General features: G+C 71.7%; 186 protein-coding genes, 1 tRNA gene, 10 pseudogenes and 1 riboswitch (1 of these 198 running past the window's edge). Of the genes and pseudogenes, 122 read left to right on the top strand and 75 right to left on the bottom strand.

Features of this window, described 5'->3' with window-relative positions; all coding sequences use genetic code 11:
- Nucleotides 1–205 precede the first annotated feature (205 nt).
- Nucleotides 206–409 (top strand): cold-shock protein, encoded by a 204-nt coding sequence (locus ABZ899_RS07895; RefSeq protein ID WP_030052720.1) that lies wholly within the window; start codon nt 206–208, stop codon nt 407–409.
- Between the two features lie 251 nt (nt 410–660).
- Here ABZ899_RS07895 and ABZ899_RS07890 read toward each other — a convergent pair whose 3' ends face one another.
- Nucleotides 661–1,221: a hypothetical protein gene (locus ABZ899_RS07890; RefSeq protein WP_361342276.1), complete on the bottom strand. Its 561-nt coding sequence runs from the start codon at nt 1,219–1,221 to the stop codon at nt 661–663.
- A 169-nt stretch (nt 1,222–1,390) separates the two neighbouring features.
- Here ABZ899_RS07890 and ABZ899_RS07885 point away from each other — a divergent pair.
- The 3 genes and pseudogenes from ABZ899_RS07885 to ABZ899_RS07875 all read left to right on the top strand — a co-directional run.
- A pseudogene (locus ABZ899_RS07885) lies at nt 1,391–1,549 on the top strand (transposase); the annotation flags it as partial.
- 1,454 nt (nt 1,550–3,003) lie between these two features.
- Entirely contained in the window at nt 3,004–3,660 is a 657-nt protein-coding gene (locus ABZ899_RS07880) for a YeeE/YedE thiosulfate transporter family protein (RefSeq protein ID WP_361342274.1), read from the top strand.
- Nucleotides 3,660–4,076, top strand: a complete 417-nt coding sequence (locus ABZ899_RS07875; RefSeq protein WP_361342271.1) for a YeeE/YedE thiosulfate transporter family protein — start codon at nt 3,660–3,662, stop codon at nt 4,074–4,076. Before ABZ899_RS07880 ends, ABZ899_RS07875 begins: the two co-directional genes overlap by 1 nt.
- A gap of 377 nt (nt 4,077–4,453) precedes the next feature.
- Here the strand turns inward: ABZ899_RS07875 and ABZ899_RS07870 are convergent.
- The 3 pseudogenes from ABZ899_RS07870 to ABZ899_RS07860 all read right to left on the bottom strand — a co-directional run.
- Nucleotides 4,454–4,552, bottom strand: a pseudogene (locus ABZ899_RS07870) (B/F/G family RNA polymerase sigma-70 factor); the annotation flags it as partial.
- Between the two features lie 82 nt (nt 4,553–4,634).
- A pseudogene (locus tag ABZ899_RS07865) lies at nt 4,635–5,117 on the bottom strand (transposase); the annotation flags it as partial.
- A 176-nt stretch (nt 5,118–5,293) separates the two neighbouring features.
- Nucleotides 5,294–5,481: pseudogene (locus tag ABZ899_RS07860) on the bottom strand (GTP-binding protein); the annotation flags it as partial.
- Between the two features lie 200 nt (nt 5,482–5,681).
- Between ABZ899_RS07860 and ABZ899_RS07855 the strand changes: the two are divergent.
- Nucleotides 5,682–5,849: a hypothetical protein gene (locus ABZ899_RS07855; protein WP_199835573.1), complete on the top strand. Its 168-nt coding sequence runs from the start codon at nt 5,682–5,684 to the stop codon at nt 5,847–5,849.
- Nucleotides 5,850–6,262: 413 nt separating this feature from the next.
- Nucleotides 6,263–6,466: a hypothetical protein gene (locus tag ABZ899_RS07850; RefSeq protein ID WP_361342268.1), complete on the top strand. Its 204-nt coding sequence runs from the start codon at nt 6,263–6,265 to the stop codon at nt 6,464–6,466.
- 57 nt (nt 6,467–6,523) lie between these two features.
- Here the strand turns inward: ABZ899_RS07850 and ABZ899_RS07845 are convergent, their stop codons facing one another.
- Nucleotides 6,524–7,372, bottom strand: coding sequence for an RNA polymerase sigma factor SigF (locus ABZ899_RS07845; RefSeq protein ID WP_361342265.1), 849 nt, complete (start codon nt 7,370–7,372; stop codon nt 6,524–6,526).
- Between the two features lie 608 nt (nt 7,373–7,980).
- Between ABZ899_RS07845 and ABZ899_RS07840 the strand changes: the two genes are divergently transcribed.
- From ABZ899_RS07840 to ABZ899_RS07820, 5 genes and pseudogenes are all read left to right on the top strand, one after another.
- The gene (locus ABZ899_RS07840; RefSeq protein ID WP_361342262.1) at nt 7,981–9,384 is read left to right on the top strand and encodes a GAF domain-containing SpoIIE family protein phosphatase; all 1,404 of its coding nucleotides are present in this window, start codon (nt 7,981–7,983) and stop codon (nt 9,382–9,384) included.
- Nucleotides 9,381–9,749: an STAS domain-containing protein gene (locus ABZ899_RS07835; protein ID WP_361342259.1), complete on the top strand. Its 369-nt coding sequence runs from the start codon at nt 9,381–9,383 to the stop codon at nt 9,747–9,749. The genes ABZ899_RS07840 and ABZ899_RS07835 overlap by 4 nt, the downstream gene beginning before the upstream one ends.
- A 319-nt stretch (nt 9,750–10,068) precedes the next feature.
- Nucleotides 10,069–10,583 (top strand): annotated as a pseudogene (locus tag ABZ899_RS07830) (PP2C family protein-serine/threonine phosphatase); the annotation flags it as partial.
- A 28-nt stretch (nt 10,584–10,611) separates the two neighbouring features.
- Nucleotides 10,612–10,989: an STAS domain-containing protein gene (locus tag ABZ899_RS07825; protein WP_361342533.1), complete on the top strand. Its 378-nt coding sequence runs from the start codon at nt 10,612–10,614 to the stop codon at nt 10,987–10,989.
- Nucleotides 10,990–11,065: 76 nt separating this feature from the next.
- A complete protein-coding gene (locus ABZ899_RS07820; protein ID WP_361342256.1) occupies nt 11,066–11,557 on the top strand; it encodes an ATP-binding protein in 492 nt (163 codons plus the stop codon).
- A 470-nt stretch (nt 11,558–12,027) separates the two neighbouring features.
- Here ABZ899_RS07820 and ABZ899_RS07815 read toward each other — a convergent pair whose 3' ends face one another.
- Nucleotides 12,028–12,450, bottom strand: coding sequence for an STAS domain-containing protein (locus tag ABZ899_RS07815; RefSeq protein WP_361342254.1), 423 nt, complete (start codon nt 12,448–12,450; stop codon nt 12,028–12,030).
- Between the two features lie 88 nt (nt 12,451–12,538).
- On the bottom strand, nt 12,539–14,710 hold the full coding sequence (locus tag ABZ899_RS07810) for a SpoIIE family protein phosphatase (protein WP_361342251.1): 2,172 nt from the start codon (nt 14,708–14,710) through the stop codon (nt 12,539–12,541).
- Nucleotides 14,711–15,343: 633 nt separating this feature from the next.
- Between ABZ899_RS07810 and rpmG the strand changes: the two are divergent.
- The 4 genes and pseudogenes from rpmG to ABZ899_RS07790 form a co-directional block, all read left to right on the top strand.
- Nucleotides 15,344–15,439, top strand: a pseudogene (gene rpmG, locus ABZ899_RS07805) (50S ribosomal protein L33); the annotation flags it as partial.
- Between the two features lie 554 nt (nt 15,440–15,993).
- Complete coding sequence (gene pcaC / locus ABZ899_RS07800) at nt 15,994–17,295, top strand: 4-carboxymuconolactone decarboxylase (protein WP_361342248.1); 1,302 nt, start codon at nt 15,994–15,996, stop codon at nt 17,293–17,295.
- Between the two features lie 33 nt (nt 17,296–17,328).
- Nucleotides 17,329–17,964: an MBL fold metallo-hydrolase gene (locus ABZ899_RS07795; protein ID WP_361342245.1), complete on the top strand. Its 636-nt coding sequence runs from the start codon at nt 17,329–17,331 to the stop codon at nt 17,962–17,964.
- Between the two features lie 56 nt (nt 17,965–18,020).
- The gene (locus tag ABZ899_RS07790) at nt 18,021–18,800 is read left to right on the top strand and encodes an exodeoxyribonuclease III (RefSeq protein WP_361342242.1); all 780 of its coding nucleotides are present in this window, start codon (nt 18,021–18,023) and stop codon (nt 18,798–18,800) included.
- A gap of 19 nt (nt 18,801–18,819) precedes the next feature.
- On the opposite strand, the gene ABZ899_RS07785 is transcribed toward ABZ899_RS07790, so the two are convergent.
- Nucleotides 18,820–20,583: an SGNH/GDSL hydrolase family protein gene (locus ABZ899_RS07785; RefSeq protein WP_361342240.1), complete on the bottom strand. Its 1,764-nt coding sequence runs from the start codon at nt 20,581–20,583 to the stop codon at nt 18,820–18,822.
- 194 nt (nt 20,584–20,777) lie between these two features.
- Between ABZ899_RS07785 and ABZ899_RS07780 the strand changes: the two genes are divergently transcribed.
- Complete coding sequence (locus ABZ899_RS07780) at nt 20,778–21,185, top strand: DUF6278 family protein (RefSeq protein ID WP_361342237.1); 408 nt, start codon at nt 20,778–20,780, stop codon at nt 21,183–21,185.
- A 424-nt stretch (nt 21,186–21,609) separates the two neighbouring features.
- Here ABZ899_RS07780 and ABZ899_RS07775 read toward each other — a convergent pair whose 3' ends face one another.
- Together ABZ899_RS07775 and ABZ899_RS07770 are read right to left on the bottom strand one after the other, a co-directional pair.
- Nucleotides 21,610–23,178, bottom strand: a complete 1,569-nt coding sequence (locus tag ABZ899_RS07775) for a CocE/NonD family hydrolase (protein ID WP_361342234.1) — start codon at nt 23,176–23,178, stop codon at nt 21,610–21,612.
- Nucleotides 23,179–23,294: 116 nt separating this feature from the next.
- Entirely contained in the window at nt 23,295–24,047 is a 753-nt protein-coding gene (locus ABZ899_RS07770; protein WP_361342231.1) for a hypothetical protein, read from the bottom strand.
- A gap of 142 nt (nt 24,048–24,189) precedes the next feature.
- On the opposite strand from ABZ899_RS07770, the gene ggt reads away from it, so the two are divergent.
- Entirely contained in the window at nt 24,190–25,992 is a 1,803-nt protein-coding gene (ggt, locus tag ABZ899_RS07765; RefSeq protein WP_361342228.1) for a gamma-glutamyltransferase, read from the top strand.
- A 15-nt stretch (nt 25,993–26,007) separates the two neighbouring features.
- Here the strand turns inward: ggt and ABZ899_RS07760 are convergent, their stop codons facing one another.
- On the bottom strand, nt 26,008–28,563 hold the full coding sequence (locus ABZ899_RS07760) for an ATP-dependent Clp protease ATP-binding subunit (RefSeq protein ID WP_361342226.1): 2,556 nt from the start codon (nt 28,561–28,563) through the stop codon (nt 26,008–26,010).
- Between the two features lie 182 nt (nt 28,564–28,745).
- Complete coding sequence (map, locus tag ABZ899_RS07755; RefSeq protein WP_361342223.1) at nt 28,746–29,513, bottom strand: type I methionyl aminopeptidase; 768 nt, start codon at nt 29,511–29,513, stop codon at nt 28,746–28,748.
- Between the two features lie 62 nt (nt 29,514–29,575).
- Here map and ABZ899_RS07750 point away from each other — a divergent pair, with 62 nt between their 5' ends.
- The 9 genes from ABZ899_RS07750 (at nt 29,576) to ABZ899_RS07710 (ending at nt 40,418) form a co-directional block, all read left to right on the top strand.
- The gene (locus ABZ899_RS07750) at nt 29,576–29,842 is read left to right on the top strand and encodes a helix-turn-helix domain-containing protein (RefSeq protein ID WP_361342221.1); all 267 of its coding nucleotides are present in this window, start codon (nt 29,576–29,578) and stop codon (nt 29,840–29,842) included.
- A gap of 126 nt (nt 29,843–29,968) precedes the next feature.
- A complete protein-coding gene (locus tag ABZ899_RS07745) occupies nt 29,969–31,342 on the top strand; it encodes a hypothetical protein (RefSeq protein ID WP_361342219.1) in 1,374 nt (457 codons plus the stop codon).
- 194 nt (nt 31,343–31,536) lie between these two features.
- A complete protein-coding gene (locus ABZ899_RS07740) occupies nt 31,537–32,379 on the top strand; it encodes a nitrilase-related carbon-nitrogen hydrolase (RefSeq protein ID WP_361342216.1) in 843 nt (280 codons plus the stop codon).
- Nucleotides 32,376–33,659 carry an aspartate aminotransferase family protein gene (locus tag ABZ899_RS07735; protein WP_361342213.1) on the top strand — a complete coding sequence of 428 codons (1,284 nt, stop codon included), beginning with the start codon at nt 32,376–32,378 and terminating at the stop codon, nt 33,657–33,659. Before ABZ899_RS07740 ends, ABZ899_RS07735 begins: the two co-directional genes overlap by 4 nt.
- Nucleotides 33,660–33,697: 38 nt before the next feature.
- Complete coding sequence (locus tag ABZ899_RS07730) at nt 33,698–35,272, top strand: PucR family transcriptional regulator ligand-binding domain-containing protein (protein ID WP_361342211.1); 1,575 nt, start codon at nt 33,698–33,700, stop codon at nt 35,270–35,272.
- A 156-nt stretch (nt 35,273–35,428) separates the two neighbouring features.
- A complete protein-coding gene (locus ABZ899_RS07725) occupies nt 35,429–36,271 on the top strand; it encodes a nitrilase-related carbon-nitrogen hydrolase (protein ID WP_361342208.1) in 843 nt (280 codons plus the stop codon).
- A gap of 33 nt (nt 36,272–36,304) precedes the next feature.
- Nucleotides 36,305–37,708: a dihydropyrimidinase gene (hydA, locus tag ABZ899_RS07720; protein WP_361342205.1), complete on the top strand. Its 1,404-nt coding sequence runs from the start codon at nt 36,305–36,307 to the stop codon at nt 37,706–37,708.
- Nucleotides 37,709–37,719: 11 nt separating this feature from the next.
- The gene (locus ABZ899_RS07715) at nt 37,720–38,742 is read left to right on the top strand and encodes a TIGR03842 family LLM class F420-dependent oxidoreductase (RefSeq protein ID WP_361342203.1); all 1,023 of its coding nucleotides are present in this window, start codon (nt 37,720–37,722) and stop codon (nt 38,740–38,742) included.
- Nucleotides 38,743–38,870: 128 nt separating this feature from the next.
- Nucleotides 38,871–40,418 (top strand): NCS1 family nucleobase:cation symporter-1, encoded by a 1,548-nt coding sequence (locus ABZ899_RS07710; RefSeq protein ID WP_361342200.1) that lies wholly within the window; start codon nt 38,871–38,873, stop codon nt 40,416–40,418.
- Between the two features lie 22 nt (nt 40,419–40,440).
- Here ABZ899_RS07710 and ABZ899_RS07705 read toward each other — a convergent pair whose 3' ends face one another.
- From ABZ899_RS07705 to ABZ899_RS07690, 4 genes are all read right to left on the bottom strand, one after another.
- Nucleotides 40,441–41,109 carry a hypothetical protein gene (locus tag ABZ899_RS07705; RefSeq protein ID WP_361342197.1) on the bottom strand — a complete coding sequence of 223 codons (669 nt, stop codon included), beginning with the start codon at nt 41,107–41,109 and terminating at the stop codon, nt 40,441–40,443.
- 287 nt (nt 41,110–41,396) lie between these two features.
- Nucleotides 41,397–42,425, bottom strand: coding sequence for a methylmalonyl Co-A mutase-associated GTPase MeaB (meaB, locus tag ABZ899_RS07700; protein WP_361342194.1), 1,029 nt, complete (start codon nt 42,423–42,425; stop codon nt 41,397–41,399).
- Entirely contained in the window at nt 42,422–44,596 is a 2,175-nt protein-coding gene (gene scpA, locus ABZ899_RS07695; protein ID WP_361342191.1) for a methylmalonyl-CoA mutase, read from the bottom strand. Before scpA ends, meaB begins: the two co-directional genes overlap by 4 nt.
- Nucleotides 44,596–46,398 carry a methylmalonyl-CoA mutase family protein gene (locus ABZ899_RS07690; protein ID WP_361342188.1) on the bottom strand — a complete coding sequence of 601 codons (1,803 nt, stop codon included), beginning with the start codon at nt 46,396–46,398 and terminating at the stop codon, nt 44,596–44,598. The genes scpA and ABZ899_RS07690 overlap by 1 nt, the downstream gene beginning before the upstream one ends.
- Nucleotides 46,399–46,539: 141 nt before the next feature.
- Nucleotides 46,540–46,717: riboswitch (cobalamin riboswitch) on the top strand.
- A gap of 57 nt (nt 46,718–46,774) precedes the next feature.
- Here ABZ899_RS07690 and ABZ899_RS07685 point away from each other — a divergent pair.
- The 9 genes and pseudogenes from ABZ899_RS07685 to ABZ899_RS07645 all read left to right on the top strand — a co-directional run bounded on the left by ABZ899_RS07685 (nt 46,775) and on the right by ABZ899_RS07645 (nt 55,774).
- Nucleotides 46,775–47,185, top strand: coding sequence for a (2Fe-2S) ferredoxin domain-containing protein (locus tag ABZ899_RS07685; RefSeq protein ID WP_361342186.1), 411 nt, complete (start codon nt 46,775–46,777; stop codon nt 47,183–47,185).
- A gap of 368 nt (nt 47,186–47,553) precedes the next feature.
- Nucleotides 47,554–48,210 (top strand): annotated as a pseudogene (locus ABZ899_RS07680) (transposase); the annotation flags it as partial.
- Nucleotides 48,211–48,297: 87 nt separating this feature from the next.
- Nucleotides 48,298–50,121, top strand: a complete 1,824-nt coding sequence (locus ABZ899_RS07675) for a gamma-glutamyltransferase (RefSeq protein ID WP_361342183.1) — start codon at nt 48,298–48,300, stop codon at nt 50,119–50,121.
- A 98-nt stretch (nt 50,122–50,219) separates the two neighbouring features.
- Nucleotides 50,220–51,077: an inositol monophosphatase family protein gene (locus tag ABZ899_RS07670; RefSeq protein ID WP_361342181.1), complete on the top strand. Its 858-nt coding sequence runs from the start codon at nt 50,220–50,222 to the stop codon at nt 51,075–51,077.
- A gap of 103 nt (nt 51,078–51,180) precedes the next feature.
- Nucleotides 51,181–52,593, top strand: coding sequence for an NAD(P)/FAD-dependent oxidoreductase (locus ABZ899_RS07665; protein ID WP_361342178.1), 1,413 nt, complete (start codon nt 51,181–51,183; stop codon nt 52,591–52,593).
- 51 nt (nt 52,594–52,644) lie between these two features.
- Complete coding sequence (locus ABZ899_RS07660; protein WP_361342175.1) at nt 52,645–53,157, top strand: O-acetyl-ADP-ribose deacetylase; 513 nt, start codon at nt 52,645–52,647, stop codon at nt 53,155–53,157.
- Nucleotides 53,158–53,288: 131 nt separating this feature from the next.
- Nucleotides 53,289–53,714, top strand: a complete 426-nt coding sequence (locus ABZ899_RS07655; RefSeq protein ID WP_361342530.1) for a hypothetical protein — start codon at nt 53,289–53,291, stop codon at nt 53,712–53,714.
- 97 nt (nt 53,715–53,811) lie between these two features.
- Nucleotides 53,812–55,281, top strand: a complete 1,470-nt coding sequence (locus ABZ899_RS07650; RefSeq protein ID WP_361342527.1) for an AlkA N-terminal domain-containing protein — start codon at nt 53,812–53,814, stop codon at nt 55,279–55,281.
- A gap of 10 nt (nt 55,282–55,291) precedes the next feature.
- A complete protein-coding gene (locus ABZ899_RS07645) occupies nt 55,292–55,774 on the top strand; it encodes a methylated-DNA--[protein]-cysteine S-methyltransferase (RefSeq protein ID WP_361342172.1) in 483 nt (160 codons plus the stop codon).
- Between the two features lie 8 nt (nt 55,775–55,782).
- Here ABZ899_RS07645 and ABZ899_RS07640 read toward each other — a convergent pair whose 3' ends face one another.
- Nucleotides 55,783–56,514 carry a Sir2 family NAD-dependent protein deacetylase gene (locus ABZ899_RS07640; RefSeq protein ID WP_361342169.1) on the bottom strand — a complete coding sequence of 244 codons (732 nt, stop codon included), beginning with the start codon at nt 56,512–56,514 and terminating at the stop codon, nt 55,783–55,785.
- A gap of 93 nt (nt 56,515–56,607) precedes the next feature.
- On the opposite strand from ABZ899_RS07640, the gene ABZ899_RS07635 reads away from it, so the two are divergent.
- Nucleotides 56,608–56,808, top strand: a complete 201-nt coding sequence (locus tag ABZ899_RS07635; protein ID WP_115505605.1) for a type II toxin-antitoxin system VapB family antitoxin — start codon at nt 56,608–56,610, stop codon at nt 56,806–56,808.
- A gap of 7 nt (nt 56,809–56,815) precedes the next feature.
- Here the strand turns inward: ABZ899_RS07635 and ABZ899_RS07630 are convergent, their stop codons facing one another.
- Nucleotides 56,816–57,310 (bottom strand): NUDIX hydrolase, encoded by a 495-nt coding sequence (locus tag ABZ899_RS07630; RefSeq protein ID WP_361342165.1) that lies wholly within the window; start codon nt 57,308–57,310, stop codon nt 56,816–56,818.
- 43 nt (nt 57,311–57,353) lie between these two features.
- Nucleotides 57,354–58,427 (bottom strand): ADP-ribosylglycohydrolase family protein, encoded by a 1,074-nt coding sequence (locus tag ABZ899_RS07625; RefSeq protein ID WP_361342162.1) that lies wholly within the window; start codon nt 58,425–58,427, stop codon nt 57,354–57,356.
- 171 nt (nt 58,428–58,598) lie between these two features.
- Here ABZ899_RS07625 and ABZ899_RS07620 point away from each other — a divergent pair, with 171 nt between their 5' ends.
- Nucleotides 58,599–59,717, top strand: coding sequence for a glycerate kinase (locus ABZ899_RS07620; protein ID WP_361342525.1), 1,119 nt, complete (start codon nt 58,599–58,601; stop codon nt 59,715–59,717).
- Nucleotides 59,718–59,724: 7 nt separating this feature from the next.
- On the opposite strand, the gene ABZ899_RS07615 is transcribed toward ABZ899_RS07620, so the two are convergent.
- The 10 genes from ABZ899_RS07615 to ABZ899_RS07570 all read right to left on the bottom strand — a co-directional run bounded on the left by ABZ899_RS07615 (nt 59,725) and on the right by ABZ899_RS07570 (nt 72,120).
- Nucleotides 59,725–60,951, bottom strand: coding sequence for an alpha/beta fold hydrolase (locus ABZ899_RS07615; protein WP_361342159.1), 1,227 nt, complete (start codon nt 60,949–60,951; stop codon nt 59,725–59,727).
- A gap of 232 nt (nt 60,952–61,183) precedes the next feature.
- The gene (gene pssA, locus ABZ899_RS07610; RefSeq protein ID WP_361342522.1) at nt 61,184–62,002 is read right to left on the bottom strand and encodes a CDP-diacylglycerol--serine O-phosphatidyltransferase; all 819 of its coding nucleotides are present in this window, start codon (nt 62,000–62,002) and stop codon (nt 61,184–61,186) included.
- Nucleotides 62,003–62,024: 22 nt separating this feature from the next.
- Entirely contained in the window at nt 62,025–62,681 is a 657-nt protein-coding gene (locus ABZ899_RS07605; protein WP_048579466.1) for a phosphatidylserine decarboxylase, read from the bottom strand.
- Nucleotides 62,682–62,851: 170 nt separating this feature from the next.
- Nucleotides 62,852–64,066 carry an acyl-CoA dehydrogenase family protein gene (locus tag ABZ899_RS07600; protein WP_361342156.1) on the bottom strand — a complete coding sequence of 405 codons (1,215 nt, stop codon included), beginning with the start codon at nt 64,064–64,066 and terminating at the stop codon, nt 62,852–62,854.
- A gap of 3 nt (nt 64,067–64,069) precedes the next feature.
- A complete protein-coding gene (locus tag ABZ899_RS07595; RefSeq protein ID WP_121751070.1) occupies nt 64,070–64,582 on the bottom strand; it encodes a MaoC family dehydratase in 513 nt (170 codons plus the stop codon).
- Nucleotides 64,583–64,587: 5 nt separating this feature from the next.
- The gene (locus tag ABZ899_RS07590; RefSeq protein WP_361342152.1) at nt 64,588–65,550 is read right to left on the bottom strand and encodes a CoA ester lyase; all 963 of its coding nucleotides are present in this window, start codon (nt 65,548–65,550) and stop codon (nt 64,588–64,590) included.
- Complete coding sequence (locus ABZ899_RS07585; RefSeq protein ID WP_361342149.1) at nt 65,547–67,574, bottom strand: protein meaA; 2,028 nt, start codon at nt 67,572–67,574, stop codon at nt 65,547–65,549. The genes ABZ899_RS07590 and ABZ899_RS07585 overlap by 4 nt, the downstream gene beginning before the upstream one ends.
- A gap of 10 nt (nt 67,575–67,584) precedes the next feature.
- Nucleotides 67,585–68,928, bottom strand: coding sequence for a crotonyl-CoA carboxylase/reductase (gene ccrA, locus ABZ899_RS07580; protein WP_361342146.1), 1,344 nt, complete (start codon nt 68,926–68,928; stop codon nt 67,585–67,587).
- Between the two features lie 440 nt (nt 68,929–69,368).
- The gene (locus ABZ899_RS07575; RefSeq protein ID WP_361342143.1) at nt 69,369–70,178 is read right to left on the bottom strand and encodes a TetR family transcriptional regulator; all 810 of its coding nucleotides are present in this window, start codon (nt 70,176–70,178) and stop codon (nt 69,369–69,371) included.
- Between the two features lie 136 nt (nt 70,179–70,314).
- A complete protein-coding gene (locus tag ABZ899_RS07570) occupies nt 70,315–72,120 on the bottom strand; it encodes a 3-hydroxybutyryl-CoA dehydrogenase (protein ID WP_361342140.1) in 1,806 nt (601 codons plus the stop codon).
- 353 nt (nt 72,121–72,473) lie between these two features.
- Here ABZ899_RS07570 and ABZ899_RS07565 point away from each other — a divergent pair, with 353 nt between their 5' ends.
- Complete coding sequence (locus ABZ899_RS07565) at nt 72,474–73,049, top strand: adenylosuccinate lyase (protein ID WP_361342137.1); 576 nt, start codon at nt 72,474–72,476, stop codon at nt 73,047–73,049.
- A gap of 22 nt (nt 73,050–73,071) precedes the next feature.
- On the opposite strand, the gene ABZ899_RS07560 is transcribed toward ABZ899_RS07565, so the two are convergent.
- From ABZ899_RS07560 to ABZ899_RS07550, 3 genes are all read right to left on the bottom strand, one after another.
- Nucleotides 73,072–73,605 carry a GNAT family N-acetyltransferase gene (locus tag ABZ899_RS07560; protein WP_361342135.1) on the bottom strand — a complete coding sequence of 178 codons (534 nt, stop codon included), beginning with the start codon at nt 73,603–73,605 and terminating at the stop codon, nt 73,072–73,074.
- Between the two features lie 122 nt (nt 73,606–73,727).
- Nucleotides 73,728–75,299: an alpha/beta hydrolase gene (locus ABZ899_RS07555; RefSeq protein WP_361342132.1), complete on the bottom strand. Its 1,572-nt coding sequence runs from the start codon at nt 75,297–75,299 to the stop codon at nt 73,728–73,730.
- A 193-nt stretch (nt 75,300–75,492) separates the two neighbouring features.
- A complete protein-coding gene (locus ABZ899_RS07550; protein ID WP_361342129.1) occupies nt 75,493–76,533 on the bottom strand; it encodes an Rv2578c family radical SAM protein in 1,041 nt (346 codons plus the stop codon).
- A 189-nt stretch (nt 76,534–76,722) separates the two neighbouring features.
- Between ABZ899_RS07550 and ABZ899_RS07545 the strand changes: the two genes are divergently transcribed.
- From ABZ899_RS07545 to ABZ899_RS07530, 4 genes are all read left to right on the top strand, one after another.
- Nucleotides 76,723–77,166 (top strand): SRPBCC family protein, encoded by a 444-nt coding sequence (locus ABZ899_RS07545; protein WP_361342126.1) that lies wholly within the window; start codon nt 76,723–76,725, stop codon nt 77,164–77,166.
- Between the two features lie 163 nt (nt 77,167–77,329).
- Nucleotides 77,330–79,720 (top strand): MFS transporter, encoded by a 2,391-nt coding sequence (locus tag ABZ899_RS07540; protein WP_361342123.1) that lies wholly within the window; start codon nt 77,330–77,332, stop codon nt 79,718–79,720.
- Between the two features lie 184 nt (nt 79,721–79,904).
- Nucleotides 79,905–82,340 (top strand): SpoIIE family protein phosphatase, encoded by a 2,436-nt coding sequence (locus tag ABZ899_RS07535; protein ID WP_361342120.1) that lies wholly within the window; start codon nt 79,905–79,907, stop codon nt 82,338–82,340.
- Between the two features lie 129 nt (nt 82,341–82,469).
- A complete protein-coding gene (locus tag ABZ899_RS07530; protein ID WP_361342117.1) occupies nt 82,470–83,192 on the top strand; it encodes a class I SAM-dependent methyltransferase in 723 nt (240 codons plus the stop codon).
- Nucleotides 83,193–83,281: 89 nt separating this feature from the next.
- On the opposite strand, the pseudogene ABZ899_RS07525 reads toward ABZ899_RS07530, so the two are convergent.
- Both ABZ899_RS07525 and ABZ899_RS07520 read right to left on the bottom strand, forming a co-directional pair.
- A pseudogene (locus ABZ899_RS07525) lies at nt 83,282–83,668 on the bottom strand (universal stress protein); the annotation flags it as partial.
- Nucleotide 83,669: 1 nt separating this feature from the next.
- The gene (locus ABZ899_RS07520) at nt 83,670–85,163 is read right to left on the bottom strand and encodes an APC family permease (protein WP_361342115.1); all 1,494 of its coding nucleotides are present in this window, start codon (nt 85,161–85,163) and stop codon (nt 83,670–83,672) included.
- A gap of 181 nt (nt 85,164–85,344) precedes the next feature.
- On the opposite strand from ABZ899_RS07520, the gene ABZ899_RS07515 reads away from it, so the two are divergent.
- The 6 genes from ABZ899_RS07515 to ABZ899_RS07490 all read left to right on the top strand — a co-directional run bounded on the left by ABZ899_RS07515 (nt 85,345) and on the right by ABZ899_RS07490 (nt 91,294).
- A complete protein-coding gene (locus tag ABZ899_RS07515) occupies nt 85,345–86,178 on the top strand; it encodes a M55 family metallopeptidase (RefSeq protein WP_361342112.1) in 834 nt (277 codons plus the stop codon).
- Nucleotides 86,171–87,475: a M20/M25/M40 family metallo-hydrolase gene (locus ABZ899_RS07510; protein WP_361342110.1), complete on the top strand. Its 1,305-nt coding sequence runs from the start codon at nt 86,171–86,173 to the stop codon at nt 87,473–87,475. Before ABZ899_RS07515 ends, ABZ899_RS07510 begins: the two co-directional genes overlap by 8 nt.
- A 5-nt stretch (nt 87,476–87,480) precedes the next feature.
- Complete coding sequence (locus ABZ899_RS07505; RefSeq protein ID WP_361342519.1) at nt 87,481–89,445, top strand: prolyl oligopeptidase family serine peptidase; 1,965 nt, start codon at nt 87,481–87,483, stop codon at nt 89,443–89,445.
- Between the two features lie 8 nt (nt 89,446–89,453).
- On the top strand, nt 89,454–90,377 hold the full coding sequence (locus ABZ899_RS07500; protein WP_361342516.1) for an LD-carboxypeptidase: 924 nt from the start codon (nt 89,454–89,456) through the stop codon (nt 90,375–90,377).
- Nucleotides 90,378–90,462: 85 nt separating this feature from the next.
- Nucleotides 90,463–90,720, top strand: a complete 258-nt coding sequence (locus ABZ899_RS07495) for a LapA family protein (protein WP_361342107.1) — start codon at nt 90,463–90,465, stop codon at nt 90,718–90,720.
- A 19-nt stretch (nt 90,721–90,739) separates the two neighbouring features.
- Nucleotides 90,740–91,294, top strand: coding sequence for a GNAT family protein (locus tag ABZ899_RS07490; RefSeq protein WP_361342104.1), 555 nt, complete (start codon nt 90,740–90,742; stop codon nt 91,292–91,294).
- Nucleotides 91,295–91,312: 18 nt separating this feature from the next.
- Here the strand turns inward: ABZ899_RS07490 and ABZ899_RS07485 are convergent, their stop codons facing one another.
- On the bottom strand, nt 91,313–91,660 hold the full coding sequence (locus ABZ899_RS07485) for a VOC family protein (protein ID WP_361342101.1): 348 nt from the start codon (nt 91,658–91,660) through the stop codon (nt 91,313–91,315).
- Nucleotides 91,661–91,756: 96 nt separating this feature from the next.
- Here ABZ899_RS07485 and ABZ899_RS07480 point away from each other — a divergent pair, with 96 nt between their 5' ends.
- From ABZ899_RS07480 to ABZ899_RS07415, 14 genes are all read left to right on the top strand, one after another.
- Complete coding sequence (locus tag ABZ899_RS07480) at nt 91,757–92,176, top strand: phage holin family protein (RefSeq protein ID WP_361342098.1); 420 nt, start codon at nt 91,757–91,759, stop codon at nt 92,174–92,176.
- Nucleotides 92,177–92,302: 126 nt separating this feature from the next.
- Complete coding sequence (locus ABZ899_RS07475) at nt 92,303–93,820, top strand: NAD(P)/FAD-dependent oxidoreductase (RefSeq protein ID WP_361342095.1); 1,518 nt, start codon at nt 92,303–92,305, stop codon at nt 93,818–93,820.
- Nucleotides 93,807–95,654, top strand: coding sequence for a transketolase (locus tag ABZ899_RS07470; protein ID WP_361342092.1), 1,848 nt, complete (start codon nt 93,807–93,809; stop codon nt 95,652–95,654). Before ABZ899_RS07475 ends, ABZ899_RS07470 begins: the two co-directional genes overlap by 14 nt.
- The gene (gene ligD / locus ABZ899_RS07465) at nt 95,651–96,580 is read left to right on the top strand and encodes a non-homologous end-joining DNA ligase (protein ID WP_361342089.1); all 930 of its coding nucleotides are present in this window, start codon (nt 95,651–95,653) and stop codon (nt 96,578–96,580) included. The genes ABZ899_RS07470 and ligD overlap by 4 nt, the downstream gene beginning before the upstream one ends.
- 76 nt (nt 96,581–96,656) lie before the next feature.
- Nucleotides 96,657–96,986: a gas vesicle protein gene (locus tag ABZ899_RS07460; RefSeq protein WP_361342086.1), complete on the top strand. Its 330-nt coding sequence runs from the start codon at nt 96,657–96,659 to the stop codon at nt 96,984–96,986.
- A gap of 53 nt (nt 96,987–97,039) precedes the next feature.
- Nucleotides 97,040–97,465 (top strand): gas vesicle structural protein GvpA, encoded by a 426-nt coding sequence (locus tag ABZ899_RS07455; protein WP_361342083.1) that lies wholly within the window; start codon nt 97,040–97,042, stop codon nt 97,463–97,465.
- Nucleotides 97,462–98,247, top strand: a complete 786-nt coding sequence (locus tag ABZ899_RS07450) for a GvpL/GvpF family gas vesicle protein (protein ID WP_361342080.1) — start codon at nt 97,462–97,464, stop codon at nt 98,245–98,247. Before ABZ899_RS07455 ends, ABZ899_RS07450 begins: the two co-directional genes overlap by 4 nt.
- A 3-nt stretch (nt 98,248–98,250) precedes the next feature.
- Complete coding sequence (locus ABZ899_RS07445; RefSeq protein WP_361342077.1) at nt 98,251–98,511, top strand: gas vesicle protein GvpG; 261 nt, start codon at nt 98,251–98,253, stop codon at nt 98,509–98,511.
- Nucleotides 98,511–99,176 (top strand): DNA primase, encoded by a 666-nt coding sequence (locus tag ABZ899_RS07440; RefSeq protein ID WP_361342074.1) that lies wholly within the window; start codon nt 98,511–98,513, stop codon nt 99,174–99,176. The genes ABZ899_RS07445 and ABZ899_RS07440 overlap by 1 nt, the downstream gene beginning before the upstream one ends.
- Entirely contained in the window at nt 99,173–100,384 is a 1,212-nt protein-coding gene (locus tag ABZ899_RS07435) for an SRPBCC family protein (RefSeq protein ID WP_361342071.1), read from the top strand. The genes ABZ899_RS07440 and ABZ899_RS07435 overlap by 4 nt, the downstream gene beginning before the upstream one ends.
- Complete coding sequence (locus tag ABZ899_RS07430) at nt 100,381–100,710, top strand: gas vesicle protein (RefSeq protein ID WP_361342069.1); 330 nt, start codon at nt 100,381–100,383, stop codon at nt 100,708–100,710. Before ABZ899_RS07435 ends, ABZ899_RS07430 begins: the two co-directional genes overlap by 4 nt.
- Nucleotides 100,707–101,501: a GvpL/GvpF family gas vesicle protein gene (locus ABZ899_RS07425; protein ID WP_361342066.1), complete on the top strand. Its 795-nt coding sequence runs from the start codon at nt 100,707–100,709 to the stop codon at nt 101,499–101,501. The genes ABZ899_RS07430 and ABZ899_RS07425 overlap by 4 nt, the downstream gene beginning before the upstream one ends.
- Nucleotides 101,498–101,686, top strand: a complete 189-nt coding sequence (locus tag ABZ899_RS07420) for a gas vesicle protein (RefSeq protein ID WP_361342063.1) — start codon at nt 101,498–101,500, stop codon at nt 101,684–101,686. Before ABZ899_RS07425 ends, ABZ899_RS07420 begins: the two co-directional genes overlap by 4 nt.
- A complete protein-coding gene (locus tag ABZ899_RS07415) occupies nt 101,683–101,967 on the top strand; it encodes a gas vesicle protein K (protein ID WP_361342060.1) in 285 nt (94 codons plus the stop codon). Before ABZ899_RS07420 ends, ABZ899_RS07415 begins: the two co-directional genes overlap by 4 nt.
- 23 nt (nt 101,968–101,990) lie before the next feature.
- Here ABZ899_RS07415 and ABZ899_RS07410 read toward each other — a convergent pair whose 3' ends face one another.
- Together ABZ899_RS07410 and ABZ899_RS07405 are read right to left on the bottom strand one after the other, a co-directional pair.
- A complete protein-coding gene (locus ABZ899_RS07410) occupies nt 101,991–102,824 on the bottom strand; it encodes a methyltransferase domain-containing protein (protein ID WP_361342058.1) in 834 nt (277 codons plus the stop codon).
- 131 nt (nt 102,825–102,955) lie between these two features.
- On the bottom strand, nt 102,956–104,449 hold the full coding sequence (locus ABZ899_RS07405; RefSeq protein ID WP_361342056.1) for a phosphatase PAP2 family protein: 1,494 nt from the start codon (nt 104,447–104,449) through the stop codon (nt 102,956–102,958).
- Between the two features lie 72 nt (nt 104,450–104,521).
- Between ABZ899_RS07405 and ABZ899_RS07400 the strand changes: the two genes are divergently transcribed.
- Both ABZ899_RS07400 and ABZ899_RS07395 read left to right on the top strand, forming a co-directional pair.
- Nucleotides 104,522–105,181 (top strand): histidine phosphatase family protein, encoded by a 660-nt coding sequence (locus ABZ899_RS07400; protein WP_361342054.1) that lies wholly within the window; start codon nt 104,522–104,524, stop codon nt 105,179–105,181.
- 68 nt (nt 105,182–105,249) lie between these two features.
- Nucleotides 105,250–106,869: an ATP-binding cassette domain-containing protein gene (locus ABZ899_RS07395; RefSeq protein WP_361342051.1), complete on the top strand. Its 1,620-nt coding sequence runs from the start codon at nt 105,250–105,252 to the stop codon at nt 106,867–106,869.
- A gap of 521 nt (nt 106,870–107,390) precedes the next feature.
- Here ABZ899_RS07395 and ABZ899_RS07390 read toward each other — a convergent pair.
- Entirely contained in the window at nt 107,391–107,555 is a 165-nt protein-coding gene (locus tag ABZ899_RS07390; RefSeq protein ID WP_361342049.1) for a hypothetical protein, read from the bottom strand.
- A gap of 58 nt (nt 107,556–107,613) precedes the next feature.
- On the opposite strand from ABZ899_RS07390, the gene ABZ899_RS07385 reads away from it, so the two are divergent.
- Nucleotides 107,614–107,910 carry a DUF6158 family protein gene (locus ABZ899_RS07385; RefSeq protein WP_361342046.1) on the top strand — a complete coding sequence of 99 codons (297 nt, stop codon included), beginning with the start codon at nt 107,614–107,616 and terminating at the stop codon, nt 107,908–107,910.
- 71 nt (nt 107,911–107,981) lie between these two features.
- Here ABZ899_RS07385 and ABZ899_RS07380 read toward each other — a convergent pair whose 3' ends face one another.
- Both ABZ899_RS07380 and ABZ899_RS07375 read right to left on the bottom strand, forming a co-directional pair.
- Nucleotides 107,982–108,533, bottom strand: coding sequence for a type 1 glutamine amidotransferase domain-containing protein (locus tag ABZ899_RS07380; protein WP_361342044.1), 552 nt, complete (start codon nt 108,531–108,533; stop codon nt 107,982–107,984).
- Nucleotides 108,534–108,887: 354 nt separating this feature from the next.
- Nucleotides 108,888–109,280: a DUF2795 domain-containing protein gene (locus tag ABZ899_RS07375; protein WP_361342041.1), complete on the bottom strand. Its 393-nt coding sequence runs from the start codon at nt 109,278–109,280 to the stop codon at nt 108,888–108,890.
- Nucleotides 109,281–109,422: 142 nt separating this feature from the next.
- On the opposite strand from ABZ899_RS07375, the gene ABZ899_RS07370 reads away from it, so the two are divergent.
- A complete protein-coding gene (locus ABZ899_RS07370; RefSeq protein ID WP_361342038.1) occupies nt 109,423–109,578 on the top strand; it encodes a hypothetical protein in 156 nt (51 codons plus the stop codon).
- A 53-nt stretch (nt 109,579–109,631) separates the two neighbouring features.
- Here ABZ899_RS07370 and ABZ899_RS07365 read toward each other — a convergent pair whose 3' ends face one another.
- Nucleotides 109,632–111,440 carry a thiamine pyrophosphate-requiring protein gene (locus ABZ899_RS07365; RefSeq protein ID WP_361342035.1) on the bottom strand — a complete coding sequence of 603 codons (1,809 nt, stop codon included), beginning with the start codon at nt 111,438–111,440 and terminating at the stop codon, nt 109,632–109,634.
- 249 nt (nt 111,441–111,689) lie between these two features.
- Between ABZ899_RS07365 and ABZ899_RS07360 the strand changes: the two genes are divergently transcribed.
- From ABZ899_RS07360 to ABZ899_RS07345, 4 genes are all read left to right on the top strand, one after another.
- Entirely contained in the window at nt 111,690–112,481 is a 792-nt protein-coding gene (locus ABZ899_RS07360) for an RNA polymerase sigma factor SigF (protein WP_361342032.1), read from the top strand.
- Nucleotides 112,482–112,725: 244 nt separating this feature from the next.
- Nucleotides 112,726–113,592: a hypothetical protein gene (locus ABZ899_RS07355; RefSeq protein WP_361342029.1), complete on the top strand. Its 867-nt coding sequence runs from the start codon at nt 112,726–112,728 to the stop codon at nt 113,590–113,592.
- 170 nt (nt 113,593–113,762) lie between these two features.
- Nucleotides 113,763–115,010 (top strand): aminotransferase class I/II-fold pyridoxal phosphate-dependent enzyme, encoded by a 1,248-nt coding sequence (locus ABZ899_RS07350; protein ID WP_361342026.1) that lies wholly within the window; start codon nt 113,763–113,765, stop codon nt 115,008–115,010.
- Nucleotides 115,007–116,110: an MBL fold metallo-hydrolase gene (locus ABZ899_RS07345; RefSeq protein ID WP_361342024.1), complete on the top strand. Its 1,104-nt coding sequence runs from the start codon at nt 115,007–115,009 to the stop codon at nt 116,108–116,110. Before ABZ899_RS07350 ends, ABZ899_RS07345 begins: the two co-directional genes overlap by 4 nt.
- A gap of 24 nt (nt 116,111–116,134) precedes the next feature.
- On the opposite strand, the gene ABZ899_RS07340 is transcribed toward ABZ899_RS07345, so the two are convergent.
- Both ABZ899_RS07340 and ABZ899_RS07335 read right to left on the bottom strand, forming a co-directional pair.
- On the bottom strand, nt 116,135–116,755 hold the full coding sequence (locus ABZ899_RS07340; protein WP_361342021.1) for a VTT domain-containing protein: 621 nt from the start codon (nt 116,753–116,755) through the stop codon (nt 116,135–116,137).
- Nucleotides 116,752–117,525, bottom strand: a complete 774-nt coding sequence (locus tag ABZ899_RS07335; RefSeq protein WP_361342018.1) for an MBL fold metallo-hydrolase — start codon at nt 117,523–117,525, stop codon at nt 116,752–116,754. The genes ABZ899_RS07340 and ABZ899_RS07335 overlap by 4 nt, the downstream gene beginning before the upstream one ends.
- A gap of 85 nt (nt 117,526–117,610) precedes the next feature.
- Here ABZ899_RS07335 and ABZ899_RS07330 point away from each other — a divergent pair, with 85 nt between their 5' ends.
- The 6 genes from ABZ899_RS07330 (at nt 117,611) to dnaK (ending at nt 125,635) form a co-directional block, all read left to right on the top strand.
- Nucleotides 117,611–118,018: a hypothetical protein gene (locus tag ABZ899_RS07330; RefSeq protein WP_361342016.1), complete on the top strand. Its 408-nt coding sequence runs from the start codon at nt 117,611–117,613 to the stop codon at nt 118,016–118,018.
- A gap of 150 nt (nt 118,019–118,168) precedes the next feature.
- Nucleotides 118,169–120,181: a phage holin family protein gene (locus ABZ899_RS07325; protein ID WP_361342513.1), complete on the top strand. Its 2,013-nt coding sequence runs from the start codon at nt 118,169–118,171 to the stop codon at nt 120,179–120,181.
- Between the two features lie 79 nt (nt 120,182–120,260).
- The gene (locus tag ABZ899_RS07320) at nt 120,261–121,322 is read left to right on the top strand and encodes a MoxR family ATPase (protein ID WP_361342014.1); all 1,062 of its coding nucleotides are present in this window, start codon (nt 120,261–120,263) and stop codon (nt 121,320–121,322) included.
- A complete protein-coding gene (locus ABZ899_RS07315; protein WP_361342012.1) occupies nt 121,319–123,124 on the top strand; it encodes a hypothetical protein in 1,806 nt (601 codons plus the stop codon). Before ABZ899_RS07320 ends, ABZ899_RS07315 begins: the two co-directional genes overlap by 4 nt.
- A 67-nt stretch (nt 123,125–123,191) precedes the next feature.
- The gene (locus ABZ899_RS07310; RefSeq protein ID WP_361342009.1) at nt 123,192–123,620 is read left to right on the top strand and encodes an OsmC family protein; all 429 of its coding nucleotides are present in this window, start codon (nt 123,192–123,194) and stop codon (nt 123,618–123,620) included.
- Nucleotides 123,621–123,745: 125 nt separating this feature from the next.
- The gene (gene dnaK / locus ABZ899_RS07305; protein WP_361342007.1) at nt 123,746–125,635 is read left to right on the top strand and encodes a molecular chaperone DnaK; all 1,890 of its coding nucleotides are present in this window, start codon (nt 123,746–123,748) and stop codon (nt 125,633–125,635) included.
- Here the strand turns inward: dnaK and narJ are convergent.
- The 5 genes and pseudogenes from narJ to ABZ899_RS07280 form a co-directional block, all read right to left on the bottom strand.
- Nucleotides 125,632–126,126, bottom strand: a complete 495-nt coding sequence (gene narJ / locus ABZ899_RS07300) for a nitrate reductase molybdenum cofactor assembly chaperone (RefSeq protein ID WP_361342005.1) — start codon at nt 126,124–126,126, stop codon at nt 125,632–125,634. The genes dnaK and narJ overlap by 4 nt on opposite strands.
- Nucleotides 126,126–127,169, bottom strand: a complete 1,044-nt coding sequence (locus ABZ899_RS07295) for a hypothetical protein (RefSeq protein ID WP_361342002.1) — start codon at nt 127,167–127,169, stop codon at nt 126,126–126,128. Before ABZ899_RS07295 ends, narJ begins: the two co-directional genes overlap by 1 nt.
- A 2-nt stretch (nt 127,170–127,171) precedes the next feature.
- Nucleotides 127,172–129,862: a molybdopterin-dependent oxidoreductase gene (locus ABZ899_RS07290; RefSeq protein WP_361342511.1), complete on the bottom strand. Its 2,691-nt coding sequence runs from the start codon at nt 129,860–129,862 to the stop codon at nt 127,172–127,174.
- Between the two features lie 95 nt (nt 129,863–129,957).
- Nucleotides 129,958–130,041, bottom strand: a pseudogene (locus tag ABZ899_RS07285) (SAM-dependent methyltransferase); the annotation flags it as partial.
- Nucleotides 130,042–130,140: 99 nt separating this feature from the next.
- Nucleotides 130,141–131,004, bottom strand: a complete 864-nt coding sequence (locus ABZ899_RS07280) for a DUF5753 domain-containing protein (protein ID WP_361341999.1) — start codon at nt 131,002–131,004, stop codon at nt 130,141–130,143.
- Between the two features lie 212 nt (nt 131,005–131,216).
- On the opposite strand from ABZ899_RS07280, the gene ABZ899_RS07275 reads away from it, so the two are divergent.
- On the top strand, nt 131,217–131,642 hold the full coding sequence (locus tag ABZ899_RS07275) for a hypothetical protein (protein ID WP_361341996.1): 426 nt from the start codon (nt 131,217–131,219) through the stop codon (nt 131,640–131,642).
- Here ABZ899_RS07275 and ABZ899_RS07270 read toward each other — a convergent pair.
- Nucleotides 131,624–132,445 carry a helix-turn-helix transcriptional regulator gene (locus ABZ899_RS07270; protein ID WP_361341993.1) on the bottom strand — a complete coding sequence of 274 codons (822 nt, stop codon included), beginning with the start codon at nt 132,443–132,445 and terminating at the stop codon, nt 131,624–131,626. The genes ABZ899_RS07275 and ABZ899_RS07270 overlap by 19 nt on opposite strands.
- Before the next feature lie 106 nt (nt 132,446–132,551).
- Between ABZ899_RS07270 and ABZ899_RS07265 the strand changes: the two genes are divergently transcribed.
- From ABZ899_RS07265 to ABZ899_RS07250, 4 genes are all read left to right on the top strand, one after another.
- Nucleotides 132,552–132,854, top strand: coding sequence for a 4a-hydroxytetrahydrobiopterin dehydratase (locus tag ABZ899_RS07265; RefSeq protein WP_361341990.1), 303 nt, complete (start codon nt 132,552–132,554; stop codon nt 132,852–132,854).
- A 5-nt stretch (nt 132,855–132,859) separates the two neighbouring features.
- Nucleotides 132,860–133,600, top strand: a complete 741-nt coding sequence (locus tag ABZ899_RS07260) for a class I SAM-dependent methyltransferase (protein ID WP_361341987.1) — start codon at nt 132,860–132,862, stop codon at nt 133,598–133,600.
- A gap of 86 nt (nt 133,601–133,686) precedes the next feature.
- Nucleotides 133,687–134,550 (top strand): class I SAM-dependent methyltransferase, encoded by an 864-nt coding sequence (locus ABZ899_RS07255; protein WP_361341984.1) that lies wholly within the window; start codon nt 133,687–133,689, stop codon nt 134,548–134,550.
- A gap of 90 nt (nt 134,551–134,640) precedes the next feature.
- A complete protein-coding gene (locus tag ABZ899_RS07250; protein WP_361341981.1) occupies nt 134,641–135,342 on the top strand; it encodes an SDR family oxidoreductase in 702 nt (233 codons plus the stop codon).
- A gap of 80 nt (nt 135,343–135,422) precedes the next feature.
- Here the strand turns inward: ABZ899_RS07250 and ABZ899_RS07245 are convergent, their stop codons facing one another.
- The 3 genes from ABZ899_RS07245 to ABZ899_RS07235 all read right to left on the bottom strand — a co-directional run bounded on the left by ABZ899_RS07245 (nt 135,423) and on the right by ABZ899_RS07235 (nt 139,364).
- Nucleotides 135,423–136,259: an aldo/keto reductase gene (locus tag ABZ899_RS07245; protein WP_361341979.1), complete on the bottom strand. Its 837-nt coding sequence runs from the start codon at nt 136,257–136,259 to the stop codon at nt 135,423–135,425.
- Nucleotides 136,260–136,352: 93 nt separating this feature from the next.
- Nucleotides 136,353–138,179: an AMP-dependent synthetase/ligase gene (locus ABZ899_RS07240; protein WP_361341976.1), complete on the bottom strand. Its 1,827-nt coding sequence runs from the start codon at nt 138,177–138,179 to the stop codon at nt 136,353–136,355.
- A gap of 321 nt (nt 138,180–138,500) precedes the next feature.
- Nucleotides 138,501–139,364 carry a LysR substrate-binding domain-containing protein gene (locus ABZ899_RS07235; RefSeq protein WP_361341973.1) on the bottom strand — a complete coding sequence of 288 codons (864 nt, stop codon included), beginning with the start codon at nt 139,362–139,364 and terminating at the stop codon, nt 138,501–138,503.
- A 154-nt stretch (nt 139,365–139,518) separates the two neighbouring features.
- On the opposite strand from ABZ899_RS07235, the gene ABZ899_RS07230 reads away from it, so the two are divergent.
- Nucleotides 139,519–140,586, top strand: a complete 1,068-nt coding sequence (locus tag ABZ899_RS07230) for a bile acid:sodium symporter family protein (protein WP_361341970.1) — start codon at nt 139,519–139,521, stop codon at nt 140,584–140,586.
- On the opposite strand, the gene ABZ899_RS07225 is transcribed toward ABZ899_RS07230, so the two are convergent.
- From ABZ899_RS07225 to ABZ899_RS07200, 6 genes are all read right to left on the bottom strand, one after another.
- On the bottom strand, nt 140,522–141,757 hold the full coding sequence (locus ABZ899_RS07225) for a DUF4185 domain-containing protein (protein WP_361341967.1): 1,236 nt from the start codon (nt 141,755–141,757) through the stop codon (nt 140,522–140,524). The genes ABZ899_RS07230 and ABZ899_RS07225 overlap by 65 nt on opposite strands.
- 126 nt (nt 141,758–141,883) lie before the next feature.
- A complete protein-coding gene (gene fdhD / locus ABZ899_RS07220; protein ID WP_361341964.1) occupies nt 141,884–142,732 on the bottom strand; it encodes a formate dehydrogenase accessory sulfurtransferase FdhD in 849 nt (282 codons plus the stop codon).
- 16 nt (nt 142,733–142,748) lie between these two features.
- Complete coding sequence (locus tag ABZ899_RS07215) at nt 142,749–143,609, bottom strand: 2Fe-2S iron-sulfur cluster-binding protein (RefSeq protein WP_361341961.1); 861 nt, start codon at nt 143,607–143,609, stop codon at nt 142,749–142,751.
- Nucleotides 143,606–145,438 (bottom strand): NADH-ubiquinone oxidoreductase-F iron-sulfur binding region domain-containing protein, encoded by a 1,833-nt coding sequence (locus ABZ899_RS07210; RefSeq protein ID WP_361342508.1) that lies wholly within the window; start codon nt 145,436–145,438, stop codon nt 143,606–143,608. Before ABZ899_RS07210 ends, ABZ899_RS07215 begins: the two co-directional genes overlap by 4 nt.
- A gap of 5 nt (nt 145,439–145,443) precedes the next feature.
- On the bottom strand, nt 145,444–147,375 hold the full coding sequence (locus tag ABZ899_RS07205) for a molybdopterin-dependent oxidoreductase (protein WP_361341958.1): 1,932 nt from the start codon (nt 147,373–147,375) through the stop codon (nt 145,444–145,446).
- A complete protein-coding gene (locus ABZ899_RS07200) occupies nt 147,372–148,343 on the bottom strand; it encodes a 2-dehydropantoate 2-reductase (protein ID WP_361341955.1) in 972 nt (323 codons plus the stop codon). Before ABZ899_RS07200 ends, ABZ899_RS07205 begins: the two co-directional genes overlap by 4 nt.
- A 256-nt stretch (nt 148,344–148,599) precedes the next feature.
- Here ABZ899_RS07200 and ABZ899_RS07195 point away from each other — a divergent pair, with 256 nt between their 5' ends.
- The 19 genes and pseudogenes from ABZ899_RS07195 to ABZ899_RS07105 all read left to right on the top strand — a co-directional run bounded on the left by ABZ899_RS07195 (nt 148,600) and on the right by ABZ899_RS07105 (nt 172,841).
- Nucleotides 148,600–149,925, top strand: a complete 1,326-nt coding sequence (locus ABZ899_RS07195; protein WP_361341953.1) for an OFA family MFS transporter — start codon at nt 148,600–148,602, stop codon at nt 149,923–149,925.
- A complete protein-coding gene (locus ABZ899_RS07190) occupies nt 149,915–150,043 on the top strand; it encodes a hypothetical protein (protein WP_361341950.1) in 129 nt (42 codons plus the stop codon). Before ABZ899_RS07195 ends, ABZ899_RS07190 begins: the two co-directional genes overlap by 11 nt.
- A 159-nt stretch (nt 150,044–150,202) precedes the next feature.
- Nucleotides 150,203–151,141, top strand: coding sequence for a beta-ketoacyl-ACP synthase III (locus ABZ899_RS07185; protein ID WP_361341947.1), 939 nt, complete (start codon nt 150,203–150,205; stop codon nt 151,139–151,141).
- A 163-nt stretch (nt 151,142–151,304) separates the two neighbouring features.
- Nucleotides 151,305–151,979, top strand: coding sequence for a GntR family transcriptional regulator (locus ABZ899_RS07180; protein ID WP_361341945.1), 675 nt, complete (start codon nt 151,305–151,307; stop codon nt 151,977–151,979).
- Between the two features lie 228 nt (nt 151,980–152,207).
- Complete coding sequence (locus ABZ899_RS07175) at nt 152,208–153,389, top strand: ROK family transcriptional regulator (RefSeq protein WP_361341942.1); 1,182 nt, start codon at nt 152,208–152,210, stop codon at nt 153,387–153,389.
- A gap of 179 nt (nt 153,390–153,568) precedes the next feature.
- The gene (locus ABZ899_RS07170) at nt 153,569–155,089 is read left to right on the top strand and encodes a sugar ABC transporter ATP-binding protein (protein ID WP_361341940.1); all 1,521 of its coding nucleotides are present in this window, start codon (nt 153,569–153,571) and stop codon (nt 155,087–155,089) included.
- Nucleotides 155,086–156,105: an ABC transporter permease gene (locus ABZ899_RS07165; protein ID WP_361341937.1), complete on the top strand. Its 1,020-nt coding sequence runs from the start codon at nt 155,086–155,088 to the stop codon at nt 156,103–156,105. Before ABZ899_RS07170 ends, ABZ899_RS07165 begins: the two co-directional genes overlap by 4 nt.
- A 17-nt stretch (nt 156,106–156,122) precedes the next feature.
- Entirely contained in the window at nt 156,123–157,160 is a 1,038-nt protein-coding gene (locus ABZ899_RS07160) for a substrate-binding domain-containing protein (RefSeq protein ID WP_361341934.1), read from the top strand.
- A gap of 241 nt (nt 157,161–157,401) precedes the next feature.
- On the top strand, nt 157,402–158,634 hold the full coding sequence (locus ABZ899_RS07155) for a Gfo/Idh/MocA family oxidoreductase (RefSeq protein WP_361341931.1): 1,233 nt from the start codon (nt 157,402–157,404) through the stop codon (nt 158,632–158,634).
- Between the two features lie 14 nt (nt 158,635–158,648).
- Nucleotides 158,649–159,647 carry a sugar phosphate isomerase/epimerase family protein gene (locus ABZ899_RS07150; RefSeq protein WP_361341928.1) on the top strand — a complete coding sequence of 333 codons (999 nt, stop codon included), beginning with the start codon at nt 158,649–158,651 and terminating at the stop codon, nt 159,645–159,647.
- A gap of 265 nt (nt 159,648–159,912) precedes the next feature.
- The gene (locus tag ABZ899_RS07145) at nt 159,913–163,638 is read left to right on the top strand and encodes a ThuA domain-containing protein (RefSeq protein ID WP_361341925.1); all 3,726 of its coding nucleotides are present in this window, start codon (nt 159,913–159,915) and stop codon (nt 163,636–163,638) included.
- An 84-nt stretch (nt 163,639–163,722) separates the two neighbouring features.
- On the top strand, nt 163,723–164,895 hold the full coding sequence (locus tag ABZ899_RS07140) for an inositol-3-phosphate synthase (RefSeq protein WP_361341923.1): 1,173 nt from the start codon (nt 163,723–163,725) through the stop codon (nt 164,893–164,895).
- Nucleotides 164,892–165,797 (top strand): SCO3242 family prenyltransferase, encoded by a 906-nt coding sequence (locus ABZ899_RS07135; protein ID WP_361341920.1) that lies wholly within the window; start codon nt 164,892–164,894, stop codon nt 165,795–165,797. The genes ABZ899_RS07140 and ABZ899_RS07135 overlap by 4 nt, the downstream gene beginning before the upstream one ends.
- On the top strand, nt 165,794–166,843 hold the full coding sequence (locus tag ABZ899_RS07130; RefSeq protein WP_361341917.1) for a sugar phosphate isomerase/epimerase family protein: 1,050 nt from the start codon (nt 165,794–165,796) through the stop codon (nt 166,841–166,843). The genes ABZ899_RS07135 and ABZ899_RS07130 overlap by 4 nt, the downstream gene beginning before the upstream one ends.
- Before the next feature lie 488 nt (nt 166,844–167,331).
- Nucleotides 167,332–167,958 (top strand): annotated as a pseudogene (locus ABZ899_RS07125) (EboA domain-containing protein); the annotation flags it as partial.
- 24 nt (nt 167,959–167,982) lie between these two features.
- Nucleotides 167,983–168,924, top strand: coding sequence for a TatD family hydrolase (locus ABZ899_RS07120; protein WP_361341914.1), 942 nt, complete (start codon nt 167,983–167,985; stop codon nt 168,922–168,924).
- A 3-nt stretch (nt 168,925–168,927) separates the two neighbouring features.
- A complete protein-coding gene (gene eboE / locus ABZ899_RS07115) occupies nt 168,928–170,097 on the top strand; it encodes a metabolite traffic protein EboE (RefSeq protein WP_361341911.1) in 1,170 nt (389 codons plus the stop codon).
- Nucleotides 170,094–171,524: a nucleotide pyrophosphatase/phosphodiesterase family protein gene (locus ABZ899_RS07110; RefSeq protein WP_361341908.1), complete on the top strand. Its 1,431-nt coding sequence runs from the start codon at nt 170,094–170,096 to the stop codon at nt 171,522–171,524. Before eboE ends, ABZ899_RS07110 begins: the two co-directional genes overlap by 4 nt.
- 114 nt (nt 171,525–171,638) lie before the next feature.
- Entirely contained in the window at nt 171,639–172,841 is a 1,203-nt protein-coding gene (locus ABZ899_RS07105) for a sugar phosphate isomerase/epimerase family protein (protein WP_361341906.1), read from the top strand.
- Between the two features lie 81 nt (nt 172,842–172,922).
- Here the strand turns inward: ABZ899_RS07105 and ABZ899_RS07100 are convergent, their stop codons facing one another.
- The 4 genes from ABZ899_RS07100 to ABZ899_RS07085 form a co-directional block, all read right to left on the bottom strand.
- Nucleotides 172,923–174,302: an OFA family MFS transporter gene (locus ABZ899_RS07100; protein ID WP_361341903.1), complete on the bottom strand. Its 1,380-nt coding sequence runs from the start codon at nt 174,300–174,302 to the stop codon at nt 172,923–172,925.
- Between the two features lie 121 nt (nt 174,303–174,423).
- Nucleotides 174,424–176,568 carry an acetate--CoA ligase family protein gene (locus ABZ899_RS07095; RefSeq protein ID WP_361341900.1) on the bottom strand — a complete coding sequence of 715 codons (2,145 nt, stop codon included), beginning with the start codon at nt 176,566–176,568 and terminating at the stop codon, nt 174,424–174,426.
- 4 nt (nt 176,569–176,572) lie between these two features.
- Nucleotides 176,573–177,823, bottom strand: a complete 1,251-nt coding sequence (gene frc, locus ABZ899_RS07090) for a formyl-CoA transferase (RefSeq protein WP_361341897.1) — start codon at nt 177,821–177,823, stop codon at nt 176,573–176,575.
- A gap of 10 nt (nt 177,824–177,833) precedes the next feature.
- Nucleotides 177,834–179,516, bottom strand: coding sequence for a thiamine pyrophosphate-binding protein (locus ABZ899_RS07085; protein ID WP_361341895.1), 1,683 nt, complete (start codon nt 179,514–179,516; stop codon nt 177,834–177,836).
- A gap of 145 nt (nt 179,517–179,661) precedes the next feature.
- Here ABZ899_RS07085 and sucC point away from each other — a divergent pair, with 145 nt between their 5' ends.
- The 3 genes from sucC (at nt 179,662) to ABZ899_RS07070 (ending at nt 183,377) form a co-directional block, all read left to right on the top strand.
- On the top strand, nt 179,662–180,795 hold the full coding sequence (sucC, locus tag ABZ899_RS07080; RefSeq protein ID WP_361341893.1) for an ADP-forming succinate--CoA ligase subunit beta: 1,134 nt from the start codon (nt 179,662–179,664) through the stop codon (nt 180,793–180,795).
- 14 nt (nt 180,796–180,809) lie between these two features.
- Nucleotides 180,810–181,727 carry a succinate--CoA ligase subunit alpha gene (sucD, locus tag ABZ899_RS07075; RefSeq protein ID WP_361341890.1) on the top strand — a complete coding sequence of 306 codons (918 nt, stop codon included), beginning with the start codon at nt 180,810–180,812 and terminating at the stop codon, nt 181,725–181,727.
- A 108-nt stretch (nt 181,728–181,835) separates the two neighbouring features.
- Complete coding sequence (locus ABZ899_RS07070; RefSeq protein ID WP_361341887.1) at nt 181,836–183,377, top strand: aldehyde dehydrogenase family protein; 1,542 nt, start codon at nt 181,836–181,838, stop codon at nt 183,375–183,377.
- A 116-nt stretch (nt 183,378–183,493) separates the two neighbouring features.
- On the opposite strand, the gene ABZ899_RS07065 is transcribed toward ABZ899_RS07070, so the two are convergent.
- A complete protein-coding gene (locus tag ABZ899_RS07065) occupies nt 183,494–184,828 on the bottom strand; it encodes a DUF2254 domain-containing protein (RefSeq protein ID WP_361341884.1) in 1,335 nt (444 codons plus the stop codon).
- Nucleotides 184,829–184,968: 140 nt separating this feature from the next.
- On the opposite strand from ABZ899_RS07065, the gene ABZ899_RS07060 reads away from it, so the two are divergent.
- Nucleotides 184,969–185,053, top strand: a tRNA-Leu gene (locus ABZ899_RS07060).
- An 83-nt stretch (nt 185,054–185,136) separates the two neighbouring features.
- Here ABZ899_RS07060 and ABZ899_RS07055 read toward each other — a convergent pair.
- From ABZ899_RS07055 to ABZ899_RS07040, 4 genes are all read right to left on the bottom strand, one after another.
- A complete protein-coding gene (locus ABZ899_RS07055) occupies nt 185,137–186,087 on the bottom strand; it encodes a ThiF family adenylyltransferase (RefSeq protein WP_361341881.1) in 951 nt (316 codons plus the stop codon).
- Nucleotides 186,088–186,128: 41 nt separating this feature from the next.
- Complete coding sequence (locus ABZ899_RS07050) at nt 186,129–187,373, bottom strand: hypothetical protein (RefSeq protein WP_361341879.1); 1,245 nt, start codon at nt 187,371–187,373, stop codon at nt 186,129–186,131.
- Nucleotides 187,370–189,331 (bottom strand): radical SAM protein, encoded by a 1,962-nt coding sequence (locus tag ABZ899_RS07045; RefSeq protein ID WP_361341876.1) that lies wholly within the window; start codon nt 189,329–189,331, stop codon nt 187,370–187,372. Before ABZ899_RS07045 ends, ABZ899_RS07050 begins: the two co-directional genes overlap by 4 nt.
- A gap of 90 nt (nt 189,332–189,421) precedes the next feature.
- Entirely contained in the window at nt 189,422–189,583 is a 162-nt protein-coding gene (locus ABZ899_RS07040) for a hypothetical protein (protein WP_361341874.1), read from the bottom strand.
- A gap of 557 nt (nt 189,584–190,140) precedes the next feature.
- On the opposite strand from ABZ899_RS07040, the gene ABZ899_RS07035 reads away from it, so the two are divergent.
- The 5 genes from ABZ899_RS07035 (at nt 190,141) to ABZ899_RS07015 (ending at nt 196,542) form a co-directional block, all read left to right on the top strand.
- Entirely contained in the window at nt 190,141–191,319 is a 1,179-nt protein-coding gene (locus tag ABZ899_RS07035; RefSeq protein ID WP_361342506.1) for a cytochrome P450, read from the top strand.
- Between the two features lie 275 nt (nt 191,320–191,594).
- Nucleotides 191,595–192,863: an MFS transporter gene (locus ABZ899_RS07030; RefSeq protein WP_361341871.1), complete on the top strand. Its 1,269-nt coding sequence runs from the start codon at nt 191,595–191,597 to the stop codon at nt 192,861–192,863.
- 34 nt (nt 192,864–192,897) lie between these two features.
- Nucleotides 192,898–194,814, top strand: coding sequence for a RiPP maturation radical SAM C-methyltransferase (locus ABZ899_RS07025; RefSeq protein ID WP_361342503.1), 1,917 nt, complete (start codon nt 192,898–192,900; stop codon nt 194,812–194,814).
- Nucleotides 194,811–195,383 carry a DUF5825 family protein gene (locus ABZ899_RS07020; RefSeq protein WP_361341868.1) on the top strand — a complete coding sequence of 191 codons (573 nt, stop codon included), beginning with the start codon at nt 194,811–194,813 and terminating at the stop codon, nt 195,381–195,383. Before ABZ899_RS07025 ends, ABZ899_RS07020 begins: the two co-directional genes overlap by 4 nt.
- Nucleotides 195,376–196,542 (top strand): cytochrome P450, encoded by a 1,167-nt coding sequence (locus tag ABZ899_RS07015; protein ID WP_361341865.1) that lies wholly within the window; start codon nt 195,376–195,378, stop codon nt 196,540–196,542. The genes ABZ899_RS07020 and ABZ899_RS07015 overlap by 8 nt, the downstream gene beginning before the upstream one ends.
- 101 nt (nt 196,543–196,643) lie before the next feature.
- Here ABZ899_RS07015 and ABZ899_RS07010 read toward each other — a convergent pair whose 3' ends face one another.
- The 4 genes from ABZ899_RS07010 to ABZ899_RS06995 form a co-directional block, all read right to left on the bottom strand.
- Nucleotides 196,644–197,405, bottom strand: a complete 762-nt coding sequence (locus ABZ899_RS07010) for an EcsC family protein (protein ID WP_361341862.1) — start codon at nt 197,403–197,405, stop codon at nt 196,644–196,646.
- A 238-nt stretch (nt 197,406–197,643) separates the two neighbouring features.
- Nucleotides 197,644–199,818, bottom strand: a complete 2,175-nt coding sequence (locus ABZ899_RS07005; protein WP_361341860.1) for a 3'-5' exonuclease — start codon at nt 199,816–199,818, stop codon at nt 197,644–197,646.
- A gap of 75 nt (nt 199,819–199,893) precedes the next feature.
- The gene (locus tag ABZ899_RS07000) at nt 199,894–201,483 is read right to left on the bottom strand and encodes a serine/threonine-protein kinase (RefSeq protein WP_361341857.1); all 1,590 of its coding nucleotides are present in this window, start codon (nt 201,481–201,483) and stop codon (nt 199,894–199,896) included.
- Between the two features lie 184 nt (nt 201,484–201,667).
- Entirely contained in the window at nt 201,668–202,270 is a 603-nt protein-coding gene (locus ABZ899_RS06995; RefSeq protein ID WP_361341855.1) for an ATP-binding protein, read from the bottom strand.
- Between the two features lie 280 nt (nt 202,271–202,550).
- On the opposite strand from ABZ899_RS06995, the gene ABZ899_RS06990 reads away from it, so the two are divergent.
- From ABZ899_RS06990 to ABZ899_RS06980, 3 genes are read left to right on the top strand one after another with little or no spacing between them, the layout of a single operon-like run.
- Entirely contained in the window at nt 202,551–204,503 is a 1,953-nt protein-coding gene (locus tag ABZ899_RS06990; protein ID WP_361341852.1) for a DUF262 domain-containing protein, read from the top strand.
- 22 nt (nt 204,504–204,525) lie between these two features.
- The gene (locus ABZ899_RS06985) at nt 204,526–205,365 is read left to right on the top strand and encodes a helix-turn-helix transcriptional regulator (protein ID WP_361341850.1); all 840 of its coding nucleotides are present in this window, start codon (nt 204,526–204,528) and stop codon (nt 205,363–205,365) included.
- Entirely contained in the window at nt 205,362–205,568 is a 207-nt protein-coding gene (locus ABZ899_RS06980; RefSeq protein ID WP_361341847.1) for a DUF397 domain-containing protein, read from the top strand. The genes ABZ899_RS06985 and ABZ899_RS06980 overlap by 4 nt, the downstream gene beginning before the upstream one ends.
- 55 nt (nt 205,569–205,623) lie before the next feature.
- On the opposite strand, the gene ABZ899_RS06975 is transcribed toward ABZ899_RS06980, so the two are convergent.
- From ABZ899_RS06975 to ABZ899_RS06960, 4 genes are all read right to left on the bottom strand, one after another.
- On the bottom strand, nt 205,624–208,806 hold the full coding sequence (locus ABZ899_RS06975; RefSeq protein WP_361341844.1) for a type I restriction endonuclease: 3,183 nt from the start codon (nt 208,804–208,806) through the stop codon (nt 205,624–205,626).
- Nucleotides 208,803–210,116: a restriction endonuclease subunit S gene (locus tag ABZ899_RS06970; RefSeq protein WP_361341841.1), complete on the bottom strand. Its 1,314-nt coding sequence runs from the start codon at nt 210,114–210,116 to the stop codon at nt 208,803–208,805. Before ABZ899_RS06970 ends, ABZ899_RS06975 begins: the two co-directional genes overlap by 4 nt.
- A complete protein-coding gene (locus ABZ899_RS06965; RefSeq protein ID WP_361341838.1) occupies nt 210,113–212,104 on the bottom strand; it encodes a class I SAM-dependent DNA methyltransferase in 1,992 nt (663 codons plus the stop codon). The genes ABZ899_RS06970 and ABZ899_RS06965 overlap by 4 nt, the downstream gene beginning before the upstream one ends.
- A gap of 107 nt (nt 212,105–212,211) precedes the next feature.
- Nucleotides 212,212–214,347 (bottom strand): N-6 DNA methylase, encoded by a 2,136-nt coding sequence (locus tag ABZ899_RS06960; protein ID WP_361341835.1) that lies wholly within the window; start codon nt 214,345–214,347, stop codon nt 212,212–212,214.
- A 265-nt stretch (nt 214,348–214,612) separates the two neighbouring features.
- Between ABZ899_RS06960 and ABZ899_RS06955 the strand changes: the two genes are divergently transcribed.
- From ABZ899_RS06955 to ABZ899_RS06915, 9 genes are all read left to right on the top strand, one after another.
- Entirely contained in the window at nt 214,613–215,845 is a 1,233-nt protein-coding gene (locus ABZ899_RS06955) for a DNA sulfur modification protein DndB (RefSeq protein ID WP_361341833.1), read from the top strand.
- Nucleotides 215,846–216,014: 169 nt separating this feature from the next.
- Nucleotides 216,015–216,650 (top strand): hypothetical protein, encoded by a 636-nt coding sequence (locus tag ABZ899_RS06950; RefSeq protein WP_361341830.1) that lies wholly within the window; start codon nt 216,015–216,017, stop codon nt 216,648–216,650.
- A gap of 106 nt (nt 216,651–216,756) precedes the next feature.
- Nucleotides 216,757–218,328 carry an RNase H family protein gene (locus tag ABZ899_RS06945; protein WP_361341827.1) on the top strand — a complete coding sequence of 524 codons (1,572 nt, stop codon included), beginning with the start codon at nt 216,757–216,759 and terminating at the stop codon, nt 218,326–218,328.
- Nucleotides 218,329–218,843: 515 nt separating this feature from the next.
- Nucleotides 218,844–220,904, top strand: a complete 2,061-nt coding sequence (locus tag ABZ899_RS06940) for a hypothetical protein (protein ID WP_361341824.1) — start codon at nt 218,844–218,846, stop codon at nt 220,902–220,904.
- Nucleotides 220,901–221,887, top strand: coding sequence for a hypothetical protein (locus tag ABZ899_RS06935; RefSeq protein WP_361341821.1), 987 nt, complete (start codon nt 220,901–220,903; stop codon nt 221,885–221,887). The genes ABZ899_RS06940 and ABZ899_RS06935 overlap by 4 nt, the downstream gene beginning before the upstream one ends.
- Nucleotides 221,884–227,349: a DEAD/DEAH box helicase gene (locus ABZ899_RS06930; protein ID WP_361341818.1), complete on the top strand. Its 5,466-nt coding sequence runs from the start codon at nt 221,884–221,886 to the stop codon at nt 227,347–227,349. Before ABZ899_RS06935 ends, ABZ899_RS06930 begins: the two co-directional genes overlap by 4 nt.
- Nucleotides 227,349–229,088 carry a hypothetical protein gene (locus tag ABZ899_RS06925; RefSeq protein ID WP_361341816.1) on the top strand — a complete coding sequence of 580 codons (1,740 nt, stop codon included), beginning with the start codon at nt 227,349–227,351 and terminating at the stop codon, nt 229,086–229,088. Before ABZ899_RS06930 ends, ABZ899_RS06925 begins: the two co-directional genes overlap by 1 nt.
- Before the next feature lie 191 nt (nt 229,089–229,279).
- Nucleotides 229,280–230,197 carry a hypothetical protein gene (locus ABZ899_RS06920; protein WP_361341813.1) on the top strand — a complete coding sequence of 306 codons (918 nt, stop codon included), beginning with the start codon at nt 229,280–229,282 and terminating at the stop codon, nt 230,195–230,197.
- Nucleotides 230,194–230,686, top strand: the 5' portion of a protein-coding gene (locus ABZ899_RS06915; protein ID WP_361341810.1) for an Hsp70 family protein. The gene runs 1,268 nt beyond the window's last position; the window shows 493 of its 1,761 coding nt (coding positions 1–493); the start codon lies at nt 230,194–230,196; the stop codon falls past the right edge of the window. Before ABZ899_RS06920 ends, ABZ899_RS06915 begins: the two co-directional genes overlap by 4 nt.

Genomic DNA, 230,686 nt, shown 5'->3' with positions numbered 1-230,686 from the left:
GCACGGTCCCGGTGCGCGGAGCGATCCCTTCCTGTGGTGACGCGGTGTGTGGACGTGTAACGTCTGGTTCAGCTGTCGTGGTTCGGAATCCCCTGCCCGCGCCTCTGGTGTGGGCATTTTGCTGTGCTGTGCCGCAGGGACCAGGGCGATCACCTCCGTCTGCCACACCGAGTGGTAGGCGTTCATCGACTGGAAGGCATAAGACATGGCAACGGGCACTGTGAAGTGGTTCAACGCGGAGAAGGGCTTCGGCTTCATCGCCCAGGACGGCGGCGGTCCGGACGTCTTCGCGCACTACTCCGCGATCAACTCCACCGGCTTCCGGGAGCTCCAGGAGGGCCAGGCCGTGACGTTCGACGTCACCCAGGGCCAGAAGGGCCCGCAGGCCGAGAACATCAACCTGGCCTGACCTCGCAGACCTGCTCGAGGGATCGCGCACGCCGCGTCCGGTGGCCGACAGTCACCTGACGAAGGCGCCCGCTCCCGTGCCGGGCCGGTGCAGGATCAGGGGCCGCGCAGCGATGGCTGCGCGGCCCCTGATCTGTGGAGGCCCCGGGCCGTCGCGACGTCGGCTTGGAACGTCCTGACCTCAGTCGCCGCAAGCGTCGTCGGGCACGGGAGCCGCATGTCTGGCGCGGCTACCGTGCCAGGAGCCGATGTTCAGACGCTCGTCCAGGCGTCGAGGAAGGCTTGCCGTCCAGCCGGATCGTCCGACCTGCGGTCTGCGTGCAGGACGCGCCAGGCGGTGAGCTCCAGATCTCGGAGCCACAGTTCTCCGATGACCTGTGTCTTGAGGTCGGGCAGATGGTCGGACTCGACGAGGGCCTGACCGATCACCTCGCCGGCCGCGAAGCGCTGGGACGGCGTCATCTCGTCGACGGCCGAGAGGACCTGCCGGGCCAGGGCGGCCCCCTCTCCTGCCAGCGAACGCAGCACCGAATCCCTGATGTTGACGGGCAGCAGGTACGCGGTGCCCGACGACTTCCACAGGGCCGACCAGAAGCGCTCTCCCGCCGCGGTGGGGGCAGGCAGCGCGGCCAGCAGCCCGAGGAGATGGCCGGTGGCCGCATAGCCGTCGGAGTGGGCGGCTGCGACCACTGCGACGCCGGCGACGCCCTCCACGTCGAGCCGGCCCGCCTCGAGATGCGGAGCCAGGTCCAGTTGGTGTTCCAACTGGTCGGCGAGCGCGGTGGATACGTGGGGGCGGACCTCAGGAAGCATCGGTGATCCTTGCGCGTAGGCGAGCGGAGATGCCCGTTCGTAAGCCCTGATCGTGCCCAGGACCAGCCGTTCTACTCGGCTTCGGCAGGCCCAATCGGCGGTAGGCCGACGGGGCTGGAATGCCCGCGGTGGCGAACCGGCTCGGACCCGGCGACGTGGCTCCGTCCCGGACCCGGAACGGCTCGACAGCGAGGCGTCGTTCGCCGCGCTGCGCGGTGTCAGCCCTGTCGAGCGCTCCTCGGGACGCCGGCAGTTCCGTCCCCGCAACCGTGGCGGCGACCGGCAGGCCAACACCGCGCTCCATCGCACCGTGTTCACGCCTCTGCGCACCTGCGCGAACTTCTGCCGCTCGAGGAGGCACGGCTCGCGGGGTGGTGCGAGCGGGTCGCCTTCGCTGCCCGCGCCACCGTCTCGGCCGAACTCGCGGCCGTGCAGCGGAGTCACGGGCTGCACTTCATGCGCCTGCGCGGTGCTCTGCCTCTCCTTACTTCATGCTGGGCTTTTCATCCACGCGACGAGCCGGGGCCACCAGCCGTCCTTCGATCGGCCCGGTGAACTGTCCAGGTGCGGAGGAACATGTGCGCGGCGCACCGTCCTGCCGCGTCCGGCCGGTTCCGACCCCGTTCGAGTCATCGGCTCCCCTGCGCGTACTGGCTGCGGCTCCGCCGACTCACACGTGCACCGCTGAGATGTCGGTACGCCGTCGAGCACTTGCTCCACGTGTCTCCCGCAGCCCTCGTACGTCGCCTTCCGACATGACTGGCAGACAGCGCGTCGGCACATGATTCCCCTTCGGTAGCCCCGGTATTGACGACCACTAATATCAACAGTTTCGTCACAGCCGAATTTCACAACCCCGCCACAACCAACACCCATACATACACCGTTTCCACGAACAACCGACTCGCGTCACCAGGTGGACCCACTATGAGGGCGTGTCACGCTCAAAGCGGCGTCGGCCTCGGCCACGAATATCCAGCCATGCGAGACATAAGACATAAATCTCGCGTGGCATGTCTCGCTCCACGGCGTCAAGCGGTCACAGTCGGATACGCCCTGAGGTTGCTCGGGACCCCGAAACAGTGATTCCATCTCGCCCGGTCGAAGGAATGGAAGGCACTGCTCCGTATTGTGACAGGCCGTCACCGCGTCTTTTTGAAATCGTCGGCCCAGGGCGCGGCTGGGGCAAGAGACCGAGAACGGCAACCGCCCTCACGCAATGAGTGGGGTGTGCCGGTCAGAAGGGAGCAACGTGAGTTGCTCGCACGCCGCAGGATGCCCCCTTTTCCCCTTGCTCAGGGCGAGCTTGCAAGGATGGCGCGACTTCTACTGCGACAGCGAGGACCAGTGGCTCGGCTGTGCGCGCTACCAGGTGTCACTCACCGGCGAGCGTGTGCCGATCAGCCTGCTGCCCAACGGAGCCCGCGCGCGACACCTTGAAGACGTGTCCACCGGGCAGGACCCGCACGGTGCCGCCGGCCCGGACCTGGGACCCCAGCAGGCCTCTCCACCACAACACAACTTCGGGCCGCCGGAGAACGCGTCCTGGTCGCAGCCGGCACCGGCCTGGCCGTCAGAGCCGGCGGAACCTGTGGCCGCGGCACCGGAGACCATGGCGCAGTTCGGGGCAGCGTCTCCGACGATTCCGGTCTCGCATCACCGACCGTCCTCACCGCCACCGTTTGCCCAGTCCCCGGACCACGCGTCTCGACGCGCGGGGCAGAGGCCCGGCCCGAAGCGCGGCTGGTGGGCTCGTTTCACCGAATGGATGGGAGGCCCCGCATGAGTGGCTACTGGCCCTGGTGGGCCGGCGCTGCCGGGCTCGCTCTGATCACCATCAACTACGCCCTCACCACGGACCGGTCGTTCGGGGTGTCGTCCGCATGGGACCGCGTGTTGCACTGGCGCAGGGAGCGCCGCATGGAGCGGATGGACGAGGAGTTCACCGACGAGCGTGCCCTCGCTGACGCTCTCGCCGCGGCCACAGCGGAGCACTTCGGCACCCGCCCCGCCGCGACCACCGCGCCGCCGGCTCCGTACGGGACGTCACAACCGCTCGAAACGAACCCCGAATCGGCGGTGGGTGAGGGCACCTCGGTCACGAGCCCGGGTCCCGCCCCGCTGGTCACCCAGGCTGCCCTGCTGGTATCGATCTTCCTCGGCGGACTGATCGCCGCTCTCACCTCCGGGCGGTTCCACCTCCGCTTCGACATGGGACCGGGATTCCGGAACGTGGTCACCGCCAATCCGACCACCATGATCGTCCTGCTGTTCGTCGGAGGCGTGCTGGTCGGCTTCGGCACCCGGCTGGCCGGCGGGTGCAGCTCCGGCCACGGACTCAACGGCTGCGGCCGTCTGCGCCCGGTCAGCCTGGTTGCCACCGCCGTGTTCTTCGGCACCGCCGTCGCGGTGTCGTTCCTGCTGTGGAAGGTGATCTGATGCGTACTCGGGGCGCGATGCTGCTGGCCAACATCATCACCGGACTGACTCTCGGCTATACCGTCTCCAACATCGGCTTCGGCGACTACACCGAGCTGAACCGCATGTTCACCTTCCAGGACCTGCGCATGTTCCTCTCCTTCGCCGGTGCCGTGGTGATCATCGTGTGCGCATTCGCTCTGCTGCGGGTCCGCCGCACCCCGGGGCGTATCCACGCCGGCGTGATCCCCGGCGCAGTGCTGTTCGGCACGGGCTGGGCCATCTCCGGGGGGTGCCCGGCGATCCCAATTGTCCAGGTCGCGAGCGGATATCTGCCCGCCCTGGTCACCATCCTCGGCGTCACCGTCGGTATCCGACTGTGCCGCTGGGCCAACGCCCGCTACTTCCAGCTCGATCGCGGCTCCTGCGGCCTGTGAACAGGGGCGACGTCCATCAGCACACCCCGCCGGCCCAAACAACCGCGTGGGGCTGAGCCCTCCGTCTCTCCGGCCCGGATCATCCGGTCGCGTCCTGCCGCGGCCGTCCGCGTCCGGAGCGTACTGATACCGCGTTGGGCTTCGCGCCGACGGCGGCAACTGGTCCGGCGCGACCCAGCCGTACGCCAGGGCATGCCACGTCTGCGAAGCGCAGCCACCCATGGGCCGGCTGGTGCCCAACGAGTACGGCCGACCATAGGGCCACGAGCAGAGCGCTGCTGGTCGGCTGGAGCGGTCGCGATGCCCCCGCGAGGGGGCATGTGATCCTCTGCCCCGGGTCACGAGAGGGGCGGCCCGGGCCGGACTGCCTGGTGGCGAGACAGGGTGCTGAAACTCTCCAGCGCCTCCGTACCCGCCGCGACCTCGCCCTCGGCGAGGCCGGTGTGGGCGACGATGGCGGCCACACCCGGTTCGGGCACGCGCCCGGAGTGCCACTGCCGACAAGGGCACGAGTCGCCAGGACCGGAGCGGGGCAAGGCCCGCCGGGTCCACCCCGGCGATGTGGGCGGCGCGGCAGCGGTCGCGGTCGTCGGTCCAGGACTTGGGTAGATACAGCTCTCGGTCCACCAAGGCCCGTCCGCGGGTGGTGACGTAGGCGGCGAACACGCCGGTCTGGCAGTTCTCGGTGCCGCCGGCGGTGCCGGAGTACCGGCGTTGCACACCGGCCGAGGTGGTGCCCTTCTTGAGGAAGCCGGTGTCGTCGAGAATGAGGATTCCGTCGGGCTCGCCGAGCCGTTCGGCTACGTAGTGCTGGAGGTCGTCGCGGATCTCGTCGGCGTCCCAGCGGGTGTTGAGGAGCCGCTGGAGGCGGTCGGGTGTGCGGTGTCCGGCGTATTCGGCCAGCTGCCAGCCGTTTTTTCGGCCGACCGGGCCCAGCAGTCCACGGATGTAGTCGCGCATCCTGCGACGCGGCTCGACGCGCCTGAAGCGATGGCCGGTGCGCAGGAACAGTTCCTCGAGCTCGTCGTTCCAGATCTCCACTGCACGCTTGTCGATCACGTCAGGAGGCTGCCCAGACCGCTGTCACTGTCAGCGGCGGCTGCACACGATCGAGGGGTGGACCGGGAAAGAGAGCACATTCCAAAACGCAGCTCACCACACTCGTCCAGACCGCCCCTGAACAGGCAAAACGTCAAAGTGCTGCTGGAGTACAAATGCGCATGAGGGCTGGCGGTGTCACGAGCAGAGGAAGGCTCGAAGCGAGCCACCGAAGCGGCCTGCGACCGCAGTCCAGTCACCCAGGGCCGGCTGGCCAGGGTGAAGAAGCCCTTGGACCTGAGGACCTGCCCGCAGGCGCCGCTGCCTGGTGTCTCCGTCGCCAAAGTCCAAATCGTCCGGGGTGGAAGGACCTTCCGGAGCAGAGGGCGGTCGAGGAGATGGCGCACTGAACGAAATTTCGAAGGAGGGCGTGAACACCGTGTCGCCGGGCACAAGGACTATCGCACCGAGGTCCTGGCATTCGGAGCTGGTCGGGATCTACCCGCCAAGGGATGAACTCAGGCCCTTGGAAGCTCATGCGCACACGCGCCTGAGCCGGAATTGACGATGGGATTCAACATGATCATCCTTGGGCTTATTCTGCTGATCATCGGCCTGCTTGTCGGCATGGGTCTGCTGACGACGATCGGTGGCATCCTCATTCTGGTTGGCGCCATCCTGTGGATCCTGGGTGCGACCGGTCGTGCGGTCGGTGGACGCAAGCACTTCTTCTAAAGTCAGGGCGCCTCACCAACTTCCTGCGACGAGTGACATTGACGTAGGGGAGTCGGAAGAGGCGTCCCGGCGCTTCATGGAAGAGCAGGTCAAGCCGGCCGCGCAGGAACTCGAAGTACCACCTTTCGAGTCGAAGGTGGTCGAGGTCAACAACTCTCTGATTCCGTAACAGCCGCATCCTGTCCAGGTGGACCTCGCGAGCGGTGAGGTGCGGGTCAGGCTGCTTGCGTGACCATGGGCTCCGGAATCGACACCCGCGTCGCCCCCCTGCGCGGGGCGGTTCGAACGCCGACGGGCGGGGCTATGTGCACCAGAGTCCCGGATTCCCGCGCCGTTTCGACTGGCCCGAGACCCTTCCTGACTCGGGCAGCCCCGACTCGCCGCACGGATTTGCCTGGAGCACGCTGGGAGGCGTGACCAGCGCGCCGATCGTCGTACACCAGCCCTCCCGTACCGGTGGCCAGAGCGTCACCGAGATCCTCGGCACCGCTTACAGCGACCACGACCTGGTGGTGTTCCTCGAAGGCGCGGGTGTCGACGATCCCCAGGGCGTGCTGGACGATCCGCAGTGGGTGGAATGGCGCGGCGGCGGCCCACACAAGTGGAGAACGGCCTGAGCGGGGCCGCTCGGAACCGACCCGCGGTGTAGGGGTTCGCGAGGTGCCGTTGCGGTGTCAGTGGGTGGTGAGCATGCCCTGTCGGAGCTGGGACAGGGTGCGTGACAGCAGTCGGGAGACGTGCATCTGGGAGACGCCGAGCCGTTCGCCGATCTGGGCCTGGGTGAGTTCCTCCACGAACCGCCAGTGCAGGATCCTGCGCGAGCGCTCGTCGAGGTCGGCGATCATCGGGGCGAGGGCGTGGAAGTCCTCCACCAGTTCCAGCGCGCTGTCGTCGTTGCCGATGAAGTCGGCCAAGGCGGTCTCGCCGTCTTCGCTGTTATTGATGGCGGCGTCCAGGGAGGAGGAGCGGTAGCCGTTAGAAGCCAGTCGCGCCTCGATGACCTCCTGCTCCTCCAGGTTCATCAGCTGGGCCAGTTCCGCCACGGTCGGGGTGCGGCCCAGGCGGCTGCTCAGTTCCTCGGTGGCGCGCGCCAGTTGGACGCGGGCCTCCTGCAGACGGCGCGGAACGTGCACGGCCCACGTGGTGTCACGGAAGAACCGCTTGATCTCACCCACGATGTAGGGGATCGAGAAGGAGGTGAACTCCACCTCGCGGGAGAGCTCGAAACGGTCGATGGCTTTGATAAGGCCGATCACACCGACCTGGACGATGTCCTCCATCTCCTCCTGGTCCCGGCTGCGGAAACGGGAGGCCGCGTAGCGGACCAGGGAGATGTTCATCTCGATCAGCGTGTTGCGCGCGTACTGGTATTCCGGCGTGCCCTCCTCCAGCCGGTCCAGCTGCTGGAAGAACAGGCGGGTGAGCTCACGGGCGTCCTTCGGGGCGACCTTCGACGGGTCCGGGATCTCCGGCAGTTCAGCGCAGTGCGCATCCGCCGTCGCAGCTGCCGTATCCGTAACCATGTGTCCCTCCCCTTGTCGGCCATGCCGACACCGGCCCACTCGACTCTCCACCGCCGCGCCTACCCCTTCCCCCCGCCTTCATGCCTACTCCTTCCGCGACATCGTTCAACCCCGCGCCCGCGAGGTGCCGGAGCGGACCTCGATCGACTGCGGAGCGGGAACCAACCGAGCCGCGTCATCCAATCGAACTCAACCCTGCGCACACCGAGTCGCGCGGCGTCCTGCTCCGGTCCGAGCGGGGTGCCGCCGCGCGACCAGGCCCGCCAGGCCCTCGCGGCGGCAGACACGGCCGACCTGGCCGGGGGCAACATCCCGTCGGACTCTTGTGCTCAGGTCGGTGAGCAGCTTGTGGTCCGGACCACCAAGGCCGTCACGCTTCGCGTTTTCGCCGATCACAGCGCCCGGTTGCGGTCGGCGCTTGGGCGGCCGTTGCACGATGCCGGTGCGCGTTACGAGGCTCGCCGTCGGCTCGGGTGCGCCGGCCGCGTTCGGTAGGGTTCCGGAGTGCTGGCTGTCCGGTCGGTGCCTTCCTGGGGGGGATGAGCGAGACGAGGAACATGCCGGAACAAGCGATTCTGCCTGCGATATCACCGAGCGAGCCTTTGGCCGTGTCGGTCGAGGCGGCGCGGATGGCGGCCGTGCGCCGTTACGACATTCTCGACACTCCGCCGGACGGCGCCTACGACCGAGTCGCGGCGCTGGCCGCGCGGCTGTTCGAGGTGCCGGTGGCGACGGTGACGATCGTGGACGAGGACCGGATCTGGTTCAAGACCGCGCACGGGCTGGAAGGTGTCAGCGAGATCGGCCGGGATCCGGGCCTGTGCGCCTCGGCGGTGCTGCGTCATGACACCACCGTCATCCCCGATACGTTGTTGGACCCGGTCGCCTGCTCCAACCCGCTGGTCTCCGGCCCGATGGGGGTGCGGTTCTACGCCGCCGCTCCGATCATCACCGCCGACGGGCACCGCCTGGGCACGGTCAACGTCCTTGACACCCGCCCCCGCGAGATCAGCGAGGCCGATGCCTCCACCCTCACAGACCTGGCCGCGGTGGTGCGGGATCAGCTGGAACTGCGACTGTCGGCGTTGCACGTGGTACGCGCCGAGCAGGAGAAGCGTCAGGCGGAGGAAGAGGCCCGGCAGCGTGCGGAGCGGGACAAGGCGGCCATCGCCGCGTTTGCCTCCACCCTGCAGCGCACCCTGGTGCCTCCCGCGCTGCCCGCGGTACCCGGGCTTGAGCTGGCCTGCCACTACAAGACCGCCTCCCCGCAGGAAGTGGGCGGCGACTTCTACGACGTCTTCCCCGTCGGCGGAGGCCGGTGGGCGTTCTTCCTGGGCGATGTGTGCGGCAAGGGCGCCGAAGCCGCCTCGGTCACCTCACTGACCCGCTACACGCTGCGGGCCGCAGCCCTCGTCGACCCGGACCCCACGGCCGCGCTCAAAGCCCTGAACACCGCGCTGCTGCTCGACGCGGCGGTCGGCACCCGCTTTTGCACCGCCATCTTCGGCCTGCTCGATCCGGCCCGGGACGGCGGCTTCACCGTCACGCTGGCCACCGGCGGTCACCCGCCTGCCTACCACCTCAGCCCTGCCGAGGGCGGCGGTGTACGGGTCGAGGCGGCCCGCGCCAAGGGCGGCATGCTGGTCGGCGCGTTCGCCGAGGCCGCCTTCGCCTCACTCACCCTGTACCTGGCACCCGGCCAGGGACTGCTGCTGTACACCGACGGGCTGACCGAGGCCCGCACCGTCGACGGCCACATGCTCGCCGACACCGGCCTTACCGACTTCCTGGCCCAGCGACCGGCACCGGTCAGTGCCGGCGCCCTGATCGCCGACACCGTCGCGCTCCTGGACACCCTCCCCGACACCGAACGCGACGACGTGGCGCTGCTGGCCCTGTCCGTCCCCACCCCCGATGCCGCTCCCGCCGGCATCACCACCACCGCTCACAGCGCCGCCGCCCCGACCGCACCCGCCGACGCCCTTGTCGGGCAGGAGATCCGACGCCCATGACCGACGCATTCCACATCGACGTCCCGCACACCGACGGCGCCCTGGCCGTGATCGCACTGTCCGGTGAATTCGACATCGCCGCCGCACCCGCCGTGCGGGCCCGCGCCCTGGAACTCATCGCGGCCGGACACGCAGACCTCGTCGCCGACCTGTCAGGGGTCACGTTCTGCGACTCCTCAGGGCTGGGAGCCCTCGTCGGCATCTGGCGCTGCGCCAAGGACGCCGACGGCTCCCTGACCCTGGCGGCCATCCCCGATCGCATGAGCCGCCTGCTCAGCGTCACCGGAATGGACACCTTCCTGCCCGCCTACCCCAGCGCCGAGGCCGCCCTCGCCCCCCGCCAGGGCAACCGCACCACCGTCTGAACAACCGCGCTCGCAGGAGTGGCATCAGCGGGCTTGCCTGGCACAGCGCAGCCCTACAGCTAGGTGTTGCGGGTCATGACGTTGTTGACGCTCATGCGACGGGTGCGGGGGTGTGAGTCCCGGTAGCGCCTTGTGCGAGTGCCTGTGCTGCCTGCGCGAGTCTGCGGACTGCCTGGATCGGTTGACTCGAAGGGAGCGTGTACGGCAGTCGGATGGTGCGTTCGAAGGCACCCCGATCCCGAATCGTGATCCGGCCGCGATGGTCACTCCGGGGTCGGACGCCATGGCTGCCAGCCGTGAGCCGCCGCCGTCACCTCCGACCCGCTGCACCCTGCGCGCCCCCGGCCCCGTCTCCGCGCTGACCAGCCTCAACACGGCGCTCCACGAGCATTGCACCAGCGGCGGCGATCCGCGCTACTGCACCGTCATCTTCGGCATCCTCGAACCCGACCCGGTCACCGGGCGGGGCACCGTCCGGCTCGCTGCGGGCGGCCGCCCCCCGGCGCTCGTACTCCGGGCCGGCGCCACAGCCCACTTCCTGCCCACCCTTGGCGGCTTGCTCGTCGGCGCCCTGCCCGCGGTGCGCTTCGCCACCGCCACCACCGTCCTCGCCCCCGGCGACACCCTCCTGCTCTACACCGACGGCCTCACCGAGGCCCGCACCGGCGAAGACTGCACCGCCCTGTACGGGGACGAGGCCCTGCACGCCTTCGTCGCCGACCATGCCGGGCAAGCCCCCACAGGCCCATCCAGGCTCTGACCGGCCTGCTGGACGACTTCGGCGACGGTCTCGACGACGACACCGCTCTGCTCGCTGTCGGCATCCCCGCCCTCACCCCGACTCGAGGACTCAAGACACCGAATAGGTGCGCTGAAAATCACCGCCCGAGACGCCCCGACTGGTCCTGTTCTGGAGATCGCCGGCGAACTCGACTGCACCAACGCCGCCGAGCTGCCGGACCTGCTCACCACGATCCCCCTCCAGCCAGGACAGCGCATCGTGCTGGACTTGGCCGGACTGGAGTTCTGCGACTCCAGCGGCGTCAGCGCCCTGATCGCCGCCCGTAATCTCGCCGGTGCCGCCCAGGCCGACGTCGTCCTTGCCGCAGTCCCTGCCCACACCCTGCGCGTTCTGCGCATCGTCGGACTCGACGAGATCTTCTCCTTCCATCCCGACAGCGACGCCGCTACCCGGCCCCGACCCTGGAGGCGGCATCGGGCGCTCCCACGGTGTGTGTAGTGGGCACTCGGGTACGCGAGAGAACAGGTGAGCCGAAAAACACCGAAGAGCGGTGAACGCGACGAAAGGGCACCGTATGGCCATCCCCCTGAAACAGACCGCCGACAACCAGGGCCGGGATGAGGACGCCCCGCTGCGCTACGGCGCGACCTGGGGGGAAGACGCGGCCCCTGCCGCAGACGCACGCCATGCCCTGCGCGCCTTGCTCAGCCACGGCCCCCGAACCGGCCGCGCAGCAGTGCCGGCCGCCCTGGCCGTCGACGCCGAACTCGCCGTGAGTGAGCTGGTCACCAACGCCGTCCGGCACGCGCCGGGCCCCTGCGGAATGACCCTGGAGCTGTCCGGCGACGAGTTGACGATCACCGTATGGGACAGCTCCACCGAGAAGCCGGCGGTGAAGAAGGCCGACCCGCGGCGCATCGGCGGTCATGGGCTGCACCTGGTGCACACGGTCAGCGACAGGGTCGTCGTCGCACTCCGTGAAACGGGAAAGCGGATCACCGCCCATCTGTCCCTGATACCGAAGCAGAGCACCATTGGTCTCCGCGGAATCGCGCTCCCGGGCTGAACGTCAGCGTTTTCGGTCCATAGCAGCGAAGACAACGGACTCGGCTGACGAAAGGCGCACGGCACTCGCTGGGCCGCCGACTCGTCGTGGCACCGACCCGGGTGCTCTCATCGGTACCCGGCCGGGCCGGCGATGGAATCTGGTCAGTGGGCTGACCGGTGTCCCGAACCGTCAGGTTGCGCGGTTCACAAGCTCTCGTGGCGGGGCGTTTGCCCTCTGCGCGCCTCTGTCTGCTCGGCGACCGAGGCGGCGGGCGCGAAGTCGCATGCAGCGGGCGGCCCACGCGGTGGCGAATGCTGACGCTGAAGTGAACGAAGCCAGCAGGGTACCTTCCGGGAAGGTCCGTATCCGCCAGAGGAAGGCCATGGACATAACCGGCGCCGATCTCCAGCTCTGACCAGCTGTGACGTACGGCCGTCCGGGCCGTCCTCTGTTCCTCCGCGGTGGGTCGCCGGACAGGGGCGAGGGGGTCAGTCTTCGCGGAGCACGTCCTTGACCGTCTCGTGCAGTGGCAGGACGGTCGTGAGACGGGTGAGTTCGAGGATGCGTCTGACCTCCGGTTGGACACCGGTCAACGCGAATCGGTGCCCGGCGTCCGAGCGGCGGCGGTGCATGTCGACGAAGGCTCCCAAGCCGCTGGAGTCGCAGAAGTCCACGTGGGTGAGGTCCAGGATCAGCGACGGGACGTCCTGCATCTCCGTGGTGGTGAGATGCCCGAGCAACTGGGGGGCGGTGTGGTAGTCGATGGGACCGTCCACGGCGACGACCGCGTGTCGTGGACCGCGGTGCGATGTGAGGGTCAGCGTCGGGCCGGTGGGGAGCAGACTGTTGGCGTCGACCGGTGGTGTGGTGCCGGTGGGCTTGTGCTCTTCGGTGCCGGGGGAGGGGGTCATCGGAGGCGGCTCTCCTGTATACGGGGCGAACGGGTGAGCTGGTTGTCCTGGTGTAGGTGTCGGTCGAGGAGCCGACCGGGGTGCGTCTTCATGAGGTCTTGACCTCCGCCCACACCACTTTCCCTCCGTCGATCAGGCGGGTGCCCCATCGTGTCGCGACGGCGTCGATGAGGAATATGCCCCGGTGCCCGAACTCCCCGGGTTGGGAAACGATGAGACGAGGCTCCTCGCGGCTGCTGTCCGTCACCTCCAGGACCACGCGTTCGCCGGCTCGCCGCAGCTCGACGCGCAACGGTGTCCTGGCATGGCGGACGGCGTTGGCGACCATTTCATCCGCGATCAGCATCATGTCGTTCACCAGATGCCGCAGACCCCACTCGCGCATGACCTTGGAGACCAGGTCGCGGGCTTCGGGGACCGCGCTGGAGACCGGGGCGTAGTCACGCGCGACCGATACCACCTGGTGCGCGGCGTCCTCGGGCCGGTGCAGGTACAGCATGGCGATGTCGTCGTCGTGCTGACCGCCGGCCAGGGCGTCCAGCCAGGAGTCGCAGTCCGCCTCGATCTCACCCACGGGCCCGGCCAGCAGCTCCCGCAGGTGCCGCAGCCCGTCGTCGATGGGGCGGCCGCGGCGCTCGACCAGGCCATCGGTGTACAGCAGCAGCCGCGATCCGGGCGGCAGCGAGACCTCCTGCTCCGCGTAGCGGCGCCTGCCCACTCCCAGCGGCGGTCCGACCGTCTCGTCCAGGAACGTCACCCTGCCTGCCGGGTCGCGCCGGGCGGGCGGCAGGTGCCCGGCGACGGCGGCGCGCAACTGGTCCCGGCGCGGGTCGAGCACCGCGTACACGCATGTGGCGATGGAGCCGGGAGCGATGTCGTCCACCAGGACGCTCAGTTGTTCCAGCACGTCGGCGGGGGCGAGACCGAGCTGTGCGTAGGCCCGGCAGGCCGTACGGATCTGGCCCATGACCGCTGCCGCCCTGACGCCCTTGCCCATCACGTCACCGACGACCAGCGCCACTTGGCCCTCCGGGAGAGGTATGAGGTCCACCCAGTCACCGCCGGCGCCGCGATCCCGGGCGGCGGGCAGGTACCGTGACGTGCTCGCGATCCCGTCGACGTGGGGCAGCGCCGGCAGCAGGTGCCGTTGCAGCTCGGCGGCCGCTTCCCGCTCCTGGCGGTAGGACTGCGCGTTCTGCAGCGCCACGGCGGTCTGCGCGGCGACACCGGTGACCAGACGTTCGTGCCGCTCCGTGAACATCCCCCGCTCGGGATGGCCGAAGAAGAACCCGCCGAGCACCGCTCCCCGGGACATCACCGGCACGGCCAGGTAACTGCGCACCGGCAGGTGGCCGTCCGGCATGCCGTGGTGAGGCGCGTTGTGCCCGTAACGCGGATCCGCGGTGATGTCCTCGGACCGCACCACACCGAGACCCCGGAAGGTCTGCTCGAACACCTGCGTGTTGCGCGGCATGGGGAACTTGTCGAAGGCCGACCGGTCGACACCGGAGATCACATAGAGCAGGTACGACTCCCCGGTCTCGCCCAGGACGTTGTAGAAGAAGGCGCCGAACGCCCCTCCGGCCAGGCGGGTGGCGGCGTCGACCGCGCGCTGGACCAGCGCGTCGAGGTCGAGTTCCGCCGCCAGGACACTGCCGACCTCCTGCAGCAGTTCGACGATCACCGCCTCCTCGCGCAGCTCCCGCTCCCGCTGCTCCAGCTCCTGTTGAGAGGGGCGCAGCTCCGTCGTGGCGGAGCGCAGCTCGGCCACGACCGTCTGCTGGTGAGCCACTCGCTGCCCCACCAGGCTCTCCATGCTCTCCAGGAGAGCGCGAGCCGCGTCCGCCTCCTCTGCGGGCGATGGCCGGACGGCGGACAACAGCGCCAGGCGCATGCCGGCGGTCACGGTGCGGAAGAGCGTGGTGACCTCGGCGGGCAGCGGAACACGGGAGAACAGCACCACCGCGAACCCGTCGCCCGGCGACAGGGTCCCACCGAAGGCCAGTGCGCAACGGACGCCCTGCCCCGGGAGGAGTTCCTCCAGCCCGTGCACCTGGCTGCCCGACAGGTGCACGACCTCGGCGTCGCCTTCCGGCGGCCCAGCGCCGTCCGCGTCCCCGGCCGTGACTCCCAGGCGTTCCAGCAGCCGGTGCACCCACGGTGTCTCCCCGGCTCCTCCGGACAAGGCCAGCGCCACGTGCAACGGACCGGACCTCTCGGCACCGGGCCAGTTGACGTCCGCGCCACGGAATCCGGCCAAGGTCAGACGCCACGCGTGCTCAGCGTGGACTCCCACGGCTGCCGGTGCCGCGGGGGCGGCGTTCCACGGCCCCGCGTGGAAGACTCCCACGGCAGGACAGGCCCGTCCGTCATGACCGTCGACCAGGCTGTCGTAGAAGAAGTCGGCGACCAACTGCGCCGCCGCGTCCAATGACGGCGCGCCACTGACGGCCTCCCGCAGCAGGGCATTGCATCGGGCCGTTTCACTCAGTCCGAAAGCCGACAGGTCGAACCGGACGTCCTGCACGCTGTGTCACACCTCGAATAGCTGAAGAGGGAGTAGGCCATGGATGACAGCAGGACCATGGAGGTCAAAGATTAACCCCCGATTCTGGTTCGTCCCCATCCGTGCTTCCATCGCGTACCCCGGCCGATCCGTGTGGATGCGGTGCGGGCCGAGTTCAGTGGCGTAGCGCGGTGAGGGAGTCCTCGACAGTGGGGTGGAAGGTGAACACCTGATCGAGGCCCACGGTCTGGAAGACGTGGGTGACGTAGTGACCGAGTCCGGTCAGGCTGAGGAAACAGGTGGCGGCTCAGCGCGGTGGTAAGCGGTCACGAGGGACGGTGACGCCCGTGGAGTCGCAGTAGGAGACGCCGCCGAGTGGTGCTGTCCATGGCCCGTGACGAACTGCGCCCGATCATCAAGCTGAGGTCCACCGCCGGCACCGGCTTGACCTACGTGACCCGCAAGAACCGCCGTAACGACCCCAGTGCGCCGACGTACTCGATGAGGCCCGCTGCGCGCATCCACACCGCTGCAACCTTGTTGCTTCCGTGTACTCGCTGGTGCGGCGGGTGACTGGGCGTCTGTCGATGCCGGTCACGAGCAGACGAAGGGTGAGGCCATCCTCTCGTCTTGCGGCATCAGTTGGTCACGGGTTCGGACGAAGTCTTCCGGAAGTGATCGGGCGATGCTCTTGTGCCGGTACTGGTGGGAAGGTTGCGCAGCGCCGTCCCGGCCGGGGGTCTGACTCATGAGATCTATGACCGACGTGTCCAGTCACGGGCTTGTCGACTGTCGTGCGGGTTGGCGACTGCTGGTACCGAGCCACGGGGCGTGTCCCCATAGGGCCCTTGCCAACGATCAAGCGCCATCACGCTTCAGACCGCCCGAGCAGGCCGGTGCCATCCGCGCAGCCAGCACGTCACACGGGGGAGGCGAACCATGCGATATGCCGCCCGAGAGGTCTTCAACCTGGTCAGGTCGGTATCCAGCGTCCCCCTGCTGTAGGGGCGTCCGTGAGACGTGAGAGGGTCTGGGGCGTGAGTGAGACACCACCGAACACCCTGCAATACCGCTTCGACGGGCCGGAAGACGCTCCGGTCCTCATCCTGGGTCCCTCACTGGGCACCACCTGGCACATGTGGGACCGTCAGGTCCCCGAGCTGACCCAGCAGTGGCGTGTCTTCCGCTTCGACCTCCCCGGGCACGGCGGCGCCCCGGCGCACCCGGCCGGCTCCGTCACCGACCTCGCCGAGCGGCTGCTCGCCACCCTCGACGCCGTGGGCGTGCAGCGCTTCGGGTACGCCGGGTGCGCGCTCGGTGGCGCGGTCGGCATCGCGCTGGCGCTGCGCCACCCCGAGCGCGTCGCGTCGCTCGCCCTGATCGCCGCCTCCCCGCGTTTCGGCACCGCCGACGAGTTCCGGCAGCGGGGCGTGATCGTGCGGTCCAACGGCCTCGACCCGATCGCCCGCACCTCGCCCGACCGCTGGTTCACCTCCGGCTTCGCGGCCGCGCAGCCCGCCATCACCGAGTGGGCCGTACAGATGGTGCGCACCACCGACCCCGGCTGCTACATCGCCGCCTGCGAGGCGCTCGCCTCCTTCGACGTACGGCCCCAGCTCGCCGGCGTCACCGTGCCCACCCTCGTCCTCGTCGGCTCCGACGACCAGGTCACCGGGCCCGCCGAGGCCCGCACGCTGGTCGCCGGGATACCCGACGCCCGGCTCGCGGTCGTCCCCGGCGCCTCCCACCTCGTGCCCGTCGAGCAGCCCGCCGCCGTCACCGACCTGCTGGTGCGGCACTTCTCCACCGCCTGGCAGCCCGCCTACGACTCCACCACCGGCCAGCTGGCCGTGGTCGCCGCGCCCGTCCGGCCGGCGCCGGTCGCGGCGCCCGTGCAGCCCGCGCCCATCGCCGAGATCGCCCCGGCCGTCGTCGCCCCGCCGCAGTCGGCCGGCCGCCCGGATCCGTACGACGCCGGGATCAAGGTCCGCCGCGAGGTCCTCGGCGACGCGCACGTCGACCGGACCCTCGCGGAGGCCGACGAGTTCTCCGGCGACTACCAGGAGTTCGTCACCCGGTACGCCTGGGGGGAGATCTGGGACCGGCCCGGCCTCGACCGGCGCACCCGCAGCTGCGTCACCCTCACCGCGCTCGTCGCGGGCGGGCACCTCGACGAGCTCGCCTCCCACACCCGTGCCGCCCTGCGCAACGGCCTCACCCCCGGCGAGATCAAGGAAGTGCTGCTCCAGGCGGCCGTCTACTGCGGTGTCCCGGCCGCGAACAGCGCGTTCAAGGTCGCCCAGCAGGTCATCCGCGAGGAGACCACGCCGGAGGTGTGAGCGTCCGCCACCCGCGCACGTCAGGATGGACCCATGAAGCTCACGAAGAAGTCGCACGCGTGCGTCCGGCTGGAGAAGTACGGCCGGACGCTCGTCATCGACCCCGGCGGGTTCACGGAACGGGACGCCACGGCCGGCGCCGAGGCGATCCTCGTCACCCACGAACACCCCGACCACTTCGACGAGGGACGTCTGCGCGCGGCCCTGGAGGCCGACCCGGCGACCGAGATCTGGACCCTGAGGTCCGTCGCGGAGCAGCTCTCGGCGGCCTTCCCGGGGCGCGTGCACACGGTCGGCCACGGCGACACCTTCACCGCCGCCGGCTTCGACGTCGAGGTGCACGGCGAGCTGCACGCCGTCATCCACCCGGACATCCCGCGCATCACCAACGTCGGCTATCTCGTCGACGGCGGCAAGGTCTTCCACCCGGGCGACGCCCTGACCGTCCCCGCCCGCCCCGTGGAGACGCTGATGCTCCCGGTCATGGCCCCGTGGAACAAGATCTCCGAGGTCATCGACTACGTCCGCGAACTGAGGCCGCAGCGCGCCTACGACATCCACGACGCCCTCCTCACCGACCTGGCCCGCCCGATCTACGACCGCCAGATCGGCGCCCTCGGCGGCACGGACCACCTGCGGCTCGGTCCGGGGGACTCGGCCGAGGTGTGAGGGGGCGTGCCCCGGGCGGGACCGCGTTGTCGGACCCGCCCGGTAGGTTGTGAGGCATGCGTATCGCGACCTGGAACGTGAACTCGATCACCGCCCGCCTGCCCAGGCTCCTCGCCTGGCTGGAGAGCAGCGGCACCGACGTGCTGTGCCTGCAGGAGGCCAAGGTCGCCGAGGAGCAGTTCCCCTTCGACGCGCTGCGCGAGCTCGGCTACGAGGCGGCGGTCCACGCCACCGGCCGGTGGAACGGCGTGGCGGTGCTCTCCCGCGTCGGCATCGAGGACGTCGTCAAGGGCCTGCCCGGCGACCCCGGCTACGACGGCTCCGTGGAACCCCGCGCGATCTCCGCGACCTGCGGCCCGGTCCGCGTCTGGTCGGTCTACGTGCCGAACGGCCGCGAGGTGGACCACCCCCACTACGCCTACAAGCTCCAGTGGTTCGAGGCCCTGAAGGCGGCCGTCGCCGGGGACGCGGCCGGCAGCCGCCCCTTCGCGGTGATGGGCGACTACAACGTGGCGCCGACGGACGACGACGTCTTCGACCGGTCCGCCTTCGAGGGCTCCACGCACGTCACCTCGGCCGAGCGCGCCGCGCTCGCCTCCCTGCGCGAGACGGGCCTGACGGACGTGGTCCCGCGGCCCCTGAAGTACGACCACCCGTTCACCTACTGGGACTACCGCCAGCTCTGCTTCCCCAAGAACCGCGGCATGCGCATCGACCTCGTGTACGGCAACGAGGCGTTCGCCAAGGCCGTGACCGACGCCTACGTGGACCGCGAGGAGCGCAAGGGCAAGGGCGCCTCCGACCACGCCCCGGTCGTGGTCGACCTGGACGTCTAGCAGCGCCCCGGCAGGCCGCTCACGGCACCAGCGACCGCAGGTCCACCGATCCGGCCAGCGCGGCGAGCCCCGCGTCCCCGGGGTGCAGATGGTCGCCGCTGTCGTAGGCCGGCAGCATCCGCGACGGGTGCGCCGGATCGCGCACCACGGCGGCGAAGTCGAGCACCCCGTCGAAGACGCCCGCCCCGCGGATCCAGTCGTTGATCCTGGCCCGCTCGGCGTCGACGGCCGGGGTGCACCGCGCCTCGCCCTCGCACGGCAGGATCGTCGCCGCCAGCATCCGCAGCCCGTGCGCGTGCCCGCGCTCGGCGAGCGCCCGCAGACCGGCGACGACCTGCTCGGCCGTGGCCTGCCAGCGCACGTCGTTGATCCCCTCGAAGACCACGGCCGTGCGCACCGACGTCTGCGCCAGGACGTCCCGGTCGAAGCGGTGCAGCGCGCTCACCCCGGAGGTGTCGGTGGACACGCCGTCACCGGGATACCGGTCGGAGACCACGCGGTTGCCGGAGATCCCCTCGTTGAGCACGCCGTAGCGCGGCACCTCGCTCTGGCCGCGCAGCCGGTCCGCCAGCACGTCCGGCCACCGCCGGTCGGCGTCCGGCGTCGACCGGTCGCCGTCGGTGATGGAGTCGCCGAGCAGCACCACCGACCCCGGGCCGCCGGACACGTCGACCCCCGTCAGCAGCGGCCAGCTGGTCAGCACGGTCGGGAAGGCCGCCGCGGAGACGTCCCCCGTGTGGTCACCCGGCTCGCTCACGTACGACCGCTGCTGCGCGAGCCGGTGCACGGGCGCCGCCGGCACGGTCCCGGGCAGATGGAAGCTCACCAGCAGATGCGCGTCCCCGGGCACCCGGAAGCCCAGCGGATCGCTGTACGCCTGGGCGCCCGCCGGGATCCGCACGCCCCGCGCCCCGCCGAAGGACAAGCGCACCGGCGTGCCCGTCGCCTCCGCGCCCGACCGCCGCACGGACACGGTCGCGCCGCCGATCCGCACCGGCCCCGCCGCGAAGGTGTTGTCGAACCGCAGCCGCACCCGTGGCCCGCCCACGGAGGTGTGCACCACGAGCCGCAGGGTCCGGTCCGTCCAGGGGCCGACGGCCGGGTGGCCCCCGGTCGCGGTCGCCCAGCTCCCCGTCCAGCCGGCCGCGGGGGCGCGTACGGCGAGCGCGAACACATGCATCGCCGGCGCCCGCGGCAGCCGTACCGAGGCGACCTCGCGCCCGGCCGCGAGGGGCACCGTCACGACGTACAGCCGCGGCCGTTCGGCGAGCGGACCGCCAGGCGTGTTGAGGTGCGCCAGGGCGACCGCCTTCGTGGCAAGCGGGCCGGTGCGCCAGTCGGGGGCGGTGAGGGCGTACGCGGACCGGGTGCCGTCGGCGTAGGTGACGGCACCGGTGCCGGTCACGCCGGTGCCGGCCGTGCCCGCCACCAGGAAGGCGAGGGCGTCGCCCCGGCCGCGCAGCCGTACCTCCTGCCCGGCGGCCCGGACGTTGTCCGGAACGCCGCCCCGCCCGGGCCAGGTCAGCCGGGCGCCCTGAACGGTCAGGGTGCGGCCGGGCGTCCAGTCGGCGGCGGCGAGGGACTGCGCGGACAGCGAGGCGCCGGATCCGTCGAAGTCGGCCTCGGAGGGCCGGGTGTCGTCGCTGACGGCCGTGTTGTCGAAGAGCCGTTCCAGCGGCTGCGGTCCCGGCCCGCGCGCGGAGGCCGCCTGCGCCGGGAGGCCGGGCACCAGCACGGTGAAGAGGGCCAGGACGACGGCGGAACCCCACCTGCGTCGGCGCACCTTCGACTCCTCCCGTTCGCGTCCGCACCTGACGTCGGACGAGTGGTTCTCCTGAGACGCGTGACGCACCGAGAAAGTAGGGAGGGAGCGGTGACCCGTCAACGCGCCATGCGCGAACTCGGCGTGAACTCGACCCGAATCGACGGTCTGCGCGCCTGTGGTGCGTTCGGCCGTGCGAATGACACGCTGGAGGTATGAAGATCCCTTTTCTGGGCGGCCGGCCGGAGGAGCGCGGGGCCGTCGACCCCGAGGGCATCGCCGAACTCCTGGCCGAGTGCGAGCTGTTGAGGTCCCTCGCCTTCCGGGCGGGGGTGCGACTCGACGACAGCGCCGAGTCGTTGGAGGCGCTCGACCAGATGCTGCCGCGGTGGCGGGACGACGCGGAGATCCTGCCGTGGCTCGGCAACGACGCGGGGCTCTACCTCGGCACGGTCCTCGTGCGCACGGTGCGCGGGGCGGACTGGATGATCCGGCCCGACGGCCAGCCGGTGGTACGGCTCGCCTCGGGACGGGAGTTCGACGTCGTGGCCGCCGGGCACGAGTGGGCGGTGAACGGGGTGCCCGAACTCTCGCAGTGCTACGGGGAGGTCGCTGAGACGTGAGGCTTTGACCTGCACTTCTGGAATAAGGGCGGTGTAAATACGGCTTATGCCCGAAAAGTGCGTGTCGTACATCGAGTCCCCTTCGGCCTGGATAGTTTGCGGCCACCGCATCACACCTGAAGAGGACTGGGGCTGGGCATGACCGGCGATCCGATGGCCGAACCGCGAGACGTCGACGCACACGAAGGGGACCCGCCCGTCAGGGAGGGTGGGGCGGGTGTGGTCGAGGGGCTTTTCCCCCACCGCGATCCACGCCCGCCACGACCTCGACTACGATGATTCGTCCGTCCCCAGGGCCATGGAGGTGGCCCCGACCGCGACCAGGGACGCTGCTGCCGGGTGGGGATCCCCCCACGGCCTCGGGACCACGGGGCGGCAGGGGGCAGCAGTCACAGAGCCATACCCGCCCGGCGCCGGCCGGAGATCACTGCTCGCGCAGGGGGATCGACACGTACGACGGGTCGTCCGCCGGTGAGGAGAAGGTCAGCCGCGCGCCGGACGGGTTGTGCTCGATGTAGAGCGGGTCGACCGTGTCGACCACCAGGGCCAGCCGGTGCCCGGCCGGGACGTCCCAGGCCGTGGAGTACAGCTCCAGGTCCAGGCCGAACGGCTGCCCGGGCGTGCGCCCGTGGAAGGTGTACGGCGCGTTGCTGACCAGCTTGCCGAGGCCGAGCGGGCCCACGTCGTACAGATAGGCGACGAGGGTGCCGCTCTCCTCGGTGGGGGTGACGGTGGTGTGCAGCTTCGCCGTTCCGCGGATGTGCTGCGCGGTGGGGTACTTGCCGGACTGCCACACGGCCGCCCAGCGCCGGGGGAGGAGCGGGATCGAGGCCATCGGGGGCAGGTGGGCCACCTGGTCGAGGATGCTGGAGAGGAACACGACGCCGGCGTCCGCTCCGGAGTCCACGTTCGCCCGGATCGTGGCCGAGTCGCCGAGGGAGAGCTTGCGTTCGGTGGCGGCGACGGACTTCCAGTCCGGGTAGCTCTCGTAGCCGCCGGTGGAACGGGGCTTGAGCTGGACGGGCGGTTCGCGGTCGATGCCGTTGTCCTCGCCCCGCAGATGCCGGTCGAACCAGCGCTCGGTGTCCTTCCAGACGTCGTTGGGCACGCCGAGCAGTCCCGTGATCTCCGGGGTGGCGTGGTCGCCGGGGCGCATCTCCAGGCGCTTGGGGCCCGTCAGCTTCTCGTAGAAGTCCGCGACCTGGTTGGGCGGGAAGACGGTGTCGCCCCAGGCGTTGGCCAGCATGACCGCGGCGCCGCTGTCGTTGAGCTGGTCGACGTAGGTCGCGGCCGAACGTCTCTTCCCCCAGTTGATCAGCTCCTGTTCCCGCGACAGGTCGGAGGTGAAGAAGTCGTGCCAGATCCCCTTCAGTTCCGCGCTCTGGCGTCCGGTGACGCGGCCCGCGCCGTCCAGCAGGGCGCCGGCCTGCACGTGCTGGGTGCGGCCGGAGTAGATCGAGCCGATGAGATCGGCCCAGCCGCTGAGCGCGGCGACCGCCCGGACCCGCTTGTCGTGCGCGGCGGCGAGCAGGCTGATCCCGGCGCCGTACGACACGCCCGCCATGCCGATGTGCCGCGGATCGGCGGGGGTGTTGGCCAGGGCCCAGTCGATGACCTTGGAGGCGTCCGCCAGGTCCGGTGGCCCGGCGACCTCCACCTCGCCGCCGGACTGCCAGAAGCCGCGCACGTTGTAACTGACCACGACATACCCCGAGTCGGCGAGTTTCTGCGCCTGGGCGAAGTACTGGACCTGGGGCAGGCCCCAGCTCGTGGGCAGGACGAGCAGCGGGTGGCGGGCGCCTGCGTGGGCGCCGGAGGGCGTGACGACGTTGGCCTTCAGGGTGATGCCGCCGTCGCCGGTGATGTCCACGAAGCGGACGCCGTTCGGGGCCGCCTGGGCCGCCGGGGCGGACCCGAGGACGCCACCGGCGACGAGGGTCGCGGCGACGATGCCCACGGTGGTCGTGCGCGCGGCATGACGTTGGATTCCCACGGGTCACTCCTCACTCGGCTCCCTGCAAAGTGACCCGACGGTAACCGCAGTCCCTTACCGTAAGTAACCCGTCGGTAAGTTACGTGCCAGTAACGATTAGTGGAATGTGATGTACCTCAAGAGGCGCGGTGGCTACTGCGCGCGGGCGCGGGCAACGCCGTCTGCGCCGCCCGCGTGACGTCCGCGACCAGCTCCACCACGTCCGGCCCGTACGCCTGCGAGTTGACCACCTTCAGCAGCAGCACGAACGAGCCGGTGCCGTGTTTGCGGGACAGCCGCTCGTGGTTGCGGGCGAGATAGCGCGTGGCCGCCTGGTTGGTGATGGCGGTCTGGCCGCAGAACAGGAAGACGGGCCGCGGCCCTTGGCTCTGGCCGACGGTGAGCCGGGCGAGCAGCGCGTACTCCTCCTTGCCGACCTCCACCGGGTAGCGCTCGGAGCCGATCTGGAACGACCCCCGCTCCGGGCCGGGTTCGGAATCCGTGTTCACCCGCACACCTGGCAGCAGCGAGGCCAGATGCGCGGCCATACGGCGGTTGGACGCGGGCCCGCCCACGCAGAACTCGGTGCGCTCGCCGAAGCCCTGGCGTGCCGCGTCGTGCGGGATGATCTGCGCGTGGGCGTTGCAGTCCTTGATCAGGGCGGCGAGTTCGAGCAGGGCGAACACGTCGTAGCGCATCACCGTCAGCTCGGGCCCGCCCGCCCCGCGGTTGACCACAAGCAGTGATTCCGCGTTGTCGGGCAACCCGAAGAACGCCTGCTTGCGGCGCAGCCTGCGCTTCCACAGATAGGTGCGGGCCAGCCAGCCGAGCGCGGCGCTGAGACCGGCCGCGACCACGCCCAGGACGATGTTGCGCACGTCGTCATTCATGGGCGCGCATGCTAGCGGCCCGACGCTCCTGGTACGTACCGGTGTTCGACACGTGGCGTTCGCGTGGCAGTCGGCCGAGGGGGTCTGTCGGGACCCCCGGGATGCGGTTACGCTGCGCGGACGGTCCTGACTGGAGGTGCGGATGCGTCGCCCTGTCGCGCGGAAACTGTCGGTCCTGGCGGTCTCGGCCGCCGTGCTCTCGGTGGGGGCGGCGGCGCCGCCCGGCCCCGGGGGCGCACGGCCCGTGGAGAAGGTCCCGGTGGCCGCCGGCTACGGCGGAGCGGTGGCCAGCGTCGATGCCGACGCGACCGCCGCCGGCATCGAGATCCTGCGCGGGGGCGGCAACGCGGTCGACGCCGCCGTCGCCACCGCCGCCGCGCTCGGCGTCACCGAGCCCTACTCGGCCGGCGTCGGCGGAGGCGGCTACTTCGTCTACTACGACGCGAAGTCCCGTTCGGTGCGCACCCTCGACGGCCGGGAGACCGCACCGCTCAGCGCCGACTCCCGGCTGTTCGTGGAGAACGGCTCCGCGATCCCCTTCGCCGAGGCCGTCACCAGCGGACTCAGCGTCGGCACCCCCGGCACGGCCGCCACCTGGCGCGAGGCCCTGGACGCCTGGGGCAGCAAACGCCTCGGCACGGTGCTGAAGCCGGCCGAGCGGCTGGCCCGCGACGGCTTCACCGTCGACGAGACCTTCCGTTCGCAGACCGCGGCCAACGAGACGAGGTTCCGCTACTTCCCGGACACCGCGAAGCTGTTCCTGCCGGGCGGCCGCCTGCCCGTCGTCGGCTCCACCTTCAAGAACCCCGACCTGGCCCGCACCTACGCCGAGCTGGCCCGCAAGGGCGTGGGGGAGCTGTACCGCGGCGACCTCGCGCAGGACATCGTACGGACGGTCGACAAGCCGCCCGTGGACCCCGGTTCCGGCTGGAACGCCCGGCCCGGCGACCTCACCGCCAAGGACCTCGCGACCTACCGCGTCCGGGCGCAGGCGCCGACCAGGACCACCTACCGCGGTCTCGGCGTCTACTCCATGGCGCCGTCCTCCTCCGGCGGCACGACCGTCGGGGAGGCCCTCAACATCCTGGAGCGGACCGACCTCTCGCGTGCGAGCGACGTCCGGTACCTGCACCGCTACATCGAGGCGAGCCGCATCGCCTTCGCGGACCGCGGCCGCTGGGTCGGCGACCCCGCCTTCGAGGACGTACCGACGAAGGAGCTGCTGTCGCAGCGGTACGCCGACACGCGGGCCTGCCTCATCAAGGACGACGCGGTGCTCACCAGCCCCGTCGCGCCCGGAGACCCCCGCCACCCGGCCGCCTGCGACGCGCGCGGCACGGCCGCCCCCACCACCTACGAGGGCGACAGCACCACCCACCTCACGGTGGCCGACAAGTGGGGCAACGTCGTGTCCTACACGCTCACCATCGAGCAGACCGGCGGCAGCGGCATCACGGTGCCCCGCCGTGGCTTCCTGCTCAACAACGAGCTGACCGACTTCTCCTTCACCCCGGCCGCCCCCGCCGTGCACGACCCCAATCTGCCGGGCCCGGGCAAGCGGCCGCGGTCGTCGATGTCCCCGACGATCGTCCTGGACCGGCACGGCAAGCCCGTCGTGGCGCTCGGCTCGCCCGGCGGCGCCACCATCATCACCACCGTGCTGCAGACGCTCACCGGCTTCCTCGACCGCGGGCTGCCGCTCGTCGACGCGATCGCCGCGCCCCGCGCCAGCCAGCGCAACGCGGCCACCACCGAACTCGAACCAGGCCTGTACGACAGTCCGTCGCGCTCGCGCCTGGAGGCCATCGGGCACGGCTTCCGGCTCAACCCGGAGATCGGCGCGGCCACCGGTGTGCAGCGGCTGCCGGACGGCCGGTGGCTGGCCGCCGCCGAGAAGGTCCGGCGCGGCGGCGGCTCCGCGATGGTGGTGCGCCCGGCGGGCTGACGCCGGGCGCGACGCTCACAACTCGGGGGCGGGCGGCAGCTCTTCCGTGCGGAAGACCAGCTGCCCGTCCGCCACGTCGACGGTGACCCGGCCGCCCTCGCCGATCCGGCCGTCGAGCAGCAGCCGGGAGAGTTCGTTGTCGACCTCCCGCTGGATGACGCGGCGCAGTGGGCGGGCGCCGTACTCGGGCTGGTAGCCGCGCTCGGACAGCCACTCCACGGCCGCGTCGGTGAAGTCGACGGTGACGCCCTGGGCACGCAGCATCCGGCGGGTCTTGTCCAGCATCAGGTTGGTGATGCTCTTCAGCTGATCGGTGGTCAGCTGCCGGAAGACGACGATCTCGTCGATCCGGTTGAGGAACTCGGGCCGGAAATGCTGGCGCAGCGGGCGCAGGATGCGCTCGGTGCGGGCCTCCTCGTCGGCCTGCCCGTCGCCCGGGCCGAAGCCGATCCCGGTGCCTCCCTTGCTGATCGCCTCCGAGCCGAGGTTGCTGGTCATCACGATGACCGCGTTGGTGAAGTCCACCGTGCGGCCCTGCGAGTCGGTGAGCCGGCCGTCGTCCAGCACCTGGAGCAGGACGTTGAAGACGTCCGGGTGGGCCTTCTCGATCTCGTCGAGCAGCAGCAGCGAGTACGGGTGCCGCCGCACCACCTCGGTGAGCTGGCCGGCCTCCTCGTGCCCGACGTATCCGGGCGGGGCGCCGATCAGCCGGCTGACGGTGTGCCGTTCCTGGTACTCGCTCATGTCGAGGCGGACCATGCGGTCCTCGCTGCCGAACAGCGCCTCGGCGAGCGCCCGGGCCAGCTCGGTCTTGCCGACGCCGGTCGGGCCGAGGAACAGGAAGCTGCCGATCGGCCGGTCCGGGCTCGCGAGGCCGGCCCGTGAGCGCAGCACCGCGTCGGAGACCACACGCACCGCCTCGTCCTGGCCGACCACCCGCTTGTGCAGATGCTCCTCCAGGCCGAGCAGCCGGTCCTTCTCCTCCTCGGTGAGGGCGCTCACCGGGATGCCGGTCTGCCGGGAGACCACCTCGGCGATGTCCTCCGTGGTGACCATCAGGTGCATGCCCTCGTCGATCTCGACGTCACCGCCGGCGTCCTCGATGCGCTGCTTCAACTCGACGATGCGGTCCCGCAGTTGGGTCGCCTGCTCGTACTGCTCGTCGGCGACGGCCTGGTCCTTGTCGCGGGTCAGCTGCTCGACCTCGCGCTCCATGGTCCGCACGCCCGTGCCCTTGGTGCGGGAGCGCAGCCGCACCCGGGCGCCCGCCTGGTCGATCAGGTCGATGGCCTTGTCGGGCAGGCGGCGGTCGGTGAGATAGCGGTCGGACAGCTCCACGGCGGCGACGAGCGCCTCGTCGCTGTAGCGGACCTGGTGGTGGGCCTCGTAGCGGTCGCGCAGGCCGCGCAGGATCTCGATGGCGTCCGCGATGGACGGCTCGGGGACCAGGATCGGCTGGAAGCGGCGGGAGAGCGCGGCGTCCTTCTCGATCCTGCGGTACTCCTCCAGCGTCGTCGCGCCGACGACGTGCAGCTCGCCGCGGGCCAGCGCCGGCTTGAGGATGTTCCCGGCGTCCAAGGCGCCGCCCTCGCCGCCGCCACCCGCGCCGACGACGGTGTGCAACTCGTCGATGAACACGATGAGCCGGTCGGAGTTGGCCCGGATCTCGTCCACGATGGTGGTGAGCCGCTCCTCGAAGTCGCCCCGGTAGCGGGTGCCCGCGACGACCGCGGTCAGGTCCAGCGCGATGACCCGGCGGTCGCTGAGGATGTCCGGAACGTCCCCGTCGGTGATCCGCTGGGCCAGACCCTCCACGATCGCGGTCTTGCCGACGCCGGCGTCGCCGATGAGCACCGGGTTGTTCTTGCCTCGCCGGGAGAGCACCTCCACGGTCTGCTCGATCTCCTCCTCGCGGCCGATCACCGGGTCGATACGGCCTTCCCGGGCGAGGTCGGTCAGATCGCGGCCGTACTTGTCGAGGGTGGGCGTGCCGGTGTCGACGCGTGGCCGCTGGTCGGTGCCGGGCCGGGGCTGCGCCGCCTCCGAAGCGTCGAGGGACCCGCCGGTGGGGGCGAAGCGGGCCGCGTTGAGGATGTGCCCGGCCGCCGAGTCCGGGTTCGCGGCGAGGGCGCCGAGCACGTGCTCCGGGCCGATGTATCCGGCGCCGCGCGCCCTGGCCAGGTCGTGTGCGTCGAGCAGCGCCCGCTTGGCGGCCGGGGTGAGGGAGAGCGACGTGGGCGGCGGGGACTCGCCCGGCGGGTGCTGGACGGGTCCCGAGCGCGCGTCGATCTCCGTGGCGAGGGAGTCGGGGTCCGCGCCCGCCCGGCTGAGCAGGCTCCGGGTCGGCTCGGCGGCCAGGGCGGCCCGCAGCAGGTGCTGGGTGTCCAGGTCCCTGCTGCCGTGCTCGGCCGCGTACTGGGCGGCCCCCCTCACCAGCTCCCGGGCGGGCTGGCTGAGCAGCCGTCCGATGTCGACCTGGTGGGGGCCGGGGCGAGGTCCGCCGTAGAAGCGGGCGAGGAATTCTCCGAAGGGGTCGTAGTCGTCGTCCGGACCACTGTAGCCACTGGTCATGGGCGTTCCCATCCGGCGTCCCTGCGCGGGCAGGGTCGCCCTCGCTGATCGACTGCCGGAGTCGCGTAACCTCGACGAGCGCCGGTTACACCTGGCCGCGTTCGTAGAACACCTTCGCACGATCGATGGGATGAGGCACCTCCAGGCAGTGCGGTGGAGGCGCCGCCGTGAAGGGACCGAGGTCAGCGTGCCGTGAGGATGCGCGGGCCGTCGGCGGTGATCGCGACGGTGTGCTCCACATGGGCGGCGCGGGACCCGTCGTTCGTCCGCAGGGTCCATCCGTCCGCGGCCGCGTGGTAGTCGTCGCGGCCGCTCGCGGTGACCATCGGTTCGATGGCCAGGACCAGGCCGTGCCGGAGCGGCATGCCCCGGCCCGGCCGGCCCTCGTTCGGCACGGACGGGTCCTCGTGCATCCGGCGGCCGATGCCGTGCCCGCCGAAGCCGTCCGGGACGCCGTACCCCGCGGACCGGCACACCGAGCCGATCGCGTGTGCGATGTCGCCGATGCGGTGGCCGACGACGGCCGCGTCGATACCCGCCGCCAGGGCCCGCTCCGCCGTCTCGATCAGCCGGACGTCGGCGGGGCGCGGGGTGCCGACGACGAAGCTGACCGCCGAGTCGCCGGCCCAGCCGCCCAACTGGGCGCCGCAGTCGATGGAGACCAGGTCCCCGTCTTGCAGCCGGTAGCCGTCCGGGATGCCGTGCACGATCGCGTCGTTGACCGAGGCGCAGATGACGGCGGGGAAGGGCACGGGCGCGAAGGAGGGGCGGTATCCGAGGAAGGGCGACGTCGCGCCCGCCTCCCGGAGCACCCCGCGTGCCACCTCGTCCAGTTCCAGCAGGGACACGCCCACGTCGGCGGCCTCGCGTACCGCGGTGAGCGCCCGGCCCACCACCTGTCCCGTCACCCGCATCGCGTCGATCGCCGTGTCCGTCTTCAGCTCCACCATGCCAATTACTATACCGGTATTTGAATGGGGTGCCGATGCGGGGCGGTATTAGAATGGGCGCCATGGTGCGCACCCCTCTCACCCCCGAAGAGCGCGAACGCGGCGAGCGGCTCGGCCGGTTGCTCCGCGAGGCCCGCGGCGACCGCAGCATGCCGGCGGTCGCGGCGAGCGCCGGTGTCTCGGCCGAGACGCTGCGGAAGATCGAGACGGGACGCGCCCCCACCCCCGCCTTCTTCACGGTGGCGGCGCTGGCGGCCGCCCTCGGGCTGTCCATGGACGACCTGGTCGGCCGGTGCGCGCCCGAGGGCGGCGCCGAGGCCGCGGCCTGACGCCCGTCACCTTCCGGAAGGACGAGCGCACTCTGAGCCCCGCTGGAAAACCCCCCGTAGCGCGTTCGTAACACGGCTGGTGTTGCCTGACGGACCGGAGTGTTCCGGTCTGACGGGGGTTGGGCGATGTCGGTGGAACAACTCCCGGCCGAGGCGCGGGAGTTCGCTAAATGTCTGGACGGCCTTCTGGCGCGCCTCGACCAGGGCGGCGGCTGGTGCGGGGTGTTCTGGGAACGGGACCCGGAAGGCATGCGCGCCTGCCTGGACGGGCGTGAGGTGCCGCCCTGGGACGTGGTGGAGTCCCTGCTGGGCGACCTCGCCGCCCGGTACGGCGCGGACAACGCGGCCCCCTACGCCGAGCAGGCCGGCGCGCTGCACGCCGCCGCCGTCGCCGCCCACGACGCCCGGCCCGGCGGACGCGACGCCCTCGGTGACCGTCTCGACGTCATGCTCCGCGAACAGCGGTACGCCGCCGAACGCCGCACGGCCCTCGAGCACGCCCTCACCTCCGCGACGACCCGCGCCGAGGCCGACGCGCTGCGCCTCGACCTCGCCTGGGCCCGCGACGACCACGCACGCGCGAGCGCCCGCTGCGAGGAGCTGCGCCGCCGCATGGCGGCCCTCGACCACCGCGACCTGCCCCCGCGCGGGCATATCCCGGAAGCGGAGCCGGACGGGTCGGCCTTACGGCCCGAGGCCGGACGGCACCGCGACGAGCGGCCCGGGAGCGGGCGCTCCGCCGACCGCGCCCCGGCCGTCCCCGAGCAGCGCAGGCGCCGCCGCGGCGGGGCCCGGTTCGCCGGAGCCGCCGAGGAGGACACCGGCCCCGTCGCCGTACCGCCGGCCGTCGAGGACCCGCTGCCCGCGCCGGCCGTCACCGGGCGCGGATCACCACGCGGCGCCCGGTTCGCCGGCGTCGCCGAGGAGACGCCCGAGGCCGTGCCCCGGCCGCCCGCCGAGGAACTGGGAGCGGCCGACCGCGAGGAGGTCCTCGCCACGGTCGAGGCGTTGCGGCGGCTGCGTGGCGCCGGACGAAGCGGCGAGGCGCACGCCCTGCTCGTGGAGATGTCGTACTGGCCCGCCGCCCGCTTCCCGCTGCTCGCCACCGAGATGCGGCACGCCGGGCTCGCCGCCGACTGGGCGACCCTGCTGTGGGAGGCCGCCTCCCTGCCCGCCGAGCGCCTGGTGGCCGCCGCCGACGTCCTCACGGCGGCCGGACACGTCGAGGACGGGGAGCGCATCCTGCGGGAGGGCGTGGTGCGGCCCGCGCCGGAGATAGGGCGGGCCGTGACGGGCCTGGCCGACGAGGGACGGCACCGGGAGGTGCGGGCGCTGCTCGACGCGTACGTCCGCGTCCGGACCCCGGAGGAGGCCGCCCGCAGCGCCGCCGCCGGCCCCGGGACGCTGGTGCCGCTCCTGCTGGACGCGGCCCGGGGCGTCTCCGACGAGCGGTACTGGGACCTGGTCCACGCCCTGCGGGTCGCGGGCTTCACCGCCTGACGGGCGGGCCGGAACCGCGTCTGCCAGGTCCCTCCCACCGGCCCCATCCGTCACCCTCAGGGGTGTGAAACGAGATGGAGTCAGCGGGTTAACGACGATGGTCTTGGCAAGGCTGTTCCAGGGGCTTACTTTCGAGCCTCTACGGCCCCCTCTACGGGCGTAGAGGCTCTGACGTCCCGTCGAAGGAGCAGCTCATGGCCAACGTCGTTCGTGCCGCTCTGGTCCAGGCCACCTGGACCGGTGACACCGAGTCCATGGTGGCGAAACACGAGGAGCACGCCCGGGAGGCGGCCCGGCAGGGCGCGAAGATCATCGGCTTCCAGGAGGTCTTCAACGCCCCGTACTTCTGCCAGGTCCAGGAGCCGGAGCACTACGCCTGGGCCGAGCCGGTCCCCGACGGGCCGACCGTGCAGCGGATGCGGGACCTCGCCCGCGAGACCGGCATGGTGATCGTCGTGCCCGTCTTCGAGGTCGAGCAGTCGGGCTTCTACTACAACACCGCGGCCGTGATCGACGCCGACGGCACCTTCCTCGGCAAGTACCGCAAGCACCACATCCCGCAGGTCAAGGGCTTCTGGGAGAAGTACTACTTCAAGCCCGGCAACCTCGGCTGGCCGGTCTTCGACACCGCCGTCGGCAAGGTCGGCGTCTACATCTGCTACGACCGGCACTTCCCGGAGGGCTGGCGCCAACTCGGCCTGAACGGCGCCCAGCTGGTCTACAACCCCTCCGCCACCCACCGGGGTCTGTCCTCCCACCTCTGGCGTCTGGAGCAGCCCGCGGCGGCCGTCGCCAACGAGTACTTCGTCGCCGCGATCAACCGTGTCGGCGTCGAGGAGTACGGCGACAACGACTTCTACGGGACGTCGTACTTCGTCGACCCGCGCGGACAGTTCGTCGGCGAGGTCGCCGACGACAAGGCCGAGGAACTCCTCGTCCGCGACCTCGACTTCGACGTCATCGAGGAGGTGCGGCAGCAGTGGGCGTTCTACCGCGACCGCCGCCCCGACGCCTACGAAGGGCTGGTGCAGCCGTGACCAAGGACCTGCTGGGACGCCACCACGCCGTCCTGCCCGACTGGCTCGCCCTCTACTACGAGGAGCCGCTGGAGATCACCCACGGCGAGGGCCGCCGTGTCTGGGACGCCGAGGGCAACCGCTACCTCGACTTCTTCGGCGGGATCCTCACCACGATGACCGCGCACGCCCTGCCCGAGGTCACCAAGGCGATCAGTGAGCAGGCCGGCCGCATCCTGCACTCCTCCACCCTCTACCTCAACCGGCCGATGGTGGAACTCGCGGAGCGGATCGCCGAGTTGAGCGGCATCCCGGACGCCCGCGTCTTCTTCACCACCTCGGGCACCGAGGCCAACGACACCGCGCTGCTGCTCGCGACCACCTACCGGCGCAGCAACACCGTCCTGGCGATGCGCAACAGCTACCACGGCCGCTCCTTCAGCGCCGTCGGCGTCACCGGCAATCGCGGCTGGTCACCCACCTCGCTCTCCCCGCTGCAGACGCTCTACGTGCACGGCGGCGTGCGCACCCGCGGCCCGTTCGCGCACCTCGACGACCAGGAGTTCATCGCCGCCTGCGTCGCCGACCTCAAGGACGTCCTCGGCCACACCCGCCCGCCGGCCGCGCTGATCGCCGAACCCGTCCAGGGCGTCGGCGGCTTCACCTCCGGCCCCGACGGCCTGTACGCCGCCTTCCGCGAGGTGCTCGCCGAGCGCGGCGTCCTCTGGATCGCGGACGAGGTGCAGACCGGCTGGGGCCGCACCGGCGACCACTTCTGGGGCTGGCAGGCGCACGCCCGCTCCGGCCCGCCGGACATCCTGACCTTCGCCAAGGGCATCGGCAACGGCATGTCCATCGGCGGGGTCGTCGCCCGCGCCGACGTCATGAACTGCCTGGACGCCAACAGCATCTCCACCTTCGGCGGCACCCAGATCACCATGGCGGCCGGCCTCGCCAACCTGGCGTACCTCCTGGAGCACGACCTGCAGGGCAACGCCCGGCGGGTCGGCGGACTGCTGCGGGAGCGGCTGCGGGCCGTCGCCGCCCAGGTGCCCCACGTACGGGAGGTCCGCGGGCGCGGCCTGATGCTGGGCATCGAGCTCACCCGGCCCGGGACCGAGGAGGCCGACCCGGCGGCCGCGTCCGCCGTGCTGGAGGAGGCCCGCGCCGGCGGTCTGCTCATCGGCAAGGGCGGCGGCCACGACACCAGCGCCCTGCGCATCGCCCCACCGCTGACCCTCACCGTGGCCGAGGCCGAGGAGGGCGCCGCGATCCTGGAGAGCGCCCTGCGGAGCCTGTAACGGGCACCGTCCGGACCCATGAGCGAGGGAACACCGCCATGACCACCACCCCGGAGCCCTGGGAACCCCTCCAGCCCGCCCTGTCGGTCCGTCAGGTCCTCACCCTGGAGAGGGTGCTGGCCGGCGAGCCCGAGGTGGTGGCCGCGGCCGGCCAGCTCGACCGGCCGGTGCGCTGGGTGCACGTCGCCGAGGCCCCGGACGTCGGTGTGATGCTCAGCGGCGGCGAGATGGTGCTGACCACCGGGGTGCTGCTCGCCGGGGACGAGGAGAAGCAGGCCGAGTACGTCCGCTCGCTGCACCGGGCGGAGGCCGCCGCCCTCGTCCTGGGCCTCGGCCGCGCCTTCCCCGCCCCGCCCGACGTGATGCGCCGGGCCGCCGAGCGGTGCGGGCTGCCCATGGTCGTCCTGCACCGGCCCTTCCCGTTCGCGGAGCTGACCGAGGAGGTCCAGTCCCGGCTGGTGCGGCGCAAGTTCGCCGCCGTCAGCCTCTCGGAGTCGGTGCGGACCGCGCTGACCGCGCTCATCACCGGCGGCGCCCCGCTGCAGAGCCTGCTCGACGAGGTCGCCTCCCACAGCGCCTGCCCCGTCGTCGTCACCAACCTCGCCCACCGCGTCCTCGCCACCGCGGGGGAGCGGTCCGCCGTGGACGACGTGCTGCGCGACTGGGAGCGCATCGCCCGCCAGGCCGGGGGCAGCGAGGGCGACGGCTGGATCCGCGCCGAACTCGGCGGACGCGGCGAACGCTGGGGCCGGCTCGTGCTGTGCGGGTATCGCGGCGACACCGCCACCGGCCGGCTCCTCGCCGACCGCGCCGCCGAGGCGGTCGTCCTGCACCGGATGCTCGGCGGCCCCGCCGCGCACAGCTGGGAGGAGCAGTCCGCCCAGCGCCTGCTCACCGACCTGGTCAGCGGGGTCGTCCCGGCCCGTCAGCTGCTGCCGCGCGCCCGGGCGGCCGGACTGCCCGTCAACCGGCGGACGTTCGTGCCGCTCGTCGTGCGCGACGGCGAGGCCGCCCGGCTGGAGCGGGTGCTGCGCCTGCTGGGCCTGTCCGGGATCGTCGCCGAACTCGCGGACGGGGCCACCGCCGTGCTGCTCAGCCTCGCCCGGGACCAGGACGCCGGTGTGCTCGCCGCCAACTTCGCGGCCCGGGTGCGCTCGGAGGCGGGGGACGAGCGGACCGTGGTGGCCGCCGCCGACGCCCGGACCGGGTGGGACGAGGTGCCCACCGGACTGCGCGAGGCCCAGCACGTGGCGGACGCCGTCGCCGACTCCTCCGCGCCCCTCGACCTCCCCGCCGTGGTCCGGCTGCGGGACGTGCATCTGCGCGGTCTGGTCCGGCTGCTCCGGGACGATCCGCAGGTGCAGTCGTTCGCCGAGCGCGAGCTGGACGGGCTGCTCCGCGGACCCGACGAGGACCTCCTGGCAGTCCTGCGCACCTATCTCGCCACCGGCCGCAACAAGTCCCGCACCGCCCAGCTCCACCATGTCTCGCGGCCCGCGCTGTACCGCCGCCTGGAGGCGATACAGACCCGGCTCGGGGTCGACCTCGACGACTTCGAGCAGGCCGCCTCGGTGCACATCGCACTCCTCGCGCATGACGCGCAACACGGCTGAAACATCCAATGACCTGGGAAAACGGCGGTGAAACATGGGTCCACGACAGGGTGACACCGTGGCACGCGCCACGGCCGCAGACGTGACACGGTGCCACTCAAAGCCGATCACCGGGCTTCCTACGCTCGCTGCACACCGAGCGACCCGGAGGTCCCGATGAGCCCAGTGATCCGCGCCGCCCTCTTCCAGGCCGCCTGGACCGGCGACAAGGAGTCGATGATCCAGGTGCACGAGCAGGCGGTCCGGGACGCGGCCGCCCAGGGCGCCCAAGTGCTCTGCTTCCAGGAGCTGTTCTACGGCCCGTACTTCTGCCAGGTGCAGGACAAGGCGTTCTACGAGTACGCCGAGCAGGTGCCCGAGGGCCCGATCGTCCGCCGATTCCAGGATCTCGCCCGTGAGCTGGGCATCGTCCTGATCCTGCCCGTGTACGAGGAGGAGCAGCCCGGCGTCCTCTACAACACGGCCGCCGTGATCGACGCGGACGGCTCGTACCTGGGCAAGTACCGCAAGCACCACATCCCCCAGGTGCCGGGCTTCTGGGAGAAGTTCTACTTCCGGCCGGGCAACCTGGGCTGGCCCGTCTTCGACACGGCCGTAGGCAAGGTCGGCGTCTACATCTGCTACGACCGGCACTTCCCGGAGGGCTGGCGGGCACTCGGGCTGGCCGGCGCCGAGATCGTCTTCAACCCGTCGGCGACCTCGCGCGGACTGTCCCGCTACCTCTGGCAGCTGGAGCAGCCCGCGGCGGCCGTCGCCAACGAGTACTTCGTCGGCGCGATCAACCGGGTCGGCGTCGAGGACCTGGGCGACAACGACTTCTACGGCACCACGTACTTCGTGGACCCCGAGGCGCAGTTCGTGGGCGAGGTCGCCGGCGACAAGGAGACCGAACTCGTCGTGCGCGACCTGGACCTGGCGAAACTCCGCGAGGTCCGCGACCGCTGGCAGTTCTTCCGGGACCGCCGGCCCGACGCCTACGGACCGATCACCGCCCCGTAAGACCCCAGTGCCGAGCACGGTAGGAGAGGGAGAATGAGCAGCCGTACCGTCATCCGCGGTGGTCTCGTCATCACCGCGTCCGACGAGATGCACGCCGACGTCCTGATCGAGGACGGCCGGATCGCCGCCCTCGCCGCGAGCGGCACTCCGGCCGCCGAGGGCTGGACCGCCGAGCGGACCATCGACGCCACCGGCAAGTACGTCATCCCGGGCGGCGTCGACGTCCACACCCATATGGAGCTGCCGTTCGGCGGCACCTTCGCCTCCGACACCTTCGAGACCGGCACCCGGGCCGCCGCCTGGGGCGGCACCACCACGATCGTGGACTTCGCCGTGCAGAGCGTGGGCCACACCCTGCGCGAGGGCCTGGACGCCTGGCACGCCAAGGCGGAGGGCAACTGCGCGATCGACTACGGCTTCCACATGATCGTCTCCGATGTGAACGAGGAGACGCTCAAGGAGATGGATCTGCTGGTGGAGGAGGGCGTCACCTCCTTCAAGCAGTTCATGGCCTACCCGGGGGTCTTCTACTCCGACGACGGCCAGATCCTGCGCGCCATGCAGCGCTCCGCCGACAACGGCGGGCTGATCATGATGCATGCCGAGAACGGCATCGCCATCGACGTCCTCGTCGAACAGGCGCTGGCCCGCGGCGAGACCGACCCGCGCTACCACGGCGAGGTGCGCAGGGCCCTGCTGGAGGCCGAGGCCACCCATCGCGCCATCAAGCTCGCCCAGGTCGCGGGCGCGCCGCTGTACGTCGTGCACGTCTCGGCGGCGGAGGCGGTCGCGGAGCTCGCGAGGGCGCGCGACGACGGACTGAACGTCTTCGGGGAGACCTGCCCGCAGTACCTGTTCCTGTCCACCGACAACCTGGCGGAGCCGGACTTCGAGGGGGCGAAATACGTGTGCTCGACGCCGCTGCGGCCGAAGGAGCACCAGGCGCAGCTGTGGAAGGGGCTGCGGACCAACGACCTCCAGGTCGTCTCCACCGACCACTGCCCGTTCTGCTTCGTGGGCCAGAAGGAGCTGGGACGCGGGGACTTCTCGAAGATCCCCAACGGCCTCCCGGGCGTCGAGAACCGCATGGACCTGCTGCACCAGGCCGTGGTCGACGGGCACATCTCGCGCCGCCGCTGGATCGAGATCGCCTGCGCCACACCGGCCCGGATGTTCGGCATGTACCCGAAGAAGGGCACCCTCGCGCCTGGCGCGGACGCGGACGTCGTGATCTACGACCCGCACGCCGAGCAGGTCATGTCCGCCGAGACCCACCACATGAACGTCGACTACTCGGCGTACGAGGGCCGGCGGACCACCGGCCGGGTCGAGACGGTCCTCTCACGCGGCGAGCCCGTCATCACCGAGCGGGAGTACACCGGCCGCGCCGGGCACGGTGTCTACACGCCCCGCTCCACCTGTCAGTACCTGAGCTAGGAGCGGAGCACATGGACTTTGGACTCGTCCTGCAGACGGACCCGCCGGCCTCGCGGGTCGTCGACCTGATGCGGCGCGCCGAGGACAACGGGTTCACCTACGGCTGGACCTTCGACTCGGCCGTGCTGTGGCAGGAGCCGTTCGTCATCTACAGCCAGATCCTGGCCCGGACGCGGCATCTGAAGGTCGGCCCGATGGTCACCAACCCGGGCACCCGCACCTGGGAGGTGACCGCCTCGACCTTCGCCACGCTCAACGACATGTTCGGCAACCGCACGGTGTGCGGGATCGGCCGCGGCGACTCGGCGATGCGCGTGGCCGGGCGCAAGCCCAACACGCTGGCCCGGATCAGTGACGCCATGAAGGTCATCCGGGCGCTCGGCAGCGGGCGGGAGGCCGACCTCGGCGGCGGCACGGTCGTCCGGTTCCCCTGGATCGAGCCCGACGCCGAACTCCCGGTGTGGATGGCGGCGTACGGCCCGAAGGCGCTGAAGATGACCGGTGAGGAGGCCGACGGGTTCATCCTGCAGCTGGCCGACCTCTATCTGACCGAGTACATGGTGAAGGCCGTGAAGGACGCGGCGGCCGCCGCGGGCCGCGACCCGTCCGAGGTGACGATCTGCGTCGCCGCCCCCGCCTACGTCACCGAGGACGACTCGCCCGAGGCGCTCGCCCACGCCCGTGAGCAGTGCCGCTGGTTCGGCGGGATGGTCGGCAACCACGTGGCCGACCTGGTCGCCAAGTACGGCGAGCACTCCTCGGCCGTACCCGAGGAGCTGACCGACTACATCAAGGCCCGGCAGGGGTACGACTACGCGCACCACGGCCGGGCCGACAACCCCGACACCGCCTTCGTCCCCGACGAGATCGTCGACCGGTTCTGCCTCGTCGGACCGGTCGAGAGGCACATCGAGAAGCTGAACGCGCTGCGTGAGCTCGGCGTCGACCAGTTCGCCGTCTACGACATGCACGACGCGCAGGAGGCCGTGATCGACGCGTACGGCACGTCGATCATCCCCGCCGTGAACTCCTGACCCGCACAGGCGCGTTCGCCTGACGGCTGCACCCGACCCCCCACCCCTCGTCACCCTCCCCGCCGTCCCGGGGAGGGCCCTGGGGCCCGCACGGCCTCTCCCGTCCCGCCCGATTGATTGGCCTGCCCATGACAGACACAGTCCCCACGGGGTCATCCATACCGCAGACCGCCCTCCCCGGCGGCCGCGTCGAACTCGCCCCCGAGGCGTTTCCCTCCGACAGCCCCTTCGCCAACGAGGACCTGCGCCCGGTCCCGGTCGCCGAGCGCAAGTGGACGACGTACAACTTCGCGGCGCTGTGGATCTCCATGGCGCACTGCATCCCCAGTTGGACCCTGGCCTCCGGCCTGGTCGCCCTCGGCATGGACTGGAAGCAGGCCGTCTTCACCATCGCGCTCGCCAACGTCATCGTGCTCCTGCCGATGCTGGCCACCGGGCACGCCGGACCCAAGTACGGCATCCCCTTCCCGGTGCTCGCGCGCGCCTCCTTCGGGCTGCGCGGCGCCAACATCCCGGCGATGATCCGGGCGGCCGTGGCCTGCGGCTGGTTCGGCATCCAGACCTGGATCGGCGGCAGCGGCATCTTCGCCCTCGGCTCCAAACTCACCGGCGGGCACTGGGAGAACGCCGGCAAGATCGCGGGCAACCCCTGGCCGCTGTGGCTGTGCTTCCTGCTGTTCTGGGCGGTGCAGATCGCCATCATCCACCGCGGCATGGACTTCTTGCGGCACTTCGAGAACTGGGCCGCGCCCTTCGTGATCGTCGGCGCGCTGGTCCTGCTGGTCTGGATCGCGGTCAAGGCGGACGGGTTCGGCGCCCTGCTCGACCAGCCCTCGAAGCTCGGCTGGGGCCCCGACTTCTGGCCGGTCTTCTTCCCGTCCCTGATGGGAATGATCGGCTTCTGGGCCACGCTGTCCCTGAACATCCCCGACTTCACCCGCTTCGGCTCCAGCCAGCGCGCCCAGACCTGGGGCCAGTCGCTGGGCCTGCCCACCACGATGACCCTGTTCGCCGTCCTCGCCGTCCTGGTCACCTCCGGCTCCGAGGCGGTCTACGGCGAGGCGATCTGGGACCCGGTCGCGCTGGCGGCGAAGACCGACAGCGCCTTCGGCCTGCTGTTCGCGCTGATCGTCGTCCTGATCGCCACCGTCTCGGTGAACATCGCGGCCAACGTCGTCTCCCCGGCGTACGACCTGGCGAACCTGGCTCCCAAGCTCATCAACTTCCGTACGGGCGCGCTGATCACGGGTGTCGTCGGCATCCTGATCTTCCCGTGGAAGCTGATCTCCACGCCCGAGTTCTACATCTTCACCTGGCTCGGCGTGGTCGGCGGTCTGCTCGGCACGGTCGCCGGCATCCTCATCGCCGACTACTGGATCGTGCGCCGCACGGTCCTGCACCTCGCGGACCTGTACACCCCCGGCGGACGCTACTGGTACTCCTCCGGCTGGAACTGGCGGGCCATCGCCGCCTTCCTGGTGGGCGGCGTCCTCGCGGTCGGCGGCTCGTACTCGGGGGTGGGCGCCGACGGCAGCCGGACCGGCCCCTTCCCGGCCGACGGGCTGATCCCGTTCCTCAAGCCGCTCGCCGACTACGGCTGGGCGGTGGGCCTGGCCACGTCGCTCGTGCTGTACGTGGTGCTGATGGGCGGCCGCAGGGAGCCCGCCAGGGCCTGACGGGCGCGGCGCCGGAGGACGGTCAGCCCTTGGGGCCGTCCTCCAGCGCGGCCACGGCCTCCTTGGCGGCCTTGATGGCGCCCGTGTTGATCTCGTCGGTGGCGGGCGCCTTCTTCGACTCGAAGTCGCTTCCGCTGTAGGTGACGGAGACCAGCGCGTTGGACGTCCGGACGATCACCACGCCCTCACGGGTCTGCTGCTTGTCCTCGGTGGTGAGGTTCACGACGGAGTAGCCGGAGTCCCCGACGCCCGGGACCGCGCCGCCGCCGGCGCGGTCCGCGATCCGCCCCTTGTAGGACTCCGCCGCCGCCTCCTCGGACTGCTGGATCTCGATGGACACGTCCAGCCAGCGGTACTCGTACCCCTTGAGGGCGTTCCAGGAGCAGGTGCGGCGCAGCGTCTTGTCCGTCGACGGTATCTCCTTGCCGGCCGTCTTAGCCCCCGGCACCAGCGCCTTGACCGACTTGGCGGAGAGGGTGCCGCACGGCGAGGGGGCGGCGGTGTACGTCTTGGACGCGGCGGCCGTCGCGGGGGCGTCCGGCGCCTCCTCCTCGGTCCGCTGCGCGGCCGTACGGTCCTCGGGGGCCGGTGTCGCGTCGGGTCCGGACGACAGCGCCCAGCCCGCCGTGGCGAGCACGACGACGGGTGACAGGCGCGCGGTGAGAGCGAGCGGCAAGGGAAGTGAACGCACGGCGCACTTTTCGTGGGGGACGGTGCGGAGGGGGTCCGCACAGCGGACGGGACGCCAGTGTCACACGACTCTCCGTGAGGCGGAAGGGTCAACTCGCTCCGTGCCGACGCCATCACGGAAGAGGCCCGAACGCCGGGGGTCCTGGGCGAGTTGCGGAGCCTCCAGGGCGGTTCGGGCGGAAAGTGAGCTTTCGGCACGGTCCACGGCGATGAAGGCCCCGCAGGCGATCAGGTGCACCAGGCGAGTGGGGCGCGGTCGCGGGCGCCCAGCCTGGTCATGGCCCTCGCCTACGAGCCGGGGCCCGTGGCGCCGCGCGGCGCCTCCTCGGGCTGCGCGCCGCGCTCGCCCCCGAACGCCGCGAGGATCCGCTCGGCGGCCAGCGTCGCCGTCAACTCGCCGTCCCTGACCCGCTGTTCCAGCACCGGCGCCAGGGAACGGACCGCCGGGTCCGCGTGGAGGCGGCCCAGCAGTTCGTCACGGACCATGGTCCACGTCCAGTCGACCTGCTGGTCGCGGCGCTTGGCGGCGAGCCGGCCCGTGGAGTCCAGCAGCGCCCGGTGCTGCTCCAGACGCTCCCAGACGGCGTCCAGACCGATCGACTCACGCCCGCTGCAGTGCAGCACGGGCGGCGTCCAGACGGCGTCCTTGCCGTGCATCAGGCGCAATGCGCCCGCCAGTTCCCGCGCGGCCGCCCTGGCGTCCCGCTCGTGCGGGCCGTCCGCCTTGTTCACGGCGAGGACGTCGGCCAGCTCCAGCACGCCCTTCTTGATGCCCTGCAGCTGGTCGCCGGTGCGGGCCAGCGTCAGCAGCAGGAAGGAGTCGACCATGTTCGCCACGGCCGTCTCCGACTGGCCGACGCCGACCGTCTCCACCAGCACCACGTCGTAGCCCGCGGCCTCCATCACCACGATGGACTCCCGCGTGGCCTTGGCGACCCCGCCGAGCGTCCCGGCCGTGGGGGAGGGGCGGATGAAGGCCGCCGGGTCGACCGCCAGCCGCTCCATCCGCGTCTTGTCGCCCAGGATGGACCCGCCCGTCCGGCTGGACGAGGGGTCGACCGCCAGCACCGCCACCCGGTGCCCGAGACCCGTCAGCATCGTGCCGAACGCGTCGATGAACGTGGACTTGCCGACGCCCGGAACCCCGCTGACCCCGATCCGCCGCGCCCGACCGCTGTGCGGCAGCAGCTCGGTCAGCAACCGCTGGGCCAGCGCCCGGTGCTGCGGCCGGGTCGACTCGACGAGGGTGATGGCGCGCGCGACGATCGCCCGCTTCCCGTCGAGCACGCCCTTCACATACGCGTCGACGTCGATCACAGCTCGTGCCCGAGTCCGTCCGCCAGCCGCCGCACCAGGTCGTACGCCGCGTCAGGGATGACCGTGCCGGGCGGGAAGACCGCCGCCGCGCCCATCTCGAGCAGCGTCGCGACGTCCTGCGGCGGGATGACCCCGCCGACCACGATCATGATGTCCTCGCGGCCCTCCTCGGTCAGCGCCTCCTTGAGCGCCGGTACGAGGGTGAGGTGCCCGGCCGCCAGCGACGACACCCCGACGATGTGCACGTCCGCCTCGACGGCCTGCCGGGCGACCTCGGCGGGCGTCTGGAACAGCGGGCCGACGTCGACGTCGAAACCGAGGTCGGCGAACGCGGTCGCGATCACCTTCTGGCCGCGGTCGTGGCCGTCCTGGCCCATCTTGGCGACCAGGATGCGCGGGCGGCGGCCCTCGGCCTCCTCGAAGTCCGACACGAGGGTGCGGGTGCGGTCCACGGCGGGCGACTCCCCGGCTTCGTTGCGGTACACGCCGGTGATGGTACGGATCTGGCTCGCGTGCCGCCCGTACACCTTCTCCAGGGCGTCGGAGATCTCGCCGACGGTGGCCTTCGCGCGGGCCGCTTCCACGGCCAGCTCCAGCAGGTTCCCCTCGCCGCCGGCCGCCCGCGTCAGCGCGTCCAGCGCGTCCCGGCAGGCCGTCTCGTCCCGCTCCTCGCGCAGCCGCCGCAGCTTGGCGATCTGCTGGGCGCGCACCGAGGAGTTGTCGACCTTGAGCACGTCGATCTGCTCGTCGCTGTCGACGCGGTACTTGTTGACGCCGATGACCGGCTGGCGCCCGGAGTCGATGCGCGCCTGGGTGCGGGCCGCCGCCTCCTCGATGCGCAGCTTCGGGATACCGGCGTCGATCGCCTTGGCCATGCCGCCGGCCGCCTCGACCTCCTCGATGTGCTGCCAGGCGCGGCGTGCGAGGTCGTACGTCAGCTTCTCCACGTAGGCGCTGCCGCCCCACGGGTCGATGACCCGGGTGGTGCCCGACTCCTGCTGGAGCAGCAGCTGCGTGTTGCGGGCGATGCGCGCCGAGAAGTCGGTCGGCAGGGCCAGCGCCTCGTCGAGCGCGTTGGTGTGCAGCGACTGCGTGTGCCCCTGCGTCGCCGCCATCGCCTCGACGCAGGTGCGTGTGACGTTGTTGAACACGTCCTGTGCGGTCAGCGACCAGCCCGACGTCTGCGAATGGGTGCGCAGCGACAGCGACTTGGAGTTCTTCGGGTCGAACTGCTTCACCAGTTTCGCCCACAGCAGGCGCGCCGCGCGCAGCTTGGCGACCTCCATGAAGAAGTTCATGCCGATCGCCCAGAAGAACGACAGCCGGGGCGCGAACGCGTCGACGTCCAGGCCCGCTTCACGTCCGGCCCGGATGTACTCGACGCCGTCCGCGAGCGTGTACGCCAGCTCCAGGTCGGCCGTCGCCCCGGCCTCCTGGATGTGGTAACCGGAGATGGAGATCGAGTTGTAGCGGGGCATCCGCTGCGAGGTGTACGCGAAGATGTCGGAGATGATCCGCATCGACGGCTTCGGCGGATAGATGTAGGTGTTGCGGACCATGAACTCCTTCAGAATGTCGTTCTGAATGGTCCCGGCCAGCTTCTCGGGCGGTACGCCCTGCTCCTCCGCCGCCACGATGTACAGCGCGAGCACGGGAAGCACCGCGCCGTTCATCGTCATCGACACGGTCATCTTGTCCAGCGGGATGCCGTCGAACAGCTGCCGCATGTCGTAGATCGAGTCGATCGCCACGCCCGCCATGCCGACGTCACCGGTCACGCGCGGGTGGTCGCTGTCGTACCCCCGGTGCGTGGGCAGGTCGAAGGCCACCGACAGGCCCTTCTGACCGGCCGCCAGATTGCGCCGGTAGAACGCGTTGGACTCCTCGGCGGTGGAGAAGCCCGCGTACTGGCGGATCGTCCAGGGCTGGTTGACGTACATCGTCGGGTACGGGCCGCGCAGATACGGCGCCACACCCGGGTACGTGCCCAGGAAGTCCAGGCCCTCCAGGTCACGCCCGGTGTACAGCGGCTTGACCGCGATGCCCTCGGGCGTCTCCCACAGCGGCTCGTCCCCGCCGGTGGCCTGCTTGACGGCCGTACGCCACTCGTCGGAGCCGCCCGCCGCGTCCGGGGTCCCCAGTTCGATCCCGGTGAAGTCGGGGATTCCCATCAGGACACTCCCATGCGGTCGAGGGTGGCGGACAGGACGGCGACGGCGTCACAGCCCGCGAAGACATGGCCGTCGACGCCGGGGTGGTCCCCGGGCCGCCCGGCGAGGAACACATGCGAGGCGCCGGCCGCCTTCAGCCGCCCGGCGGCCTCGGCCGCCTGCTCCTCGTACACGGCGTCGCTGGAGCACAGGCACGCCTCGGTGGCGCCGCTCTCCTCGAAGGTGCCCTCGGTGACGGGCTCGATGCCGCCGGCCTGGAAGAGGTTCGAGGCGAAGGTCAGGCGCGTGGTGTGGGCCGCGGCCGGGCCGAGCGCAGCCAGGTAGATCCGCGGCCGGGCGCCGGTCGCGGCCAGATGCGCGTCGGACCGGGCGCGCAGCGCCTCGTACGCCTCGTCGCGGCGCACGCGCGGCAGGCCCCCGGACGGCGGCTCGGGCGCGGGCTCGCGCACCACGGGCTGCTCGGCGAGATGCGGGAACTCGCTGACACCGGTGACCGGTTCGCGGCGCTTCGCCAGCTTGCCGGTGCGCGCCTCCCAGGTGGCGGCCAGGTCGTCCCGCAGCCGGCCCGAGCGCAGCGCGGCGGCCTGGCCGCCCGCCTGTTCGATCTGCCGGAAGAACTCCCAGCCCGCGTGGGCGAGTTCGTCCGTCAGCCGCTCCACGTACCAGGAGCCGCCCGCCGGGTCGATGACCCGGGCCAGGTGGGACTCCTCGATGAGGATGGTCGAGGTGTTGCGCGCGATGCGCCGCGCGAACGCGTCGGGCAGGCCCAGCGCGTGGTCGAAGGGCAGCACCGTCACCGAGTCGGCGCCGCCGACGCCGGCCGCGAGCGTGGCGACCGTCGTGCGCAGCATGTTCACCCACGGGTCGCGGCGCGTCATCATCACCGGCGAGGTGACGGCGTGCTGCACCTGGGCGCTGGGCGCCCCGGACACCTCGGTCACCCGCGCCCACATGCGGCGCGCCGCCCGCAGCTTGGCAATGGTCAGGAACTGGTCGGCGGTGGCCGCGTAGCGGAACTCCAGCTGGGCGGCGGCCTGTTCGACCGTCAGGCCGGCCTCGGTGAGCTCGCGCAGATACGCCACACCGGTCGCCAGCGCGGAACCGAGCTCCTGCGCGGCCGAGCCGCCGGCCTCGTGGTACGGCAGGGCGTCCACGGTCAGCGCCCGCAGCCCCGGGTACTCCTCGGCGCACCGCCGGGCCAGCACGGCGGCCGGCGCGAACGGGAGGGACGTGCCGGTGCGGGCCTCGTGGCCGAGCGGGTCGGCGCCGAGGTTGCCGCGCGCCGCGTCCTTGGCGACGCCGCGCTCCGCGTACAGGTCCAGCAGGGCGTGTGCGGCGGTCTCCGTCCCGGCGCCCGCGTCCAGGACGACCGGGGCGAGGTCGAGGTAGACGCCGTCGAGGGCCCGGCCGAGGGAGGACACCGGGATGCCGGCGTCGCCGAGGACCAGCCAGAGCGAGGTGACGCCGTTCTCCAGGTCCGCCAGCACCACGCCGTCCGCGGCCGTGGTGTGCCGCTGCCGTACGTCCCAGCCGCCGGCCGTGTTGCCCTCGGGGCGCCCGCCCCGGACGAACGGGGTGAAGCCGGGCAGGCCGGGGTCGGGCGCGGCGTCGCGCGCGGTGTACAGGGGGCGGGAGCGCATCCCGTCCTCGAGTGGGGTGGACAGGGCGTCCTCGGCAGCCGTCCCCGACACGTCCTTGCCCGCCTTGCGCAGCACACCCTCCACCAGGTGTTGCCACTGCTCATGGGTTGCGTCAGGGAACTCGGCGGCCAGCGAGAGCCCGTCGTCAGGCAGGACCGTCATGCTCGGATGCTAGGTCAGATCGCCAAAGGAGCAGCAGGGGGCACGGCTGTGACCTTGCCCTCTTCCAGATTGTGACCTGCGTCTCCGCACTCCTCCGCGGCCTGCGCGGGCACGACGGAGGAGCCGCTCGCGGCCCCGACTTGATAGCCTCGCGGAGCTGGTCGAGCCCCTTGCGGGGCCAGGGAATCCGGTGCGAATCCGGAACTGACGCGCAGCGGTGAGGGGGACGGGCGGGGCAGGCACGCCACTGGGAGACCGGGAAGGCGCCCCGCCGGGACGAACCCGAGTCCGAAGACCTGCCGGCACCTCCGCGCCACCGGGCGGGGAGGACCTCCGCAGGCCGGCTCCGCGTACGAGCCCCGACCCGAAGGCAGTCATGCCCGTACCCCCGCCCCCGCCGTCGTCCGAGCCGCCGCTCCCGGACCGGCGCCCCCCGTCCCCGCCCTGCCGGGTCGTGCTCTGCCGGGACTGCTGCTGCGGCAGCCCGAAGGTGGCCGGTGTGGACCATGCCCGTCAGGCCGCCCGGCTGAGGGACAGCGTGCCCGTACGCGTCTCGGACTGCCTCGACGTCTGCGACCACGCCAACGTGGTCGTCGTCCAGCCCTCCGCCGCGGCGCGGGCGGCGGGCGCCCGCCCGGTCTGGCTCGGCCTCGTCAACGATCCGGACGCCACCGAGGACGTCATCGCCTGGGTCCGGGCGGGTGGCCCCGGCGTCGCCCCCTGCCCGGAGATCCTCGACCTCCACACCTTCCCCCCGCCCTCGTCCCGCGCCCCCGGGAACGGCTGACCATCCGCTCGTCGCGGCGGTGACGGGTTCAGGCGTCATCCTGGCGGCGTCGCGCGCAGGTGGTCGCCCACCGGTGCGGGCAGGCCGGCGAGAGTCCGCGTGGGGTGGCGGCCCGGGTCAGGCGGCCTGGCCCGGTCCGCCCGACCTCCACACCTTCACGCCACCCTCGCTCCACGCCCCCATGAACGGTTGAACATCGAACGGGCGGTCACCTGATACCTCCGAGGATGCCCCGGCCTTCAGGCCTGGAGGAATCGGACCCCTGCGGAGCAGGGCGAGGAAGGAGCCATCGCCGTCAGGGCGATTGGTCGTCGCCGTCCATGGTGGTGAGGGCGACCTCAAGCAGATGCAGGATCTCGGAGTTGACCGAAGCCCAGCCGCTCCCGGCCACGGGCCGTGTCCTCGGCGTGGACTGGGGCGTCAAGGAGACCGCGACCACCACGTCCGACGCCCACGACCTCCCCCACACCCAGCATGGGAAGAACGCCGCACACAAACTCGCCTGCTACCAGCGGATGATGGCCCGCCGCAAGCCCGCACGCGGGCAGGCCGCGTCCAAGGGCTACCGGCAGGCGCAGCTGCGGGCCGCGAAGCTGCACAAGAAGGTCGCCCGGCAGCGGCAGGACACCGCCCGCAAATGGGCCAAGTCCGTGGTCCGCGACCACGATGCGATCGCCGTCGAGGACTTCCGGCCGAAGTTCCTCGCCAAGTCCACGATGGCGCGCAAGGCGGCGGACGCCGCGATCGGCGCCACCAAGACCGCCCTGATCGAGATGGGTCGCAAGCACGGGCGGGACATCCGCCTCGTCAATCCCGCACATACCACCATGGACTGCGCGTCGTGCGGAGCGAGAACCAAGCACGCACTTCCTCTTTCGGAACGTACCCACACCTGCACCGCGTGCGGAGTCGTATCCCCCAGGGACAAGAACTCCGCCCGCGTGATGCTCGTCCGGGCTGGTCTCAACCCGGCTGGTGCCGAGGGCGTAAGACCTCCGGGAGCGCTGCTCCCGGAGGCAGCCTGAGCCAGGAATCCCCTCCCTTCAGGGAGGGGAGGATGTCAAGGAAGATCGGACGGACCCGTCCGCGCCGACCGCGAGGTGACGCCCGCCATGTTCACCACCCGTCCCACCCTCCAGGGCACCTTCGGCATGGTGTCCTCCACCCACTGGCTGGCCTCGCAGTCCGCGATGGCGGTCCTCGAGCGCGGCGGCAACGCCTACGACGCCGCCGTGGCCGGCGCGTTCGTGCTGCACGTCGTCGAACCGCACCTGAACGGGCCGGCCGGCGAGGTGCCGATCCTCCTCGCCCCGGCGGGCGGCGAGGTGCGGGTGCTGTGCGGCCAGGGCGTCGCCCCCGCGGGCGCGACCGTCAGCCACTACCGGGGCCTCGGCCTGGACCTCGTCCCCGGCACCGGACCGCTGGCCGCCGCCGTGCCCGGCGCCTTCGACGCCTGGATGGTCCTGCTGCGCGACCACGGCACCCTGGCACCCGCCGACGTCCTGGAGTACGCCATCGGCTACGCCGAGCACGGACACGCGCCCGTGGAGCGCGTCGGCGAGACCGTGGAGACGGTGCGCGAGCTGTTCGAGACCGAGTGGACCTCCTCCGCCGAGGTGTACCTGCCGGACGGCGAGCCGCCCCGGCCCGGCACGCTCTTCCGCAACCCGGCGCTCGCCGCCACCTGGAAACGCCTGCTCGACGAGATCGCCGGAGCTGGCGACCGGGTCGCACGGATCGAGGCCGCGCGCGCGGTGTGGCGCACCGGGTTCATCGCCGAGGCGCTGGTCCGGCAGGCGAACCGGCCCACCCTCGACACCAGCGGCGAGCGCCACACCGGCACCCTCACGGCCGACGACCTGGCTGCCTGGTCCGCGACCTACGAGGCGCCGGCGACGTACGACTGGAACGGCTGGACCCTGTGCAAGGCCGGGCCCTGGAGCCAGGGCCCGGTGCTCCTCCAGCAGCTCGCCCTGCTCCCGGACGAACTGCCCCCGTACGGGTCCGCGGACTACGTCCACCTGCTCATCGAGTGCTGCAAGCTGGCCATGGCCGACCGGGAGGCCTGGTACGGCGACGCCGCCGAGGTGCCCCTCGCCGACCTGCTGTCCGACGCCTACAACGCCGGCCGCCGCCGGCTGGTGGGCGACACGGCCTCCTTCGAGCTGCGGCCCGGCAGCCCCGGCGGCCGCACGCCGAGGCTCGGCGCACACGCGCGGGGCGCGGCCGTCGCCGCACCCGGCTCCGTGCCCGGCGCCGGGGAGCCGACGATCGCCGAGTCGCCCCGGTCCCCGGTGCCGGGCGAGCCCGAGGTGGCCGCCGACGGCAGCACCCGCGGCGACACCTGCCACCTCGACGTCGTCGACCGGTGGGGCAACATGGTCGCGGCCACCCCGAGCGGCGGCTGGCTGCAGTCCAACCCCGTGGTGCCCGAACTCGGCTTCCCGCTCGGCACGCGGCTGCAGATGACCTGGCTGGAGGAGGGCCTGCCGAGCTCCCTGACGCCGGGACGGCGCCCCCGCACCACGCTCACCCCCACCATCGCGCTGCGCGACGGTGAGCCCGTGCTGGCCTTCGGCACCCCCGGCGGGGACCAGCAGGACCAGTGGCAGCTGCACTTCTTCCTCGCCGTCGCCCTGCGCGGCCGGGTCCGCGGCGGCCTCGACCTCCAGGGCGCCATCGACGCCCCGAACTGGCACAACGACAGCTTTCCCGGATCGTTCCACCCGCGCGGCACGCGGCCCGGGAGCGTCACCGTGGAGGCCCGCACCGACCCCGCGGTGGTGGACGCGCTGCGGCGGCGCGGCCACGACGTCGCGGTCGGCGACGCCTGGTCGGAGGGCCGCCTGTGCGCGGTCGCGCGCGACCCCGGCACCGGGGTCCTGTCCGCCGCGGCGAACCCGCGCGGCATGCAGGGCTACGCCGTCGGACGCTGAGGGGACCGGGTGGCGTCCGCCCCGCGCGTTCACCGGGAGGCCGTCCGCAGGTCACCCGGCGGGCGGGCGCTGTCAGCGGCGCGTGTTCTCATGGACGGGTGATCGAAGACAACGAAACCATCGAAGAGTTTCTCGCCCAGCACGCCACCGACGTGGAGGACGCCGTCCGCAAGGCGGCGGCCGCCGAGATCATGCCCCGCTTCCGCCGGCTCGCCGACCACGAGGTCGACCGCAAGAGCGGGCCGCACGACCTGGTGACCGACGCCGACCGGCTCGCCGAGCGGTACCTCACGGAAGCCCTCGGTGCCCTCCTGCCCGGCTCGGTCGTCGTCGGCGAGGAGGCGGTGCACGCCGACCCGTCCGTGTACGACGCGATCCGCGGCGACGCCCCGGTGTGGATCGTCGACCCCGTCGACGGCACCCGGCAGTTCGTGCACGGCGACACCGGCTTCTGCACCCTGGTCGCCCTCGCCCGGCACGGCGAGGTGCTCGCCTCCTGGACCTACGCGCCCGCCCTCGACCAGCTGGCCACCGCCGTCAGGGGCCAGGGCGCCTTCCTCGACGGCGAGCGGCTGCGCGCCGGAGCCCCGGACCCCGGCCGCGACCTGCGGGTCGCCACCTCCCACCCGGACTTCACCACCGACGAGCAGAAGCGGTCCCTCCTCGGCCTGTGGACCGACGGGGTCGCCCCGCGCGCGTGCGGATCGGCCGGCCTGGAGTATCTGGCCGTCGCGCGCGGCGACTTGGACGCCACCGCCTTCGGCTGGGAGGCGGCCTGGGACCACGCGGCCGGCCTGCTGCTCGTGGAGGAGGCGGGCGGCGCCCACCTGACGCACACGGGCGAGCCGTTCCGTATCACCGGGGGCAACGCCCTGCCGTTCACGACCGCCCGCGACGCGGCCACGGCACGGCGGGTGGCGGGACTCCTGTCCGGCGGAGCGCGCCACGCGGCGTAGGAATAGAGTCGGCCGCGGGGGAGCGGAGGTGGGGCGTCGGAGCCCCGGCCTATCCTGATCTCCCTAGGCCGCCGCCTGACGAAGGGGTCCGAACGTGCCGTCGATGCTCGACGCAGTCGTGGTGGGGGCGGGACCGAACGGCCTGACCGCCGCCGTGGAGCTGGCCCGCCGCGGTTTCTCCGTGGCCGTGTTCGAGGCCCGGGACACCGTCGGCGGCGGGGCCCGCACGGAGGAGCTGACGCTCCCCGGCTTCCGGCACGACCCGTGCTCGGCCGCCCACCCCCTCGGCATCAACTCGCCCGCGTTCCGGGCGATGCCGCTCGACCGCTACGGGCTCCAGTGGCTGCACGCCGAGCTGCCGATGGCCCATCCCTTCCCCGACGGCACGGCCGCCGTGCTGTCCCGGTCCGTCGCCGAGACGGCCGCCTCCTTCGGTCCGCGCGACGCGGGGACGTACCGCAGGCTGGTCGCCCCGTTCCTGTCCAAGTGGGACACGCTCGCACGGGACTTCATGTCGCTGCCCCTCACCGCGCTGCCCCGGGACCCGGTGACCCTCGCCCGGTTCGGTCTGACTGGGCTGCCGCCGTCGACCTGGCTGATGCGCCGCTTCCGCGACGAGCGGGCGCGGGCCCTGTTCTCCGGCCTGGTCGCCCATGTGATGGCGCCGCTGAGCGGCTTCGCGACCGGCGCCATCGGCCTGGTCTTCGCCCTCGCGGCGCACGCCCGTGGCTGGCCCGTGGCCCGGGGCGGCTCCCAGTCCATCTCCGACGCCCTCACCGCCTACCTCGAGGATCTCGGCGGTGCCGTGCACACGGACTTCGAGGTGAAGCGACTCGACGACCTGCCGCCCGCGCGGGCGTACGTCTTCGACACCTCGCCCACCGCGCTGGCCCGGATCGCGGGCTTCGGCCGTTACTACGAGAACTACCGGTACGGCTCCGGAGTCTTCAAGATCGACTACGCGCTGGACGGCCCGGTGCCCTGGACCGCCCCGGAGGCCCGGCGGGCCGGCACCGTGCAGATCGGCGCGGACAGCGCGGAGATCGGGGCGGCACTGCGGGCCGCGTCGCGGGAAGGACGCGCACCCGACCGGCCGTTCATGATCACCGTGCAGCCCAGCGTCGCCGACCCCACCCGCGCCCCCGAGGGCAAGCACGTCTTCTGGGCCTACGGCCATGTCCCCAACGGCTGGACCGGCGACCTCACGGACGCCCTGGAACGCCAACTGGAGCGCTTCGCGCCCGGGTTCCGCGACCGGGTCCTCGCCCGCGCCACGGCCGGCCCGGCCGAACTCGCCGCCCGCAACGCCAACTACGTCGGCGGCGACATCGGCACCGGCGCCGCCACCGGACTCCAGCTTCTGCTGCGCCCCAAGCTCTCGCTGTTCCCGTACCGCACCCCGCACCCCGCGATCTACCTCTGCTCGTCCGCGACCCCGCCCGGCCCGGGCGTGCACGGCATGTCGGGGCACAACGCGGCCAAAGCGGTCTGGCGGCGCCTGCGCCAGGAGCCCTGACCCGCGGGCCCGGCCCTGCGAGGACCTGCTCCCACCTGCTAGGAAGGGGGCATGACCACCATCGGACTCGTACAGGGCGACATCACCCGCGAGGCGGCCGACGCGCTCGTCAACGCCGCGAACTCCTCCCTGCTCGGCGGAGGCGGGGTGGACGGCGCCATCCACCGGCGCGGCGGCCCCGAGATCCTCGCCGAGTGCCGTGCGCTGCGGGCCTCCCGGTACGGCAAGGGCCTGCCGACCGGGCAGGCGGTCGCCACCACGGCGGGGGAGCTGCCGGCGCGCTGGGTGATCCACACGGTGGGCCCCGTCTGGTCCTCCGGCGAGGACCGCTCGGACCTGCTGGCCTCCTGCTACCGCGAGTCGCTGCGCGTCGCCGACGAACTCGGCGCCCGCACGGTCGCCTTCCCCGCCATCTCCACGGGCATCTACGGCTGGCCCATGGACGACGGCGCCCGGATCGCGGTGGAGACCGTCAGGGCGGCTGCGACCGCCGTCGAGGAGGTGCGGTTCGTGCTCTTCGACACGGCCGCGTACGAGGCGTTCGCCCGGCGGCTGGAGGCGTGAACACCGTCCGCGGCTGATCCGTACCCCTCCCCGTGGAGACGCACCGGACGCACCAGGCACCCGTGAGGAATCGAGGACGCGGCGACCGCAGGGGCGGCGCGGGCCGCCGCGGGGCCGCCGGACCGGTCGCGATCGCCGGCGGTCTGGCGCCGCTGCTCCTGGCCACCGCGTGCGCCGGGGGCGACGCCGGTCCCGGCGCCGCGTCGAGCGGCCCGCCGAAGGTCTCCGCCACCGAGGCCGGGGTGGTGGCACCGGCGAAGGTCGAGGTGATCGCCGGCCTCACCGGGTGCCAGGTGAGGATCAGGACCGAGGCCGACGAACTGCGCGAGGGCGTCTGCCGGACGAAGCGGGGCGACTACCTCGTCACGACGTTCCCCGAGGAGAGGCTGAAGCGGGACTGGCTGGACGCGGCCGCCGTCTACGGCGGCACGTACCTGGTCGGCACCCGCTGGGTGGTCAGCGCCGAGCCCGCCGTGCTGGAGCGGCTGCGGCCCCGGCTGGGCGGCAGCATCGAGCGACCGCGCGGCATCGGCCCGAGCATCCCCGCGTCCCCCTGAGGCGATCCGCCGGTTCACAGCCCAGCCGACGTCCCTGTCGGATTCTCGCCAGCGCACGCCCGCCCGCGTCCCCGATGCTGGACCCATGAACCAGGGGATGCACACCGACGTCGAGCGCTGCGTGCGCGCCGTGCGGTCGAAGGACGCCCGCTTCGACGGGTGGTTCTTCACGGCGGTCGTCACGACCGGGATCTACTGCCGGCCCAGCTGCCCCGCGGTCCCGCCCCGGCCCGCGAACATGCGGTTCCTGCCGAGCGCCGCCGCCTGCCAGCAGGCCGGCTTCCGCGCCTGCAAGCGGTGCCGCCCCGACACCAGCCCCGGCTCGCCCGAGTGGAACCAGCGCGCCGACCTCGTGGCACGCGCCATGCGGCTGATCGCCGACGGCGTCGTGGACCGCGAGGGCGTCCCCGGCCTCGCCGCTCGCCTCGGCTACAGCACCCGGCAGATCGAGCGCCAGCTCCTCGCCGAGCTCGGCGCCGGCCCGCTCGCCCTGGCCCGTGCGCAGCGTGCCCAGACCGCGCGGCTCCTCATCGAGACGACGTCCCTGTCCATGGCGGACATCGCCTTCGCGGCCGGCTTCGCCTCCGTGCGCACCTTCAACGACACCGTCCGCGAGGTCTTCGCCCTCGCCCCGACCGACCTGCGCGCCCGGGCACCCCGTTCCGCCCAGGGCGGCACCGCGGGCGTCCTCACCCTGCGCCTGCCGTTCCGCGCCCCCCTCAACCCCGACAACCTCTTCGGGCACCTCGCGGCGACCGCCGTGCCCGGCGTCGAGGAGTGGCGGGACGGCGCGTACCGGCGCACGCTCCGGCTGCCCTACGGCCACGGCATCGTGGCGCTGAGCCCGCGCCCCGACCACATCGCCTGCCGCCTCACCCTCAGCGACCTGCGCGACCTCACCGTCGCGACCAGCCGGTGCCGGCGGATGCTCGACCTGGACGCCGATCCGGTCGCCGTCGACGACCAGCTGCGCACCGACCCGGTGCTCGCGCCGCTGGTCGGCAAGGCACCCGGACGCCGGGTCCCGCGCACGGTCGACGAAGCCGAGTTCGCCGTACGCGCCGTGCTCGGGCAGCAGGTCTCCACGGCGGCCGCCCGCACCCACGCGGCCCGCCTGGTCACCGCGCACGGCGAGCCGGTGGACGACCCCGACGGCGGCCTCACGCACCTCTTCCCGGAGCCCGCCGCCCTGGCATCCGTCGACTCCGAGGCACTGGCGATGCCGCGCAGCCGGCGCACCACCCTCACGACCCTGGTCCGCGGACTCGCCGACGGCGACATCCGCCTGGGTCCCGACAGCGACTGGCCCGAGACCCGGGCCAAGCTGCTGTCCCTGCCGGGCTTCGGCCCCTGGACCGTCGACGTCGTCGCGATGCGCGCCCTCGGCGACCCCGACGCCTTCCTCCCCACCGACCTCGGCGTCCGCCGCGCCGCCCGGGAGCTGGGCCTGCCGTCCACCCCGGCGGCCCTCACCGCCCGCGCCGCCGCCTGGCGGCCCTGGCGGGCGTACGCCGTCCAGTACCTGTGGGCGACGGACAGCCACCCCATCAACGTCCTCCCCGCATAAGGAGAAACCGGTGCGACAGCACACCGTCGTCGACAGCCCGTACGGCCCGCTCACCCTCGTCGCCGACGACGGCGTCCTGTGCGGGCTGTACATGACCGACCAGCGCCACCGCCCCGCCGAGGAGACCTTCGGCCCCCGCGACGCGACGCCGTTCGCCTTGGCCGAGGAACAACTCGAGGCCTACTTCGCGGGCGGGCTGCGGGAGTTCACCCTGCCGCTGCGCCTCACGGGCACCCCGTTCCAGCGCAGCGTCTGGGACGCGCTGCGCACCATCCCCTACGGCGAGACCCGCACCTACGGCCAACTCGCCGACGCCCTCGGCAAGAAGGGCGCCTCCCGCGCCGTCGGCCTCGCCAACGGCAGAAACCCGATCGGCATCATCGTCCCCTGCCACCGCGTCGTCGGCGCGTCCGGCGCCCTCACCGGCTACGGCGGCGGCCTCCCCCGCAAACAACGCCTCCTGGCCTTCGAGAGCGGGGCGGCACTGTTCTGACGTCCGGCTCAGGCGTCCTTTCCGATCCGTCGCAGCAGCTCCGGCAGCGCCGTCCCGATCGGTTCCCGTACGACCTCGTCGGCCAGGTCGTCGTACGGGGTCGGTTCGGCGTTGACGACGATCAGGCGGGCGCCGTGGTCGGCGGCCACGCCCGCGAGGCCGGCGGCGGGCTGGACCTGGAGGCTGGAGCCGACCGCGACGAAGACCTGGCACGCCTTGGTGATCGCGACCGCCTGGCCGAGGACCTCCGGGTCGAGCCGTTCGCCGAACATCACGGTCGCGGACTTCAGGACGCCCCCGCACTCCAGGCACGGCGGGTCGTCCTCGCCGGCGTCGACCCGGGCCAGCACGTCGGCCATGGGGGAGCGGGCGTGGCACTTGGTGCACACCACCTGCCGTTCGGTGCCGTGCAGCTCCAGGACCTTGCGGTCGGGCAGGCCGGCGAGCTGGTGCAGCCCGTCCACGTTCTGCGTGAGCACCCGCACCGGCACCCCCGACCGCTCCAGCTCGGCCACCGCCCGGTGCGCCGCGTTGGGCTCGGGGCGCCGGGCGTGGTTCTCCCGCCGCATCAGCCAGGACCGGCGCCGGATGTCCGGGTCGGCCATGTAGTACTCGTACGTCACGAGCTTCTCGGCGTCGGGGTCGCGCCGCCACAGGCCGTTCGGCCCGCGGTAGTCGGGGATGCCCGAGTCGGTCGAGATGCCGGCACCGCTGAGCAGGGCCACGAGGGGCTTGGTCATGCGGCCGAGGGTAGGGCGGGCGCCGGGAACGCGGCGAATGGATATTCGAGCGAGCACCCCGTACGCCGGGCGGCCCGGTGCTAGCGTTCCGGCATGGCCAAGGTCACCGTCTCGCTCGATGCCGAACTCGTCGTCGAGGCCATGGTCCTCGCGGGTGTCGGCAGCCCCCAGGACGCCGTCGAACTCGTCCTGCGCGACTACGTCCAGCGCGGTCACCGCACCGAGGCGCGGGTCGCCGAGCGCGACGACGCGCTGCGCGAGGTGGACGCCCGCCCCCGGGACGTCGAGGGCTGAGTCCGGCTCAGGCCACTCGCTCCCCGTTCTCCAGCTCCACCGGCCCCGTGCCGTCCGCCAGGGCGTCCAGCGCGGCCAGGACGCGGCGGCCCAGGGCGCCCGGCAGATGGCCGGTCACCTCCTCGCGGGGGACCAGCCGCCAGGACAGCAGCTCCTCCTCCTGCAGCCGGATCGCCTTCAGCTCGTCCCCGGTGAGCACACCGCCGTCGTACAGATACGCCACCAGCGGCGGCCGTCCGGCGCCGTGCACCCAGTCCACCGCGAGCAGCCGGCCGAGCGCGCGGTCCAGGCCGATCTCCTCCAGCGTCTCGCGCCGCGCGCCCTGACGGGGCGTCTCGCCGTCGTCGGACTCGATCGTGCCGCCGGGCAGCGCCCAGCCCTCGCGATAGTTCGGCTCCACGAGCAGCACCCGCCCCTCCGCGTCACGGAAGAGGGCGGCGGCGCCCGCGAGGATGCGGGGGAGACTCGCGATGTACGCGGCGAAGTCCGGCGTCGAGGTCATCCAGGAAGAGTAACCAGGCCGGCCGCCGCCGAACGCGCCTCCCTCAGCCGCCCAGCTCCGCCAGCCGCACCGTCCGCTGCGCCAGCTCGCTGATCCGGGCGCCGTCGAACCCGAAGACCGCGCTGCGCACCGTGTCCTCCAACGGCTCCGTCCACTGGCCCGGGATCGCCGCGGCGCCGCTCAGCACACCGGCCACCGAGCCGGCCGTCGCCCCGTTGGAGTCGGTGTCCAGGCCCCCGCGCACGGTGAGCGTGATCGTGCGGGTGAAGTCGCCGTCGCCGTACAGCAGCCCCGCGGTGAGGACCGCCGCGTTCGGGACCGTGTGGATCCAGCCCAGGCCCGCCGTCTCCTCCGCCACCGTGCCGAGCGTGTCCTCCCACGACATCCGCGTCTCGTGCAGGGTCGCCACCCGGCGCACGGTGCGGGCGAGCCGGCTGATCGCCGGGATCACGCAGAGCGCCCGGTCCACGGCCTCGCGGATCGTGGACGCCGTGAACGCCGCCGCGATCAGGGCCGCCGCCCACATCGCCCCGTACACGCCGTTGCCGGTGTGCGAGAGCACCGCGTCCCGGCGGGCGAGGGACGCGGCGCGGGCGGGGGAGCCCGGGGAGGTCCAGCCGTAGACGTCGGCGCGGATCAGGGCGCCGATCCACTCCTGGTGCGGGTTGTCGTAGGTGGCGGTGAGCGGCGGTTTCAGACCGTTCGCGAGATTGCGGTACGCCGCCCGCTCCGCCGTGAACGTCTGGAGGTACGGCAGCCGCAGCAGCCACAGGTCGCCGACCTGCTCGGTGCTGAAGCCGAAGCCGTGCCGCTCCAGCAGGTCGAGGCCGAGGATCGCGTAGTCGACGTCGTCGTCGCGGCAACTGCCGTGGATACGGCCGCGCACACACTGCCGCCACTCGGGGCGCAGCGAGCGTCCGTCCTCCTCGTCGGCCGGCTCGGGCAGATAGTCCGTGAGCGGCAGGGCCGCCGCCCGGCGCAGATAGCGGTCGATCCGGTCCCGCGTCCACACATCGCCCTGCTCGACCGGTTTGCCGAGCATGTTGCCCGCGATCCGGCCCAGCCAGCCGCCGAGGACGCGGTCGGCGAGCTCCGGGTCCGTGTCCACAGAGGTCATAGGACCGGTCTACCCGATTCCGGCGGCCCACGCGCCCGGCACCCCCGGGGCGTCCCGTGCCCCGGCCGGGTCATGGCGGGTCCGGGGTGCCGCCGGTTAAGGTCGCAGCGGCGCGACTGGCCCCGACCTGTGCGGGGCTCGGAGAGCAAGGGGATACAAGTGACACAGCGCGTGCTCATCGCCGCGGACAAGTTCAAGGGTTCGCTCACGGCCGTGCAGGTCGCCGAGCGGGTCACCGCCGGTCTGCGCCGGGCCGCCCCGGGCGTGGAGGTCGAGGCCATGCCGGTCGCCGACGGCGGTGACGGCACCGTCGACGCGGCGGTCGCGGCCGGTTTCGAGCGGCGCGAGGTGCGGGTCGCCGGACCGCTCGGCGACGAGGTGACGGCGGCGTTCGCGCTGCGCGGCGACACCGCGGTCGTGGAGATGGCGGAGGCCAGCGGCCTCCAGCGGCTGCCCGCGGGCGTCCTCGCCCCCCGCACGGCGTCCACCTACGGCTCCGGCGAGCTGCTGCGGGCGGCCCTGGACGCCGGCGCCCGCACCCTCGTCTTCGGCGTCGGCGGCAGCGCCACCACGGACGGCGGCGCCGGGATGCTGAGCGCGCTCGGCGCCCGCCTGCTCGACGCGGACGGCGAGCCGGTGACACCCGGCGGGGGCGGACTCGCCGATCTGGCCACCGCCGACCTGTCCGGGCTGGACCCCCGGCTGGCCGAGGTCGACCTGGTGCTCGCCAGCGACGTCGACAACCCGCTGACCGGCCCGACGGGCGCGCCGGCCGTGTACGGCGCGCAGAAGGGCGCGTCCCCGGACGACGTGGCCGCCCTGGACGCGGCCCTCGCCCACTACGCCAAGGTCCTGGAGGCCGCCCTCGGTCCCCGGGCCGCCGAGCACGCCTCGGCGGCGGGCGCCGGAGCCGCCGGCGGCGTCGGGTACGGCGCCCTCCTGCTCGGCGCCCGCTTCCGGGCGGGCATCGCGGTCATGCTCGACGTCCTGGGTTTCGCGCCCGCCGTGGAGCGCGCCGACCTGGTGATCACCGGCGAGGGCTCGCTGGACGAGCAGACCCTGCACGGCAAGGCACCGGCCGGGGTGGCGGCGGCCGCGCGTGCCGCCGGCAAGGAGGTCGTGGCGGTCTGCGGCCGCCTCGCCCTGCCGCCGGAGGCACTCGGCCGGGCCGGGATCCGCCGTGCCTACCCGCTCACCGAGATCGAACCGGACGTGGTGAAGTGCATCGCGGACGCCGGGCCGATCCTGGAGCGGGTCGCCGAGCGGATCGGGCGGGACTTCCTCTGCTGAGGGCGGCCTAGACCGGCGTCAGGACACCCGCCGAGTCCCGGTAGTAGCTGCCGCTCGTGAGGCCCCACACCTTGTGCTTGTTGTGGAGCCACTGGAACGCGATGTCGTGCACGACCTCGGCGGGGCGCTCCCAGACCACGGAGTGTCCCGCACCCTCCAGCTCGAACATCAGCTTCTCGGGCCCCCCGATGGCCTTGTAGAGGGCCGGCACGGAGAAGCGCAGGGGCGGGGGAACCGGGACGTTCGGCTGGGTGTTGGCCGTCTTGTCCAGCTCTCCGTACACGATGGCGACGGGAACCCGGTCACCGAGGATGTAGTTGCCCAGCTCGTCCTGGTAGGGCACCGTCTCCTTGGTCCAGCCCCAGAAGTAGGGGTTCCGGAACCGGTGGATGCCCTCGTACACGCCGGGTGACAGCTCCTTGCCCCATCTGCTGCCGACGGGGTCGTTCGCCATCATGGCCTTCCACGCCGTGTGCTCCATGCCGGGCTCGCGTTGGGGCGGGTCGCCCTGCTCTCGGTCCCATGCCTTCACGAAGCCCTGCTTGTTGCTGACGAACATGGGGAAGCCGTACAGCGTGGGCGGGTCGGAGACCGGCAACTGGGTGTTCGGCGGGATCGCGAAGGGGTCCCCGAGGTCGCCCGACCACCGCCCGTCGGGCGGGAAGATGGGGGCGAGCAGGAACAGGCTCTTGACCATCTCGGGATGCTGGAGGGTGTAGGGCCCCATGGACGGTCCCGCGGCGGACCACCCGATGAAGTCCATCGGCTTGTTCCTGCCGGGCAGCGACCTGATGAAGTCGACCACGGTGGCCAGCTCCGCACATTCGCTCTCGGTGTTGCTCAGCTGGTGCGGGTACAGCGGCGGGCCGGTGTAAGGGGGCGACAGCGGGTTGGGGACGAGGACGTCGCGATGCGTGGGGCTGGCGTTGCGGGGCTCGTCCATCTTCGGGCGCGGCGACCGCCCGTTGCCCTGCAGGTCCACCATGAAGACGTCGTAGTGGTGCTTGGCCAGGTCCTGGGCCCAGTTGTAGTCGATCCCGGACCCGGGGACCGTCAGGTCGAATCCGGCGAGAACCGGCACGCTCCGGCCGTGGAGCATCAGCACCACCTCGTGCGGCTGGTTGCCCTGGGTGCCGTCGTACTCCCGGACGAAGAGGTGCACGGTGTCGCCCTCGTTCGCCGGAAGCTTCGATACGTGCGGGACCGCGTAGTCCTTGGGAGTGGGTGCAGCCATGGCTGATCTCCGATCCGTAAGAGGCGAGGAATCCCCATCCCCCCGAACTGGATGAATCCCTGTAAAATGCACCCCGATTCCCACCGTCCTACTGCGTCTCTCCCTCTGCAACTTGGCGCCCGGCAGGGCTGGTTGACCCGTCAAAGGCCAACGCCGTACGCCCTTGAACGTGAAACGGGTGTGGCCCGAGCCTCGAAGGCTCGGGCCACACCCGTTTCAGTTCTGACGAGGGTCAGGGCAGCTGCGCCGCCCGCGCCTCGCGCCGGTTGTCGCGGAAGTTGTTCACCCGGCGGGCCGTGGCGAACAGCGGGATCACCGCGCCCATCACCAGCTGGAGCGCGCAGCCCGTCTGGAGGAGCAGCTGACCGCTCGGGGCCTCGAACGCCCAGGCGGCGAGCAGACCCATGGACACGACGATCCAGGACAGCATCGCGATCGCGAGGCGGCCGCGCGGCTTCGGGTACTCGACCCGGCTCACCATCAGCCAGGCCGTGCCCAGGATCGCCAGGAGCGTCGCCACGAAGGGCAGCTCCAGCAGGACGATCGAGACCACCGTCAGCGCGCCGAACGGCGACGGCATCCCCTGGAACATTCCGTTGGGGACGGACACGCAGGAGAAGCGCGCCAGCCGCAGCACGACCGCCAGCAGCACCACGATCGCCCCGACCGCGGCCACTCTCTGGTGCGCGTCGTCGGCGACCATGCCGTAGACCAGGACGAAGTACGCCGGGGCCAGGCCGAAGCTGATCAGGTCGGACAGGTTGTCCAGCTCGGCACCCATCGGGGACGAGCGCAGCTTGCGTGCGACCAGGCCGTCGAACAGGTCGAAGACCGCCGCGCAGAGCATCAGGATGACCGCCGTGGCCGCGCTGTGGCGGGCCATGCCGGACTCCTGGCTCCCCGTGAGGTGCGGGATCAGGATGCCGGTGGTGGTGAAGTACACCGCCATGAAGCCGCACGTGGCGTTGCCGAGGGTGAGGGTGTCCGCTATCGACAGGCGCAGAGAGAGCGGCATCTCCTCCTCTTCGTCGACCTCGTCGGCACCCGGCACCCAGCCCGGTTGTGTCTCTGGATCAATCACGGTCAATGCGAGTCACCCCAGCCACGGTCTTCTGCCCGACCTCGACCGCGACCTCCACGCCCTCCGGCAGGTAGATGTCGACACGGGAGCCGAAGCGGATCAGACCGATGCGGTCGCCCTGCTCGACCTTCGTGCCCTGCGGGATGTAGGGGACGATACGACGGGCCACGGCGCCGGCGATCTGGATCATCTCGATGTCGCCGAGTTCGGTGTCGAAATGCCAGACTACGCGCTCGTTGTTCTCGCTCTCCTTGTTGAACGCCGGCACGAACCCGCCCGGGATGTGCTCGACGGACGTCACGGTGCCGGAGAGCGGCGCACGGTTGACGTGGACGTTGAGCGGGCTCATGAAGATCGCGACGCGGGTGCGGCCGTCCTTCCACGGCATGATGCTCTGCACCACACCGTCGGCGGGGGAGATGACCCGGCCCTGGGCGATCTCGCGCTCGGGGTCGCGGAAGAACCACAGCATGCCCGCCGCCAGAGCGGTGGCGGGTACGGCCACGGCCTTGGCGACGCCGGAGCGGCGTGCGCGGGCCAGGCTGAGGGCTGCGGTGGCGACGGTCGGGAGAAGCCACGGCGATGCTCCGCGCGCGAGGCGTACGCCGGCCCGGCTGTCGCGTGGTGCAGAGGTTTGGCTGTGGGGCATGGATGACCTTCGTAGCGGATGATGCCGCGCTTCAACGGGGGACGGCGGCTTTCCCGGGATCGTACCGGTCGCGGCCCACAACTGGGCAAGCCAGGAAGCCGAGTCGGCGGCTGAAGAGGCTGTACGGGGTGTGATCTTCTTCTCGAAGATAACACCCCGAACTCGGACATCTATCCTTGGAACCGATACTCTTCGAGCAGCCTGCGACCGATGATCATTTTCTGGATCTCGGCGGTGCCTTCGCCGATGAGCAGCATCGGGGCCTCGCGGTAGAGGCGCTCGATCTCGTACTCCTTGGAGAAGCCGTAGCCGCCGTGGATCCGGAAGGAGTCTTCCACGACCTCCTTGCAGTATTCGGAGGCGAGGTACTTCGCCATCCCTGCTTCGAGGTCGTTTCGCTCACCCGAGTCCTTTTTGCGTGCCGCGTTCACCATCATGGCATGCGCGGCCTCGACCTTGGTAGCCATCTCGGCCAGTTTGAACTGGATGGCCTGGTGCTGGGCGATCGGCTTGCCGAAAGTGTGACGCTGCTGGGCGTACTGGACGCCCAGTTCGAAGGCACGCTGAGCGACGCCGCAGCCACGCGCCGCCACGTTGACGCGGCCGACCTCGACGCCGTCCATCATTTGGTAAAAACCTCGGCCGGTGACGCCGCCGAGCACCCGATCGGCCGGAATGCGCAGGCCATCCATGATGAGCTCGGTCGTGTCGACGCCCTTGTAGCCCATCTTGTCGATCTTGCCGGGGATGGTGAGTCCCGGGCGGACCTCGCCGAAGCCGGGCTCCTTCTCCACGAGGAACGTCGTCATCGACTTGTGGGGCTTGGCGGCTGCCTCTTCGGGGGAGTGTCCTTCGTCACTTCGGACCAGAACGGCGACCAGAGAGGACGTCCCGCCGTTCGTCAGCCACATCTTCTGGCCGTTGAGGACGTACTCCTCGCCGTCCTTCACCGCCTTCGACGTGATGGCGGACACATCGGAGCCGAGGCCCGGCTCCGACATCGAGAAGGCGCCGCGGATGTCGCCGGCCGCCATCCGCGGGAGGAAGTGCTCCTTCTGCTCCTGCGTGCCGTGCTGCTTCAGCATGTACGCCACGATGAAGTGCGTGTTGATGATGCCGGACACCGACATCCAGCCGCGGGCGATCTCCTCCACGCACAGCGCGTATGTCAGGAGCGACTCGCCCAGACCCCCGTACTCCTCGGGGATCATCAGGCCGAAGAGGCCGAGCTCCTTCAGGCCGTCGACGATCTGCTGGGGGTACTCGTCACGGTGCTCCAGCTCGGTGGCGACCGGGATGATCTCCTTGTCCACGAAGTCGCGGACGGTGGAGAGGATCTCCTGCTGGACGTCGGTCAGACCGGCGGTCTGGGCGAGACGGGCCATCGCTTACTTCCCCTGTTCCTTCAGCTCGGGGCGGCCCGGCTGCTCGCCGCCGCGCTCCTTGATGTACGTCTCGGTGGGCACCATCACCTTGCGGCGGAAGACACACACCAGCGTGCCGTCCTGCTTGTAGCCCTTGGTCTCGACGTGGACGATGCCGCGGTCGCTCTTCGACTTCGACGGCCACTTGTCGAGCACGGTCGTCTGGCCGTAGATGGTGTCGCCGTGGAAGGTCGGCGCCACGTGCTTCAGCGACTCGATCTCCAGGTTGGCGATCGCCTTGCCGGAGATGTCCGGCACGGACATGCCGAGCAGCAGGGAGTAGACGTAGTTGCCCACGACGACGTTCTTGCCGAAGTCCGTCGTCTTCTCCGCGTAGTTCGTGTCCATGTGGAGCGGGTGGTGGTTCATGGTGAGGAGACAGAACAGGTGGTCGTCGTACTCCGTGACCGTCTTGCCCGGCCAGTGCTTGTACGTCGCCCCGACCTCGAACTCCTCGTAGGTGCGTCCGAACTGCATGACGGTCAGGCCTCCGGGATCTCGAACTTCGACGTGCGCCGCATGCCGGCGGCGCGGCCCTTGCCCGCGATGACCAGGGCCATCTTGCGGCTGGCCTCGTCGATCATCTCGTCGCCGAGCATCGCGGAGCCCTTCTTGCCGCCCGCCTCGGACGTGTAGTAGTCGTACGCGTCCAGGATCAGCTCGGCGTGGTCGTAGTCCTCCTGCGAGGGCGAGAAGATCTCGTTGGACGCCTCGACCTGGCCCGGGTGCAGCACCCACTTGCCGTCGAAGCCGAGCGCGGCGGCGCGCTGGGCGACCTCGCGGTAGCCGTCGACGTTGCGGATCTGCAGGTAGGGGCCGTCGATCGCCTGGAGGTCGTTGGCGCGGGCGGCCATCAGGATCTTCATCAGGATGTAGTGGTAGGCGTCCGCCGGGTAGCCGGGCGGCTGCTCGCCCACGACGAGCGACTTCATGTTGATGGACGCCATGAAGTCGGCCGGGCCGAAGATGATGGTCTCCAGGCGCTGGGAGGCCTGGGCGATCTCGTTGACGTTGTTCAGGCCCTGCGCGTTCTCGATCTGCGCCTCGATGCCGATCTTGCCGACCTCGAAGCCCATCGTCTTCTCGATCTGCGTCAGCAGCAGGTCCAGCGCCACGACCTGCTGGGCCGTCTGCACCTTGGGCAGCATGATGCAGTCGAGGTTCTGGCCGGCCCCCTCGACGACCGTCACGACGTCCCGGTACGTCCACTCGGTCGTCCAGTCGTTGACGCGGACGACGCGCGTCTTGCCCGTCCAGTCGCCCTCGTTGAGGAACTTGACGATGGTGTGCCGCGCCTCGGGCTTGGCGAGCGGCGCGCACGCGTCCTCGAGGTCCAGGAAGACCTGGTCGGCGGGGAGGCCCTGCGCCTTCTCCAGGAAGCGCGGGTTGCTTCCCGGTACCGCCAGACAGGAGCGGCGGGGACGAAGGCGGTTGACGGTCGTCATGCGGGGACCTCCAGAGGGTCGAGCTTGTTCGCTTTCCGGATCTCGTCGACGATGCGGCCGATGATCCCGGTGATGTCGAAGTCCTTCGGGGTGAAGACGGCGGCCACTCCGGCTTCCTTCAGCTGCTCGGCGTCACCATTCGGGATGATGCCACCGGCTATCACGGGTATATCTGTGGCACCGGCCACATGGAGGCGTTCCAGGACGTCCGGGACCAGCTGTGCGTGCGATCCGGACAGGATCGACAGGCCGACCGCGTGGACGTCCTCGGCGAGGGCCGCGTCCACGATCTGCTCCGGCGTCAGCCGGATGCCCTGGTACACCACCTCGAAGCCGGCGTCCCGGGCGCGCACGGCGATCTGCTCGGCGCCGTTGGAGTGCCCGTCCAGGCCGGGCTTGCCGACCAGGAAGCGCAGCTTGCCCACGCCCATGTCCTGCGCCGTCAGCTCCACCTTGCGGCGCACCTGGGCGAGCGCGGAGCCCTCCTCGGCGGGGACCGCGACCGGCGCCGAGGAGACCCCGGTCGGGGCGCGGAACTCGCCGAACACCTCGCGCAGGGCCCCGGCCCACTCGCCGGTGGTGACGCCGGCGCGGGCGCACTCCAGGGTGGCCTCCATGAGGTTGTCGGTGCCCTTCGCGGCCTCCTTCAGCCGCTCCAGCGCCTTGCAGGGGCGCGGGTGGTTGAAGGGTGGCTGGTACCGCGTGTCGCGCCAGTGCCGGAGCGAGGCGATGACCCGGGCCTCGACGGCCGGGTCGACCGTCTGGATCGCGGTGTCCAGGTCGGCGGTCAGCGGGTTCGGCTCGGTCGTCTCGAAGATGTTGACGCCGACGATCTTCTCCTGGCCGGACTCGATCCGGCCGCGGCGCTCGGCGTGCGAGGCGACGAGCTGCGACTTGAGGTAGCCGGACTCGACGGCCGCCATCGCGCCGCCCATCTCCTGGATCCGCTCGATCTCGGCGAGGGACTCCTCGACGAGCGCCGCGACCTTCGCCTCGACGACATGCGAGCCCTCGAAGATGTCCTCGTACTCCAGCAGGTCGCTCTCGTGCGCGAGGACCTGCTGGATGCGCAGCGACCACTGCTGGTCCCAGGGCCGGGGCAGGCCCAGCGCCTCGTTCCAGGCGGGCAGCTGCACGGCACGCGCGCGGGCGTCCTTCGACAGCGTCACCGCCAGCATCTCCAGCACGATCCGCTGGACGTTGTTCTCCGGCTGTGCCTCGGTCAGCCCGAGGGAGTTGACCTGGACGCCGTAGCGGAAGCGGCGCTGCTTGGGGTTCTCGATGCCGTACCGCTCGCGCGTGATCCGGTCCCAGATCCGCCCGAACGCCCGCATCTTGCACATCTCCTCGATGAAGCGGACGCCCGCGTTCACGAAGAAGGAGATACGGGCCACGACGTCCCCGAACTTCTCCTCGGGGACCTGCCCCGAGGCGCGCACGGCGTCGAGGACGGCGATGGCGGTGGACATCGCGTACGCGATCTCCTGGACCGGCGTGGCGCCCGCCTCCTGCAGGTGGTAGCTGCAGATGTTGATCGGGTTCCACTTCGGGATGTGGGAGACCGTGTACGCGATCATGTCCGTCGTCAGCCGGAGCGAGGGGCCCGGCGGGAAGACGTGCGTCCCCCGCGACAGGTACTCCTTGACGATGTCGTTCTGGGTCGTGCCCTGGAGCCTGGTGATGTCGGCGCCCTGCTCCTCGGCGACGACCTGATAGAGCGCCAGCAGCCACATGGCGGTGGCGTTGATCGTCATCGAGGTGTTCATCTGCTCCAGGGGGATGTCCTGGAACAGCCGGCGCATGTCACCGAGGTGCGCGACCGGCACCCCGACCCGGCCGACCTCGCCGCGGGCGAGGATGTGGTCGGAGTCGTACCCGGTCTGGGTGGGCAGGTCGAACGCGACCGACAGACCGGTCTGGCCCTTGGCCAGGTTGCGCCGGTACAGCTCGTTGGACGCCTCGGCCGTGGAGTGGCCGGCGTACGTCCGCATGAGCCACGGACGGTCCTTCTGGCGCTCTGTCATCGCCCGGCCCTCAGATGTTCCGGAAGCGGTTGATGGCGTCGAGGTGCTTGGCGCGCGTCTCCTCGTCGCGCACGCCCAGGCCCTCCTCGGGGGCGAGGCACAGCACGCCGACCTTGCCCTGGTGGAGGTTGCGGTGCACGTCGTAGGCCGCCTGGCCGGTGTCCTCCAGGGAGTACACCTTCGACAGCGTCGGGTGGATCTTGCCCTTCGCGATCAGCCGGTTGGCCTCCCAGGCCTCGCGGTAGTTGGCGAAGTGGGAGCCGATGATGCGCTTGAGCGACATCCACAGGTAGCGGTTGTCGTACTCGTGCATGTAGCCCGAGGTCGAGGCGCAGGTGGTGATGGTGCCGCCCTTGCGGGTGACGAAGACCGAGGCGCCGAAGGTCTCGCGGCCGGGGTGCTCGAAGACGATGTCGATGTCCTCGCCGCCGGTGAGCTCGCGGATGCGCTTGCCGAAGCGCTTCCACTCCTTCGGGTCCTGGGTGTTCTCGTCCTTCCAGAACTTGTAGTCCTCGGCGTTGCGGTCGATGATCGCCTCGGCGCCCATCGCGCGGCAGATCTCCGCCTTCTGCGGCGAGGAGACGACGCAGATCGGGTTGGCGCCGCCGGCGAGGGCGAACTGCGTGGCGTACGAGCCGAGTCCGCCGCTCGCGCCCCAGATCAGGACGTTGTCGCCCTGCTTCATGCCGGCGCCGTTGCGGGAGACCAGCTGGCGGTAGGCGGTGGAGTTCACCAGGCCCGGGGCCGCGGCCTCCTCCCAGCTCAGGTGGTCCGGCTTGGGCATGAGCTGGTTGGACTTGACGAGGGCGATCTCGGCGAGACCGCCGAAGTTGGTCTCGAAGCCCCAGATGCGCTGCTCGGGGTCGAGCATCGTGTCGTTGTGCCCGTCGCTGGACTCCAGCTCGACGGACAGGCAGTGCGCGACGACCTCGTCGCCGGGCTTCCAGGAGTTGACGCCCGGGCCGGTGCGCAGGACGACGCCCGCGAGGTCGGAGCCGATGATGTGGTACGGCAGGTCGTGGCGCTTGGCCAGGTCGCTGGTGCGGCCGTAGCGCTCCAGGAAGCCGAAGGTGGACAGCGGCTCGAAGATCGACGTCCACACCGAGTTGTAGTTCACCGACGAGGCCATGACGGCCACCAGGGCCTCACCCGGGCCGAGCTCGGGCAGGGGCACGTCGTCGAGGTGGATCGACTTGCGCGGGTCCTTGTCGCGGGTCGTCAGCCCCGCGAACATCTCCGTCTCGTCCTTGTGCACGGTGATCGCGCGGTACGACTCGGGGAGCGGGAGGGCGGCGAAGTCCTCCGACGTGGAGTCGGGCGACTGGATCGCGGCCAGGATGTCCTTCGTGGTCACGTGTTGCCTCCGGCGGTGAGCGCCCTGAGGAGGGGCGCTGAGGGTTACGTCGGTGCTGCTGAGGGTTTTTTTCGGGGGTGCCGTCGGTTCGGCCGGTGGTGCTGATCGGCAGCGCATGGTGGCGCGGGAGGTTGCCTGTGACGCAGGCGCCGGGCGCGCAGGCCCCGGGAGGGGCTTGCGGGGACAGCCGGCGTACGAAAGGTCTCTGCACGCCGGCCGCCCGGACTCCTTCAACGTATGGCACGCCGTGTCATCCGGCAAGGCACTGCGTGCCAGAAGTTACTCTCAGATGAAATCTTTACGTAACACATGAGCGATGATCGATCGAACAGGGTCGGGAAGCTCCCTCAAAAGGGCCCCTGACATGCCAAAACGGCCACCCGGGCGGGTGGCCGTCATCACAGCGGGGGAGTGGCCGAACCCACTCCCTTCCAGGCGCTTCAGCGCTCCTTGAGGGCCTGCTCGATGGTGCGCATCACCTCGTCCAGCGGCGCGTCCGTCCGCGCCACCGTCACCAGGACCTCGCCCTCGGTCGCCACCGAGGCCGTCGTGGTGCGCGGGGCGCTGTCCCGGCCCGCGCCGATCCCCGTCCCGAACGTGCGGCGCACGATCGCGAAGGCGTGGTCGAGCTGCGCCTCCACGTCGCCCTGCGCGCCGGCCCGCAGCCAGCGCCGCAGCACGTGGTTGTGGGCGGTGACCACCGCCGACGCCGCGACCTCCGCCAGCAGCGGGTCGTCGTTGGCGTCGTCGTCGTGCGCGTGCTCGTCGAAGTGCCCGAGCAGGTAGCGGGTGAACAGGCGCTCGTAGCGGGCCACCGAGGCGATCTCCGCCTCCCGCAGGGTGGGCACCTCACGGGTCAGCTTGTAGCGGGCGACCGAGATCTCCGGCCGGGCCGCGTACATCCGCATGACCTCCTTGATGCCCCGGCACACCGTGTCGAGCGGGTGCTCGTGCGCCGGTGCGGCGTTGAGCACCGCCTCGGCGCGGACCAGGGTGTCGTCGTGGTCCGGGAAGATCGCCTCTTCCTTGGAGCGGAAGTGCCGGAAGAAGGTGCGGCGGGCCACCCCGGCCGCGGCCGCGATCTCGTCGACCGTGGTCGCCTCGTATCCCTTGGTCGCGAACAGCTCCATGGCCGCGGCCGCCAGTTCGCGGCGCATCTTGAGCCGTTGGGCGGCGGCGCGGCCGCCCGCGGCACTCTCCGGCGCGTCGGGCGTAGCTGGTGTACGTGAGGACTTGGCGGGCTGGGACATGACCCGAACGTACTGCATGTCCGCAGCTGGATGCGCGTGTACGGGGTTTCCCCCGCCCGGTGCGGGCGGGGGTCCTCCGGCCGGGTCGAGCAGTCCGCCCCAGTCGCGGTCGCCTCGGAACCAGTCGCCGATGCCGTCAGCGCCGGGCATATTCGCGGAAGCCGCGGCCGGTCTTGCGGCCGAGGCAGCCCGCGGCCACCAAGTGCTCCAGCAGGGGCGCCGGAGCGAGGCCCGGGTCGCGGAACTCGCGGTGCAGGACCTTCTCGATGGCCAGCGAGACGTCCAGCCCGACGACGTCCAGCAGCTCGAACGGGCCCATCGGGTAGCCGCCGCCCAGCTTCATCGCGGCGTCGATGTCGTCGAGCGACGCGTAGTGCTCCTGCACCATCTTGATCGCGTTGTTCAGGTACGGGAACAGCAGGGCGTTCACGATGAACCCGGCCCGGTCGCCGCAGTCGACGGCGTGCTTGCGGATCGTGGCGCAGACCTCGCGGACCGTGGCGTGCACGTCGTCGGCGGTCAGGACCGTGCGGACCACCTCGACCAGCTTCATGGCGGGCGCCGGGTTGAAGAAGTGCATCCCGATCACGTCCTGCGGACGCGAGGTGGCCCGGGCGCAGGCGACGACGGGCAGCGAGGAGGTCGTGGTGGCGAGCACCGCGCCCGGCTTGCAGACCTTGTCCAGCGCGGCGAACAGCTGCCGCTTGACGTCCAGGTCCTCGGCGACGGCCTCCACGGCCAGGTCGACGTCGGCGAACGCGTCGTAGCCGCCGGCCGCGGTGATCCGGTCCAGGGTCTGCGCGGCGGCCTCGGCGGTCATCCGGCCCTTGTCCACGGACCGCGACAGCGACTTGCCGATGCGCGCCTTCGCAGCCTGCGCCTTCTCCTCGCTCCGGGCGGCGAGGACGACGTCGTACCCGGCCTTGGCGAAGACCTCGGCGATGCCGGACGCCATGGTGCCGGAGCCGGCCACACCGACGGAGCGGACGGTCCGGCCGGGCGTCGGGGCGGCGCCCTCCAGCGGCGTCAGCGCGTCCCGCACGACGGTGGCGCTGCCCGGAGCCTCGTAGGTGTAGAAGCCGCGGCCCGACTTACGGCCCGTCAGGCCGGCCTCGCTGAGCTGCTTGAGGATCGGGGCGGGCGCGTGCAGCCGGTCGCGGGACTCGGTGTACATGGCGTCCAGGACCGTACGGGCGGTGTCGATGCCGATCAGGTCGAGCAGGGCGAGCGGCCCCATGGGCAGCCCGCAGCCCAGCCGCATCGCGGCGTCGATGTCCTCGCGGGAGGCGTACTTCGCCTCGTACATCGCGGCGGCCTGGTTGAGGTAGCCGAACAGCAGGCCGTCGGCGACGAATCCCGGCCGGTCGCCGACGGCGACGGGCTCCTTGCCCAGGTCCAGGGCGAGGTTGGTGACCGCCGTGACGGCGGTCGGCGCGGTCAGCACCGAGGAGACGACCTCGACGAGCTTCATGGCCGGCGCGGGGTTGAAGAAGTGCAGGCCGAGCACGCGCTCGGGCCGGGCCGAGTCGGCCGCGAGCCGGGTCACCGACAGGGCGTTGGTTCCGGTCGCGAGGATCGTCTCGGGGCGGACGATGCCGTCCAGCTCCCGGAAGATCTGGTGCTTGATCTCGTACGACTCCGGAGCCACCTCGATGACCAGGTCCACGTCGGCCGCGGCCCGCAGGTCGGTGGAGGTGCGGACACGGGCGAGGGCGTCCGCGCGCTCCTGCTCGGTGAGCCGGCCGCGTGCCACCGCACGGGCGGTGGAGGACTCCAGGGCGGCGACGGCCTGGGCGGCTGCGGCCTCGCTGATGTCGATGCCGACGACCTCGCGGCCGGCCTTGGCGAGGACTTCGGTGATGCCGGTGCCCATCGTGCCGAGGCCGACCACGGCGACGGTCTTGAGAGGGGACAGGGAGGTGTCGGACAGGGGAGTGGCCATCGCGGGACTCCAGGAATGAGGGTGACGACTGGGAACGCGCCCGGACGCGCCGGATGCGGAAGGAGTGCGGGTGTTGCCGGGCTGCGAGCGCACACGCCCGGTGCCGTCGCTGCGGACGTGCACACGTCCGAGGAGCGGTGATGACCGACCGGCCCTGTCCCGTGGCCGCGTCGTACTGCGGTACCTGGGTACCGAACCGACTGCACTCGCGAGGGCTGCGTCACCAGGCCGCCGCGAGGGGGTGCGAGTGGGTAACTCGCTCGTCTGAGCTTAACCGCCGGGTAACGAGCGCGCCACCCCCCGGGTTTGTGATGTAGGTCCCGAGTCCGCGACGGCGCGCCTAACCTCTTCCCATGAGCGAAGAGTTGCGATCACTCACGGAGCGTTTACGGCAGGAGTCCGGAGCGACACCCGCGTACGACCGCCTCGTGGCCACCGGCGACCTCGACGAACTGGCGGAGGTGCTGATCGCGCCCGGACAGCCCCTGTGGGCGCGGGAGTTGGCCGCGTTCAGGCTCGGACTCGCCGGGGACCGGCGGGCGTTCGAGTCCCTCGTCCTGTTGCTGAACCACCGGGACCCGCAGCGCTGCGCCTCCGCGGCGCACGCCCTCGCCCGGCTCGGCGACCCGCGGACGGCCCGCGCGGCGGCCGCCCTCGCCACCAACGAACTGCGGGTCGCCTACGCGCTGCACCCGGTCCGGCTGCTGGTCGAACTGCGCGCCCCCGAGGCGGTGCCCGCCCTCATCACCACGCTGGAGCGGCGGCTGCGCCCGCACGACCCCTACCGCCGGGTGGCCCTCGCCTGCGTTGAGGGGCTGGGCGCGCTCGGCGACGACCGGGCCCGGCGCGTCCTGAACGAGGCGCTGGCCCACCCGGCCCTGGCGGAGGCGGCGGTGCGGGCCCTGGGCCGGATCCCGCGCCAGCGGTGAGTGTCCGGCCGGCCCGCCTTCGTCAGCCGGCCGCCACGTCCCGGGCGTACCGCACCTCGGGCACCGCCACCCCGTCCACCTCGAAGGGCTCCTCGGCGCCGTCCGGCCCGAAGCCCGCGCGCGCATAGAAGCGCCGGGCGCGGGCGTTGTCCCGCAGCACCCACAGCAGTACACGCCGGTACCCGGCGAGCGCGCACCGGCGCATCGACTCCGCGAGGAGGGCGCGACCCGCCCCGGTGCCGATCCGCGCCGGGTCCACGTACAGCGCGTACAACTCGGCGTCCTCGGTGCGGGCGTCGCCGTCGCGGCAGGGGCCGTGGCAGCCCCAGCCGACGACCCGGCCGCCCTCCTCCGCCACCAGGTTCACCACCGCGCCGCCGGCCGCCGCGAGATGGGTACGGCGCCGTTCGGCGTCCTCGGCCACGTCCATGGCGTCCAGGTACGGCTGCGGCACGATCCCCGGGTAGGCGGCGCGCCAGCCGCCGACCCGGATCTCGGCGACCCGGTCGCAGTCGGCCGGGGTCATGGGGCGGATGGTCAGGCGATCGTCGTCCATGACGGCACTCTAGGGACCGGTCCGCCGGCTCGCCCACGGGCGCCCCGTCCTCGTGCGCGAGCGGGCCGGACACGGCGACGAGGCGGCCGGGGCCGAGCACCGCATGGCTGGCCGTCGGGCGATCAGGGCCGGAAGCCGACCAGTTCGTGGAGCTCGGCTCCTCGTGCCGTCGCCGCCGTCGTCTTCGCGGTCGCCGGTTTCGGTCCGGGCGAGGCCGCGCAGGTCGCGTCGACCTCACCGGAGCCGCGCGGCAGCGTGCCGTCGGCCAGGTAGGCGGCAAGATGCCGGTCCAGGCAGCCGTTGCCGCCCAGGGTGACGGCGTGGTTGCCGCCGCCCTGCTCGACGACCAGACGGGAGCCGGCCAGCCGCCGGTGGACGGTGACGGCCCCCTGGTACGGGGTGGCCGCGTCGTCGGTCGCCTGGAAGATCAGCACCGGCGGCACCTCGGAGTTGGCCACGTCCACCGGACTGAGCGGCTTCTGCGGCCAGAACGCGCACGGCGCGTTGTACCAGGCGTTGTTCCAGGTCATGAACGGCGCCTTGGTGTGCGCGGCCCAGTTGTCCGCCCGCCAGCGATGCCAGTCGCGCGGCCAGGCGGCGTCACGGCACTGCACGGCGGCGTAGACGCTGTAGCCGTTCCCGGCGCCCTCGTCCGCCGCGCCGAACCGCTTGTACGCCTCGACGAGCGGACCGCCGTCCCGATCGTTCGCGTACGCCGCGAACGCCTGGGCGAGCTGCGGCCAGTAGCCGTTGTAGTAGCCGCCGGGCAGGAAGGTGTCCTCCAGTTCGGCCGGGCCCACCGTGCCGCCGGCCGGGGTCCGCGCCAGCGCCGTCCGCAGGGCGTACCACCGATCCTCGACCCGGGCCGGGTCCGTACCGAGCCGGTACGTCCGGTCGTGCCGGGCGACCCAGGCCAGGAAGGCGCGGTGCCGGTCGTCGAAGGCGAAGTCCTGGGCGAGGTTGTCGTCGTACCAGACGCCGGTGGGGTCCACGACCGAGTCCAGCACCGCCCGCCGCACCCGCTGCGGGAAGAGCTTGGCGTAGACCGCGCCGAGATAGGTGCCGTACGAGTAGCCGAAGTAGCTGATGCGGGGCGCGCCCAGGGCGGCGCGGATCAGGTCCAGGTCGCGCGCGGCGCTGACGGTGTCGATGTACGGCAGCACGTCGGCGTACTTCTCGCCGCACGCGCGGGCGAACTCCTTCGCGCGCCGCAGGTTGGCCCGCTCCACCCAGGGCGTGCTCGGCACGGACTCCGGGCGCACGGGCGCGAAGTGCGTGGGACGGCAGTCCAGCGCCGGGCGGCTCCTGCCCACGCCGCGCGGGTCGAAGCCGACGACGTCGTACTGCGCCGCCACCGCCTTGGGCAGGGCCGAGGCGACGAAGCCGGCCAGCGCGAGACCGCTGCCGCCCGGCCCGCCGGGGTTGACCAGGAGCGGGCCCTGGTACGTCTTCGCGGTGTGCGGGACGCGGGAGAGGGCCAGCGTGATCGTGCGGCCCTTCGGCGCGGCGTGGTCGAGCGGCACCTTCAACGAGGCGCACTGGAGCGTCGGGTACTTCGAGGTGCCGCACTTCTTCCAGGTGAGGGGCGCGGCCTCGGCGACGGTGGGCGGGGCGCTCGCCTCGGCGGGGGCGGCGGTGAGGGTCCCGGCCACGACGAGCGCGGCGCCGCACAGAACGGTTGCGCTTTTTCCCATGGGTCCTCCCAGGACGGAGGGTCGCGGGCCGCGCGTGCCACGGCCCTGGCCGCATTCGTCCCGGAACGGGCGCCCGGAGGAACCGGTTCCGCCTGGATGTGACCCGATCGGGTCGTGAGATGCCCCCCGATGCCGCCGGACACCCCCAGGGGGTGTCTTGTCGGTCAGGCCGGGCTGATCCAAACGAAAGGCCCTAGAGCAGAGTGAGCTGGGTGGGCCCCGGGTCGGGTGCCGGCTCGGCGGGGAGGGGTTCGCGGATGCGGCGGGGTGTCCCGGCGCGGGCGGGGCCGATGCCGTACTCCTGGGCGAGCTCGTGCACCTGACGGGTGATACGGCGCTGATACCACTTCGGCGCGTAGGCACCGTCCGCGTACAGCCGCTCGTAGCGGCGCACCAGATGCGGGTGCTCGCGGCCGAGCCACGCCATGAACCACTCGCGCGCGCCGGGCCGCAGATGCAGCACCAGCGGGGTGACGGACGTGGCGCCGGAGGCGGCGATCGCCCGCACGGTGGCCCGCAGCTGCGCCGGCTGGTCGCCGAGGAACGGGATGACCGGCGCCATCAGCACCCCGCACCCCAGGCCGTGCTCGGTCAGGGTCCGCACGACGTCCAGGCGCCGCTCGGGAGCGGGGGTGCCCGGCTCCACGGTGCGCCACAGCTCGCGGTCGACGAAGCCGACGGAGACGGAGACGCCGACGTCCGTGACCTCGGCGGACTGCTTCAGCAGCTCGAGGTCGCGCAGGATCAGCGTCCCCTTGGTCAGGATCGAGTAGGGGTTGGAGTGGTCGCGCAGGGCCGCCAGGATGCCCGGCATCAGGCGGTAGCGGCCCTCGGCCCGCTGGTAGCAGTCGACGTTGGTGCCCATCGCTATGTGGTCGCCCTGCCAGCGGCGGGAGGACAGCTGCCGGCGCAGCAGCTCCGGCGCGTTCACCTTCACCACGATCTGGGAGTCGAAACCGAGGCCCGTGTCGAGGTCGAGGTAGCTGTGGGTCTTGCGGGCGAAGCAGTACACGCACGCGTGCGAGCAGCCCCGGTACGGGTTCACCGTCCACTCGAAGGGCATGCGCGAGGCGCCCGGCACCCGGTTCACGATCGAGCGGGCCCGGATCTCGTGGAAGGTGATCCCGGCGAACTCGGGCGTGTCGAAGGTGCGGGTGACCACGGCGTCCGCGCCGAACAGACCGGTGTCGGCCCGGCTGTGGTCCGTCTCCAGGGCGAGGTTCTCCCAGCGCATGGTGCCTCCTCGGTAGCACTGCCCCCAGAATAGAACACATGTTCCCTTGATCGTGCTACCCCTGGCCCGTCTGTTTCCGATCGCCTGGCGACCGGTTCCGTGAGCCGATCGGCACCCCGATTTGGGCGGGGTGCCACCGGGGTGGTTGGCTTGCCCCAACCCCGAGAACTCAGGTCCTGGAGGAAGTCGATGGCGCAGGTCGAGGCCACTACGGAGCGGGTCGTCGCGGCGGACGCGGAGAAGGTGTTCGACGCCCTCGCCGACTACAGCGGCACCCGGCGCAAGCTGCTGCCCGAGCACTTCAGCGAGTACGAGGTGCGCGAGGGCGGCGACGGCGAGGGCACCCTCGTCCACTGGAAGCTCCAGGCCACCAGCAAGCGCGTGCGCGACTGCCTCCTGGAGGTCAGCGAGCCCACCGACGGCGAGCTCGTCGAGAAGGACCGCAACTCCTCCATGGTCACCACCTGGCGGGTCACCCCGGCCGGGGAGGGCAGGTCCCGGGTCGTCGTCACCAGCACCTGGCAGGGCGCCGGGGGCATCGGCGGCTTCTTCGAGCGGACCTTCGCGCCCAAGGGCCTCGGCCGGATCTACGACGCGCTGCTCGCCAACCTCGCCGCCGAGGTGGAGAAGTAGCCCCCGGGTCACTCAACCCACGCGAGTTCGGCGGCCGTTGTCGTCCTCACCGGATCGAGTGGTTCTCTTCCGCGACCGACCTGGTTCCGTAACTCGCCGCGCTTGCCCGTAGTTGTTCGCCTACGCGGACATGGTGCGGCGGTGCGACGAGGGGAGCGGGTACGTGGGCGGGAGCACTCTGGTACAGGACGAACCGGTCGCCGCACCCCCGGACGTCCCCCCGCCCGCCCCCGGCACCACGGGCGAACTCGCCCCGCGCCGGGTGCGGTTGGTCTTCTTCGCCCTGATGCTCGCGCTGCTGCTGGCCGCGCTGGAGCAGATGATCGTCGCCACCGCGCTGCCGAAGATCGTCGGTGAGCTGCACGGCCTCGACCGGATGTCCTGGGCGATCACCGCCTATCTGCTCACCGCCACCGTCGGACTGCCGATCTACGGCAAGCTCGGCGACCTGTTCGGCCGCAAGGGCGTCTTCCAGTTCGCGATCGTCGTCTTCGTCGTCGGCTCCGCGCTCGCCGGACGGGCCGGGGCCATGGACCAGCTGATCGCGTACCGGGCCGTCCAGGGCGTCGGCGCCGGCGGACTCATGATCGGCGTCCAGGCGATCATCGCCGACATCGTGCCCGCCCGTGAGCGGGGCCGCTACATGGGCCTGATCGGCGCCGCGTTCGGCCTCGCCTCGGTCGCCGGGCCACTGCTCGGCGGCTACTTCACCGACCACCTCTCCTGGCGCTGGTGCTTCTACATCAACGTCCCCTTCGGCCTGGTCACCCTCGCCGTCGTCGCCGTCGTGCTGAAGCTCCCCAAACCCGAGGGCCGGGCCCGGCTCGACGTCCTCGGCGCCCTACTGCTCGCCGCCGCCTCCACCTGCCTGGTCCTGCTGACCAGCTGGGGCGGCACCGAGCACGCCTGGGACTCCCGCGTCATCCTCGGCCTCGGCGCCGGAGCGGCGGTCGCCTCGGTCCTCTTCCTCGTCGCCGAGCGCTTCGCTCCCGAACCCCTCATCCCGCTGCGGCTGTTCAGGGACTCCGTCTTCAACGTCACCGCCCTGGTGGGCCTCGTGATCGGCGTCGCGCTGTTCGGCGCGGCCAGCTATCTGCCGACCTTCCTGCAGATGGTCGGCGGGGCCACCGCCACCGAGTCCGGGCTGCTCATGCTCCCCATGATGGGCGGCATCGTCGGTGCCTCCGTCATCTGCGGCCAGCTCATCAGCCGCACCGGCCGCTACCGGATCCACCCCCTGCTCGGCAGCGCCCTGGCCGCCCTCGGCATGTGGCTGCTGTCCCGGCTGGAGACCGACACGCCCCGGCTGCACTACAGCGTCTGGATGGCCGTGCTCGGCGCCGGCATCGGCATGGTGATGCCCGTCCTGGTCCTCGCCGTGCAGAACTCCGTGCGCCCGGCCGACCTCGGCACGGCCACCAGCGCCAACAACTACTTCCGGCAGATCGGCGGCAGCGTCGGCGCGGCCGTCTTCGGCACCCTCTTCGCCGACCGCCTCACCGACGCCCTCGCCTACCGGCTCCCCGCGCGGGCGGGCGCGGAACTGCCCGACGCCGAGGCCATCACCCCGCAGCTCGTCCACACCCTGCCCCCGGCGCTGCGCGACGCCTACATCCAGGCGTACGCCGACGCCATGCCGAGGATCTTCCTGTACCTCGTCCCGGTGCTCGTGCTGGGCCTGCTCATCGCCTTCTTCCTCAAGGAGAAACCCCTGGTGACCCATAACGCCCCCACCGAGGAGACCGGCCCCGCCGCCCGGCCGGCGCCGGCCGTCCCGCAGGCCCGCTCGCCGCACGGCGCCCCGCTCGCCGTCCGCGGCGTCGTCCAGCACGCCGACGGCACCGTGGTACCCCGCGCGGCGCTGACCCTGATCGACGTCGCCGGACAGCAGGTCGGCCGGGCCACCAGCGCGGAGGACGGGCGGTTCGCCCTGGCCGCCCCCGGCCCCGGGGCGTATGTCATGATCGCCGCCGCCGGCGGGCACCAGCCGCAGGCCGTCTCCGTCACCGTCGGCGAGCGCCCCGTCGACCTCGACATCCTGCTCGGCGGCGCCGGGCGGCTCGCCGGACGGGTGCTCAGCCCCGACGGCATCCCCGTCGACGCCACCGTCACCCTCACCGACGTCCGCGGCGAGGTCGTCGCCTCCACCCGCAGCGAACGCGAGGGCGGCTACGTCATCACCGAACTGATCGCCGGGGAGTACACCCTCGCCGCCAGTTCGACCGCGTTCCGGCCCGCCGCCGTCCCGGTCACCGTCAAGGCGGCCCGCGAGACCCGGCAGGACATCGAACTCGTGGGCGGCGCCGCCCTGCGCGGCACCGTCCGGGCCGGCGGCGGACGCCCCGTCGAGGACGCCCGCGTCACCCTGCTCGACGCGGCCGGCAATGTCGTGGACACCCTCACCACCGGGCCCGACGGCACCTTCCGGTTCACCGACCTCCCCTCCGGCGAGTACACGGTCGTCGCCGCCGGTTACCCGCCGGTCGCCACCGTGCTCCAGGTGGCGCGCGGAGGGCGCACGGAACGCGACCTCCAACTCGGGCACGAGGACTGACCCCGCCGCCCGCCCCGGCGCTGTCCTGCGGGAAAGGGGCGCGGCCGGATCTTTCCGCCCCCGCGCGCGCCGTTGTGAACCCGGTACATCAATTCCCCTATTGCCACACATCCTCGAGGCGGGGACCCGTACGGTGGTGGGGGCGCGCAGATCTTGCGGACCGTGGGGAGAGAGGGCCTGGGCCATGGACCGTGGCACCGAAAGGGACGGCGCGGCGACCGAGCACGCCGCGACCGGACGCATCCCGCTCGCCGTGGTGGTGGTCGACCGCGCGGGGCTCGTCTCCCACTGGAGCTCCGGCGCGCGCCGCCTCTTCGGCGCCACCAAGGAGGAGGCGATCGGGCACCCCGCCGTCGACCTCCTGCCGGTGTCCGGAGCACTGCCCGAGGACGGCGACATCTCGCCGTACGGGCCCTACGGCGCCTACGACGACTCGGGGCACGACCTGGAGACGTCCCTCGACGGGCGGCTGTACTACCCGGCCGCCGGACGGGCCCGGCTGACCGTGCCCGAGCGGGACCGCGTCGACGTCCTGTGGTGGGCCTACCCTCTGGTGGGCCCCGGACCGGAGCGGCTGCTCGTGCTCGGCGCCGACGTCGGCCGGCTCCAGCAGGAGACCACCGGCGACGACCCCGGCTTCGACCGGGTGGCGCCCGCCTTCGCCCTGCACACCGACTTCCCCGGCGCCGAGGAACTCGCCTCGAAGCTCCCCGAGATCCTGCCCAGCATGAGCGTCGACGAGAGCGCCCGGATCGTCGGCCAGATCCTGGAACTCGGCTACCCCGTCCTGGAGTTCAGCCAGAACGACCGGGTGCCCGTCACTCCCGACTGGGGCGTGCCCCGGCGCGTCGAACGCCGGGCCCGCCGGGAGCGGGCCGCCCGGGCCGCCGCCCACGGCTTACCGGCGCCGGCCGAGGATCCCGACGACGGTGAGGACCTGGAGTACGCCGCCGTACGCGAGCGCCTGGAGTTCCTGAACGAGGTCAGCGGCCGCATCGGCACCTCCCTCGACCTGGCCCAGACCATCGTCGAGGTCAGCAAGGCCGTCGTCCCGCGCTTCACCGACGTCGCCGGCACCTATCTGCGCGAACAGGTCGTCGCTGGCGAGGGGTTCCCCGACGGGGTGCCGGACACCACCACGATGTGGCACCGGGTCGCCCTCGAGCACACCGATGAACCCGGCCGCTGGGACGACGTCGTACCGGTCGGCGAGGCCATGCCCTTTCCGGCCCACACCCCGTTCTTCCGGTGCATGACGACCGGCGAGCCCGTGCTCGTCCCGCGGATCAGCCCCGAGATGGGGCACGCCATCGCGTCCCAGTTCGAGAAGCGGGACATCCGCCCGCTGATCACCGGCCGCTCGATGCTGGTCGTCCCGCTCAAGGCCCGCGACGTCGTCCTCGGCTTCATGATCCTGCTGCGCCACCCCGAACGCGTCGAGTTCAACGACATGGACCGGGTCACCGGCGCCGAACTCGCCGCCAGAGCGGGCCTCGTGCTCGACAACGCCCGGATGTACACGTACCAGGAGAGCGTCGCCGAGACCCTCCAGGACAGCATGCTGCCGCAGATCCCCCGCCGCATGACGGGCTGCGACATCACCACCCGGTACCTGCCGGGCACGCTCCTCGGACGGGTCGGCGGCGACTGGTTCGACTCGGTCAAGCTGCCCGGCGCCCGGACCGCCCTCGTCGTCGGCGACGTGATGGGCCACGGCCTCAACTCCGCCGCCATGATGGGCCAGCTGCGCACGGCCGTGCAGACCATGGCCGCCCTCGACCTGCCGCCCGCCCAACTGCTGCGCAACCTCGACGACCTCGCCCAGCGCCTCGGCGACAACCACCTCGCGACCTGCCTGTACGTCGTCTACGACCCCCTCGCGGGCGAGCTGCGCCTCGCCAACGCGGGCCACATCCCGCCCGTCCTGGTCCGCGCCGACAGCGGGCACGGCGAACTGCTCGACCTGCCCACGGGCGCGCCGATCGGCGTCGGCGGCGTGCCCTTCGAAGAGGCGCGCGTACGCGTCGAGCCCGGCGACCGGATCGTCATGTGCACCGACGGTCTGGTCGAGCTGCGCGGCGAAGACATCGGTGTCAGACTCGCCGTCCTGTGTGAAACCGCCGCCCACCCGGCCGCGTCCATGGACGAGGCGTGCGACGCCATCGTCCGCGCCCTCAACCCGCGCGGCGGCCGCAAGGACGACGTCGCCCTGCTCATGGCCCGCCTCAACGGCATCGCCCCCGCCGACGTCGCCGTGCACCGGCTCGCCCTCGACCCGGCCGAGGCGGGCCGCGCCCGCGCCCTCGTCCGTGAGCAACTGCGCGCCTGGGGCCTGACCCGGCTCGCCGGCACCGCCGAACTGCTGGTGAGCGAACTCGTCACCAACGCCGTCCGGCACTCCCGCGACCGCCCCGTCGGACTGCGGCTCGTGCGCGGCGAGACGCTGCTGTGCGAGGTGGACGACGACGAGCACGAGCTGCCGACCCTGCTGGACACCGGACCCGAGGACGCCGCCGGACGGGGGCTGCGCGTCGTGAGCGCGCTCGCCCGCGCCTGGGGCGCGAGCCGTACGGGCACCGGCAAGACCGTCTGGTTCGAGCTGACGCTCGCCGGCCGCTGACGTCCGGCGGAGGTTCCGGACGAGACGTGAAGGTACGCGCCGGGCGCTTGTCGGACCCGGCCCGGCCGCGATAGACCGGACCCGCCCGTCACTCGGCGGTCGCCGGTCGCACCCCAGGGGGAGTCGGTCATGAGCGTGACGAGTCGGTACCGGGACGCCTGGGAGGGCTTCTGGCGCGAGGCCCCGGGGGAGCAGGGCGCCGTGTTCTGGGACGCGGAGCCGGCGCTGACCGCCGGTCGTCATCTGCCCCTGCTGGAGCCGCACCTGACCGATCCGGGCCTGGTGGTGATCGACCTGGGCTGCGGCAACGGCACCCAGACCCGTTTCCTCGCCGGCCGCTTCCCGCGCGTCGTCGGCGCCGACCTGTCGGCCGCGGCCCTCGACCACGCCCGCCGGGCCGATCCGGCCGGGCGGGCGGCGTACCGGCTGCTCGACGTGGTGGAGAAGGCGGAGGTCCAGAGGCTGCACGCCGAACTCGGCGACGCCAACGTCTATGTGCGCGGTGTCCTGCACCAGGCCGCCCCCGACGACCGGCAGGCGATGGCGGACGGGCTGGCCGTGCTGGCCGGCGAGCGCGGCCGGGTCCTCCTCGTCGAACCCTCCGAGGCCGCCAAGCACGTCCTCATGGGCCTGGCGCGGGGCCCCGCCGGGCCGCCACCCAAGCTGGCCCCGATCCTGCGGCACGGCATAGCGCCGGGCGAGGTCACCGACGACGCGCTGACCGGGTACCTGCGCGCGGCCGGCCTCGACGTGCTCGCGAGCGGCACGCTGCCGCTGGCCACCACCGAGCACGGCCCCGACGGAACCCGCGTCGAACTGCCCTCGACGTGGCTGGTGGCGGGGCGGCCCTGAGGGGCGTCTCGCCGATCATGCCGGGCTCCCGGCACGCTGATCCGGCCTGATCGGCAAGACACCCCCTGCGAGTCCGCCGGCACGCGGAGCACCGGGACGGGGGACAGGTGGAGCGGTTCGTGCGGGGTGCAGCCCGGCAGGGCGCCCCGCAGCGGGCTCTCGCCCCAGCCCACGACGACGCGGCGGGCCCCGTGCCGTGAGGCGGCGTCGAGCAGCGCCGCCGCCGGTTTCCGGTCGATGACCTCCACGGTCGTCGCCACCCCGGCCTCGGCGGCGACGGAGAGCGCGTGGTCCAGCGCGGTCCGGCCGGCCTTCTGGAGCGCGTCCCGGTGGGCGGCGTACTCCTCGCCGAGCGCGCCCGGCGCCGCCCCGTGGACCAGCACAAGGGTGTCGCCGAACGCGGCCGCCACCTCAAGCGCGACGGAGAGCGCGCGGACCGCGCCCGGGGGCTCGTCGTCGCCGCACACCGCGGGCATGTCAGGACTCCTCGCCGTGCACGAGGTCGGGGTCGGCCACGTCGGGGCGCTCCGCCCAGAAGGCCGGCGCCCTCAGCCGCCACACCACCATCAGCATCACGCCCGCGAGGGTGATGCCGATCCCGATGACCAGGGGCGGCCCGAGACCGAACCACGAGACGCCGCTGTAGGAGTTGGCCGGGTCGGCCATGTCGGCGATCGACTCGACGAGCAGCCACGCCAGCAGCCCGGCGCCCACCACCGGGCCGAGGCCGATCAGCACGAAGGCGCGGACGCTCTCGGTGAGGTGACGCCGGTGGTAGACGGCGCACGCGAGGCCGGTGAGCGCGTAGTAGAAGGCGATCAGCAGGGACAGTGCGGTGAGCGAGTCGAACAGGGCGTTCTCACTGATCCGACGGATGACCAGGTACCAGGCGATGGCGATGCCCGCCACCCACCACGTGCTCACGTCCGGCGTGCGGAAACGGTGGTGGATGTGCCCGAAGCGGGCCGGCAGGGCGTGCCGGCGGGCCATGGACAGCGCGGTGCGCGAGGCCGGGATGATCGTCGTCTGCGTGGACGCCACACCGGACGTCGACACGGCCAGCAGGACGATCCAGTCCCAGCCGTCCATCACCTTGCCCGCGAGGAGGGCGAAGATGAACTCCTCCTCGTCGGCGTTCTCCGCGAGGAAGGCGGGACCGGCGTAGGCCACGACCGCGACGGCGACCGACACATAGGTGACCAGCAGGACGACCGTCGACCACACGGCCGCCTCACCGGGGGCGGTCGCGGAGTTCTCGGTCTCCTCGGTGAGGTTGACCGCCGACTCCCAGCCCCAGTAGACGAACACGCCGAGCAGCAGCCCCGCCGTCAGCCGCGCGCCGCCCGCGCCGAAGGGGTTCAGCCAGCCGAACTGCGGTTTCACGGCGTCGAGGTCCCCGGTGCCGGCGTAGACCCGGTAGAGCGCCACCACGGCGAACGCGAGCAGGCAGGCGACCTGGGCGAGGATCAGCGCGTTCTGCACCCGGGCGGACACCTCGGTGCCGATGACGCACACCGCCGTCATCACCAGGATGAGCAGCACGGTGAGGATCTGCCGCACCCACTCGTCGTCCGCCCAGCCGTCCAGCCCGAAGGCGAGCAGCGCGAACGTCACCGCGACGTCCGCCAGCGAGCCCACGACGAGGACACCGGTCATGGTGATGGCCCAGCCGCCGAGCCAGCCCGCCCACGGCCCCATCGCGCGGGTCACCCAGGAGAAGGTCGTGCCGCAGTCCTGGTCGACCTTGTTGAGGTGGTAGAACGCCGACGCGATCAGCAGCATCGGCACGAACGCCGCCAGCATCACGCCGGGCGCGTACACACCGACCAGCGCCACGAGCGGGCCGATCACCGCGGCCAGCGAGTACGCGGGCGAGGTGGAGTTGAGCCCGATGACGAGCGCGTCGAGGAACCCGATCGCGTCGGGCTTCAGCGAGTCCGGTTCCTGGGTGCCCGTGCCGGCTCCGGCCATGCCGCCTCACTTCGGTCGTCCCTGACCTCATGAAACAGCGAACGGTCCGGACCGCCCGGTGGTCGCCGCGCCCGCGCCCCGACTTCCACCCGTGTGCCCAGCCGGTGCCCGCGCCGGGGTGTGCGGGGGCCGCGGGACCGGTCGTGGCGGGTTCTCGCGGGGGCGCGTAACGTGGCGCCCCATGAAGATCCTCATCAGCGCCGACATGGAGGGCGCGACCGGCGTGACCTGGCCGGGGGACGTTCTGCCGGGGACACCGCAGTGGGAGCGGTGCCGGGGGATGTTCACCTCGGACGTGGACGCGGCCGTGCGCGGTTTCTTCGACGGCGGTGCCGACTCCGTCCTCGTCAACGAGGCCCACTGGAGCATGCGCAACCTGCTGCTCGAACGGCTCGACGAGCGGGCCGAGATGCTGACCGGACGGCACAAGGCGCTGTCGATGGTGGAGGGCGTCCAGCACGGCGACATCGACGGCGTCGCCTTCATCGGGTACCACGCGGGCGCCGGCATGGAGGGCGTCCTCGCCCACACCTACCTCGCCAACTCCATCACCGGGGTCTGGCTGAACGACGTCCGGGCGAGCGAGGGTCTGCTGAACGCGCACGTCGTCGCCGAGTACGGCGTCCCCGTCGTCCTCGTCACCGGCGACGACGTGGCCTGCGAGGACGCGCTCGGCTACGCGCCCGAGGCGCTGAAGGTCGCCGTCAAGGACCATGTCTCCCGGTACGCGGCCGTGTGCCGCACACCGGCGAGGACCGCCGCCGACATCCGCGCGGCGGCCGAGGGCGCCGCGGCCCTCGCGGTCCGCGGGGAGCCCGTGCAGGCCGGGCCGTACACGGTGGCCGTCGAGTTCGACGCCGAGCACCTGGCGATGGCGGCCACCGTCGTCCCCGGTGTCGCACGGATCGGCGAGCGCAAGGTGGCGTACACCAGCGAGCGCATGTACGAGGGAATCCGGACCTTCAAGGCGGTCACCACGATCGTCTCGGCCGCGGTGGAGGAGCAGTATGGCTGACGGGCAGGCACTCGAGGAGGTCGTGACGTTCACGTCCGACCTCATCCGCATCGACACCACCAACCGGGGTGGCGGCGACTGCCGGGAGCGGCCCGCCGCCGAGTACGCCGCGGCCCGGCTCGCCGAGGCCGGTCTGGAACCCACGCTGCTGGAGCGCACACCCGGCCGCACGAACGTCGTCGCCCGCCTCGAGGGCACCGACCCCTCCGCGGACGCCCTGCTCGTCCACGGGCACCTGGACGTCGTCCCCGCCGACGCCTCCGAGTGGAGCGTGCACCCCTTCTCCGGCGAGGTCCGCGACGGCGTCGTCTGGGGCCGCGGCGCGGTCGACATGAAGAACATGGACGCGATGGTCCTGGCCGTCGTACGGGCCTGGGCCCGCCAGGGCGTGCGGCCCCGCCGGGACATCGTGATCGCGTTCACCGCCGACGAGGAGGCGAGCGCCGAGGACGGCTCCGGCTTCCTCGCCGACCGGCACGCCGCCCTGTTCGAGGGCTGCACCGAGGGCATCAGCGAGTCCGGCGCCTTCACCTTCCACGACGGGAGCGGACGGCAGCTCTACCCGATCTCGGCCGGCGAGCGCGGCACCGGCTGGCTGCGGCTCACCGCCCACGGCCGGGCCGGTCACGGCTCCCGGCCCAACCGGGAGAACGCGGTGACCCGGCTCGCCGCCGCCATCACCCGGATCGGCGCCCACGAGTGGCCGGTGCGGCTGACCCCGACCGTGCGCGGCGCCCTCACCGAACTCGCGGAGCTGTACGGCCTGGACACCGGCCTGGACGACGTCGACTGTCTGCTGGACAAGCTCGGCCCCGCCGCCAAGCTCGTCGAGGCGACCGTCCGCAACAGCGCCAACCCGACGATGCTGGAAGCCGGTTACAAGATCAACGTCATCCCGGGCCAGGCCGTGGCGTTCGTGGACGGACGGTTCCTGCCCGGCCACGAGGACGAGTTCCGCGCCACCCTCGACGAACTCACCGGGCCCGACGTGGACTGGGAGTTCCACCACCGCGAGGTGGCCCTGCAGTCCCCGCTGGACTCGCCGACGTTCGCCCTGATGCGGGCCGCCGTCGAGGAGTTCGCGCCCGAGGGACGCACCGTGCCGTACTGCATGCCCGGCGGCACGGACGCCAAGCAGTTCTCCCGGCTCGGCATCACCGGCTACGGGTTCTCGCCGCTGAAGCTGCCGGAGGGCTTCGACTACTCGGCCATGTTCCACGGCGTCGACGAACGGGTGCCCGTCGAGGCGCTGCACTTCGGCGTCCGGGTGCTCGACCGGTTCCTGCGCACGGCCTAGACGACCTGGGGGAGACAGTGCGGACTCTGGCGTACGGATCCTGGCCCTCGCCGATCGACGCGGGGCTCGCCGCCGCGCACGACGGGCGGCCCGACTTCGTGGGCGTCGTCGGTGACGAGGCGTGGTGGACCGAACCGCGGCCCGCCGAGGGCGGCCGGCGCACCCTCGTGCGCCGCCGCGCCGACGGGCACGAGGAGTCGGTGCTGCCGCCGCCGTGGAACGTGCGCAGCCGGGTCATGGAGTACGGCGGGCAGCCGTGGGCCGGCGCCACCACCGACGCCGGACCGCTCGTCGTCTTCGTGAACTTCGCCGACCAGCGGCTCTACCGGTACGAGGAGGGCGCCGAGCCGCGTCCGCTCACCCCGGTGTCCCCGGTGGGCGGCGGGCTGCGCTGGGCGGAGCCGCGGGTGCGGACCGACCTCGGCGAGGTGTGGTGCGTGCTGGAGGAGTTCACGGGCGAGGCGCCCACCGATGTGCGGCGCGTCCTGGCCGCCGTCCCGCTGGACGGCTCGGCGGCGGACGACCGGGACGCCGTGCGCGAACTCACCGACGGGCCGCACCGGTTCGTCACCGGGGCGCGGATCTCGCCGGACGGGCGCCGGGCCGCCTGGCTGGCCTGGGACCACCCCCGGATGCCCTGGGACGGCACGGAACTGCTCGTCGCCGACATCACCGCCGACGGCACCCTCGACGACCCGCGGACCGTCGCCGGCGGCCCCGAGGAGTCCGTCGCCCAGGCCGGCTGGACGCCCGACGGCCGCCTCCTGCACGCGAGCGACGCCGGCGGCTGGTGGAACCTGTACCGCGACGGCGAGCCCCTGTGCCCGCGCGAGGAGGAGTTCGGCGGGCCGCTGTGGCAGCTCGGGCTGCGCTGGTTCGCCCCGCTCGACAGCGGCCTCGTCGCCGTCCTGCACGGACGCGGCGCCCTCCGCCTCGGCGTCCTGGACCCGGAGACCGGCGAGATCGTCGACGTGGCCGGCCCCTGGACCGAGTTCGCGCCGACGCTCGCCGCCCACGGGGAGCGGGTCGTGGCCGTCGGCGCCGGCCCGCACACCGCCCACGAGGTGGTCGAACTGGACACCCGCACCGGCCACTGCCGGGTGATCGGCGCCGCCCACCAGGACGCCGTGGACCCCGCCTACTACCCCGAACCGCAGGTCCGCACCTTCACCGGCCCCGCCGGGCAGGACATCCACGCGCACATCTACCCGCCGCGCCACCCGGACTGCGCGGCCCCGGGCGACACCGCGCCGCCCTACGTCGTCTGGGCGCACGGCGGACCCACCTCCCGGTCGCCCCTCGTCCTCGACCTGACCGTCGCCTACTTCACCTCACGGGGCATCGGCGTCGCCGAGGTGAACTACGGCGGCTCCACCGGGTACGGCCGGGCCTACCGCGAACGGCTCCGCGAGCAGTGGGGCGTCGTCGACGTCGAGGACTGCGCGGCCGTCGCGCTCGCCCTCGCCGACGAGGGCACCGCCGACCGCGACCGGCTCGCCATCCGCGGCGGCAGCGCGGGCGGCTGGACCACGGCGGCGTCGCTGACGAGCACCGACGTCTACGCCTGCGGCACGGTCATCTACCCGATCCTGGACCTGACCGGCTGGGGCACCGGGGAGACCCACGACTTCGAGTCGCAGTACCTGGAGAGCCTCGTCGGACCGCTCGCCGAGGTGCCCGGCCGGTACGAGGAACGCTCGCCCGTCACCCGCGCCGACCGCCTCACGGCGCCCTTCCTGCTGCTCCAGGGCCTGGACGACGTCATCTGCCCGCCCGCCCAGTGCGAACGGTTCCTCGCCCGGCTGGAGGGGCGCCATGTGCCGCACGCCTACCTCGCCTTCGAGGGGGAGGGCCACGGGTTCCGCCGCGCGGACACCATGGTCCGCGCCCTGGAGGCCGAACTGTCCCTGTACGCCCAGGTCTTCGGGTTCGACCCGCCCGGCGTCCCCACCCTGGAGCGCACCAAGTGACCCCGCCCCTGCGGCCGTTGCGACGGCCGTCCCGACTCGCCGCCGGCGCCCGTGTGACCGTCGTCGCGCCCAGCGGACCGGTGCCCGAGGAGCGGATCGAGTCCGGCCTCGACGTGCTGCGCGGCTGGGACCTCGACCCCGTCGTGGCACCGCACGTACGCGGCCGGCACGACCGCTTCGGCTATCTCGCTGCCACGGACGCCGACCGGGCCGCCGACCTCCAGCGCGCCTGGTGCGACCCGTCCGTCGACGCCGTACTGTGCGCGCGGGGCGGCTACGGCGCCCAGCGCATGGTCGACCTGCTCGACTGGGACGCCATGGCGGCGGCCGGACCCAAGGTGTTCGTCGGATTCAGCGACATCACCGTGCTGCACGAGGCGTTCGCCGTGCGGCTGGGGCTCGCCACCCTGCACGGCCCGATGGCCGCCGGCGTCGACTTCCTCAAGCACGCCCGCGCCCAGGACCATCTGCGGGCCACCCTCTTCGAGCCCGAGACGGTGCGCGTCATCGCCTCCGGCGGCTCGGCGCTCGTACCGGGCCGGGCCCACGGCGTCACCCTCGGCGGCTGCCTCACCCTGCTCGCCGCCGAACTGGGCACCCCGCACGCCCGCACCTCGGCGCACGGCGGACTGCTCTGCCTGGAGGACGTGGGGGAGGAGCCGTACCGGCTCGACCGGGCCCTCACCCAACTCCTGCGCGCGGGCCTGCTCGACGGGGTGCGCGGCGTCCTGCTCGGGTCGTGGGAGGAGTGCGGGCCGTACGACGAGGTGCGCGCCGTGCTGGAGGACAGGCTGGGCGGGCTCGGCGTGCCCGTCGCGGAGGAGTTCGGGTTCGGACACGGCGCGGGGGCGCTCACGATCCCCTTCGGTCTCGGCGCCGAACTCGACGCCGACGCGTGCACGTTGACGCTGGACGAACCCGCGCTGCGCTGACCGCCGGTCACGGTGTGCGACCGTACGGCTGCGGCCGGCGGCCGCTCACCGTGCGGGGACCCGCGCCCAGGAGCATGCTGGAGGCATGACCCCGAAGACGTCCCGCCGCGGACCGAGCGCGGACGGCAGACGGGGCGGCCCGGCCCGGGTGCTCACCCTCCGCCGGATCGTCGCGCTGGTGCTCGTCGTCCTCGCCGCGGTCCTCATCTTCCAGAACACCGAGGAGACCGAGATCCGGCTGCTGATCCCCGTGGTGACCATGCCCCTGTGGGTCGCGCTCCTCGGTATGGGAGTCATCGGGGCGTTGATCGGCGCCCTGCTCGTTGCGCGCCGGCGCCGCTAGCGGGACGTAGGCTGACCCGATGCCGCACCCCGCCTCCCCCTACCTCGCCGAAGGCCCCCGTGTGGGCATACGCCACTTCACCTACGAGGACGGTGCCGAGTTCACCGCACGCGTCCGCGAGAGCAGGGAACTGCACCGGCCCTGGCTCTTCCCGCCCGACAGCGCCGCCGCGTACACCGCGTACGCGGGACGGCTGATCGAGGACCGCACCAAGGCCGGCTTCCTGGTGTGCGCCAAGGACGGCGGCGGCGCCCTCGTCGGCTACATCAACATCAACAACATCGTCCAGGGCGCCTTCCGCAGCGGCGCCCTCGGCTACGGCGCCTTCGCGCACGCGGCCGGGCGCGGCCTCATGCGGGAGGGCCTGGGCCTCGTCATGGACCACGCCTTCGGGATGATGGGGCTGCACCGGCTGGAGATCAACGTGCAGCCCGGCAACGCCGCCTCCATCGCTCTCGCCCGCGCCTGCGGGTTCCGGCTGGAGGGCTACTCGCCGGACATGCTGTTCATCGACGGCGCGTGGCGGGACCACGAACGGTGGGCGATCACCACGGAGATGCGCGGCCCGCGCTGACCGCGCCGCGCCGCCGGCTCAGGTCGTGCGGTCCGCGTACTCGTAGATCGCCCCGTCCGGGTGCATCGCGATCAGGTTGCGGCCCACCGGCGTCGGGACCGGGCCCGCCACGATCTGCGCGCCCATCTCGCCGAGTACCTTCCGGGCCTCCTCGACGTCGGAGACCGCGATCGTCGCCGCGACCTTGCGCAGCACCTCCAGCTCCGCCGGCGGCCCGCTCATCAGGAGGAAGCACCCGACCGCGGCCACCCGCACACCGCCGCGCTCGAAGCGCAGGGCGGTGCCGCCGGCGAGGCGTTCGTAGAAGGGGACCGCGGCCTCCAGGTCGTCGACGCACACGCGCAGCGTGGCTCCCAGAATGTCCATGCCGGAAGCCTAATGGCGTGCCCCGGCGCCGGTGATCGCTTCACGCGATCCGCTCACTCCCCGTTACCCGACCCTCCGTTCGGGTACCCGCCGGGCATGGACCGCTTGGATCATCTTGAGCATCTGGACAAGCACCTGGTCGACGAACTGGCGCAGGTGGCACGGGAGACCGTGCGCGACGAACTGCGCGAGCAGACGCGCCGGCAGCGCCGACGCGCCGCGCTCTACGCCGGATCGGGCGCCGCCGCGCTGTACGCCGGAGCGGCCCTCGCGCTGGCCCTGGGCCTCGGCCTCGCCACCGGACTGCCCGACTGGGCCGCCGCGCTGATCACCGCGGCCGTGCTCGCCGCGGTGGCCTACGCCCTGCGCGCGGCGGCCCGCCCGTCCCGGGGCCACCGTGAGGCGTCCCCGGCTCACGGCTCCGCCACGGACGGCCGGGGCGTGCCGTACCCGCCGATGCCGTCGACCCCGCCCACGACGGGCCAGGCGCCGACCGGCCCGCACGACCACCGGTAGCCGCCGGGCCACCGGGCCCCGGTGGCCGCGGGGCCGGTACCGGGGGACGTTTGGAGGGACGGGCCAGGGGGACGCGGAAGGCTCCCGAGGTACGCGACACGCGATCGACAAGGCCGGAGGCCCACCGTGAGTCGACCCCGCATCGTGATCGTCGGCGCCGGGTTCGCCGGGTATCGTGCCGCCCGCACCCTGTCCCGGCTCACCCGGCATCAGGCCGACATCACCCTGCTCAACCCGACCGACTACTTCCTGTACCTGCCCCTGCTGCCCCAGGTCGCCGCCGGCATCCTGGAGCCCCGCCGGGTCACCGTCGCCCTCTCCGGCACCCTGCCGCACGTCCGGCTGGTGCTCGGCGAGGCCGACGGCATCGACCTCGACGGGCGCACCGTGCACTACACCGGGCCGGAGGGAGAGGGCGGCACCCTCTCCTACGACCGGCTCGTGCTCGCCGCGGGCAGCGTCAACAAGCTGCTGCCCATCCCGGGGGTCGCCGAGCACGCCCACGGCTTCCGCAGTCTGCCCGAGGCGCTGTACCTGCGCGACCACGTCACCCGGCAGGTGGAGCTGGCCGCCGCGGCCGACGACCCCGCACGCTGCCGGGCGCGCTGCACCTTCGTCGTGGTCGGCGCCGGATACACCGGCACCGAGGTCGCCGCGCAGGGCCAGCTGTTCACCGAGGCCCAGGTCCGCAAGCGCCCGCTGCCCGTCGGGATGCGCCCGCACTGGATGCTGCTCGACATCGCCGACCGCGTCCTGCCGGAACTGGACGAGCGGCTCGCGCGCACCGCGGACGAGGTGCTGCGGCAGCGAGGCGTCGACGTGCGGACGGGCACCTCCGTCAAGGAGGCCACCCACGACGGGGTCCTGCTGAGCGACGGGGAGTTCGTGCCCACCCGCTCCCTGGTCTGGTGCGTCGGCGTACGGCCCGACCCGCTCGCCGCCTCGCTCGAACTGCCCCTGGAACGGGGTCGGCTGCTCGTCGACCCGCACCTCCAGGTGCCCGGCCGCGCCGAGCTGTTCGCCGCCGGGGACGCGGCCGCCGTGCCCGACCTGGAGAAGCCGGGCTCGTACACGCCGATGACGGCCCAGCACGCCTGGCGGCAGGGCAAGACCGTCGCCCACAACGTCGCCGCCTCGCTCGGCATGGGGGAGCGGCGCGCCTACCGCCACCGCGACCTGGGCTTCGTCGTCGACCTGGGCGGCGTCAAGGCGGCCGCCAACCCGCTCGGTGTGCACCTGTCCGGAGCGGCGGCGGGCGCCGTCACCCGCGGCTACCACCTCGCCGCGATGCCCGGCAACCGGGTGCGGGTCGCCGCCGACTGGCTGCTGGACGCCGTACTCCCGCGCCAGGCCGTGCAGTTGGGCCTCGTCCGGTCGTGGTCGGTGCCCCTGGACACCGCCTCGCCGGAGCTGGTCCGCATGCCGGGCGGCCCGGACCGTGCGGTCGCGCCGGACGGCGACGAAACGGCGAAGGCCGGGTCCGGGGCGTCCGACCCCGTGCAGGACCCCGACGCCGTCAAGCACCCCGAACCCCCGGGCCCGGTGAAGGGGCCCGAACACCGTGCGCAGCACGAGGAGAAGGCGCAGCACCGCGACAAGCCCACCGCCTCCACCTCCCGGAAGGGGACCCATGAACACCGATGAACTCGTCGAACTCGGCCAGCAGTTGCGCGTGGACAGCGTGCGGGCCTCCGCCGCCGCCGGCTCGGGGCACCCGACGTCGTCGATGTCCGCCGCCGACCTGGTGGCCGTCCTGTTCGCCAACCACCTGCGCTACGACGTGGACCGGCCCGAGAACCCAGGAAACGACCGCTTCATCCTCTCCAAGGGCCACGCGTCGCCGCTGCTGTACTCCGCCTACAAGGCCGCCGGGGCCATCGAGGACGGTGAGCTGGTCACCTTCCGCAAGCTCGGCAGCCGCCTCGAAGGGCACCCGACGCCCCGGCGCCTGCCGTACGTGGAGACCGCCACCGGTTCGCTCGGGCAGGGCCTGCCGATCGGCGTCGGCATCGCCCTGTCAGGGCGGCGCCTGGAGCACAGCGACTACCGGGTCTGGGTGCTGTGCGGCGACAGCGAGCTCGCCGAGGGCTCCGTCTGGGAGGCCGCCGAGCACGCCGCCTACGAGGGCCTGGACAACCTCACCGCGATCGTCGACGTGAACCGGCTCGGGCAGCGCGGCCCCACCCGGCACGGCCACGACCTCGACGCCTACGCCCGCCGCTTCCAGGCGTTCGGCTGGCACACCATCGAGGTCGACGGGCACGACGTGGACGCCGTCGACCGCGCCTTCGGCGAGGCCCGCTCCACCACCGGCCAGCCCACGGTCGTCCTCGCCCGCACCCTCAAGGGCAAGGGCGTGGAATCCGTCCAGGACCGCGAGGGCCTGCACGGCAAGCCGCTGCCGGAGGCCGACGAGGCCATCGCCGAGCTCGGCGGCCGCCGCGACCGCACCTTCCATGTGCACGAACCGCACACGTCGCGCCCGCCGCACCCGGTGCCCGCCGCGGACACCGAACTGCCCCGCTGGGAACAGGGCGAGAAGGTCGCCACCCGTGACGCCTACGGCCAGGCGCTCGCCGCGCTCGGCTCCGGCCGCGGCGACGTGGTCGCCCTCGACGGCGAGGTCAGCGACTCCACCCGCGCCGAGGCCTTCGCCAAGGAACACCCCGACCGGTTCTTCGAGTGCTACATCGCCGAGCAGCAGCTCGTCGCCGCCGCCGTGGGCCTGGCGGCCCGCGGCTGGGTGCCGTACGCCTCGACCTTCGCGGCCTTCCTGGCCCGCGCCTACGACTTCGTGCGCATGGCCTCGGTCAGCGGCGCCTCCATCAACCTGGTCGGCTCCCACGCGGGCGTCGCCATCGGGCAGGACGGCCCGAGCCAGATGGGCCTGGAGGACCTGGCGATGATGCGGGCCGTGTACGGCTCGACGGTGCTGTACCCCTGCGACGCCAACCAGACCGCCAAGCTCGTCGCGACCATGGCGGGACTCGACGGCGTCCGCTACCTGCGGACCTCGCGCGGCGCGGCCCCCGTGCTGTACGGCCCCGACGAGGAGTTCCCGGTCGGCGGCAGCAAGGTGCTGCGCTCCGGCGAGCGGGACCGGCTGACCCTGGTCGCGGCCGGCGTCACCGTCCACGAGGCGCTCGCCGCCGCCGACACGCTGGCCCGCGACGGCATCGACGTCCGGGTCGTCGACCTGTACTCGGTCAAGCCCGTCGACCGCGAGACCCTGCGCCGGGCCGCCGAGGAGACGGGCTGCCTGGTCACCGTGGAGGACCACCATGAGGAGGGCGGCCTCGGCGACGCCGTCGTGGACGCCTTCTCCGACGGGCGCCCCGTGCCCCGGCTGGTGCGCCTGGCCGTGCGGATGATGCCGGGTTCGGCCTCGCCCGACGAGCAGCTGCACGCCGCCGGCATCGATGCCGCGTCCATCGCCTCGGCCGTCAAACTGCTCGTCGAGGAGGCGGTCGTACGGTGACCGACGACGCCACGACGGTGCGCGCGGGCCGCCGCACCGTCGAGGTCAAACGCCTCGACAAGGTGCTCTTCCCCGGCGGCGGGGGAGCGAAGGAGTACACCAAGGGCGACCTGCTCGACTATCACCGGGCTGTCGCGCCCCACATGCTGCCGCACCTGCGGGGCCGCCCGCTGATGCTGGAGCGGCACCCCGACGGCATCGACGGCCCCACGTTCATGCAGAAGAACACCCCTGAGCACTACCCGGACTGGATCACCCGTGTCGAGGTGCCGAAGGAGGGCGGCACCGTCACGCACACCGTGTGCGACGACGTGGCGACCCTGGTGTTCCTCGTCGACCAGGCGTGTCTGACCCTGCACCGCTGGCTGTCCCGCACCGGCACGACGGGCGGCCTCGACCACCCGGACCGGCTGGTCTTCGACCTCGACCCGCCGGGGGACGACTTCGAACACGTCAGAGAGGCCGCCCGCCTGCTGCACGAGCTCCTGGACGAACTGGAACTCCCGTCGGCGCCCATGACGACCGGCTCGCGCGGGCTGCACGTCGTCGTCCCCCTCGACGGCCGGGACGACTTCGACACCGTCCGGGAGTTCGCGCACGAGGTCGCCGAGACGCTGGCGGCGGCCCACCCGGACCGGCTGACCACCGCCGCCCGCAAGAAGGACCGCGGCGACCGCCTCTACCTGGACGTCCAGCGCAACGCCTACGCCCAGACCGCCGTCGCCCCCTACACGGTCCGTGCCCGGCCCGGTGCCCCCGTCGCCACTCCGGTGACGTGGGACGCCGTCGACGACCCGGAGCTGCACGCACGCCGGTGGAGCATCGCCGACGCCGTCGAGCAGGCCGGGACGGACCCCTGGGCGGGACTGGGCCGGGCCCGGGCCCTGGGGCCGGCCCGCCGCCGTCTCGCGACCCTGCGTGACTGATCGGGCGCGGGCCGCAACGGAGGCAAGTCGGCGGTTTACGGGGCTCTTTCCGGGCCACACGGCGTAGGAGGCGCCCATGAATGATTCACAGAACACATCCAATTCATCCAGACGACAGACGGACGGGACTGGCAAGGGGCCTACCCCCATGGAGGTACTGCGCGAGGCGCGGGCCCAGCTCGCCGAGCTCACCGGTATGGAAGCGGAGACCGTGACGTCCTTCGATCGCACGGAGGACGGCTGGACCCTCGAAGTCGAGGTCCTGGAGCTGTCCCGCGTCCCCGACACGATGAGCCTGATGGCGAGCTACCAGGTCGAACTGGACTCCGAGGGGCAGCTCACCGGATACCGGCGTCTGGGCCGGTACGAGCGGGGGCGTTCCGACGCCCGGCGCGGCGGCCGCTAGGCCGGCGCCCCCCACCCAGCACACCGTCCCCGAGACAAGGAGGAACGGTCGGCATGACCGTTGTCCCGGCACAGCAGACCGGCGGCGGAGGCGGCAGCAGCGGCCTCTATGACGTACTTGAACTTGTACTGGACAGGGGACTCGTCATTGACGCGTTCATCCGGGTGTCCCTGGTCGGAATCGAGATCCTGAAGATCGACGTACGGGTGGTCGTGGCCAGCGTCGACACCTACCTGCGCTTCGCCGAGGCGTGCAACCGGCTCGACCTGGAGTCCGGGCCCAACAAGAGCCCCGGCCTGCCGGAGATCGTCGGTGAGGTCACCGAGTCCGGCGCGCGGGGCAAGTCCAAGGGCGCACTCTCCGGAGCCGCCGAGACCGTCTCCGACGCCTTCAAGCAGGCGCGGGAGGAAAGCAGCGAGGAGCGCCCGCGGCGCGCCCGTAAGTCGACGGCCTCGCGCCGGAAGGAGGAGCAGGAGTGAGCACATACGTGTACGGCATCACCGCGAGTTCGCACCCTGCCCTCCCCGAGGACATGGGTGGTGTCGGTGACCCGGCGCGGCCCGTGCGGGTCCTGAAGGAGGGCCGCCTCGCCGCCCTGGTGAGCGACGCCCCGGAGGAGCTGCGACCCAAGCGCCGTGAGCTGCTCGCGCACTCCAACGTGCTCGCCGAGGCGGGCGCCGCGGGGTGTGTGCTGCCGATGCGGTTCGGCAGCGTCTCGCCCGACGACGACACGGTCGTCTCCGTGCTCGCCGAACGCGCGGACCACTACACGGAGCGTCTCGCGGCCCTGGAGGGCAAGGACGAGTACAACGTCAAGGCCAATCACGTGGAGGACGCGGTGCTGCACCGCGTCCTGTCGGAGAACCCCGAGCTGCGGGCCATGACGGAGGCCAACCGGTCGGCGGGCGGCGGCAGCTATGACGACCGGCTGCGGCTCGGCGAGATGGTGGCCGCGGCCGTCAAGGCCCAGGAGGCGCAGGACGCCACCGACGTGCGGCACACGCTCGAACCGGCCGCCGCCGACATCAGCGTGGGCCCCGATTCCTCGGGCTGGCTCGCCAACGTGTCCTTCCTGGTCGCCCGGGACGAGGCGGACGCGTTCCTGGCCGCCGTGGAGCAGCTGCGCAAGGGGCACCCGCATCTCGAGGTGCGGCTCAACGGGCCGCTGCCGCCGTACAGCTTCGTCGAGCCGGGTCCGGGCGACTCCGGCCTCGCGGAGGCCACGGGCGGCGGTGCGGCCGGCGAGGTCGCCAGGGAGTGAGTCATGGGACTGCTCGGAGAGATCCTGCTGCTGCCGCTCGCTCCGGCGCGCGGTAGCGGCTGGGTCATCAAGAAAGTGCTGGAGGAGGCCGAGCGCCTCTACTACGACCCCAGTGCCGTGCGGGCCGAACTGGCACGGCTGGAGGAGCAGTTGACCTCGGGCGAGATCGACGAGGAAGAGTTCGACCGCCGCGAGGACGAACTGCTCGACCGGCTCGACACGGGACTGCGCGCAGGCTACGGGAACGGTGACAGGACGGCATGATGAACCGAGTTGGACTGGGCCTCGCGATAGGGGCCGGATACGTCCTCGGACGGACGAAGAAGGCCAAGATGGCCTTGGCGGTGGGAAGCCTTGTCGCCGGCAAGAAGCTGAACCTCACCCCGAAGGCACTGGCCGAGCTGGTCACCACGCAGCTGGCGGGCAACCCGCAGTTCAAGGAGATCGGCGACCAGCTGCGGCAGGACCTGCGCGGGGTCGGCAAGGCCGCCTCCGGGGCGCTGGTGGAGCGGCAGATCGAGGCGCTCGCCGACCGGCTGCACGGCCGTACCGCCGAGGTGCGCGAGCAGCTGGAGGGCGACGGCTCCGAAGGCCGTGACGAGGACGCCCACGAGGACGAGGACGCCTACGACGACGAGGACGTCCACGAGGACGAGGACGCCCACGAGGACGAGGACGAGGACGAGGAGCCGCGCGCCGACGACGACTCCGAGGACTCCGAGGACTCCGACGACGGGGAGCGCGAGCAGCGGGCCCCGGCGAAGACGGCGGCGAAGAAGGCTCCGGCCAAGAAGGCCGCCAGGAAGGCACCGGCCAAGAAGAGCGCCCCCGCGAAGAAGGCGGCGGCGAAGAAGACCGGCTCCGCGCGGTCCGCGGCCCGCAGGACCACGGGCGGCTCGCGTCGGTCCCAGGGTGGTGACGGAGCATGACCGAGACACTCGGCTCCGCAGGCTCCGCGGCCGGCGGAGCGGCGAAGAAGCAGCCTCTGTCCGACCTCGCGCACAGCGAGGCCGCCGACCGGCTCAAGAGCGAGGTGCAGGACTACCTCGCCGCGCAGGCCCAGCGTCTGCTCGTCGGCACCGGCCGCAAGCTCGGCGAGGCCACCGGCAAGCTCAACGACATCGCCGAGGGCAACAGTCCCGGCTTCGCCAAGCTGGCCCTGGACGGCGGGAAGAAGCTCGCCGAGGGCAAGGGCCCCGTGCGCAGCGCGCTGGAGGTCGGCGCGGGCCACGCCAAGGACAAGGTGGTCGGGGCGTTCAAGAACCTCGGCGGCAAGGGCGGCAAGGGCGGCAAGGGCAAGAAGGCCGGCAACAAGCCCACCGTCATCCTCGAGCACGTCGACGTCGGTGTGCCGCTGCGGACCGCGTACGACCAGTGGACGCAGTACCAGGACTTCAGCACCTTCGCGAAGGGTGTGAAGAGCGCCAACCGCGCCGACGACACCACCTCCGACTGGCAGGGGAAGATCTGGTGGTCCAGCCGCAGCTGGAAGGCGCAGACCACCGAGCAGGTGCCGGACCAGAAGATCTCCTGGACCTCCGAGGGCGCGAAGGGCACCACCAAGGGTGTCGTCACCTTCCACCACCTCGACGAGAACCTCACCCGCGTCCTGCTGGTGATCGAGTACTACCCCTCCGGGTTCTTCGAGAAGACCGCCAACATCTGGCGCGCCCAGGGCCGCCGGGTCAGGCTCGACCTCAAGAACTACGTCCGCTTCATCACGTTCAAGGGCGAGGCGGAGGACGGCTGGCGCGGTGAGATCCGCGACGGCGAGGTCGTCCGCAGCCACGAGGAAGCGGTCGAGGAGGAGGAGCGGGAGCGCGAGGAAGACGAGGGCCGCGACGAGACCGAGGGCGAGGACGACGAGGCCCGCGACGAGACCGAGGAGGAGGACGGCGAGGGCGACGAGCCCGACGCGCAGGCCGAGGACTCCGAGGACGACGAGGAGCAGGCCGAGGAGGAGGAGGAGGAGCCGGAGGCCGAGTACGAGGACGAGCCCGAGGACGACGAGTCCTACGAGGACGAGCCCGAGGACGAGGACGAGCCGGAGAACGGTTACGAGGACGAGGAGGAGCCGGAGGCCGAGTACGAGGACGAGCCCGAGGAAGAGCCCGCGGTCGGCAGGAGCCGACGATGACCACGCCGAGCAGGCTCCCGGACCCGTACGGCCAGGGAGGTGGAGCCAATCTCGCGGACATCCTCGAACGGGTGCTCGACAAGGGTGTGGTGATCGCGGGTGACATCCGGATCAACCTGCTCGACATCGAACTGCTCACGATCAAGCTGCGGCTGATCGTCGCCTCCGTCGACAAGGCGAAGGAGATGGGCATCGACTGGTGGGAGGACGACCCCGCGCTGTCCTCCCGCGCCCGTCACGACGAACTGGCCCGGGAGAACGCCGAGTTGCGTGAGCGACTGGCCCAGCTGGAGCCGGCCAGGCCCCAGCGGGAGGAGGCCCCATGAGCGGTCTGCGCTACGTCTACGCCGTCTGCCACCCCTACGAGTCCCCCCTGCAGCGCCAGCTGTCCGGGGTCTCGGGGGCTCCACCGAAGCAGCTCACCCATCACGGGCTGGTCGCCGTCGTCAGTACCGTGCCGGAGCAGGAGTTCACGGAGGAGGCGCTGCGGGCCAACCTGGAGGACCTCGACTGGCTCACCGCGACGGCCCGCGCCCACCAGCAGGTGATCGACGCCCTCACGGCCGTCACCACCCCGCTGCCGCTGCGCCTGGCGACCGTCTTCCGCGACGACAGCGGCGTGCGCAGCATGATCGAGGCCCGCGAGGAAGAGCTGCGGCGGGTCCTCGACCGGCTGGCGGGCCGGGTGGAGTGGGGCGTGAAGGTGTACGTCGAGAGGCCGCCGGAGACCTCCGACGCGACCGAGGGGGCCGGCCGGCCCCCGGCGAAGGCGGTCTCGGGCCGCGACTACCTGCGCCGCCGGCGCGACCAGACGCGCGCGCACGACGACGTGTGGCAGCGTGCCTCGGAGTTCTCCGACCGGCTGCACGCGACGCTGTCGGCCTTCGCCGAGGACTCCCGGATGCACGCCCCGCAGAACGCCGCGCTGTCCGGCGCCACCGGCCAGAACGTGCTCAACGCCGCCTATCTGGTGTCGCGCGCGGACTCCGAGGAGTTCGTGGAACTGGTGGACCGGGAGAAGGACGACGTGCCCGGCATCCGGGTCGAACTCACCGGGCCGTGGGCGGCCTACTCCTTCGCCGGGGAGTTCTCGGAGGATCCGGGGGTGGAGTCGTGACCGTCGTCGAACGGCGGGAGATCGCCCTCGTGGACCTGCTCGACCGGCTGCTCGCCGGCGGTGTGGTCGTCAAGGGGGACATCACGCTGCGCATCGCCGACGTCGACCTCGTCCGCATCGACCTGAACGCGCTGATCAGCTCCGTCAACGAGCAGGTCCCCTCGCCCTGGGGGGACTGGCCGTGACCGAACGACGCAACCGGTTCGACCTCGACCCCGACACCGTCGAACGCGACCTGGTCAAACTCGTCCTGACCGTCGTGGAGTTGCTGCGCCAGCTCATGGAGCGCCAGGCGGTGCGCCGCTTCGACGAGGGCGGCCTCAGCGAGGAACAGGAGGAGCGCATCGGACTGACGCTGATGCTGCTGGAGGACCGCATGGCCGAGCTGCGGGACCGCTACGACCTGCGGCCCGAGGATCTGAACCTGGACCTCGGTCCGCTGGGCCCCCTGCTGCCCCGGGAGTGAGCGGGGCCCGGCGGTGAACCGGCTCAGGCGTTTTCGCGGCACAGGATCTCCCCGTGCAGGACGCTGAACCAGCCGTCCTCCTGACGCCCCCACTCCCGCCAGGCCTCCGCCACCTCCCGCAGCTCCGCCGCCGTCGCGTGCCCGCCCCCGGTGGCCCGGTCCGCGTACGCGGAGGCCACCGTGCGGTCCGCCCACAGCCCGCTCCACCAGGCCCGCTCCCCGGGTGTGGCGAACGTCCAGGTGCTCGACGTGCAGGTGACGTCCGTGAGCCCGGCCGCCCGCGCCCAGGACTTCAGCCGGCGCCCGGCGTCGGGCTCGCCGCCGTTGGCGCGGGCGACCCGGCGGTACAGGTCCAGCCAGGCGTCCATGCCGGCGGACGCCGGGTGCCAGGTCATCGCCGCGTAGTCGGAGTCCCGTACCGCGATGAAGCCGTTCGGCCGGGTGACGCGCCGCATCTCGCGCAGGGCCGCCACCGGGTCGCCGACGTGCTGGAGGACCTGGTGCGCGTGGACCACGCAGAACGTGTCGTCCGGGAAAGCCAGGGCGTGCACGTCCCCGACCGCGAACCCGACGTTCTCCAGGCCGCGTCCGGCGGCGGTGGCGCACGCCTGCTCCAGGACGCCCGGTTCCCGGTCGACCCCGGTGACGTGCCCGTCCGGGACCAGGGCCGCCAGGTCGGCGGTGATCGTGCCAGGGCCGCAGCCGATGTCCAGGATCCGCATGTGCGGCTTCAGATGCCCGAGCAGATAGGCCGCCGAGTTGGCGGCGGTGCGCCAGGTGTGCGAGCGCAGGACGGACTCGTGATGTCCATGGGTGTAGACGGCGGTCTCCCGCGTCCGCGACGGGCTCTCGGGCATGGCTGGTCCCCTCGGGTCGGCGTACGGCTCGCCAGGACGGCGCACGGCCGCACCGGGCGGTACGCCTCACCGTACGCCGACGTCCCGCATGGTGATATCCGTGTATCACCATGCGGGACGACGGAGGGGGTTCAGGAGCCCGGCAGCGGCCGGTACACCGTCAGTGCCTCCGGCAGCTTGTCCAGCGTCACCTCGCCGCTCACCTCCGTCACTTCACCGTCGTACGCCAGCGGGGTCCCCGGCTCGACGCCCGTCAGCCGCAGCCGGGCGACCTGAACGGCCGCGTGGACGGGTGAGCGGCTCAGGGGCCCGGCGACGGCGGCGGCGAGCAGCCGCAGCGCCGGCCGGCGTCCGCCGTGCACGATCCGGACGTCGAGGACGCCGTCCGCGAGGTCCAGCCGGCGCGCGGGCGCGAGCCCCACCCGGTGGTAGGTGCCGTTCCCGGCGAACAGCAGCCACAACGGGTGGACGCGGCCCCCGGCCTCCGCCCGCAGCGGGTGCCGGTCCCGGCGCAGCACGCGGATCGTCGCGAGGACCCCGGCGGGCCAGTCGCCGATCTTGGACGCGAACCGGTCGCGTTCCCGCACCAGTTCCGGATAGACGCCCAGGCTGCACGTGTTGAGGAACACCCCCTGCCTGCCCGGGCTGCGGAAGCGGGCCACGTCCACGCGCACCGCCTCGCCGCGCAGCACGGCCCGGCTCAGATCGGCCTCGTCCTCCACGCCCAGGTCCAGCGCGAAGTGGTTCAGGGTGCCGCCGGGCAGCACCGCCAGCGGCAGCCCGTGCCGCAGTGCCACCTCGGCCGCCGCGTTCACCGTCCCGTCGCCGCCGCACACCCCGAGCACCCGGGCGTGCCCGGCGGCCCGCTCCAACTCGTCGCCCATGTGGTGCGCTTCGCACTCCACGACCTCGGCGCGCGGCAGCAGGTCCAGCAGGGTGCGCACCCGATCCGGGGTGCCCGAGCCCTTGTTGACGACCATCACCAGGCCGTCCCCCTCCGGCAGCGCGGGCACGTCCGCGCGCGGCCGGGCCGGCGGGACCCGCGGCTCGCGGGTCGGCACCAGCCCCCGTACGGCGAACGCGGCGCCCGCCCCGAAGGCCGCGCCCACCAGAACGTCGCTCGGGAAGTGCACCCCCGTGTACACACGGGACAGCGCCACCGACCAGGCGACCGGCGCCACCGCCAAACCCCACTTCGGCGACTCCAGGGCGACCCCGGTCGCGAACGCCGCCGCCGACGCCGCGTGGCCCGACGGGAACGACGTCGTGATCGGCTGTCGCTTGAGCTGCCGCACCCGCGGCACCGCGTCCAGCCCGGGCCGCGGCCGGCGCACGGACCGCTTGCCGAGCGTGTTGATGGTCAGCGACGCCAGGCCCAGCGAGGCCAGACCGCGCGCCGCCGCCCGGCGGCCCCGGGGCGAGCGGGAGGCGGCGATGGCGGCGGCCGCCGCGAACCAGAGCACCCCGTGGTTGGCGCTGCGGCTGAGTCTCGGCAGGACGGGCTCGGCGAACGGCCAGTTCCGTTCGGCCGCGAACTCGAACAGCCGCGAGTCGAGCGCGAGGAACCGGTCGCGCAGCGCGTGCCGGCCTGGCAGGGGGACGGTGAGGTCGACATCAGGGCTCATACAGCCCTGGGTACCCTGAACCGGCCCCAAGCTGTCCGGCCCGCGCGGACCGACACACGAAGGAACCCGTCCATGCGCCTGCTGCTCGTCCGCCACGGCCAGACCACCGCCAACGTGGACTACCTGCTCGACACGGCACCCCCCGGAGCACCCCTGACGGCGCTCGGCGAACAGCAGGCGGCCGCCCTGCCCGGCGCGCTCGCCGGCGAGGACATCGAGGCGGTCTACGCCTCCACCCTGATCCGCACCCAGGCCACCGCCGCGCCGCTGGCCGCCGCCCGGGGCCTGGAGGTCCGGGTGCGCGACGGCATCCGCGAGGTGTCCGCCGGCGACCTGGAGCTGCTGCCCGGCCACTCCGAGCGGGCCGAACCCTACATGCGGACCGTGTTCGCGTGGGCCGCAGGGGAGACGTCGCTGCGGATGCCGGGCGGCGAGAGCGGCGACGAGGCGCTCGGACGCTACGACGCGGTGGTCGCCGAGGCCGCGGCCAGTGGCGCCCGGACGGTCGCCATGGTCAGCCACGGCGCCGCCATCCGCATGTGGACCGCGGCCCGCGCCGCCAACGTCGACGTCGACTTCGCCGCGGCCCACCCGTTGGAGAACACCGGTGTCGTGATCCTGGAGGGCGGCCCCGGCGAGGGCTGGAAGGCGCTGTCCTGGACGGGCGCGATCGTGGCCCCTGCGGGCGAGGGCGGACCCACGGGCCGGCCTGTCGACGGGCGGCGTTCGTAGGGGCCCGGCACCGGCCCGTGCGATAAGCGTTTGCCCAGGCTCCCGGCCGCCCCGCAGAATGCGGCCTCATGGGACATCTGGAAGCCGCGCACCTCGAATACCACCTCCCCGACGGGAGGGCGCTGCTCGGCGATGTCTCGTTCCGGGTGGGCGAGGGCGCCGCCGTGGCGCTGGTCGGGCCGAACGGCGCCGGCAAGACCACCCTGCTCCGGCTGATCTCCGGGGAGCTGAAACCGCACGGGGGCACCCTCACCGTCAGTGGCGGGCTCGGCGTGATGCGCCAGTTCGTCGGGTCCGTACGCGACGAGACGACCGTACGCGACCTGCTGGTCTCGGTGGCGCCGCCCCGCATCAGGGAGGCCGCCCGGGCCGTCGACGAGGCCGAGCACGCGATCATGACGGTCGACGACGAGGCCGCCCAGCTGAGGTACGCCCAGGCGCTCGCCGACTGGGCGGAGGCCCGCGGCTACGAGGCCGAGACCCTGTGGGACATGTGCACCACGGCCGCGCTCGGCGTGCCCTACGAGAAGGCGCAGTGGCGGCAGGTACGGACCCTGTCCGGCGGCGAGCAGAAGCGGCTGGTGCTGGAGGCGCTGCTGCGCGGCACCGACGAGGTCCTGCTGCTGGACGAGCCGGACAACTACCTCGACGTGCCCGGCAAGCGCTGGCTGGAGGAGCGGCTGAAGGAGACCCGCAAGACGGTCCTCTTCGTCTCCCACGACCGCGAACTCCTCGCCCGCGCCGCCGAGAAGATCGTCTCGGTGGAGCCCTCCCCGGCCGGCGCGGACGCCTGGGTGCACGGCGGCGGCTTCGCGACCTACCACGAGGCCCGCCGCCGGCGCTTCGCCCGCTTCGAGGAGCTGCGCAGACGGTGGGACGAGAAGCACGCCCAGCTGAAGAAGCTGGTACTGACACTCCGTCAGGCCGCCGAGAACAGCACGGACATGGCGTCCCGCTACCGGGCCGCCCAGACCCGGCTGCGCAAGTTCGAGGAGGCCGGGCCGCCGCCCGAGCCGCCCCGCGAACAGGACATCCGGATGCGGCTCAAGGGCGGCCGCACCGGCGTGCGGGCCGTCACCTGCGAGGACCTGGAACTGACCGGCCTGATGAAGCCGTTCTCGCTGGAGGTCTTCTACGGCGAACGCGTCGCCGTCCTCGGCTCCAACGGCTCCGGCAAGTCCCACTTCCTGCGCCTGCTCGCCGGGGAGGACGTCGCCCACACCGGCCACTGGAAGCTCGGCGCGCGGGTGGTGCCCGGCCACTTCGCGCAGACCCACGCGCACCCCGAGCTGATGGGCCGCACCCTGCTCGACATCCTGTGGACCGAGCACGCCCAGGACCGGGGCGCCGCCATGTCCCGGCTGCGCCGCTACGAGCTCACCCAGCAGGCCGAGCAGACCTTCGACCGGCTCTCCGGCGGCCAGCAGGCCCGCTTCCAGATCCTGCTGCTGGAGCTGGAGGGCGTGACGGCCCTGCTGCTCGACGAGCCCACCGACAACCTCGACCTGGAGTCCGCCGACGCGCTCCAGGAAGGGCTGGAGGCGTTCGAGGGCACCGTGCTGGCGGTCACCCACGACCGCTGGTTCGCCCGCTCCTTCGACCGCTACCTGGTCTTCGGCAGCGACGGACGCGTCCGCGAGACACCGGAACCGGTGTGGGACGAGCGCCGGGTGGAGCGAGCGCGCTAGGACCTTTCGTCTGGATCATCCCGGCGTCGCGGGGTCTGGCACGTGCATCTGCGGCGTTGTCGCCCGTCGGCCACAGCCGGGCTGATCCAAACGAAAGACCCCTAGCCGGACACGGGTCCCGATCCACACCTCGCGGTGCGCGTCCGGTCCGTCCGGACGGATCAGCGGTGCGCCGATCCGGTGCTCGCGGGCGGCCGGCCTCGACCAGCGCGGGCACCCACTCCACCGCTCCGGCACGGCCCTCGCCGGCCGCCAGGAACCGGTCCCTCTCGGTCTCCGCCCGGCCGCGCACCCGCTCCTCGCGGATCCGCGCCACGTCCTCGTGCGGCAGCCTGCCGCCGGGGCCGTCCAGCAGGGGGGGCGGTGTGCGGCAGCGGTGCCGAGCGCGCGCTGTCACGCCGCGGGTGCCGGGACGGGCCGGTGACGGCTGCAGCACCAGCTCACCCGCATGGGCGAAGACCGCCCGGCCGGTTCGGCGCCGACGAGGGCTCCAGCGCCTCCGGCGCACCGCGTACCACCGCTCAGGTCGCGGCGTCGCAGCCCCGCTCCGCCGGCTCCGCGGCCCAGGCCTGTGCCGTCGGACGGCGTGCGTGCGGCGTGCCCTCCGGATGCCGGGAGGTACCGACGTACACGGAGGCCCAGGGGCCGGGGTGTTCGTACAGTGGATGCAGAAAGGCGAGGTCCATGACTGTCTCCCGTGCGCCTCTCGGGGCTGCGTGCTCAGCGGGCGGGTACCCGGACGGCATGGTTGGACACGACGAGCGGGGCACCACGATGACCGGAGTCGACCCCGGCCGGCTGGACGATCAGCAGCTCATGAAGGAGCTGGAGAACATCCACCGGACGCGCCACGACACGCTGCTGTACGGCTCGAACGACGCGCTGCGGGCCCACAACGAACGCATGGCACAACTGGAGGGCGAGTACCTGCGGCGCAATCCCGGCCGCGTCGTGGCGGCCGGGCGGACCCGGGAGGGCGCCCGGGACCGCGACGCCGGCGGCACCCCGCCGCACGGGCCCGGCGCCACCGAGGGCGGCTGAGCGCACGGACGCGCCGGACCGGGACCCGTGGTCCCGTGCCCGGCGCGTCCGCCGCCGAGTGCGCCCGCCCGTCAGGCGGCCTGCTCGGACTCGGCGGCGAAGACCTCCAGGTACGTCTGGCAGAACGCCTTCAGGTCGTCCGGCTTCCGGCTCGTGACCAGCTTGCTCGGCGCGTGGTCGCAGACTTGCACCTGCTCGTCGACCCAGGTCCCGCCCGCGTTGCGGATGTCCGTCCGCAGACTCGGCCACGACGTCAGCACCCGGCCGCGCACGACGTCCGCCTCCACCAGCGTCCACGGGGCGTGACAGATGGCCGCCACCGGCAGGCCCCGGTCGAAGAAGTCCCGGATGAAGGCGACCGCCTTCTCGTCCATCCGCAGGAAGTCGGGGTTGGCGACCCCACCGGGCAGGACGAGCCCGCCGAAGTCCCCGGCCGAGGTCTCCCCGACGACCTCCTGCACGGGGAACGTGTCCGCCTTGTCGAGATGGTGGAACGCCTGGATCTCCCCGGACTCCGTCGACACGAGCACCGGCTCGTGACCGGCGTCCTGAGCGGCCTGCCAGGGCTCGGTCAGCTCGACCTGCTCGACGCCCTCGGGTGCGGACAGAAAAGCGATGCGCATGGTGTCTCCCTCTTCCTGTTGGTTCACTCGCTCGGGGGCAGCCCTGCCGATGCCGGCCGGCGCCCACTCCGTATCGCGGCCCGCGGCCGGATCGCCGGGGCTCGGCACGCCGACCGGGACTGCGTGGTCCGACCGCCCGCGACGACCGCGTCACCGGTGTTCCGCGGCCGCACCGGCCGGGCCGCCTCGGCGAGCGAGGCGTCCGGGCGGACGGCGGCGAAACCCCCGCGATCATGACGTCCTTCACCAGCGCGGTCCTGGCTGCCCCTCCCTCGATATCGCCGCACAACGGCACCGCGGCGGTCTCGCCACGACCTGCCGCGGTCCCCGGCCTCACGTCCGGACGTCCGGATCTCAGCCCTGCTCGCCGCCTCCGCCGCCCATCAGCGCCTCGGCGAGTTGCTGCACGTTGGCGTACCTCTCGGAGCGCGGCAGGCGTCCCACAGGGTCGACCAGGACGTCGGGCGCGTGGAAGCGCCGCAGCTCACCGACCAGCTCCCGCGGGCCGGCCGGGAAGACATGGCGGCTCAGGAACCGCGCCAGTTCCAGCCGGACCATCTCCAGGGACGCCGCCGACGACCCCGGGGCCACCGGGCCACCCGCGACCGGCGGATCGTCCTCGGCGGATGGCTCCGGGTCGTGCCACTCCTCGGCCCGGGTGGAGTGCCCGGACCGCAGCAGCCCCTGTAGTTCGTGCTTCATCTCGTCGTCACGGTGAACGCTCAGCCGGTCGCTGCCTCGCTGCATGACTCCCTCCAGATCCTCGGGACTGCGCACCGCGTACCCGTCCACCGGAGGCCGACACAGGAGTTTGCGGACCGGAACCGGGGTGACCCGGACTTACCCCCCGAATCACCCCCCGCGCGACGTTCCGGGAAAGGACCCTGTCTTGGCACTGCTCGCCCTGCTGCTGCCGATCCCGGTGCTCTGCGCGATGCCGGCGCTCGGGCGCTACGAGGACCTGCTCCTGCCGGAGGACCCCGGGCCGCTCCCGTCGGAGGGCCGGGGCCTGCTCACGGAGCGGGCGGCCACCCCCGGGGGCTGACCGCCCAGGCGATCGGCCGGCCGTGCGGGCCCCCGCCCGGCCCCGGCCCGGCCTCAGTCCTCCTTGTCCTTCCGTTCCCGCCCCGGCAGGAACTCCTGCAGCTTCGCCTTGAAGCCCTGCTTGACCATCGAGCCGCGGTCCGCGTCGCCCTTCAGGATCGCCGACGCCGTCGCCTCCATCTGCTCCCACGTGGCGTGCGGGGGGATGGGCGGCACGGCGGGGTCCGTCACGAATTCCACGACCGCGGGGCCGTCGGCGGCCAGCGCGGCACGCCAGGCCGGCTCGACGTCCTCCGGCTTCTCCACGCGGATGCCCGTCAGACCCAGGGAGCGCGCGAAGTCGGCGTACCGGACGTCCGGCAGCTCCTGCGACGGAAGGAAGGACGGGGCGCCTCCCATGGCGCGCATCTCCCAGGTCACCTGGTTCAGGTCCCGGTTGTTGTAGACGGCCACCACCAGCCGCGGGTCCTCCCACAGCTCCCGGTACTTCGCGACCGTGATCAGCTCCGCCAGCCCGTTCATCTGCATCGCCCCGTCCCCGACGAGCGCGATCGCCGGTCGGTCCGGGTGGGCGAACTTGGCGCCGATCGCGTACGGCACACCGCAGCCCATCGTCGCCAGCGTCCCCGACAGCGAACCCCGCATCCCCGGACGGAACGTCAGGTGCCGGGCGTACCAGTTGGACGTCGAGCCCGAGTCCGAGGTGACGATCGCGTCGGCGGGCAGCAGCGGGTCCAGCGCGCGGGTGACGTACTCCGGGTTGACGGGGTCGGCCGACAGCGCGGCCCGCCGCTCCATCACCTCGTGCCAGCGCGCCACGTTGTCGCACACCGTCTCGAACCACTCCCGGCCCCGTTCCTCCGACCGGATCAGCGGGATCAGCCGCTCCAGCGTGGCCTTGGCGTCGCCGATCAGGTTCGCCTCGTACGGGTAGCGCATCCCGACCATGCGCGGGTCGATGTCGATCTGCACGCCCCGCGCCTTGCCGAATTCCGGCAGGAACTGCGAGTACGGGAAGGACGAACCGATCGTCAGCAGCGTGTCGCAGTCCCGCATGAGCTCGTACGACGGACGGGTGCCCAGCAGGCCGATCGAGCCGGTGACGTACGGCAGTTCGTCGCTCAGGACGTCCTTGCCGAGCAGCGCCTTCGCGACGCCCGCGCCCAGCAGTTCGGCCATCCGCTCCACCTCGGCCCGCGCGCCCGCCGCGCCCTGGCCGACCAGGATGGCCACCTTGTCGCCGGAGTTGAGGATCTCGGCCGCCTGGCGGACGGAGTCCTCGGACGGGACAGTCGTCCAGGCACCGGTGTCCAGGCTGGACGGCACCATCTTGAACTCGTGCGTCGGAGCGGAGTATTCGAGCTCCTGGACGTCCCCGGGGATGATGACGGCGGTGGGGGAGCGTCGCGCGTACGCCGTGCGGATCGCCCGGTCCAGGACGTTCGGCAGCTGCTCGGGGACCGTCACCGTCTCCACGAAGTCCGAGGCGACGTCCTTGAACAGCGTGTGCAGGTCGACCTCCTGCTGGTACGACCCGCCCATGGCGGTGCGATGAGTCTGGCCGACGATGGCCACGACCGGCACATGGTCCAGCTTGGCGTCGTACAGGCCGTTCAGGAGATGGATCGCGCCCGGCCCCGAGGTCGCCGCGCACACGCCGACCCGGCCGCTGAACTTGGCGTAGCCGACCGCCTGGAACGCGGACATCTCCTCGTGCCGGGACTGCACGAACCGGGGCCGGTTCTCGGCCCGACCCCAGGCGGCGAGCAGGCCGTTGATGCCGTCGCCGGGATAGCCGAAGACGTGCTCCACCCCCCAGGCGCGCAGACGTTCCAGGACGTGGTCGGCGACCGTGGTGCTCATGCGGGGACCTCCAGGGGACTCCGGGGACGACGCGGCACCGCTACGGGTGACCCCCGGACCCGGGCGGAAAACCTGCGCCGGGCGTTTGGGCACCGCGTCCACGGGCAGGCGGACGAATAGTGCTTCGGACAGGAGGCACGTCCGCGGGACCGGTGCGTCCCGGACGGGTGTGCCCGGTACCGGAGCGCTTTGCGTCTCCCGCGGTGACCGTCCTACCCGAGCACGTGACCGAGGGAGTTACGAGGCGTCATGCCCACTCCAGTGAAATCCAGGAAGCATCCGCACGACGACGCGCCCGACACCACGGCGGACTTCCGCACGCTGGCCACCCTGCCCGACGGCCCCGAACGCGACGCGCTGCGCGGGCGCATCGTCGAGGCGTGGCTGCCCATGGCCGACCGGCTCGCCGGCCGCTTCCGCAACCGCGGCGAGAGCCTGGACGACCTGCGCCAGGTCGCCGCGCTCGGCCTGGTCAAGGCCGTCGACCGGTACGACCCCGAGCTCGGCAACGCCTTCGAGAGCTACGCCGTGCCCACCATCACCGGTGAGATCAAGCGGCACTTCCGCGACCACATGTGGACGCTGCACGTCCCGCGCCGCGTGCAGGACCTGCGCAACCGCGTCCGGTTCGCCCTGCACGACCTGCAGACCGTCTCCGGCCGCGCCCCGAGCGTCGCCGAGATCGCCGCGCACGGCGACCTGAGCGAGGCGGACGTCCGTGCCGGCCTGGAGGCGCTGGAGAGCTTCACCGCGCTCTCCCTGGACGCCGAACTTCCCGGCAGCGACGACGGCTACTCGCTCAGCGACGCGCTGGGCTCCGTCGACCCCGCGCTGGCCACGGTCGTGGACCGCGAGTCGGTCGCCCCGCGCCTGGCGGCGCTGCCCGAGCGGGAGCGGGCGATCCTCTACATGCGGTTCTTCGGCGACATGACCCAGAGCCGCATCGCCGAACAGCTCGGCATCTCCCAGATGCACGTGTCCCGCCTGATCAACCGCAGCTGCTCCCGGGTCCGCGACCAGGTCCTGAACGACGGCTCCTGACCTCGCCGGCGGTCGTACCGGGGCGCTCGGCCCGCCCCGATCCGACCGCCCCTCCCACGATCACGCCCTGCGGCGGGGCTCACGTACCCCTTCCGGCCACCCTTCCCCGCCACATCACCCGCCCGGACGCCCACTGTCCCGCGAATGGCGTCCGGCCGCGCGCGGCTCCCTGGGGGCCGGGCTGTCATGGCTGAGGGGCACGAGTGCCCGTACCCCGCAGCCGTCGGCCGAAGGAGCCCACCCCATGCGCCGCACCGTCCGCGCCCTGTCCGTCGCCGCACTGGCCGGTGCCGCCCTGGGCACCGGCGCCCAGGCCGCCCTCGCGGACCCGACCGCGGAGGTCGGGCCCGCCTCCGTCACACCCGGCGGGTCCGTCACCGTGTCGGTCACCTGCGATCCGGTCGACGGCGCCGCGCCCGCCACCCTCGACGCCGTGTCGCAGGCGTTCGAGGACGGCACCGTGCAGCTTCAGCGGGTCAGCGGTGGTGAGGGGGCGGACGCCGGTCCCGTCTACCGGGGGGCCGCGCAGATCTCCCCGGCCGAGAACTTCGAGGGCGACCCGGACGCGGCCGGGCCCGAGTCCGACTGGACCGTCGACGGCACCTGCCCGGCGGCGGCCGGGACCGAGGGGTCGGAGTGGAGCGCGCCCCTCACCGTGGCCCTCGAAGGGGGCGCCGGCGGGAGCGGGTCCGAGGCCGACACCCTGGCGGCGGACAGCGGGGAAGAGGAAGCCGCCGCCTCCACGCTGACCGCGCCGCGCGAGACCGGCGAGGGGGGGAAGGGCGACCACGGCGGCGGGGACTGCTCCGGGTCCTCCTGGGACGGCACCGGGCAGTGGGGGGACAGCGGGGGCGGGACGAGCCGGCCGGAGGTCTCCGGGTCCGGTACGGCCGAGGAGAAGTGGAAGGGCGGCAAGACCCGCCCCGACCCCTGTGAGACGCCCGCCGCCCCGGTCGACCCGGCCGTCCCGGGCGGTGTGAAGGCCGGGCAGGGCGGCGTCTTCACCGACTCCGTGCCCGCCCTGGTCGGCGGCGGCGTCCTCATCGCCGGTGCGGCCGGCGGCGCGGTGTACCGGCTGCGCCGCGGGACACCGGCCGGACGGCGGCCGTGACCCCGCGGTCACCGGGCGCGCCACCGGTCCGCCGGAGGCGACCGCGCCGGTGTGACAGGCGCAACAACCGCCGGCGGTCGAGAGACGGATGACTTTGGGTACGCAGAGCGCGACGGGCACATGGCAGACCGTGCGGCTCGTACGGCGGCTGGCACGGCACGGAGGTACGGATGCGCCGGACGGACCTCGGGGGCCACGGCCCCGTGCGCTTCGGGCCGCCCCTGCCCGACGACGGGCTGCCGGTCCTGCCCGAGCTGGCCGGTGTGCTCGCCGCCGCCGCGGGCCGGGCCGCGAGCGAGCCCGTCGGCGGTGGTGCCGCGCTGCTGGAGGCCGCGTGCGGCTACTGGGACCGGCGGGGCCTGCCGACCTCGCCGGAGCGGGCGGTCGCCGCCCCCGGCGCCCCCGCCCTGCTGCTCGCCCTGACCGCCGCGCTCGGCGGTGACGTCCTGGTGCCCCGGCCCTGCGCGGCGTGGTGGGCCCCGTACGCGCGCCTGCTGGGCCGCCGCGTCTTCCACGTACCGACCCCCGCCGAGTCCGGCGGTGTCCCCGACCCGTACGCCCTGCTGGAGACCGTCCGCCGGGTCCGCGCGGAGGGCGGGGACCCCCGGCTGCTGGTGCTGTCGCCCGCCGACGACCCGGGCGCCACCGTGGCCCCGCCCGAGGCGCTGCACGAGAGCCTGGAGGCCGCCGCCGGCGAGGGACTGCACCTGATCAGCGACGAGACCTGGCGCGACACCGTGCACGCCCCGCACCAGACCGTGCTGCTCAGCCCCGCCGAGATGCTCCCCGAGCGGGTCACCGTCGTCACCGACCTGGCCGGCGCCCACCTCCCCACGGGCTGGCCCGCGGCCGTCGCCCGGTTCCCCGCGGGCGCCGCCGGCGACGGCCTGCACGCGCGGGTGCTCGACGTGCTCACCGCCCTAGGCGCCCGCGTGGCGGGCCCGGTCGCACTCGCCGCCGGGTACGCCCTGGCCGAGCCCGAGCCGGTCACCACCCGGATCACCGCGACCGTACGGCTGCACGCGCGGCTCGCCGCCGCCGCGCACGCGGCCGTCGTGGACGCCGGTGCCGTCGCCCGCCCCCCGCAGGCCGGACGGCACCTGTACGTCGACCTCGGACCGCTGCGCGCCGGGCTGTCCGGCCACGACGTGGGGGACGCGCAGGACCTGGAGGACTTCCTCGCCGGCCGGCTCGGCATGCCCGCGCCCGGCGGCCACCGCTTCGGCGACGCCCTCGGGGAACTGCGCGTCCGGCTGTCCACCGGAGCGCTCCTCACCGGCACCGACGAGGAGCGCGCGGAATGCCTCACGTCCCCCGCGCCGTTGGAACTGCCGCACGTGCGCAGCGCGTTGACCCACCTGAAGTCGATCTTCGACGAACTCCGTGACGACGCCGAGCGATGGGAGACCCCCCGATGACGCAGCAGTCCGACTCGGCCGCACCCGCCCCCTCGCGCACGCCCCTGAAGGACGCCCCGGCGCCCCCCACCGCCTCCCCTTCTCCGCGTCCGGCCGCGCCCCGCCCGCTCGCCGAGCGCCGGGTGTGGCCGCGCACCTTCCACGACCGGCTCACCGCCCCGCTGCCCGGCCTGCGGGCCTTCGCCCGCTTCGCGCGTGAGGGCGCGATCCGGCCCGGACGGGAGGGCCTCGCCGACGTGCCGCGGCTGCCCTTCGCACCGGCCCCGCTGCCCCGCGTCGACGCCCGCACGGTCGCCGTCTCCTGGGCGGGCCACGCCAGTTGGGTCGTACGGATCGGCGGCCTGACCGTCCTGACCGACCCGGTGTGGTCGCGCCGCATCCTCGGCACCCCGGCCCGCGTCACCCCCGTCGGCATCCCCTGGGACGCGCTGCCGCGCGTGGACGCGGTCGTCATCAGCCACAACCACTACGACCACCTGGACGCCCCCACCCTGCGCCGGCTCCCGCGCGACACCCCCGTCTTCGTACCGGCCGGCCTCGGCCCCTGGTTCCGGCGCCGGCGGTTCACCCGGGTCACCGAACTGGACTGGTGGGAGGCGGCGGAACTGTCCGGCGTCCGCGTCGACTTCGTGCCCGCCCACCACTGGTCCAAGCGGACCCTGCTCGACACCTGCCGCAGCCTGTGGGGCGGCTGGGTGCTCACCGCGCCCGACGGGCAGCGCGTGTACTTCGCGGGGGACACCGGCTACGGCCACTGGTTCGCCCGTATCGGCGAGCGCTACCCCGGCATCGACCTCGCCCTGCTCCCGATCGGCGCGTACGAGCCGCGCTGGTGGCTCAGCGACGTGCACTGCGACCCGGAGGAGGCGGTCCGCGCCGCCGGCGACCTGGGCGCCCGCCGGATGGCGCCGATGCACTGGGGCACGTTCGTGCTGTCGGCGGAGCCCGTCCTGGAGCCGCTCACGCGCGTGCGTGCCGCGTGGGAGCGGGCCGGCCGGGACCGTGCGGACCTGTGGGACCTGCCGGTGGGAGGTTCGCGGGTGATCGAGCGGCAGCCCGCCGGACGCGGGGCCGAGGCGCGCGAGGAGTCCCACGGGTGACCGGGTCGCTCCGTCGGCGGGCTCTCAGCCGGCCGGCCGCAGCCGCTTCCAGACGCTGGGCGCCGCGCTGATCAGCAGGGTCAGCGCGACCGCCGCGACCACGCCCTGCCACGGCTGGGGGAACAGGGAACCGCCGAGGATCCCGATGAGCTGGTACGTCACCGCCCAGGCCACGCACGCCGGGAGGTTGCCGCGGGCGAACCGCCGGATCGGCCACTCGGCGAGCAGGCACGCCAGCATCACCGGCAGCCGGCCCGCCGGCACCAGGCGGGACAGCACCAGCACCGCCACGTCGTGCTCGGCGAGCTTGCGCCGGGACTGCTCCAGCCGGTCCTCCGGAGCCCGCGAGCGGATCGCCTCCAGCCAGCGCGAGCCGTTCTTCGAGCCCATGCCGCGCCGCCCCAGCCAGTACAGCGTCGCGTCCCCGAGGAACGCGGCCGTCGACGCCGTCAGGAACACCAGGGCCAGCGACACCGGTGACGCCTGGTGGAACGCCACCACCGCCGCCGAACTGACCAGCGCCCCCGTCGGCACGACCGGCACCAGCGCACCGACCAGCACGAGCAGGAACAACGAGGGGTAGCCCAGCGCCTGCTGCGCCGAGCCGGGTGCCACGGTCGTCGTGACAGCGCCCAGGAACGTCACCGGGACACCTCCGGGCGCACGCTCTCGCCGTGCGCCAGCCGGTGCACCGACACACCGGGCGCGCGCTCCGCCGCGAGCCGCGCGAACTCGTCACCCGGCGTGTGGAACTCATGGGGGCGCACGGCGTCCATACCGATCGGCCAGTACGTGCCGTAGTGCACCGGGACAGCGCTGCGCGGACCGAGCAGCGCCAGCGCCTCGGCCGCGCGCGCGGCGTCCAGATGCCCGTCCCCCAGGAACGGCCCCCAGCCGCCGACGGGCAGCAGCGCCACGTCGACCGGGCCGACCTCCTTGGCCATCGTCTCGAACAGCCCGGTGTCCCCGGCGAAGTAGGTCCGCGCCTCGCCCTCGACGACATACCCGAGGGCGGGCGAGCGGTGCGGGCCGACCGGCAGCCGACGCCCGTCGTGCCGCGCGGACACCGCCCGTACGGCCAGGTCGCCGACGTGTGTCACGTCGCCGGGCGCCATCTCGGTGAGCCGCAGATGCCGGAGCCTGCGCAGACCGGGCACCGCACGGGGCGCACCCCGGGGCACGAGCAGCCGGGTGCCGGGCGCCAGCCGGGCCAGCGACGGCAGATGGAGGTGGTCGGCGTGCAGATGGGAGACCAGGGCGACGTCCGCGCGCCAGGCGCCCGGCGGCGGCAGCGCGCCCCGGCGCCGGCGCAGATGCGCGAGCCGGCGTGCGAACAGAGGGTCGGTCAGGACGCGTATGTGCGCATCCTCGACCGTGCAGGTGGCGTGCCCCCACCACGTGATCTCCACCGGCACCTCTTTGCCTCCTTCGTGCGCCTCCCCGAAGCGTACGGGCTGGAGTAGGGTCGGCGGCGAAATCCGGAGGTGAGGGGGGACGCCCATGGGGCCGACCGCGGTGCGGGTCACGGCGATCGCCAGTCTGACGCCGCTCGAGGAGCTGGACGCCGACCCCTTCCTGGTGGACTCCCGCAGCCAGCACGCCATGTGCGCCCACTGGGCCGCCGCCCACGGGTACGTCGTCGCGCGCGAGCTCCTGGTCCGCCGGCTGCGCACCGACCACAGCGTGCTGTGGGACGGCGTGCGCCCCGGCCTCGACCTGTTCGTGGCGCCCAGCCGCCGCGTCCTGGAGAGCGCCCTGTCCTCCGTCGAGGAGTTCACCGCCGAGTGCGCCCGGCGCGGGGTCCGGGTGGAGACCGTGGGCGGCGCGGAGCCGTCGTACGACGCGCAGATGAAGGCCCGCGTGCACCGCAGACTGTCCATGCCGACGGCCGGCTACGACGGGCGCTGAGCCCGCGCACCCGGGCTGACCAGGGAACCCCCGAGGCCGTACGGCCGTTGTGTCAGGCTGGGGCCCAGGGCGGGCCGGACGTGAGGTGGACTGGACGTGCGTGGTGGGCGCTGGCGGCGGATCGCCAGTCAGATCGGGCGGAGCGTCGCCGTGTGGGCGGTGTCCACCGTCACCATGCTCGTGCTCGCCGGCCTCCTGCCCGACTTCCAGCTCCAGTCGCCCGACGGTGACAGCGCCACCGACATCGCGGTCACCGCGGCCCTCGGGGCCGGCGCCTTCGGTCTGCTCTCGGCGGTGTTCTGGCCGCTCCTCGTCCGCCTCCTGCTGCTCGTGCCCGCCCTGGTGCTCGGCCTGCTGGTCTTCGTCCTCAACGGCGTCCTGCTGAGCGTCGCCCTGCGCCTGGTGCCCTCCGGCGACAGCGAGGCCGCCCCCGAGACCGCCGTCATCGTCGCCGCCGTCATGTCCGCCGTGGCCTCCGCGACCGGCGCCGCCCTCGCCGTACGCGACGACGACGCCTACCGGCGCCGCCTGTACCGGCTGGCCGACCGCCGCAGACGCGCCCTGCCGCCCGGCCCGTCCAGCCCCGGCACCGTCTTCGTGCAACTCGACGGCGTCGGCCACGACGTGCTGCGCGCCGCCGTCGACAAGGGCCTGATGCCGACCGTCACCCGCTGGCTGGGCGGCGCCCACACCTCCCACCGGCTCACCCCCTGGCGCACCGACTGGTCCAGCCAGACCGGCGCCAGCCAGCTCGGCATCCTGCACGGCAGCACCTACGACATCCCCGCCTTCCGCTGGTACGAGAAGGCCGGCCGCGAGGTCATGGTCTGCAACCGGCCCACCAGCGCCGCCGAACTGCAGCGCCGCGCCGTCGACCGCACCGGCGACCCCGGCCTGCTCGCCGCCGACGGAGCCAGCCGGGGCAACCTGTTCAGCGGCGGCGCCGGCGAACAGGCCCTCGTGCTGTCCATCGCCACCCGGCGCCGCAGCCGCGAGAACCGCTCCCGCTCCGGCTACTTCGCCTACTTCTCCGACCCGGCCAACGCCGTGCGCACCGCCCTGTCGTTCGTCGCCGAGGTCGCCCGTGAGATCGGGCAGTCCACCCGGTCCCGCGCCCGCAGGGTCCGCCCGCGCGTCGGCCGCGGCGGCCTCTACCCGCTCATCCGCGCCTTCGCGACCGTCGTCGAACGGGACGTCGTCGTCGCCGCCGTCATGGGCGACATGCTCGCCGGCCGCACCGCCGTCTACGCCGACCTCGTGGCCTACGACGAGGTGGCCCACCACTCCGGTCCGCACAGCGGCGACGCCGAGAAGGTCCTCGCCCGCCTGGACCGGTCCCTCGCCCTCATCGAGAACGTCGCCGAGCACGCCCCGCGCCCGTACCGGATCGTCGTGCTCTCCGACCACGGGCAGAGCCCCGGCGAGACCTTCCGCTCCCGCTACGGGCTGGGCCTCGGTGACCTGGTGCGGGCCGGCTGCGGGCTGCCCGTGCCGCGCCGGGCCCGGCGCACCCACAGCGGCGCGGAGGCCCGCGCCGCCGTGCGCGCCGCGCTGCGCCGCCCCGTCGAGGAGGGCGCCGGGCAGCACCGCCCGCCGCGCCGCTCCGAACCGATCGTGCTGGCCTCCGGCAACCTCGGCCTGGTCTCCTTCCCGGACGTGCCGCACCGCATGACCAAGGAGGAGATCGACGCCCGCCACCCGGCGCTGCTGACCACGCTCGCCAACCACCCGGGCATCGGCTTCCTGCTGGTGCGCAGCGAGCGGTACGGCGGGGTCGTGCTCGGCGCGTACGGCGCCGAGATCCCGCTGGACCGGTTGGACGAGGACCCCGGCCCGCTGGAGGTGTTCGGGCCGCACGCCGCCGACGCCGTCCGCCGCACCCACTCCTTCCCGAACACCGCCGACATCATGGTCAACTCCGCCTACGACCCGGCCGACGGCGAGGTCCTCGCCTTCGAGGAGCAGATCGGCTCGCACGGCGGGCTCGGCGGCGCGCAGGGCGAGCCGTTCCTGCTGTCGCCGCTCGCCTTCTCCGCACCCGTGGACGACGGCACGGACCTGGTCGGCGCCGAGTCCGTGCACCGGGTGCTGCGCCGCTGGCTGCGTGAGGCGGACGGACCGCAGGTGCCGGTGGCGACCCGGCCGCAGGAGCGGGCCGCCTGAAAAACCGGCTGCGTGCGGCGGCGCACGGCCACACACTGTTCGAGTCGCATTCCTCGAACACCCCCAAGGAGCCCCTGCCTTGCAGGCAGCCGTCACCGTCACGCCCTCCCGCGTCCCGGACCTCCTCCTCGGCCTCGCCACCGTGCGGCCCGTCTTCCTCTGGGGCGCCCCCGGCATCGGAAAGTCCTCCCTGGTCAGGGAGTTCGCCGAATCCCTGGGCCTGGAGTGCGTGAGCCTGCTGGGCACCCAGCTCGCGCCGGAGGACCTGATCGGAGTGCCGCAGATCCGTGACGGGCGCTCGGTGTTCTGCCCGCCCGAGGCGATCGCCCGCGACGAGCCGTACTGCCTGTTCCTGGACGAGCTGAACGCGGCCACCCCGGATGTGCAGAAGGCGTTCTACTCGCTGATCCTGGACCGCCGTATCGGCGACTACGAGCTGCCCGCGGGGTCCATCGTCATCGGCGCCGGCAACCGGGCCACGGACAACGCGCTCGCCCGGCCCATCGCGTCCGCCCTGGTCAACCGCCTCACCCATGTGCACCTGGAGGCGTCCGCGAAGGACTGGCTCACCTGGGCCGCGGGGAACGGCATCCACCCGTGGATCCTCGACCACCTCACCGACCGCCCCGACCACCTGTGGTCGAAACCGCCGAAGACCGAGGAGCCCTTCTCCACGCCGCGCTCCTGGCACATGCTCTCCGACGCCCTGCACTCCTTCGGCCGGGACCTCGACGAGGAGACCCTGAAGGTGCTGGCGCACGGCACCCTGACACCGGCGCACGCCACCGCTTTCTGCGGCTACGTCAAGATCGTGCGCAGCCAGTACGGCATCGAGGCCATCATCAAGGGCGACGCCCGCTGGCCGCACCGGATGCAGGACCGCGACCTGCTCTACTACCTCGCCGAGTCGTTCCGCGGCCGGCTGATCAAGGAGCTGCCGGCCGGCAAGGACCACATGTCGGCCGCGGGGCGCCAGACCGCCTACCGCGCCAAGGCGCTGCTGGTGCAGCTCGCGGAGATCTCCGTGGAGGTCGCCCAGAGCGTCATCGCCTCCGACACGGACGGCAACCCCGTCCTGCCGTCCTGGTTCCTCGTGGAGGCGGCCCGGGACATGCCCCGGCTGGTGGAGGCGCGGCGATGAGCCGCCCCCAGGACAAGCGGAAGGGGAGCAGGAAGCGGGACCTCGCCGCCGAGGCGTTCGCCGAGGGCCTGCGGCTGGTGCGGGCCAACCCGGCCCTCGCCACCGTCGAGTTCACCGTCTGCCGCCAGGAGGCATGCGGCCTGGCACCCCGGGACGGGCTCGTCCGCGTCGACTCCGGCGGCGAGCTGCACGCCCATCCGCACCGGCTCGCCGAACCCGCCGCCTGGGCCTGGGCGATCGCGCACGCCGTCCTGCACCTCGGCTTCGGGCACGTCCCGTCGAGGAAGGGCCCGCCGGCGCAGCCCGACCGCGCCGACCTGGCCGCCCGCTGCGTCGTCGTCAACCGGTTCCTGCTCAGCTTCCCCGTCGGCGCCGCGCCCGACCACCTGCCGGTGGCGTACCCCGACGGCGACGAGGAGCAGCTGGCCGCCCGCTGGCGCCGCGACGGCGTCCCGCCCGCCTACGAGCGCTGCGGCACGGCGGGCCCCGAACCCGACCTGCTGCTCGTGGAGTGGAAGGGCTGGTACGGCTCGCCCCCGGACCACCAGCTCGCCTTCGCGACCGCTCTGACCCGGACCGTGTCCACCGCGATGGACGTGGCGGGCGGCCGCCGCGACTCCATGGCCGGCGAGCCCGTGAAGAAGCGGCCCTGGCAGTGGGCCCTGGAGTGGTTCATCAGCTCCTACCCGCTGCTCGGCGGCCTCGCGGCCGGCATCAAGCTGGTCGCCGACGCCGAACTGGCCCGCGCACACGGCATCTCCGTCGCCGCCGTCAACGCCCAGGCCGGCGAGATCTACCTCAACCCGCTGCGGACGTTCGAGGACGAGGAGTGGCGGTTCATCCTCGCCCACGAGATGCTGCACGCCGCCCTGCGCCACGGCGACCGCTGCGGCCCCCGCGACCCGTACCTGTTCAACGTCGCCTGCGACTACGTCGTCAACGGCTGGCTGCGGGACATGCAGGTCGGGCAGATGCCCGAAGGGCTGCTGTACGACGCCCGGTTCGGCGGCCTGTCCGCCGAGGAGGTGTACGACCGGATCGCCGGCGACCTGCGCCGGATGCGCCGGCTGGCCACCCTGCGCGGCAAGGGCGCCGGTGACGTGCTCGGCACCCCGCTCGGCCCGCCCGGGGCGTACTGCGACCTCGACGAGTTCTACCGCCGGGGCCTCGCGCAGGGCCTCGACCTGCACCAGCGGCAGCAGCGCGGTTTCCTGCCCGGCGGCCTGGTCCAGGAGATCCGCGCCCTCAGCCACCCGCCGCTGCCCTGGGACGCGCGGCTCGCCCGCTGGTTCGACGAGTTCGTGCCCCGCCCGGAGCCGCTGCGCAGCTACGCCCGCCCCGCCCGCCGGCAGGCGTCCACGCCGGACATCCCGCGGGCCGGACGCCGGTACCCGCCCGAGGAGATCGCCCGCTGCACCTTCGGTGTCGTCCTGGACACCTCCGGCTCCATGAGCGCCGGCCTGCTCGGCAAGGCGCTGGGCGCGATCGCCTCGTACGCCGAGGCGCGGGACGTCCCCGCGGCACGGGTCGTCTTCTGCGACGCCGGCCCTTACGACGCCGGCTACCTGGCGGTGAGCGACATCGCGGGACGGGTCCGGGTGCGGGGCCGGGGCGGCACGGTCCTGCAGCCCGGGATCGACCTCCTGGAGCGCGCCGACGACTTCCCGCCCGGCGCGCCCGTGCTCGTCATCACCGACGCCGACTGCGACGTGCTGCGGGTGCGGCGCGAGCACGCGTACCTGATCCCGCCGGGGCGGCGGCTGCCGTTCACCCCACGGGGGGCGGTCTTCCGGGTGAGTTGAGCCGGAGTGTGATCGGATGGGGGGCACGGGCCCCGCGAGAACGGGCCCACACGCGAAAGGAAGAACCGTGGCTACCACGCGCTCCGCACACACCGTCTGGGAAGGCAACCTGACCGAGGGCAGCGGTGTCGTCAACTTCGACTCCTCCGGTGCCATCGCCGCGCAGCCGGTCACGTGGGCCTCCCGCTCCCAGGACGCGAACGGCAAGACCAGCCCGGAGGAGCTGATCGCCGCCGCTCACTCCAGCTGCTTCTCCATGGCCCTCTCGCACGCCCTGAACGGTGCGGGCACCCCGCCCACCAAGCTCGTCACCTCGGCGGACGTCAGCTTCCAGCCGGGTGAGGGCATCACCGGCATCCACCTCAACGTCGAGGGCACCGTGCCGGGCATCGACAACGACGCCTTCGTCGCCGCCGCCGAGGACGCCAAGGCCAACTGCCCGGTGAGCCAGGCGCTGAGCGGCACGACGATCACGCTGTCCGCGAAGCTCGCCTGACGCCGCGCTGAGCGCCCGCTCAGTGCCGTGCGGCGCCCTTCCGCCCGGGTCCCGGTCCCATTGACAAGGACCCGCTCGCGTCTTGTGCTGGAGTTCAAGGGGCTCCCGGGCGGAAGGGGACAGCGATGGCACGCGCGGTCGGGATCGATCTCGGGACCACGAACTCGGTGGTCGCCGTCCTGGAGGGCGGCGAGCCGACGGTCGTCGCCAATGCCGAGGGGGCCCGGACGACTCCCTCGGTCGTGGCCTTCGCCAAGAACGGCGAGGTGCTCGTCGGTGAGGTGGCCAAACGGCAGGCGGTGACCAACGTCGACCGCACCGCCCGCTCCGTGAAGCGGCACATGGGCGACACGGCCTGGCGCTTCCCCGAGAAGGGCGACGTGGACGGCACCCGGTACCGGGCGCAGGAGCTGTCCGCCCGCGTCCTGCAGAAACTGAAGCGGGACGCCGAGTCCTACCTCGGCGAGGACGTCACCGACGCGGTGATCACCGTACCCGCCTACTTCGACGACTCCCAGCGGCAGGCCACCAAGGAGGCCGGGGAGATCGCCGGCCTGAAAGTCCTCAGGATCATCAACGAGCCCACGGCCGCCGCCCTCGCCTACGGCCTCGACCGGGGCGAGGAGCAGACGGTCCTGGTCTTCGACCTCGGCGGCGGAACCTTCGACGTCTCCCTGCTGGAGATCGGCGACGGCGTCATCGAGGTCAAGGCCACCAACGGCGACACCCACCTCGGCGGCGACGACTGGGACCAGCGGGTCGTCGAGTACCTGGTGAAGAAGTTCAAGGGCGAGAACGGCATCGACCTCGGCGGCGACAAGATGGCCCTGCAGCGGCTGCGCGAGGGCGCCGAGAAAGCCAAGATCGAACTGTCCAGCTCCACCGAGACGACGATCAACCTGCCGTACGTCACCGCCTCCGCCGAAGGCCCCCTGCACCTGGACGAGAAGCTGACCCGGGCCCAGTTCCAGGAGCTCACCGCGGACCTCCTCGACCGCTGCAGGACCCCCTTCCACCAAGCGGTCAAGGACGCCGGCATCAAGCTGTCCGCCGTCGACCACGTCATCCTCGTCGGCGGCTCCACCCGGATGCCGGCCGTCACCGACCTGGTCAGGGAACTCACCGGGAAGGACCCGCACAAGGGCGTCAACCCCGACGAGGTCGTCGCCGTCGGCGCGGCCCTCCAGGCCGGCGTCATCCGCGGCGACGTCAAGGACGTCCTGCTGCTCGACGTCACACCGCTGTCCCTGGGCATCGAGACCAAGGGCGGCATCATGACGAAGCTCATCGAGCGCAACACGACGATCCCCACCCGGCGTTCGGAGATCTTCACCACCGCCGCCGACAACCAGCCGTCCGTCGGCATCCAGGTCTACCAGGGCGAACGCGAGATCGCCGCCTACAACAAGAAGCTCGGCGTCTTCGACCTCACCGGGCTGCCCCCGGCCCCGCGCGGGCTGCCGCAGATCGAGGTCGCCTTCGACATCGACGCCAACGGGATCATGCACGTCTCCGCCAAGGACCTGGCGACGGGCCGCGAGCAGAAGATGACCGTGACCGGCGGCTCGGCCCTGCCCAAGGACGACATCGACCGGATGATGCGGGAGGCCGAGCAGTACGCGGACGAGGACCGCAAACGCCGGGAGGCGGCGGAGACCAGGAACCAGGCCGAGCAACTCGTCTACCAGACCGAGAACTTCCTCCGCGACAACGGCGACCGGATCCCCGCCGAGGTCCGCGCGGAGGTCGAACCGGCGATCACGGAGGTCAAGGAGCTGCTGGAGGGGAACGCCGAGACGACCGCACTGCGCACCGGGGTCGAGAAACTCGCCACGGTCAGCCAGAAGATGGGCCAGGCGATGTACGCCCAGACCGCGCAGACGTCCGCCGACGGCGCCTCGGGACCCGGCGGGGACCAGAGCCGGCCGCGGGAGGACGACGGCGTGGTGGACGCGGAGATCGTCGACGACGACAAGGACACGAAGGACACGAAGGACACGAAGGACGCGACCTAGAGGCGGCCTGGCGTGGGCGCGGCCGGCAGCGTGGCGCAGACCGCGTCGAGGACGGCCGCGTACGGCGTGCCGGCCGCGCTGAGACGGCCGCGCAGCCGCTCCAGGCAGTCCCGATGCTCCCGCAGGAGGTCGTCGGTGCCGGTGCGGGACGAGAACTCCAGTACGGCGGGCAGGAAGTCGGGCAGCTCCTCGCCGGTGAACTCCAGGCCGTTCGCGTGGTAGAGCTCCTTCAGTCGCTCCAGCGAGATGCCGCGCCGCCGGGCGTCCCCGTCGCGCCACCACGTCAGGTAGAGGCTGTGCCCGTGCTCCAGGTCGAACACCTCGACGTAGTGCGCGGCCAGTTCACGCGGCGGGGTGACCGCCGCGTGGTCGGTGAACGCGCGCAGCTGCGGGGCGGCTTCGCGCAACAGGGGCAGCCGTGCCCGGAAGTCGTCGTCCGGGTAGGTCAGGCAGAGCGCGGCCGCCTGGTACAGCACCTCGTAGGAGGACATCAGATCTCCTCGGCCTCGGGTGTGCGGGTCGTGCGGATCACGGCGGGGGACTCCGCCGCCGGTACCACGGTCCGCTCCTCGTCCGGAGCGGTCGCCAGCAGCCGGTACAGCTCCTCCAGCGCCTGGGCCCGCAGGCCCACGGCGGCGGGCACCGACGGGTCCGGTTCCTCCCCGAGGTCGACCGCCCGCATATGGGACCGCATCGCGGCGAGCCGCCGCAGCGCCGACCGGACCGGGCCGACGTCACCGGCCGTGAACAGTTCCGCCAGCTCCTCCAGGGGGATGCGCAGCGTGTCGACGGCACCGAACAGGCTCCGCGGTTCGCCGCCGTCGTGACCGCCGTCCGCGAGGGCGTCCACGACGGGCGACAGCGGCGGGACGTACCAGACCATCGGCAGCGTCCGGTCCTCCGGATGCGGCGGCAGTGCCACCCGGTAGGTGCTGATCAACGCGCGCACGGGAGAGCGGCGCGCCGCCTCCAGCCAGTCGCCGGTGATCCCGGCCCGCTCGCAGGCCAGGCGCACCATCACGTCCTCCGGGTCGAGGAACACGCCCAACTGCGCCTTGTACAGGTCCTGTTCGCGGGCGCTCGACGCGGCGGCCCGCACCTTGTCCGCGTCGTACAGCATGACGCCGAGGTACGGCACCCCACCCACGCAGGTCTCCGAGGAGTACGCGCACCCGCTCGCACCCGGCGGACACGCCTCCCCACAGAGCGGGTTGAGGCAATGCGCGCAGGACGGCCGGAGCGAGACCCGGAGAGGCTGCTCGAACGCGAGGCGCGCCCCGGCCGCCGGGCCGCCGCCGTACGTCCGCGGCCGGTCGGGGCGCCGGACCTGCGGGACTTCGGTGGGGCGGGTGAAGGGGCCGGTGAGCCCGCGCAGCCGTCCGCCGCCGTTGCGCGGCCGGAGTCTGCCACGCCGGGTCAGCTCCCAGCCGCCGTGCCGGACGGTCCCCGCCGACGGGCGGGCCGCCGCGCAGCCGGGGCAGCCGGCACAGGTGTCCAGGTTGATCACCGTCGCGATCCGGGCCATGGGGCGCATCGCTACTCGACCTCCTGGCGGGGGCGGCGGATCACGGTCGCCTCGTCGCCGGAACCGCATGTGAGCCCAGGGCACGACACCCCGTGGCGACCGCCGAGAAGACCGGTCGGCTTGAGGACGGCTCCGGTGGCCCGGGTTCCGGAGAGAGCGGTGTCCGGCGCGCGGCGCGTGTGGACGGTCCCGGCCGGCATCCGGTACGAGACGGCCGCCCGCGCCAGGGTCACACCGTCGGGGCCGGCGGCCTCCACCAGGTCACCGTCGGCGACGCCGATCGCCTCGGCGTCCTCGGGGGACAGCCACAGGTACGCGCCACCGCTCACCAGGGCAGGCAGGAACAGGTCGTCCGGGTGGGCGCAGTGGACGGACCACCGGTCGTGCGGGGTGAGTCGGCGGACCGGCACCTCCACCTGCCCGCCGGGACCGCGCCGGGCCACCCCGAGCAGGGCGTTCACGTCCAGGGGCGGCCGGTGCACGGGCAGGGACTCGCCGAGCTCGTGGGCCCAGTCGTGGTCCAGGAAGAGGTGCCGGAGCCCGGTACGGACGTGCCCCGGCACGGGATCGGGGGCGGGCGCGGCGAACTCGGCTCCGACCGCCGTGTAGTCCCGCTCGACGACGCTCAGCTGCGGCATGGTCCGGCCCGGCACCGGCGTGCAGGCGCCGTGCCGCCAGTCCCGGACGGTCCCGGCCGGTGCGGTGGTGCCGGGGGCGCCGTCCGGGAGCGGCGTCGCCACCAGGTCCTCGCGGACGCCGAGGTGCCCGGCGGCCAGGGCGCCGATCCGCCCGGCCAGCGCCGTGAACGTGTCGGACTCGGTGCGGCCCCGGCCCGGTTGCCCGTCGGCGGTGGGCAGCACGACGTCCGCCAGGCAGGTGGACGCGGTCTCGGTGCCGTCCAGGGACAGCAGCAGGTCGAGCTTGCCCTCCGGTGCCGGCTCGCGCCAGGTCACGTCGCGCGGCCGTATCCCCTCGGGGGACCGCGCGGAGGACGCGGTCCCCAGCAGGCACCGGATGCCGTCCTCACCGACCGGACCGAGCGCCTCGCCTCCGCCCAGCGTCAGCACCCGCGGCCAGTTCTCCGGCGCGTCCGGGTCCTCGCAGGCGAAGCCCAGCGTGCCGGCGCGAAGGTCGGCGACCACCCGGGCCACCGCGTCGCCGAAGGTGCCGCCCAGGTCCAGGGGGTTGCGGCCGAACGCCGGGTACGCCGCCGTCCACCCCGTCCGCGCCGCCAGCGCCAGGCAGTCCGCACCCGTCAGACCCGCGAGCCGCCCCCGGCCGAGCGGTGAGGCGAGGACGTCGGCCGTGCACGACTCGTGCCGCCAGCGGCCGGTGTGCAGGAACCAGTACGCCGCCGGGTCCATCCGGCGCACCGGCCGCGACCCGCCCGCCGGGTCCTCGGACGCGTCCCGGGCGCCGGGGTCCGGGCAGCCGGTGAGCGTGAGCAGGGCGAGGACCGCGCGGTGGACGGTGTCCGCGTGGAACAGGCGGCGGCTGGCGGCCCCCGTCAGGATCGCGCAGCGGCCGCGCGACCGTTCCGCGGTGCGCGCGAACTCGCGGGCGATCCGTACACACGCGGCGGCCGGGACCGAGGTGTGCGTCTCCTGCCAGGCGGGCGTGCCCGGGGTGTCCGCGTCTGCGTACGACTCCGGCCAGTGGCCCGGGAGCCCCGGCCGGGCCACCCCGTACCGGGCCAGCAGCAGGTCGAACACGGTCGTCACCAGCGGCCCGCTCACACCGCCGAGCCGGGTCACCGGGACACCCCGGCGTACGGTTCCGGCTCGGCCGCCGGCGCCGAAGTGGGGGAGGAGGACCTCGACCCCGGCCGACACCTCACGGCCGTACAGGCTCAGCGCCGGGGACCTGACCGCCGGTCCGGTGCCGCCGTCGGGGACGGCCGCGCGGCCGGTGGCCTCGTCCAGTACGACCGCCCGGCCCTCGGCGTTCTCGCCCCGGCGCCCCAGGTCGGCCGCGCGCAGGAAGGTGCCGGGCGCGTACGTGCCGTCGGCGCGCTCCTCCAGGGTGACCAGGAACGGCAGATCCGTGCACCGGCGCGCATGGTCCACGAAGAACGGCGTCGCGCGGTCGACGAAGAACTCCTCGAGGACGACGTGCCCCATCGCCAGGGCCAGCGCCCCGTCCGTGCCGGGGTGCGGATGCAGCACCTCGTCGGCGAGCCGGGTACCGGGCGCCCGCTCGTCGGGGGCGATCGCCACGACCTTCTGGCCCCGGTAGCGGGCCCGCGCCAGCCGCCGCGCGTCCGCGCCACGGGTCACCGGGAGGTCCCCGCCCCACACCAGCAGATACGCCGCGTCCGCCCAGTCGTGCCCCGGCGGGGACGCGGCGGACACCAGCACCGGCGCGCCGATCAGCGTGTGGAAGCGGGCGCCCGGCGCGTCGGCCGGGAACAGCCCGGCGATCCGGTCGGGGCCGTACGCCCCGAGGGTGTGGACGTACGCCGCCGCGACCAGTTCGACGGCCTCGTCCCATCCCGCCCGCTCCAGCCCGCCCCCGCCGCGCGCCCGCTGGTACCGTCGGCGGCGCTCCGGGTCGCCCTGGACGTCCGCCCAGGCCAGCACCGGGTCCCGCAGCCGCCGCCTGGCCTCCCGGTACGGCTCCAGGAGCGCGCCGCGCACACGCGGGTCCCGGAGCGGGCCGGCCGGCGGCGCCGGGCCCGGCGCCCCGGGCGGCGCGGGCGATATCGCGGTGTCGGTCACAGGCGCTCCCTTGCTCGGCCCTGGTGTGACGAACCTAGGGCGGGGCGGGGGAGCGCACCCGTTCACGGCGCCCGTACGGGTCAGGGCTTGCGGGCGACCCCCGCGTACACCGGCACGATGCCCTCCGCCTGCGCGGCCACGTCCTGCGGCTCGGGACGCCGGCCGTGGAACGGGCTGGTGTCGATCCGGGTGGGCGCCGGCTCGGAAGCGGGCATGCGGTGCTCTCCTCGGACGCTCGACGAACGTGGACGACGGCCTCTGTCTCAGTACTCCTCGCGGAACTCCCGCAGCAGCTTCTCGGTGCGCTCGGCCGACGCGGCGGCCGTGGACATGTGGTCCAGCACCTCCAGGTGCGCGGCGACCTCCTCCCGCGAGTCCAGGTACAGCGCGCCGGACAGGTACTCCGTGGTGACCATGTCCGGCAGCTCCGGCTCGGCGAAGCGGAACAGCGAGAACGGCGCGTACGTCCCGGGGTGCGGGCCCGACGCGAACTCGGCGATCTGCAGGGTCACCCGGTCGCGCTCGGCGAACTCCAGCAGCTTGTCCACCTGCTCGCGCATCACCTGGGAGGTGTCGCCGACCGGCCGCCGCAGCACCGTCTCGTCCATGATCACCCACAGGTGGGGCGGGTCGGGGCGCTCCAGCAGCCGCTGCCGTTCCATCCGCAGCGACACATGCCGCTCGATCGCCTCGGGGCCCTTCTGCGCGATCGTCCCGTTCATCAACACGTCGCGCGCGTACGCCTCGGTCTGGAGCAGGCCCGGCACGAAGTGCGGCTCGTAGGAGCGGATGATCCGGGCGGCGCCCTCCAGGCTCACGTACAGGCTGAACCAGTCCGGCAGCACGTCGTGGAACCGCTGCCACCAGCCCGGCTCGTTGGCCTCCTCGGCCAGCGCGAGGAACGCGGCGGCCTCGTCCTCCGGCACGCCGTACGTCTCCAGCAGCACCTGCACGTACGGGATCTTCAGCGCGACCTCGGCCGTCTCCATCCGCCGGACCGTCGCCGCCGCCACCCGCAGGACCCGCGCCGCCTCGTCGCGGCCCAGTCCGGCCGCCTCCCGCAGCTCCTGAAGGCGTTTGCCGAGCACCACCTGGCCCACGGTCGGCGCCGGACGCCGCTCACTCACGCCACGCCTCCCCACGCGCCGGAAGTAACGGGTGCAGTCTGCCACGACCCGGCGCGGCGCGGGGTACGGCCGCCCGGGCGTCATGACCCGGCGGGTAATCGACGGGCCCGCCGTCGCGCGGGACCGTGGGGGCACCGGGTTCCGGGCCGGCGCACTCCGGCCCGGGACCCGGCCCCCGCACCGCCACTCGACCCGACGGAGGGTGATTCGTCATGTCCGCCACCTCGCTCACCGCGCTCGCCCGGACCTCCCACCCGCAGACCGCGCTGCGCCGCTTCCTGGCCCTGGACGCCGTGGTGACCGGGGCGAACGGTCTCGCCTACCTCGTGGCCTCCGGCCCCCTCGGCCGTCTCCTCGGCGTCGGCCAGGGGCTGCTGCTCGCCCTCGGCGCCCTCCTCGCGGCGTACGCGGGCGGGGTGGCGCTGCTCGCCTCGCGGGCCCGCCCGGCGGGCCTCGGGGTGCGGGCCGTCGTCGAGACCAACCTCGCCTGGGCGGTGCTCAGTGTCGTCGCCCTCGCGCTGTGGCTGACGCCGACCACCGCGGGCTCCGTGTGGACCGTTCTGCAGGCGGCCGTCGTCGCCGGGTTCGCCGCACTGCAGTACGCGGCGCTGAGGCTCCGTCAGGAGGACAGCGACTGAAGGTACTTGACCGTCGCCGGGTCGGCCGGGAGCAGCGTCTCGATGGCCAGCTCGGCGACGGTCACGTCCATCGGGGTGTTGAACGTGGAGATGGAGGACGTGAACGACAGCACCCGGCCGTCGTGCTCGATCCGCATCGGCAGCGCGAAGTACGCGACCGGGTCCGCCGGGGTCTCCTCCCGCGGCGCCTTCTCGGGCACCGGATAGGCGGCGACCTCCTCGTGGAGCCGGCGCAGCGGCTCGGAGCGGCGCAGCGCGATCTGCCGCTCCATCTGGGCGAGGAGGTGCCCCCGCCACTCCCGCAGATTGACGATGCGCGGCGCCAGCCCCTCCGGATGCAGGGTCAGACGCATCGCGTTGAGCGGCGGCTCCAGCAGATGCCCGGGGATGCCGTCGAGGAGCATCAGGACCCCGCGGTTGGCCGCGTGCACGTCGTACAGCGCGTCCACCACGAGCGCCGGGTAGGGCTCGTAGCCCTGGATCAGGCGCTCCATGCCGGCGCGCAGCGCGTCCAGCGCCGGGTCGTCCAGCGGGGTCTCCGGGTAGTGGGGGGCGTACCCCGCGGCCAGCAGCAGCGCGTTGCGCTCGCGCACCGGCACGTCCAGGTGCTCGGCGAGCCGCAGCACCATCTCCTCGCTGGGCCGGGAGCGGCCCGTCTCGACGAAGCTGATGTGCCGTGCCGAGGAGCCGGCGCGCAGCGCCAACTCCAGCTGGCTGACCCGGCGCTGCTCGCGCCAGGCCCGCAGCAGGGGACCCACGCCCCGGTCGGCGGGGGCGGCCGGGGCGGACGGGAGGGCGGTCATGGGACGACCGTAGCCGAGGCGGGCGCGGACCGGTGACCAGGACCGGGCCCCGCGCGCTGTGGCAGGCTGAGGACGAACCCTCCCGTCTGCTGGAAGGAGCGAGGCCATGGCTGTCGAACCGCTGTCGCAGAAGGAGATCGAGGACCGGCTCGCCGAGCTGCCCGGCTGGTCCGGGGACGGCGACCGTATCGCCCGCTCCTACCGGCTGGCCTCGCACTTCGCCGCCACCGCGATGGTCGTGCACATCGCCCAGGTGCAGGAGGAGCTCGACCACCACTCCGACCTCACCCTCGGCTACCACACGGTGTCGCTCACCGTGAACACCCACACCGTCGGCGGTGTGACCGAGAAGGACTTCGCGCTCGCCCGCCGGATCGAGGCCCTGGCCCCCGTCCACGGCGCGCAGTGACGGCCGTGCTGGACTACGACAAGGAAGCGGAGCGCTACGACGCCTCGCGCGGCGGTGAGGCCAGGGCGCGGGCCGCGGCCGGGGCCGTACGGGGCTTCCTCCCCGAGGGCACCCGGCGGCTGCTCGACGTGGCCTGCGGCACCGGCATCGTCACCCGCCTGCTCGCGGGCGCGGACGGTCTGTCGGTGACCGGGGTCGACCTGGCCCCCGCCATGGCCCGGCTGGCCGCGGCACGGCTGCCCGGCTCGATACTCCTCGCCGACGCCCGCAGGCTGCCGTTCCGGGACGGCAGCTTCGACGCCGTCAGCAGTGTGTGGCTCCTCCACCTGGCGGCGACCTCCGGGGACGTCCGCACCCTGGTCGGCGAGTGCGCCCGCGTCCTGCGGCCGGGCGGGGTGTACGTCACCACCGTCGGCAAGGCCGCCGCGCACAACGTGGGCAGCGACATCGACGCCGTCCTCGCCGCCCGCCCCCGCAGCCCGGCGATGGACGAGGCCGCCCGAGTGCGGTCCTACGCCCACGACCACGGCCTCCTCCCCGCCGGACAGGCCCGCTTCACCGGCCACGGCCAGGGCCGCAGCCCCCGGCGCACGGTGGCCGACCTGCGCCGCGGCTGGTTCGGCACCCTCCCACCCGGTGACCCACTCTCCGAGACCTTCGCCGGCCGCCTGTCCGCCCTCCCCGACCAGGACCGCCCCCGCCCGGACCCGGTCTTCACGATCGTGGCGTTCCGCAAGCCGGAGTGACGCTCCCGTCGGCACCGCGTGGGCGGTCGCCGTGGGGCGGTGCGTCTTCGGGCGCCGGTGGGGGTGGAGAGGGGAGGCTGAGGGGCATGGCGCATCATCACGAGCACACCGACATCGACTGGGGCGAGATGGGCCCGCGGCTGGAGGCCCAGGCCGAGCTGTTCATGCCCCTGTACGAGCACGCCATGGCGTGGCTCGCCAAGCGGCAGACCGAGCCGGGGCTGGTCGTCGACGCGGGCAGCGGGCCGGGGGTCGTGGCCTGTCTGCTGGCCGACACCTTCCCGGGGGCCCGGATCGTCGCGGTCGACGCCTCGCGGCCCCTGCTGGACCAAGCCCGGGAGAGGGCCGAGCGGCTCGGGGTCGCGGACCGCTTCGACACGCTCGCCGGTGAACTGCCCGGCGTCCTGGGCGATCTGGACTATCCCGCCGACCTGTTGTGGGCGGGCCGCAGCCTGCACCATCTGGGCGACCAGCGGGCCGCGCTGGCCGCCTTCGCCGAGCGGCTCGCCTTCGGCGGCACCCTGGCCCTGCAGGAGGGTGGTCTGCCCACCCGGTTCCTGCCGCGCGACATCGGCTTCGGGCGCCCGGGGCTCCAGGCGCGGCTCGACGCGGTGGAGGGGGAGTGGTTCGCGCGGATGCGGGCCGAGCTGCCCGGTTCCGTCGCCGAGACGGAGGACTGGACCGCCCTGCTGGCCGCCGCCGGACTGCGCCCCAGCGGCACCCGGACCTTCCTGCTGGACCTGCCGGCCCCGACCACGGACCGCGCCCGCGCGTACGCCGTCGAATCCCTCACCCGCACCCGCGAGGTCCTGGGCGACCGGCTGGACGCCGACGACCGCGCCACCCTCGACCGGTTGCTCGACCCGGGTGACGAGGCGAGCGTCCACCACCGCCCGGACGTGTTCGTCCTGGCGGCGCAGACGGTGTTCACGGCCGTCCGTGCGCGATGAAGTCCCTGCTAAAAAGGGCGACTTGACTTCGAGAACGCTCCAAGTGATGGACTCCCCCTCAGCCACGCACCGACACACAGGGGGACCACCATGACCGATTCTCCGGCCGCGCTGATCACCGGCGGCGGCAGCGGCATCGGCGCCGCCGTCGCACGGCGCCTGCTGGACGCCGGCCACCGGGTCGCCGTCACCGGCCGCGGCGAGGAGCGCCTGCGGCGCTTCGCCGACGAAGTGGGACGGCCCGGGGAACTGCTGACCCTCGTGGGCGACTCCGCCCGGTACGAGGACGTCCGGGCCGCGGTGGACACCACGCTCAAGGCGTTCGGCCGGCTGGACACGGTCGTCGCCAACGCCGGTTTCGCCACGCACGACTCGGTCGCCCAGGGAGACCCGGCCGGCTGGCCGGAGATGGTGCTGACCAACGTCCTGGGCCCGGCCCTGCTGATCCGCGCCTCGATCGACGCCCTCAAGGAGAGCCGCGGCCGGATCGTGCTGGTCGGCAGCGTCGCCGGCTTCGTGCCGACGCCCGGCAACCTCTACGGCGCGACGAAGTGGGCGGTGACCGGGCTCGCCGAGAACACCAGGCGCGAGGTCACGGCGTGGGGGGTCGGGGTCACGCTCATCGCACCGGGGCGCGTCGAGACGCCCTTCTGGGACGGCCTCGGCAGCCTGCCCCCGGGGCATCTGCTGACCGCCGACCAGATCGCGGACTCGGTGGTGTGGGCCGTCCGGCAGCCCGAGGGAGTGGACGTCAACACCGTCGTCGTACGGCCGCTCGGGCAGCCCAACTGACCCGGCGGGAGACCCCGGAACGGCCGGGCCGCCGCTCGCGACAGGCGAGCGGCGGCCGGGCCGTTCACGCGGTGGACGCCTCAGGCGGCGTTGAACTCGGCCGGGTCGGGGCCGAGCCGCCGGTCCTCGTTCAGCGCGCTGATCGCGGCGAGGTCCTCGTCGTCGAGGCTGAAGTCGAACACCTCGATGTTCTCCTTGATCCGCGACGGCGTCACGGACTTCGGGATCACCACGTTGCCGAGCTGCAGATGCCAGCGCAGCACGATCTGGGCCGGGGTCCGGCCGTGCTTGCGCGCGATCGCGACGATCGCCGGAACCTCCAGCAGCCCCTTGCCCGAGCCGAGCGGCGACCACGCCTCGGTGGCGATGCCCTTCTCTGCGTGGAACGCCCGCGCGGCGTGCTGCTGCAGGTGCGGGTGCAGTTCGATCTGGTTGACCGCCGGCACGACCGAGGTCTCCTCGATCAGCCGCTCCAGGTGCTCCGGGAAGAAGTTGGACACGCCGATCGCGCGGACCCGCCCGTCGGCGAGCAGCTTCTCGAACGCCTTGTAGGTGTCCACGTACAACCCGCGCGCCGGTGTGGGCCAGTGGATGAGGTAGAGGTCGACGTACTCCAGGCCCAGCTTCTCCAGCGACGTGTCGAAGGCGCGCAGCGTGGAGTCGTAGCCGTGGTCGCTGTTCCAGACCTTGGTGGTGACGAAGACGTCCTCGCGGGGGACGCCGGAGGTGGCGACGGCCTTGCCGGTGCCCGTCTCGTTGCCGTAGATCGCCGCTGTGTCGATGCTGCGGTACCCGGCCTCCAGCGCGGCCGCGACCGCCCGCTCGGCCTCGTCGTCCGGCACCTGCCAGACGCCGAAGCCCAGCTGGGGCATCTCGACGCCGTTGTTGAGGATGATCGGGGGGACCTTGCTGCTCACGAGCTCTTGATCCTTACGGTTGCCGACAGGTTGGACTCCCATCGTCAACGATCACGGGCCGTCACGCATTCCTGACCGGAGAAAAACCCGGACTCAGGCCCGGTACAGCGCCTCCACCTCGGTGGCGTACGCGCTCTCGATCGCCTTGCGCTTCAGCTTCAGCGACGGGGTGAGCAGCCCGTGCTCCTCGGTGAACGGCTGGGCCAGGATCCGGAAGGTGCGGATGGACTCGGCCTGCGAGACCAGCGTGTTCGCGGCGACGACCGCGCGCCGCACCTCGGTCTCCAGATCCGGGTCGCGGACCAGCTCCGCCGGTGACATCGGGCGCTTGGCGCGCATCGCCAGCCAGTGCTCGACGGCCTCCTGGTCGAGGGTGACCAGGGCGGCGATGTACGGGCGGTCGTTGCCGACGACGATGCACTGCGCGACCAGCGGGTGGTCGCGCACCCGCTCCTCCAGGACGCCCGGCGAGACGCTCTTGCCGCCGGAGGTCACGAGGATCTCCTTCTTGCGGCCGGTGATGGTGAGGTAGCCGTCCTCGTCGAGGCTGCCCAGGTCGCCGGTGGCGAGCCAGCCGTCGTGCAGCGTCTGGTCGGTGGCCTTCTGGTTGTTCAGATAGCCGAGGAAGACGTTGCTGCCGTTGAGCCAGATCTCGCCGTCGTCGGCGATGTGGACGGTGACGCCCGGGACGGGCTGGCCGACCGTGCCGTACCGGGTGCGTCCGGGCGGGTTGGCCGTCGCGGCCGCCGTGGACTCGGTGAGGCCGTAACCCTCGTAGATCTGGATGCCCGCGCCCGCGAAGAACAGCCCGAGCCGCCGGTCCATCGCCGAGCCGCCCGACATCGCGTGCCGGATCCGGCCACCCATGGCGGCGCGCATCTTGGAGTACACGAGCTTGTCGAAGAGCTGGTGCTGCATGCGCAGCCCCGCCGAGGGGCCCGGCCCGATGCCCCACGCCTTGGCCTCGACGGCGTCGGCGTACCTCACGGCCACGTCGACGGCCTTCTCGAAGGCGCCGGACCTGCCCTCCTTCTCGGCCTTGCGCCGGGCGGCGTTGAAGACCTTCTCGAAGATGTACGGCACGGCCAGGAAGAACGTGGGCCGGAACGCGGCGAGGTCGGGCAGCAGCGCCGCCGCGTGCATCTGCGGCTGGTGGCCGAACCGCACCCTGCCGCGGATCGCGGCGACCTCCACCATCCGCCCGAAGACGTGCGCGAGCGGCAGGAACAGCAGGGTCGCCGCCTCGTCGCCCTTCTTCGAGTGGAACACCGGCTCCCAGCGCTCGATGACCGTGTCGGCCTCGTACATCAGGTTGCCGTGCGAGATGACACAGCCCTTGGGGCGGCCCGTCGTGCCGGACGTGTAGATCACCGTGGCGATGGACTCGGGGGTGACCGCCTGCCGGTGCCGGTGGACGACCTCGTCGTCGAGGTGCGCGCCCGCGTCGTACAGCTCCTGCACGGCGCCCGCGTCGAGCTGCCACATCTCGTGCAGCCGGGGCAGCCGGTCGATGACGGTGGCGATCGTCATCGCGTGGTCCTCGTGCTCCACGATCGCCGCCGAGCACTCGGCGTCGTACAGCATCCAGAAGCACTGCTCGGCCGAGGAGGTCGGGTAGATCGGGACGACCTGGGCGCCGATGGTCCACAGCGCGAAGTCGAACAGGGTCCACTCGTAGCGGGTGCGGGACATGAGCGCGACCCGGTCGCCGAAGCGGATGCCGCGGGCGAGCATCCCCTTGGCGAGGGCCAGCACCTCGTCGCGGAACTCGGCGGCGGTGACGTCCTGCCACTGGCCGTTCCCGTCCTTGCGGCCGAGGACCACGTACCGGGGTTCCTCCTGGGCATGCTCGAAGACGACGTCGGCCAGGCCGCCCACCGGCGGTGCCAACGCCAACGGAGGGTTGGTGAACTCGCGCAAACCCCGCTCCCCGCTCCGATCGCATCGGCTGACGCTCAGCACAGGGCGTGAAAGCTACCCCACCCGTCATGCGGGCGGGAGGGGGCCGAAAATCGACGGGTGCTCAGGTTTGCACAGGTCAGCGAAGGAAAATGCGCCCACATCGGGCACGGGCGGACACAAAACTGACGGTTGAGTAAGTTCCGGGCCCGTAATCTCCACCAAATCCGACCGACTCACTTACCGGGCGACGCCCCAGTCGATCTTGGGGCGGCGCCCGGACGGAGCGTCCTCTGCTCCCTCAGCGCCCAGCGCCCCGAATCTGTCACCCCCGCCGCGCGCTCAGCGCCGGTGCAGCCGGTCCCCGCCCGCCAGGATCGCGCCCGCCAGGGCGTCGGCCGCCGACTCGGCCGCCGTCCGCCGCGGCCCGTGCATCAGGACGAAGTCGACCCGGCCCAGCTCAGGCAGACCCGCCCGCTCGGGCACCCGCACCAGACCCGGTGGGATCAGGCCACGGGAGTGCGCCATCACCCCGAGCCCGGCCCGGGTCGCGGCGATCAGGCCGTTGAGGCTGCCGCTCGTGCAGACGATCCGCCACTGCCGTCCCTGCCGCTCCAGGGCCTCCAGTGCCAGCGCACGGCTGATCCCGGGCGGCGGGTACACGATCAGCGGCACCGGCCGCTCCGGATCCAGCCGCAGCCGCTCCGCGCCGATCCACACCAGCCGGTCGTGCCAGACGGGCTCGCCCCGCGGGCCCTCCGGCCGCCGCTTGGCCAGCACCAGGTCCAGCTTCCCCGCGGCCAGCTGCTCGTGCAGCGTGCCGGAGAGTTCGACCGTCAGCTCGAGATCGACCTCGGGGTGCTCGTAGCGGAAGCCCTCCAGGATCTCCGGCAGCCGGGTCAGGACGAAGTCCTCGGACGCGCCGAAGCGCAGCCGCCCGCGCAGCCGGGTCCCGGTGAAGAACGCCGTCGCCTGCTCGTGGACCGCGAGGATGCGCCGCGCGAAGCCGAGCATCGCCTCGCCGTCCTCGGTCAGCTCCACCGAGTGCGTGTCCCGGGTGAACAGCGGACGCCCCGTCGCGTCCTCCAGCCGCCGGACGTGCTGGCTGACGGTCGACTGGCGCAGGCCGAGCCGGCGGGCCGCCCGCGTGAAACTGAGCGTCTGGGCCACGGCCAGGAAGGTGCGCAGCTGGGAGGGGTCGTACACACCGCCAGGGTAGCCCCGCTCATCGCGAAACGTGATGACACTCAGAGTGGTATGCCGGATTCCCGATCAAAGGACGGCGGAGGACGATGGAGAGGGCACGTCCGTGCCGGGAACCCGACGTACAGCGAAGCGACGAGCGAAGTAGTGGAGCACAGTGAAACGCCTGCACTGGCCGCGGTGGATGCCGATCGACCCGTACATCCTGATGCTGCTCGGGACGGTCGGCGTCGCCGCCCTGCTCCCGGCGCGCGGGACGGCCTCCGAGGTGGCCTCGGGCGCCTCCACGGCCGCCATCGCCTTCCTGTTCTTCCTGTACGGCGCCCGGCTGTCCACCCGTGAGGCCCTCGACGGACTCAGGCACTGGCGGCTCCACGTCACCGTCCTCGCCTGCACCTTCGTGATCTTCCCGCTGCTGGGCCTCGCGGCCCGCGGACTCGTCCCGGTGATCCTGACCGACCCGCTCTACCAGGGGCTGCTCTTCCTCACCCTGGTCCCGTCCACCATCCAGTCCTCCATCGCCTTCACCTCGATGGCCCGCGGCAACGTCCCGGCGGCGATCTGCGCGGGCTCCTTCTCCTCGCTGGTGGGCATCGTCCTCACCCCGCTCCTCGCGGCCGCCGTGCTCGGCGGCGACGGCGGCGGCTTCTCCGCCGACTCGGTGGTGAAGATCGTGCTGCAGCTGCTCGTGCCGTTCGTCGCCGGGCAGCTGCTGCGCCGCTGGATCGGCGGTTTCGTCGCCCGGCACCGCAAGGTCCTCGGGCTCGTCGACCGCGGCTCGATCCTGCTCGTCGTCTACACCGCGTTCAGCGCGGGCATGGTCCAGGGCATCTGGCACCAGGTCAGCCCCGTCCGGCTGGCCGGCCTGCTCGCCGTCGAGGCCGTGCTGCTGGCCGTGATGCTCACCCTGACCTGGTACGGCGCCAAGGCGCTGGGGTTCGGCCGCGCGGACCGTATCGCCATCCAGTTCGCCGGCTCCAAGAAGTCCCTGGCCTCCGGGCTGCCCATGGCCAGCGTCCTGTTCGGCGCGCACGCCTCCCTGGCCGTGCTGCCGCTGATGCTCTTCCACCAGATGCAGCTGATGGTGTGCGCGGTCATCGCCAAACGGCGCTCCCACGACCCCGAGGCCGACGACGACGACGGCGACGGCGACGGCCCGGTCAGCGGGCGGGGGTCAGCCGCAGCGTCACGAACCGCGGTCGGTACCGGGACACGTCACGGCTGAGCTGGGCCGCGGCGTCGGCCGGCTCCAGCCAGTTGACGTCGTAGCTCAGCACGAGGCGTTCGCCGCCGCCCAGCTCGGGATGGACCTGCGGGTTGTACGCCGCGAGGCCCTCGCCGCGCGGCAGTGCCGGGGCGAAGGGGCGGCCGGGACCGTGCCAGGGGCCGGCGGGTGAGCACGCCCAGTACGACGTCACCGTCCTCAGCCCCGCCGTGCCCGCCGCCATCGTGAACAGCACGTACGTCCCGTCCACCCGGGCCACCGAGAACGCGCTGCCCACCCCGGTGCGCCGTCCGTCCCCCAGCACCGGCCGGGGCCGCGCGGCCGGCCCGCCCCACCCCGAGCCGTCCCAGTACCGCCAGGCGTCCGGCTCGCCCAGCCGGCCCGCCGGCACCCGCGCGAGATACGCCCGGGAGACCGGGCGGGCGGCGGCCCGGCCGTCGTCGCCCCCGAAGACGTACGTCCAGCCGTCCTCCTCGACCAGCGTCGTGCCGTACAGCACCCGCCGGGACGGGTCCGGCACCCGCTGCTGGTCGGCGACCCGCACGGCCGACTCCACCCGCAGGTCCGGCAGGGAGAGCGTGGCGACCTCGGTGGCGACCGGCACCCCGTAGATCCAGGGCGACGGCCCGGCCGCGCGGACCCACAGCAGCACCCGCAGGACCCGCTCCGGCGCGCCGGGGGAGCGGGGTTCGATGCGGGCCGCGACCGGCCAGCGCCACTGGCCCGGCGCCGGGTCGGGGAAGAGCGGCGCGGGCAGCGTGCGCTCCAGGCGGCCGTCGCGCATCACGACCGCGGAGTTGCGCACCAGCGGAGCGGCGCCCTCCCGCCAGGCGGCGGACTCGCCGAACGGGTTGGGCGGCGGGTGCACCCGGCCGAGATAGGTGTCCGAGAACAGCCACAGCAGACGGCCGTCCGGCAGCCGCACCGAGTGGGTGCCGTCGCCGCCGGTCCAGTCGTCGGTACGGGCGGGGTCGTCGCCGTAGCGGGCGAACTCGGCCGTCAGGGCGCGCTCCGCCGACCAGGATCCGACCGCGCGCGGCCCGCACGCGGCGCCGCCCTCCCGTTCGCCGTCGTCCGGGAGGGCGGTGAGCAGCACGGCCCCGAGCACCAGGGCCAGCAGGAGACCGAGGCCGGTTCCCGCGCGCCGCCGTGCTCGGATGTCGTCGGGCACCCTCGGGACGGTAGTGGCCGGGGGCGCCCCGGTCCATGGGCGGTGGAGCGAACAGTGGGGCCCCGGGGACGGCGCAGGGGGCGCTCCCCGCCGGCCGGGGCCCCTCCGCCGTGTCGCGGGGGCCGGTCAGCCTCGGGCGGCCGCGGTCCGCAGGGCGAGCCGGTGGTCCCCCGCGTACACGTTCATCGAGCTGCCCCGCAGGAAGCCCACCAGGGTCAGCCCGGTCTCCGCGGCCAGGTCGACCGCGAGGGACGAGGGCGCGGAGACCGCCGCGAGGACGGGGATGCCCGCCATCACGGCCTTCTGCGCCAGCTCGAAGCTGGCCCGCCCGGACACCAGCAGGATCGCCCGGGACAGCGGCAGGTCCCCGTTCTGCAGGGCCCGGCCGACGAGTTTGTCGACCGCGTTGTGCCGGCCCACGTCCTCGCGGATGTCGAGCAGTTCGCCCTCCTCGGAGAAGAGGGCGGCCGCGTGCAGGCCCCCGGTCCGGTCGAAGACCCGCTGGGCCGCGCGGAGCCGGTCGGGGAGGCTCGCGAGCAGGTCGGGGTCGACCCGGACCGGGGGAGTGTCGTCGATCGGCCAGCGGGCCGTCGTCCGCACCGCGTCCAGGCTCGCCTTGCCGCACAGCCCGCAGGACGAGGTGGTGTAGACGTTCCGTTCGAGGGTGATGTCGGGGACGGTCACGCCCGGCGCGGTCTTCACGTCCACCACGTTGTACGTGTTGGACCCGTCGGCGGTCGCGCCCGCGCAGTAGACGATGTTCTGCAGGTCCGCCTGCTCGGCGAGGACGCCCTCGCTCACCAGGAACCCGGCGGCGAGCGCGAAGTCGTCGCCCGGGGTGCGCATGGTGATGGCGAGCGGTTTGCCGTTCAGCCGGATCTCCAGGGGTTCCTCCGCGACGAGGGTGTCCGGCCGGGTGGAGACCGCCCCGTCCCTGATCCGGATCACCTTGCGTCGTTCCGTGACTCGTCCCATGTCTCGATCAGTCCCGTCAGTCCCGGTTCTGGACGTGCTGGTAGCCGAAGCGGCCCTTGATGCACAGATTGCCGTGGGTCACCGGGTTGTCGTGCGGCGAGGTGACCTTCACGATCTCATTGTCCTGCACATGGAGCGTGAGGTTGCAGCCCACACCGCAGTACGCGCACACGGTGGTCGTCTCGGTCTGAGCCGACTCGTCCCAGGTACCCGCCGCACGCATGTCGAACTCCGACTTGAACGACAGGGCTCCCGTCGGGCACACCTCGATGCAGTTGCCGCAGTACACGCACGCCGAGTCGGTGAGCGGGGCGTCGTGCTCGACGGCGATCCGCGCGTCGAAGCCGCGTCCGGCGACGGAGATCGCGAAGGTGTTCTGCCACTGGTCGCCGCAGGCGTCCACGCACTTGTAGCAGAGGATGCATTTGTCGTAGTCGCGCACATAGAGGTCGTTGTCGACCTTCGGCTCCTCGTCGAGACGGGCGGCGTCCGGGCCGAACCGGTCCGGTTTCGCCTCGTACTCCTTGAGCCATCCGGCGACGCGGGGCGTGGTCGACAGGTCCACGGACGAGGCGAGCAGCTCCAGGACGACCTTGCGGCTGTGCCGGGCGCGTTCGGTGCCGGTGCGCACCTCCATGCCCGCCTCGGCCCTGCGGGAGCAGGCGGGCACCAGGGTCCTGGACCCCTCGACCTCCACGACGCACACCCGGCAGGCGTTCTTGGGCCGCAGCGTGTCGCCCTCGCACAGGGTGGGGACGTCCTTCCCGGCGGCCCGGCAGGCGTCGAGGATCGTCGAGCCCTCCGGGACCCGGGTCTCCTGCCCGTCGAGGGTGAACTCCACCAGCCGGCGCGGCACTCCCAGCGGTATCGCGGTCATGCGTAGGCCCCCAGTCGGTCGATCGCGGATTCCACGGCGTTCCACGCGGTCTGCCCGAGACCGCAGATGGAGGCGTCCCGCATGGCGCGGCCGACCTCCCGGAGCAGGGCGATGTCGTCGGCGGCCGCCGCGCCCGTGCGCTCGGCGATCCGGTGCAGCGCCTCCTCCTGCCGTACCGTGCCGACCCGGCACGGCACGCACTGCCCGCACGACTCGTCGCGGAAGAACTCGGCGATGCGGAGCAGCAGCCGGGGCAGCGGCACGGAGCCGTCGAAGGCCATGACCACCCCCGAGCCGAGGGTGGTGCCGGCCGCGCGGGTCCCCTCGAACGTGAGCGGAATGTCCCTCTCGTCGGGCCGGACGAAGCCGCCCGCCGCGCCGCCCAGCAGCACCGCCCGCAGCCCGTCCCGGACGCCCGCCAGATCCAGCAGCTCGCCGAGGGTCGCGCCGAAGGGGAGTTCGTAGACGCCGGGGCGGTCCACGCTGCCGGACACGCAGTACAGCTTGGGGCCGGTGGACCGCGCCGTGCCGACGGCCGCGTACGCCGGGGCCCCCATGGTCAGGATCGGCAGGACGTTGACCAGCGTCTCGACGTTGTTCTCCACCGTCGGCTTGCCGAACAGCCCCTTCTCCACCGGGAACGGCGGCTTGGAGCGCGGCTCGCCCCGGTAGCCCTCGATGGAGTTGAACAGGGCGGTCTCCTCGCCGCAGATGTAGGCGCCCGCGCCCCGGCGGATCTCGATGTCGAAGGCGTACCCCTGACCGAGGACGTCGTCCCCGAGGAAGCCGCGCGCCCGGGCCTGGGTGATCGCGTGCTCCAGGCGGCGCAGGGCGCGCGGGTACTCGCCGCGCAGATACAGGTAGCCCCGGTGGGCGCCCGTCGCGTACCCGGCGATCGTCATGGCCTCGACCAGCGCGTACGGGTCGCCCTCCATGAGCACCCGGTCCTTGAAGGTGCCCGGCTCGGATTCGTCGGCGTTGCAGACGAGGTAGTGCGGATGGTCCGGCTGCGACGCCGTGGCCTGCCACTTGCGGCCGGTGGGGAAGGCGGCGCCGCCGCGCCCGACCAGGCCCGAGTCGGTGACCTCCCGGATCACCCCGGCGGGACCGAGTTCGAAGGCCCGGCGCAGCGCGGTGTACCCGCCGTGGGCCCGGTAGTCGTCCAGCGAGGCCGGGTCGACGACGCCGACGCGCCGCAGCAGCGTCAGCGCCGGGTCCCCGGCCTGCGGCACCGCCATCACCGCGGGCGGCTCCCCGGGCGCGGAGTCCGGCGCGCTCGCGGCGAGCACGGCCTCCTCCACGGTCGCCGGTGCCGACACCGCCGTACGCACCGGGTCGCCGGCCTTCACCGCGAGGGCGGCGGGGGCTCGTTCGCACAGGCCGAGGCAGGGGCTCCGCTGCACGCTCACGCCGCTGCCCGGCCCGAGACGCGCCTCGATCCCGGCGCACAGCTCGCTCGCGCCGGCCGCCGCGCACGCCAGGTCCGTGCACACGTGCAGCACGGTCGCGGGGCGTGGCCGCACCGAGAACAGGGCGTAGAAGGTGGCGACGCCGTACGCCTCCGCCGGCGGCACCGTCAGCCGCCGGCACAGGTAGTCGAGGGCGCCCTCGCTGATCCAGCCGATCCGGTCGTTGAGGGCGTGCAGCCCCGGTAGCAGCAGGTCGCGGCGGTCCCGGGCGGCCCGGCCGCCGCGCGCCCACCTCAGGTCGGCGGCCCGCGTCTCGTCGCGGGCGGCGCCCTCCCACGAGGACTCCGGGGGTCCGAGCAGGGCGTCGACGGCCGCCCATTCGTCGTCCGTCGGTTTGCTGTCGCCGAAGTGCAGGTCCACTTGCGTCACCTCACGATGGTCGCGACGGGGAGCTTGTCGATCCGGATCGCCGACGCCTTGAACTCCGCCGTCCCCGCGATCGGGCAGTTCGCCTCGATCGTCAGCTGGTTGGTGTCCACCTCGTCGGGGAAGTGCATGGTCATGAAGGCCAGGCCGGGCCGCAGCGCGGTGTCCACCCACACCGGCGCGACGACGCTGCCGCGCCGCGACGTCACCTGGACCTTCTCGCCGACGACGACCCCGTACCGCTCGGCGTCCTCGGGGCTGATCTCCACGAACTCGCCGCGCCGCAGCGGGGAGGCGAAACTGCCGCTCTGCACACCGGTGTTGTAGGAGTCGAGCCGGCGCCCAGTGGTGAGCCGGATCGGGTACCGCTCGTCGGTGAGATCGACCGGCGGATCGTGCTGGACGATCCCGAACGGCGCCGCCATCCCGCGCCTCGCCGGGTCGGCCTCCCACAACCGGGCGTGCAGATAGCCCGGTTCGAGCCCGTCGGTGCTGGGGCAGGGCCACTGGATGCCCTGGTGCTCCTCCAGCCGCCGGTACGTCATCCCGTGGTGGTCCGGCGACACCGACCGCAGCTCGTTCCACACGGCCTCGGCGTCGGCGTACTTCCAGTCGTGGCCGAGCCGGGCCGCGAGGTCGCAGATGATGTCGATGTCCTCGCGGGCCTCACCGGGCGGGGTGACGGCCCGGCGCACCCGCTGGACCCGGCGCTCGCTGTTGGTGGTGGTGCCCTCGGTCTCGGCCCACCCGGCGGTGGCGGGGAGGACGACGTCCGCCAGCTCGGCCGTCCTCGTCAGGAAGATGTCCTGGACGACGAGGAAGTCCAGCTGCCCGAGCCGCCGTACGGCCTGCTCGCTGTCGGCCTCGGACTGGGCGGGGTTCTCGCCGATGCAGTAGACGGCCCGCAGGTCGCCGTCCTCCATCGCCTCGAACATCTCGGTGAGGTTCAGGCCGTAGTGGGGCTGGATCACCGTGTCCCAGGCGGACTCGAACTTCACACGGGTGCCCGGGTCGAGGATGTCCTGGAAGCCGGGGAGCCGGTTCGGGATGGCGCCCATGTCGCCGCCGCCCTGGACGTTGTTCTGCCCGCGCAGCGGCTGGAGCCCGCTGCCGTAGCGGCCGACGTGGCCCGTCAGCAGGGAGAGGTTGATCAGGGCGCGGACGTTGTCGGTGCCGTTGTGGTGCTCGGTGATGCCGAGGGTCCAGCACAGCTGGGCGCGTTCGGCGCGGGCGTAGGCGTGCGCGACCTGCCGGATGGCGGCGGCCGGTACGCCCGTCACCTTCTCGGCGAGGGAGAGCGTCCACGGTTCGACGAGTGCCTTGTACTCCTCGAAGCCGGTCGTCGCCCGCTCGATGAACGCCTCGTTGGCGAGGCCCGCGTGGATGATCTCGCGGCCGATCGCGTGGGCCATCGGGATGTCGGTGCCGACGTTCAGGCCGAGCCAGCTCTCCGCCCACTCGGCGGTGGAGGTGCGGCGCGGGTCGAGCGCGTACATCCGGGCGCCGTTGCGGATGCCCTTCAGCACGTGCTGGAAGAAGATCGGGTGCGCGAAACGGGCGTTGGAGCCCCACATCACGATGACGTCGGTGTGCTCGATCTCCTCGTAGGAGGAGGTGCCGCCGCCCGATCCGAAGGCCGCCGACAGGCCCGCCACGCTGGGCGCGTGGCAGGTGCGGTTGCAGGAGTCGACGTTGTTGGTGCCCATCACGACCCGGGCGAACTTCTGCGCCACGTAGTTCATCTCGTTCGTGGCGCGGGCGCAGGAGAACATGCCGAACGCGCCCCGGTTGCGCTCGAGGCCCCGGGCCGCCCGGTCGAGGGCCTCGTCCCAGGTCGCCCGCCGGAACGGCTCGTCCCGGGAATCGCGCACCAGGGGGTGGGTCAGCCGGGTGTAGTTCCTGCGTCCACAGTCCTTGCGTCGTTCCTTCATGCGGCGCTCCTCAGCGCGAGCAGGTCCGAGATGGCGTGCACGGTGCGCAGGGTGGGCACCTGGACGCCGGTGATCTCCGCCAGTTCGACGACAGCCGCGAGGAGGACGTCGAGTTCGAGCGGTTTGCCGCGCTCCAGGTCCTGGAGCGTGGAGGTGCGGTGGTCGCCGACCTTCTCGGCGCCCGCGAGCCGGCGTTCGATGGAGACGCCGACCTCGCAGCCCAGGGCCGTGGCGACGGCCAGGGTCTCGGTCATCATGATCTCGATGACCTTGCGGGTGCCGCCGTGCCGGCACATCTGCCGCATGGTCGCGCGGGCGAGCGCGCTGATCGGGTTGAAGGAGATGTTGCCGAGCAGCTTGAGCCAGATGTCGTTGCGCAGATCGGGTTCGACCGGGCACTTCAGGCCGCCGGCGACCATGGCCTCGCTGAAGGCGAGACAGCGCCGCGACACACTGCGGTCGGGCTCGCCGACGGAGAACCGGGTGCCTTCCAAGTGCCGTACGACGCCGGGTCCTTCGAGTTCGGTGGCGGCGTACACGACGCAGCCGACGGCCCGTTCGGGCGCGAGCACCGCACTGACCGCGCCGGCCGGGTCCACGCTCTCGAGGCGGTGCCCGTCGTGGGGGCCGCCGTGCCGGTGGAAGTACCACCAGGGGATGCCGTTCTGGGCGGCCACGACCGCCGTGCGCTCGTGGAGCAGCGGCTCGATCAGCGGCCCGCACGCCGCGTACGCGTTGGCCTTCAGGCCCAGGAAGACGTAGTCGACCGGGCCGACGTCGGCCGGGTCGTCGGTGGCGTGGGCGCGGGCGGTGAAGTCGCCGCGCGGGCTGAGGACCCGCACCCCGTGCTGCCTCATGGCCGCGAGGTGCGGTCCACGGGCGATCAGGTGCACGTCGGCACCCGCGCGGTGCAGCGCGGCTCCGACGTAGGCGCCGATGGCACCGGCGCCGAGGACTGCAACTTTCACTTCGGAACGCTCCGTTCGGTCGAGGGAGTACCGCGGAGGTGGCTGCGCTGGAGAAGCGGGAGAGAGTACGCGTCACGACTCGTCGACTGAATATTGTCTACAGTATGGATAAGGGGTCAGCAAGAGTGCGCGCACGCCCTTCCCCGCCGAGGGCCGTCGGGCGGGTGACCGTTCGTCGCGCCCCGGATACCGTTCACCGCAGACGGTCGACCCGTTCACTTCTCAACGACCCCGTCGCTGCCTACGGTTCGGGATCATGAGTCCCCCCATGGCACCCGCGGGATGGAGCCGCTGGCTGGTTCCCCCCGCCGCGCTCTCGGTCCATCTGTCCATCGGTCAGGCCTACGCCTGGAGCGTGTTCAAACCCCCGCTGGAGTCGGCCCTCGGCCTCAGCGGCACCCAGAGCGCGCTGCCCTTCCAGCTCGGCATCGTCATGCTCGGCCTGTCCGCCGCGTTCGGCGGCACGCTGGTGGAGCGCAAGGGGCCCCGCTGGGCGATGACGGTCGCCCTGGTCTGCTTCTCCTCGGGCTTCCTGCTCGCCGCGCTCGGCGCGGCGGTCGAGCAGTACTGGCTGATCGTCTTCGGCTACGGCTTCGTCGGCGGGATCGGTCTCGGCATCGGTTACATCTCGCCGGTGTCCACGCTGATCAAATGGTTCCCCGACCGCCCCGGCATGGCCACCGGCATCGCCATCATGGGCTTCGGCGGCGGCGCCCTCATCGCCTCCCCGTGGTCGGCGCAGATGCTGGAGTCCTTCGGCGCCGACAGCTCCGGGATCGCGCTGGCGTTCCTGGTGCACGGCCTGACGTACGCCGTCTTCATGCTGCTCGGCGTCCTGCTGGTGCGGGTGCCGCGCCCCGTGAAGCCCTCCGGTGACGGGCCCGGCGCCGTCCTCGACGGGCCGCAGGTCTCCGCCCGCAGCGCCGTGCGCACCCCGCAGTTCTGGTGCCTGTGGATCGTGCTCTGCATGAACGTCACCGCCGGCATCGGCATCCTGGAGAAGGCCGCGCCGATGATCACGGACTTCTTCGCGGACTCCTCCACCCCGGTGTCGGTGTCGGCCGCGGCCGGCTTCGTCGCCCTGCTGTCCGCCGCGAACATGGCGGGCCGCATCGGCTGGTCGTCCACCTCGGACCTGATCGGGCGGAAGAACATCTATCGCGTCTACCTCGGGGCCGGCGCCCTGATGTACGCCCTGATCGCGCTGGCGGGCGACTCCTCCAAGCCGCTGTTCGTCCTGTGCGCGCTGGTCATCCTCTCCTTCTACGGCGGCGGCTTCGCCACCGTCCCCGCCTATCTGAAGGACCTCTTCGGCACCTACCAGGTCGGCGCCATCCACGGGCGGCTCCTCACCGCCTGGTCCACGGCCGGCGTCCTCGGACCCCTGATCGTGAACTGGATCGCCGACCGGCAGGAAGAGGCGGGCAAGGACGGCTCGTCCCTCTACACCCTGTCCCTGTTCATCATGATCGGACTGCTCGCCGTCGGGTTCGTCGCCAACGAACTCGTGCGGCCGGTCCACCCCCGCCACCACGAACCGGCCACGCGGCCCAAGGAGAAGGAGGCCAGCGATGTCCAGTGACGGCAGCCCGCCCGCCCGGCGCCCACTGATCGCCTTCGCCTGGGTGTGGGTGGGCGCACCGCTCGCGTACGGGCTCTACGAACTCGTCCGCAAGGCGACGCAGCTGTTCACCGGGTAGGCGCCGGGCGGGTGACCGGACGTCCGGGGAAGGTCCGGGAGTCTGCAAGAAGCCGACAACATGGCCGTCCGTTTCCTGTGGCATCACGTGCCGTCGTACCGGTGGGTCACTGATCAGACTGGTGCATCCCGTACCCGAGGTTCGAGGGGATCACCACTGATGAACGGCTCGCGCATCGCCGCCGTCGGCCACTACCAGCCCGCCCGGGTCCTCACCAACGAGGACCTGGCGGGCATGGTCGACACCAGTGACGAGTGGATCACGTCCCGGGTCGGCATCCGCACGCGCCACATCGCCGGGCCCGACGAGCCGGTCGACGAACTCGCCGCGCACGCCGCCGCCAAGGCGCTCGCGTCGGCCGGTCTCGCGCCCGGCGACATCGACCTCGTCCTGGTCGCCACCTCCACCGCCGTCGACCGGTCGCCGAACATGGCCGCGCGGGTGGCGGCCCGGCTCGGCATCCCCTCACCGGCCGCCATGGACATCAACGTGGTCTGCGCCGGCTTCACCCACGCGCTGGCCACGGCCGACCACGCGGTGCGGGCGGGCGCCTCCGCGCGCGCCCTGGTCATCGGAGCCGACAAGATGTCCGACGTCACCGACTGGACCGACCGGACGACCTGCGTGCTGGTCGGGGACGGGGCGGGCGCCGCCGTCGTGGAGGCGTCCGCCGAGCCGGGGATCGGCCCGGTGCTGTGGGGCTCGGTGCCCGAGATGGGGCACGCGGTGCGCATCGAGGGCCAGCCCGCCCGCTTCGCCCAGGAGGGTCAGAGCGTCTACCGCTGGGCGACGACCCGGCTGCCGGCCATCGCCCGCGGCGCCTGCGAGCGCGCGGGATACGCCCCCGAGGACCTCGCCGGTGTCGTCCTGCATCAGGCCAACCTGCGCATCATCGAACCCCTCGCCGAGAAGCTGGGGGCGGTCAACGCGGTGGTCGCGCGCGATGTCACCGAGTCCGGCAACACCTCGGCGGCGAGCATCCCCCTCGCGTTCTCCAAGCTGGTGGAGCAGGGCCGCGTCTGCAGTGGCGACCCGGTGCTGCTCTTCGGCTTCGGCGGCAACCTGTCGTACGCGGGACAGGTCGTCCGCTGCCCCTGACGGTGGCGGTCGCGGGCGCCGGCGGTGGCGGGATGTGGCCGACTCCTCGGCTCTCCCGCGCCGGTGCGCCGTAGACTGTAGACGAAAGACAATCGATACGGGGTCGCGGTGACGGCCGGCCACGGGGGCGCAGTCGCCCGCTGTGCACCCAGGAGGGGAACCGATGTTGTCGACAGGACTGCCGCAGGGTGCGGTGCCCAAGCTCGAACGGCCCGGCCCGCTGCGCGACCGCGTCTACGAGGCGCTGCTCGAACTCATCACCACCCGTGCCCTCCAGCCGGGCCAGCACCTGGTCGAGAGCGAACTGGCGGGCCACCTCGGCGTGTCACGGCAGCCGGTGCGCGAGGCGCTCCAGCGGCTGAACACCGAGGGGTGGGTCGATCTGCGGCCCGCCCAGGGCGCGTTCGTGCACGAGCCGACCGAGGAGGAGGCGGACCAGCTCCTCACCGTCCGCACGCTCCTGGAGGCCGAGGCCGCCCGGCTGGCCGCGGCCCACGCGGACAGCGCCGGCATCGCCGCGCTGGAGGAGCTGTGCGCCCAGGGCGAGCAGGCCGTCGCCGCCGACGAGGTGGACGCCGCCGTCGCGCTCAACGCCCGCTTCCACACGAAGGTCATGGAGCTCGCCGGGAACACCGTCCTCGCCGAACTCGCCGCCCAGGTCGATCGCCGCGTCCGCTGGTACTACACGCCGATCGCCCGGCAGCGCGGCCACCAGTCGTGGATCGAGCACCGCGGGCTGATCGCCGCCATCACCGACCGGGACGAGGCCCGCGCGACCCAGCTGATGCGGGAGCACACCGAGCACACCCGGCGGTCCTACCACCAGCGGGCCCAGTAACCCGGCCCCGGCGGCGGGAAGCACGCGCCCACGGACCCCCGTGACGGCCCCTCGGGCGTCACGGGGGTCCGTCTTTGTCCTGTGAGTGGAGAAAGTTGGCGGCAATCTCTGCGCAAGTTCTTCCCAGTCCCGGCGGCCACTGCTACGTTCCCCTCGAAAGCAAGGCCACCGCGGTGGCCGGATTCCGGCACTCAGGCCGATCGAGGCGGGGAGGGGCACGTGAGACGTATGACGGCGCGACCCGCCAACGCCCACCAGGCCCGGCTGCTGAAGCTGTTGCGTGACGGGGGGCCCAGCTCCCGGGCCCAGCTCGGCGACCAGATCGACCTCTCGCGGTCCAAGCTGGCCGTCGAGGTGGACCGCCTGCTGGAGACGGACCTCGTCGTGGCCGACGGACTCGCCGCCTCGCGCGGCGGCCGGCGCTCCCACAACATCCGGCTCAACCCCGGTCTGCGTTTCCTCGGCGTCGACATCGGCGCGACCTCGGTCGACGTCGCCGTCACCAACGCCGAACTGGAAATCCTCGGGCACCTCAACCAGCCCATGGACGTCCGCGAGGGCCCGGTCGCGGTCTTCGAGCAAGTCCTGTCCATGGCCGCCAAGTTGAGGGCGTCCGGGCTCGCCGAGGGGTTCGACGGCGCCGGCATCGGCGTCCCCGGACCCGTCCGCTTCCCCGAGGGCGTCCCCGTGGCGCCGCCGATCATGCCGGGCTGGGACGGCTTCCCCGTGCGGGAGGCGCTCAGCCAGGAACTCGGCTGCCCCGTCATGGTCGACAACGACGTGAACCTCATGGCGATGGGGGAGCAGCACGCGGGCGTCGCCCGCTCCGTGGGCGACTTCCTCTGCGTCAAGATCGGCACCGGCATCGGCTGCGGCATCGTCGCGGGCGGTGACGTCCACCGCGGTGTCACCGGCAGCGCGGGCGACATCGGGCACATCCAGGCCGTCCCCGACGGACGCCCGTGCGCCTGCGGCAACCGGGGCTGCCTCGAAGCGCACTTCAGCGGGGCGGCCCTCGCCCGGGACGCCGTCGAGGCGGCCGAGCAGGGGCTGTCGGAGGAACTCGCCTCCCGCCTGACGGCGAACGGCACCCTCAGCGCCGTCGACGTGGCCGCCGCCGCTGCCGCCGGTGACGCCACCGCGCTCGACCTGATCCGCGAGGGCGGCAACCGGGTCGGGCAGGTCATCGCCGGACTCGTCAGCTTCTTCAACCCCGGCCTGGTGGTGATCGGCGGCGGGGTGACCGGTCTCGGCCACACCCTGCTCGCCGCCATCCGCACCCAGGTCTACCGCCAGTCGCTGCCCCTGGCGACCGGCAATCTCCCCATCGTCCTGGGTGAGTTGGGCCCCACCGCCGGTGTCATCGGCGCCGCCCGCCTCATCAGCGACCACCTGTTCTCACCCGCGTAGGCACCCGCCGGCCCCCGGGCCGGCCCCGGCACCACCCGCCCGGTCACCGCCGGGCGGCGGCTCCACCGCACGCCCCCGCACCGCCTCGCCGCACCAGAGCCGCTCCACCCCGTACCGATCCGCCCCGCCTTGCCCCGCCCTGCCCTGAATCCGGCCCGCATGCCCGCCAAGGGGACCTCATGGCACCAGAACCACCGCTGCTCAGCATGAACGGCATCACCAAGTCGTTCCCCGGAGTCCGCGCCCTCGACGGCGTCGACCTCGACGTCCAGGCCGGTGAAGTGCACTGCCTGCTCGGCCAGAACGGCGCCGGCAAGTCCACGCTCATCAAGGTCCTGGCCGGCGCCCACCAGCCCGACACCGGCATCATCCGCTGGCGCGGCGAGGAGGTCACCCTCCGCTCGCCGATCGCCGCGATGCGCCTCGGCATCGCCACCATCTACCAGGAACTCGACCTGGTGGAGCATCTGTCGGTCGCCGAGAACGTCCACCTCGGGCACGAGCCGACCACCGCCGGCTTCATCGTGCGCGGCCGGACCGCACGGGCCTCGACCGCACAGCTGCTCAAACGGCTCGGGCACCCCGAGATCGACCCCGGCCGGCTGGTCGGCGACCTCTCGGCCGCGCAGCAGCAGATCGTCTCCATGGCCCGCGCCCTCTCCCACGAGGTCCGCCTGATCGTGATGGACGAGCCGTCCGCCGCCCTCGACCCCGACGAGGTCGACAATCTCTTCCGGATCGTCGCCGACCTCACCGCCGAGGGCGTCGCCGTCGTCTACATCTCGCACCGCCTGGAGGAGATCCGCCGCATCGGCGACCGGGTCACCGTCCTGAAGGACGGCCGGGCCGTGGCCGGCGGACTCCCCGCGAAGACCACCCCGACCCGTGACGTCGTGGCGATGATGACGGGACGCAACGTCGAGTACGTCTTCCCCGGGCGGCCCGTGCGGGACGCGGCCGGCGGCGACCCGCTGCTGGAGGTCCGCGGCCTCGCCCGGGACGGCGAGTTCGAGCCCGTCGACCTGGCCGTGCGGCCGGGCGAGATCGTGGGGCTCGCCGGACTCGTCGGCTCGGGACGCTCCGAGATCCTGGAGACGATCTACGGCGCCCGGCGGCCCAGCGCGGGGGAGGTCCTCGTGGACGGGCGCCCGCTCAGGCCCGGCAGCGTCCGGGCCGCCGTACGGGCCGGACTCGGGCTCGCCCCCGAGGAACGCAAGGCGCAGGCCCTGCTGATGCTCGAGTCCGTCACCCGGAACGTCTCCGTGTCCTCCATGTCCCGCTTCGCACGCGGCGGCTGGATCGACCGGGCCGCCGAACGCGGCGCGGCGCGTGCCGCCACCCGCGAGCTGTCCCTGCGCCCCGACAACCCCTCGGTGCCGGTGCGCACCCTGTCCGGCGGCAACCAGCAGAAGGCCGTCCTGGCCCGCTGGCTGCTGCGCGGCTGCCGCGTCCTGCTGCTCGACGAACCCACCCGGGGCGTCGACGTCGGCGCCCGCGCCGAGCTGTACGCGGTCGTGCGGCGGCTGGCGGACGAAGGGCTCGGCGTGCTGCTGGTCTCCAGCGAAGTACCCGAGGTGCTGGGGCTCGCCGACCGTGTCCTGGTGCTGCGCGAGGGCCGTGTCGTGCACACGGCTCCCGCGTCCGAACTCGACGAACACCGCGTACTCGACCTCGTCATGGAAGGAAGCCCGGCGTCATGACGCAGCACGCCTCCCCGCCCCGGGACAGCACCGACAAGGTGCCCCCGTCCGGTGCGGCGCCCGCCTGGCGCGGCCTCATGGCCCACGCCGACGTGCGCACCCTGTCCCTGCTCGGCGTCCTCGCCGCGCTGATCGTCATCGGCGGCATCACCAAGCCGGACGAGTTCCTCGACACCCGCAACCTGCAACTTGTCCTCACCCAGGCGTCCGTGATCGGTGTCGTCACCGTCGGCATGACCTTCGTCATCATCTCCGGCGGCATCGACCTGTCCGTCGGCGCGATCGTCGCGCTGGCCTCGGTGTGGGCGACCACGGTCGCCACCCAGGAGTACGGGTTCGCCGGCATCCTGTTCACGGCGGTGATCGTCGGTGTGGGATGCGGACTGGTCAACGGGGTGCTGATCGCCTACGGCGCGATGGTGCCGTTCATCGCGACCCTCGCCATGCTGGCCTCCGCGCGCGGCCTGTCGCTGCAGATCACCGACGGCAAGACGCAGATCGTCACCATCCCCTCGGTGCTCGACCTCGGCGAGCGCGACGCGTACGTCCTCGGCGTCCCGCCGCTGGTCATCGTGTTCGCGGTCGTGACGGTCATCGGCTGGCTGGTGCTGAACCGCACCACCTTCGGGCGGCGCACGGTCGCCGTGGGCGGCAACCCGGAGGCGGCCCGGCTCGCCGGCATCGACGTCCGCCGCCAGCGGCTCTACCTCTACCTGCTGTCCGGCCTGTGCTGCGGCATCGCGGCGTTCCTGCTGATCATCCTGTCCGGCTCCGGTCAGAACACCAACGGCAACCTCTACGAACTCGACGCCATCGCCGCCGCGATCATCGGCGGCACGCTGCTCACCGGCGGCCGCGGCACCATCGTCGGCTCGGTGCTCGGCGTCCTGATCTTCACCACCATCACCAACATCTTCGCCCTGAACAACCTGCAGACCGACGTCCAGCAGATCGCCAAGGGCGCGATCATCGTCGCCGCCGTGCTGGTCCAGCGCCGTACCGCGAGCACCACCTGAGGAAAGGGTTCACCGCCATGCCAGAGTTCACCAGCCGCAGAGGGCTGCTGTTCGGAACCGCCGCCGTGGGCGCCGGAGCCCTCCTCGCCGGCTGCACGAGCAACGAGTCCAAGGACGAACCGGCCGCGAACGACCAGCCGGCCGCCGACGACAGGCCCGGCAAGCAGGTCACCATCGGCTTCGCCGGACCGCAGGCCGACCACGGCTGGCTCAACGCGATCAACGACAACGCCAAGAGCCGCGCCAAGAAGTACTCCGACGTGACGCTGGAGATCACCGAGGGCTCCAACGACACCGCCCAGCAGATCGGCCAGATCGAGACCCTCATCAACAAGAAGGTCGACGTCCTGGTGATCCTGCCCGCCGACGGCAAGGCGCTCACCCAGGTCGGCCTGAAGGCGATGCGCGCGGGCATCCCGGTCATCAACCTCGACCGGATCTTCAACACCCCGCAGGCGTACCGCTGCTGGATCGGCGGCGACAACTACGGGATGGGCCTCAACGCCGGTCACTACATCGGCGAGAAGCTCAAGGACAAGTCCGACGCCAAGGTCATCGAGCTGGCCGGACTGGACAACCTGGAGCTGACCAAGCAGCGCACCCAGGGGTTCGACGACGCCCTGAAGAACTACCCCAACATCAGGAAGGTGGCCCGTCAGGCCGCCGAGTTCACCGTCGAGTCCGGGCAGTCCAAGATGGCCCAGCTCCTGCAGGCGCAGTCGAAGTTCGACGCCCTGTGGAACCACGACGACGACCAGGGCGTGGGCGCCCTGCGCGCCATCGAGCAGGCGGGCCGCGACGACTTCCTCATGGTCGGCGGCGCCGGGGCCCTCTCCGCCTTCCAGGCCATCAAGAAGGACGACGGGGTCCTCAAGGCCACCGTCCTGTACCCGCCGACGATGGCCGCGTCCGCCATCGACCTGGCCCGTGCGCTGGGCCAGGGCAAGGGTGTCGGCGGTATGGCCGAGTTCGAGATCCCCGCCTCGATCACGCTCTACTCGGCCGTCGTCGACAAGGAGAACGTCGACCAGTACATGTCCACCGGCTTCAAGTGAGGCGCCCCCTGCCCGACGGGGACGGGGAGTCCGTCGGGCAGGGCCGGGGCGACCGGGGGAGGCACCGGCCGGCGCAACACGGCACCGGCCACCGCGCGGCGGCCCGCTCGAGCGCCGGCGGACCGGCCGCGCGGCGACGCCGGCCGGGCCCCCGGACCCGCGGGCGGCTCGGGCACGGCACCGCCGGGCCCCGGGACGCCCCCACCCCCCACCGCGGCACGACGACGAGGAGGACTATCGCATGGGACAGCCGCAGCAGCCCGGCCCGGCCGAGGCGGAGGCAGGGGCCACCGGGTCCGGCGCACCGCCCCTGCGCGTCGGCATGATCGGGTACGCCTTCATGGGCGCGGCCCACTCGCAGGGCTGGCGCACCGTGGGCCGGGTCTTCGACCTGCCCCGCACCCCGGTGCTCGCCGCGATCTGCGGCCGGGACGCCACCGCCGTCCGCGCGGCCGCCGGCCGGCACGGGTGGGCGACGGCGGAGACCGACTGGCGGGCCCTGATCGCCCGGGACGACATCGACCTCGTCGACATCTGCACCCCCGGCGACAGCCACGCCGAGATCGCGCTCGCGGCGCTGGCCGCCGGCAAGCACGTCCTGTGCGAGAAGCCCCTCGCGAACACCGTGGAGGAGGCCGAGGCGATGGCCGCGGCGGCCGAGCGGGCGCAGGCGAACGGCCAGATCGCGATGGTCGGCTTCAACTACCGCCGGCTGCCGGCCACCGCGCTGGCCCGCGGCATGGTCGCCGAGGGCCGGCTGGGCCGGCTGCGGCACGTACGGGTCACCTACCTCCAGGACTGGCTCGTGGACCCGCAGTTCCCGCTGACGTGGCGGCTGCGCCGGGAGTCGGCGGGCTCCGGCTCGCTCGGAGACCTCGGCGCGCACATCGTGGACCTCGCCCAGCACCTCGCGGGGGAGCGGCTGACCGGCGTGTCCGCGCTGACCGAGACCTTCGTGCGGGAACGCCCGCTGCCCGGCGGCGCGGTGAGCGGCCTGTCCGCCGTGGAGGCCGGCGAGACCACCGGCGCGGTCACCGTCGACGACGCCGCCCTGTTCACGGGCCGCTTCGCCTCCGGCGCGCTCGCCTCCTTCGAGGCCACCCGCTACGCCACCGGCCGCAAGAACTCCCTGCGCATCGAGCTGAACGGCGAGCACGGCTCGCTCGCGTTCGACCTGGAGCGGCTCAACGAGCTCTCGTACCACGACGGCCGCGAGCCGGCCACGCACGCCGGGTTCCGCCGCATCCTCGTCACCGAACCCGACCACCCCTACCTGGAGGCATGGTGGCCGCCGGGCCACGGCCTCGGCTACGAGCACTCCTTCGTGCACCAGGCCCGCGACCTGGTCCACGCCGTGGCCGAGGGCCGCCCGCCGCAGCCCTCGTTCGCCGACGGACTCCAGGTGCAGCGGGTCCTGGCGGCGGTCGAGGAGAGCGCCGAGAAGAACTCCGTCTTCACCCCGATCGCCGTCTGAGGAGGCCAACGAGAATGCCGCGCACGTTCACGCTGTTCACCGGCCAGTGGGCCGACCTGCCGCTGGAGGAGGTCTGCCGGCTCGCCCGCGACTTCGGCTACGACGGACTCGAACTCGCCTGCTGGGGCGACCACTTCGAGGTCGACAAGGCACTGAGCGACCCCGGGTACGTGGAGTCCCGGCACCAGCTCCTCGACAAGTACGGACTGAAGTGCTGGGCGATCTCCAACCACCTGGTGGGCCAGGCCGTCTGCGACGCCATCATCGACGAACGCCACCAGGCGATCCTGCCCGGTGACATCTGGGGCGACGGCGACCCGGAGGGGGTGCGCCGGCGGGCCGCGGAACGCATCAAGGACACCGCGCGCGCCGCCGCGGCCTTCGGGGTGGACACGGTGATCGGGTTCACGGGCTCCGCCATCTGGCACCTGGTCGCCATGTTCCCGCCCGCCCCCGAGGCGATGATCGAGCGCGGCTACGAGGACTTCGCCGAGCGCTGGAACCCGATCCTGGACGTCTTCGACGCCGAGGGCGTGCGCTTCGCCCACGAGGTCCACCCGAGCGAGATCGCCTACGACTACTGGACGACCGTACGCACCCTGGAGGCGGTCGACCACCGGCCCGCCTTCGGGCTGAACTTCGACCCGTCGCACTTCGTGTGGCAGGACCTCGACCCGGTCGGCTTCCTGTGGGACTTCCGTGACCGGATCTACCACGTCGACTGCAAGGAGGCCCGCAGGCGGCTCGACGGGCGCAACGGCCGCCTCGGCTCCCATCTGCCGTGGGGCGACCCGCGCCGCGGCTGGGACTTCGTGTCTGCCGGGCACGGGGACGTCCCCTGGGAGGACGTCTTCCGGATGCTGCGGTCCATCGACTACCAAGGGCCGGTCTCCGTGGAGTGGGAGGACGCCGGCATGGACCGGCTGCAGGGCGCCCCCGAGGCGCTGAGCCGCCTGAAGGCCTTCGACTTCGAGCCACCCAGCGCGTCGTTCGACGCCGCGTTCAACAGCTGAGCCAGAAGACCGGCCGCAGGTCGGGGACGGGGACCGGAGAAAGCGCCGATCCCCCCTCCGACCTGCGCGGATAAGGCTTTGTCCTCGGATGGGAAAAAGTTCAACGGAATCCGGTGCAAGGGGTGTTCGCCCCGCACGGACCCGGTTACCGTCCTTGAGGTGTTCAGGACACACCCACCTCCGGGGTGACGGCGCACCCCGGCGCCCGCACCGCACGTCTCCAGCACCCACCCGTACGGCCCCACCCCGTTCCCGGAGGGACTTCGTGCACAGAACCGGTTTCAGAGACACCCGCACCCCCAGGCGTCGCAGACTGCGCGCCACCGTCGCCCTCTTCACCGGCCTGCTCCTGGCCGTCGGCACCCCGGCCACCGTCGCCGGCGCCCACCCCGGCCACCCCGAGCACGACGAACCGGCTGCCGCCGAGGGCCAGTTCCAGCAGGTGCCGCTCGCCAAGGGCGAACCCGAGACGGGCGAGCCGATGTCGCTCGCCGTGCTCCCGGACCGCAGCGTCCTGCACACCTCGCGCGACGGCACGCTGCGCCTGACCGACCAGGGCGGCGTCACCAAGGTCGCCGGCCGCCTCGACGTCTACAACCACGACGAGGAGGGCCTCCAGGGCGTCGGCATCGACCCGGACTTCAAGAACAACCGGGCCATCTACCTGTACTACGCCCCGCCGCTGGACACCCCCGCGGGCGACGCCCCGGAGACCGGCACGGCCGAGGACTTCAAGAAGTTCGACGGCGTCAACCGCCTCTCCCGCTTCACCCTCAACACCAACGGCACCCTGAACCTCGCCAGCGAGAAGAAGGTCCTGGACGTCGCGGCCTCCCGCGGCATCTGCTGCCACGTCGGCGGCGACATCGCCTTCGACGCCGAGGGCAACCTCTACCTCTCCACGGGCGACGACACCAACCCCTTCGCCTCCGACGGCTACACGCCGATCGACGAGCGCGCGGACCGCAACCCTGCCTTCGACGCCCGCCGCAGCGCCGGCAACACCAACGACCTGCGCGGCAAGATCCTGCGCATCAAGGTCGCCGAGGACGGCTCGTACACCATCCCGGAGGGCAACCTCTTCGAGCCCGGCACGGAGAAGACCCGTCCCGAGATCTACGCGATGGGCTTCCGCAACCCGTTCCGCATCAGCGTCGACAAGAAGACCGGCACGGTCTACGTCGGTGACTACGGCCCCGACGCCGGCGCCGCCAGCCCCACCCGCGGCCCCGCCGGACAGGTCGAGTTCGCCAAGGTCACCCGGGCCGCCAACTTCGGCTGGCCGTTCTGCACCGGCGCCAACGACGCATACGTCGACTACGACTTCGGCACCGGCGCCTCCGGTGGGAAGTTCGACTGCGACGCCCCGAAGAACACCTCCCGGCACAACACCGGCCTCACCGACCTGCCGCCCGCGCAGCCCGCGTGGATCCCCTACGACGGCGGCTCCGTACCGGAGTTCGGCAGCGGTTCGGAGTCCCCGATGGGCGGCCCGGTCTACCGCTACGACCCCGAGCTCGACTCCAAGGTGAAGTTCCCCGAGGAGTACGACGGCGACTTCTTCGCCGGCGAGTTCGGCCGCCGCTGGATCAAGCGGATCGAGCAGACCGAAGACGGCTCCGTCGCGAAGATCAACGACTTCCCGTGGACCGGCACCCAGATCATGGACATGGAGTTCGGCCCCGACGGCGCGCTCTACGTCCTCGACTACGGCCTGTCCTGGTTCCAGGGCGACAAGGACTCCGCCCTGTACCGGATCGAGAACGCCGAGGACGGCTTCTCCCCGATCGCCGAGGTGAGCGCCGACAAGACATCCGGCGCGGCCGGCCTCAAGGTCAAGTTCACCGCCTCCGCGAAGGACGCCGACTCCACGGACCTCACCTACAGCTGGGACTTCGGCGACGGCACCAAGGGCGAGGGCCTGACCCCCACCCACCAGTACAAGAAGGTCGGCACCTACAGCGCCACCTTCACCGCCACGGACCCCGAGGGCAACACGGGCAACGCCAGTGTCCGGATCGTCGTCGGCAACACCGAACCCAAGGTGCGCATCGACATCCCGGGCAACGGGGCGCTCGCCGAGTTCGGCAAGCCCGTCCCGTTCAAGGTGACGGTCACCGACCCCGAGGAGACCGTCGACTGCTCCAAGGTCAAGGTCGTCTACAGCCTGGGCCACGACTCCCACGCCCACGAACTCACCAGTGAGACGGGCTGCGAGGGCACCCTGAACCCGCCCCCCGGTGACGGCGGGCACGACCCCAACGCCAACATCTACGGGGTGGTCGGCGCCGCCTACACCGACGGCGGGGCCAACGGCCAGGAGGCCCTGACCGGCACCGCCCGGGCCGTGGTCCAGCCGCTGCACCGCCAGGCCGAGCACTTCACCGCCCAGTCCGGCGTCAGCACCTTCGACAAGGCGCAGGCCAACGGCGGCAAGACCGTCGGCGACATCCAGGACGGGGACTGGATCTCCTTCAGCCCCTACCGCTTCGACGGACAGAAGAAGATGACCGTACGGGCCTCGTCCGGCGGCAACGGCGGCTTCGTCGAACTGCGCACCGGCTCGCCCGACGGCCCGCTGCACGGCTCGGCGTACATCCCGCCGACCGGCGGCTGGGAGACGTTCCAGAACGTCGACGTGCCGCTGCGCGCGCTGCCGAAGAAGACCACCGAGATCTATCTGGTATTCAAGGGCGGCGAGGGCGCCCTGTACGACGTGGACGACTTCGAGTTCTCCACCCAGCCGTTCAAGGGCGGCAAGAAGGTCCTCGTCTTCTCGAAGACCGCCGGCTTCCGGCACGACTCCATCCCGGCCGGCGTCGCCGCGCTGAAGGAACTCGGCGCCCCGGCCGGCATCACGGTCGACGCGACCGAGGAGGCCCGGCAGTTCACCACCACCAACCTGGCCAAGTACGACGCGGTGGCGTTCCTGTCCACCACGGGTGACGTCCTGAACGCCGAGCAGCAGAAGGCGTTCGAGGACTACGTGGCCGGCGGTGGCGGCTACATGGGCATCCACGCCGCTGCCGACACCGAGTACGACTGGGCGTTCTACGGCGGCCTCGTCGGCGCCTACTTCGCCTCGCACCCGGCCATCCAGAAGGCCACCGTCCGCGTCGAGGACCACGACCACCCCGCCACCGCGCACCTGGACGACACCTGGGAGCGCACCGACGAGTGGTACAACTACCGCACCAACCCGCGTGAGCAGGCCAAGGTCCTCGCCACCCTGGACGAGACCACCTACCAGGGCGGCACCATGAAGGGCGACCACCCGATCGCCTGGTGCCAGAGCTACGGCGGCGGCCGCTCCTTCTACACCGGCGGCGGCCACACCAGGGAGTCCTACGCCGACGAAGCCTTCCGCGCCCACCTGCTCGGCGGCCTGCAGTACGCCACCGGACAGGTCAAGGCGGACTGCAAGCCGGGCAAGGGCTACCGGAAGATCTTCAACGGCCAGACGCTGGACGGCTGGAAGCAGGCCGGCCCGGGCAGGTTCGTCGTCAAGGACGGCGGGGTCATGGAGACCGAGGGCGGCATGGGCCTGCTCTGGTACCAGGCCAAGGAGCTCAAGTCGTACTCCCTCAAGCTCGACTGGAAGATGCGGGGCGACGACAACTCCGGTGTGTTCGTCGGCTTTCCGGCCTCCGACGACCCCTGGTCCGCGGTCGACAAGGGTTACGAGATCCAGATCGACGCCACGGACGCGTCCGACCGCACGACCGGAGCGGTCTACTCGTTCAAGTCGGCCGACATCAGGGCCCGTGACCGGGTCCTGCGGCCGCCCGGCCAGTGGAACTCCTACGAGATCAAGGTCCAGGGCGAACGCCTCCAGGTGTTCCTCAACGGAGTCAAGATCAACGACTTCACCAACAAGGACCCCCAGCGGAGCCTGACCGACGGCTACATCGGCCTGCAGAACCACGGCGCCGACGACCAGGTCTCCTTCCGCAACATCCAGCTGAAGGAACTGCCCGTCCAGGGCGACTGAACGGCGGCGGGCGGGGGACGCCGGACCCCCGCCCGCCGTCCCTCGCACTCCCCCCGGTGTTCGCGCACGACCAGGAGGCTGCCCATGTCCGCGTCCGCGTCCCCTTCCGCGTCCCTGCCCCGCCCGCGCACGGGGGTGTGGCTGATCGGAGCACGTGGCTCCGTCGCCACCACCGTCGTCACGGGGTGCGCCGCCATCGCCGCCGGACTGCACCCGCCGACCGGCATGGTGACCGAGACCCCCGCCTTCACCCGCAGCGGCCTGCCCGCCCTGTCCGACCTCGTCTTCGGCGGCCACGACACCCTCGACTGCCCGCTTCCCAAGCGCGCCGAGACCCTGACCGCCGGAGGAGTCCTCCCGCCCGGCGTCGCCACCGCCGTCGCCGCCGAACTCACCGCCGCCGACCGGGAGATCAGGCCCGGCGGCCCCACCCCCGGGGACACCCGCACCGAGGCCGAACTGATCGGCGCCTTCGCCGCCGACATCCGCGACTTCACCCGCCGCCACGGTTTGGAACGGACGGTCGTCGTGAACGTGGCCTCCACCGAACCCGCCTCCGAGGGCCGTGCGGACGCCCCCCTCCCCGCCAGCACCCTGTACGCCCTCGCCGCCCTGCGCGCCGGCTGCCCCTACGTCAACTTCACCCCCTCCGAGGGCATGCACCACCCGGTCGCCGCCCGCGAGGCAGAGCGCAGCGGCCTGCCGTACGCCGGACGGGACGGCAAGACCGGCCAGACCCTGCTGCGGGCCGTGCTGGGGCCGATGTTCGCCCAGCGGTCCCTGACCGTCCGTGCCTGGTCCGGCACCAACCTGCTCGGCGGCGGCGACGGCGCGGCCCTCGCCGACCCGGCCGCCGCCGCGGCGAAGAACGCGGGCAAGGAACGCGTGCTCGCCGACACCCTCGGCACCGTGCCCGAGGGCGAGGTCCACATCGACGACGTCCCGGCGCTCGGGGACTGGAAGACCGCCTGGGACCACATCGCCTTCGACGGCTTCCTCGGCACCCGCATGGTGCTGCAGACCATCTGGCAGGGCTGCGACTCGGCGCTCGCGGCCCCCCTGGTCCTGGACCTGGCCCGCCTCACCGCCCGCGCCCACGAGGCCGGCCTGTCCGGCCCGCTCGGCCCACTCGGCTTCTACTTCAAGGACCCCCTGGGCGAGGGCCCGGCGAGCCTGGGCGACCAGTACGGCGCTCTGCTGGAGCTGGGGGAGCGGCTGCGCCCGGCGGACACCGGCCATTCGGAGGAGCGTCCGTGAGCCGTCGCCGTGCGTGGGCCGAACTGCTGCGTCTGCCCGCCCTGTTCACGGTCCCCGGCGACGCCCTCAGCGGTGCCGTCGCCGCCGGGGCCCGGCCCACGCCCCGCACCCTGCTCGCCATCGGCTCCTCCCTCTGCCTCTACGAGGCCGGCATGGCCCTCAACGACTGGGCGGACCGCGCGGAGGACGCCGCCGAACGCCCCCACCGCCCCCTGCCCTCCGGACGCATCCGGCCGTCCTCCGCCCTCGCGGCGGCCTGCGCCCTGACCGCCGCCGGTCTGGGCCTGGCCGCCGGCGCCGGCCGCCCCGCCCTGGCGGTGGCGACCCCGCTGGCCGCCACCGTCTGGGCGTACGACCTCGGTCTCAAGCACACCCCGGCCGGCCCCGTCGCCATGGCCGCCGCCCGCGGCCTCGACCACCTGCTCGGGGCGGCCGCCACCACCGGCCGCCCCGAAGCGGCCCTGTCCTCCGCGGCCCTGCTCGGCACCCACACCCTCGCGGTGACCGCCGTCTCCCGCCGCGAGACCCAGGGCGGCACGTCCCTCCCACCCCTGGCGGCCCTGGGGACGACGGCCGTGCTGGCACGGCTGGTGGCGGGTGGGGGACGGGGGGCAGCTCCGGCGCGGGGCGGCCCCTTCCCGAAGGGCGGTCCCACCCCCGGTCAGGCCCTGCGCACCGCCCTCGCCGCCGCCTACGCCGTCACCGCCGGGCGTCCGTACACCCACGCGGCGCTCAACCCCTCACCGCCCCTCACCCAGCGGGCGGTCGGCGGCGGCATCCGCGCCACCATCCCGCTCCAGGCGGCGCTCGCGGCCCGCGCCGGAGCCGGGCTCACCGCCCTGGCCATCGCCGCGCTCGCCCCGATCGGGCGGCGGTACGCGCAGAAGGTGAGCATCACATGACCCCCCGCCCCGCACCGGCCCCCGCCTCCCCGTCCGCCACGCCGCGCACCCCTTCCACGGCGCCTCCCCCCGAGTCGGCCCGACCCACCTCACCCACCCCGCTGCCTGCGCCCACCCCCGCCAGTCCCGGGCCCACCCCCCTCCGCTTCGGGTACGGCACCAACGGCCTCGCCGACCTCCGGCTCGACGACGCCCTCGGCCTCCTGGCCGACCTCGGTTACGACGGCCTCGGCCTGACGCTCGACCACATGCATCTCGACCCCTACGCCCCGGACCTGGCCGCCCGTACCGGCCGCCTCGCCCGGCGGCTGGCGGAGCTCGGCCTGGGCGTCACCGTGGAGACCGGCGCCCGCTACGTGCTCGACGCGCGACGCAAGCACGGCCCCTCGCTGCTGGACGCGGAGCCCGACGACCGCGCCCGCCGCATCAACCTGCTGCTGCGGGCCGTCCGGGTCGCCGCCGACCTCGGCGCCCACGCCGTGCACTGCTTCAGCGGCGTCCTCCCGCCCGGCACCGACGAGGACACGGCGTGGAAGCGTCTGGCCGACAGCCTCGCCCCGGTCCTGGACGCCGCCGCTGCCGCCGGTGTGCCCCTCGCCGTCGAACCGGAACCCGGCCACCTCGTGGCCCGCCTCGACGACTTCCACCGGCTGCGTCGCACCCTCGGCGACCCCGGCCCGCTGGGGCTCACCCTCGACATCGGCCACTGCCAGTGCCTGGAGGCCTCCTCTCCCGCCGACTGCGTGCGCGCCGCCGCGCCCTGGCTGCGCCATGTGCAGATCGAGGACATGCGGCGCGGTGTCCACGAACACCTCCCGTTCGGGGAGGGAGAGATCGACTTCCCACCCGTGCTCGCGGCTCTCGCCGCCACCGGCTACCAGGGCCTCACCGTCATCGAACTGCCCCGCCACTCCCACGCCGGACCGCACCACGCCGCACTGTCCCTCCCGTTCCTCCGCCGCGCCGAGGCCACGGCCCTCGCCTCACCCCTCCCCGTCCCATCGCACGGCGATCCCTCCGCCACCCCTGAAGGGAGCACCTCATGACCCACCCCCGCACCAGCCCGGCGACCCCGGGCGCGGCCCCCGCCGGCGACCCGCTCACGGACCCGGGCGCCGACTCGGGACCAAGATCCGTGGCCGGCACGGCGTCGGACGTCACGCCGACCGCCGGCACGGCGTCGGACGTCACACCGCCCCCCGGCACGGCGTCGGACGTCACACCGCCCCCCGGCACGGCGGCGGATGTCACGCCGACCCCCGGCACGGCGGCGGACGTCACGCCGACCGCTGGCACGGCGACGGATGTCACGCCGATCCCCGCCACGGCGTCGGATGTCACGCCGACCGCTGGCGCCGCGTCGGACGCCACGCCGACCGCTGACGCCGCGGCGGATGTCACGCCGACCGCTGGCACGGCGTCGGATGTCACGCCGACCCCCGGCACGGCGTCGGATGTCACGCCGACCCCCGGCACCGCGACGGCCGGTGCGACCGAACCGCCCGCCGGCAGCGCGCCCCTTGCCACCGTCACGCCCGCCGAACTGCGCGACCACCTCACCGCCCGGCTCGACGAACCGGCCCGCGGCTGGCTGCGGCGCGCCCTCGACGAGGCCGCCGCCCACCCCGGCACCCACGGCCCCATCTCGGTGTGGGAGCTGCGTATCGCCGAGGCCGGCCGCCGCTGCGGTCCCGCGCACGCCGACGCCGCCCGCGTCCTCATCCTGCACGCCGCCCGCGCCGACGCCGACGCTCTCGCCCGGGTCTACTACCAGGGCACCGGCGCCGAACGCCGCGCCGTCCTGTACGCCCTGCCGCACCTGGTGCCCGGCCCCGAGGGCCTGCCACTCGTCGAGGACGCCCTGCGCACCAACGACACCAGGCTCCTCACCGCCGCCGTCGGCCCCTACGCCGCCCGGCACCTCGACGCCCACGCATGGCGACACGCAGTCCTGAAGTGCCTGTTCACCGGAGTGCCCGTCGACGCCGTGGCCGACCTGGACCGCCGGGCGCACCGCGACACCGAACTGTCCCGGATGCTGACCGACTACGCGGCCGAGCGCACCGCCGCCGGCCGCGCCGTCCCCGCCGACCTGCACCGCGTACTGACCTTGACCGACCCCCCGGCCACCCCCTTCGCGCCCGCCGCCGACCACGGCTGAGCGCACCGACGGCAAGGAGTCCCGATGCGCCTCTTCGACCCCCACATCCACATGACGTCGCGCACCACCGACGACTACGAGGCCATGTACGCCGCCGGTGTCCGTGCCGTCGTCGAACCCTCCTTCTGGCTCGGCCAGCCCCGCACCTCTCCCGCCTCCTTCCTCGACTACTTCGACTCCCTCCTCGGCTGGGAGCCGTTCCGCGCCGCCCAGCACGGCATCGCCCACCACTGCACCCTCGCCCTCAACCCCAAGGAGGCGAACGACCCGCGCTGCGTCCCGGTCCTCGACGAACTTCCCCGGTATCTCGTCAAGGACCAGGTCGTCGCCGTCGGCGAGATCGGCTATGACTCGATGACCCCCGCCGAGGACACCGCCCTGGCCGCCCAGCTCGAACTCGCCGCCGCCCACGAACTGCCCGCGCTGGTCCACACCCCGCACCGCGACAAGCTCGCCGGCCTGCGCCGCACCCTCGACGTGGTCCGCGAGTCCGCCCTGCCCCTGGACCACGTCCTGATCGACCACCTGAACGAGACCACCGTCAAGGAGGCCAAGGACAGCGGCTGCTGGCTCGGCTTCTCCGTCTATCCCGACACCAAGATGGACGAGGAACGGATGGTCGCCATCCTGCGCGCCTACGGCCCTGAGCGGGTCCTGGTGAACTCCGCGGCCGACTGGGGCCGCAGCGACCCCCTCAAGACCCGCAAGGTCGCCGACCTGATGCTGGCCGAGGGTTTCGCCGAGGACGACGTGGACCGGGTGCTGTGGCGCAACCCCGTCGCCTTCTACGGGCTCAGCGGCCGCCTCACCCTCGACGTGCCCACTCCTGACGCCACTCACGAGGGCAACTCCATCCAGCGCGGCGTACCGAAGGACCCCGGCACGGGACCGGGGAAGGACCCCGGTGCGGGACCGGCCGGCGCGTCGGCGGACCGGCACGAGGCGACCGCCGTCCCGGGGGCGTGAGCGATGCGCTTCCGCCACCCCGACGGCTCCACCGTCCACCTCGCCTACTGCACCAACGTGCACCCGGCGGAGACCCTGGACGGCGTCCTCGCCCAGCTGCGCGACCACTGCGAACCGGTCCGCAGACGGCTCGGACGCGACCGCCTCGGCATCGGCCTGTGGCTCGCCAGGGACGCCGCCCGGGCTCTGGTCTCCGACCCGTCCGCGCTGCGCAGGCTGCGCACCGAACTCGACCGGCGCGGCCTGGAGGTCGTCACCCTCAACGGCTTCCCCTACGAAGGCTTCGGCGCCGAGGAGGTCAAGTACCGCGTCTACAAGCCGGACTGGGCCGACCCCGAGCGCCTGGAGCACACCACCGCCCTGGCCCGCGTCCTCGCCGGGCTGCTGCCCGATGACGTCACCCGCGGCACCATCTCCACCCTGCCCCTGGCCTGGCGGACCGCCTACGACGACCGGCGCGCCGAAACCGCCCGCACCGCCCTGGCCGCCCTCGGTGAACGCCTCGACGCCCTCCAGGAACTCACCGGCCGGGACATCCGCGTCGGCCTCGAACCCGAACCCGGCTGCGTCGTCGAGACCACTGGCGACGCCCTCGCCCCGCTCGCCGCCATCGGACACCCGCGCATCGGCGTCTGCGTCGACACCTGCCACCTCGCCACCTCCTTCGAAGACCCGCACACCGCCCTGGACGCCCTCGCCGCGGCCGGCGTCCCCGTCGTCAAGTCCCAGCTGTCCGCCGCGCTGCACGCCGAACACCCCCACCTCCCCGAGGTCCGCGAGGCGCTCGCCGCCTTCGACGAACCCCGCTTCCTGCACCAGACCCGCGTCGCCACCGCCGCCGGCCTGCGCGGCACCGACGACCTCGGCGAGGCCCTGACCGGTGACGCCCTGCCCGACGCCTCGCCGTGGCGCGCCCACTTCCACGTGCCGCTGCACGCCGCGCCCGCGGCGCCCCTCACCTCCACGCTCCCCGTCCTGAAGTCCGTACTGACCCGGCTGGCCGGGGGACCCGAGCCGCTCACCCACCACCTCGAGGTCGAGACCTACACCTGGCAGGCCCTGCCGCCCGAGCTGCGGCCCCGCGCCCGCAACCAGCTCGCCGACGGCATCGCCGCCGAACTCACGCTCGCCCGCGACCTGCTGACCGACCTCGGCCTGAAGGAGCTGCCATGACCGAGCGACCCGACCCGGCCACCCGGCCCGGCGCCCCCTCCGGCGCCGCCGGCCGCCCCACACCGCTCCTCGTCCTCGATGTCGTCGGCCTCACCCCCCGTCTCCTGCACCACATGCCCCACCTGAAGAGGCTCGCCCAGTCCGGCTCCCAGGCGCCGCTCGGCACCGTCCTGCCCGCCGTCACCTGCGCCGCGCAGTCCACCTTCCTCACCGGCTCCCACCCCTCCGAGCACGGCATCGTCGGCAACGGCTGGTACTTCCGCGAGCTCGGCGACGTCCTGCTGTGGCGCCAGCACAACGGGCTGGTCTCCGGCGACAAGCTGTGGGACGCCGCCCGCCGCGCCCACCCCGGCTACACCGTCGCCAACATCTGCTGGTGGTACGCCATGGGCGCCGACACCGACATCACCGTCACCCCCCGTCCCGTCTACTACGCCGACGGCCGCAAGGAACCCGACTGCTACACCCGGCCCCCCGCCCTGCACGACGAACTCACCGACAAGCTGGGCACCTTCCCGCTGTTCCACTTCTGGGGCCCCGGCGCCGACCTCGTGTCCAGCCGCTGGATCATCGACGCCACCCGGCACGTCATGCGCACCCGCGACACCGACCTGACCCTGTGCTACCTCCCCCATCTCGACTACGATCTGCAGCGCTTCGGCCCCGACGACCCGCGCTCCCTGAAGGCCGCCGCCGATCTGGACGCGGCCCTCGCCCCGCTCCTGGACGACGCCCGGACCCAGGGCCGTACCGTCGTCGCGCTGTCCGAGTACGGCATCACCCGCGCCGACCGCCCCGTCGACATCAACCGGGCCCTGCGCCGCGCCGGCCTGCTCGAGGTGCACACCCAGGACGGCATGGAGTACCTGGACCCGATGGCGTCCCGGGCCTTCGCCGTCGCCGACCACCAGATCGCGCACGTCTACGTCCGCCGGCCCGAGGACCTCGACGCCACCCGCGCCGCCCTCGACGGACTGCCCGGCATCGACCAGCTCCTCGACGACGAGGGCAAGAAGGCCCACCACCTCGACCACCCGCGCTCGGGCGAACTCGTCGCCGTGGCGGAGCCCGACGCCTGGTTCACGTACTACTACTGGCTCGACGACGACCGCGCGCCCGACTTCGCGCAGCTCGTCGAGATCCACCGCAAACCCGGCTACGACCCGGTCGAACTCTTCATGGATCCCCTCGACCCGTACGTGAAGGTCAAGGCCGCGACCGCGCTCGCCCGCAAGAAACTCGGCATGCGCTACCGCATGGCGGTCGTGCCCCTGGACCCCTCACCTATTCGCGGCAGCCACGGCCGCCTTCCCGCGAGCGACGACGACGGTCCGCTCCTCATCTGCTCCACCCCCCGCGCTGTCGGTGACCGCGTCGCGGCCACCGACGTCAAGCAACTCCTGCTCCGGCTCGCCGGACTCGGCTGACACCGCACGACGCACGGCCGCCGAAATCCGACTACCGAGAGTGAAACACACGGCACTGACAACGGCCGGCCCGGCGCCACCGGCACCGGCCACGACCGAGAAGGCAGGGCACCCGTGACCCCGTACTCCGACTCCTCCCGCACCCCAGCCGTCCCGCTCACCGACACCCCCGACGAGGCGCTGCGCCGCAGCCTCGGCGTGGGCCGGCGCCGCTTCCTCAGCACCTGCACCGCCGTGGCCGCCGGAGCCGTCGCCGCCCCCGTCCTCGGAGCGGCCCCCGCCCTGGCCCAGGACCGGGGCAGAGACCACGGCCACGGACACGACCACGGCCGCGGCCAGGTGCTCGTTCCGCCCCACAAGCGCGGCATCATCCTCTACACCGTCCGGGACGCCACGGCGCGCGACCCGCTGGCAAGCGACCTGCCGTCCGGCTTCCGGGAGGTGTTCAGGCAGCTCGCCCGGCACGGCTACCGCCAGGTCGAGTTCGCCGGCTACCGCCAGCACCCGAACGCGCCCGGTGGGGACAACCTGGAGACCGTCGAGGGAGCCAGGCTGCTGCGCCGCTGGCTCGACGAGTATGGTCTGCGCGCCCAGGGCAACCACGGCTTCATCCCGTCCTCCTGGCCGCTGACGACGGCCGACACGGACACCTTCAAGAAGCACCTGGAGATCGCCAACATTCTCGGCATGGACCACATGGGCACCGGCGGCGACCCCACCGGCAGTTCGTACCGCGCCGACTGGGACGTGGCCGCCGACAAGTGGAACGCCCTCGGCGAGATAGCCCGCCGCGCGGGCATCAAGCTCTACACCCACAACCACGACAGCGCCTACGGCTTCCTGCTCGACGGCGGCCCGCTGGACGACCAGGGCCGGCCGACCCGCAGCTCGGGCGTCCGGAAGCTGGAGTACTTCCTCAAGATCACCGACCCGAAGGTGGTCTGGCTGGAGATGGACGTCTTCTGGGCGCACGTCGCCCAGTACAAGTTCCACACCTACACCGCCCACGACGGCTCCACCCGCGAGAACGTCTTCGACCCGGCGGCCCTGGTCACCCGGTACAACAAGCGCTACCCGCTGTTCCACGCCAAGGACGGCGTCGTCAGCACCACCAACGGCATGGGCTGGGACATGGTGCCGTTCGGCACCGGCGACATCGACTACACGACGTTCTTCTCACGGGTCGGGCTGAGCGACTACCGCAACCCGATGGTGGAGGACGACAACTCCCCGAGCGCCACCGACCCCGCGCAGTCGCTGCGCGAAGCCAAGATCAGCTACGACAACATGGCGGCCCTGCGCAAGCGGCGCTGCTGACCCCCTGGCACACCGGACCGGGCGGCCCCTCCCGCACCACGGGAGGGGCCGCCCGGTCCGTGCGCGCCGATGCCGCTGGCGTCACCCCTCGCCGAGCGGGCGGGGGTTGGGCGTCACCTGCTTGGTCTTCGGCCGTCCCGGCGGATGCAGGAACAGCGCGACGACTCCGGCGAAGAGCGAGATGCCGCCCGCCAGGCTGAAGGCGCCGTTGTAGCCCCACGCGGCGACGACCACGGAGCCCATGCCCGCGCCCAGGCCGGAGACGAGCTTGGAGCTGTAGACCATCCCGTAGTTGGTGGCGTTGTTGTTCTCACCGAAGTAGTCCGCCGTCATCGCCGCGAACATCGGGAAGATGGCCCCGCCGCCGAAGCCGGAGACGGCGGAGAAGAACAGGAACAGCGGCAGGTTCTGGATCTCGGCCGCCCAGATGATGCCGAACTGCGCGAGCCCCAGGATCGCGCACACGTACAGCAGGCACTGCTTGCGGCCGTAGAGGTCGGAGAGCCACCCGATCACACCGCGGCCGGTGCCGTTGACGATCGCCTTCAGCGACATCGCGGTCGCCACGATGCCGGCCGCGAAGCCCGCCTCCTCGCCGATGTCGACCTGGAAGGCGATGCCGAAGATGTTCACGCCGGAGGTGCAGGCCAGACAGAACCACATCAGCGCCACCCGGCCGGTCCTCCAGGCCTCCAAGGGGGAGTACTGCTTGACGGCCGGCGGGTTCTTCTCTAGCGAGCGCCGCGCGCGCGGGTCGTCCGGCGGGTTCAGCGGGTCGACGGCGGCCGGCCACCAGTTCTTCGGCGGGTCCCGGAAGAAGAACCCGGCGACCGCCACCACCGCGGCGAGGAAGACACCGGAGGAGACCAGCACCCAGCGGAAGTTGGAGCCGTCCATGTAGCCGTGGAAGATGAAGACGAACGGCACCGAGCCGTAGGCGAATCCGCCGTTGACGAAGCCGGTCTTGCCGCCCTTGCGCTCCGGGTACCACTTGCCGACCATGTTGACGCAGGTCGCGTACACCATGCCGGCGCCCATACCGCTGAAGACGCCGAAGCCGAGGAAGGCCAGGGCGACATGCGGCGCGAAGGCCAGCGACAGATAGCCGAGCAGCGTGCCGACCGCACCCAGCATCATCGCCCACCGCGCGGGCAGCTTGCCGTTCTCACGCAGCCGCCCCGCAGGGAAGGCCACCGCGGCCTGGCAGAACACCCAGGCGGTCATCATCCAGTAGATGCTGCTGCTGGACCACTGATGGGCCTCGTGCAGCGTGTCCTCCGCGGACGCGAAGGCGTACTCGGCGGACGAGATGCCCATCATGCCCACCCAGGGCAGGATCACCATCCACTTGCGTTTGCGGCCCATGATGTCGACGTCGGTCTCGCCGACACGGTAGACGCGTCCGTTCCTGTCGGTCACCTCCCGGTAGGTGGCGACCCGCGTAACGTCGGTAGTAGTCACGTTGTTTGCACCCCTTGCGTCGAAAGTTCTGGCCAGCGCCCCCTGTCCAATGCCTTTCGTGCGCGCGCGGGTCCCGGGGCCGGCCGACGCGCACCGTCGCCCGGCCCCCCGCCGGCTCACCTCATGAACCGCCCCCCAGGAGTCCCGCCGCCCGCGCCCACCGGTACTTGGCGCCCAGCACGGCCACCGGCTTCTCGGTCGTGTACGGGTACGCCACGACCCCCCGCTCGAAGAGGTACTGGCAGGCCTCCTCGACCTCCACGTCACCCGCGAGCGACGCGACGACGGGCTTCTCGATCCCGCGCTCGCGGAACTCGGCCACCACGCGCGCGGTGAGCTCCGCGAAGACCATCGGGGGAGTGACGATGGTGTGCCAGTAGCCGAGGACCAGCGCGTGGATGCGGGGGTCCTCCAGACCGAGCCGGATCGTCGCCTCGTACGTCGACGGCGGCTCGCCGCCCGTGATGTCCACCGGGTTGCCCGCCGCGCCGAAGGGCGGGATGAACCTGCGGAACGACTCGTCCAGATCCGGTGGGATCTCCATCAGGGACAGGCCGTTGTCCGTCACCGCGTCCGACAGCAGCACCCCGCTGCCGCCCGCCCCCGTGATGATCACGACGTTGTCGCCCCGGGGAGTGGGCAGGACCGGCAACGCGCGCGCGTACTCCAGCATCTCGTTGAGCCCGGGAGCCCGGATGACGCCGGCCTGCCGGAGGATGTCGTCGTACACGGCGTCGTCGCCCGCCAGGGCCCCGGTGTGCGACCCGGCGGCCTTCGCGCCGGCGGCCGTCCGCCCCGCCTTGAGGACCACGACGGGCTTCTTCGGCACGGTCGCCCGCGCGGCCTCGACGAACGCACGCCCGTCCTTGAGGTCCTCCAGGTGCATCGCGATGCACTCGGTGTGCGGGTCCTCGCCGAACCAGGTCAGCAGGTCGTCCTCGTCCAGGTCCGACTTGTTGCCCAGGCCGACGATCGCCGACACACCCGTCTTCGTGGTCCGCGCGAAGCCCAGGATCGCCATGCCGATGCCGCCGGACTGCGAGGTCAGCGCCACCCCGCCCTTGACGTCGTACGGCGTGCAGAACGTGGCGCACAGGTCCTGCCACGTCGAGTAGTAGCCGTAGATGTTCGGCCCGAGCAGCCGGACGCCGTGCCGTTCGGCGATCGCGACGATCTCCTCCTGGAGCGCGTGCTCACCGGTCTCCGCGAACCCGGAGGGGATCAGCACGGCGTTCGGGATGCCCTTGCGCCCCACCTCCTCCAGCGCCGACGCCACGAACTTCGCGGGGATGGCGAAGACCGCCACATCCACCTCACCGGGTACGTCCGTGACACTCTTGTACGCCTTGCGGCCCAGAATGTCATCGGCCCGGGGGTTCACCGGATGGATGTCCCCGGCGAAGCCGCCGTCGACCAGGTTGCGCATCACCGAGTTGCCGATCTTGCCCTGCTCGTTGGACGCTCCGATGACGGCGACCGCCGACGGCTGCATCAGCCGGCGCATCGAGGTGAGGATCTCCGCGCGCGTGTACCGCCTTCGCTCCTTGCGCGCCTCGGAGGAGAGGATCACCCGGATGTCCGCCGCCAGGGCCCCCTCCGCGGTGGCGATGACCGGGTTGAGGTCCACCTCGGCGATGTCCGGGAAGTCGGCGACCAGTTGCCCGACCCGGCGGATCTGCTCGGCGACCGCCCACCGGTCCACGGCCGCCCCGCCGCGCACCCCGCGCAGGATCTCCGCGGAACGGATCGAGTCCAGCATGGACAGCGCCTCGTCGGCGGTCACGGGCGCCAGCCGGAACGTCACGTCCTTGAGGACCTCCACCAGGACCCCGCCCAGCCCGAAGGCGACCACCTTCCCGAACGTCGGGTCGGTGACCGCGCCGACGATGACCTCCTGCCCCGGCGGCAGCAGCTCCTGCACCTGCACGCCCTCGATCCGGGCGTCCGCGGCGTACGCGCGCGCGTTGCCGACGATGCGGTGGAACGCCGCCCGGACGTCCGCCGCCCCCTCGACCCCGACGACCACACCGCCGGCATCGGTCTTGTGCAGGATGTCCGGGGAGACGATCTTCATCACCACCGGCCCGCCGAAGCGCGCCGCGCACGCCACGGCCTCGTCGACGTCCCGCGCGAGTTCCTCGCCCGGTACGGCGATCCCGTAGGCGTCGGCGATCACCTTGCCCTCGGGCGCGGTCAGCGCGGTACGGCCCTCGGCCCGCACCGCGTCGAGCAGCTCCCGCACCCTGATGACGCGGTCCTCGGCCATCACGTCAGATCACCCCGTTCGACTTGAGCAGGCGCAGTTCCTCGTCACCGAGCCCGAGCTCGCCCACGTACACCTCTTCGTTGTGCTCGCCGAGCAGCGGTGAACTGGTCACCTCGACGGGGGAGTCGGACAGCTTCAGCGGACTGCCGACGGTGGTGAACTCGCCGCGCTCGGGATGCGGCACGGTGACGACCATCTCGTTGGCGACCAGCGACTGGTCCTCGATGATCTCCTTGGTGGACAGGATCGGCCCGCACGGGATGTTGTGGGCGTTCAGCCGCTCCAGCACCTCCCACTTGGGCAGCGTCGAGGACCATTCCTCGATCAGCTGGAACATCTTGCCCAGCTTGGGAAGCCGGGCCTCCGGCGTCGCCCACTCGGGGTCGTCGGCCAGCTCGGGCCGGCCGATGAGCTCGCTGACCGGCCGCCAGCCGACCGGCTGGACGATGACGTACACGTAGTCGTTCGGGCCGCCCGGCGCGCACTTGACCGCCCAGCCCGGCTGACCCCCGCCGGACGCGTTGCCGGACCGGGGAACCTCGTCGCCGAAGTCGTCGTTGGGATATTCGGGAAGCGGGCCGTGGGCGAGCCGCTGCTGATCGCGCAGCTTCACCCGGCAGAGGTTGAGCACAGCGTGCTGCATGGCCACGTTGACCCGCTGACCGCGCCCGGTGGTCTCGCGCTGGAAGAGCGCCGCGAGGATTCCCGCCACCGCGTGCACCCCCGTGCCCGAGTCACCGATCTGGGCCCCCGTCGCCAGCGGCGGTCCGTCCTCGAAACCGGTGGTCGACATCGACCCGCCCATGGCCTGCGCCACGACCTCGTACGCCTTGAAGGCGGTGTACGGGCCGTCGCCGAACCCCTTGATGGAGGCATAGACGATCCGGGGATTGATCTCCTGGATGCGGTCCCAGGTGAAGCCCATGCGGTCGACCGCGCCCGGCCCGAAGTTCTCGACCATGACGTCGGAGCGCCGGATCAGCTCGGTCAGGATCTCCTTGCCGCGCTCGGTCTTGGTGTTGAGGGTGATGCTCCGCTTGTTGCAGTTGAGCATCGTGAAGTAGAGGGAGTCGACGTCCGGGAGGTCGCGCAGCTGCTTGCGCGTGATGTCACCGGTCGGCGCCTCCAGCTTGACGACGTCCGCGCCGAGCCAGGCGAGCAACTGGGTCGCGGACGGCCCGGACTGCACGTGCGTCATGTCCAGGACGCGGATGCCTTCGAGGGCCTTGGACGGAGTACCCGTCGTGCCGGTCATGCGGGCCACCTCACTTGTACATGGTCTGGTTCATGGTTCCGGGGGCGTACGCGTCGGGATCGACCCAGACGTTGATCAGCGACGGCTTCCCGGACTCACGGGCGCGCCGCAGCGCGGGGCCGATGTCGGCGGGGTCGCGGACCTCCTCGCCGTAACCGCCCAGCATCTGCGCGAACTTGTCGTAGTGGACGTCGCCGAGGGTGTTGCCGACCCGCTCGCGCTCCAGGCCGTACTTCTGGGCCTGGCCGTAACGGATCTGGTTCATCGAGGAGTTGTTGCCGACGATGCCGACGAAGGGGAGGTCGTAGCGGACGAGCGTCTCGAAGTCCCAGCCGGTCAGGGAGAACGCGCCGTCGCCGAAGAGCGCGACGACCTCCTTGTCGGGACGTGCCTGCTTGGCCGCGAGCACGAACGGCACCCCGACGCCGAGCGTGCCGAGCGGACCGGGGTCCATCCAGTGCCCGGGCGACTTGGGCTGCACGACCTGGCCGGAGAAGGTGACGATGTCGCCGCCGTCGCCGATGTAGATGGAGTCCTCGGTGAGGAAGTCGTTGATCTCGCTGACCAGCCGGTACGGGTGGATGGGCGAGGCGTCGGACCTGAGGCTGGGCAGCCGCTTCTCCAGGGCGGTCTGCTCGGCCGCGCGCAGCTCGTCCAGCCACTCCTTGCGCCGGGACGCGCCCCCGTTGACGCGCCCGGAGGCGGCCTCCGTCACCGACTTCAGCACCAGGCCGGCGTCCCCGACGATGCCGAGGTCGATGTCGCGGTTCTTGCCGACGGTGCGGTAGTCGAGGTCGATCTGCACGACGGTCGCGTCCGGCGACAGCCGCTTGCCGTAGCCCATGCGGAAGTCGAAGGGCGTGCCGACGATCACGATGACGTCGGCGTTGGAGAAGGCGTACCGGCGGGACAGCTGGAAGTGGTGCGGGTCGCCGGGCGGCAGCGTGCCCCGGCCGGCGCCGTTCATGTAGGCGGGGATGTTGAGGGTCCGCACCAGTTCGACGGCCGCCTCGGTGCCCCGGGTCGTCCACACCTGGCTGCCGAGCAGGATGGCCGGCTTCTCGGCGTGGACCAGCAGGTCGGCGAGCCGCTCGACGGCCTCGGGGTCACCGGCGGAACGGGTGGAGGCACGGTAGGCGCCCGGCTGGGGCACCCGCGCCTTCGCCGTCGGCACCTTGGCGTCGAGGACGTCGCGGGGGATCTCCAGGAAGGAGGGCCCGGGGGCGCCGTGGTAGCACTCGCGGAACGCCATCGACACCATGTCCGCGGCACGGGCGGTGTCCGGCACGGACGCCGCGAACTTGGTGATCGGCGTCATCATGTCGACGTGCGGCAGGTCCTGCAGGGACCCCATCTTGTGCTGGGTGAGCGCGCCCTGACCGCCGATGAGCAGCATCGGTGACTCGGCGCGGAAGGCGTTGGCGACGCCGGTGACGGCGTCGGTGGTGCCGGGCCCGGCGGTGACGACCGCGCAGCCGGGCTTTCCGGTGATGCGGGCGTAGCCGTCGGCGGCGTGGGCGGCGACCTGCTCGTGACGGACGTCGACGACCTCGATGCCCTCGTCGACGCAGCCGTCGTAGATGTCGATGATGTGGCCGCCGCACAGGGTGTAGATGCGGTCGACGCCCTCGGCCTTCAGTGCCTTGGCTACGAGATGACCACCGGAGATGACGTCCTGGGTGTCGTCGGGCATGGCGAAGTCCTGTCCCTTCGTAGGGGGTGGGAGCGGCTCTCGCGGTACATTGCATACAGTCGACGAATACTGTATGAACCTTGTTATCCCGCATCCGGTGGGTGGTGTCCAGGGGGCGTGCGGCACTTTCGAGTCAGGAGCCGGAATGGACCTGTACGAACACCAGGCAAGGGAACTCTTCGCAGAACACGGCATCGTGGTGCCACGGGCGGAGGTCACGGACTCCTCCAAGGAGGCCCGCGAGATCGCCCGGCGGCTCGGCGGCCGCGTCGTCGTCAAGGCACAGGTGAAGACCGGGGGCCGGGGCAAGGCGGGCGGCGTGAAGCTCGCCGCGGACCCGGCCGCCGCGGAGCTCACCGCCCGTCAGATCCTCGGCATGGACATCAAGGGCCACACGGTCGGCACGGTCATGCTGGCCGAACCCGTCGACATCGAGGCCGAGTTCTACGTGTCCTACGTCCTCGACCGCGCGGCGGGCCGCTTCCTCGCGATCGCGTCCGCGGAGGGCGGCACGGAGATCGAGGAGGTCGCCGCCGGCCGGCCCGAGGCCGTCGCCCGCGTGCCCGTCGACCCCGCCGAGGGCGTCACCTCCGCGAAGGCCGGGGAGATCGCCGAGGCCGCCGGACTGCCGCCGCAGACCGTCGACGTCCTCGTCCGCCTCTGGGAGGTACTGGTCCGCGAGGACGCCCTCCTCGTCGAGGTCAACCCGCTCGTGCGCACCAGGCAGGGCCACATCCTCGCCCTCGACGGCAAGGTCACCCTCGACGACAACGCCCGCTTCCGGCAGGCTCGCTGGGGCGCCGACGGCGCCGGGCACGACGACGCCCTGGAGGCCGCCGCCGCAGCCAAGGGCCTCAACTACGTCAAGCTCGACGGGGAGGTCGGCGTCATCGGCAACGGCGCCGGCCTCGTCATGTCCACCCTCGACGTCGTCGCCGGCTGCGGCGCCCGGCCCGCCAACTTCCTCGACATCGGCGGCGGGGCCTCCGCCCAGGTCATGGCCGACGGCCTCTCCGTCATCCTGTCCGACCCGGCCGTGAAGTCGGTCCTCGTCAACGTCTTCGGCGGCATCACCGCCTGCGACGCGGTCGCCGACGGCATCGTCCGGGCCCTGGACACCGTCAGGTTGACCAAGCCGCTCGTCGTCCGCCTCGACGGCAACAACGCCGCCCGCGGCCGGGCCATCCTCGACGAGCACGCCCACCCGCTGGTCCAGCAGGCCACCACCATGGACGGCGCCGCCGAGCGCGCCGCCCGACTCGCCGCCGCCACCGCCTGAGGAGACATGACGCCATGGCCATCTACCTGACCAAAGAGAGCAGGGTCCTCGTCCAGGGCATGACCGGCGGCGAGGGCATGAAGCACACCCGGCGGATGCTCGCCGCCGGCACGAACGTCGTCGGCGGCGTCAACCCGCGCAAGGCCGGCCACACCGTCGACTTCGACGTCCCCCGGAGCCTGGACGGCCTGGGCGGTGCCCCCACGGCGATCCCTGTCTTCGGCAGCGTCGCCGACGGCATCCGCGCCACCGGCGCCGACGTCACCGTCGTCTTCGTACCGCCCGCCTTCGCCAAGGCGGCCGTCATCGAGGCCGCCGACGCCGGCATCCAGCTCGCCGTCGTCATCACCGAGGGCATCCCGGTGCACGACTCCGTCGCCTTCACCACCCACGCCAAGGCGCGCGGCACCCGAGTCGTCGGCCCCAACTGCCCCGGCCTCATCACCCCCGGCCAGTCCAACGCCGGCATCATCCCGCCCGACATCACCAGGCCCGGCCGCATCGGCCTGGTCTCCAAGTCCGGCACCCTCACCTACCAGCTCATGTACGAACTGCGGGACATCGGCTTCTCCACCTGCGTCGGCATCGGCGGCGACCCCGTCGTGGGCACCACCCACATCGACTGCCTCGCCGCGTTCCAGGAGGACCCCGACACCGAACTGATCGTGCTCATCGGGGAGATCGGCGGCGACGCCGAGGAACGCGCCGCCGCCTACATCCGCGACCACGTCACCAAGCCGGTCGTCGGCTACATCGCCGGTTTCACCGCGCCCGAGGGCAAGACCATGGGACACGCGGGCGCGATCGTCTCCGGCTCCTCCGGCACGGCCGCCGCGAAGAAGGAAGCGCTGGAGGCCGTGGGCGTACGGGTCGGCCGCACCCCCACCGAGACCGCCCGCCTGGTGCTGGACCGCCTCACCGTCGACGCGTGACGTCACTCATAGTCCGCGCGCGGTCACTTACCGGCGTGGCAACCCCTCGCTAGCGTCCTTCGCAGCCATCACCACCGCCCCCGACCGTGCACCGAGAGCGGAGACCCCTTGGCCACCACCCTCACCCTCAAATCCGGCACCTCCTGGGCCGACGCATGGCAGCGCTGCCTGGCCGTCGCCCCGGAGGCGTTCCGCGACGACCGCGTCCTCAACCTCTGGGACGGCACCTGGCAGGCGGACGGCCGCGCGCTGCCTGCCACCAGCCCCGTCGACGGCAGCCCCATCGCCGGACCGCCCCGTCTGGACCGGGCCACCGCCCGGCAGGCCGTGCGCGCCTCGCTCGACCAGCACCGCGCCTGGCGGCACGTCCCCCTGGACGAACGCCGGGCCCGCGTCGCGGCCACCCTCGACGCCCTCGCCCACCACCGCGACCTGCTCGCCCTCCTCCTCGTCTGGGAGATCGGCAAGCCCTGGCGGCTCGCGACGGCGGACGTCGACCGCGCCATCGACGGCGTGCGCTGGTACGTCGACGGCATCGAGCCGATGACCGCCGGCCGGTCCCCGCTCGACGGCCCCGTGTCCAACATCGCGAGCTGGAACTACCCGATGAGCGTGCTCGTTCACGCAGTGCTGGTACAGGCCCTGGCGGGCAACGCGGTCATCGCCAAGACCCCGACCGACGGCGGTGTCGCCTGCCTGACCCTGGCCTGCGCGCTCGCCGCCCGCGAGGGCGTCCCCGTCACCCTCGTCAGCGGCAGCGGAGGCGAGCTGTCCCAGGCGCTGGTGCGGGCGCCCGAGATCGGCTGCGTCTCCTTCGTCGGCGGCCGCGACACCGGCGCGGCGGTGGCCACGGCCGTCGCCGACCTCGGCAAGCGCCACATCCTCGAACAGGAAGGACTCAACACCTGGGGCATCTGGAACTACTCCGACTGGGACACGCTCGCGGCCGTCGTCCCCAAACTGTTCGACTACGGCAAACAGCGCTGCACCGCGTATCCGCGCTTCGTCGTCCAGCGCGCGCTGTTCGACGACTTCCTCGCCGCCTACCTGCCCGCGGTCCGCACCTTGCGGATCGGCCACCCCCTGGCGGTCGAGCGGCCGGACGACCCCTACCCGCGGCTGGACTTCGGCCCGGTGATCAACGCCGCCAAGGCCAAGGAGCTCCACGACCAGGTGGCGGAGGCGATCGACCGGGGCGCCGTCCCGCTGCACCGCGGACGGCTGTCCGACGCCCGCTTCCTGCCCGGCCAGGACACCTCGGCGTACGTCCAGCCCGTCACCCTGCTGAACCCGCCGCGGTCCTCGCCGCTGCACCACGCCGAACCGTTCGGCCCGGTCGACACGATCGTCCTGGTCGACACCGAGGCGGAGCTGCTGGCCGCCATGAACGCCTCCAACGGCGCCCTCGTCGCCACGCTCTCCACCGACGACCGGGCCACCTACGACCGGCTGGCCCCGCAGATCCGCGCGTTCAAGGTCGGCCACGGCACGCCCCGTTCACGCGGCGACCGGGACGAGCTGTTCGGCGGGTTCGGCGCGTCCTGGCGCGGCGCGTTCGTCGGCGGCGAGCTGCTGGTGCGCGCGGTCACCCAGGGCCCGGCGGGGGAGCGGCTGCCGGGGAACTTCCCGGAGTACCAACTGCTGCCCTGAGTACGGGCACCGGGACCGGCGGGGGAGCGGCTCCCGGGGGACTTTCCTGAGCGTCAGCTCCTCCCCTGAGCACGGGCGCCCGGACCGACCGGGGCATCGGCGGGCCGGAGAACCGGTCAGCCGATGCCCTGCCGGTCCGGGCGCAGCGCGAAGGCGCGGTCGGTGGCGTTCGGGGCCGTCTCCTCGACCGCCTGCCGCAGCAGTTCGCGGTGCCGCAGCAGCGGCTCCCGCCGCTCCGGGGGAGCGAGCAGCAGCAGATCGTCCAGCCCGGCCAGCAGGCGCCGGGACACCTGCGGACTCCCGGCACCGCACCCCCGTACCTCGGTGAACCCGAGATCCACCAGTTCGGTCCACCCGGGCACGGGCAGCACCAGACGCACGGCCCCGTCCCGGTCCCGGTGGACGGCCGGGTCCAGCGGCCGCCGGGACAGCGCCGCGAGGAACTGCACGATCCGGTCGAGGGCCTGCACGGCCGTCGTCGGATCGTTGACCGCCGGGGACAGGGCGCGCAGCGCGATGTCGCACAACTGCCGCAGCCCGAACCCGAGATCCTGGTAGAACGTCCGCTCCACACCGACGGACGTGGTGCGGCGCAGCGCGCCCATCGGCGGGGCCGCCCCGCCGTGCACGGCCAGCAGCGGCGTGCCCGGCAGCACGAAGTCCCCGATCAGCGGGACGAGCCGCAGCACGACCCCGTGCCGGCGGGCCACCCGCACCAGCCGCGCGATGTGCACGTCCCGCAGCACACCCGCCCGCCCGTCGTACGGCACCCACGCCGTCGGCTCGCCGAGGCCGTCCGCGTCCGGACCGCTCGCGGACGGCGGCATCGCCGCCACCGTCCGGAAGGACTCCGTGGCGATCCGCGCGATCACATGGCTGATCCGCATGAGCCGCAGCGTGCCGTTCACATACAGCACGAACAGCAGCAGGCTCAGCGCCACCATGCACAGCGTGAGGGCCGACTGCACGAGCGGCAGCGTCGTCGCCTTGCGCGGGTCGTCGGTGGTGTCGAACGAGGTCAGCACCAACAGGCTCAGCACGAAGGTGGCCAGGAAGACGGCGAAGGTCGCCTTGGTGATCCGGCTGCGCACGAACAGCCGTACCACCCGCGGGGTGAACTGCCCGCTCGTCATCTGTACGGCCACCAGCGAGATGCTGAAGACCACCCCGATGAAGGTCATCATGGCCGACGCGACGACGTTCACGACGGTCTTGGCGTCCTCCGCGAACCGCAGCAGATCCGCGAGTGACTCGTAGTCGCCGTTCTCGCGCAGCGCGTCCACGATCGCCGTGTCGAGCGCCTGCGCGGCCAGCCAGACGGCTAAGACACTCACCATCGCGGCCGTCGGCGCGAACCAGAAGGTGTCCCGGAGATGCTCCCGGAAGGGCGACAGCGCCCGCGGACGCCGCCGGCCCGCGGCCGGCCCCTGCGTAACCAACCAGTCACTCATGGTGCGACCCTAGGCGCGCCGCGCCGCGAGGTCCTGGACCCCCGCCCGGTGGAAGGAAACGCAGGTGAAAGGCACTCCGAAAGCTTGGTATTGTTGTCCATGTCGCCGACGGGACACCCCGGCACGGCGACGCACACCTGGTCCGGGTGGCGGAATGGCAGACGCGCTAGCTTGAGGTGCTAGTGCCCTTTATCGGGCGTGGGGGTTCAAGTCCCCCCTCGGACACACAGCGGAACGGATTACCGGTCGAGTCGCATGACTCACCGGTAATTCGTCGTTTCGGAGGCTTCCCCCGTCAGGATGGCCTCTCACGCCAGAGCCTGCCCGAGCAGCTCGACGCGATGCGAAGTCGTCGAGGCGGTCACACCGAGGATGCCGAAGATGAGATCACGGCCCATCGTCGCGCCCACCAGTGTATTGACCGGGCCGAACGAAGCCGCCATGGGCGTGACAGCGGCTCCGGCCGCGGCCTTCGCCTCTTTGTGTGCCGCGATGAAGGCAGGGACATCGGCGGGACGGATCAGCGGGCCACTCGACCCGACCCGGAGGCCGCAGCCTCCTGTGATCATCGACGTTTGACGCTCCAGACAGGCCTCAGCGCACACTTCCGGCAGCGATGCGGGATGGTCGGCCGCGACGACGAGGAATCCGCCTTCTCGCAGATACGGCACCAGGGCCTCGGATGTCGTGATGGTCTCCATGGCAGTGGTCGGCTCCGCCTCAGGCAGGCGCTCACGCACCCACTCGCGGGCCACGTCGACCTTGGGCCGTCCGACGTCGCAGCGGCGGTAGAGGTATTGGCGGTTCAGGTTCTTCAGCGCGACCCGATCACCGTCCACGAGCGTGAGTCCACCGACTCCCGCGCCCACGAGTTCCGCCAGCACCGCGCCGCCGATGCCGCCGACGCCGAGGACGGTCACGTGTGCCTCGCGCAGGCGATCCTGTGCCGCACCAGCGTCCAGTCCCAGGGCCGCGAAGTACTCGACCTGGTTCCTCCAGGCCGACGAGTGCCACGAACGGTCGAACGGAGCGACCACCAGGCGACGCCGGATCAACGTACGCACGATGGCGTCCACGTGGGTACCGCTCGGAGCCGGAAGGCCTGCCGGTTCGGCGGAGACCGCTTCGAGCCATTCGAACATCGATTCAGGGCAGCGTCGGACCAGCAACACCTCATCGGAAAACACCCGCAGCTCGTCGCCGTCCCGGTACCAGGTCGCCGCGGGCGAGAGCACGTAGCGATCGATTCCGTCAGCCATCCGTGGCCTTTCTTCGTAGCGCGATCACCGTCTGCCGAGGATCACGAGGAATCGGCGTTCCAGCTGAACCGAGGGAAGCGCACGGCGCCCATGGGCGGCCAGGGGTGGCCTTCCAACGCCTTACGCTGCAGCCAGTGGCCTCGGAGGCGCAGAAGCGGCAGGACCGTACACTGCTCCCGGACCGCCCGCCGGAGTTCGTCGTGCGCCGCATCGTCGTCCGGCACTTCGGACAGCCGATGCAGCAGTGGCCCGAGGGTGGGGTCACGGCGTGCAGGGTCGAGCAGGTCCAGATCGCAGATCGGATCTTCGAACAGCGGGCCCCGCAAGGCGAGGAGCAAGTCGACCGACTGCGCCGAACCCGAGACGAAGTCGGCGCGTGCCAGCTCGACATCGAGACCGAGGTTCTCGGTCAGCTGGTCCGCCACCTCTTCGGCCACGTCCCGGTTCGGGTAGTAGTCCCAGTAGCCCAGACGCAGCCGTACGCCCGAGCCGGCTGTGCTCGGGGGTGCCTCCACGTGGTGATCGGGCGCCGCCGACTCCACACCGTTCCAGCACCGTGCCACAAGACGGTCGTAGCGCATCGCGCCGAGGAGCCGGCGGCGGAACTCCGCGTCGCCCACGATCGACGGACTGTCCGGGTTGATCTCCAGACGCATCTCGATCGAGGTCGGCGCCGTGTGGAACTCCTGACTGTCCGCGAAGACCGGGACACGGTCCAGCGGAAACGCCGTCGCGCACGTCACGTCCACCTCGCCCTGCCGGAACCTCTCCGGGGCGCCGTGTGGATCACGGCGGACGAGCACCCGCACCGGCGGAGTCCCGGTCTTGACGGGTTCGAGCCAGTACTCGTCGTCACCGGTGAGCACGGCACGCTGGTACATACCGGAGGACAGCTGGCCGCACGACGAGATCGGGGCGAGATCGACGCTCCGCAGCAGGCTCGGCAGGTGCGGCGCCTGGCGGCGGAGCTCGATGACGAGCGCGTCCTTCGATGTGCGGACCGCGCGGATGTCGCGCAGGAACCGCTGGAGCGAAGGAACCGCGAGCGCGATTCGGATCGCCCTGGCGTGATCGCGCGCACACACCGGACTTCCGTCGGAGAAGGACGCGCCCTTCTGGACGCGGTAGTGCTGACTCAGCCCGTCGTCCTCGACCCACATGAGGTCGAGGCGGCTGCGTTGGCTCGCCGCGGCGAACCAACGGCTCAGGTAGTCACCTCCTGTGGGCCCGTGCCATCGGATCGGATCGTCGTCCACCTCGACCGTGACGGCGCGCGTCACGGTCACGTGGCCACGAGGGAGGTGTCGACCGCAGAGGAAGCCCGGCCAGGGGCGTCCGGTGAGGCGTCGATCCGCGCGCACAAACCCGCCACCGCGGTCGCGACCTCCTGCGGCCGGCCAGGAGAGACGCTCGCGAGCAGAGCTTCGCGTTCTTCCGGGCCACGCGGCATGAGAGTCCTGAACACCTTGGCCTGCGCCGGTGTCAGACGGAGAGTCGCCACCTCCGCCTCACTCGCGCGGTACACGACCACGACCGTCGGACGGCTCAGCTCAGGGCTCCATGTGATCTCGCGCGGATCGGAGATCATCGTGACGACGTCGACATCGAAGTCCGAGATCAGGAAATGCGGCTTCTCCTCCACGGTGGCGGGCCGCCTGTACACGTTGACGAGCTCTTCCTCGACCTCGTCCCCCCGGAACTCCGCAAGCATGGAGTCGTAGGCGAACAACGCCTTGGCGGCTTGCGCATGCACGCCGTCCATGTGCGACAGAATGCCGGCGAGCGCCTCGTCGATGGGCATCGCAGCCCGTGCGCGCAGCGCATCGATGAGTTCGACATACGTGTGCCCAGCACCCTGCTTGAGGAACCGCAGCAGGTGGTAATAGCGGCGCGTGAAGTACCGGGAAAGGCGCAACACGTCCTGATAGTAGCCGAAGTCCTGATTTCCCTTACGAATGAAGTTGAATCCGGTGAAGGTGGCCAGATTGTCCTTGATGAGCGCGCGAACGTCGGACGGCAGGAAGGTGCCCATGACGTCGAGGCCGGTGTCGAGGGGTTCCAGCTCAGCCCGGTACTCATCGGTGATCTCGGCGCCGGGAAGCGGTTGGAGCACGCTGAGGTCACTGTTGACGGCACCGTAGGCGATGGCGTCGAAGACGACCTCCAGTGCTTTCTCGAGGTCGTCGGCGCTCTCGTCCGGGTACCCCACGATGGTGTTCGTCTCGAACTGGATGCCGACTTCTTGGGCGGACCGGAAGAACTCGTAGGTCCGCTTCGTCGAGGGCATCTTCAGCATGGCTTTGAGGATCTTCTCCGACCCCGCGTCCGTGCCACAGAAGATGTTGAAGCATCCCGCGTCGGCCATGCGGCGCAGAAGCGACGGGTTGACATTGTCCGGTCGGACCGCGCAGCCCCACTCGAACGTGTCGTTGTGCTCGGCGAAGTAGGAGACGAACTCGTCAAGGTATGTGCGCTTGTTGGCGAAGTTGTCGTGCAGGAAGTTGAACTGGGTCACGCCGTACGCGCGGTGCAGGAAGCGAAGCTCGTCGAGGATGACCGCGGGGTCCTTGATCCTGAAGTCGCGGTCCCAGAACGTCGATGTCATGCAGAACTTGCATGAGTATGTGCACCCCGAGCCGATGTGCACATCGAAGATGTGAGGGGTCGACAGCCGGATGTAATCGCCCATCGGGACGGCGTCGTACGCGGGCATCGGCACGAGGTTCAGGTTCGTGGTCGGCTGAGGTCCGCTGGACACGGCCTGGCCGTTCTCGCACGACCAGAACCCGCGTACACCGGCGGGATCGGTCCCGTCCGCGATGGCATCCGCGAGGGCCGTGATCGCGAGCTCTCCCTCCCCGCGGCACACGAAGTCGACGCAGTCGGCGAAACGCGGGAGGGCGTCGGGAAAGACACCGAACGTACCGGGTCCGCCGAGAACCACCGTGACATCGGGCCGGCGTCGCTTGACCTCACGCCCGATGAGAAGGCATGCCGGAAGGGTGTCCGCGAGACAGGTGAGACCGAGGATGTCGGGATCGTCGGCGAGGAAGCGGGCGCAGGTCTGGTCGAGCCAATCGGCGTCACTCGGTTCGAAGGCACCGATCCGGTGCTCGTACTCCAAGTCGACGACGACAGTGGGATGGTTGTGCGCCTTCAGAGGTGAGGCGATGCAGAGCAGTCCGAGAGGAACGAAGAAAGGGGAATTGACATCGGAATTGATCAGGGGCCGGCCGAGCGTCACACGAGCATGCCGCGTGGACGATCGAACCGACACCTGGCCCTCTCCGGCGAACGAGAGGGCCAGTCGCTTACGAGTCGGCATCAGACGCGATCAGCAGCGCCGCGCCACGATGGCACCCAAAGTAGCCGATGACAGGGAGATCAACTCGACGTCGTCCTCGAGGTCGAGACCTTCCTCGTCGGTGAAGAGCACGAGGTCCGGTTCCGTCTCGTCCGTCAGGGTCGCCGAACGTTCCTGCACTGCCTGCGCCATTTTTACCCCTCTTTACCTCGACTGGTTCCAACATCCTTATCTCATACAGTCTTTGGCGTCGCGTCAATGGCCAGTGCACACGTTTCCCTTTTGCCACACCTGGTCCTGGGCCCATCAGCCCACTGGCCTGCGGCAACGTGATCGCCCTGCCCGCAAACCGGAGAGAATCCGTACATCTAGGCTTAGATTGCGAGTAATGCGCGGGATTCGAGCTGTGCCGAGCGATGGACGCCAAGGCATTCCCGCCCCTTGTAGGGCTTGATCGAATCTGGGTAGGCTGCTGCCGGTCCGAAACAGTGCCAAGCGGAGAGGTCACCGTTTGATGCTGCTGACCCTCAGCGGACCAGTGCCGGACATGGATGATTTCGAGCCATGTGGCGTGAGGGGTCAAAGATCGGCATCCGGCGATCACCTCATACGGCGGGATCGTCTTCGACGAGCGCGGGATCGCTTTTCAATGTCTTCCGTTATGCGACATTCGGGACGGAGCTAGGATTGTGACGTCTTCGCAGGCCAACGTTCCTGAAAGGGAATCCGCAGCGGTCCCGTTCTTCCCGATTCCCAGGGCGTCCGGTTGTCCGCTGGATCCGGCGCCCGAGCTGGCCGAGCTGCAGGAGCAGGCACCGCTGGTCCGAGTCCGCCTCTGGGACGGCAGCACTCCGTGGCTGGTGACGAGACATGCGGAGCAATGCGCGCTGCTGTCCGACCGACGAGTCAGCGCGGACTGGATGCGACCGGGCTACCCGTTCCACAACCAGTTCACGCAGGAACACCATGAAGAAGGCCAGTTCCTGACCGCCATGGAAGGCCCCGAGCACCTCCGGCTGCGCCGGATGATCGCCCGGCCGTTCACCCCCCGTAAGGTCGAGCAACTGCGGCCCACGGTGCGGCAAGTCGTCGACGACCACATCGACGCTCTGCTGGCCGGCCCGAATCCGACGGACTTCGTGGCGGATTTCGCGCTGCCGATCCCGTCCATCACCATCTGCCACGTGCTCGGCGTCCCGTACGACGACCACGACTTCTTCCAGCACGCCATCAGGACGATGACCGGCAGCGATGTCCCGGACGACCTCGTGGACAAGTCGCAGCGCGAGTTGTACCACTACCTGGCCAAGCTGATCGGCCGCAAGCTCGCCGCCCCTGAGGACGACTTGCTGTCCCAGCTGGCCACCGAACGGCTGGCCACCGGTCAGCTGAACCGACATCAGCTGGTGATGCTGGTCCTGTTCCTTCTGATCTCGGGGCACGAGACCACCGCCAGCATGATCGCGCTGGGCACGCTGGCCCTGCTGCAGCACCCCGACCAGATAGCGGTCCTGAAGGACTCCGACGGTCCTCAGGTCGCCGCAGCCGTGGACGAGCTGCTGCGGTACCTGACCACCGTCCAGCCCGGCCGCCGCCGAGTGGCTGTGGCGGACATCGAGATCGGCGGGCAGGTCATCCGCGCCGGCGAGGGTCTGATCCTCCCGGAGGAGATCGGCAACCGCGATGAACGAGTGTTCCCCCGTCCCGGGGAGCTGGACCTGCGCCGCGACGCCAGCCAGCAGCTCGCTTTCGGCTTCGGTGTGCACAAGTGCACCGGCCAACCGCTGGCCCGCCTGGAGCTCCAGGTCGTGTTCGCCGCTCTGTTTCGGCGTATCCCGACACTGACCTTGGCCGTCGACCTCGCCGACCTCCCGTTCATGGACGACGGGCTCGGGTACGGCGTCAAGAAGATGCCCGTGAGCTGGTGAGTGGATGAGGGGCGAGCCGGTGGCAGAAACCGGAGCGAAGTTGTCACGGACCGGGCACGGTCAAGACCGCAGCCGAGTCCGCCGGCGGCGGAGGGTCTGCAGCCGATGAGCGCCACCCATTCCCGCATGCGACTCCTCCACCGAGGACGGCCGCGGCGCCGACGATGGTTCCCGGCGGGTCCCGAAGCCCTGCACGCGGCAGTGGCCGTGGGTTCCGGTCCGCAGCGGAGACCCGACACCAATGATCACCGGATTCGTCAGGGGGAGCCCGCAGCATGACGACCACGGAGGCCCCCGGCGGGTCGGCCGCAGTCGACGACGCGACGCGAAGCGTCGCGCGTCCCTTCTATGTGTACGCCGTACTCGCCAACTCGTTGTTCCAGCGTGGCGTGTTCGTTCTCTACCTGCAGCAGCGCGGGTTCTCCGCCGGGCAGATCGCCGTCCTGCAGACGCTGATCTACCTGGTCAGCGGATTCGCGGAGATGCCCACAGGAGTCATCGCCGACCGCATCGGCAGGCGTGCCAGCATTGTGATCGGCCAGGTGCTGATAGCCGGATGCCTGCTCGGTCAGGTGACGTCGTCCAACTACTGGTTGTTCGTGGCGTTGTTCGTGGGTCACGGCGTGGGCATGGCGTGTGTATCGGGGTCGGACAGCGCACTGCTGTACGACCTGCTGGTGCGTCGTGGCGCAACGACCGGCTACGTCAAGATCAAGTCCCGTTTCACCATGCTGGGGACGGTCACCTCGGGAATCGCCATCGTCCTCGGTGGCCAGATGCAGGCGTTCTCCTGGGTGATCGTCTACGTGGGTTCGGCCGCGTGCCTCATCCTGGCAGTGGTGGTGTTGATATCACGGGTCCCCGAGATCCGCGGCGTGGACGCGGTGGACGAGCAGGACGGAACCGAGAAGGCGCACCGCGACGCCACACCATGGCGGGCGCTGCTGAGGGTGGCGACACCGGCGCTCGTGACGCTGGCCGTCGTGTCCGGGTTGATGCACGCGACGTTGACGCCGTACATCATCTTCACGCAGAAGACCCTCTCCGATCAGGGGGCGGACACCGCGTTGGTCAGTGTGGTCATATCGGCGGGGTTCTTCGCCGGTGGACTTGTTCCGTTGCTGTCGGACCGCGTGAACCGGCGCTTCGGGTACCGGGCCGTCGTCCCGGTGTCCCTCCTGGCGCTCGCCCTGGCACTCGGACTGAGCGGTCTCGGCCTCGTCTGGGTCACCATCGCCTCGTTCCTCATCCTCGTCGGGATTCCCGAGATCACCGCGGTACTCGTGGACAACGTGCTCAACGAGGCGGTGCCGTCGCGCCACCGGGCGAGTCTGCTGTCGATGATCGCGTTCGTGGAGTCGGTCCTCATCGGTACCGGCTATCTCGTCCTCGGCATCCTCATGGACGGGCTGGGCTCCAGCGTCGGCATGGCCACCTACGCGGTGGTTCCCCTCCTGGCGTGTGCCCTGTGGCTGCCGGTGCTCCTCCGTGGCGCGCGGGTGACCACGGAGACCGCGAAGCCAACCGACGCGCAGGCATCCTGAGCCAGGCCAACGATAAGGAGCCGCAGTGGAATTGATGCAGATCGGCCAGAAGCGGCCGGCGCTGGATCCGAACCCGCCGGTCGTGCACGAGGACGTCCTTTCGGTCGCGCTGGTCTGCATGCCCTGGGCCGTGGTGGACATGCCTTCCCTGGCGCTGAGCACGATCGCTCCGTTGTTCGAGCAGCGCGGGGAAGTGGAGAAGCTCGACGTCGTCTACGGGAACATACGGTGGCTCGACTTCCTGATCCGGGAAGTGGGCCTCGAGCGTGACCACTACGAACTGATCGTCGACGCCGAGGTGTTCGGGGTCGGGGAATGGGTCTTCTCCAGTTGTTTCCGCCCCGGGATCGACCCACGCCACACAAGTTTCCACGACCTCGTAAAGGACAGCGAGCACGCCGATGCCTATGAGGCGATGTTCCGCGCGGCGCCCGCCTTCATCGACGAGCTCGCCCGGGATCTCGTATCGTCGGGCGCCGATGTCCTCGGGCTGACGACGACGTTCGACCAGAACATCGCCTCGTTCGCGCTCGCGCACCGCGTGAAGGAACTGTCACCGAGTGTCGTCACGCTGCTCGGCGGGGCGAATTGCGACGGCGTCCAAGGTACGGCAGTGCACCGCGCCCGAAAGGAATTCGACTACGTGATCCGGGGTGAGGCGGAGCGCTCCATCGCACCCCTCATCGCCCACATCGCCGGATACCGTAGCGGTGCCGTCGACCAGCATGACAAAAGGCTGCGTTCCGTGCCCGGTCTGTGCTGGCGATCCGACTCCGACGGAACGTCGGTGAGCAACCCGATCGGACCGACGCCCGTCTCCATGAACATAGTGCCGGAACCCGTCTACGATCACTATTTCCGTGATCTGCGGAAATCCCCGGTCGGTCACAACATCGACGTCAAGATCCCGCTGGAGGCCAGCCGCGGATGCTGGTGGGGCGCGAAGCACCATTGCACGTTCTGCGGCTTGAACGGATCGGCCATGGCTCATCGTGCGAAGCCCGCTGAGCGCGTGCAGGCGGAGGCCAGCCGGGCCGTACGCCGGCACAACGTGCTCGACCTGGTGTTTTCCGACAACATCCTGGCCCCCGAGCATGTCGTTCGACTGACCACGGATCTGGCGCTGCCTGCCGAATGGGACGTCCGGCTGTTCGCCGAGGTGAAGTCGAACCTCAACTTCGGTCAACTCGAGTCCCTTGCCCGAGCCGGTTTCACGCAACTGCAGCCGGGCGTCGAGAGCCTCTGCACACCGATCCTGCGCATCATGCGCAAGGGGGTGACCGGATGGCAGAACGTGCGATTCCTGCGGGACTGTGCCACCTGCAGGATCTATCCGTCGTGGAACATCCTCGTGGCGTTCCCGGGGGAGGACGATCGCGACTACACGGCGTTGATCGACTCGCTCCCGTCCCTCCACCATCTGACGCCGCCCGCCGGGGTGTTCCCGATCAAACTGGAACGCTTCAGCCCCTACTTCGACGATCCAGAACTCGGTCTCAAGGCTCTCGGCCCCTCCCGCAACCTGATGGGCGCCTACGAGGGGGTGGTGGACGCCCTCGATGACTTCGTGTACGTCTTCGAGTCCGAGCCGGCCGGTATATCGCCAGAGGTATACGAGAAGTTGCGCGAAGCGGTCGCGAGCTGGAGGACACACGCACCGACTTCGCGGCTGGTCGCCCTGCCTGCGCCGGACGGCTCGCTCACCATCGTCGACGACCGTTCCACATGGCCCTCCCGGGAACTGGTGCTGAAACCGGGTCTCGAGGCCGAGGCCTACCGGGCACTGGCCAAGGGCAAAACGCTCCCTGCGCTCATCTCCACATTGCGCTCGTGCGGGATCGCAGTGCGGGAAGAAGAGGTAGAAGAGCTCCTCGCGCACTGGACAGAGCTCGGAACAGTTTTCCATGAGGATGCCACCTATTTGGCGCTGGCGACGGGATTGCGCTGGTGACGACACAGACAGCAGGACGACGGTCGAACAGACGACGGCTCTTCGCGCCGGTGAGTCTCCACTCGGTGCAGAGCAGACAGGACCTCGTCACCCTGACCCGGTCGGGATACGCCGGGGTTCGACTAGCCGGTCATTTCACCATGCCGGACATGGGCGATCGCGACCTTGTCTCCTTGATCGCGTTGCTCCGGGACGCGCGCGGCGTCGGCCTCAGGGTTTCCTGGAGCGGCGACTGCGGTGCCCTCGAGGTCGGGCGCCTTCGCCACCTCGACCCGCCACGCCAGTCGGACGGCACCTTCGCATGGCCGACGCCGCAGTGGGACTCACTCGTCGTTCGGCGCGGTCCGACGTTCCTGGCCGTTGAGGACGCGCGCCACGGGGAGCGCCGCCGTATCGATGTCGACCGCTCGGAGCCGGCGGCAGCCGTCATCGACGCAAGCCGTTGGGCGCACAGGATCACGTCCGAGGAAGCCGCCAGTCTGGACGCTCTTGATCTGCACGGCCTCGTCTTCCGTTCCGGCGACCACTGTGTGGGGATTGCCGTGAGGCAAGGAGTCTGGTGTGTCTGACGGCAGCATTCTCTTCCGCAGGACACTCGACGAGCGGACCATTGCACGAGGGCCGGCGGACCCGGCCGCCGCCATCGTTCCCACGCGCATGGGAACCGCAGGAGTGGGACTGGTTGTCAACGACCACCGTGAAGCCACCCGCATTCTGTCGGACGTCGAAACCTACGGAAGTGCGGGCGAGCTCATGGCCAGCGTTTTCGACGAGCCGGTCGAGCCGCACCCGGATACGTCGTCCGACATGGTCTTCGCGGTCAATCAGACCGACGGGGAGGAGCATCGTCAGGTACGGCGCGCACTTCGGCGGGTCATCGATGCGCGCGTGCGCGACGTCTCGGAGCAGTTGATCCAGGACGTCCAGCACTCGGTCGAGAGTGCTCTCACCCTGGGCAGGCTCGACGCGGTCGCGTCGATCGGCGTGCCCATCGCCGACAGTGTCATGTCGCGATTGCTCGGACTGGACGCAAACCTGGTCTCGGCTCTGAGAACCGCGGTGTATCAGGGATATCCGGTGCGCGAACTCGACGCCACGCTCGTCGACTGGGTGCGTGACCGGCGCGCCCGGCCCGCCGACGACCTCGTGTCGGACCTGATGGCGGAACTGCCCTCTCTCGACGACCGACAGGTCGCGGCGAACACTCGGCTGCTCGCGCTGTCGGGTGTCGAGGTGCTGGCGGCACTGATCACGAATGGCATCCTGTGCTTGGCGCAGGATGCGAAGACTCAGAGTCTTGTACGCGACGACGAGGGATTGCTGCCCGGACTCGTCCACGAGGTCCAGCGGTACGCGAGCCCGATCGCGCGAGGGATCTACCGGATGACCAAGAAGCCATCGGTGATAGGTCGTTACGCGGTTCCAGCGGGTACGTTGCTGGTCATCGGGGTGGATGTGTGCAACAGGGACACGTCGGCATTTCCCGATGCCCACACCTTCGACCCCACGCGCGGGCGGGACTTCGAGCATCTGACGTTCGGTCGCGGGAGGCATTCCTGCCTGGGTATCCCGGTCACCCGTCTGATCGCGGCGCAGGCCCTGCGCGTGTTCCTCTCTGGAACAACGAGTTTCGGTCTGACGGTGGAACCGTCGGAGTTGCGATTCCACGAGACCTCGGTCATGAACGGTCTCGTCGAACTTCCGATCTGGGTCGAGTGCGCGAACTAGCACTCCGCGGCGCCTGCTGTCCGGCTGCTGTGACGAAGGGCCTCAACCATTCACGGTCGAGGCCCTTGTCCCTGATATCTCGCCGAGGGTGACCCGAAGAGCTACTTCTCCAACTCTTCGTCCCGCAGCATGTCGCCCCGCAGGGCCTTGTCCGTGGCCCGTCCTATGACGGCGGTCGATCCGGCGTCCACGGCACCCCCGACGATGCCGCCCAGGATGGGGACGCCCTTGGCGAGGGTGATCGCGGCGCGCTTCGTTCCGTACTTCGCGACCAGGTGAGTGCCGGCCTTCTTGTTGATCGCCCGGATCATGGTGATCGGGATCTTCTTGATCATCTGCTCGCCGAGTTTCTGGCCGACCTTCACGCCGAAGGCCGCGAGGACGCTCTGGGTGCTCATGCCGATCGCGAGCATCATCGCGACGGTCCGGGCGTGCGGATCGCGGATGTCCCACCCCCGGAGGTGTGCGATGGCGCCGGCCATCCGCATGTTGACGGTGATGGCCGCGGCCACGTTGGCGGGGAGTGTCACACCCGCGGTGATCAGCCCGCCGAGACCGGTGACGAACCCCTGAGTGCCGGCCGCGGCCACGGACTCCTTGATGAGCCGGGCGACGACCGCGTCGATGTCGTCCTTCCTGTCCTCCGGAGACCGGCGCTCTTCGTCGTCCGGCGCCCGGTAGGCGGCCCCCTGCCGTCGCGACAGACGGTCCTCGGCCCAGGCAACCGACCCGGTGATCGGGCCGATGCCCTTCACCATCACCTTCTCCGCGAGATCGGCGACCCATCGCCCGGTCTTCTCGACGGCCCCTTCGTCGGGAGCCTTCTCGTCGGCCCCCTCGCCAGGAGTCTTCTCGTCGGCCATCACGCACCACCCCTCCTGCGGACGCTCCGGGTCGGAGCCCCGCACTGCTGCGAGCAGGGGGGAAAGAGTCCGGTCAGACGTCCCGCAAGCGTGCGCGCCGTCTGAAGTCGTGCCCCCTCGCTCCCACCCGCCCACCCCTTCGCGTCACGACCCCCTCGCCGTGCCGCCCGTCACAACTAAGCCGAAGCGGCTACACACTTCCACACGATGAAAGCATCGTCAAACGGCCAGAGTTGGCTCAAATATGCCTTCCGATGGTGGCCGGGTCCGACGACTGGCCCGCGCCACAACCGGCCTCCACGAGGAATGGACTGGGTTGCCCGGTCCATGAGACGTACAAGCCGTCCCGGGCCCGCGTGCAGGCGACGAACAGCAGGCAGCGTTCCGCCGCGAGGTCGGCCTCGTGCTGGAGGCGGTCGACGTCTTCCGGCGTGACCGCGGAAGGGTTGGGCAGAGCCGCGTCGTTCACCCCGACGACGGCGGCATAACGGTACTCGAGCCCCTTGAAGGTGTGCATGGTGCCCACGTTGACAGCGTCGTCGGTGCGGGCCGCACCGGCTCGGACACGGCTGGCGGGGATTCCGGCCTTCAGCAGCGCTTCCTTGACCTTCTCGCAGGTCTTGTTGAAGCGCGCGCAGACCCCGATCTCGCCGTACGCGGCACCACCGTCCACCCACTCCCGCACTTGCTCGACGAGCGCGTCGAGTTCGGCATCCTCCGTCTCCGCCTCGTGCACGTACGGCCCGGAGCCGTGCAGGACCGAGCTGTACCCCACCAAGGTGTCGTGCCGCCCGCTGTCGGCCAGTTCGTCGAAGGGCCGGCCCAGAAGGAGACCTGTCGCCCAGCTGAGGATCTCCTGGGTGGATCGGTAGTTCTTGCGCAGCTTCGTCGAACGGCCCGCGACGGTGATGCCGAGGGCCTTCAGCGACACCCGGCTGTCGTAGATCCGCTGGTGCGGGTCACCGGCGACGAACAGATCGTCCGGTCGTGTGGGGGCGGCCGCCCGCAGCATCCGCCACTGGACCGGGTGCAGGTCCTGGGCCTCGTCGACGACGATGTGCCGGTAGGACGGCCCTTGCACGGCCAGCAGGTCGGTGGCCTCCGCGCAGGTTCCGAGATAGGTGCGCAGTCCGTCCTCGTCCAGCCTCCGGGTGAACTCCTCCACGGTCCGCCACACCAGTGGTCGCGCCCCGGCGGACAGCGCGCTGCCGCGGCCCCGCCGTTCGCAGCTCTCGTACGCGTCCTGCGTACGGATGTCCTGGGCCAGGACGACGTGCTTGTACTCCTGGGCGAGGAACTGCGGGGTTCCGGAGAAGCCCGTGGCCGCCGCGGCCTGTTCCCACCGGGCGGTCTCCTCGTATCCGTTGAGCGGGCGGCGAGACGTGTTGACCACCCGTCCGGCGAAGGCGTCGACCGTCAGGACGTCGACCCGGTCGCGCAGATCCGGGTCGTCGACGAGCAGGCCGAGCCCTTCGGTGAGGGCGTCTACGAGCGCGTTGGTGAACGTGGTCAGGAGAATCCGGTCGCCGTCGCGCAGGTGCCGCAGCAGATGCCGCACACGGTGGAGGGCGACGACGGACTTGCCGGTGCCCGGACCACCGGTCACCTGGGCGGGACCGGAGTACGACGGGCGGTAGGCCACCTTGTGCTGGGTCGGGTGCAGGAAGACGCGCCAGGCGGTGAAGGGCTTCTCCAGGATGTCGCGCATCTCGTCGGAGTCCGAGACGACCGCGATGCGGGCGCGGCTGCGGTGGATCGCGGTCTCGTAGTCCGACGTGTCGACTGGAGCCGCCGGTCCGTGGGCGAGCGCGACGGACACCACGTCGCGCCAGACCTCCTCCACGGTGAAGCCAGCCGCGAGGTACTCCAGCACCTCCCGCTGGTCCTGGGGGAAGTACGGCGCGAAGACCTCCAGCTGCTCCAGGTCGGTGAGCGCGCGGGCCTGCCGCAGCGTGGTGCCGTCGATGCCGAGCGCCGCCATGTCGCCGTCGGACACCTTCGCGAACAGCCGCCGGTCCGGATCGGGCGCGATCCGCTCGTACGCGGGCGTCAGTTCTTCCAGAGAGGCGATGTCGCGGATCTCGACGGCACGGGTGACGGTGTTGATGCTGGACTTCTGCTTGACCGCCCACGCGATGGCCTTGTCGTGCGGCATCACCCGCAGCAGCACGAAGGTCTCACCGGACTCCGGCGCGAGGACCACGCCACGTGTGCCCTGGTCGATCCGGATGGTGCGGATGTGCGGGTCACGCGCCTGCTTGAGAGACTCCAGCTTCAGGCCGGGGTCCTTGAACAGCTGCTCCAGTGTGAGCCGTTCGAACTTCTCCCATGCCGCGAACACTCCGTCGCGGACGGTCCCTTGAAGTTTGCCGAGCTGAGCACAGAAGCCGATGTCGAAGGCGAGGCGGGGCATGAGGCGGTTCTCTCCTGGGTGACAGTGACCGGGGTCGGGAAGGCCGGCAGGCGCGGGCCGGTGCGCGGACCGGGTTCAGCCCGTCGTGCCGTCGAGGTCGAGGCGCAGGACGGCAAGGGCTTCGGCGACCTCCAGCGTCATCTCGTCCTCGGGGCCGTAGACCAGGTTCAGGTCGTCGTGGAGGGGTTCGAGGAGGGCGCGGGCCTCTGCGGCGCGGCCCTGGGCGAGAAGCAGCATGCCGATGTCCCGGCGCAGGACGACGGCCTCCTCGCTGGCGTCGCTGTCCACGTTCCGTACGACACCGAGGACGCTCTCCAGCGCGGTGAGGGCCTCGGTGACCTGGCCGAGTTCGGCACGGCAGCGGGCGGCCTGGGCGCGGCAGTCCAGTGCGGCCCGGCTGGTGGGGCCGTTGATCCGGCTGTACGCCTCCGCCAGCATCTCGAACTCGGGCAGTGCCGCCCGGAAGTCACCGCCCAGCAGCCGGGCACCGGCCCGCCGCGCGCGCAGGGCCAGTACCACCTTGTTCTCGGCGCCCAGGGCCTGTGCGGCGGGCTCGACGATCTCGCCCGCGACCTCGGCGGCCTGCGAGAAACGCTCCTCCTCCACCAGGGCGTCGTAGTGCTCACGTGCCTCACGGATCTGCGCGCGCAGCGTCTCGGACAGGGGCGCGGCGGCAGGTACGGCCGGTGCCTCGGCCGCTGCGCGGTCCGGCGCGCCCACGGAACGGCCGCGGCTGCGGGGCGCGTAGGGGCGGCGGAACACGCCGGTCGGGTCCGGTGTCCCGGGCGGCACCGCCTCGTGCGGGGAGGGCTCCTCGCCCGCGGCCGGCAGGAAGGGCCGCAGCCGCTCGTACACCTCCTGCACGTCCGCGGGCCGCGCTTCGGGGGCCTTGCGCAGCAGGTGCAGGACGAGTTCCTCCAGCTCGGCCGGTACATCGGCCCGCAGCTGCCGCAGCGGTGCCGGCGGGGCGTTGACGTGCTGGAACATCACCAGGTACTCACTGTCCGCGCTGAACAGCACGCGACCGCTGAGCAGTTCGTGCAGGACGCAGCCCAGCGCGTACAGGTCGACCTTCGGGGTCACCTGCCCGCCGCGGACCTGCTCCGGCGACATGTACTGGTAGGTGCCGACGGGGCTGCCGGTCGCGGTCAGCTTGGTGACGTCGGTCCGCAGGATGGCCGCGATGCCGAAATCCAGCACCTTCACCGTCCCGTCGTGGGCGACGAGGATGTTGCCCGGCTTCAGGTCGCGGTGGATGACGGGTACCTCGTGCGCGTACGAGAGGACCGTGGCGACCTGCGCGGCGACGGCCACCGCCCAGCCGATGGGCAGCGACAGGTCCGGGTGGACGAGGTGACTGAGCGGCACACCCTCGACCAACTCCATCACCAGGAACAGCCGGTCGTAGGAGTCCTCGTCGAGCACCGCGTCGTACACCTGCGGGACGCCCGGGTGCTGGATGCGGGCCGTGATCCGTGCCTCGCGCCGGAACCGCTTGGCCAGTTCCTCGGCTAGCTGCGGGGTGGCGGCGGCCTGCCCCCGGATCACCTTCACGGCGACCGGCCGGTCCAGTACGGCGTCGTAGCCGCGCCAGACCTCGCCCATCCCGCCGTGGTTGAGCTGCTCCAGCAGTTCGTAACGCCCCGCGACCGGCTTCTGCGGCACCCCTGCCCCCGTCGAGTCACCTCGCCGGCGAGCGATGGATCGGCGCCGGTCCGACTGGTCGGGCACCAGTGTCGTCGTTGCGGGAACGCCAGTCCAGCCGAGATGCACCGGCGGCCACCCAAGGGTGATCAGAAGTGACCGGCGGAGTCCTGTCCGGGAGGCGGGAAGGCCGGGAAGGACCCCGTTACGGACCGTCGCCGGCCGCCGACCTGGACAGGCGGGCGAGCGTCAGGGGCATGGAGGGGGAGATGGGTGCCGGTGCCAGCGTGGGCCTGACGAGGGCGAAACCTCCGGGGAGGACGAGCCGCGCCCACACCGTCTTGCCCGGCCCGCCCTCCGCGCGCGGGCACCAGCCCCAACCGTCCGCGAGGGCCGCGACGAGCAGCAGGCCCCTGCCTCCGTCCCGGTCGTCCTCCGGACCGTCACCCAGGTCACCCGGCACTGCCGGGGGAGTGCTGGGGACGGGCAGCCGCTCGGCGCGTGTGTCGGAGACCTCCACGAGCACAGTCGCGTCCCGCCCCAAGAGCCGCAGCCTGAAGTCACGGCCGGGTACATGGCCGTGCCGGACTGCGTTGGCGCAGAGCTCGGCGACGACGAGGGCGACGGCGTCGTGCGGATCGCTGCCGTAGGGGACACCCCATGCGTCGAGCCGTGCTCCACACAGGTGCCGGGCGAGCCGGGCGCCGCGCCGGGTGGAAGTGAAGTCCATCGCGAAACGGTGGGTGGGAGAGCGGAGTTCGGGGCGGTCGGCCGAGGGGTGGGCCGCGGCCTCCGGGTCGGTGGTCATGACTCGTACGTTGCTCGTCACTCACCCTCCGCGCATAGAGGTGACGCGCCGTCACCGGCTCGTTGTACGTGCTGCGGCGAGGCCTGTACGTGGACCTGCTGCGCCCGGGCGGCAGCGAGGAACGGCGCTCTTCTCGGTGACCAAGCCGAGGGCCGCCCGGTCGAGCGCATATGCCTCTGTTCCGGGAGCAACTGTGCGACCGGACTGCTAACTTCGGGCGATCGGGCAGCTACGTTCTGGTGGCGAGGTCACCAGGACCGAACGAACGGGCGCAACGACGGTGCACATCTCACAGGTTCTGGACAAGGTCGAGGCCGGGGACATCGCGCTCCCCGAGTTCCAGCGCGGCTACGTCTGGACACGGGACCAGGTACGAGGCTTCTTCCAGTCCCTGTACCGGGGGTACCCGATCGGGGGTTTCCTGACCTGGAGCACCAAGGCGGACAGCGTGCAGACACGCGGCGGGGACTCCGGCCGCGACGGCACGATCCACCTCCTGCTCGACGGCCAGCAGCGCGTGACGACGCTCTACGGTGTCACCCGCGGCCGGCCCCCGGAGTTCTTCGAGGGCAACGCCTCCGCGCTCACGGGCCTCCACTTCCACCTGGACACGGAAGTCTTCGAGTTCTACGCACCGGCCAAGATGAAGGACAACCCGGTCTGGGTGGACGTCACCGCGCTCTTCCTCAACGGGCTGGGCAGCCAGCTCCTCGCCGTGACCGAACTGGCCAGCGGGGACGCGGGCCGTCAGGCCACCTACATCGAGCGCCTCAACCGCATCACCCAGATCAAGGACCGCAACGTCCACATCGACGAGGTGACCGGCGAGGACAAGACCATCGACGTGGTGGTGCAGATCTTCAACCGGGTCAACTCCGGTGGTACGAAGCTCACCAAGGGCGACCTGGCCCTGGCCACCATCTGCGCCGCCTGGCCGGCCGCCCGCCCCACCATGAACAAGGCCCTGGAGGAGTGGGCCGCCGCGGGCTTCTCCTTCAAGCTCGACTGGCTGCTGCGCAACGTCAACGCCGTCCTGACCGGCGAGGCACAGTTCTCCAAGCTCGCCGACGTGGAGGTCTCCGCCTTCCGCTCCGGCCTCTCCGAGACCATCGACGCCGTCTCGTACCTGCTCAACGCGCTCGGCGGACGGCTGGGGCTCGACCACGGGGCGGTACTGAACGGCCGCGTGGCCTTCCCGGTCATGAGCCGGCTGCTGCACAAGCACGGCGGCAGGTTCCCCGACGCCATGTCGCGCGACCGCCTCTTCTACTGGTACGTGCACAGCTCGCTCTGGGGCCGCCACACGGGAGCCACCGAGACCTACCTCAACCAGGATCTGGAAGCCGTCGACGAGGGCGGCGTGGACCAGCTGATCAGCGTCCTGCGGCGCAGCCGGGGTGGCCGTCTCGTGGTCGAGCCCGACGATTTCGTAGGCTCCAGCATGGGTTCGCGGTTCTACCCGCTGCTCTACATGCTCACCCGGGTCCACAGCGCCCAGGACTTCGTCAGCGGTGTCCCGCTGCGGGCGGGGATGCTGGGCCGACTGAGCTCGCTCCAGGTCCACCACATCTTCCCGAAGGCGCTTCTGTACAAGCAGGACTACAGCCGGGCCGACGTCAACGCCGTCGCCAACTTCTGCTTCCTCACGCAGGACACCAATCTCAAGATCGGGGCGAGGGAACCGGCGGAGTACCTGGAGGAGATCGAGTCGCGTATGCCCGGAGCGCTGGCCAGCCAGTGGATCCCGATGGACCGTGACCTGTGGCAGGTGTCCGCGTACCACGACTTCCTCGCCGCCCGCCGTGAACTCCTCGCCCGCGCCGCCAACGACTTCCTCCAGGGCCTCCACGACGGGCCGTACCCGGCGGCCGTCGCGGACGCGCGCCCTGCGACCGGTGCCACGCTGCCTCCGGTGGCCCCGCCCGGCACGGCGCGCGCCGACGCGGCCGAGGAGGTCCCCGGCCTGGGCGCCCTCCTGGCCGAGGCGAGTGAGGCCGACCTCGTAGCCCCCGAACTGGACAGCGAGGTCAGCGACCCGGCCACCGGGGCCGCGATCGTGGTCGCTGCCGCGTACTGGCCGCTGGGGCTCCGCGCGGAGGGCGGGGTGCCGATCGTCCTCGCGCCCGACATGACCGAGGAGGAGCAGGCGGCCCTGGAGGCGGGTGACTACCGCATCTTCCACAGCACGGACGCACTGCGGGCCCATATCCGGAACCTGCGTGCCGAGGACTGAGGAGCGAGGTCGGGGCGACACGATGAGCAATGAGGACGGGGTGGCACAGCGGCCGGAGGACGAACCGGGTACGGGCGTCGTCGCGGCCTTCGGCAAGCAGCTGAAGTTGCTGCGGGTCCGCGCGGGGCTCGACCGGGCGGAGTTCGGCAAGCGGGTCGGGTACGCGGCGGAGTCCATCGCGTCGATCGAGCAGGGGCGCCGGATTCCGCAGCCGCGGTTGGTGGAGCGGGCGGATGAGGTGTTGGAGGCCGGGGGTGTGCTGGTTGCGCTGAAAGAGGTTCTTGCGCGCGCCCAGTACCCCGCGTTCTTCCGGGACATGGCTCGGCTGGAGTCGGAGGCGGTCGAGTTGTATGCGTACGACACGCTGCTCGTCAACGGGCTCTTGCAGACCGAGGAGTACATGCGTGCCGTGTTGGCCATGAGGCGCCCACTGCTCGACGAGGCGACGATCGAGCTGCGTGTTGCGGCCCGCCTGGCACGACAGGAGATCTTCAGCCGGTGGCCTGCTCCTCTGCTGGGCTTCGTGCTGGACGAGTCAGTTGTGCGTCGGACCATCGGCGGACGTGACGTGCTGCGGGAACAGCTTGAACAGCTCCTGCTGATCGGGCACAAGCGCAACGTCGAGCTTCAGGTGATGCCCATGGAACGCGACGACAATGCGGGCGTGGACGGCCCGTTCACGGTGCTCGTCCGCAAGAACAACGAGCAGTTCGTGTACACCGAAGTGCAGGGTCACAGCCATCTGCAGACCGACCGGGACGAGACACGGCAGGCTGCGGCGCGCTATGGAATCATCCGGAGTCAGGCTCTCAGCCCGAGAGAGACCCTGGGATTCATCGAGAAGCTGCTGGGAGAGCTATGAACACCGTCGACGTCTCAGGCCAAGTCCTCGAAGCCGCCTGGCGCAAGAGCAGCTACAGCGGTGCCGAGGGCGGTCAGTGCGTGGAGGTGGCCGCCACGGCCGACGAGATATGGGTACGGGACTCCAAGAACCCGACCGGCCCCGTACTCGCCGTTGGTCAGGCCGCTTGGACCGGGTTTCTGGAGTCGGCTGTGAGCAGCTGAACAGCGCGCGGGATCCGGAGGGTTCCGGCGCACGGCGGAACCCTCCGGTCACGCACTACACGTCGTCCAAGCCCTCTTCGCTACGGATCATGCGCCAGGCCGCACGGCGGGCGCTGCGGTCCAGGTTGGACTTGAAGCTGCGGTCGGCGCCGAAGTAGCGCTTGCCGAGAGTGTCGATGGTGGACACGTGGTCCATCATGTTCTCCTCGAACTTCTTGTCGAAGACGATGCCGAAGTTCTCCTCGTCGTTGACGAGGGCGGCGGCCCGCACCTTCGGGTCCTTCTTGGTGGCGTTGAAGGCGGGGAGAACGTCCTCCTCGGTGAATTCCGTCCCGAACTTCGCGTTGAACTTCTCGATCAGCTCGGACAGCAGCGACTTCTCGGCGTCCTTGCCACCGCCGACACCGTCACCGAACCCCTTCAGTTCGGCGGGGCCTTCGGGCGTGAGGGACACGTCGTGCTCGCCGGTCTTCTCCACGCGCAGGTGACTGAGGTCGACTTCCCCTATGTCGACTCCGCCGTCTGCCAGCCGCGGGAGGCGGTTGAGCAGGTGGCGGCCGTAGAGGTACAGCCGCTCCAACTCCGCGTCCTGGTACGGAACGATCTGCGCGAGGAACCCGTACTTACGCACGTAGTCGTTGAGGTTCGCGCGGAACTCCTCGGCAGCCTCGACCTCGTCCTCCTCCTCGCTTTCCAGGAGGTGGCTGAAGCGGGTGACCGCGGGGGAGAGGAGCCGGTACAGCTCGGCGTGCAGCTTCTCCCACTTGGACTGGTTGCCGGCCGCCTTCGCCTCCGCCTCAATGTACGCGGCGACGAACTGGTCCATGTCCTGCTCCGAGATGATCGGCGCGGACATGACGCGGCTCTGGGCCGTGTAGAGGAGGTTCGGGTCCGAGGGAAGGGTGTGTGCCTCCTCGAAGTACGGGCGGAAGGCGTCCTGGATGTCCTCGGCATCGTTCACGAAGTCCAGGACGGCAAGGTCGGCCTGGGACTTGCGTTCGGCGGTGCGGTTGAGGCGCGAGAGGGTCTGCACGGCGGCGATACCGGTCAGCGTCTTGTTCACGTACATCGTCGTGAGGAGCGGCTGGTCGAAGCCTGTCTGGTACTTCTCGGCGACAACCAGAATGCGGTACTCCTGCTGGCCCTTGCCGCCGGCCTTCGCGGCCTTGTCGTCGGCGCGGGTGTAGGCGAACGCCTTCGGCAGCGCCGCCTCCGAGAGGCCGCCGTTCTCCTTGACCTCGGTGGTCTCCTCGCCGTCGAGGGTGAGGGAACCGGAGATCGCGACCAGGACACCGAGGTCCGGGTACTTGGTGTCGTAGCCGACGTCGGCGATGTAGCTGCGGATGGCCCGCGCCATCTCCACGGCGGAGAGCCGGGACGCCGTGACCACCATTGCCTTGGCACGCCCGCCGAGCCGCCCCCGGGTGTGACGTACGAAGTGCTCCACGATCACCTGGGCGTGCTGGGACACCGTGTGCTCGTGCATGAGCGCGAACCGGGCGAGGTGGCTGTTCGCCTTGGAGGGGTCCACCTCCTTCTCGTCGCGGTTCAGGTTCGCGAGCTTCCAGTACGTGTTGTACGTGACGTAGTTGCGCAGCGGATCGAGGATGAAGCCCTCCTCGATGGCCTGGCGCATGGAGTAAGTGTGGAAGGGGCGGTAGACGGGCTTCCCGTTCTCCACTCCTTCGGTGCCGAAGAGCTCGAGCGTCTTGGACTTGGGGGTGGCGGTGAAGGCGAAGTAGGAGAGGTTCGAGGCGCGGGAGCGCGCCACGGCCTTCGCCTTCAACTGCGCGTCCACGGTGAGGGTGGTCGCGCCCTTGTCATCCGAGTCCGCGTCCAGGCCGAGGTCCCGCAGGGCGGACTTCACGGCGGTCGCTGCGTCGCCGGACTGGGAGGAGTGCGCCTCGTCCACGATGATCGCGAAGCGGGTGCCCTTGATCTCGGTGGGGTTGCGCTTGATGTAGTCCAGCAGCGCGGGGAACGAGTGCAGGGTGACCGTGACGATCTTCCCCGTGTCGCGGGAGAGGGCGCGGGCGAGCTGTTCGCTCTTGGCGCCGTGCTTCTCGTCGACCTTCACGACCAGGCCGTCCGTCTGCGAGAAGCTGCCGACCGTCGCCGAGAGCTGGGCGTCCAGGGCGCGGCGGTCCGTGATGACGATGACCTTGTCGAAGACCGGCTCACCCGGCCTGATGCGTCCCTCGGCCAGGGCCTCCGGGTTGAGGACGTGCGGGTCCATGCGGGCGTGCAGATCGCTCAGGCGGTGGGCCAGCCAGCCGATCGTGTTCGACTTGCCCGAGCCAGCCGAGGCCATGATCAGGTAGTTCTGGCCGGCGCCGTGAACTGACGCGTGCGCGGTGAGTTTCTTGACCACGTCCCACTGGTGGAAGCGCGGGAAGATCGTGGACTTGGTGGTGCCTCCGCCCGGCGTCTTGTGCTTCTGCTGGTGCACAAAGCGCTGGAGCAGGTCGAGCCAGTTGTCGCGCTCCCAGACCTGTTCCCAGAGGTACGACGTGGCGTACGCGCCGTGCGTCGTGGGCGCCGGGTTTCCGGCGCCGCCGGGCTGGCCGGGGCCGTTCGAGCCGGTGTTGACGGGGAGGAACTGGGTTGCCTTGCCGCGAAGTTGTGTGGTGACGAAGACAAGGTCCGGGTCCACGGCGAAGTTCGCGACGACCCGCCGCGTGAAGATCAACTCCGTCGGGTCGCGGTCGGTCCGGTACTGCTCCTTGGCCTGCTCCACGCCCTGCCCTGTGAGCGGGTTCTTCAACTCGGCGGTGGCGACAGGAATGCCGTTAAGGAACAGGGTGAGGTCGAGCCGGTGTCCCCAGTCAGCCTGCTTGGTGGCGTAGGGGAGTTCGCGGACGACGGTGAGGCGGTTGGCTCGGTAGCCGTCCAGGACTGATTCGGCTGAGATCAGGTTGGGCTTGAAGTAGGCAACGCGGAGTCTGACCCCATGATCCTTGACGCCGTTGCGGAGCACGTACAGCAGTCCGTCATCAGCAATGGCCCGGTCAAGCCGCTGCGCAAAGCCCCGCTGCGCCTCATTGGGGTTGCCGCCGTAGTAGGTGAGCAGTTCGTTCCACTCGTCGGGCTGGGTCGCTCCGATGAAGGTAAACAGCTCGTTGGTGTCGAGGCCGAGATCGGGGCGGTAGTCCTCGGGGTTCGCCTCCCGCCAGCCGCGCTCACTTAGCGCGATGACAATGGCTGAACCGAAGGAAGACTCGTCGTGCACGGGGCTCATGCGGATGCTCCCTCGGTCACGTTGCGTCCACTTGCGGTGGATACATCGAATTGACCGGTGACTGCGGCGGTGATCAGGGCTTGGCGGCGCTCACGCAGCAGTGCCTGTTGGCGTCGCACCCGGTCGGTAAGCGAGTCGATCCGAGCGTTTTGCCGACGAATCGACTGCACGATTTCCTCCTGCTCGCTCCGGGAAGGCAGCGGAACTCGTAGCATTTGAAGATCGGGTACATAGATCGTCTTATGTGTGGAGCCCATAGCCAGTCGGCCGAGGAGGTCGGGCCGCATAGCCCGAAGGCACCACAAGAGGAAGTGCGGGATCAGGCGAGGCCCACACGTCCAGGTGACAAAGTCCTGACTCGTTGCCATGGGGACGCCCATGACGCCGGAGTAGCCGGCTGACGCTGTACGGCAAAGAAAGACAGTGTCTTTTGGATGCAATTCGGCTGCCGAGTGGGCTAGGCCGAGTTCGCTAATCTTTTCTCGAGTGTCGTACAGGTCCTCAATTCTATCGTCTCGTACCTTTCTCACCTCACCTGTTGTGACCCAGGGAATACGGCAGTCCATCCACCACTCCGGATGGGATCTGCTCGGCGTATGTCCGCTGCCCATGCGAGCCAGTAGCCCCAAGCGGACTTCTTGCCAAGTCGTTGGCACTGACTCCAGCCAGGCTAGGTTGGAGTCCCGTCGGTCCGCGTGCCTACTGCCCGCCACGGCCGCAACTACATTTGCAGTGCGGCGTTCGGCCAAGAGTTCAAGCTCGCGCTGCAAAGCAAGTGACAGCTTGTCGATGTGGGCGGTTTCGGCGTCAAGGTAGTCGGCGATGCGGCGCTGCGCCTCGCCTGGCGGAATTGGGATCGGCACACCCGACAGATCTTCTTTGGTGACATGAACCATGCCGATCATGCCGCTCGTGAGCTCCCGTTCGATCCAGTGGGTGGCCGCTCTAAGGGCCCAGTAGAGCCACCGCGGATCACAGCCGAAGGTGCCGACCTTGAAGATGTGCTGGTTCAAATAGTGCTTTCCGCGTTTGGTCCACAAATAGGGGCCGAAGGAGGTTCCAGGGTTTCCTGACCATGAGAACAGCAAGTCGCCGTACTTGATCGAGTACTTGCTGGGGAGGCTGAGTTGGGAGTGATTAAAGATCTGCGAACCGTTGAGGTTTTCGATCCGAATAATCGGGGTTCCGACTTCGCTCCGATCGCTGGAGCTGAAAACATACCCATTCGTCAGCGTCGCCAAGTGCTTGAGCGGGACCGTGGTCCAGTTATCCGGAAGGACGCTTCCATACGGGAGACTGTTCTCTCTCATTCAGTAACCTCCTGGAGCAGCCCCTGAATCTCGGTCTCTAGCGCCTTCAGCTCACAGTCGATGTCGACCAAGGAGCGCGGTGGCTTGTACACATAGAACTGCCGTGTGAACGGGATCTCGTACCCGATCTTCGTCTTACTGTGGTCGATCCACGCGTCCGGGACGTGTGGGTGTACCTCCCGCTTCAGGTGCTCCTCCACGTCCCCACCCAACGGCACGTTCTCGTAGTCGCGGAGTTCCGAGTCTGGCTCGGGCTGGCCCTTGACGAGCTGGACCTCGCCCTCCGTGTCCCGGACGCCGATCGCGTCCCGTAGCGCCTTGTTGAACGGAGCCCCGCTCGGCCACGTCGCGCCGGCCTCCACCACCGCGTCCTTCAGGGCGATCCACGCCTCCTGCTTCGTGCCCCAGCTCGTGACCTGCATCGACTTGAACGCGTCGAGCATCACCTCGGCCTGCGGCAGCTTCTGGATGACCTTGGAAGCCTCCAGAGCCGCCAGCGTCTCCTCCGTCAGCTCGAACCGCAGCTTCAGCGGGCGTTCGACCGTGATGCGCTGGTAGCCGAAGTCCTCGTTCTTGAAGACCTTCACCTTGCCATGCAGCGGGTGCTCCGGGTCGTTCACGACCGACAGGGCCTCGCCGTACAGCTCGACCACCGTGCGGATGTGCTCCTTGCCCAGGGCCTTGCGCTTGTCGCCGAGCGACTTGCGCATCTTCTCCCACTGGTCACGGGCGTCCAGCAGCACGACCTTGCCCTTGTGGTCAGGGCTCTTCCGGTTGGTCAGGATCCAGAAGTACGTGGAGATGCCGGTGTTGTAGAACAGCTGGTCCGGCAGGGCCACGATGCCCTCCAGCCAGTCGTTCTCCAGGATCCACCGGCGAATCTCCGACTCACCGGATCCGGCCGCGCCCGTGAACAGGGGCGAGCCGTTGAAGACGATCGCGATGCGCGAGCCGCCCCCGCCGTTCACGTCCACCGGCTTCATCTTGTCGATCATGTGCTGGAGGAACAGCAGCGAGCCGTCGTTGATGCGGGGCAGACCCGCGCCGAAGCGGCCGGCCTCGCCGAGCGTCTTGTGCTCCTCCTCGACGGCCTCCTTGACCTTCTTCCACTCCACGCCGAACGGCGGGTTGGCCAGCATGTAGTCGAAGGTCTTGCGGGCGTGACCGTCGTCGGAGAACGAGTTGCCGAAGGCGATGTTCTCCGGGTCCTGGCCCTTGATCATGAGGTCGGACCGGCAGATCGCCCACGACTCGGGGTTCAGCTCCTGCCCGTACACCTCCACCGTCGCGTCCGGGTTCAGCTCGGTGATCAGGTCGTCCATCGCGGAGAGCATGCCGCCCGTGCCGCACGCCGGGTCGAGGACCGTGCGCACGGCGCCCGGGAGCTGGAGCGCGTCGCCGTCCGGGGCGACCAGCAGCCGCACCATGAGCTGGATGACCTCACGCGGCGTGAAGTGCTCACCGGCCGTCTCGTTCGACTGCTCGGAGAAGCGGCGGATCAGTTCCTCGAAGATGTAGCCCATGTTGTGGTTGGGCACGACCTCGGGGCGCAGGTCCAGGTCCGTGAACCGGCCCATGACCTTGTAGAGCAGGTCGGCGTCGTCGAGCTTCTTGATCTGCTGGGCGAAGTCGAAGCGCTCCAGCACCCCGCGCGCGTTGTCGGAGAACGCACCCACGTACACCTGGAGGTTCTTCGCCGCGTTCTGCGGGTCCGCCGCAATCTTCTTCAGCGTCAGGCGGGACCGGTTGTAGAAGGAGTGGCCCGCGGCCCGGCGCAGGAAGCGGTCCGGGTCGATGCCGCTGTCCTTGTGCTGCTCGGCGATCTCCGCGACCTTGTCGCGTGTCGGCTCCAGGACGCACTCCAGGCGCCGCAGCACCGTGAACGGCAGGATGACCTTGCCGTAGTCGGACTGCTTGTAGTCCCCCCGCAGGAGGTCGGCGACGGACCACGCGTGGTTCGCCAACTCCGTGTGCTTGCTGCTGTTCAAGACTTCTTCCGTTTCCCTTCCGGGGCCGTACGGATGACTGTGGTGCGGCGGGCGCGGGACGCTGGGCCCTCGTCCGTCCGCATCTGAAGTGGGGGTGTCGCCGGAGCTTAAGTGGGCTCCGGCACCAACTGGCCGCCCGCGAGCCCCCCGCTCACGAGCCGCGCCGTCTCCTCCGCCAAGTCCCTGGCGGTCCGCGCCTGTTCACGCAGCGCTTCCACGTGCCGGAATGCTTCGCCGTACCGGCGCTGCTCCTCCAGCGGCAGCAACGGTACGCGCAGTCGGCCCGGTGTGAGGTGGAGTGTGGAACTGCCGGTCGACGCGCCGGCCAGGTTGGCCTCGGAGCTGAGGAAACCGAGGAGGAACCACGGGTCCAGCCGTGCCGGGTCCGGGCGGAACAGGTGAAGTCCGGTCCCCAGCAGAGCACCGGCCTCCGCCTCGCCCGCCACCCGTGCCATGGGGCCACTGCCGCCGACGAGGCTACGGACCAGGACGTCACCCTCGGCGATCTCCGGCATCTGCTCGGCCTGCACTTCCAGGGAGAGTCCGGTCGGTCCCGTCCCGGCGTTGAGGTCACGGCCGGTCAGGACAGGGCGAGGGTCGCGGCTGTCGCCGCTGCCCGCATCCAGGGCCTCCGCCTCGGCCGCCGCCCTCGGTGAGACCGGAACCGCGCGCAGCACCTTCAGTGCCCCACCCCGGGCCAGGTCGGACACCGTGGCCGTGCGCCACTCGCGGGCCGAGGCCCCCGCGGCGTCCCACGCCGTAGCGCCGGCCAGTTCGGCCACCGTCCGCACCGCGGCTGACAGCCCTTCGCGGGCCGCCGCCGCCTCACGGGCCAGGTCTTCAGGGTCGATGTCCGACTGAGAGGCCCGGACCTGCCGGGCGGGTGTCACGTCCACGACCTCGTCGAGCAGGTCGACCACGCTCACCGCCCGCGCCACACCGGCCTGTGCCTCGAAGGCGTCCGGGTCCTCGGCGTACGCCGTCCACGCGGAGAGGATCTGCTCGGTCACCCGCGTCCAGTCCACCGAACCCGAACGGGTTGCGCCGCGTCCCGGGGTTGACGGCTCGCCCACCGGGTCGACGAACAGCACCGTCTGGTAGGCCGGCCGCGTCGGTTCGGGCCGTTGCAGCACCCACACCTGCAGACCGATGTGGAGCGGGACCGCCGCCCCGGGCGGCAGGGCGGCGACCGCCCGCAGCGCGCCGCTCCGGATCAGTTCCGCGCGGATACGGCGGCCGGAGGAGCGGGACGCCGTAGCCGGCGGAAGGAGCAGCACGGCGTGGCCGCCCGGTTCGAGGTGGGCCAGCGCGTGCTGGATCCAGGCCAGCTCCGACTCGGCGCGGGGCGGGAAGCCGTACGCCCAGCGCGAGTCGTAGGCCAGTTCGTCGTGTCCCCAGTCCCGGTCGCCGTAGGGCGGGTTGCACAGGACGGCGTCGACCGTGAGGTCCGGGAAGGCGTCGGCGCGCAGGCTGTCGCCCGTGCGCACGGTGACCTGTGTGCCCTCGCTCGCCGTCAAAGTCACGCCGACCGCGGTGCGACGCGCTTGGACCGGCACGCTGTCCTGCCCGTACAGCTCGCGCGCGCCCCGTGCCGCCGCAGCCGTCAGCAGGGTGCCACTGCCACAGGCCGGGTCGAGGACGCGGGCCGGGGCGCCCGGCACCAGGCCGGCCATCAGGTCGGCGAGTGGGGCGGGGGTGCGGTAGGCGCCGCTGGCGGCGCTGTCCTCGAGTTCCCGCTCGGCCAGTACTCCCAGCGCCGCCTGTGCGCCCTCGTCGCGGACACAGAGCAGCAGAGCGCGCAGGACGGTGGTGTCGACGTCGGTGAACCGGACGGACTCCGTCTCCGGGACCACGTCCGCCACCCCGGCGGCTGCCTCGTTCGCCCGCTTCACCAGGTCGGCGTCGGACCCCGCGAGCAGGTCCGTGAGCTCGTCGGCGGGGCGGCGGGCCGCCGCCAGGACGAGGACGAGCAGGTCGGAGGCACCGGCTCCCGCCGGTTCACGGAGACGCAGGGTGGTGCGCAGTTCCCCGCTGGGTGTGGCCGCCGTGTGCTGTCCGCGGGAGGCGAGCCAGGCACGGACCTCTTCGAGGTCGTAGAGCGGGCTGCTGTCGGTGCCGCCCGAGGGTGCGGGGAAGTCGTCGTGCCGCCGGCGCCAGTTGCTGACGGTGGCGCGCGTGACGCCCGCGATGCGGGAGATCTCGGCGGCTGTCACCTGGGCGGATGGTGTGGAGGGCTGCGACATGGGGGGTCCTGGCTCCGATGGTCGGCGTGGTCACACCCTACAGCACCCGTCAACTCTGGCAAGCTGATGGACAATGCTTTCACGGTCATGCTTACATGGAATCGCTTCCGACGGTGAGCAGTGCACCGGTGGTGAAGCACACGTACCTGGCCACAGCCATGCCTCGAGAGCCCGGCCCGCGTCTCAGCTCCACCTCGGGACAGCGGCGAAGTACCACGCCTACCGGCCTGTCGCCGGGCCATCGATCACCATCAGGGGGGAACCCATGCGCCTGACCATGCCGAGCGGCATCCCGGAAGGAATCCCGCTCACCGTCATGCCGTTCCGCGAGGACGCCGTCATCGGCACCATGTCCCTCGCCACGCTGGTGCGGCTCGTGCCGTCCCCGCGTCAGGAAGAGGACCCGCGCGTCCTCAAGGCCGCCTCCGGGCACGACCGGCGCCGCGCCGAACTGCGCGCGACCGTGCAGCGGACGCTGAAGTCCCAGAAGGGAAAGAACATCCCGGACTACGCCGAGTACATCGCCGCCGGCATCGTCGGCAAGCACGGCTCGGCGTGGTCCACGCCGCCCATCACGCTCTGGCACCCGGGCGAGGTCGCCGCGATGAGCGACGAACTGGTTCCCGGCTCCGGCCTGCGGACGCTGACGGTGGCTCCGGACGCCGTGGTGATCGCCGTCGACGGCGAGACACAGACCACCGCCTGGCACGACATCTACCGGGACCCGGAGGCCTTCGGTCTCACCTACACGGAGCTCAACCAGCGCGTCCGCATCCCCTTCGAGCTCTACCTCGGGATCTCACCGGCGGACGCCCGGCAGATCTTCTACGACCGCAACGTCAAGGGCGTCGACGTCGCCAAGAACCTGGCCATGTCCATGGACCAGCGTGACCTGGCCACCCGTCTCGCCTACACCGTCGGTGAGACGCTCGAGGTCGAGTCGGACGGGCAGCGGATGCCGTTCGGCAAGCTGGTCAACGCCGGGAAGCGGCAGCTCACCAAGTCCGACAAGGAGGTGCTGACGCTGTCCGCGCTGCGGGCGCTGATCGTCACCACCGTCTTCGGCAGCAAGGGTGTCCACTACTCGGCGGCCAACGTCCACGAGGGAGACCTGCCGCCCAACACCGACGCCGACGAGGTGGCGACGGTGGTCGTCCGCCTGGTGTCCCGGCTGATCGGGGACCACTTCCCGGACTTCGCCCGGCGCAGCGCCATCACCGCCCCGGCCGTGATGGCGGGCCTCGGCATCCTGCTTCACCGTGCCACCCCGTGGTGCGCCCCCGATGTCGCCGTGAACTACGAGGCGGTGGAGCGTCTGCTCGCCGACGTCCGCTGGGAGCGCGAAGCCCTCTACTGGGACGGCGTCTGCGCCACCGTGGGCGCCTCCGGTCGTCTCAACTTCAGCGGGGGTGTCAGGGACTCCGCCGGCCGTGTCGCCGGCGCGCTCCTCGATCCGGCCGGCGACCTGGGTAAGAAGATCCGCGGCGTTCGTCGCTGAACGGGTCTATATCAGGGACCTGTTGACGTCTAGATCTTCTCGGTCGAGCACCGCCCGAACGAGGCCCTTCACATGGGCACGGCCCCTGGCTCCCGCGTATCCGGTGTCTCGGGGCCGTGACCGAAGGGCGGCCTCAGTCCGCCCTTTCCACACAGACAAGGAAACGACCATGAACACCCCGAACATCGCCGCAGCGCCCCGACCGTCGATCGCGACGACCCCGGCACGCTGGCGCAAGCCCCTTGTGGCCGTGGCCGCGGCAGCCGCGGGCTGCCTCCTCTCCGCCTGTTCCGGTATCAGCGGCACCGAGACCGACTCCGCGCCGAAGGGCGCCACGGTCAGTGCCTCGCAGGACGACCAGAGCGCCGAGGAGGCGGCGCAGGACGCCGTGGACGACTCCGAGGGCGACACCTTCACCGTCGACCTCGACAAGACCGCCACGTGGAACAACGGCGTCAAGGCGCACCTGGGCAGCTTCGGCCGGGGTACCTCCGGCGAGTACGCCAGCCCGTCCGGCAAGGCCTACCTGTCCTTCTCCGTCACGGTGCGGAACGGCTCCCTGTCCGCCCTCGACCTGAGCATGATCAGTCTGTCCTGCCCGGAGGGTGCCGAGGAGGTCTTCGACACGGACGCGGGATTCGACGGCACGCCGGATACGCACCTGCTGCCGGGCAAGTCGGGCACCTGGAAGGCGGCCTGCGTGTTCCCCAAGACCGCCAAGGACGCCCAGATCGAGATCACGCCGGCCGACACCTCGGGCTCCGGGTGGTACCGCACGGCCATCTTCACCGGCCAGGTGAAGTAGCCCGGACCGCAGTGGCTTCCCCGACCTCCGACCCGCCTGAGAGGACACCGTCGTGATGGCAGAACACACCGAGCTGATCCGTCACCTCGCCGACGACTTCACCGCCTTGGAGGAGGCCGTCCTCCGGCAGGTGAACGGGGTCGGCGCGCCGGAGACGGCGGCGGCTCTGGAGGATCCCGCCCTCGTCGGCCCAGTGGCCGTCGTCCTCGCGCACGCCGACGTCCTCGCCCGCGGGGCCGTACGGCGTGCGGAACTGGCGGTACAGCCCCGCGAGCGGCTGCGGCGCCTGCGTGCGCAGGCGCGCACGGTGCGACGGGCACGGTCGCAGGCGGAGGCCAGGTACAAGAAGGAGCGTGCCCGTCGGACCGGCCGTCCGCGGCCGGTGGAACCGCTGGAGCTGAGGGTCGTGCGCACGGCCTTCCCCTCGTCCTTCCATGAACTCCTGCGGCAGGAACTCCGTGGCAGAGGGCTGCCGGACGGCTCGCCGCACGCTCCGGAAAGCGACCTCGCCCGATGGGCCTGGGAGCGGGCGGCGGCCGGCCGGGTCGTGCCGGAGGCGGTACGCGAACTCCTGCACTGTGACGACGAGACGTTCGTCCGGGCACTCCTGCTCGACGCCAGGGAGGAGGAGAACCCGTTTCTCCCGCACGACGCGGTGGTCGAGCGGTGGAGCCGCCATACCCGCACGGCATTGGCATGGGGGCGTTACGCGATCGGGCAGGTGGAACGGGACGTACTCGCCTGTTCCCCTACCGCTCGACGTACACGACTTGATGCGCTGGACGATGCCTACCAGGACGCCGCGGTGCTCGCTGCCCGCTCGCGTGAAGCGCAGCTTCGGGCGGCCGATCTCCATGACCGGATGCAAGCCTGTGTGGCCTCAGGGCCCTTCGCGGAGGTCGTGGCTCAGTGCCGTGCCGGTGCGCTGGCGCGTTTCGCGCACACCCAGCCCGAAGCGTGGCGGCGCGTCCGGGACGCCACCGCGAAGCATCAGGCGGACTGCCCCGAACGGGCCGACGGCTGCCGGCGCTGTCACGGAACCGTCGCCGAGGTCGTGGCCGAGGGGTCGCTCGCCGGCCGGGACGAGCAGGGCGAGTGCGAGTTCCCGGTGTCGTCGGCCTCGGCTCACGACGACCGGTACGCCCTGCTCGCCGACGTTCCCGATACCGCCGTCGTGGCCGTCGCCGACGCCGCGCTAGGGGACGACTCCGCCGTGTGCGGATACGGCTGGGCGTCGGAGGAGGGGAGCACCGGGCACGGCGACTCCATGGCCGCGAGCAGCGGTGAAGCGGAAGTCATCGGTATCTGCGCTGCCGCTCTCAGCCTCCTCGAACGTCACCAGGGGGTGTCGGTAGTGCTTCTGTGCGACAGCACCGAGGCCGTCGACGCGGTCGACTCCGCTCTGAGGGCTGCTGATCCCGGGGCAGCCCGCCGCACCATTCTGTTCCCGGAGAGCCTGCAGCTGCTGGACCGCCTGATGCGCCACCGTGACCGCGTCCAGGTGCGCTGGCTGAAGGGCCATGTCGGGCATGACCTCAACGAGACTGCGGACGCCTACGCCCGTCTTGCGCTTCGCCGTGCCACGGGGCGCTTCCCCGCCGCCATGGCAAGGAAAGAGACGGCGCGGATTCTGCGTACGTTCGGTTCCGCACAGCACCATTCGTTGACCGCTGCATAAGTGCGCGACCCAGCACGGCGGTTGCCCTGTCATTGACGGACTTCCCGGATGAAAGGAGCCCCGCCTTCATGTTCCTCGTCAACATGCGCAAGCCACAGCGATGACCCGTGTGCACGGGCATGCTGCCGACCAGCACAACGATTGACGTACTCCATACTTCAACCACATCATCTACACAGGTAACTTTTGATTTCAGGGTGCACCGATCTCCATGCCGCGCGGGACGGCGGAGCTCTGGGGCCGGTGTGAGGGAATCACCGACGGTGAGGCTATGGCTATCTCTTTCGGGTGATTCCTTGAGCACCGTAGTGACGCCGGTGGGAAATGGTGGGGGGATGGGTGGGGAGCCTCGGGAGTTGTGTGCCGTGGCGTTACGTCTGGGTGGCGCAATCGAGGGCTGAGGCCGAGGGGTGTCCGGAACGGCGTGCTTGGCGGCCGTTCAACGTGACACGGAAGACCGTTCCATGCCGAGGGCTGCATCAACAGGGCATCGGAACAACTCTTTTGGGGACAGAGTGGATCATTCATATCAGGTGTGGCAGGACGTGCTGGCCGAGGAGTTCTTCGGACGGCAACACGCCGGCCACCCCACGGTGTTCTACGTCGATGACGACGTGGAGCAGGAGCTCAGGCAGGGCTACGGCCTGGAGGAGCCCCTCGCCGACTGTGTCGGCAGGTTCCTGCGGCTGGGCACGGCCGAACCGTACGGGGCGCTGGAGGCCTACCGCTGGCGCAGGCGCCAGCAGGACAAGGACGACATACCCGCGTTTCTGCCGCTGCTGGCCTGCTCGGTGGTGGCCGCGTCCCGGATGGTGAACGACCGGAACCACCGGGCCACCGCCTACCATGCCCGCTTCTCCACACTGCTGACCGGCGACGAGAGGCAACTGGGCAGCGCCCACTACGAGCCCGTGTCCCGCATGTGGCAGGTGCTGGCCGCCTGGCAGCGCGAACAGCGCGGTGCCCGGGGCCTGTGCACCATTCCGCTTCCGACGGATCTGCCGTCCAACCGGAGCATGATCGGGTTCGCCCAGTCCCAGGCCCTCATCAGCGGCAGGGACCGGTCCTTTATGCCGCGGTTCTTCCGGTCGCTGCGAGAGCACGGTACGACCTGGCCGCTGCCGGGAGAGACGCTGCTCGCCCAGATCGAGATCCGGGGCATGGAACGGCACTTCTCCAGGGGCTTCGGCAATGCGCTCCAAGAGGAGGAGTTCCGCCCGCTGCTCGCGAAGCTCATGGGTAACTACGCAGCCTCCTGGGACGGTTCGGACGAGCTGGTGCCGACCGGGGTCGTCCGGGCCGAACTCCTCGTACGGCTGGACGCGGGGCGTCTCGGATGGGTGGCGCGCCTGCGGTCCCCCGAGCGGAAGAGACGCGTCGAACTGAGCGGCGGTGTCGTCCTCGAACAACTCGGCGACACCGCCTACTACGAGGTGACGGGGCTGCCCGACCCGAGCGCGGGCACCCTGACCAAGGGCATCAGACGCGACGGCGACCGCCTGGTGCTCAGCCGTCCGCCGTCCCCCGTCCTGGTCCTCGCACGCGATGACGTACTCGGTGTCTGGGCGACGACCGACGGCTTCCGGCCCGGAGAGGCACACGTCGTGCTCGCCGCGCCGACCGCGCAGCGGGACGTGCAGCGACTGCTCGACAAGGCCGCGACCACGGGCCGAAGCGCCGACACCAGCAAGCTGAGCTGGGTGCCGCAGGGCTGGTCCCTGCACAAGCCCGTCACGTTCGACGACACGGTCACGCTGCGCAGGGCGCTCCACGAGGTCCAGGGAGCCGTCGGCCTGCTGCAGCCGCCGGCCCAGTTCAAGCTCCGCCTGGAGGGCGGGCTGAAGCTGGCGCCTTCGCTCGACCCCCACCTGTACCTGACAGGGGGAGAGCCCCAGGTCGTCCTCCCGGACGTCGTGGAGGGCACGGGCGCCCTCCTGGTCGACGGCGAGGAGCTGATCGAGCTGCGGAAGGCGGTCGCCGCGGGTCGCGCCGTCCCCCTGACAGGCCTCGGGCTGGATTCGGGACGTCACACGGTGAGCTACGCGGGCGCGGAGGTCGAGTTCGCCACCGCCGACCAGGCCGACGTCGAGCCGAGGATCACCAAGGTCTGCGGCTTCGCCGTCGCGGACGGCAAGGCGTCCGAGTCGTCCGCGCTCCTCGAGGAGCGTGCTCTGCCCACCGGCGTCGTCGGCGCCGACTGCACGGGTGCGGCGTCCCACCACGGAACCGGTCGCACAGAGTTGTGCCGCCGGGACTCGGACGAGGTGCTGTTCGCAGCGGCCGACGGACGGCTGTGGACGCTGGAACCCCCGGAGCAGCCCGACTGGTGGACGGAGCGTCTTCCCGACACTCCGGCACCCCTCCGCTTCGAGGCCGACTTCCACGGCATCGGCGGCTGGCTCCTGGAGCGCCGGAGCGGGCGATGGAAGGGAAGCCCCGTCGACCCCGGTGCGGCGAACCCGGCGCACACAGCCAACCCGCGGGCGTGGGCACGCGCCGTCCTCAACGTCCAGCAGGTGTCCGACGAGCCCACGTGGGCCAGTTACGTACAGGCCGCGAAGGAGCTCGACCGATGACGGAACCCATGAACAGCGTGGGCGGCCTTCTGCTGCGCTGGCTGAGCGAGAGCCGCAGCGGCAGGGCGTCCGTGCTACGCGACGGTGTGCGCGGCCAGGCCCGGGCACGTGGCTTGGAGCTGAAGGAGTACGCCGAGTGGGACTGGATGCGCGGGGCCGCCGCCCTCGGCTTCATCGACGTGGACCTGCGTGCGGACCGCTGGTCGGTGGCCCCGCCGGTGCTGACCAGGCTGCCCCACGCCGACGGTCTCGCTCTTCTGACCGGCGCGCGTACCGCGCGGATCAGCGCGCGCGTCGCGGAGGCGGCAGGGGAGTGGATGGAGCTGATCACAGCCCCTCACCGGCCGGACGTCGGTGAAGTGCCACTGCCGGACACCCTCCTGGTCCAGTACGAGGACGTACGCACTCTGAGGGAGACCGCCGATCTCCTCGGCGCCCGCTACGTGCCGTGCGCCGCCCGGCAACTGGCCGAGCTGCTTCCCCAGGCCGAGCTGGGACCGGAGGCCGCGCCGCCGGGCGGGAGCACCGCCGGCACGCTGGAGAAGTACGAGCCCCGCCTTCAGCGGTTCGTCCCCGTGGACCGCGACGGCGAGGACGGCCTGTACCGCTGGCGTGGCGCCGACTATGCGCGCCTGACCCGCGTCCGCCGCGACGGCGTCTTCCACGCGGTGGAACGCGAAACGGGCATCTACCTCGAGCTCGCCCGCCATCGCACCGGGGCCATGCGCTGGCGCGCCGAGTCCGGCCGGGGCCGTGCGGGCGTCGGCAGGCTCTTCGTCGACCGGTACGCACCCCTGCCCGCGCTGCACGAGCGTGCGGCCGTCCTGTGCAGCGGCTTCCCGCCTTCGGCGAGCCGGCAGGCGCAGACCCGCGCCTACGACAACGTGCCGAGGGCGCTCGCCGAGGCGATCGCCGCCTCACTGTGCCAGCACCTGGAGATCATGCCGCGACCGGTGGCCACCGCCGGCGGGAGGACCAAGTGAGCGACGACGAGAAGACAGCGGCGACGACCGACAGCGACGTCCAGGACGTCCTGGGCACCTTCGACGACCTGCGCAGCGCCCTCTTCCGGTACTACGACACCCCGTTCTGGGTCGACGACCCCTCCGTCATGGCGGAGCGGCGCGGTCTGCTGAACCGGGACAACGGGGCCTGGCGGGACCCTCTGATCGAACTGCGCCCCCAGTACGCCTCCCGGGGCATCGGCATCGCCGAGTCCTTCGCCGAAGCGGGGGCGCACCCGGACGCCGCCGAGTTCGCCCGGTTCACGCTCCCCGAGGGCGTGACGAGCCTCTACCAGCACCAGCACGACGCGCTGGTCGCCGCGGGCCAGGGCAAGGACTTCGTGGTCACGGCGGGCACGGGGTCCGGCAAGACGGAGTCCTTCCTGCTGCCGATCCTGGCCGACCTCGTCAAGGAGTCCTCCGACTGGAAAGGCACCCGCGCGGTGCAGCCGGAGTGGTGGAAGGGGGAGGCCGGCTTCGTGCCGAGCCGACGCGGCGAGCACGGCCACCCCGCCGCCATGCGGGTGCTGATCCTCTACCCCACCAACGCCCTGGCCGACGACCAGCTGGTGCGCCTTCGGAAGGCCCTCGACAGCAGCGAGGCGCACGCGTGGCTGGACCGGAAGCGCCACGGCCACCGCTTCTACTTCGGCCGCTACACCGGAGCCACCCCCGTCTCCGGCAGCCTGGACTCCGAACCGGCCAACCACCGTCTCCGGCAGTACCTGCGAGAGGTCCAGGACCGGCAGCGCAAGGCCGACGAGAAGCTCGGCGAGGAGCTGCGGCCGTTCATCCCGCGCCTCGGCGGGGCAGAGATGCACGCCCGCTGGGACATGCAGGCCGCACCGCCGGACATCATGGTCACCAACTACTCGATGCTGAACATCATGCTGCTCCGCAAGCAGGAGGAGCACATCTTCAGCGCGACCCGGAAGTGGTTGGAGGAGACGCCGGACGCCCGGTTCACCCTGATCCTCGACGAGCTCCACATGTACCGCGGCACGGCCGGCACCGAGGTGGCCTACCTGCTGCGCAACCTGCGTCACCGCCTCGGTCTGGACGGGGCGCCCGAGAAGTTCCGCGTGATGGCGGCGTCCGCGTCGTTGGAGGCCGGGCGCGACGACGAGTTCCTCGACGGATTCTTCGCCCTGTCCGGGTCCCGGCGCGTGATCATCCCCGGCAGGGCCAAGGAGATCCCCGGCACGGGCGACCTCACCGCACACGCCGAGCTCCTCGCCCGCACGGCCGAGGAGCCCCTCACCCAGAAGGATGCCGCCGCCTTGGCCCGCGAGACGGGGCTCGGCCCGGCGCTCCAGCGGGCCCTGACCCCCGGCGGGAAGGCCCGCGCACTGCCCGCCCCGGAACTGGCGAAGAACCTCTTCCCGGAGGTCCCCACCGAGCGGCGCCAGGATGCCCTCCACGGCGTACTGCGGATACTCGGCATCGCCGAGGACCCCGAACTCCCGCAGCTGCGGGCGCACTTCTTCTTCCGGAACATCGAAGGGATCTGGGCCTGCTCCGACCCCCAGTGCCCCCACATTCCCGTGGAGCACGGGCCCGAACGCAGAGTGGGGCGTCTCTTCGCCGAACCCACCTCCCGGTGCACCTGCGGGGCCCGGGTGCTGGAGCTCCTCTCCTGCCAGGCCTGCGGCGACCTCATGCTCGGCGGTTACGCCAGCCCCAAGGACACCCGGAAGCGCAAGTTCACCGGCGCCCTGCACACCGACTTCCCGGATCTCGACCTGTTGCCGGACGAGGACAGCGGAGCGCCCACCGCGGCGAACTACGTCGTGTACTGGCCACGACCCAAGGGACTCGGTCTCGACGACGCCGCCTGGCACGCGGGCCTGTCCGACGGTGGGCCCCAGGTCGAGTTCGCGTTCCGTCGCAGCGCCTACCAGCCGGTCACCGGCCGTCTGGTGAACCGCGACGTCCAGCACACCGGCTGGTCGTTCCACATCGCCGTGCCCGTGGACAAGGAGGGGAAGAAGCCCGCCTACGATCCGGCCCGGCTGCAGGCCTTTCCCACCCGCTGCCCCGCCTGCGGCGACGACTGGGAGATCAAGTACGACCGGGATGGCCGCTTCGTCCCGCTCGAGTCGCCCGACCGGCTGCGCAACGCACCCGTCCGCAGGATGCGCACCGGTTTCTACAAGATCAACCAAGTGCTCGTGACCGAGGCGCTGGGCCACCTGCCCGACGGACAGCGCAAGGCCATCGCCTTCTCCGACAGCCGCGACGACGCCTCCGAACTCGCCAGTGGCCTCGCTCTCCGTCACTACCAGGACCTCCTTCGCCTGCTCAGTGCCGAAGCAGTCGCCGGCCAGGGAGACCCGTTCGCAGACCTCCAGCTGGTGAAGGCGTACTACGCGAAGGAACCCGTGGACCCCGACAGCGTGCGCGCCGCCATGAAGCGGACGCGGGACCGCGACCCCGCGGACTGGGGACGCCTGAAAGCCATTCTCACCGACGACCTTGACGCCGAACCCGAGCTCCTGCCCGACCTCGAACGGAAGTTCTCCGCACTGCCGTCGCTCGACGACCTCGCCACCGATCTGGAGGGCAGGTTGCTGCAGCACGGCACCAACCCCGCCGGCCCCGCCGCCTCGCTCCAGCAGACCTCGGCGGAGCAGCCCTGGACCACGCTCTTCAACTGGGAGCGGGACCGGGAAGCTGTCGCGGACACTCAGGCGCAGCAGGAACTGCTCGACCGCCTCCGCACGCGTCTGCGCCAGGAGACCGTCGGCAGCCTGTTCTCCGGCGGCGGCCGTGACTTCGAGTCGCTCGGGCTCGGCTGGTTGTGTCTGCGTGACGACCGCTCGCCGACCGCCATCAGCCCGGACAGCGACCTGGCCGTGGCACGGGCAAGTCTGCGGATCCTCGGCCTGATGCGCCGTTTCAGCAGAATGCGCGGACCGCTGCAGGGACCGCCGGCGCCTCTGAAGCGCTTCTGGGAGAAGGTCGCCGACCGTCAGGGCAGCGACAGGGAGACGGTCATGGACCGGGTGCTCGGCGTGTGGAAGGACGCCGTGGTCGAGTACGTCATCAAGCCGGAGAAGGTGGCACTGCGTCCGGCGGACAACAAGACCTGGACATGCCCCGCCTGCCACCGGCCGCACCTCCACCCAGGCGGTGGGCTGTGCACCAAGTGCCTTACCGCACTGCCTGCCGAGCCCCAGCAGTACCAAGGGTTCTTCGAGGACGACTACTACGCCTGGAAGGCCGCCCACCGCACCGGGGACTTCCCCCTGCGCACCGCGGAACTGACCGGCCAGACGGACCGCTTGGAGGCCCAGCGCCGGCAGAGCCTCTTCCAGGACGTCTTCCTCGGCGACAACGACGTTCCACAGGCGGACGGGCTGGAACTGCTCTCCGTGACCACGACCATGGAAGCCGGCGTCGACATCGGACCGCTCAACACCGTGATCATGGCCAACATGCCGCCCACCCGATTCAACTACCAGCAGCGGGTGGGCCGCGCGGGCCGCCGGAACAGCCCGGTCGCCGTGGCCCTCACAGTCTGCCGCGGACGCAGCCACGACGAGCACTACTTCGCCCGCCCCGAGGCGATCACCAACGATCCGACTCCGCCGCCCTACCTCGTCCTCGGCATGGCCTCCGTATTCCGGCGGGTCCTGCTGGGCGAAGTCCTCCGCCAGGCCTTCGCGCCCCTTCAGCCGGAGGACCGCAGGAAGGGCCCGGACATGACGAGCAACGTCCACGGACAGTTCGGTCTCGCCGCGGACTGGCCGACGCACCGTCCCTCGGTCCGCCGCTGGGTCGCGGAACACCCGCACCTGATCAGGGCCGCAGCCTCGGCGCTCCAGTCCGGCACACCGGAGAACATCACCGCCATCGACCCCGTGGCCACCGTCGACAAACTCCTGGACCAGATCGACGCCGTGGCAGGCGAGGCCGTCGGGCACTCCGACCTCAGCCAGCGCCTGGCGGAGGCGGGCCTTCTGCCCATGTTCGGGTTCCCCACACGCTCCCGCCTCCTCCACAGGAGCATCCCGAAGAAGACCTTCCCGTGGCCCCCCGCCGATTCCGTCAACCGGGACCTGGCCGTCGCCCTCAGCAAGTTCGCGCCGGGCAGCGAGACGCCGCAGGACGGCCGCCTGCTGCGTTCCATGGGCGTGGTCTCCCTCGTCCCGAGCGGCCGTGGTGTGAAGGCGGTCGAGGAGCCCTTCGGACCGGAACGGCTCGTCGCCATGTGCCGGATCTGCTCGCACGTCGACCCGACGGCCGTCATCGATCCGGAGAGCGGAAGCGCGGGCACCTGCCCCGCCTGCGGAGCGGAGAGCAAGTACTACAAGGCCGTACCGTTCAGGGAGCCCGCGGGGTTCCGGGCCGCTCCCGAAGCACGCGACTACGACGGCTACCGGGAGTTCGGCTCCCACGCCACCAGCGCGCGGACCGCCACGGACCTGGAGCGGACCGCACCGCGGATCCACCGGGCCGCCGACGACTGGATGGTCGTCCACACCGGCAGCGGTGACCGCTACATCGTCAACACCAATGCCGGCAAGCTCTTCCGGTTCGCCAAGGGCCAGGCGCCCTGGTTCGGCTACCGGGCCGTGGACAACCCGAAGGCGGACGCCGACCTGGAGATCGCCCTCGGCGCCACCCAGCACACCGACATGCTGTTCATCGGCGCCAAGGGCGCACTCGACACCAGCCGAGGACTCCGCTTCGACATCTCCAAGTCCCAGCAGATCGACGGATTTCCCGAGGCGTACCACGGCCGGCGCGCCGCCTGGTACTCGCTCGCAGCGCTGCTCCGCCGTGCCGCGGCGCCGCACCTCGACGTGCAGCCGGAAGAACTCCTGAGCGGCATCCACGGCTCGGACGCCCCGGTGGCCGCGCCCGTCATGGCCTACCTGGCCGACAGCCTCGACAACGGAGCCGGCTTCAGCACCCACCTCGGTTCGAAGCAGCACATCGAGGAGTTCCTCCAGGCGGTCGACCGGTACGTCCAGGATCTGGAGGGCGATCACCACGCACTGCACTGCCGCAGCTCCTGCTACGCCTGTCTGCGCGACTACTCGAACATGCGGCTCCACCCGCTGTACGACTGGCGGCTCGCCCGGGACCTCACCGACGCTCTGCGGGGCCGGGAACTGCGGATCCCCCTGGACGAGCACGCCCGGCTGCTGAAGGGCTGGGCGAGCGAGGACGCCACGGTCGACGTGACGGACACGGCCGCAGGACCGGTGGCGCTTTTCACCTCCGAGTTCACCGGCGAGCCCGTCGCGGTGGTCGTGAAGCACCCCCTGGAATCCGCCACCGAGGAATGCGGGACCGAACGGCTCCAGAAACTCAGGGGAGAAGTGCGGGCCGACGGGCTCGCCGACCGGGTCGTCTTCGCCGACTCCTACAGCCTCGACCGGACGCCTGCCGCGGTGATCGAGCAGGTGCGCACCTTCGCGGAGGAATTCTGATGACCACAGGCACCCTCGGCGGGGGCCAGGACGAGCAGGCGTACCGGGAGGAGCTGCGGCAGCGTGAGATCGCCCGCCGCCTCGCGCTGCGCCGGGCCCGTGGGCAAGGGCCGCTCGGTACGGCGGCCCCGCAGGCCGCAGAAACGGCCGACGCCTCCGTCGCGGTTGCTCCGCCGTCGCAGCGGACGACTCCGGTGACAGCCGAGCCGCCCGTCCCCGAGGGATTCGCCGACCGGGCGGCGTGGGAACGCGCCCGAACCTTCGCTGAGATCACGATGCCCGACGTGCTGAACGGGGAGCCCGGAGCAGTCACCGCGCGGAAGCTGGCCGAAGCCGCCGCCGGGGCCGCCTCGCGGATGGACGACCCGGTCGGCGGCGTCTCGCTGCTGGCCATGGCCCAGGACCATGGGCTGGATGTGCTCGGCAGCCGGCTCGACGGGCGGGCCCGGGCCCTGCTGGCGGACAAGCCGCTGCCCCTCCTCGGCGAGCCGGGCAGCATGTGGCAGATCTACCAGGACGACCGTCGTCTGACAGACGTGAACCTGCCCGCCCTCCGGCAGAGGGCTCTGCTGGCGACGCTTCCTCAGCCGCTGCTCGACGACTACATCGACGAGGAGTGGATCAACGCGGTACCCGAACGTGACGGCACGTCGCGCGCCGCCTACTTCCGAGCCCGCCTCGACCCGGCCACGCTCACGGACGAGGAGATGGACCTGCTGGCGTGGCCGCTGGAGAGGGAGCGCCGGAAAGCGGGTCCCGGCACGGAGCCGGGCCCCGGATGGCCCGAGGACTGGCGTCTGCTGGTGAGGTTGCAGGCCAACGACGCCCGGGCGGTCACGGAGGAGTGGACCGACATCCTCCCGCCGACGCGGAAGCTCCTCGCCGCGCTGGGCGAGGTGCAGCGGACCGGCGAGGTCCCGGACGACCTCGTCGCCGACGACGGGCTGTGGCTTCTCCTCGAGCGGCTCCGTCCCCACGTGTACAGCCGGGGCAACAAGAGGTTCAACAGCTGGATCGGTGTGCGGACCATGCTCAGGGCGGTCCGGCAGATGCACCATGCCGTTCTCCGCGGTGACGAGGAGACGGCGGAACAGCGGCGGACCGCCGCGCTCGCCGTGGCCGGGAGACTGCGGCACCATCCTCAGCCCGCCCGCTGGGAGGCGCAGAACATCCGGGCGTACCTGTGCATCGGGCAGGGCGCCACGGAGTCCCTCAGTCTTCTGGAGCGGGACGCGGAAGGACGTCCTCCAGTGGCGGAGCAGCTCGGACAGAGCGCCCTGGCCGCTCTGCGGAGGAACCGGAGCCTGCTGGAGGGCCTGCGCCCCACAGACCGCGAACTGCCGCCGCTGAACCCGTATCTGGCCCTCGGTGTGCCCGACGGGGCGGAGGACTGGAAGCGGACCTGGCGTGTGCTGAGGAAAGAGCTCGACGACGCCGGGCGTGCCCAGATCAACCGGGCCAAGGACATGATCGAGGAGGCGGTCCGCAGGCAGCGGGAGGATCCCTGGTTCGCCGTGCCGCTCACCCCGCACCGCTGGCAGGACCCCACCGCCACGAGCCACCGGCTGGAGCTCCCGCCCGAGCCCCTGCCGAGGCTCACCGATGAGCCCACGGACCGCGACCGCGAGTGGTCCCGCGCCGAGGCGGCGCGAGAAATAATCACCAAGGTGACAGAACGCCTTTCCTTGGCTGCCGACGAGGTCGCAGCCCCTGAAGACGCAGAGAGCAGCACATCGTGAGGAACAAAACCGGCCGAGGCCACATGGATTCAGGGGTCCGTGACGGATCGCAGGGAAATCGGGGACGCGGTCCCAACAGCGGGAGCGCGCGGAGTCGCGGTGAGCGCCGGGCCGCCGAGACTGCTCCGTGGCGGAGCAAGGGAAGCGATCTGCCCGAGCTCGCCCCGGGAGCACTGGACGCCGCTGCGATCGTGAAGTCGGTCAACGAGGCGCTCCTGCCTGTGGTGCAGCAGGAGTTGGAGGTGGCCCTTAAAGGACTCGGCACAGTTCTGACCGACAAGGAGACCGAGGCCGACCTGGTCTCGGTCCTCCGGTCGGAGTTGATGCGCCGGGTGCTTCCCCAGTTCACGGAGGCAGTGCGTGCGGGTGTGCTGGAGGGCATCCGCACGCGCCAGATGCACCTGGCCCAACTGGCCGTCCTGCATCGGCAGGGACTGGAAGCGAGGACCATGCAGGTGGTCCTGACCCGCCTGGAGCACGAGGCGGCAAAGGCTGGTTTGCAGATCGTCGGCGACAGCGGTGACCGCGAGCTGTTCAACGTGGTGGAAGAACAGCCGGGGGTGATGAAGAGAGGATCGGTGGCCTTCGAACTCGTTGTCCCGGCATATGTGGACAAAGAGTCAGGGAAGCTCGTCGAGCGTGGATGGCTCCGAGCCGTCCCCAAGACGCAGCCGTCCGCAGCGGCAGCGGACAAGACGAAGCCCGGGCAGAGGCGCAGGGCCACACATACGGAGACGAGCGGGAAACAGCAGAGGGATGTCAAGAAGAGCGCTGGCGCTTCCCAGACCAAGAAGAAGGCCCATCGGGGACGAGGTCCCGGAACTCCGTCGGCTCAGGAACGCGTGGAAACTCGGCGTGCAACTGGTCGCTCCGAAGTGAAGTCAACGCGTTCATTCCGTGAACCTCAGCAGGACAAGCGGCCGGAAGAGCGCAGCACCTCTGCCGGATCCAACCCAGAGGGAGGTCAGTCGGCTCGCGTTGGCGGACGGAGTGGCAAAGCTGCGCCGCACAGCATGAAGACGAATGACCGTGCGCAGCAGGAGTCGGGTTTCAGAGAGGCGCTGCGGGCTGCGGCCAGCAAGCAGAAAGGTCGGAGGGGCACGCGATGACTTTCGGTATTGACTTCGGCACGAGCAACTCTGTGGTCGCCCGTTGGAACGGCCACGGCGTCGAGGTGCTGCCCGTGGACGGCGACAACGTTCCCGCCCAGTGGCAGATGCCAGAGTTCCAGCAGCTGTTCCCCTCCGTGTTGTCCGTTCGCGACCTTCAGCGCACCCTCTGCTTCGGCTGGGAGGCGAAGACCGGCACCAGCGAGCCGCTCGATGCCGTGAAGCGCATGCTCGGTACCCGTTCCGGCGCTGAGAAGGACGGCGAGGTAGACGGGCTCGAGGTGGCTGCCCAGCTCGAAGAGCACCACGTCTGGGTCGGCTCGGAGAAGTACCACAGCACGGTCGCGGCCGCTTCTCTCTTCAGCCGCATGAAGGAAGGTGTGTCCGGCCAGCTGCTCGACCTCTCGGACGCGGTCGTCACCGTCCCCGCCAACGCCACGGGCGGCGCCCGCTATCGCACCCGGGCCGCCGCGGCGCTCGGCGGAGTGA

It is taken from the genome of Streptomyces sp. NPDC046859, assembly GCF_040645135.1.
Lineage (GTDB): Bacteria > Actinomycetota > Actinomycetes > Streptomycetales > Streptomycetaceae > Streptomyces.
The sequence above is the reverse complement of the archived record's forward strand: the minus strand, read 5'-3'. Positions and strand labels throughout refer to the sequence as shown.

Coding starts and splice junctions, on each gene's coding strand:
- ABZ899_RS07895 (WP_030052720.1), top strand. CDS start 206: ATGGCAACGGGCACTGTGAAGTGGTTCAACGCGGAGAAGGGCTTCGGC.
- ABZ899_RS07890 (WP_361342276.1), bottom strand. CDS start 1,221: ATGCTTCCTGAGGTCCGCCCCCACGTATCCACCGCGCTCGCCGACCAG.
- ABZ899_RS07880 (WP_361342274.1), top strand. CDS start 3,004: ATGAGTGGCTACTGGCCCTGGTGGGCCGGCGCTGCCGGGCTCGCTCTG.
- ABZ899_RS07875 (WP_361342271.1), top strand. CDS start 3,660: ATGCGTACTCGGGGCGCGATGCTGCTGGCCAACATCATCACCGGACTG.
- ABZ899_RS07855 (WP_199835573.1), top strand. CDS start 5,682: ATGGGATTCAACATGATCATCCTTGGGCTTATTCTGCTGATCATCGGC.
- ABZ899_RS07845 (WP_361342265.1), bottom strand. CDS start 7,372: ATGGTTACGGATACGGCAGCTGCGACGGCGGATGCGCACTGCGCTGAA.
- ABZ899_RS07835 (WP_361342259.1), top strand. CDS start 9,381: ATGACCGACGCATTCCACATCGACGTCCCGCACACCGACGGCGCCCTG.
- ABZ899_RS07820 (WP_361342256.1), top strand. CDS start 11,066: ATGGCCATCCCCCTGAAACAGACCGCCGACAACCAGGGCCGGGATGAG.
- ABZ899_RS07815 (WP_361342254.1), bottom strand. CDS start 12,450: ATGACCCCCTCCCCCGGCACCGAAGAGCACAAGCCCACCGGCACCACA.
- ABZ899_RS07795 (WP_361342245.1), top strand. CDS start 17,329: ATGAAGCTCACGAAGAAGTCGCACGCGTGCGTCCGGCTGGAGAAGTAC.
- ABZ899_RS07790 (WP_361342242.1), top strand. CDS start 18,021: ATGCGTATCGCGACCTGGAACGTGAACTCGATCACCGCCCGCCTGCCC.
- ABZ899_RS07780 (WP_361342237.1), top strand. CDS start 20,778: ATGAAGATCCCTTTTCTGGGCGGCCGGCCGGAGGAGCGCGGGGCCGTC.
- ABZ899_RS07770 (WP_361342231.1), bottom strand. CDS start 24,047: ATGAATGACGACGTGCGCAACATCGTCCTGGGCGTGGTCGCGGCCGGT.
- ggt (WP_361342228.1), top strand. CDS start 24,190: ATGCGTCGCCCTGTCGCGCGGAAACTGTCGGTCCTGGCGGTCTCGGCC.
- ABZ899_RS07760 (WP_361342226.1), bottom strand. CDS start 28,563: ATGACCAGTGGCTACAGTGGTCCGGACGACGACTACGACCCCTTCGGA.
- map (WP_361342223.1), bottom strand. CDS start 29,513: ATGGTGGAGCTGAAGACGGACACGGCGATCGACGCGATGCGGGTGACG.
- ABZ899_RS07750 (WP_361342221.1), top strand. CDS start 29,576: ATGGTGCGCACCCCTCTCACCCCCGAAGAGCGCGAACGCGGCGAGCGG.
- ABZ899_RS07745 (WP_361342219.1), top strand. CDS start 29,969: ATGTCGGTGGAACAACTCCCGGCCGAGGCGCGGGAGTTCGCTAAATGT.
- ABZ899_RS07740 (WP_361342216.1), top strand. CDS start 31,537: ATGGCCAACGTCGTTCGTGCCGCTCTGGTCCAGGCCACCTGGACCGGT.
- ABZ899_RS07730 (WP_361342211.1), top strand. CDS start 33,698: ATGACCACCACCCCGGAGCCCTGGGAACCCCTCCAGCCCGCCCTGTCG.
- ABZ899_RS07725 (WP_361342208.1), top strand. CDS start 35,429: ATGAGCCCAGTGATCCGCGCCGCCCTCTTCCAGGCCGCCTGGACCGGC.
- hydA (WP_361342205.1), top strand. CDS start 36,305: ATGAGCAGCCGTACCGTCATCCGCGGTGGTCTCGTCATCACCGCGTCC.
- ABZ899_RS07715 (WP_361342203.1), top strand. CDS start 37,720: ATGGACTTTGGACTCGTCCTGCAGACGGACCCGCCGGCCTCGCGGGTC.
- ABZ899_RS07710 (WP_361342200.1), top strand. CDS start 38,871: ATGACAGACACAGTCCCCACGGGGTCATCCATACCGCAGACCGCCCTC.
- scpA (WP_361342191.1), bottom strand. CDS start 44,596: ATGGGAATCCCCGACTTCACCGGGATCGAACTGGGGACCCCGGACGCG.
- ABZ899_RS07690 (WP_361342188.1), bottom strand. CDS start 46,398: ATGACGGTCCTGCCTGACGACGGGCTCTCGCTGGCCGCCGAGTTCCCT.
- ABZ899_RS07685 (WP_361342186.1), top strand. CDS start 46,775: ATGCCCGTACCCCCGCCCCCGCCGTCGTCCGAGCCGCCGCTCCCGGAC.
- ABZ899_RS07675 (WP_361342183.1), top strand. CDS start 48,298: ATGTTCACCACCCGTCCCACCCTCCAGGGCACCTTCGGCATGGTGTCC.
- ABZ899_RS07665 (WP_361342178.1), top strand. CDS start 51,181: ATGCTCGACGCAGTCGTGGTGGGGGCGGGACCGAACGGCCTGACCGCC.
- ABZ899_RS07660 (WP_361342175.1), top strand. CDS start 52,645: ATGACCACCATCGGACTCGTACAGGGCGACATCACCCGCGAGGCGGCC.
- ABZ899_RS07650 (WP_361342527.1), top strand. CDS start 53,812: ATGCACACCGACGTCGAGCGCTGCGTGCGCGCCGTGCGGTCGAAGGAC.
- ABZ899_RS07640 (WP_361342169.1), bottom strand. CDS start 56,514: ATGACCAAGCCCCTCGTGGCCCTGCTCAGCGGTGCCGGCATCTCGACC.
- ABZ899_RS07635 (WP_115505605.1), top strand. CDS start 56,608: ATGGCCAAGGTCACCGTCTCGCTCGATGCCGAACTCGTCGTCGAGGCC.
- ABZ899_RS07630 (WP_361342165.1), bottom strand. CDS start 57,310: ATGACCTCGACGCCGGACTTCGCCGCGTACATCGCGAGTCTCCCCCGC.
- ABZ899_RS07625 (WP_361342162.1), bottom strand. CDS start 58,427: ATGACCTCTGTGGACACGGACCCGGAGCTCGCCGACCGCGTCCTCGGC.
- ABZ899_RS07615 (WP_361342159.1), bottom strand. CDS start 60,951: ATGGCTGCACCCACTCCCAAGGACTACGCGGTCCCGCACGTATCGAAG.
- ABZ899_RS07605 (WP_048579466.1), bottom strand. CDS start 62,681: ATGCCCCACAGCCAAACCTCTGCACCACGCGACAGCCGGGCCGGCGTA.
- ABZ899_RS07600 (WP_361342156.1), bottom strand. CDS start 64,066: ATGGCCCGTCTCGCCCAGACCGCCGGTCTGACCGACGTCCAGCAGGAG.
- ABZ899_RS07595 (WP_121751070.1), bottom strand. CDS start 64,582: ATGCAGTTCGGACGCACCTACGAGGAGTTCGAGGTCGGGGCGACGTAC.
- ABZ899_RS07590 (WP_361342152.1), bottom strand. CDS start 65,550: ATGACGACCGTCAACCGCCTTCGTCCCCGCCGCTCCTGTCTGGCGGTA.
- ABZ899_RS07585 (WP_361342149.1), bottom strand. CDS start 67,574: ATGACAGAGCGCCAGAAGGACCGTCCGTGGCTCATGCGGACGTACGCC.
- ABZ899_RS07575 (WP_361342143.1), bottom strand. CDS start 70,178: ATGTCCCAGCCCGCCAAGTCCTCACGTACACCAGCTACGCCCGACGCG.
- ABZ899_RS07570 (WP_361342140.1), bottom strand. CDS start 72,120: ATGGCCACTCCCCTGTCCGACACCTCCCTGTCCCCTCTCAAGACCGTC.
- ABZ899_RS07565 (WP_361342137.1), top strand. CDS start 72,474: ATGAGCGAAGAGTTGCGATCACTCACGGAGCGTTTACGGCAGGAGTCC.
- ABZ899_RS07560 (WP_361342135.1), bottom strand. CDS start 73,605: ATGGACGACGATCGCCTGACCATCCGCCCCATGACCCCGGCCGACTGC.
- ABZ899_RS07555 (WP_361342132.1), bottom strand. CDS start 75,299: ATGGGAAAAAGCGCAACCGTTCTGTGCGGCGCCGCGCTCGTCGTGGCC.
- ABZ899_RS07550 (WP_361342129.1), bottom strand. CDS start 76,533: ATGCGCTGGGAGAACCTCGCCCTGGAGACGGACCACAGCCGGGCCGAC.
- ABZ899_RS07545 (WP_361342126.1), top strand. CDS start 76,723: ATGGCGCAGGTCGAGGCCACTACGGAGCGGGTCGTCGCGGCGGACGCG.
- ABZ899_RS07535 (WP_361342120.1), top strand. CDS start 79,905: ATGGACCGTGGCACCGAAAGGGACGGCGCGGCGACCGAGCACGCCGCG.
- ABZ899_RS07530 (WP_361342117.1), top strand. CDS start 82,470: ATGAGCGTGACGAGTCGGTACCGGGACGCCTGGGAGGGCTTCTGGCGC.
- ABZ899_RS07520 (WP_361342115.1), bottom strand. CDS start 85,163: ATGGCCGGAGCCGGCACGGGCACCCAGGAACCGGACTCGCTGAAGCCC.
- ABZ899_RS07515 (WP_361342112.1), top strand. CDS start 85,345: ATGAAGATCCTCATCAGCGCCGACATGGAGGGCGCGACCGGCGTGACC.
- ABZ899_RS07510 (WP_361342110.1), top strand. CDS start 86,171: ATGGCTGACGGGCAGGCACTCGAGGAGGTCGTGACGTTCACGTCCGAC.
- ABZ899_RS07495 (WP_361342107.1), top strand. CDS start 90,463: ATGACCCCGAAGACGTCCCGCCGCGGACCGAGCGCGGACGGCAGACGG.
- ABZ899_RS07490 (WP_361342104.1), top strand. CDS start 90,740: ATGCCGCACCCCGCCTCCCCCTACCTCGCCGAAGGCCCCCGTGTGGGC.
- ABZ899_RS07485 (WP_361342101.1), bottom strand. CDS start 91,660: ATGGACATTCTGGGAGCCACGCTGCGCGTGTGCGTCGACGACCTGGAG.
- ABZ899_RS07480 (WP_361342098.1), top strand. CDS start 91,757: ATGGACCGCTTGGATCATCTTGAGCATCTGGACAAGCACCTGGTCGAC.
- ABZ899_RS07470 (WP_361342092.1), top strand. CDS start 93,807: ATGAACACCGATGAACTCGTCGAACTCGGCCAGCAGTTGCGCGTGGAC.
- ABZ899_RS07460 (WP_361342086.1), top strand. CDS start 96,657: ATGAATGATTCACAGAACACATCCAATTCATCCAGACGACAGACGGAC.
- ABZ899_RS07455 (WP_361342083.1), top strand. CDS start 97,040: ATGACCGTTGTCCCGGCACAGCAGACCGGCGGCGGAGGCGGCAGCAGC.
- ABZ899_RS07445 (WP_361342077.1), top strand. CDS start 98,251: ATGGGACTGCTCGGAGAGATCCTGCTGCTGCCGCTCGCTCCGGCGCGC.
- ABZ899_RS07440 (WP_361342074.1), top strand. CDS start 98,511: ATGAACCGAGTTGGACTGGGCCTCGCGATAGGGGCCGGATACGTCCTC.
- ABZ899_RS07435 (WP_361342071.1), top strand. CDS start 99,173: ATGACCGAGACACTCGGCTCCGCAGGCTCCGCGGCCGGCGGAGCGGCG.
- ABZ899_RS07430 (WP_361342069.1), top strand. CDS start 100,381: ATGACCACGCCGAGCAGGCTCCCGGACCCGTACGGCCAGGGAGGTGGA.
- ABZ899_RS07425 (WP_361342066.1), top strand. CDS start 100,707: ATGAGCGGTCTGCGCTACGTCTACGCCGTCTGCCACCCCTACGAGTCC.
- ABZ899_RS07410 (WP_361342058.1), bottom strand. CDS start 102,824: ATGCCCGAGAGCCCGTCGCGGACGCGGGAGACCGCCGTCTACACCCAT.
- ABZ899_RS07405 (WP_361342056.1), bottom strand. CDS start 104,449: ATGAGCCCTGATGTCGACCTCACCGTCCCCCTGCCAGGCCGGCACGCG.
- ABZ899_RS07400 (WP_361342054.1), top strand. CDS start 104,522: ATGCGCCTGCTGCTCGTCCGCCACGGCCAGACCACCGCCAACGTGGAC.
- ABZ899_RS07395 (WP_361342051.1), top strand. CDS start 105,250: ATGGGACATCTGGAAGCCGCGCACCTCGAATACCACCTCCCCGACGGG.
- ABZ899_RS07390 (WP_361342049.1), bottom strand. CDS start 107,555: ATGGACCTCGCCTTTCTGCATCCACTGTACGAACACCCCGGCCCCTGG.
- ABZ899_RS07385 (WP_361342046.1), top strand. CDS start 107,614: ATGGTTGGACACGACGAGCGGGGCACCACGATGACCGGAGTCGACCCC.
- ABZ899_RS07380 (WP_361342044.1), bottom strand. CDS start 108,533: ATGCGCATCGCTTTTCTGTCCGCACCCGAGGGCGTCGAGCAGGTCGAG.
- ABZ899_RS07375 (WP_361342041.1), bottom strand. CDS start 109,280: ATGCAGCGAGGCAGCGACCGGCTGAGCGTTCACCGTGACGACGAGATG.
- ABZ899_RS07365 (WP_361342035.1), bottom strand. CDS start 111,440: ATGAGCACCACGGTCGCCGACCACGTCCTGGAACGTCTGCGCGCCTGG.
- ABZ899_RS07360 (WP_361342032.1), top strand. CDS start 111,690: ATGCCCACTCCAGTGAAATCCAGGAAGCATCCGCACGACGACGCGCCC.
- ABZ899_RS07355 (WP_361342029.1), top strand. CDS start 112,726: ATGCGCCGCACCGTCCGCGCCCTGTCCGTCGCCGCACTGGCCGGTGCC.
- ABZ899_RS07350 (WP_361342026.1), top strand. CDS start 113,763: ATGCGCCGGACGGACCTCGGGGGCCACGGCCCCGTGCGCTTCGGGCCG.
- ABZ899_RS07345 (WP_361342024.1), top strand. CDS start 115,007: ATGACGCAGCAGTCCGACTCGGCCGCACCCGCCCCCTCGCGCACGCCC.
- ABZ899_RS07330 (WP_361342016.1), top strand. CDS start 117,611: ATGGGGCCGACCGCGGTGCGGGTCACGGCGATCGCCAGTCTGACGCCG.
- ABZ899_RS07315 (WP_361342012.1), top strand. CDS start 121,319: ATGAGCCGCCCCCAGGACAAGCGGAAGGGGAGCAGGAAGCGGGACCTC.
- dnaK (WP_361342007.1), top strand. CDS start 123,746: ATGGCACGCGCGGTCGGGATCGATCTCGGGACCACGAACTCGGTGGTC.
- narJ (WP_361342005.1), bottom strand. CDS start 126,126: ATGTCCTCCTACGAGGTGCTGTACCAGGCGGCCGCGCTCTGCCTGACC.
- ABZ899_RS07295 (WP_361342002.1), bottom strand. CDS start 127,169: ATGCGCCCCATGGCCCGGATCGCGACGGTGATCAACCTGGACACCTGT.
- ABZ899_RS07275 (WP_361341996.1), top strand. CDS start 131,217: ATGTCCGCCACCTCGCTCACCGCGCTCGCCCGGACCTCCCACCCGCAG.
- ABZ899_RS07270 (WP_361341993.1), bottom strand. CDS start 132,445: ATGACCGCCCTCCCGTCCGCCCCGGCCGCCCCCGCCGACCGGGGCGTG.
- ABZ899_RS07265 (WP_361341990.1), top strand. CDS start 132,552: ATGGCTGTCGAACCGCTGTCGCAGAAGGAGATCGAGGACCGGCTCGCC.
- ABZ899_RS07255 (WP_361341984.1), top strand. CDS start 133,687: ATGGCGCATCATCACGAGCACACCGACATCGACTGGGGCGAGATGGGC.
- ABZ899_RS07250 (WP_361341981.1), top strand. CDS start 134,641: ATGACCGATTCTCCGGCCGCGCTGATCACCGGCGGCGGCAGCGGCATC.
- fdhD (WP_361341964.1), bottom strand. CDS start 142,732: ATGGGACGAGTCACGGAACGACGCAAGGTGATCCGGATCAGGGACGGG.
- ABZ899_RS07215 (WP_361341961.1), bottom strand. CDS start 143,609: ATGACCGCGATACCGCTGGGAGTGCCGCGCCGGCTGGTGGAGTTCACC.
- ABZ899_RS07205 (WP_361341958.1), bottom strand. CDS start 147,375: ATGAAGGAACGACGCAAGGACTGTGGACGCAGGAACTACACCCGGCTG.
- ABZ899_RS07195 (WP_361341953.1), top strand. CDS start 148,600: ATGAGTCCCCCCATGGCACCCGCGGGATGGAGCCGCTGGCTGGTTCCC.
- ABZ899_RS07190 (WP_361341950.1), top strand. CDS start 149,915: ATGTCCAGTGACGGCAGCCCGCCCGCCCGGCGCCCACTGATCGCCTTC.
- ABZ899_RS07185 (WP_361341947.1), top strand. CDS start 150,203: ATGAACGGCTCGCGCATCGCCGCCGTCGGCCACTACCAGCCCGCCCGG.
- ABZ899_RS07180 (WP_361341945.1), top strand. CDS start 151,305: ATGTTGTCGACAGGACTGCCGCAGGGTGCGGTGCCCAAGCTCGAACGG.
- ABZ899_RS07175 (WP_361341942.1), top strand. CDS start 152,208: ATGACGGCGCGACCCGCCAACGCCCACCAGGCCCGGCTGCTGAAGCTG.
- ABZ899_RS07170 (WP_361341940.1), top strand. CDS start 153,569: ATGGCACCAGAACCACCGCTGCTCAGCATGAACGGCATCACCAAGTCG.
- ABZ899_RS07165 (WP_361341937.1), top strand. CDS start 155,086: ATGACGCAGCACGCCTCCCCGCCCCGGGACAGCACCGACAAGGTGCCC.
- ABZ899_RS07160 (WP_361341934.1), top strand. CDS start 156,123: ATGCCAGAGTTCACCAGCCGCAGAGGGCTGCTGTTCGGAACCGCCGCC.
- ABZ899_RS07155 (WP_361341931.1), top strand. CDS start 157,402: ATGGGACAGCCGCAGCAGCCCGGCCCGGCCGAGGCGGAGGCAGGGGCC.
- ABZ899_RS07150 (WP_361341928.1), top strand. CDS start 158,649: ATGCCGCGCACGTTCACGCTGTTCACCGGCCAGTGGGCCGACCTGCCG.
- ABZ899_RS07140 (WP_361341923.1), top strand. CDS start 163,723: ATGTCCGCGTCCGCGTCCCCTTCCGCGTCCCTGCCCCGCCCGCGCACG.
- ABZ899_RS07130 (WP_361341917.1), top strand. CDS start 165,794: ATGACCCCCCGCCCCGCACCGGCCCCCGCCTCCCCGTCCGCCACGCCG.
- ABZ899_RS07120 (WP_361341914.1), top strand. CDS start 167,983: ATGCGCCTCTTCGACCCCCACATCCACATGACGTCGCGCACCACCGAC.
- eboE (WP_361341911.1), top strand. CDS start 168,928: ATGCGCTTCCGCCACCCCGACGGCTCCACCGTCCACCTCGCCTACTGC.
- ABZ899_RS07110 (WP_361341908.1), top strand. CDS start 170,094: ATGACCGAGCGACCCGACCCGGCCACCCGGCCCGGCGCCCCCTCCGGC.
- ABZ899_RS07095 (WP_361341900.1), bottom strand. CDS start 176,568: ATGGCCGAGGACCGCGTCATCAGGGTGCGGGAGCTGCTCGACGCGGTG.
- frc (WP_361341897.1), bottom strand. CDS start 177,823: ATGACCGGCACGACGGGTACTCCGTCCAAGGCCCTCGAAGGCATCCGC.
- ABZ899_RS07085 (WP_361341895.1), bottom strand. CDS start 179,516: ATGCCCGACGACACCCAGGACGTCATCTCCGGTGGTCATCTCGTAGCC.
- sucC (WP_361341893.1), top strand. CDS start 179,662: ATGGACCTGTACGAACACCAGGCAAGGGAACTCTTCGCAGAACACGGC.
- sucD (WP_361341890.1), top strand. CDS start 180,810: ATGGCCATCTACCTGACCAAAGAGAGCAGGGTCCTCGTCCAGGGCATG.
- ABZ899_RS07065 (WP_361341884.1), bottom strand. CDS start 184,828: ATGAGTGACTGGTTGGTTACGCAGGGGCCGGCCGCGGGCCGGCGGCGT.
- ABZ899_RS07055 (WP_361341881.1), bottom strand. CDS start 186,087: ATGGCTGACGGAATCGATCGCTACGTGCTCTCGCCCGCGGCGACCTGG.
- ABZ899_RS07040 (WP_361341874.1), bottom strand. CDS start 189,583: ATGGCGCAGGCAGTGCAGGAACGTTCGGCGACCCTGACGGACGAGACG.
- ABZ899_RS07030 (WP_361341871.1), top strand. CDS start 191,595: ATGACGACCACGGAGGCCCCCGGCGGGTCGGCCGCAGTCGACGACGCG.
- ABZ899_RS07025 (WP_361342503.1), top strand. CDS start 192,898: ATGCAGATCGGCCAGAAGCGGCCGGCGCTGGATCCGAACCCGCCGGTC.
- ABZ899_RS07010 (WP_361341862.1), bottom strand. CDS start 197,405: ATGGCCGACGAGAAGACTCCTGGCGAGGGGGCCGACGAGAAGGCTCCC.
- ABZ899_RS07005 (WP_361341860.1), bottom strand. CDS start 199,818: ATGCCCCGCCTCGCCTTCGACATCGGCTTCTGTGCTCAGCTCGGCAAA.
- ABZ899_RS06995 (WP_361341855.1), bottom strand. CDS start 202,270: ATGACCACCGACCCGGAGGCCGCGGCCCACCCCTCGGCCGACCGCCCC.
- ABZ899_RS06985 (WP_361341850.1), top strand. CDS start 204,526: ATGAGCAATGAGGACGGGGTGGCACAGCGGCCGGAGGACGAACCGGGT.
- ABZ899_RS06980 (WP_361341847.1), top strand. CDS start 205,362: ATGAACACCGTCGACGTCTCAGGCCAAGTCCTCGAAGCCGCCTGGCGC.
- ABZ899_RS06975 (WP_361341844.1), bottom strand. CDS start 208,806: ATGAGCCCCGTGCACGACGAGTCTTCCTTCGGTTCAGCCATTGTCATC.
- ABZ899_RS06970 (WP_361341841.1), bottom strand. CDS start 210,116: ATGAGAGAGAACAGTCTCCCGTATGGAAGCGTCCTTCCGGATAACTGG.
- ABZ899_RS06960 (WP_361341835.1), bottom strand. CDS start 214,347: ATGTCGCAGCCCTCCACACCATCCGCCCAGGTGACAGCCGCCGAGATC.
- ABZ899_RS06955 (WP_361341833.1), top strand. CDS start 214,613: ATGCGCCTGACCATGCCGAGCGGCATCCCGGAAGGAATCCCGCTCACC.
- ABZ899_RS06950 (WP_361341830.1), top strand. CDS start 216,015: ATGAACACCCCGAACATCGCCGCAGCGCCCCGACCGTCGATCGCGACG.
- ABZ899_RS06935 (WP_361341821.1), top strand. CDS start 220,901: ATGACGGAACCCATGAACAGCGTGGGCGGCCTTCTGCTGCGCTGGCTG.
- ABZ899_RS06925 (WP_361341816.1), top strand. CDS start 227,349: ATGACCACAGGCACCCTCGGCGGGGGCCAGGACGAGCAGGCGTACCGG.